The organism is Arenicella chitinivorans (assembly GCF_014651515.1).
Taxonomy (GTDB): Bacteria; Pseudomonadota; Gammaproteobacteria; order Arenicellales; family Arenicellaceae; genus Arenicella; species Arenicella chitinivorans.
In genome coordinates this window covers 1-220,803 of record NZ_BMXA01000006.1, presented here as the reverse complement: position 1 = coordinate 220,803, position 220,803 = coordinate 1, and the positions used below count along the sequence as shown (strand labels likewise).

Annotated in this window: 178 protein-coding genes and 2 pseudogenes; 121 read left to right on the top strand and 59 right to left on the bottom strand. The window is 49.7% G+C overall.

Annotated features, from left to right (window positions below):
* Positions 1-166: 166 nt before the first annotated feature.
* A complete protein-coding gene (locus tag IE055_RS15015) occupies positions 167-1,924 on the top strand; it encodes a hypothetical protein (protein ID WP_189402493.1) in 1,758 nt (585 codons plus the stop codon).
* A gap of 265 nt (positions 1,925-2,189) precedes the next feature.
* Here IE055_RS15015 and IE055_RS15010 read toward each other — a convergent pair whose 3' ends face one another.
* Complete coding sequence (locus IE055_RS15010; RefSeq protein WP_189402492.1) at positions 2,190-2,399, bottom strand: cold-shock protein; 210 nt, start codon at positions 2,397-2,399, stop codon at positions 2,190-2,192.
* 461 nt (positions 2,400-2,860) lie between these two features.
* Between IE055_RS15010 and IE055_RS15005 the strand changes: the two genes are divergently transcribed.
* The 7 genes from IE055_RS15005 (at position 2,861) to IE055_RS14975 (ending at position 12,332) form a co-directional block, all read left to right on the top strand.
* Positions 2,861-3,142 carry a hypothetical protein gene (locus IE055_RS15005; protein ID WP_189402491.1) on the top strand — a complete coding sequence of 94 codons (282 nt, stop codon included), beginning with the start codon at positions 2,861-2,863 and terminating at the stop codon, positions 3,140-3,142.
* A 52-nt stretch (positions 3,143-3,194) separates the two neighbouring features.
* Entirely contained in the window at positions 3,195-3,599 is a 405-nt protein-coding gene (locus IE055_RS15000; RefSeq protein WP_189402490.1) for a putative quinol monooxygenase, read from the top strand.
* Positions 3,600-4,026: 427 nt separating this feature from the next.
* The gene (locus IE055_RS14995; protein WP_505603980.1) at positions 4,027-6,090 is read left to right on the top strand and encodes a VIT and vWA domain-containing protein; all 2,064 of its coding nucleotides are present in this window, start codon (positions 4,027-4,029) and stop codon (positions 6,088-6,090) included.
* A 77-nt stretch (positions 6,091-6,167) separates the two neighbouring features.
* Positions 6,168-6,770: a rhombosortase gene (gene rrtA / locus IE055_RS14990; RefSeq protein WP_189402488.1), complete on the top strand. Its 603-nt coding sequence runs from the start codon at positions 6,168-6,170 to the stop codon at positions 6,768-6,770.
* Positions 6,771-7,081: 311 nt separating this feature from the next.
* Positions 7,082-7,627, top strand: coding sequence for a hypothetical protein (locus IE055_RS14985; RefSeq protein WP_189402487.1), 546 nt, complete (start codon positions 7,082-7,084; stop codon positions 7,625-7,627).
* The gene (locus tag IE055_RS14980; RefSeq protein ID WP_189402486.1) at positions 7,627-11,418 is read left to right on the top strand and encodes an Ig-like domain-containing protein; all 3,792 of its coding nucleotides are present in this window, start codon (positions 7,627-7,629) and stop codon (positions 11,416-11,418) included. Before IE055_RS14985 ends, IE055_RS14980 begins: the two co-directional genes overlap by 1 nt.
* A gap of 98 nt (positions 11,419-11,516) precedes the next feature.
* Positions 11,517-12,332 (top strand): helix-turn-helix domain-containing protein, encoded by an 816-nt coding sequence (locus IE055_RS14975; RefSeq protein ID WP_211316803.1) that lies wholly within the window; start codon positions 11,517-11,519, stop codon positions 12,330-12,332.
* Positions 12,333-12,537: 205 nt separating this feature from the next.
* Here the strand turns inward: IE055_RS14975 and IE055_RS14970 are convergent, their stop codons facing one another.
* Positions 12,538-15,171 carry a helix-turn-helix transcriptional regulator gene (locus tag IE055_RS14970; RefSeq protein WP_189402485.1) on the bottom strand — a complete coding sequence of 878 codons (2,634 nt, stop codon included), beginning with the start codon at positions 15,169-15,171 and terminating at the stop codon, positions 12,538-12,540.
* 131 nt (positions 15,172-15,302) lie between these two features.
* On the opposite strand from IE055_RS14970, the gene IE055_RS14965 reads away from it, so the two are divergent.
* The 7 genes from IE055_RS14965 to IE055_RS14935 all read left to right on the top strand — a co-directional run bounded on the left by IE055_RS14965 (position 15,303) and on the right by IE055_RS14935 (position 23,900).
* Entirely contained in the window at positions 15,303-16,157 is an 855-nt protein-coding gene (locus IE055_RS14965; protein ID WP_189402484.1) for a helix-turn-helix domain-containing protein, read from the top strand.
* Between the two features lie 117 nt (positions 16,158-16,274).
* Positions 16,275-17,465 (top strand): hypothetical protein, encoded by a 1,191-nt coding sequence (locus tag IE055_RS14960; protein ID WP_189402483.1) that lies wholly within the window; start codon positions 16,275-16,277, stop codon positions 17,463-17,465.
* A gap of 3 nt (positions 17,466-17,468) precedes the next feature.
* A complete protein-coding gene (locus tag IE055_RS14955; protein ID WP_189402482.1) occupies positions 17,469-19,370 on the top strand; it encodes a right-handed parallel beta-helix repeat-containing protein in 1,902 nt (633 codons plus the stop codon).
* Positions 19,371-19,436: 66 nt separating this feature from the next.
* A complete protein-coding gene (locus IE055_RS14950; protein WP_189402481.1) occupies positions 19,437-21,032 on the top strand; it encodes a hypothetical protein in 1,596 nt (531 codons plus the stop codon).
* Positions 21,033-21,136: 104 nt separating this feature from the next.
* Complete coding sequence (locus IE055_RS14945) at positions 21,137-21,541, top strand: hypothetical protein (protein ID WP_189402480.1); 405 nt, start codon at positions 21,137-21,139, stop codon at positions 21,539-21,541.
* A gap of 69 nt (positions 21,542-21,610) precedes the next feature.
* Positions 21,611-22,069 (top strand): hypothetical protein, encoded by a 459-nt coding sequence (locus IE055_RS14940; protein WP_189402479.1) that lies wholly within the window; start codon positions 21,611-21,613, stop codon positions 22,067-22,069.
* 46 nt (positions 22,070-22,115) lie between these two features.
* Positions 22,116-23,900 carry a DUF5011 domain-containing protein gene (locus tag IE055_RS14935; RefSeq protein WP_189402478.1) on the top strand — a complete coding sequence of 595 codons (1,785 nt, stop codon included), beginning with the start codon at positions 22,116-22,118 and terminating at the stop codon, positions 23,898-23,900.
* Between the two features lie 33 nt (positions 23,901-23,933).
* Here IE055_RS14935 and IE055_RS14930 read toward each other — a convergent pair whose 3' ends face one another.
* Positions 23,934-24,554 carry an SGNH/GDSL hydrolase family protein gene (locus IE055_RS14930; protein ID WP_189402477.1) on the bottom strand — a complete coding sequence of 207 codons (621 nt, stop codon included), beginning with the start codon at positions 24,552-24,554 and terminating at the stop codon, positions 23,934-23,936.
* Positions 24,555-25,179: 625 nt separating this feature from the next.
* On the opposite strand from IE055_RS14930, the gene IE055_RS14925 reads away from it, so the two are divergent.
* The 14 genes from IE055_RS14925 to IE055_RS14860 all read left to right on the top strand — a co-directional run bounded on the left by IE055_RS14925 (position 25,180) and on the right by IE055_RS14860 (position 48,433).
* Complete coding sequence (locus IE055_RS14925; RefSeq protein WP_189402476.1) at positions 25,180-26,139, top strand: D-hexose-6-phosphate mutarotase; 960 nt, start codon at positions 25,180-25,182, stop codon at positions 26,137-26,139.
* A 95-nt stretch (positions 26,140-26,234) separates the two neighbouring features.
* On the top strand, positions 26,235-26,741 hold the full coding sequence (locus IE055_RS14920) for a hypothetical protein (RefSeq protein WP_189402475.1): 507 nt from the start codon (positions 26,235-26,237) through the stop codon (positions 26,739-26,741).
* Between the two features lie 174 nt (positions 26,742-26,915).
* Positions 26,916-27,884 carry a hypothetical protein gene (locus tag IE055_RS14915; RefSeq protein WP_189402474.1) on the top strand — a complete coding sequence of 323 codons (969 nt, stop codon included), beginning with the start codon at positions 26,916-26,918 and terminating at the stop codon, positions 27,882-27,884.
* Between the two features lie 20 nt (positions 27,885-27,904).
* Positions 27,905-29,383, top strand: a complete 1,479-nt coding sequence (locus IE055_RS14910; protein ID WP_189402473.1) for a hypothetical protein — start codon at positions 27,905-27,907, stop codon at positions 29,381-29,383.
* A 49-nt stretch (positions 29,384-29,432) separates the two neighbouring features.
* A complete protein-coding gene (locus tag IE055_RS14905) occupies positions 29,433-30,509 on the top strand; it encodes a hypothetical protein (RefSeq protein ID WP_189402472.1) in 1,077 nt (358 codons plus the stop codon).
* On the top strand, positions 30,502-32,301 hold the full coding sequence (locus IE055_RS14900) for a hypothetical protein (protein WP_189402471.1): 1,800 nt from the start codon (positions 30,502-30,504) through the stop codon (positions 32,299-32,301). The genes IE055_RS14905 and IE055_RS14900 overlap by 8 nt, the downstream gene beginning before the upstream one ends.
* A 28-nt stretch (positions 32,302-32,329) precedes the next feature.
* Positions 32,330-34,108 (top strand): hypothetical protein, encoded by a 1,779-nt coding sequence (locus IE055_RS14895; protein WP_189402470.1) that lies wholly within the window; start codon positions 32,330-32,332, stop codon positions 34,106-34,108.
* A gap of 35 nt (positions 34,109-34,143) precedes the next feature.
* A complete protein-coding gene (locus IE055_RS14890) occupies positions 34,144-36,339 on the top strand; it encodes a hypothetical protein (RefSeq protein WP_189402469.1) in 2,196 nt (731 codons plus the stop codon).
* 14 nt (positions 36,340-36,353) lie between these two features.
* Entirely contained in the window at positions 36,354-38,315 is a 1,962-nt protein-coding gene (locus IE055_RS14885; protein WP_189402468.1) for a hypothetical protein, read from the top strand.
* Positions 38,315-39,307 carry a hypothetical protein gene (locus IE055_RS14880; RefSeq protein WP_189402467.1) on the top strand — a complete coding sequence of 331 codons (993 nt, stop codon included), beginning with the start codon at positions 38,315-38,317 and terminating at the stop codon, positions 39,305-39,307. Before IE055_RS14885 ends, IE055_RS14880 begins: the two co-directional genes overlap by 1 nt.
* Positions 39,308-39,585: 278 nt before the next feature.
* Positions 39,586-42,684: an efflux RND transporter permease subunit gene (locus IE055_RS14875; protein ID WP_189402466.1), complete on the top strand. Its 3,099-nt coding sequence runs from the start codon at positions 39,586-39,588 to the stop codon at positions 42,682-42,684.
* A complete protein-coding gene (locus IE055_RS14870; RefSeq protein ID WP_189402465.1) occupies positions 42,663-43,865 on the top strand; it encodes an efflux RND transporter periplasmic adaptor subunit in 1,203 nt (400 codons plus the stop codon). The genes IE055_RS14875 and IE055_RS14870 overlap by 22 nt, the downstream gene beginning before the upstream one ends.
* Positions 43,866-44,016: 151 nt before the next feature.
* On the top strand, positions 44,017-45,321 hold the full coding sequence (locus IE055_RS14865; RefSeq protein ID WP_189402464.1) for an efflux RND transporter periplasmic adaptor subunit: 1,305 nt from the start codon (positions 44,017-44,019) through the stop codon (positions 45,319-45,321).
* Positions 45,314-48,433, top strand: a complete 3,120-nt coding sequence (locus IE055_RS14860) for an efflux RND transporter permease subunit (RefSeq protein WP_189402463.1) — start codon at positions 45,314-45,316, stop codon at positions 48,431-48,433. Before IE055_RS14865 ends, IE055_RS14860 begins: the two co-directional genes overlap by 8 nt.
* 53 nt (positions 48,434-48,486) lie before the next feature.
* On the opposite strand, the gene IE055_RS14855 is transcribed toward IE055_RS14860, so the two are convergent.
* Positions 48,487-48,912, bottom strand: a complete 426-nt coding sequence (locus IE055_RS14855; RefSeq protein WP_189402462.1) for a hypothetical protein — start codon at positions 48,910-48,912, stop codon at positions 48,487-48,489.
* A 39-nt stretch (positions 48,913-48,951) separates the two neighbouring features.
* Here IE055_RS14855 and IE055_RS14850 point away from each other — a divergent pair, with 39 nt between their 5' ends.
* The gene (locus tag IE055_RS14850; RefSeq protein ID WP_189402461.1) at positions 48,952-49,860 is read left to right on the top strand and encodes a hypothetical protein; all 909 of its coding nucleotides are present in this window, start codon (positions 48,952-48,954) and stop codon (positions 49,858-49,860) included.
* 41 nt (positions 49,861-49,901) lie between these two features.
* The gene (locus tag IE055_RS14845) at positions 49,902-50,252 is read left to right on the top strand and encodes a hypothetical protein (protein WP_189402460.1); all 351 of its coding nucleotides are present in this window, start codon (positions 49,902-49,904) and stop codon (positions 50,250-50,252) included.
* Positions 50,253-50,298: 46 nt separating this feature from the next.
* On the opposite strand, the gene IE055_RS14840 is transcribed toward IE055_RS14845, so the two are convergent.
* Complete coding sequence (locus IE055_RS14840) at positions 50,299-50,652, bottom strand: hypothetical protein (protein WP_189402459.1); 354 nt, start codon at positions 50,650-50,652, stop codon at positions 50,299-50,301.
* Between the two features lie 5 nt (positions 50,653-50,657).
* Entirely contained in the window at positions 50,658-51,794 is a 1,137-nt protein-coding gene (locus IE055_RS14835; RefSeq protein ID WP_189402458.1) for a hypothetical protein, read from the bottom strand.
* Between the two features lie 382 nt (positions 51,795-52,176).
* Between IE055_RS14835 and IE055_RS14830 the strand changes: the two genes are divergently transcribed.
* Together IE055_RS14830 and IE055_RS14825 are read left to right on the top strand one after the other, a co-directional pair.
* Positions 52,177-64,248 carry an FG-GAP-like repeat-containing protein gene (locus tag IE055_RS14830; protein ID WP_189402457.1) on the top strand — a complete coding sequence of 4,024 codons (12,072 nt, stop codon included), beginning with the start codon at positions 52,177-52,179 and terminating at the stop codon, positions 64,246-64,248.
* A gap of 16 nt (positions 64,249-64,264) precedes the next feature.
* Complete coding sequence (locus IE055_RS14825) at positions 64,265-64,558, top strand: hypothetical protein (protein WP_189402456.1); 294 nt, start codon at positions 64,265-64,267, stop codon at positions 64,556-64,558.
* A 306-nt stretch (positions 64,559-64,864) separates the two neighbouring features.
* Here the strand turns inward: IE055_RS14825 and IE055_RS14820 are convergent, their stop codons facing one another.
* Positions 64,865-65,248, bottom strand: a complete 384-nt coding sequence (locus tag IE055_RS14820; RefSeq protein ID WP_189402455.1) for a hypothetical protein — start codon at positions 65,246-65,248, stop codon at positions 64,865-64,867.
* Between the two features lie 649 nt (positions 65,249-65,897).
* On the opposite strand from IE055_RS14820, the pseudogene IE055_RS14815 reads away from it, so the two are divergent.
* Positions 65,898-66,274 (top strand): annotated as a pseudogene (locus tag IE055_RS14815) (transposase); the annotation flags it as partial.
* Between the two features lie 118 nt (positions 66,275-66,392).
* Here the strand turns inward: IE055_RS14815 and IE055_RS18120 are convergent.
* The 4 genes and pseudogenes from IE055_RS18120 to IE055_RS14800 all read right to left on the bottom strand — a co-directional run.
* Positions 66,393-66,575, bottom strand: a pseudogene (locus IE055_RS18120) (IS3 family transposase); the annotation flags it as partial.
* A gap of 314 nt (positions 66,576-66,889) precedes the next feature.
* The gene (locus tag IE055_RS14810; RefSeq protein ID WP_229794320.1) at positions 66,890-67,747 is read right to left on the bottom strand and encodes a hypothetical protein; all 858 of its coding nucleotides are present in this window, start codon (positions 67,745-67,747) and stop codon (positions 66,890-66,892) included.
* A gap of 481 nt (positions 67,748-68,228) precedes the next feature.
* On the bottom strand, positions 68,229-68,390 hold the full coding sequence (locus IE055_RS14805) for an Lcl C-terminal domain-containing protein (RefSeq protein WP_189402453.1): 162 nt from the start codon (positions 68,388-68,390) through the stop codon (positions 68,229-68,231).
* Positions 68,391-68,951: an Lcl C-terminal domain-containing protein gene (locus tag IE055_RS14800; protein ID WP_189402452.1), complete on the bottom strand. Its 561-nt coding sequence runs from the start codon at positions 68,949-68,951 to the stop codon at positions 68,391-68,393.
* A gap of 281 nt (positions 68,952-69,232) precedes the next feature.
* Here IE055_RS14800 and IE055_RS14795 point away from each other — a divergent pair, with 281 nt between their 5' ends.
* The 3 genes from IE055_RS14795 (at position 69,233) to IE055_RS14785 (ending at position 74,994) form a co-directional block, all read left to right on the top strand.
* Entirely contained in the window at positions 69,233-69,532 is a 300-nt protein-coding gene (locus IE055_RS14795; protein WP_189402451.1) for a hypothetical protein, read from the top strand.
* A gap of 436 nt (positions 69,533-69,968) precedes the next feature.
* Positions 69,969-72,950 (top strand): TonB-dependent receptor plug domain-containing protein, encoded by a 2,982-nt coding sequence (locus IE055_RS14790; protein WP_229794319.1) that lies wholly within the window; start codon positions 69,969-69,971, stop codon positions 72,948-72,950.
* 106 nt (positions 72,951-73,056) lie between these two features.
* The gene (locus IE055_RS14785) at positions 73,057-74,994 is read left to right on the top strand and encodes an alpha/beta hydrolase family protein (protein WP_189402449.1); all 1,938 of its coding nucleotides are present in this window, start codon (positions 73,057-73,059) and stop codon (positions 74,992-74,994) included.
* A gap of 77 nt (positions 74,995-75,071) precedes the next feature.
* Here the strand turns inward: IE055_RS14785 and IE055_RS14780 are convergent, their stop codons facing one another.
* Positions 75,072-76,070, bottom strand: coding sequence for an NAD(P)/FAD-dependent oxidoreductase (locus IE055_RS14780; protein WP_189402448.1), 999 nt, complete (start codon positions 76,068-76,070; stop codon positions 75,072-75,074).
* 464 nt (positions 76,071-76,534) lie between these two features.
* Here IE055_RS14780 and IE055_RS14775 point away from each other — a divergent pair, with 464 nt between their 5' ends.
* The 10 genes from IE055_RS14775 to IE055_RS14730 all read left to right on the top strand — a co-directional run bounded on the left by IE055_RS14775 (position 76,535) and on the right by IE055_RS14730 (position 84,604).
* Entirely contained in the window at positions 76,535-77,011 is a 477-nt protein-coding gene (locus tag IE055_RS14775) for a Na+/H+ antiporter subunit E (protein ID WP_189402447.1), read from the top strand.
* The gene (locus tag IE055_RS14770) at positions 77,008-77,274 is read left to right on the top strand and encodes an MrpF/PhaF family protein (RefSeq protein WP_189402446.1); all 267 of its coding nucleotides are present in this window, start codon (positions 77,008-77,010) and stop codon (positions 77,272-77,274) included. The genes IE055_RS14775 and IE055_RS14770 overlap by 4 nt, the downstream gene beginning before the upstream one ends.
* A gap of 22 nt (positions 77,275-77,296) precedes the next feature.
* Positions 77,297-77,626, top strand: coding sequence for a monovalent cation/H(+) antiporter subunit G (mnhG, locus tag IE055_RS18115; RefSeq protein WP_189402445.1), 330 nt, complete (start codon positions 77,297-77,299; stop codon positions 77,624-77,626).
* Positions 77,626-78,606, top strand: coding sequence for a DUF4040 domain-containing protein (locus tag IE055_RS14760; RefSeq protein ID WP_189402444.1), 981 nt, complete (start codon positions 77,626-77,628; stop codon positions 78,604-78,606). Before mnhG ends, IE055_RS14760 begins: the two co-directional genes overlap by 1 nt.
* Positions 78,603-78,959 carry a cation:proton antiporter subunit C gene (locus IE055_RS14755; protein WP_189402443.1) on the top strand — a complete coding sequence of 119 codons (357 nt, stop codon included), beginning with the start codon at positions 78,603-78,605 and terminating at the stop codon, positions 78,957-78,959. The genes IE055_RS14760 and IE055_RS14755 overlap by 4 nt, the downstream gene beginning before the upstream one ends.
* The gene (locus tag IE055_RS14750; protein ID WP_189402442.1) at positions 78,959-80,464 is read left to right on the top strand and encodes a monovalent cation/H+ antiporter subunit D family protein; all 1,506 of its coding nucleotides are present in this window, start codon (positions 78,959-78,961) and stop codon (positions 80,462-80,464) included. The genes IE055_RS14755 and IE055_RS14750 overlap by 1 nt, the downstream gene beginning before the upstream one ends.
* Positions 80,461-81,993, top strand: a complete 1,533-nt coding sequence (locus IE055_RS14745; protein WP_189402441.1) for a monovalent cation/H+ antiporter subunit D family protein — start codon at positions 80,461-80,463, stop codon at positions 81,991-81,993. The genes IE055_RS14750 and IE055_RS14745 overlap by 4 nt, the downstream gene beginning before the upstream one ends.
* Positions 81,994-82,248, top strand: a complete 255-nt coding sequence (locus tag IE055_RS14740) for a hypothetical protein (RefSeq protein WP_189402440.1) — start codon at positions 81,994-81,996, stop codon at positions 82,246-82,248.
* Entirely contained in the window at positions 82,241-83,965 is a 1,725-nt protein-coding gene (locus IE055_RS14735) for a Na(+)/H(+) antiporter subunit D (protein ID WP_189402439.1), read from the top strand. Before IE055_RS14740 ends, IE055_RS14735 begins: the two co-directional genes overlap by 8 nt.
* 444 nt (positions 83,966-84,409) lie before the next feature.
* A complete protein-coding gene (locus IE055_RS14730) occupies positions 84,410-84,604 on the top strand; it encodes a DUF6151 family protein (protein ID WP_189402438.1) in 195 nt (64 codons plus the stop codon).
* Between the two features lie 181 nt (positions 84,605-84,785).
* Here the strand turns inward: IE055_RS14730 and IE055_RS14725 are convergent, their stop codons facing one another.
* Together IE055_RS14725 and IE055_RS14720 are read right to left on the bottom strand one after the other, a co-directional pair.
* Complete coding sequence (locus IE055_RS14725) at positions 84,786-86,138, bottom strand: phytase (RefSeq protein ID WP_189402437.1); 1,353 nt, start codon at positions 86,136-86,138, stop codon at positions 84,786-84,788.
* 56 nt (positions 86,139-86,194) lie between these two features.
* On the bottom strand, positions 86,195-88,390 hold the full coding sequence (locus tag IE055_RS14720; RefSeq protein ID WP_189402436.1) for a TonB-dependent receptor plug domain-containing protein: 2,196 nt from the start codon (positions 88,388-88,390) through the stop codon (positions 86,195-86,197).
* 340 nt (positions 88,391-88,730) lie between these two features.
* Between IE055_RS14720 and IE055_RS14715 the strand changes: the two genes are divergently transcribed.
* From IE055_RS14715 to IE055_RS14695, 5 genes are all read left to right on the top strand, one after another.
* Entirely contained in the window at positions 88,731-89,627 is an 897-nt protein-coding gene (locus tag IE055_RS14715) for a GGDEF domain-containing protein (protein ID WP_189402435.1), read from the top strand.
* A 12-nt stretch (positions 89,628-89,639) separates the two neighbouring features.
* Positions 89,640-90,686: a helix-turn-helix domain-containing protein gene (locus IE055_RS14710; RefSeq protein WP_189402434.1), complete on the top strand. Its 1,047-nt coding sequence runs from the start codon at positions 89,640-89,642 to the stop codon at positions 90,684-90,686.
* 137 nt (positions 90,687-90,823) lie between these two features.
* Positions 90,824-91,621, top strand: a complete 798-nt coding sequence (locus IE055_RS14705) for an outer membrane protein (RefSeq protein ID WP_189402433.1) — start codon at positions 90,824-90,826, stop codon at positions 91,619-91,621.
* Positions 91,622-91,785: 164 nt separating this feature from the next.
* Entirely contained in the window at positions 91,786-93,723 is a 1,938-nt protein-coding gene (locus IE055_RS14700; protein ID WP_189402432.1) for an aminotransferase class I/II-fold pyridoxal phosphate-dependent enzyme, read from the top strand.
* A gap of 56 nt (positions 93,724-93,779) precedes the next feature.
* On the top strand, positions 93,780-94,124 hold the full coding sequence (locus IE055_RS14695) for a hypothetical protein (protein WP_189402431.1): 345 nt from the start codon (positions 93,780-93,782) through the stop codon (positions 94,122-94,124).
* A 93-nt stretch (positions 94,125-94,217) separates the two neighbouring features.
* Here IE055_RS14695 and IE055_RS14690 read toward each other — a convergent pair whose 3' ends face one another.
* From IE055_RS14690 to IE055_RS14680, 3 genes are all read right to left on the bottom strand, one after another.
* Positions 94,218-95,105, bottom strand: coding sequence for a phytanoyl-CoA dioxygenase family protein (locus tag IE055_RS14690; RefSeq protein WP_189402430.1), 888 nt, complete (start codon positions 95,103-95,105; stop codon positions 94,218-94,220).
* 70 nt (positions 95,106-95,175) lie between these two features.
* Complete coding sequence (gene arsJ / locus IE055_RS14685) at positions 95,176-96,354, bottom strand: organoarsenical effux MFS transporter ArsJ (protein WP_189402429.1); 1,179 nt, start codon at positions 96,352-96,354, stop codon at positions 95,176-95,178.
* Between the two features lie 33 nt (positions 96,355-96,387).
* Positions 96,388-97,386, bottom strand: a complete 999-nt coding sequence (locus tag IE055_RS14680) for an ArsJ-associated glyceraldehyde-3-phosphate dehydrogenase (RefSeq protein WP_189402428.1) — start codon at positions 97,384-97,386, stop codon at positions 96,388-96,390.
* Positions 97,387-97,526: 140 nt separating this feature from the next.
* On the opposite strand from IE055_RS14680, the gene IE055_RS14675 reads away from it, so the two are divergent.
* The 3 genes from IE055_RS14675 to IE055_RS14665 all read left to right on the top strand — a co-directional run bounded on the left by IE055_RS14675 (position 97,527) and on the right by IE055_RS14665 (position 100,111).
* The gene (locus tag IE055_RS14675; protein WP_189402427.1) at positions 97,527-97,901 is read left to right on the top strand and encodes a DUF1304 domain-containing protein; all 375 of its coding nucleotides are present in this window, start codon (positions 97,527-97,529) and stop codon (positions 97,899-97,901) included.
* Positions 97,902-97,948: 47 nt separating this feature from the next.
* Positions 97,949-99,280: a mechanosensitive ion channel family protein gene (locus tag IE055_RS14670; protein ID WP_189402426.1), complete on the top strand. Its 1,332-nt coding sequence runs from the start codon at positions 97,949-97,951 to the stop codon at positions 99,278-99,280.
* 75 nt (positions 99,281-99,355) lie between these two features.
* Positions 99,356-100,111 carry a helix-turn-helix domain-containing protein gene (locus IE055_RS14665; RefSeq protein ID WP_189402425.1) on the top strand — a complete coding sequence of 252 codons (756 nt, stop codon included), beginning with the start codon at positions 99,356-99,358 and terminating at the stop codon, positions 100,109-100,111.
* Here the strand turns inward: IE055_RS14665 and hemN are convergent.
* Positions 100,104-101,519, bottom strand: a complete 1,416-nt coding sequence (gene hemN / locus IE055_RS14660; protein WP_189402424.1) for an oxygen-independent coproporphyrinogen III oxidase — start codon at positions 101,517-101,519, stop codon at positions 100,104-100,106. The two genes, IE055_RS14665 and hemN, sit on opposite strands and share 8 nt — an antisense overlap.
* 143 nt (positions 101,520-101,662) lie before the next feature.
* Here hemN and ccoN point away from each other — a divergent pair, with 143 nt between their 5' ends.
* The 11 genes from ccoN (at position 101,663) to IE055_RS14605 (ending at position 112,318) form a co-directional block, all read left to right on the top strand.
* Positions 101,663-103,096: a cytochrome-c oxidase, cbb3-type subunit I gene (ccoN, locus tag IE055_RS14655; protein ID WP_189402423.1), complete on the top strand. Its 1,434-nt coding sequence runs from the start codon at positions 101,663-101,665 to the stop codon at positions 103,094-103,096.
* Positions 103,093-103,710 (top strand): cytochrome-c oxidase, cbb3-type subunit II, encoded by a 618-nt coding sequence (gene ccoO / locus IE055_RS14650; protein WP_189402422.1) that lies wholly within the window; start codon positions 103,093-103,095, stop codon positions 103,708-103,710. Before ccoN ends, ccoO begins: the two co-directional genes overlap by 4 nt.
* Positions 103,707-103,871, top strand: a complete 165-nt coding sequence (locus tag IE055_RS14645) for a cbb3-type cytochrome oxidase subunit 3 (RefSeq protein WP_189402421.1) — start codon at positions 103,707-103,709, stop codon at positions 103,869-103,871. Before ccoO ends, IE055_RS14645 begins: the two co-directional genes overlap by 4 nt.
* Positions 103,864-104,754 carry a cytochrome-c oxidase, cbb3-type subunit III gene (ccoP, locus tag IE055_RS14640; protein WP_189402420.1) on the top strand — a complete coding sequence of 297 codons (891 nt, stop codon included), beginning with the start codon at positions 103,864-103,866 and terminating at the stop codon, positions 104,752-104,754. The genes IE055_RS14645 and ccoP overlap by 8 nt, the downstream gene beginning before the upstream one ends.
* A gap of 3 nt (positions 104,755-104,757) precedes the next feature.
* Positions 104,758-105,054 (top strand): hypothetical protein, encoded by a 297-nt coding sequence (locus IE055_RS14635; RefSeq protein WP_189402419.1) that lies wholly within the window; start codon positions 104,758-104,760, stop codon positions 105,052-105,054.
* Positions 105,047-106,468, top strand: a complete 1,422-nt coding sequence (ccoG, locus tag IE055_RS14630; protein WP_189402418.1) for a cytochrome c oxidase accessory protein CcoG — start codon at positions 105,047-105,049, stop codon at positions 106,466-106,468. Before IE055_RS14635 ends, ccoG begins: the two co-directional genes overlap by 8 nt.
* Before the next feature lie 33 nt (positions 106,469-106,501).
* Positions 106,502-106,675 (top strand): FixH family protein, encoded by a 174-nt coding sequence (locus tag IE055_RS14625; protein ID WP_189402417.1) that lies wholly within the window; start codon positions 106,502-106,504, stop codon positions 106,673-106,675.
* A gap of 4 nt (positions 106,676-106,679) precedes the next feature.
* The gene (locus IE055_RS14620; protein ID WP_189402416.1) at positions 106,680-109,280 is read left to right on the top strand and encodes a heavy metal translocating P-type ATPase; all 2,601 of its coding nucleotides are present in this window, start codon (positions 106,680-106,682) and stop codon (positions 109,278-109,280) included.
* Positions 109,281-109,285: 5 nt separating this feature from the next.
* The gene (gene ccoS, locus IE055_RS14615) at positions 109,286-109,438 is read left to right on the top strand and encodes a cbb3-type cytochrome oxidase assembly protein CcoS (protein WP_189402415.1); all 153 of its coding nucleotides are present in this window, start codon (positions 109,286-109,288) and stop codon (positions 109,436-109,438) included.
* A gap of 42 nt (positions 109,439-109,480) precedes the next feature.
* Complete coding sequence (locus IE055_RS14610; protein ID WP_189402414.1) at positions 109,481-110,215, top strand: sulfite exporter TauE/SafE family protein; 735 nt, start codon at positions 109,481-109,483, stop codon at positions 110,213-110,215.
* A gap of 168 nt (positions 110,216-110,383) precedes the next feature.
* Positions 110,384-112,318 carry an ankyrin repeat domain-containing protein gene (locus IE055_RS14605; RefSeq protein ID WP_189402413.1) on the top strand — a complete coding sequence of 645 codons (1,935 nt, stop codon included), beginning with the start codon at positions 110,384-110,386 and terminating at the stop codon, positions 112,316-112,318.
* Between the two features lie 18 nt (positions 112,319-112,336).
* Here the strand turns inward: IE055_RS14605 and IE055_RS14600 are convergent, their stop codons facing one another.
* The 4 genes from IE055_RS14600 to IE055_RS14585 form a co-directional block, all read right to left on the bottom strand.
* Positions 112,337-112,747, bottom strand: coding sequence for a DUF6691 family protein (locus IE055_RS14600; protein WP_189402412.1), 411 nt, complete (start codon positions 112,745-112,747; stop codon positions 112,337-112,339).
* A gap of 5 nt (positions 112,748-112,752) precedes the next feature.
* Positions 112,753-113,175 carry a YeeE/YedE family protein gene (locus tag IE055_RS14595; RefSeq protein ID WP_229794318.1) on the bottom strand — a complete coding sequence of 141 codons (423 nt, stop codon included), beginning with the start codon at positions 113,173-113,175 and terminating at the stop codon, positions 112,753-112,755.
* Between the two features lie 11 nt (positions 113,176-113,186).
* On the bottom strand, positions 113,187-113,492 hold the full coding sequence (locus IE055_RS14590; protein ID WP_229794317.1) for an ArsR/SmtB family transcription factor: 306 nt from the start codon (positions 113,490-113,492) through the stop codon (positions 113,187-113,189).
* 72 nt (positions 113,493-113,564) lie between these two features.
* Complete coding sequence (locus IE055_RS14585) at positions 113,565-114,854, bottom strand: sigma-54 interaction domain-containing protein (protein WP_189402411.1); 1,290 nt, start codon at positions 114,852-114,854, stop codon at positions 113,565-113,567.
* Positions 114,855-115,048: 194 nt separating this feature from the next.
* On the opposite strand from IE055_RS14585, the gene IE055_RS14580 reads away from it, so the two are divergent.
* From IE055_RS14580 to IE055_RS14570, 3 genes are read left to right on the top strand one after another with little or no spacing between them, the layout of a single operon-like run.
* The gene (locus tag IE055_RS14580) at positions 115,049-115,951 is read left to right on the top strand and encodes an MBL fold metallo-hydrolase (RefSeq protein ID WP_189402410.1); all 903 of its coding nucleotides are present in this window, start codon (positions 115,049-115,051) and stop codon (positions 115,949-115,951) included.
* 19 nt (positions 115,952-115,970) lie between these two features.
* Positions 115,971-117,212, top strand: a complete 1,242-nt coding sequence (locus IE055_RS14575) for an NAD(P)/FAD-dependent oxidoreductase (RefSeq protein WP_189402409.1) — start codon at positions 115,971-115,973, stop codon at positions 117,210-117,212.
* 23 nt (positions 117,213-117,235) lie between these two features.
* Positions 117,236-118,954, top strand: coding sequence for a SulP family inorganic anion transporter (locus tag IE055_RS14570; protein ID WP_189402408.1), 1,719 nt, complete (start codon positions 117,236-117,238; stop codon positions 118,952-118,954).
* Between the two features lie 138 nt (positions 118,955-119,092).
* On the opposite strand, the gene IE055_RS14565 is transcribed toward IE055_RS14570, so the two are convergent.
* Complete coding sequence (locus IE055_RS14565) at positions 119,093-120,532, bottom strand: PepSY-associated TM helix domain-containing protein (RefSeq protein ID WP_189402407.1); 1,440 nt, start codon at positions 120,530-120,532, stop codon at positions 119,093-119,095.
* A 16-nt stretch (positions 120,533-120,548) separates the two neighbouring features.
* Positions 120,549-121,109 (bottom strand): hypothetical protein, encoded by a 561-nt coding sequence (locus IE055_RS14560; protein WP_189402406.1) that lies wholly within the window; start codon positions 121,107-121,109, stop codon positions 120,549-120,551.
* Positions 121,110-121,541: 432 nt separating this feature from the next.
* Between IE055_RS14560 and IE055_RS14555 the strand changes: the two genes are divergently transcribed.
* The 8 genes from IE055_RS14555 to IE055_RS14520 all read left to right on the top strand — a co-directional run bounded on the left by IE055_RS14555 (position 121,542) and on the right by IE055_RS14520 (position 132,607).
* Complete coding sequence (locus tag IE055_RS14555; RefSeq protein ID WP_189402405.1) at positions 121,542-121,994, top strand: GbsR/MarR family transcriptional regulator; 453 nt, start codon at positions 121,542-121,544, stop codon at positions 121,992-121,994.
* A gap of 169 nt (positions 121,995-122,163) precedes the next feature.
* Positions 122,164-123,462: an efflux RND transporter periplasmic adaptor subunit gene (locus tag IE055_RS14550; protein WP_189402404.1), complete on the top strand. Its 1,299-nt coding sequence runs from the start codon at positions 122,164-122,166 to the stop codon at positions 123,460-123,462.
* Entirely contained in the window at positions 123,462-126,617 is a 3,156-nt protein-coding gene (locus IE055_RS14545; RefSeq protein ID WP_189402403.1) for a multidrug efflux RND transporter permease subunit, read from the top strand. The genes IE055_RS14550 and IE055_RS14545 overlap by 1 nt, the downstream gene beginning before the upstream one ends.
* The gene (locus tag IE055_RS14540; protein WP_189402402.1) at positions 126,610-128,001 is read left to right on the top strand and encodes an efflux transporter outer membrane subunit; all 1,392 of its coding nucleotides are present in this window, start codon (positions 126,610-126,612) and stop codon (positions 127,999-128,001) included. Before IE055_RS14545 ends, IE055_RS14540 begins: the two co-directional genes overlap by 8 nt.
* 470 nt (positions 128,002-128,471) lie before the next feature.
* Positions 128,472-128,765 carry a hypothetical protein gene (locus IE055_RS14535; RefSeq protein WP_189402401.1) on the top strand — a complete coding sequence of 98 codons (294 nt, stop codon included), beginning with the start codon at positions 128,472-128,474 and terminating at the stop codon, positions 128,763-128,765.
* Between the two features lie 141 nt (positions 128,766-128,906).
* Positions 128,907-130,196, top strand: coding sequence for an ATP-binding protein (locus IE055_RS14530; protein ID WP_189402400.1), 1,290 nt, complete (start codon positions 128,907-128,909; stop codon positions 130,194-130,196).
* Positions 130,197-130,333: 137 nt separating this feature from the next.
* On the top strand, positions 130,334-132,145 hold the full coding sequence (typA, locus tag IE055_RS14525) for a translational GTPase TypA (protein ID WP_189402399.1): 1,812 nt from the start codon (positions 130,334-130,336) through the stop codon (positions 132,143-132,145).
* 15 nt (positions 132,146-132,160) lie between these two features.
* Positions 132,161-132,607 (top strand): DUF1178 family protein, encoded by a 447-nt coding sequence (locus IE055_RS14520; protein ID WP_189402398.1) that lies wholly within the window; start codon positions 132,161-132,163, stop codon positions 132,605-132,607.
* Positions 132,608-132,820: 213 nt separating this feature from the next.
* Here the strand turns inward: IE055_RS14520 and lexA are convergent, their stop codons facing one another.
* The 5 genes from lexA to IE055_RS14495 all read right to left on the bottom strand — a co-directional run bounded on the left by lexA (position 132,821) and on the right by IE055_RS14495 (position 136,555).
* Positions 132,821-133,495, bottom strand: a complete 675-nt coding sequence (gene lexA / locus IE055_RS14515) for a transcriptional repressor LexA (protein ID WP_189402397.1) — start codon at positions 133,493-133,495, stop codon at positions 132,821-132,823.
* A 90-nt stretch (positions 133,496-133,585) separates the two neighbouring features.
* On the bottom strand, positions 133,586-133,807 hold the full coding sequence (infA, locus tag IE055_RS14510; protein ID WP_113955741.1) for a translation initiation factor IF-1: 222 nt from the start codon (positions 133,805-133,807) through the stop codon (positions 133,586-133,588).
* Between the two features lie 170 nt (positions 133,808-133,977).
* Entirely contained in the window at positions 133,978-134,691 is a 714-nt protein-coding gene (locus tag IE055_RS14505; RefSeq protein WP_189402396.1) for an arginyltransferase, read from the bottom strand.
* Positions 134,688-135,401 (bottom strand): leucyl/phenylalanyl-tRNA--protein transferase, encoded by a 714-nt coding sequence (gene aat, locus IE055_RS14500; RefSeq protein WP_189402395.1) that lies wholly within the window; start codon positions 135,399-135,401, stop codon positions 134,688-134,690. The genes IE055_RS14505 and aat overlap by 4 nt, the downstream gene beginning before the upstream one ends.
* A 5-nt stretch (positions 135,402-135,406) precedes the next feature.
* Entirely contained in the window at positions 135,407-136,555 is a 1,149-nt protein-coding gene (locus IE055_RS14495) for a GNAT family N-acetyltransferase (RefSeq protein ID WP_189402394.1), read from the bottom strand.
* Positions 136,556-136,651: 96 nt separating this feature from the next.
* On the opposite strand from IE055_RS14495, the gene IE055_RS14490 reads away from it, so the two are divergent.
* On the top strand, positions 136,652-138,289 hold the full coding sequence (locus tag IE055_RS14490) for an NAD+ synthase (protein WP_189402393.1): 1,638 nt from the start codon (positions 136,652-136,654) through the stop codon (positions 138,287-138,289).
* 115 nt (positions 138,290-138,404) lie between these two features.
* Here IE055_RS14490 and IE055_RS14485 read toward each other — a convergent pair whose 3' ends face one another.
* The gene (locus IE055_RS14485) at positions 138,405-139,298 is read right to left on the bottom strand and encodes an outer membrane protein assembly factor BamD (RefSeq protein WP_189402392.1); all 894 of its coding nucleotides are present in this window, start codon (positions 139,296-139,298) and stop codon (positions 138,405-138,407) included.
* Between the two features lie 157 nt (positions 139,299-139,455).
* Here IE055_RS14485 and rluD point away from each other — a divergent pair, with 157 nt between their 5' ends.
* From rluD to IE055_RS14470, 3 genes are read left to right on the top strand one after another with little or no spacing between them, the layout of a single operon-like run.
* A complete protein-coding gene (gene rluD / locus IE055_RS14480) occupies positions 139,456-140,424 on the top strand; it encodes a 23S rRNA pseudouridine(1911/1915/1917) synthase RluD (protein ID WP_189402391.1) in 969 nt (322 codons plus the stop codon).
* Between the two features lie 18 nt (positions 140,425-140,442).
* Positions 140,443-141,174 carry a peptidoglycan editing factor PgeF gene (gene pgeF / locus IE055_RS14475; protein WP_373299237.1) on the top strand — a complete coding sequence of 244 codons (732 nt, stop codon included), beginning with the start codon at positions 140,443-140,445 and terminating at the stop codon, positions 141,172-141,174.
* Positions 141,171-141,794: a CPBP family intramembrane glutamic endopeptidase gene (locus IE055_RS14470; protein WP_189402390.1), complete on the top strand. Its 624-nt coding sequence runs from the start codon at positions 141,171-141,173 to the stop codon at positions 141,792-141,794. Before pgeF ends, IE055_RS14470 begins: the two co-directional genes overlap by 4 nt.
* Before the next feature lie 15 nt (positions 141,795-141,809).
* On the opposite strand, the gene sstT is transcribed toward IE055_RS14470, so the two are convergent.
* The 4 genes from sstT to IE055_RS14450 are packed head-to-tail and all read right to left on the bottom strand — an operon-like array spanning position 141,810 to position 146,589.
* Positions 141,810-143,033: a serine/threonine transporter SstT gene (gene sstT, locus IE055_RS14465; protein WP_189402389.1), complete on the bottom strand. Its 1,224-nt coding sequence runs from the start codon at positions 143,031-143,033 to the stop codon at positions 141,810-141,812.
* Between the two features lie 56 nt (positions 143,034-143,089).
* Positions 143,090-143,638 (bottom strand): cob(I)yrinic acid a,c-diamide adenosyltransferase, encoded by a 549-nt coding sequence (locus IE055_RS14460; RefSeq protein WP_189402388.1) that lies wholly within the window; start codon positions 143,636-143,638, stop codon positions 143,090-143,092.
* A gap of 29 nt (positions 143,639-143,667) precedes the next feature.
* On the bottom strand, positions 143,668-145,875 hold the full coding sequence (locus IE055_RS14455; protein ID WP_189402387.1) for an ATP-binding protein: 2,208 nt from the start codon (positions 145,873-145,875) through the stop codon (positions 143,668-143,670).
* Positions 145,876-145,881: 6 nt separating this feature from the next.
* Positions 145,882-146,589, bottom strand: coding sequence for a response regulator (locus IE055_RS14450; RefSeq protein WP_189402386.1), 708 nt, complete (start codon positions 146,587-146,589; stop codon positions 145,882-145,884).
* 289 nt (positions 146,590-146,878) lie between these two features.
* Here IE055_RS14450 and IE055_RS14445 point away from each other — a divergent pair, with 289 nt between their 5' ends.
* Positions 146,879-147,085 (top strand): hypothetical protein, encoded by a 207-nt coding sequence (locus tag IE055_RS14445; RefSeq protein WP_189402385.1) that lies wholly within the window; start codon positions 146,879-146,881, stop codon positions 147,083-147,085.
* A 183-nt stretch (positions 147,086-147,268) separates the two neighbouring features.
* On the opposite strand, the gene IE055_RS14440 is transcribed toward IE055_RS14445, so the two are convergent.
* Positions 147,269-148,756, bottom strand: coding sequence for an aminotransferase class V-fold PLP-dependent enzyme (locus IE055_RS14440; protein WP_189402384.1), 1,488 nt, complete (start codon positions 148,754-148,756; stop codon positions 147,269-147,271).
* Between the two features lie 22 nt (positions 148,757-148,778).
* On the opposite strand from IE055_RS14440, the gene IE055_RS14435 reads away from it, so the two are divergent.
* The 3 genes from IE055_RS14435 to IE055_RS14425 all read left to right on the top strand — a co-directional run bounded on the left by IE055_RS14435 (position 148,779) and on the right by IE055_RS14425 (position 153,784).
* Entirely contained in the window at positions 148,779-150,980 is a 2,202-nt protein-coding gene (locus IE055_RS14435; protein ID WP_189402383.1) for a M3 family metallopeptidase, read from the top strand.
* 269 nt (positions 150,981-151,249) lie between these two features.
* Positions 151,250-152,743, top strand: coding sequence for a right-handed parallel beta-helix repeat-containing protein (locus IE055_RS14430; protein ID WP_189402382.1), 1,494 nt, complete (start codon positions 151,250-151,252; stop codon positions 152,741-152,743).
* A gap of 162 nt (positions 152,744-152,905) precedes the next feature.
* Positions 152,906-153,784: a DUF1295 domain-containing protein gene (locus IE055_RS14425; protein ID WP_189402381.1), complete on the top strand. Its 879-nt coding sequence runs from the start codon at positions 152,906-152,908 to the stop codon at positions 153,782-153,784.
* 130 nt (positions 153,785-153,914) lie between these two features.
* On the opposite strand, the gene IE055_RS14420 is transcribed toward IE055_RS14425, so the two are convergent.
* On the bottom strand, positions 153,915-155,510 hold the full coding sequence (locus IE055_RS14420; RefSeq protein WP_189402380.1) for an isocitrate lyase: 1,596 nt from the start codon (positions 155,508-155,510) through the stop codon (positions 153,915-153,917).
* Positions 155,511-155,818: 308 nt separating this feature from the next.
* Here IE055_RS14420 and IE055_RS14415 point away from each other — a divergent pair, with 308 nt between their 5' ends.
* The 3 genes from IE055_RS14415 (at position 155,819) to aroC (ending at position 160,317) form a co-directional block, all read left to right on the top strand.
* On the top strand, positions 155,819-157,993 hold the full coding sequence (locus IE055_RS14415) for a malate synthase G (protein ID WP_189402379.1): 2,175 nt from the start codon (positions 155,819-155,821) through the stop codon (positions 157,991-157,993).
* 111 nt (positions 157,994-158,104) lie between these two features.
* Positions 158,105-159,214 (top strand): iron-sulfur cluster carrier protein ApbC, encoded by a 1,110-nt coding sequence (gene apbC, locus IE055_RS14410; RefSeq protein WP_189402496.1) that lies wholly within the window; start codon positions 158,105-158,107, stop codon positions 159,212-159,214.
* Positions 159,214-160,317 (top strand): chorismate synthase, encoded by a 1,104-nt coding sequence (gene aroC / locus IE055_RS14405; protein WP_189402378.1) that lies wholly within the window; start codon positions 159,214-159,216, stop codon positions 160,315-160,317. Before apbC ends, aroC begins: the two co-directional genes overlap by 1 nt.
* A 51-nt stretch (positions 160,318-160,368) precedes the next feature.
* Here aroC and IE055_RS14400 read toward each other — a convergent pair whose 3' ends face one another.
* Together IE055_RS14400 and IE055_RS14395 are read right to left on the bottom strand one after the other, a co-directional pair.
* Entirely contained in the window at positions 160,369-162,492 is a 2,124-nt protein-coding gene (locus tag IE055_RS14400; RefSeq protein ID WP_189402377.1) for a molybdopterin-dependent oxidoreductase, read from the bottom strand.
* A gap of 124 nt (positions 162,493-162,616) precedes the next feature.
* A complete protein-coding gene (locus tag IE055_RS14395) occupies positions 162,617-163,552 on the bottom strand; it encodes a helix-turn-helix domain-containing protein (RefSeq protein ID WP_189402376.1) in 936 nt (311 codons plus the stop codon).
* A 114-nt stretch (positions 163,553-163,666) separates the two neighbouring features.
* Here IE055_RS14395 and IE055_RS14390 point away from each other — a divergent pair, with 114 nt between their 5' ends.
* Positions 163,667-164,062, top strand: coding sequence for a rhodanese-like domain-containing protein (locus tag IE055_RS14390; RefSeq protein ID WP_189402375.1), 396 nt, complete (start codon positions 163,667-163,669; stop codon positions 164,060-164,062).
* A gap of 45 nt (positions 164,063-164,107) precedes the next feature.
* Here the strand turns inward: IE055_RS14390 and IE055_RS14385 are convergent, their stop codons facing one another.
* The 4 genes from IE055_RS14385 to IE055_RS14370 all read right to left on the bottom strand — a co-directional run bounded on the left by IE055_RS14385 (position 164,108) and on the right by IE055_RS14370 (position 169,733).
* Complete coding sequence (locus IE055_RS14385; protein WP_189402374.1) at positions 164,108-165,430, bottom strand: NAD(P)/FAD-dependent oxidoreductase; 1,323 nt, start codon at positions 165,428-165,430, stop codon at positions 164,108-164,110.
* A 209-nt stretch (positions 165,431-165,639) separates the two neighbouring features.
* Positions 165,640-166,236, bottom strand: a complete 597-nt coding sequence (locus tag IE055_RS14380; protein WP_189402373.1) for a histidine phosphatase family protein — start codon at positions 166,234-166,236, stop codon at positions 165,640-165,642.
* Positions 166,237-166,253: 17 nt separating this feature from the next.
* Entirely contained in the window at positions 166,254-168,713 is a 2,460-nt protein-coding gene (locus tag IE055_RS14375; protein WP_189402372.1) for a glycosyltransferase, read from the bottom strand.
* Positions 168,714-168,719: 6 nt separating this feature from the next.
* Positions 168,720-169,733 carry a GNAT family N-acetyltransferase gene (locus IE055_RS14370; RefSeq protein ID WP_189402371.1) on the bottom strand — a complete coding sequence of 338 codons (1,014 nt, stop codon included), beginning with the start codon at positions 169,731-169,733 and terminating at the stop codon, positions 168,720-168,722.
* A gap of 165 nt (positions 169,734-169,898) precedes the next feature.
* Here IE055_RS14370 and IE055_RS14365 point away from each other — a divergent pair, with 165 nt between their 5' ends.
* From IE055_RS14365 to IE055_RS14305, 13 genes are all read left to right on the top strand, one after another.
* Positions 169,899-170,552, top strand: coding sequence for a winged helix-turn-helix transcriptional regulator (locus IE055_RS14365; RefSeq protein ID WP_189402370.1), 654 nt, complete (start codon positions 169,899-169,901; stop codon positions 170,550-170,552).
* A gap of 39 nt (positions 170,553-170,591) precedes the next feature.
* Positions 170,592-171,647 (top strand): dTDP-glucose 4,6-dehydratase, encoded by a 1,056-nt coding sequence (rfbB, locus tag IE055_RS14360; RefSeq protein WP_189402369.1) that lies wholly within the window; start codon positions 170,592-170,594, stop codon positions 171,645-171,647.
* 24 nt (positions 171,648-171,671) lie between these two features.
* Positions 171,672-172,562 carry a glucose-1-phosphate thymidylyltransferase RfbA gene (gene rfbA / locus IE055_RS14355; protein WP_189402368.1) on the top strand — a complete coding sequence of 297 codons (891 nt, stop codon included), beginning with the start codon at positions 171,672-171,674 and terminating at the stop codon, positions 172,560-172,562.
* Between the two features lie 50 nt (positions 172,563-172,612).
* Positions 172,613-173,404, top strand: coding sequence for an ABC transporter permease (locus IE055_RS14350; RefSeq protein ID WP_229794314.1), 792 nt, complete (start codon positions 172,613-172,615; stop codon positions 173,402-173,404).
* A complete protein-coding gene (locus IE055_RS14345) occupies positions 173,394-174,692 on the top strand; it encodes an ABC transporter ATP-binding protein (RefSeq protein ID WP_189402366.1) in 1,299 nt (432 codons plus the stop codon). The genes IE055_RS14350 and IE055_RS14345 overlap by 11 nt, the downstream gene beginning before the upstream one ends.
* Positions 174,692-175,918 carry a class I SAM-dependent methyltransferase gene (locus IE055_RS14340; RefSeq protein WP_189402365.1) on the top strand — a complete coding sequence of 409 codons (1,227 nt, stop codon included), beginning with the start codon at positions 174,692-174,694 and terminating at the stop codon, positions 175,916-175,918. Before IE055_RS14345 ends, IE055_RS14340 begins: the two co-directional genes overlap by 1 nt.
* 7 nt (positions 175,919-175,925) lie before the next feature.
* Positions 175,926-177,929, top strand: coding sequence for a glycosyltransferase family 2 protein (locus IE055_RS14335; RefSeq protein WP_189402364.1), 2,004 nt, complete (start codon positions 175,926-175,928; stop codon positions 177,927-177,929).
* Positions 177,930-178,019: 90 nt separating this feature from the next.
* On the top strand, positions 178,020-178,985 hold the full coding sequence (locus IE055_RS14330; RefSeq protein ID WP_189402363.1) for a glycosyltransferase family 2 protein: 966 nt from the start codon (positions 178,020-178,022) through the stop codon (positions 178,983-178,985).
* A gap of 4 nt (positions 178,986-178,989) precedes the next feature.
* Entirely contained in the window at positions 178,990-179,910 is a 921-nt protein-coding gene (locus tag IE055_RS14325; RefSeq protein ID WP_189402362.1) for a glycosyltransferase family 2 protein, read from the top strand.
* Positions 179,903-180,772, top strand: a complete 870-nt coding sequence (locus tag IE055_RS14320) for a glycosyltransferase family 2 protein (protein ID WP_189402361.1) — start codon at positions 179,903-179,905, stop codon at positions 180,770-180,772. Before IE055_RS14325 ends, IE055_RS14320 begins: the two co-directional genes overlap by 8 nt.
* Positions 180,773-180,846: 74 nt before the next feature.
* Positions 180,847-181,644 (top strand): NAD-dependent epimerase/dehydratase family protein, encoded by a 798-nt coding sequence (locus tag IE055_RS14315; protein WP_189402360.1) that lies wholly within the window; start codon positions 180,847-180,849, stop codon positions 181,642-181,644.
* The gene (locus IE055_RS14310) at positions 181,641-182,699 is read left to right on the top strand and encodes an MraY family glycosyltransferase (RefSeq protein ID WP_189402359.1); all 1,059 of its coding nucleotides are present in this window, start codon (positions 181,641-181,643) and stop codon (positions 182,697-182,699) included. The genes IE055_RS14315 and IE055_RS14310 overlap by 4 nt, the downstream gene beginning before the upstream one ends.
* Positions 182,692-184,557 (top strand): polysaccharide biosynthesis protein, encoded by a 1,866-nt coding sequence (locus IE055_RS14305; RefSeq protein WP_189402358.1) that lies wholly within the window; start codon positions 182,692-182,694, stop codon positions 184,555-184,557. The genes IE055_RS14310 and IE055_RS14305 overlap by 8 nt, the downstream gene beginning before the upstream one ends.
* Before the next feature lie 14 nt (positions 184,558-184,571).
* Here IE055_RS14305 and IE055_RS14300 read toward each other — a convergent pair whose 3' ends face one another.
* Positions 184,572-185,108: a CsiV family protein gene (locus tag IE055_RS14300; protein WP_189402357.1), complete on the bottom strand. Its 537-nt coding sequence runs from the start codon at positions 185,106-185,108 to the stop codon at positions 184,572-184,574.
* 106 nt (positions 185,109-185,214) lie between these two features.
* On the opposite strand from IE055_RS14300, the gene IE055_RS14295 reads away from it, so the two are divergent.
* A complete protein-coding gene (locus IE055_RS14295; protein ID WP_189402356.1) occupies positions 185,215-186,234 on the top strand; it encodes a YheT family hydrolase in 1,020 nt (339 codons plus the stop codon).
* A gap of 20 nt (positions 186,235-186,254) precedes the next feature.
* Here the strand turns inward: IE055_RS14295 and IE055_RS14290 are convergent, their stop codons facing one another.
* The 8 genes from IE055_RS14290 to IE055_RS14255 form a co-directional block, all read right to left on the bottom strand.
* Positions 186,255-186,968, bottom strand: a complete 714-nt coding sequence (locus IE055_RS14290; RefSeq protein WP_189402355.1) for a M48 family metallopeptidase — start codon at positions 186,966-186,968, stop codon at positions 186,255-186,257.
* Positions 186,955-190,425, bottom strand: coding sequence for a transcription-repair coupling factor (gene mfd, locus IE055_RS14285; RefSeq protein ID WP_189402354.1), 3,471 nt, complete (start codon positions 190,423-190,425; stop codon positions 186,955-186,957). The genes IE055_RS14290 and mfd overlap by 14 nt, the downstream gene beginning before the upstream one ends.
* Positions 190,426-190,576: 151 nt before the next feature.
* Positions 190,577-191,473 carry an alpha/beta hydrolase family protein gene (locus IE055_RS14280; protein WP_189402353.1) on the bottom strand — a complete coding sequence of 299 codons (897 nt, stop codon included), beginning with the start codon at positions 191,471-191,473 and terminating at the stop codon, positions 190,577-190,579.
* Between the two features lie 5 nt (positions 191,474-191,478).
* Positions 191,479-192,801 (bottom strand): TRAP transporter large permease, encoded by a 1,323-nt coding sequence (locus IE055_RS14275; RefSeq protein ID WP_189402352.1) that lies wholly within the window; start codon positions 192,799-192,801, stop codon positions 191,479-191,481.
* Between the two features lie 6 nt (positions 192,802-192,807).
* Entirely contained in the window at positions 192,808-193,377 is a 570-nt protein-coding gene (locus tag IE055_RS14270; RefSeq protein ID WP_189402351.1) for a TRAP transporter small permease subunit, read from the bottom strand.
* 22 nt (positions 193,378-193,399) lie between these two features.
* A complete protein-coding gene (locus IE055_RS14265; RefSeq protein ID WP_229794313.1) occupies positions 193,400-194,524 on the bottom strand; it encodes a TRAP transporter substrate-binding protein in 1,125 nt (374 codons plus the stop codon).
* A gap of 83 nt (positions 194,525-194,607) precedes the next feature.
* Positions 194,608-195,078, bottom strand: coding sequence for a tellurite resistance TerB family protein (locus IE055_RS14260; protein WP_189402350.1), 471 nt, complete (start codon positions 195,076-195,078; stop codon positions 194,608-194,610).
* Positions 195,079-195,229: 151 nt separating this feature from the next.
* Positions 195,230-195,682: a tellurite resistance TerB family protein gene (locus IE055_RS14255; protein WP_189402349.1), complete on the bottom strand. Its 453-nt coding sequence runs from the start codon at positions 195,680-195,682 to the stop codon at positions 195,230-195,232.
* A 122-nt stretch (positions 195,683-195,804) separates the two neighbouring features.
* Between IE055_RS14255 and htpX the strand changes: the two genes are divergently transcribed.
* The 3 genes from htpX (at position 195,805) to nhaA (ending at position 198,993) form a co-directional block, all read left to right on the top strand.
* Positions 195,805-196,635 (top strand): protease HtpX, encoded by an 831-nt coding sequence (gene htpX / locus IE055_RS14250; RefSeq protein ID WP_189402348.1) that lies wholly within the window; start codon positions 195,805-195,807, stop codon positions 196,633-196,635.
* Positions 196,636-196,845: 210 nt separating this feature from the next.
* Positions 196,846-197,754 carry a hydrogen peroxide-inducible genes activator gene (locus IE055_RS14245; RefSeq protein WP_189402347.1) on the top strand — a complete coding sequence of 303 codons (909 nt, stop codon included), beginning with the start codon at positions 196,846-196,848 and terminating at the stop codon, positions 197,752-197,754.
* Positions 197,755-197,796: 42 nt separating this feature from the next.
* The gene (gene nhaA / locus IE055_RS14240) at positions 197,797-198,993 is read left to right on the top strand and encodes a Na+/H+ antiporter NhaA (RefSeq protein ID WP_189402346.1); all 1,197 of its coding nucleotides are present in this window, start codon (positions 197,797-197,799) and stop codon (positions 198,991-198,993) included.
* 7 nt (positions 198,994-199,000) lie between these two features.
* Here the strand turns inward: nhaA and IE055_RS14235 are convergent, their stop codons facing one another.
* Genes IE055_RS14235 through IE055_RS14225 form a run of 3 tightly spaced genes read right to left on the bottom strand, consistent with a single transcriptional unit; the run spans position 199,001 to position 202,064 of the window.
* Positions 199,001-200,221, bottom strand: a complete 1,221-nt coding sequence (locus IE055_RS14235; protein ID WP_189402345.1) for a hypothetical protein — start codon at positions 200,219-200,221, stop codon at positions 199,001-199,003.
* Between the two features lie 6 nt (positions 200,222-200,227).
* Positions 200,228-201,022: an outer membrane lipoprotein-sorting protein gene (locus IE055_RS14230; protein ID WP_189402344.1), complete on the bottom strand. Its 795-nt coding sequence runs from the start codon at positions 201,020-201,022 to the stop codon at positions 200,228-200,230.
* A 40-nt stretch (positions 201,023-201,062) separates the two neighbouring features.
* Positions 201,063-202,064 carry a GlxA family transcriptional regulator gene (locus IE055_RS14225; protein WP_189402343.1) on the bottom strand — a complete coding sequence of 334 codons (1,002 nt, stop codon included), beginning with the start codon at positions 202,062-202,064 and terminating at the stop codon, positions 201,063-201,065.
* Between the two features lie 167 nt (positions 202,065-202,231).
* Here IE055_RS14225 and IE055_RS14220 point away from each other — a divergent pair, with 167 nt between their 5' ends.
* Entirely contained in the window at positions 202,232-204,127 is a 1,896-nt protein-coding gene (locus IE055_RS14220; RefSeq protein WP_189402342.1) for a beta-ketoacyl synthase, read from the top strand.
* The gene (locus IE055_RS14215; protein WP_189402341.1) at positions 204,120-204,752 is read left to right on the top strand and encodes a GNAT family N-acetyltransferase; all 633 of its coding nucleotides are present in this window, start codon (positions 204,120-204,122) and stop codon (positions 204,750-204,752) included. The genes IE055_RS14220 and IE055_RS14215 overlap by 8 nt, the downstream gene beginning before the upstream one ends.
* Before the next feature lie 99 nt (positions 204,753-204,851).
* On the opposite strand, the gene IE055_RS14210 is transcribed toward IE055_RS14215, so the two are convergent.
* The 4 genes from IE055_RS14210 to IE055_RS14195 form a co-directional block, all read right to left on the bottom strand.
* Entirely contained in the window at positions 204,852-205,457 is a 606-nt protein-coding gene (locus tag IE055_RS14210) for a hypothetical protein (protein ID WP_189402340.1), read from the bottom strand.
* A 66-nt stretch (positions 205,458-205,523) separates the two neighbouring features.
* A complete protein-coding gene (locus IE055_RS14205) occupies positions 205,524-206,123 on the bottom strand; it encodes a hypothetical protein (protein ID WP_189402339.1) in 600 nt (199 codons plus the stop codon).
* Positions 206,124-206,147: 24 nt separating this feature from the next.
* Positions 206,148-207,176, bottom strand: coding sequence for an oxygen-dependent tRNA uridine(34) hydroxylase TrhO (gene trhO, locus IE055_RS14200; protein WP_189402338.1), 1,029 nt, complete (start codon positions 207,174-207,176; stop codon positions 206,148-206,150).
* Between the two features lie 148 nt (positions 207,177-207,324).
* A complete protein-coding gene (locus IE055_RS14195; RefSeq protein ID WP_189402337.1) occupies positions 207,325-207,771 on the bottom strand; it encodes a hypothetical protein in 447 nt (148 codons plus the stop codon).
* A 41-nt stretch (positions 207,772-207,812) separates the two neighbouring features.
* On the opposite strand from IE055_RS14195, the gene IE055_RS14190 reads away from it, so the two are divergent.
* The 13 genes from IE055_RS14190 (at position 207,813) to IE055_RS14130 (ending at position 218,574) form a co-directional block, all read left to right on the top strand.
* A complete protein-coding gene (locus IE055_RS14190; protein ID WP_189402336.1) occupies positions 207,813-208,445 on the top strand; it encodes an acyl carrier protein phosphodiesterase in 633 nt (210 codons plus the stop codon).
* Between the two features lie 170 nt (positions 208,446-208,615).
* A complete protein-coding gene (gene rpmF, locus IE055_RS14185) occupies positions 208,616-208,798 on the top strand; it encodes a 50S ribosomal protein L32 (RefSeq protein ID WP_189402335.1) in 183 nt (60 codons plus the stop codon).
* 255 nt (positions 208,799-209,053) lie between these two features.
* The gene (gene plsX, locus IE055_RS14180; protein WP_189402334.1) at positions 209,054-210,100 is read left to right on the top strand and encodes a phosphate acyltransferase PlsX; all 1,047 of its coding nucleotides are present in this window, start codon (positions 209,054-209,056) and stop codon (positions 210,098-210,100) included.
* A 48-nt stretch (positions 210,101-210,148) separates the two neighbouring features.
* Positions 210,149-211,084 carry an ACP S-malonyltransferase gene (fabD, locus tag IE055_RS14175; protein WP_229794311.1) on the top strand — a complete coding sequence of 312 codons (936 nt, stop codon included), beginning with the start codon at positions 210,149-210,151 and terminating at the stop codon, positions 211,082-211,084.
* 33 nt (positions 211,085-211,117) lie between these two features.
* Positions 211,118-211,864, top strand: a complete 747-nt coding sequence (gene fabG / locus IE055_RS14170; protein WP_189402333.1) for a 3-oxoacyl-ACP reductase FabG — start codon at positions 211,118-211,120, stop codon at positions 211,862-211,864.
* 210 nt (positions 211,865-212,074) lie between these two features.
* Positions 212,075-212,308, top strand: a complete 234-nt coding sequence (acpP, locus tag IE055_RS14165; RefSeq protein ID WP_189402332.1) for an acyl carrier protein — start codon at positions 212,075-212,077, stop codon at positions 212,306-212,308.
* A gap of 214 nt (positions 212,309-212,522) precedes the next feature.
* The gene (gene fabF / locus IE055_RS14160; protein WP_189402331.1) at positions 212,523-213,764 is read left to right on the top strand and encodes a beta-ketoacyl-ACP synthase II; all 1,242 of its coding nucleotides are present in this window, start codon (positions 212,523-212,525) and stop codon (positions 213,762-213,764) included.
* Between the two features lie 13 nt (positions 213,765-213,777).
* Positions 213,778-214,611 carry an aminodeoxychorismate lyase gene (pabC, locus tag IE055_RS14155; protein ID WP_189402330.1) on the top strand — a complete coding sequence of 278 codons (834 nt, stop codon included), beginning with the start codon at positions 213,778-213,780 and terminating at the stop codon, positions 214,609-214,611.
* Positions 214,589-215,620, top strand: coding sequence for an endolytic transglycosylase MltG (gene mltG / locus IE055_RS14150; RefSeq protein WP_189402329.1), 1,032 nt, complete (start codon positions 214,589-214,591; stop codon positions 215,618-215,620). The genes pabC and mltG overlap by 23 nt, the downstream gene beginning before the upstream one ends.
* Before the next feature lie 2 nt (positions 215,621-215,622).
* A complete protein-coding gene (tmk, locus tag IE055_RS14145; protein WP_189402328.1) occupies positions 215,623-216,267 on the top strand; it encodes a dTMP kinase in 645 nt (214 codons plus the stop codon).
* Positions 216,267-217,292: a DNA polymerase III delta subunit-related protein gene (locus IE055_RS14140; RefSeq protein WP_189402327.1), complete on the top strand. Its 1,026-nt coding sequence runs from the start codon at positions 216,267-216,269 to the stop codon at positions 217,290-217,292. The genes tmk and IE055_RS14140 overlap by 1 nt, the downstream gene beginning before the upstream one ends.
* Before the next feature lie 45 nt (positions 217,293-217,337).
* The gene (locus IE055_RS14135) at positions 217,338-217,709 is read left to right on the top strand and encodes a PilZ domain-containing protein (RefSeq protein ID WP_189402326.1); all 372 of its coding nucleotides are present in this window, start codon (positions 217,338-217,340) and stop codon (positions 217,707-217,709) included.
* Between the two features lie 91 nt (positions 217,710-217,800).
* Positions 217,801-218,574, top strand: coding sequence for a TatD family hydrolase (locus IE055_RS14130; protein ID WP_189402325.1), 774 nt, complete (start codon positions 217,801-217,803; stop codon positions 218,572-218,574).
* Positions 218,575-219,252: 678 nt separating this feature from the next.
* On the opposite strand, the gene IE055_RS14125 is transcribed toward IE055_RS14130, so the two are convergent.
* Entirely contained in the window at positions 219,253-220,227 is a 975-nt protein-coding gene (locus IE055_RS14125; protein ID WP_189402324.1) for a tyrosine-type recombinase/integrase, read from the bottom strand.
* Positions 220,228-220,803: the final 576 nt, after the last annotated feature.

The following is a 220,803-nucleotide window of genomic DNA, read 5'->3' as shown; positions in this document are numbered from 1 at the left end:
GTGGGTCTCAATTTACCCGTAAGACGAACATGGAGAAAGGATATTTATGTGTCGGAATCAACCATACAAGGCTCCAAAGTTTGCTCCATTCGCTGCGCTCATTCCGCGGGACGCATTTTCAACGCGCCCCTTGGCACGGCGTTATGCCTAAGGAAGTTTCTCACTTATGAGTCAAGATTGGATTCTGCAGAAAAAAGAAACTCGTCGAACTTTTTCAAAATCAACTTGGGTGCCTTTGAGAGCGTCTATTGACAATGAGAAAGGAAATGTAAAAAAAATAGGCTTTACCAACGAGTTTTTTGGATGTGGATCGGTTGCATTTTCTCCTGATCATCGCGATGTCGCTGAAAAACTAAGTTGGAGTGATATTGGGATTGGTTCAAATATCGGCCCATATGCATACGATGATGGCTACTACTCAACCATAGATGAGTATCAATATAACGATAAAGAGCCTATCGGAGTTCATCTCGTCCTTGAACTATCGCAACCTGTTGTCGGAGGACGGCAATGGATATTGACCCCTGACCTTGTTTCTGCGCTTCGCCTAATTAAAGAGGGGCTGAATTGGGTAAGGCCAGAAGAAAATTTTGTAGTTGTAGCTCGAGAAGTTCTTGATGAAAAAGGTGAGCCAAAGCTGATTGAAATTAAGAGGGAGTTTCTTCTCGACTATTTAGCGGCTAGAAATTTATCTCTAAGGTTATCGTACTATCGGCAAAGAGTTGAAAACGTACCAACACTGGAAGATAGCGAATATGCAGGTCTAGAAGACCGCCAAGAAGAGAGGGATGGCGGTCGCTATGAACTGCTTGTTCGCAGTATAAATGATGTGTTTGGTGGGAGCTGGGCAATGTTTCGTACTTGGCGCACTGATGTAGATGAAGAAGAAGATGCTCCTGTAATGGGGCCTGAAACAAACGAAAATACTGATTATGAAAGCTCTGAGGGAAACAAGTCTGGTTTTGATGGTGTACGGGTAGAAGGAGAGTTTTGGCGGGATGAGTGGATTGACCACCAAGGTATAAGCAAGCGTGTTAGAGGGGATGCTGATACAAATTTACCTCAATTCATAGTCGAAACAGATAGTACGCGCATTGCGTCATCTGAGCTAAACAATGAAGACGTTGGAAGATGGTTATGGTTTCGGTCAAGTATTGTAAATGAACTGTTGGGGCTTCGAGGCTTCTCACTTAAATGGTATACAGCCGAAACAGGCGCTATTCACTCCACTTCCGGTTATAGAATTCACTTTGGAATAAACTCAGAGGATTTCATTACAGTATATGCTTATGACATAGCCCGTCTTCCTTCATGGGAACAGAACTTATGGGCTGCCCATAACGCAGTCCCAGAGGGCAAGGTTTCCAGTGAATTGTTAGATTCTCAAGTGAAAGCTCAACCAGCATCCACACATGCAACTGAAGAGTTGCTTTTTGAAGTAATGAGTATGCTTGAGAATGAATTTAAACAAGAGTTTAATGTTTCTCTATTCTCACATGATTTAGACCGTGTAGAAGCCTTAAAGAAAATATCTAGATTCGAAAGTAAAGATCAGGCGTCACTGCTTAGACTAGCAAAAGAGATTGTACGCGTTTTCTCTGACCGGCTAAATGTCAAAGAGTTACGCACGTTATCAACACATGCGAATAAGGATAAACTTGGCTCAAACAAACTATTACAAGACATACTATCCCAGAAAGTTGGCGATGATACTGCTCGTAAAGTCTTTGGGCCAATTGTAGGTGCTTATGATATGCGAGTAGGTGATGCACACCCGACCAGTTCAAAGATTGGAGAAGCCTTAGAGCTTGCCGGAATTGACAATGAAAATTCGTTTTTAAGGCAAGGGCAACAATTGATTTCCAATGTTGGGCAATCAATTTGGTGGATTGGTAAGATGATATTTGAAAAGCCCCAAAAATGATGAGTCTCGCAAGTTGGCATAACAAGGCGCTGCTGTCGGACAATTTTTCCGCTGCGCTCCAAAATTGCCGCAGAGCGCGGCGTTATTAGCATTACCAATTGCTTCAGAATACGTCGCTTTCTAAGTTTGTCTGTTTATTCTTGGGTATCACTCGATTTCTTCTGCTCACCACCTCTTCGAGCAGCCATATACATCACCAAAGAAAATAGTGTGGACACAAAAAAAGGGAGCGCTAGGCTCCCTTTCTCGGTTTTAGCTAATTCGCTTAAACGGCTTGGATATTGTGGGCTTGTGGGCCTTTGTCGCCGTGTGTCACGGTAAACTGAACTGATTGACCTTCTTCCAGCGATTTAAAGCCAGAGCCGGTGATTTCGCTGTAGTGAGCGAACACGTCAGGGCCAGAAGACTGCTCGATAAAACCAAAACCTTTAGATTCGTTGAACCACTTAACGGTTCCGATAACTGTGCTAGACATAATAAATAACCTGTATTTTTAAATTTAAGTGCGCCTGCAAGAGGCGGAAATGCTATGAAGAAGATACTGAAATTTAAAAACGGCAGGACGGAGAATTACGAATAAAACAGCGAAATGAAGAATGTAAATATAGTGTGCTTTCCTTGTAGCTGGCTGCACTATATAGCGCTTTTCGTCACAAGTATAGTGATTTATTCACTTTTACGAATTCAATTCGATTCGATCGGTGAGTTTAAAGTTTAAATAGCGTCAGAGTTGATCAATGCGATGCCGACTTGAGTATCACGTGACTGTTACCCAGAAAAGTAGAATTGTGTCTATTGAGTAATTAACAATTGGGTTCAACTGTGCCTGGATTATAGTTTTTTCGGAGCTTTGGGAGTGAGCGGTGTTTAGCGGAATCGGCTCTGACTTCTTCAAACCACATTTAAATTACAGGGTGTTGTGCTTAGAGGTATGCCGTGGAATACATAACAATTTGCATGGTTTCAATAGCCATTTTTTATCCATTGGTGATGCCATGGGGTAGAATCTTGCTACTTTATTGTCTAGCAATTTGGTGTGCGTTGTGGGGCGCTTTTTTCTTCCAAATTGAGCGCGAGACCAATCCAAGTTATGAGGCTGGTATTGTAAGTGATGGGGTTATTTTAGGGATCATCGTCATCATGTTTATGATTGTCATCATTGTGCGAGCGATTTTCCACTATATTTGGCGTAAAAATCACGCAACCGCCGCTCAGTAACAACAAGGTTAACGATTCAGATTGCCAGCCATGCGGGTTTGGTTCGCTGGCATTGCGGGCGTTAGGAGAAAACGTCATTAAATACATAGCGAGCACCATAGTAATTCTTTTACTCAGTTTTTCTGCTGCCGCAGAACAACTACAGGAACAAAATTTGAAATTTGGAATGCAGGCAGTTCTAACCGCCAGCCCCGGTAAAGGTTCTGAGCTGGCGGCGATAATGCTTCGAGCATCCAACGTGGTTTCAACTATGGAGGGTTGTGAACTCTATGTGGTTCAGCAGTCACTGACGGACGAAAACCAAATTCTCGTGACGGAGCTTTGGTCTAGTAAAAATGATCATCAAAACTCGTTAGCGAATGAGAAGATACAAGCGTTAATTGGTGAAGCAAAACCCATCATTTCGAGTATGTCGGGTACTCCAGCTAAATATATTGGTGGTCACGGTATTGAATAACACCGTCGCGTCTTTTACCTCACAGTCATTCAAGTCTCTTGGTTTCCCTAACCGCCACGGTTACATGGTTCAAGTACGAAACATACAGTTCTCTATGTCTGTCCGAATCTAGATGGTGAAATCATCCAGCTTGCTTGGACCTGAGCACAATTATCCTCTCCTTGGGCCTACAGCTAGAAAACCAAGTAGGATTCACAAAGTGCCAAATAATTGAACTAAAGGTCACACAAGACAGAACTAAACAGATTTAAGTTTACAGTTAAAACACCGAAATTCATTCTTAGCGCTCTACTGTTTTAGCCGATCACGGTGATGTGGCGGCGTTTAAAGCATTCGATGCGTGAAGGAGAAAAGAATGAAGACGATAGTAAATCCGTTTAAATTAGTCGTGCTTTTGTTGTTGTGTGTGTTGTTTGCGAGTGGGCAGATGGCGCAGGCCAGTGGCTTAATGACGGCGAAGGGCAGTACCACGGTATTGCAGATCCAGGACCACGAAGTGCGTGTGACGATTGAAGACGGTTACGCGATCACGGCGGTCGAAAACACGTTTTACAATCCATCGAACACCGATCTAGAAGCGGTGTACGAATTCCCGGTTCCGAAAAACGGCACGGTGGCTGAGTTTACGGTGTGGATCGATGGCAAGCCGGTTATTGGTGAGGTGGTCGAGAAGCAACGTGCGCGTGAACTTTACGAGTCTGAAAAAGCGGCGGGTCGTGATGCGGGGTTGACTGAGAAGGTCTCGTTTTACCGCTTTGAATCGAGCGTGTCGCCGGTGCGTGCCCAGCAAACCACGCGCACACGGATTGTGTACATGCAACCGGCAGATGTGGAAGGCGGTATCGGGCGCTACGTTTACCCTTTGGAAGAGGGCGGGACGGATCAGGCCAAATTGGACTTCTGGCAGACGGATAGCAAAGTCACCGGCAAGTTCAGTTTTGACATGAATCTGCGCTCGGGCTTTCCAGTTGACGCAGTGCGCTCCCCGGCGCATCCGCATGCGCAAATCAATAGCAGCGATGCCAACAACTGGCAGATCGCGATCAATCAGACCGGCACCACGTCATCGACACCGGTGATGAGTGAGTCTGCGTTGGATCAGGTGGACGCTGAAGCTGATCAACGCGCGGTAGCGTTTGCTGAGCAAGAAGCATCCGCCTCGGGTAGCGCCTTGAATCAAGACATTGTGGTGTATTGGCGTTTGCAACCCAATCTGCCTGGCGCGATTGAGTTGGTAGCACACAAGGAACCGGGCGCGCGACGAGGAACATTTATGTTGACCGTGACGCCAGGTGTGGACTTGCAACCAATCACTGAAGGTCGGGACTGGGTGTTTGTGTTAGATCGCTCTGGCTCCATGCAAGGTAAGTACCAAACCTTGATGGATGCCACGGCGCAAGCGCTGGCGAAACTCAGTCCGAATGATCGTTTTAGGGTGGTGCTGTTTGATGACCGTGTGGAGGAGCTGACTAATGGCTGGATGCACGCGGACGATGTGTCGTTGTCGCAGGTAAGTCGTGCTCTAAACAACACCTCGCCGCGTGGTGGCACGAATTTGTATCAAGGTATTGAAGCCGCAATTCAGGGTCTGGATGCGGATCGCACGGCAAGCATTGTCTTGATCACAGATGGTGTGGCGAATCTTGGGAAAACCGAGAAAAAGTACTTTCTCGATTTGCTCGGCCAACAGGATGTGCGTTTGTTCACCGCGATCATGGGTAACGGCGCCAATGTGCCGCTGCTCGAGAGTATGACCAAAGCGTCTCGAGGTTTCTCAGCGAGCGTGTCAAACAGCGACGACATTATGGGCGTGTTAATTGGTGCGCTGGAGAAAGTGAAATACCAGGCGTTGCACGATGTGCGTTTGCAAATCGAAGGCGTGAAAACGTCGGATCTGGTATCGAGCAAAGTCGCTACGCTATATCGTGGCCAGCAGATGGTGATTTTTGGTCACTATTTTGGTGACGGCTTGGCTAAGGTGACATTGGATGCCAAGGTCTCAGGCGAAGACAAGCAATACCTCACCGAGTTTAATTTTCCTGAGCAAGCCACTACTAATCCAGAAGTGGAACGCTTGTGGGCCTACGCCAAAATTCAAGAGATCAAAGACCAGACGGACTACTTAGGTACTGACTTAGAGGATTCCTCGGCGGCAATTGTCAGCACATCGATTGAGTACGGTCTGGTCACAGATTTTACCTCGATGATTGTGATGACCGACGCGCAGTTCGAAGCGAATGGCATCGAGCGCGCGAATAAAAAACGTCGTGAAACTGAGCAGGCAGCACAAACACAACGTGCGGCTGCGCCAGTGGTGCAGCGTCAAGCGGACGCAGGCAGTCCCGCGTTCAGTGATAATCGACCGAACTACCGCGGTGGATCTGGCGGCGGTGGTGGTGCGATTAATCCATTGACAATGCTGATGTTACTCCCCCTCGGCTTGGCTTGGATTCGACGTCGAATCCAGGTGCAAGGCTCGGCACGGGTGTAAGATTGAGCAGCGTGTTACAGGGAGGTGGCACGCTGTTCTTTTAGTTGAACTGTTTAAAAACTGACGTTTTGATGACCATGAAATTTCCGCTAATTACTTTGACTGTTGCGTTCGCCACGTGCGCACTCTATGTGTTTTTGGGTGCCATGCCGGAGCTACTAATCTGGCAACACGGTGAGGGTCAACAAGGCTGGCAATGGCTAAGCGCGCATTTTGTGCACATTAGCGCCGAGCACTTGGTTTGGAATACTGTGGCATTGTTGGTGCTGGGCAGTATCGTCGAGCAGAATTCACCAACCGCATTATTGTTCGCTTTGGTGGCGGGCGCCATCGGCGTGAATATCTACCTGGCTTTTTTCTACACGCTCAGCGCCTATGCGGGTTTGTCTGGCGTGTTGAATACCGTGCTCGTTGTCGCGCTCTATCAGCTTTACCAGAACCCTGCGTACAAATTTGCGAGCGTGCTAACGTTTATTCTGTCCGTGGTGAAGGTAGTAATCGAGTACTGCTTCAATCTGTCACTGTTTTCCACGCTGCCATGGCCCTCTGTGCCGCAAGCACACTTAGCTGGGTTGGTGACTGGGGTCGGACTATGGGCTTTGGGTGTATGCCAGCGAAAGTGTGTAACGGGCAACCTTACCTCCACAGGTGCCAAACTGTTCGGGCGCGTTGAGCGTTAGCCCAGACAAAACTCTGTTGGTTACCGCAGGACAAAACGGCGCCTTGCTTTTTGGCGGTGAATAATAGCCGAAATTGTTCGACGCGCTGGCGGTCGACGATGCGCACCGCAGGTGGCGCGGTCTAGGTCTTTCCCTTTAGGGGAATATTTTGCATGCTGAACTCATCAATAGTACCGTTCCGCGTTGAAAATAGGCCGCTCGTCAGCAAACGGTTTGCCTCGCTATTTTGATTAGGGTAAATGTGGAACTCACTCCAACCACGCAATCAATCCTACCTATATTGATCTGTACCTAATCATTGCTCACACCACATGTTAAAACTAAAACTCAACCTTTTCTTAGTGCTGGCCACTGGACTCACGACCGTTGGGCTTGCCAACGCGATGGTCGCCTCAAAAGAACATGCTTCTCTGTTGGTTCCAATCATTGGACTGTTACTGGATGACGACGGCGAGCAATCGATCGTCGACAGTGATAATGACGGCGTGCCAGATCATTTAGATGCCTTTCCTTTTGATCCGAACGAACAAAGCGATAGCGACGGCGATGGCCTTGGCGACAACCGCGACCCACGTCCTAATACGCCCGAGAGCATCATCGTTTTAACAGCTGAACAGCAGCAATCGAGTATCGCCTTGCACTGGTTCACCAACCTCCCCAGTGGCTGTCGAGTTTTATCGAGTCACAACCGTCAGCGGCCAGAGCGTGTGCACGTTAATGGGTTAGGGCGAGCGACGGAGTATCAACTTCTCTTAAACGCCAACCAAGTCGGGCAGTATCAAGTATTCATCGAGTGCTACGACAATTTGGGGAACAGTCTTTTTTCTGAGCCGATGAACATAGAGGTAGGTGCGTAATGTTACTACAAGTTGAAAATACGCTGAGGGCGTGTCGCACACTGGCGGTCTGCCTGACGCTGAGTTTGGTGTTAAATGCAACTGCGTTCGCTGCCGACTACCCAGAAAACCGAGACTATGGAACGCAGGGTGATTTCCTTGCTAAACGGGGTACCGCATTTGGCCGAACTGCCGATTTAGGTGTGGTTGGCCCTCTCTTGGTGAATTTGCCCGAAGGCCCAGGCAGCACCTCAGATGGCATTCCATACCGCTCTGAAGATACGGTTTGGGACATCACCGATTTAACTAATCCCGTAATGATCCGCTCGCTCACCTGTGACAATTGTTATCTAGGCCAGCCGATTGGCGCACATGCTACTGTGACGCGTTTTGATGAGACGCGCGGGTATTTATATACTCGTAACGGAAACCCGGCCGAAGACGGAGATTGGATGACATACGATCCCGCTGGCGTTGACTCGAATAACCAGGCGGTCTCACGGAATTTGTATACTCGAGGCCGCGAGCCCTTTGCCTACACCTTGATGTTTTCGCCGTATTTTGCACACAGTTTTTGGAACTACGGCAATGCACCTGGTCGCTTACAACAAATTCGCAATGCCGATGTTTTGGGTGATTCAACGCAAGACCCTGACGAATACTGGTTAGGTGAGGTCGTTGTTGAATGGGATCATTTGGCAGAGACAGGCGTGACTGGGTTTGGCTCGTGGCTTGGCAATTTATTTGTGATGGCATCGGACCAAATGTCAACCGGAATGGCGATCTACGATATGGCCGGTGTGCGTGATGGTCAACGACCCAGGTTGCTTAGTGTGTTTAACCCGACTCGAACCGAACCTGATGGTAATCGTATCGGCATAGGCGGGTACTGGGTTGAACCGTACGGTACTAACAAAATGGTTTGGGCCGCACGCGAGCGCGTAGGACTCTTGCCTGAGCGCCACTATCCTGCGATCTACGTTGTAGACTTCAGTGATCCTGAGTCACCGTTTTTGAGTTGCGAGATTTATTTTGATCAAGATCAGCAAAGTCCTCACGATGGCGATGCGTCGAGCGACCCCATGTACGTGAACTTTCAAGATCAGTATGCGTTTGTCGATCATTTTCGCGTCGACTTGGAGCGCTGTGAGACGGCCTATGCTGATGGGCAAATCGACAGTACGGAGTTTGACCAGATCGTGGTGCGGTACAACGACATACAAAACAGTTGTGATGGCAGCCAGTACTTTCGCCCGCTGGGGCAGGTGGGAATCTTTGGCGGATACGATTGGTGGGAAACACAGGCAAAAATTCGTGTCAGTGGTGGTGAGCTGGAATTGAATCGCTGGCATACCAATCAGTCTGGACAAGGCTTCAATCCGTTATGGCGAACTCCCTCGGGCGACTACGTGATCACCAGCCGCGACATGAGTGTTGGGGATGTGCTTACCAATTCGGCGACATCACAAACCTACACCATCACGGATCTGCAGCGCGACGAATCCATTAACGAGCAGGGCATGTGCTTTTACGTGATTCATGACGAGCCGGATACACGTCCGCCATTCGTGTCTGGACATCGGCCAACAGCAAATCAAACCAATTACCCGATCGATGGATACATTCACCTACACATTCCCGAAACACTGCGCTCAGAGAGCATGGTTAACGCATTGCAGGTGCAAGAGTTGGATGCTTCAGGCAATCCGGTCGCCAGCGTGTCATTCCGACATCAATTTACGCATACTGGCACGTGGTCAATATGGCCTAACGCGTACTTGAAGCAAGATACCAGTTACCGTGTTTCGGTGGACGGCGTGCAGGACTTTATGGGCAACACGCTGTCGCCGTATAGCTTTATATTCACCACCGGTAATGAACTGCCCACGAACCCAGACCCGGACCCCGGTGATGACACACCGGCACCCAGTTTTCCTGGTACCCCATACATGCCGCGTCAGTCGAGCCAATTGACCTGTGATGACGAATCTCAAACCAACAATGTTTGGGCAGTTAACCCTGACAATGACAGTGTCACCATCGTTGATACGTCTCTTGATTCGACGTCGTTTGAATTGAGTGTAGTGGATCAACAGGAGCTGTACTTAGACTACCAAAATCCGACTTCCGCGACGCGCATTGGAGCGTATGTTGCCATTACTTATCGTGCAGACGATAAAGTAGTTTTTCACGATGCTGATACGACGTATCCTGTGTTCGCAATCGATACCGGCCACGGCTCGCAGCCCGTCGCGGCGATCGAACACGGTGGCGACTTACTGGTGGCGACCTACGGAACCGGCGAGGTCATTCGCATTGACGTCGCTTCACAACAGATTATCCAACGCTTGGAGGTGGGCCCTACGCCTAAGGCCATGGCCATGTTCAACGATCGACTACTGGTCACGCGGGAAATTTCGGCTGACCAGTACGGCGAAGTTTATGATCTGCGAGTCGGCCAAGAACTGACTCTGCAGCGCCGGATTCGGATTAATAAGGTCACCGTGCCAGATGACATCGACCATGGCTCAGGCGTTCCGAATATTCTGTCGAGTATTGTCATTAACAGCGATGGCACGCGTGCGTATGTATCGGCAATTAAGGCCAATACTGACCGCGGACTGTTTAGGAATGGGTTGCCGCTGGATGACGATAATACGGTTCGTCCAATGCTGGTTGAGATTGATCTAGTTAATCACCGAGACGCGAATACCCAACCCAGCTCACGCGCCGGGACGGTTGATTTTGACAACGCCGCGGACCCAACCTTTGTTACCTATTTGGTTGACGGAACTACCCGTGTTGTTGCTATGCAAGGCAATAATTTGGTGTTTGCTGAAAACGCGCAGAATAATACTGCCGCGCAATTTCTAACCGGCGGGGCACCACAGGCAATGTGTGCAACGGTTCGACAACTTTACGTAAAAAACCTAACCACGCGCTCGGTAAGTGCCATTGATGTGGCGGGCTTTATTCATGATGGTCGCAATCAACCACGTATCGTAACGATTAACACCGTACAGGACGAACTTTTTACTGAAACTGAAAAACGCGGCAAGCAAGTTTTTTATCACGCCTCGATGCCGGCCATGGGGCCAGAGGGCTACATCAGCTGTTCGGGGTGTCACGTGGATAGCGGCGACGATGGACGTGTGTGGGATATGACGGCCTTGGGAGAAGGGCTGCGCAACACGCTCAGCCTTAATGGCGCCATGGGCACACGGTTTGGCGCGTTACACTGGTCGTCTAATTTCGATGAGGTGCAAGATTTTGAGCTGCAAATTGAACAGCTCAACAAAGGCGTTGGATTGATTGATGGCGTTACGTTTTTTGGTCAGTCGCCGTTGGACGAACAAACCCGTGGGCGAAGTGCAGATCTTGATGCATTAGCGGACTACCTTGCCAGCTTAGGAAAACGCAGCGTTGCTCGATCGCCTCATCGAACATATACAGGCCAACTGACGGATGCCGCCCAACGAGGACAAGCCGTGTTCGCTGCTCAAGGCTGCGCGAGCTGTCATAGTGGCAGTGCATATCGAGATGGACTCAGCCATGACGTTGGTACCATTAAGTCCGGATCTGGAAGCCGCCTGGGCGGCGTTCTCACATCCATTCGCACGCCAAGCCTAATTGAGTTATGGCAAAGTGCGCCGTATTTTCATGATGGTTCCGCTGCGACGCTTCAAGATGTGCTTTCGGCCGGCAGTCACGCGGTGAATTTAACGAGTGACGAGCGCGCCGACCTAATTCAATTTTTGTTGTCGATTGATCGTGACTTATATATTGATGATGATCAACCTTTTACGCCGTGATAGTGGGTTGAACGCTATGCTATTAATGATGCGGTTCGTGCTCAAACACGAATCAAACAATCAGGTTAATCTTCTTCATCCCCATAAGGTTTTAAGTCGTGAATCAAGGATCTCAAAGTTATTTTTCACAGTTGCTGCGGGCAATGAGAAAGCAATATGGTCTTACACAGGCAGATTTAGCGGATCGCGTTGGTACAACGGCACGGCATGTCTCCTTTCTCGAAACAGGGCGATCTCGCCCTCGACCCGGCATGGTTGGCAGAATTGCCAACGCGTTCAATATATCGAGTGTTGAAAAAAACAGTTTATTGGCCTCGGCAGGGTTGCCTGTCGAGGAAGTAAAGTTTGACCGCAAGGAATCCAACAGTCAGTTTATCGAGAAATCGATAAAATCGATTCTTCGAGATCACGAGCCATTTCCTGGGTGTGTGGTCGATGTGTATTCTCGTATCAAATATGTGAATACCCCATTCTCGGCCTTTTTTTCAAACCTCATCCGGGACTCTGCAGAGGAATCTATCGATGCGTTCTTTGCCGACCCCGAAGTCAAAAATTGTCTAGTGAATTGGCAGGAGATTGCCGATGCGTTCTATCAACGTCGATTATTCGAGTCCATACGAACTGGCGACCATGACCTGAAATCGTTAAGCGATCAAACCAGACGATACATTGACCGGCGCGAAAAACCCAGTGCGGAGTTACAATCTTCAGACGACATGGTGTTATTCCCGATTCTCAAGGCTTTTGGTTATGAGACAGAATTTTTTATGACTGTGTTGCGCTTCGAAAGCGTGAAACAGGGTGCGCTAAGTGAGCTACGCGTGGAGCTGTTGTATCCAAAAGATGCACATGCGGAAAAGCAGTACACAAAAATTATGCGAGAAAAGCTTAACCACATCCAACAATCAGGTTAACCAGAGGGAATGCATCGCGGTGCGTTAAGGCGTTAGAGGACGTTCGACTCGTTAAGTGCCGCTTCTGGGTGATGTTTTCGGTTGTGAGTTGCTTCACCGCCCGAGACAGCATCGCGTTGAAGCTGCTCGATGCGCGTTTGGTCAAGCCGATGGTGCTCTATGTGTCGCGAAGGCGAAAGTGCACGCGCTCAAGGTCATATCGAGCTTATGCGGGGTTCAACCATGGTTCATTCTGTGTGCGGATAATCACTTCCAACCGATTATGGGCATTGAATTTTGACAGAATCGATGACACGTGGGCTTCGATGGTGCGAATAGAACGCGAGAAGTTGGCGGATATCTCGGCGTTTGAACGACCTTCCAGTATCTGATGCAGGACTTGTTGTTCTTTACGTGTGAGGCCGAGTGGATGCTGTTCAGCGTCGGTGCTTTTACCTCGTTTCGATTTAGGGAGTAGGCCGTGCAGACTTCGTCTTTTGAGCTCTGCTTTGAGTTTATTGCCGAGGCCTGTGGCTGAGCAGGCTTCGACAATTTGGTAGGCCTGAACCAGTGATTGATTCATGCTGCTTGATGTGTCTTGCATCAGACAGATAGCTTGATTGAGAGGTGTGTTATGCGCTTTCCAGGCGTTTGCTGCCGCGCGGTAATCACCACTCAGTTCCAGTTGGTACGGCGCGGGTACGTGAGTTTGGTGCGTGATGGTGGTGCCGATCCCGAGCCGTGCTCGCCAGGCGTCGAGTTCGCCAAGACGCCAGTTTTCGAGTTTTGACGGACCGAGTTCCATTAGGTGTTCGAATTGTTCGGCAGCTAGGTTTGAATTGTCGCTGAGCCAGGCAAATTCGAGCAAATTAAAACGCGCTGCAATAATGTACTGTGGTTCACCAATTGAGAGTGCTTTCGCCAGAACCTGTTTTAGTTTCTGTTCTGCGGACTCGTGTGCGGTGAGCGCAAAGACCCTTGCTAATACGTTTTCGGCGGGCATCAGCACGACCATGGCTTTTTCATCTGACCGCAACAGGCCAGTCGCGACGCGCTTGGCGTCCAATAGCTTGCCTTGTTCCAGTCTAACTTGGGCCAGCAGGCCAGAAAGGTAGCCGAGTTTTGATTCGTTTTCGTACCGGTTGCCGTAGGCGATACCTTCGGAAATATAGCGTTCCGCAGTGGGGTAGTCTTTGATTAGAATTGATACGCACGCAAAGTTCACGTAGCCGCGCGCGATGTGCTCATGCAGGTCATGCGCAAGCGACAGATCAAGGCTTTGTTGCAACAGGGCCTGGCCGCTACGATCGCCACTCAGAATCAGAGAGGCGCCCACATTGTTAAGTGCGTGCGCGCGTACCTCGTGATTACGTGAGCGGGCTTCCAGCGCCAGGGCTGTATTGCCTAACTCGATGGCATCTTTGTATTCACTCTGCAGGAGACTAAGTTGTGATTTTAGCGACAGCGCCTTAGCGACCTGGTCCGCACGGTCCGTGCCTTGGAGTACCTCAATGGCCTGGTCGGCAATTAAGCGAGCGCGTGCTGGATTGCCGCTTAGCCAGTGCGCACGAGACAGAGCATACAGGTTCTCGCCGACCTTATCCTGACGGCCCAGTGCCTTCCACAGATTAATCGCGTGTTGTCGAAAGTCGAATACTTTCTCGTTGATTTGATTAGCAAAACTGGATTCCGCAGCCCAAGATTCATACAGTACGGCCGCTGTTTCGTTGTCGGTGGCGTAGGCATATTCCAATCCGACTGATAGATACGCCGCTGCTTCAGAATGCGCACTGAGTTGTGACGATTGATTGGCTAGCTCCTGCGCACAATGGATTACGTCTTTGGTGTGGTTTGCGCCGTGTGTATGCATAAGCTTCCAGACCAGATTTGGGGTCTCACCCGTTGCACTATGCGCTTGTAAAATATTCCGGTGCAATTCAACTCGACGAAGGTCTGGTACTTGTGCAAGTGCAATTTTTCGCACCAGTTCATGTTGAAAAATGATGCGGTCAGTCGGGTCATTAATCAGAAAACCTTGCGCTGTATCGACGAGTTTGGTGAACGCAGTTTGGTCTTTATCCAATGCACGCACAAGTGAGTGTGTCATCGGGTAGGGGATGATACTGAGTGTTTCGAGTAAGTGCCGCTCTTGTTCGTTGAGGCGGTCGATTCGAAGTCGAATAATGTCCTCAATATCGGCATTCGGGCTAAGCTCGGGGTCGTTCAACTGCGTAGCCTGCGCGATGTAAAGCGGGTTCCCACTGGATGCATTGAACAGTGTTTTCAAATCCATGCAGGCCGGAGCAAGGTGTGATAATTCACGCTCAGTAAATGGATGGAGTTCGACGTCGTGCGAAAAATTGCGTGGGATTGCGTCGAGTGTTTGTCGTAGTCGATCACTTGCTGCCAGGCTGGAACTGCGATAGCTGACAAGTAACATGCAGCGTGAAAATACCAAGCGGCGGCCAAAATAGTCGAGAAAACTCAACATGGTGCCATTTGCCCATTGCGCATCCTCAATAATGAGGATTGTGCTTCGCCGTCTGGTTATGAAGAATTGCAACAATGCAGGAAATAGTCGCGTGACATCCGTGTTATCGTCAATGAGTTTGGCGATTGTGCGAGATCGTTGCCTGGCAAATGAAAGGATTGGTGTAAGCTCGTCTGAAAAAATCGAGTCTAGGCAACGGCAGTAAATCAGGTTTGCATGGCCGTGCATTTGGCGACTGAACGCCTGAATCAAACTGGTTTTGCCGATTCCGGACTCGCCGTGCAAAACAACAGCCGCACCGCGGTGGTCACTCAGCGTTTGAGCAATTGACATCAATGCTGAAAGTTCGGTTTTTCTACCAATAAACATAGATTTCTCAATCACCGAGGTAACAATGCGACTTTGGGCATCTATTGAATACCAAAATTAGACTATGGTTGAATTGTAAAAATGAGACATTGGACCCCAAAATTTCTACTTAAAGAGCTGGGATTGTTGGTGTGATTCCGGCTTTGGAGTTGTTTCGATCCGCCGAGGTCAAGGCATCCATGCGGCCCTTCATTCGGCGTGCATTGTACGTACAGGTAGACGATGAGATCGATACCGTCATCAAACCGCGACCGACGGGCTACCCATACTTGATTTGGGTGGTCCGTGGACTGCTCACTCAAGAGTTGGGTGGGAATCACCGGTACGGGGCAGGGAATCTGTTTGTTCCTGGGCAGATTAAAGACCATGAAATCGGCATACGTTATACCGGAAAGTTGATCATGTTGATGCTCGAATTCACAGCATTTGGTTGCTACGAATTATTCGGAGTCACGGGGCGTGAAACGCTTAATCGGTCGCCAACGCTCGCGTCACTATGCCCAACAGGGGCAAAATTTGAGCGTAAGGTGCAGGCGCAGTCGGTCTCGATCGATGTGGCGGATATTACCGCGAGATTTGAGGTGTTATTCACGAACTTGGAGCAAGTCCCTTCCGTGCGCTTGAGCGTTCCCAGTTACTTGGTGAGTGCGTTGCACGAGATAGAAGCCCAAGATGGGGCTATTAGAGTGGCCGAACTATGTGACCAAATTCGCATTTCACGCCGTCAATTTACACGTCGATTTACCGAAATTGTTGGCGTGCCACCTAAATACTTTTGCCGCGTAATTCAGATGAATAAGGTGATGGAGGCACTGATGTCCGACAACGTGGGGTTGATCAGCGACATCGCCAATAACGCAGGTTACTTCGACGAAGCACATTTGATCCATACCGTGCAGAAATTCTTCGGGCTGCCGGCCACGGCGGTGGCAGAATCAGAGCATCCGGCAGTACTTAAAGTACACGCCAGTTCCAGACAGGTTTAATCTTTCGTTCTAAAGCTCGACCAAAGCGATAAAACCGAGGCGCTCTGCTAAAGGGGAGCTGCAAAAATAGGTATTAGCACGGATTCTTTTGCACCAAGCCGGCCATATGCTGACTGCATGAAAATCTACCTAAAAACTGGCAAGGTCAAAACGATAGCCGCCATGTGTATTTCAATGGTGTTTGATCGTTTCACACTCAAGTACCTCCTAATGTTTGTTGCAAGTTTGTGTTTGTACGTGTCAGTCGCCAACGCCAGAGAGCGTTCATGTGATGGTGTTATTTACGCCACTCCTGGCGAGATTATAGACGCCGATGGCAACCTGACTTTTGGCAGAGGCCATCATGATCCATATTCAGGTATTAACCATTTGACGCATGAAAGAATGGTGCTCCTTAGTGGCAAAGGCTCATGTCGATTAGGCCAAGAAAACAAAAAGTGCAGAAAGAACGCAGCGAATGCAGCGCTGAAATGTGCGCGAGCGGTATGGGATAAGCGCTGGGATACAAGGGTTCCTGATGAGCAATGTGGTGCAGGTAGCAATGTCAGCATTAAAGTCTGGGCGCCCGATGAACCAGCTTATATCCAAGAAACGTTATATGGCGATCTTAAGAAAACCATTGAGCATGAAGCATGTTGTAGTTTATTTCCTACCGCTAAGTCGGTTGAAATGATTGTCGGCTACCATGGAAGTAAAGCTTTTTCTCCCAGTTGGACTAAGGGGCAAGAGCGTAGAGAGGAGCGGGCGCAAAAAGCCTGTGCACGCAAGGAATTATTTACCTCAAGTTACCAAGCTAACTGTGATCAACTCAAAGCCGACGGTGTCATTCAATGTCCGACCATACCTGAGTCCAAGCCGATAAATACGCCGGACAAAAGTCGTCGCGCAGCGGGATCTGAAATAAAAACGGCTGAGCCCGCAGCTAAACGTGCAAACCCCTTTCAAATAGAGTCCGCGAAAATAAACTTTGTCAAATTCCCGAAGATTTCAGACACGCAACAATGTCCGCGCAAGGTATTAATTAAAACCACGTTCGTTACCAACAAAGCAGGGCGAGTTGAGTTTGAGCAGCATCGCTCCAACAAACCAGGCAAGCCTAATCGGTTTAGCGCGACAGCTAAGAAGATAAATGGCGAATGGAAAGCGATTCACGAGCGCGTGATTACGGTGAAAAAATCGATCAATCGTTCGTTTATGGCACAAAGCACGAACCAAGGTGTCAAGGTGCGAGCAACGCCGTGGGAAAAACTGGTTATTCGTTGCGATGGTGGGTATTCCGGTGCAGCTAAGGTGAAGTCAGAGGATTGATTGATGATACCAAGCTGCCTAAGTAGCTACCGCCTATTTCTTTGCTTAACTGCGATTCTCGTAGGTGGTTTGGAACTTAGCTCCGCCAATGCCGCAACGATTACCGTAACTTCGAATGCGGATACCAGCTCACCTACTGAGTGTACTTTGCGTGATGCCATCTCATCTATAAATTTGGCCTTACTGCAAGGTGGCTGCACGATTTTAGAAGGCGCGTTTGGTGACTCTGACATGGTGGAGTTTGACGTGCCAACTCCATTTACAATCACCTTAGAAAATGGACCCTTAATGGTCTCTGCAGATATGTCTATTCGTAGCCAGACCGACTCTGAGTTGGCGATCATTCGCAGCACCTTCGGAGCCTTGCATCGCATCATTCATGTCGATGGTGCGCGTGTCAATATTCTAAATTTCACAATTAGTGATGGTTTTGTTGAACACGTGAACTACCCCGACGATCAGGAGCTTGGCGGCGGTATCTATGCAAGCAATGGCGCAAATGTGCGGGTGAGTAGATGTATTATTCGGAATAACCGTGCGGATATTGGCGGCGGCCTCGGCGCGGACATGAGCAGTACTATTTCGATTTATGCCAGTCTGGTTAGCGAGAATAGCGCCGTAGCTGGCGGCGGCGTGGGAGCAATTGACTCCTCGCAGGTGTATATTTTTTCTGAGGCGGTTATTGACAATAATCATGCCACGGAGCTTGGTGGCGGTATCGGCATGCGAACCTACGGTCGCCTGCAAATTAGTCGGAACAGCAGAATCACCAACAATCGGGCCTACGCTAACCCCGAAGATTTTAGCGGGATGGGGACGGTCAGTCCCCCTATCACCGAGGGCGGTGGTATTTCAGTGTCTGACCACAGTCGGTTATTCATTCTTGACGGGAGTGTTGTTAGCGGTAACACGGCCTTGAATGGCGGTGGTATTTACATATCAAATTCGCTATCTGAGATAAGCGAAAGCATTATCGAAAATAACCTTTCTGAAGGTATTGATACGGTGTTCAACGAGCACGTCACCCTAAGGCGTGGTTTCGGCGGTGGCGTACACCTTGATTCTTCAACGCTGACCGTACTCGACACTGAGATACGGGGAAATTCAGCTGCCACTGGCGGTGGCCTTGCCATTTTTGCCGGCAGCGATGCCGCAAGCGGCACAATCTCTGAATCAACGGTGGCCGATAACATTGCGCAAAACTGGGGAGGAGGTATGGCGGTTTTCTCTGGTACCAGTGCCTTTGTGACTAACACGACTGTCTCTAATAATGTCGCCGGGGAAGGTGCAGGCGGTGGTATTTTCCCAGCGGGGGGAGGCCTCTACGCGGTAGATCCTGAAATTATACGAATCTTAAACAGTACCTTCACTGAAAACACTGCGCAAAGTGGTACTGGCGGAGGAATGCACGTGATCAGCGGTTCTGCCATATTGGCAAACACTATTGTTGCTGGTAATGATGGGCTTTTCGGCAGTGAACTTAGCGCCACTGGCGGGAGCCTTTCTCTCTCGAGCAACGCCAATATTTACGGTGACTCAAGCAAGACCTACGATCAAGCAATCAGTTTCGCAGCCCCCTTGTTCCCAGGAAGCAGTGATGTGATTACCAGTAGCACTTTGCAAAATGGTGACGCCAACTTAGCAAGTGCCGCGCTCGACGAAATCATCCTGCCATTGGGTGACAACGGCGGCCTTACACGTACCCATCTGTTGGCGCCAAACAGTCCGGCTCTTAATGCCGCGAATCCCTCTGTTTGTAGCACCTATGTCATCACAGATGATCAGCGTGGCATTCCACGTGACGATGGGCATTGCGATATAGGTTCAATTGAGATCGAACAGCCAGAGTCGGGTTGCTACGTTATTAGAGCCCAAAACGCTAATGTCGTCACGTTTTGCTTGTAGCTATATTTTGTTCGCGCAGAGCACACAAGCAGAGCATAAAAGCTTAAATTATTTTAAAGGTATCGCATGTTGATTAGAAATTTTGCCGCTGCATATTGTCTTACATCTGCGTTTGTCGCGAGCTTTCTTGTGATGCCTAATGCGGGTGCTGCCGCTGAGTCAACGCTTCGCGCTTATCCTTACCCAGTTAAGGCCGGTGTTAAAAACGGTGATTATTCTTTCTCCGTTCCAACACGGGTAAATGAATCACCGATCGTGGAGGTGCATCAATCTGACGGGAGATTTGCGGCGATCCTTAGGGATAAAGATGTTCACTTCAAAACATCGTTCAGTATCGATTGTGGAAATAAATGGCAACTAGAGAAAGATCCTCTGCTGTCGGTCTTCGGGAACTCGGAACACGTTACGGCAGAAAATCTTGGTGTGTTGTCTGCCAACTCTGAGTATTCACATATGACGTCAAGAATGACAAGCTTTGAACCGACTCTTTCGTCGTCACCGCAACACGCGTGCAACACCATTGTCGACGATCGCGCTAATGCGGGATTAGACACGGCCTCGCTTCTAAAAAAAGGGTTTTGGACTAAGATCGATCAGGCATATAAGGTCGGGTTGCGCTATTCCTGTGTAAGAACTAAGAAGAGAAAAAGAAATCTTTTTAATCCTACTCGGTCTAAAAAGCTTAGCGCTTGGCAACCACTCTTTGTTCATTGTGTCGGTGACTCCGATTACGGTAAACAGTTCGCAAAAACAAGTAGAAGTACCAGCGCCAGTAGCGCAAGTCATGATGACATCAAAAAGGCGCTAGCAAAGAAACGCAAGCCTACGTCGTCAAAACAAGCAAAACGCACCAACCCAAAGACGGCGGTTGATGGTGAGCTTCTTTATCAAGGGTTAATCAACTCTGGACATGAGAAGCGAGTTGTATCACCGCCAAAACTATTCGACGACTTTCTTGAATACGGCGCCACAATGACGTCCGCTAGGCAGATGCGTTTAGTCGACTTTGAAACACTGCGCATGAACCAGCGACAATATTATGTTGGGCTCTGGCAAAAAGGCAACGGAACCAGCCTGTTTGTAAAACCACTGACAGTTGCAAAATTTAATAAGCTTCATCAAAAAAATATTAATAAAGGGCTACGTCTCGCCGATTTTGAATTGTTGAAAATCAACCAAGATACCCGTGTGGTGAGCCTGTGGCAGTCCGGCAAATTAGACGAACAATTTTCACCGAACATGAGCGCTAAAGGGTTCAAGCAACGCAATGCGACGCTAAAGAAAACGGGTTTATACCCCGTTGATATAGAGATGCTCGTCAACGACGGGGACATTCGCTACGCCGCATTGTGGCGTCAATCTAGTTCGAATCCGCCGACAAATGATTCGACCTTATTGTCTAAACCAGCTCAATTTATGCCAGCGCTCGAGACAAAGCAATTTCGAACGACCAGAGATGAGCTTGTCAGTCAGGGTAAGCAATTGGTTGATGTTGAACGCGTGGTCAGAGACGGAAAAACATATTTTGCCGGACTATGGGTAGACGGCGATGGGCCTTCACGCCTGAGTAAGCCTCGAAATAGAGTGCAGTTTAAGGATTTTATTAACTCGTCAAAGGCTCCGTTTGTCCAAGACTTAGAAATCCATTTCCAGCTGGAATAAACATATTTTTATAAAAAATAGTCTACCAAATAATTGAAAAGTGTACAGAAAGCGGAACAACACCCTAAAACCTTTGCGGATCATGGTGATCGGAGAATGACGATATGAATACTTGTTTGCGTAATGTAGTGATGCTCTTAAGTCTGCTGTGGTTCAGCAGTGCGGCGTACTGTGGTGATTATCAGCCAGCCGAACTAAAAATCGATCTAGAAGCACGGCAGGCTTCAGGCGATATGTTTACCGTGCGTCACGCCGATGATGACAAAGCCTTGATCGGTTGTGGGGTACGGCATTACCTATCGGGTAATGAAGTTATCCAATATGGCTTTTGCCAAGCCAACAGTTCCGCGATGGAGGTCGGTGCCTTCTGCGAAACGGACAACCCCGCCATGGTGGCCGCCATCAGCGCAATTACTACCTATTCGTACATCGTGTTTCATTGGGACAAAGCAGGCGAATGTACGTTTATTGGTAATAGCTCGCAATCTTTCTATCTACCCAAGAGTTAACGTCGGGTTGACTCACCCAGCGTTGGTTATTAACCCATTAATATAATTGATTTTTAAAGGAGGCAAGCCATGAACAGGAGTATAAAACTTATCGCCATTGCGGCGGTGCTTTTCAGTGTCAGTGCAGGCCAAGGGTTGGCTGACGATCAATCGAAGCGAACCAATCCAGCAGCCAAAGTGTCGGAGCTGAAAAAGCAAGTCAACCGCGCCAACACTAAGCACAAACTTAGAAAAACCAAGCAGGTCAAGGGAAAACAAAAGCGCGAGCTGGTAAAGCGCTATAAGAGCTTGAATAAACGTTTGATGAGTGCCGGCGACACCGTGCCTGCCACTGGCTATATCGTGCGCTATGCGAGACTGAATGATGATCTGAATGCATTCGCGAATGGCCCGGGTGGCGCAGAGGGTGGTATTGCGAGCTGCATGGGCGCTTGTGATGACGAGTACCCCGGCGTTGGTGGTGGCGCTGGAGTTAATCGTGCTGCTTGCAAAATTGGTTGCCTTGTCCATGGCGGAGATGACTCTTAGGGTCGTGAACAACTCACCGGAAGATACATCGGGCTGAGAGGGTCTAATGATTAAAATAACTTTGTTTTCTTGCCTAAATCAGCTCGATTATCGACCGCCTCTCTACTATCGACCACCTATAGGACCGTATTTCAAACTGTTACTCGTCTTGGTGCTGCTGTCGGTATCTCCGCTGGCACTTGCTAACGCGCAAGGTGCATTACCATCCATTACGCTACTTTTACTGGATGACCAACCTGAGCTTGAGCCGAGCGGACCGGTGACGGCGACGTTGCAGTCACTGACACGTGTGCATGGTGTGTCCCCTGAAACCGTCTATTTTTCAGCCCATCAGTCGAACGACATTGCTGACGAATCGTTGCAGCATCGCTACGGTCGTTTGGCCTACCATTTTCATTTTGATGACCCTGATTCCGGCGCGTATGCCACCACTGGCGGCAGTAAGAATCATCAGGTCAGTGGATCACCACGCGCGATCCATACCTTTATCTGCACGCCGGAGTCGTCGCGTTATCAGAGTGGTGTGTGTACCTACCAAGTTGGGGTAAGGGTACAGAACCCAGCGGGCGAGTATGCCGATGATTTTCTGACCGTGACCATTTCTGGTTCTGATCATTACTATAGCGCGGCCGATACCCTCTGTATTTCGACAACGGGTGATTTTACCGGTTGTGAAGGTACGCAGCTTAATCAGACCCCTGATGTTGGCGAGTTTAGTGGTAAACGTGTGCGATTTCGACGCGGCGAATCGTTTGCCAGCGCCTGTATTGGGTATCAGGAGTCGACTGTGTTGCTCGACGCGTTTGGTGAGGGCGAGCAGCGGCCATTTTTACCGTCGGTGCGAGTTGGCGTCGACAGTAGTTGCAATGACGGTGTGCCATCGAATGCGGATTTAGTTAACTATCCTGACCTCAGTCGAGATGTGAATGGACACATCAGTCAGGGCTGGGCATACGACGTAACGGTGACGGGTTTGCGACTCGGTAGTGCGGGTGGTGGGATGGCGTCAACATTGGTTACCTGGCACGATTTGGATCTGGACTGGTCGAGCGACCCGAGTTACGACGGAGAATTCGAGTTGGGTAATTTCGGGCGTGCCTGTACGCAAAATGCAGATCTCGATTGCGCCAATATACCTTACCCATATGGGGTCTTCGTGACCGATACGGTGGCGAGGTCGCATCCCAGTAACCTTGCTGGTGTGAATATGAATTGTTATATAGAGTGCGGATTGATTAATAGTGGCGCAGCCGGCGTTGACTTGAAAACTGCGTCTGGGCACAATTTTCGTATCCAAGGTGCCTGGGGGCTGGTGGTGTCGAACGTCTGGTTTCGTGGCGAGCATATCGGCGAGAATGGTCCCAAATCACGAATTACACTCCGTCTGTTGGAAACCTCTGTACAGAGCAGCCTAATCGCCGACCCAGAAGATTTTGGCAGTGGGGCGCAGTTGCGTAATATGGTTGCGACAGCGCGATGGAGTAATCGCTACAATATGGTGCTGGACAGCCGCTTCAATGAAGCGAGTCAGGCACCAGAACATGATTCCGCGTCCTTCGTTGAATTTCGCAGTGGTCATCAGTACTCCGGTATCTATGGAAACCAGTTTTTCGACGACCCGGTCTCCGATGGTGCGCAAATACGCTTAGGCGGCACTAATATCTTCGCCCGCGACAATCTCTATAATGGCGTTGACTCTGATTGCCGCTACGATGACACGTTTGCCAATGGCACTGCCTACCAAAACGATGCGCTGATTTTCGCCGATTCGAATACCAACTGTAATAGCAATGTACCCGCTATTGCCACGCCGAATCAGCCGGGCAGTTAAGGCGTGGTAACGCTAGCTGGCATTCACGAACGCTTACGGGTATACACTCGCGAAGGCGTCGGCGATTAGCTCTTGGCCTTCTTGGTTCGGGTGCACGCCATCAACAATGGTACTGCCATTGCCGATCGCGCTTCGAACTGGGGCTATTACGGCATTACTGAGCTGACGAATGCCGCGATTGATTACGTCTGTATTGCGGTTTTCCTGCACTCCAATGGTCAATGGTGGGATGGTACCAACGATGGGGATGACGTCACGAGATCGCGCAATATTCACCATGGTCTGCAAATTGTTGACTGCGCCGGATAGCGACTCGTTTCTCAAGGCATCATTGGTCCCAAGCAAAATGAAGACATGGCTCGGATTGTGTTGGTCAATCAATTGGTCAATCACGGTAACGCCGAATCCCGTTCGCTCGTTGGTGACGGACATATTAATCACTTCACGGTCGATTTTACCACCGAGAATTGACGGCCAGGGTGTCGCAATATCAAAACCGTTTCCAATACTGTCGCCAATAGCGACCACGGTGGTTTTAGGTGCAGGTGGGGGCGGCGCTTGTCCGCCGCCGCTATCAGATCCGCCACCTCCGCAAGCGATCAGAAGTAGAAATACGGTGAGCTGAGACGAGAGTTGTAAGAATTTACGATGCATAATTAACGAGCTTAGTCTGTCGGACAGGATTCCCAGTCAGGCCTCAAAGTGCGTCAAGTGAGTTCGGCAGCTGTCACGAGTTTAGAGTCATGGTGAGTTGCATCGCTGGTTTAGCTTAAGCGACCTGCATTGAGTCCGTTGAGTTGGCGAGCACAAACTGAGTCGAGTCTAGGTGCCCTTTAATGTAGCCAACATTTTGGTCTGGAGCGGCAACAGCGGCCGATTATAGCGCATTTCAGTAGTCGCGCATTAACCAGTCTACAATTTCAACTTATGAAGACACAAAATTGTCTTTGATTCGGTCGCTGTGGAAGTGGCTCGGATACCTGACGCCTTACTATCACTGCATACGCTTGCGGCATAGTGAGTTCTAGTCACAGCCGTCGTGAAGGCGAGAAGGTAGCGTATTGTCAGTCTGGCGAAGGTTGTGAGGAGCGACTTAACCGCAAATCGAAACGACATGAAAACCACGCGCCTATACGTCCGTGTACTGCGGTGTGTGCTCCATCCGGTAGAACATGGATCTACCAGCGATTATTGGGATCGCAAGTGCGCTCGGAAATGGTTTACACTCCACAGATCACGTCATCAACAAATTACTGCCACTGGTTAGTTATTTCAGCTTGTGAATAAAAAAATCGATACTCAACTGGATCGACTACGAACCCGCTTTGCCGAGTGCGTCGATGCGACTTTTTTTCGCAAAGGTGATTTGCTCGGCTTGTGCGTCGACAACTCGCACGGTTCGGCCACACTGTTATTGCAGGGCGCACAATTACTTGAGTATACGCCGAGCGGTCATGACCCTGTAATCTGGTGCAGTGATGCCGTAGTTTACAAACAAGGTGTTCCATTGCGCGGCGGTGTGCCAATTTGCTGGCCGTGGTTTGGCCCTTTGGCGAACAATGTCAGCTCGGTCCAGAGTCTTTGCGGTATACCAATTGCAAGCGCGCCCCAGCATGGCTTCGTGCGCACCCTGGAGTGGGAATTGCTGCGTGTTGAAAGTTTGACCGATGCACGCACCGCTCTTGAGTTGCGCCTATGCGACTCTCCTGCGACTCAGACCATGTTGGCGTGCGCGTTCGAGCTGACTCTGCGAATCGAGATTGGCAGTTGTTTATCCATGCACTTGGTGGCTAAAAATACCGATAGTCGCGCCAATCTAACGTTTACCAGTGCGTTGCACAGTTACTTTGCGGTGTCGGATATCTATCAGACCGACGTGCAGGGATTAGATGCCGTATCTTACGTTGATATACTCGACGGTGGGGCAATAAAGCATCAACAAGGTGCAGTAAATTTTGATACAGAGGTAGATCGAATCTATTTTGCACAGCCAGGCGCAGGTTTAACGCCGCTGGTAATACAGACGCCTAAACGAGACATCGAACTCCTGTCGAGAGGGAGTGACTCCGCCATCGTTTGGAATCCGTGGATTGAGAAGTCGCAGCGTTTGTCTCAGTTCAACGAGGATGATTATCAGAGCATGGTGTGCGTCGAGACGGCTAACGCGTTTAACGATGTAATTTCGTTGGCTCCAGGTGAGTCTCATCAACTCACGCTAACCGCATCGATTGTGACTTAATGCTCGCGGTGATCACGCCGGGATCCAAAACTTGGGATTTCATGCCCGAACAGGTATAGTTTCTTTTCCTACCTCGACTGATTCACACTGTTACCATGAAAGGATCAAAATTCTCACGCAGGGACGTTCTTAAACCGGTTGTTGGCACTGGTCTGGTGCTGGGATTCATGCCCGAGACATGGCGTACCCCGTTGATTAACGCCGTGATTACCCCAGCCCATGCACAAACCAGTTGCTCCGGATTCTCCGAAAGCACGGTCAATGAGTCGATCACCATTACTGTGACCGCGAATGAAGTCCAAGGCCCGATTGTGGTGACGCGCAGTGGTAATCGTTTTGATGGCAGTGACGCGAGCCGCATTGATGAGTGTCAAGGAGGCAACGATCTCGATGTGGATATTCAATTTAGCGGCACGATCGACGTGGCAGCCAACCAAATCTCTGGTGATCTAATCATCGTGCAATCCTGTGGCGGACAACTTGTCTGCGAGCAGGTATCTCAGTTTATCGCAACGCAAACGCCCATAGACGCAGGTTCCGAGTTGGGCGATTACCAAGGTGCTGTAACCGGCACGCTCCGCTGTTGTGACGATTTTGCCTAATCAAGCACGCTAAACTAGCGCGCATACCATTCAATTTGATGCCCCGGTATCACCAATATTGACTGAGAGTCCTCTCCTTCGGTCCGCACTAATTAGTAAACAGTCTTAACTCGTTGCGCAAGACGCTCAGCGATGTCGAGTCTGTCACGCTAAATCTGACCAAGGAGGTTCGCCATGCTAACGAGGTTTCGTTGCTGCGCCATGCTGGCAATATTGACGCTGTGTTCCGCTCCAGCAACAGCACAGGACATTGAAGAGTTGTTGTTGAATGCATTAAAGGACTTTGCCGAACAAAAGGCCGAGGAGGCTGGGTTGCTCCCGCAAGAGCAGAATTCAGAGTTACCAGCACAGGAAACCAGTTTGATATTCCACGGTGTGGCACTTCCGGAGCCGGATGTGTTTTATTCATTACATACCGACACTAACAATCACTCGTCAGTCAGCGCAGAGCAGGAATGTTTCGATCGAGTGCAAGGCAAGCAAGCTTGGAATGCGGCAGGCAACACGAGTTGGAACCCAAGTTCAATTCGTAGTTTGTGCCAAGGCACGACGCTCGGTTCTGCCCCTCCGAGCTGCTTCAACACGGCGATGTTTCATGGTGCCGCCTGGGGTAAGCGCGTGCAAGACACAATGAGCTGGAGTCTTGCTTCACGTTTGTGTCAGGGCACCAACAGTGCCACCAAGCCAATCAATTGTCTGAAGTCAAAACTGAAGGGCAAACGCACATTGAATGACGCGATTGATGTGTGCTCGGGCCGCAACAGCAAGACCCCTCCAGTTCTAACCGGTGTCATTCTTCCGGGAACATTAAAACCGGCTAAACAACTTAAAGAAACCGAGTGCTACAACTATGTGCAGGGGCGGATTGCCTGGGATGCAGCGGGCAAGAGTAAAAAATGGAATCCTGAGAATATAAAGCAGCTTTGCGAAGGAACGACCTCGGCATATTCCCCCGGAAACTGTTTCAGCTATGTTTTGCATAAGGGGTCGCAGTGGGGCAAAAAGTCAAAACACAGAGTGACATGGCGAGAGGCCAGCAAACTGTGTGCTGGTACGAACAATGCTCAGCAAGTCACCGCGTGCTTTAAACAGGCGATCCAACAGAACAAGAGCGTTACCCAGGCGATTGTCAGCTGCCGGTAATGGAACTCAGGAGAATAGTGATGGTTAAGCGAATTTGGTGTCTGGTCAGCGTGGTGGTGCTGGCGCTCTGTGCAACGCAATCTCTGGCTGACACGACTCAGCCCATTGCCAAACTGGCAGTGAAAGACCTGCGTGTAATTAATACAGTGAATTTTAAACCGGCGCGGGCACAGTTGTTGCAATTAAAAGCAACACCGCCTGCCACCGATAAACAAGCTGATGGTGAGCCTTCCGGTCCGAACAATGAGATCAGCCCGATGTATTTGGCGGATCGATTCGAAGCGCTCTCGCCGCGTCATATTCGCGCTGATTTCGAGCACCATATTCCATTTTCAGATGAACTAATACGCGATCACACGTCGCTGAACACCTACTATTTTTATCCGGCGGGCTATTTGCTGAACTACGACCGTACCGATGGATTTGAGATAAACTTTTTACACAGAACCTTAAGTGACGACCTGGCTGAACAAACCGTGATGATGAGTTTCACGCTCGTGCCGAGACAGCTTGATGGCGCGATACCACTGTTGCAATCCTTGGCGGATTACGCAATCAAACCTGCGAACGACAAACCTGTAAACCTACAACGATTGCCGATCTCTGATGTCACCATCAACTTGGCAGGGCTGAGTTCGATCATTCCAGAAGAGAACATTCACATCATCAATCAACCACAGCGTGTTGGGGATACTATTCGGGTGCAGGCATCGATGACGCAAAGCCAGAAAGAGGACGTCGTGGCGTCGATTCGAAGCGGCGGGTTGGCGGGCGATATTGTGTTTAAAACTAATAACAACAGCTTTCAGTTGGTGGTTCCGTTCATCATTAGTTTCACCGACTTTGCTGGCGATTGGCTGAGCGATGTAACGACGGTGGCCGCCAACGATGTGATTGAAAACCTGAGTCCGTATCCGGTACTGATGTCGGGCATTGTGGTGTACGCCAAAGCCGCGTCAGAGAACCAGTTAAAGCGTCACTTTGTGCCGTTAGCGAAACCGGTGGTGATTGATGCAGGGGGGCGCGGTAAGACCGATAAAGGCTTTAATGATTTAGTGGCCTCACTGGGTGACGTCGTTTCCGCTTGGCCGAATTTTGAGCGCGTGACCTGTGACGCTTGCCTGAACGCAGTCGAGCGCACGATTCTCGTATCACCAGCGCAAGCCAGTCGTGTGGAGTTGCCAATCGAAGCGATTCCAAATGTGTTTGACCAATTTTCCCTGTTCAAAATATTGGTTGAAGTCAAGAGCAGCCATTTTTCAGCCAGTAACGATCTCGCAGAAGTACGTAATTTTACCCTGCGCGCCAATGAAACTTTGAGCAGCGCGACTTTGTATGCCGATCGCGACAGCACATCGGGGGCGGCGTTTGAGTATCGAGTTACGCCGTACCATAACGACGGTTTGCAGCTGGGTACGTCTGATTGGCAACCGAATCAGGGCGTGATGGACATTACCATTACCGCTGGGGATATATCACCGCTGATGCCGAGCGAATAGTCCAATGATAGCCCGCCAAATACAGTTGAGGACGACCGCGCGATGGCTGATGGCCGCCATTGCCGCACTCACCATCATTCAGCCTGGTCAGGCCGCCCCCAATCTGCAGTCTGCACGCGATCTAGGTGCCGTCACGGTGTTCAGTGACCATCAAAATCCTCGGTTATTCTATTACGTTGTGGCGAACAAAGCCCTGCGGGAACGGGATCAAATTCCGGAGTTTAGCTACCACGTCAATCGCTACATTGGTAAGCAGCAGACTGGCGATGCACAGACATTCTGGGTTCGCGGCGTAATGAAGTTTGCAACCATTTCGGATTTTGGTGCTTTGTCCTACGCCGCAGTGAAGACGCAACTCGAGTCAGAATTGGGCCACAGTATCGAGCTGCTGGCTGCGCCTATCAGATCATCACATACCGAGCTTGTCTACGCACTTGTGGATGCAGAAAGTGGCACTGGTAGAGTACGAATCAATGTTGGGCAAGGTGCCACGTTGGCTGACGATGATGAACTCGAAGCCCAGAATACCCGACTTGGATCCCGCGTGCAGCGGTTTGTTGTTGGACTCGCTGACCACGATGCCAATCTGCTCTGGGAAAACCTCATGCGCGAAAACCTGAGTTTGAGCCTCGCCTATGGTTGGTTAATACCCGGTGTGAAGCAAACCATGGATGACACGTGGTCGTCATCGACCTATCAGATCAGCAACAGCCTACCAATTGCTGTTTCGCCTGCTGAACATCCGACGTTATTTCGCAAGACTGAGTTGTGGCAACGACTTAGCTTCGTGCATAGCACCTTGAAACTGATGTGTTACGACTTTGTCAACCTAGAGGACAGCCGCTTGTATGCCGTCACGGTGGATATCCGCTTTACTACCGCCAGCGGCAGGCCGTACACAGAGACACTGCGCTTTCGTCGCTATGACGAGGCGTATGAGCGGGATGTGTCTTTTGCACTTGCCAACGACCTCAAGCAAGGCTTTGAGTATCGCGTCAGTCGCTTGAGTGATGATGGGGTACGGCAGATCAGTCACTGGCAGCACGCAAATGTTGCCTGGTTGGATGTTTCACTACCCATTGCAGAGTTAGAATTTTACCAAAACACGGAGCGTGATGATGAGTAGCAAGATTTTTAGGCGGATATGTTTGGCGTTACTGATGGTGTTGATGACACCTTCGGCGTCGGCGGTGGTTATGTATGACGAGGGCCGAGAAATCGTCGATGGTATCGTGCTGTTGCGCGACAAAGAGTTCTCCAACGATTACTATTATTTACCAGATGCGCCAAGTGTGGTGATCGACAAACTGAGCGGTAAACCCAAGATATCGTTGGTAAAATTTGTTGATCCGAAGGGGGATACTAGCGGCGGGTTGATTCATTTTTTATTCAGCCTAGATCTGCCGCCGGAGCGTGTTGAAGCGATTACCGCTGAACTACAACAGAAAGTGCCAGGTGCTAAGGTCAAAGGACCGGTGCCATTGCGAGCGGAGGGCGACGAAGAGACCGGTGGTGCTTCTTTTAGTGTGATTTCATCTACCGTGACGCAAAATACCGGTGGCGATTCGTTCACTAGCTCCCTGGTATCTAGCGGAATCGCGCCTGTGACCCCAGGCTCTCAAGCGGCGGTTGCTGCACGCCTAAATCAACACGGTGCAACTCTGCTCTGGGAATCGCTGCGGCAACCAATCTCAGACATTTCGGTGGCGATTAATGCGTCGTATGAAGCGGCATTGCCCGCTTACCGTGGCAAGGTCTTCGCCGAGATCGAGACGGTGTACGAACACATGTTCAAAATCTTCAATAGCCAGCAAGGTTATTCGAAATCCGAAGTCCGTAAGCAAGTCGATGAAATGGTCCGCGAAGGTGTGATTGAAGTGGATATCACGGATCGCGCCGGGTTGGATGTCGACGCCAGTCAGTTGTCCGGCATCATGAATTTGGTGACCGATAAACTGGTAAATATGTTGTTTGATACCAGCCAAGGGCTATCGGCTTTGCCAGAACAGCAGAAAGTTCCAGCCAATGTGGTGGAAGGGCGTCAGAAGCGTGGCTTCCTTGGTCGGTTATTCGCGGGATCGGGTAATCAAAAGTACATCACCGACAATCAATACACCATGCGTGAAAAGCGCGACGTTAAACGCGGCACGTTCTCCATGGTCTTTACCCAAAACACCACAATACGCGTGCCGTTCAATTCTGCCGGCAATATCAGTGGACTGTATGATGCCTACGCCAACGATGAGACTTTGTTCCGAGTGGTCGCGCTCAACGACGCTGCGTTTCAGAAACGTGCGGTGTTTTTCGAGATTGATCCAGCTTATTACCAGGCGTTTCAAGACAATATCAACTCGGTCTCGGTGACCTTTACCAAGGCCTACCCTGGCAAGCGCAATCAAGCCGATTTCACGGATGAGGTGTTGTTCAACCAGAATGATGTTAAACAAGGCACATTCTCTAAGTCGCTGGTGTACCCGCGACTGGGTCTAAAAGGCGCTGACTGGACCGAATACGAGTTTCGTACCCTGTGGAGTTTTCGTGGTGGTGCAACAATAGGTATTCCAGCTGAGTTAACCAAAACCCAATCCAGTTCAGCGCCAAGTATTTCTTTGTCGCCACCGGCCGGACTGACACGCATCGAGGTCGATGGGGATGCCGCAAGCATGGTGGATGCCCAAATCCGTCGTGCCATGGTCGAATTCGAATACCGTTTATTGGGCGAGAGTAAGTCCAAATCTGTTGCTCTATTACCGCAGAGCGAAGAAATTTTAAAAAATGTCTCGCTGCTACACGATGACACGGCACCCATTCGTTATCGCGTGCGCTGGTACGGACTCGGCGGCGTCAGCGAACAGGCATGGCAAGTGCTTGAGGCTCCATATCTGTTCTTGTTGCCGCCTACGGACGAAACCGGTTGACCGGACACAACAGAGGCAAGGAGCCAATATGGAACATCAAACTTTAATCAAAGGAAGCTTCGTGTGCTTCGTCTGCGCATGGATTCTCGGTCTGAGCACGCAGGTCATCGCGCAGAATATTGAGTTAGACCACCCTGTACGCTGCGGCAGCCTGCAATGCTTTCCCCTGGTGGATAAACCGCATGAATACCTCTACCTACCCAGCAGGCCGCGTATCGCGATGGGCGAAAACGGCAAGCATGAGTTTTCGTTCACGCGATACGTGTTGCCGACGGCAGTGGATTCTGCAGGTGGTGGATTGCTGGATGCCGAGGGCGGCGGGATTGTGCATTTCCTGGTTGATTACACTGTCACTCCAAAAGAGTTAGCCGCTGCATTAGCAGGGCTAAGAGAGTTTGACCGCGATGCGAACATTCGCGGACCGGTGGTGTTCGATGAAGGCAGCTTTGCACTAGTCAGTAGCTTTGCCGCTGATGACGATAAGCCGAACGAGTTGACTCGACATGTGGTTGGTGTTGGGCGTGCACCCTTGATCGAAGGGTTAAAAGCAGCCGTGTCGATCCACCTGACAAAAACTGGTGCACAAATCTTATGGCGGTCGTTTCAGATGCAAACCCCGGATGTGTCACTTGTCTTCGAAATGACGTTCTCTGGTCTACGTGATCCGGCGGACGCCATAATCACGGCGGACTGGAAGAAGCTTTCAGATCAAGCCGATGTCACGCTTGGCGCTAAAGTCGGATATATGGGGATTGGCGCTGGTTTTGATTACGGAAATTTTTGGCAAGCGGCAAACGATAGCGGCGCCATTAATATCGAGTACCGTGGTGATCCGGCACAGTTGCAGTCGATCATTGATCGCGCTTACGCGCGACTGCATGAAATGATGTTCGAGCCAATCAAAATCATTCAGCCCGAACCCGGCAAAGACGACGACCTACTCGACACCATGTCCGCCGTCACTCAAGCTGCCGCCGCTAGCGGTGGCAGTTACGCCGCGCCTTGGGAAGTAAAACTAAATGGCGGCTATCGGCGACGAAAGTTGTCACAGACTGGTACGTACACGTTTAACTTCAAGCAACGCGGCGAAGGCAAAATTACCACGGCGATGGCGGGCAACGTTGGCAATCTGTTTGCCTTGTATGGCAATGATCCGAGCATCTTTAACACCGTCCATGTCGGTGGCCCAGAGTTTCGGATTCGTGAGATTTCAGTTGCATTGGATGCGCGTGATGAACAGGAGTTCGCCAAGTACATCAACCACGTGACGCTCAAAGTTCGTAAGACGCACGGTTCTGGCGAACAATCAACCGATGAAGTGGTAATTAAGCGCAGTAACTTTGAAGCGGGTCGGCCGATGAAGGTCAATTACGGCTGGGATCACGAGGCGGATGTCGAGTCTTGGCTGAACTACCAATACAAAGCCGATTGGTCTTTCGTCGGTGGCGCAAAACACAGTCAGGATTGGGTGACCTCCGACAGCGCCGCATTGGCGTTATCGCCGCCGTATCAATATCGCGAAATTGAGTTTATTAGCAGCCCAGACTTGCTCCAAGCGGCTGATGTGCGTCTAGTGTCAGTTCGCGTCACCCATGACTTTTTTGGACGCACCGTGAGTGAAACCATTAACTTGATTCCGGCGCGTGATCAGTTCAGTGAACGCCGAGTCTTCGCAATACCGCCAGGGGAGGGCGTAATCGAATACGTCATCACCTGGACGCTCAACGACAAGCGTCGAATCAGTAGCGGTAGAGTGCGCACTGATGAAACCATCATATTCTGTGACGAGCTGCCGAGCTCGGCCTAGAAAACGTAAGGGATTAACCCAAGGAGATTGTCATTATGAAAACGCCAACTTATCCAACAAGTACGCGAGCGGGTCAAGCACGCCGGTTTAGTATTTTTTTCGCATTATTGTGCGGGGCATTGTTCGTCGCGTTTGCAAGCGCCATGCAAACGGCGTCTGCCGCGGTGCAGATGGGAGGCTATATGGATTTCGTCCTAAAAAGTGGCCGCACAATTCGCGTCTACCCAGAAGCGGTCGATAGCGGCCCGATACGTCCAGGCAATATATTGCCCAGAAAGCAGAAGGTCGCTACCAAGCCAGCCACGGGTGATCCTTGTTTGCGTTTGGAAGCAGAATACAACCAACGGATAGCACCCAAACAGCAAGCCAAAGCACGCTCAAACCAAACTATAAAACCAGCATGGGCAAAGAAGACTCCTAAGGTGAAACAAATTGCGTTTCGTCCTTACTGGGCGCGTATCGGCAAGCCTAAAGGATGGTATTACTTGCCTGCCGAACCTCGCGTGGCAATGAAGTCGGCCACATTGCCCGAAGCGACCTTTGTAAAGTTCATTACTGATGAAGCCGAAGGTAAGAATTCGGCTGAAGGTGGTATTTTTCATGTGATGGTGACGTATGGGCTAACCCCTGACGAAGAAAAGGAACTGGAAGCTGCACTCAAAGACGCTGTGTCTGGCGCCGTCCTGAAAGGTATGGTTGATCTTGAACCGTCTAAACAAACCGACAATTTCATTGTGACGTCAGGTACATTGTCCGATGAAGGTTTTGCGCCCAGTGGCGTACTTACCTCAGGGCGTGCGCCCAGCTTTCCCGGCGCGAAAGCTGCCGTGGCTGGCCGTTTATCAAGCCTCGGCGCGCAACTGATGGAAACCACGTTTGAGAATCCAACGTCTGATTTGTCGGTTACCTTTGCGTACGATTACATCGTCAAAACGCCAGCGTACAAAGGTGAAGTACGTATTGATCTGGATAAAATCAACGAAGCCGCAGAATGCAGTTTACGTACCAAAGACAGTCAGAAGCAAACCAACTGGAAGGTCAAAGGTTGGCTAACCCCAATTGGGATCTTTGGCAGCATTAAGAAGCAAACCAAAACCGTGCGCGTTAGTAAAAAACAACTCGAAGAGGCTTACGACACGCTGGTGACGCTCGGGGCGGTGCAAATTAAGATCGATCAGAACTTGCCGGATGCTGATGTCTCTGCAATTGAAAGCAGCTTGATGAACATGGCGATGGAAAGCTTCACCAATATGCAGAAGACGTTTATGACCAATGATGAGTTGCGAGCTGCACAAGAAGCGCAACAGGAGAAGAAAGAGGTCAAGGACCCCAGTGTAGATAAATACGAAGTGTTCACAATGAAGCGCAAACAGTCGCGACAGACGGGCGTAATCACGTTAAAGATCGAGAAGGGCGTGGCCTTGTATAAGACGCATTCGATGACTGGCAACATTGGTGGTTTGCTACGCCAGCATAAGGATCAAGTGTTTGACGAAGTGTTATTGAACGACCCGTTCTTTAAACGTGGAAAGATTACGGTAGATCTGGATACCGAGGCACTCGAATTATTTGAGTCGAATATGGTGAACAACGCGGCGGTTAAAATCGTCGTGCCATTCCAAGGGACACCCTTCACAGACGACGACGTGTTTACTCGCACGGACGTGTCCGAAGGTGGAATTCTTAAAGAATTCAGTTTTGCCACGCAAGGCCAGAATGTGATGGATCGGAGCTGCGTATTCAAATACATCGAATCATGGAGCTTGAAAGGTGGTGGTAAATGGCCGACAAATCCACGCGAGAAGTGCGCCAGTGAAATGGCCGTTACCTTAGTGCCGCCAATCACCTTGCGTCGCATCGACGTGGAAGCCGACCTGGACGAGATGGAGCGCGCTGGTGTGCGTGGGGCCGATGTGGTGCTGCGACATAAACGCTACGGCGAAGAACGCACCGAAACCGCGCGCTTTCGAGTCGCGAAAGGCGAACCCTATATCGAGCACACCTTGTATGTGGATAAAAACGATCCGTCTGTCGAATACAAAGTGGTGTTGACGCACCGTGACAAAGGCAAATTTTCGACCCGCTGGCAAACGCTAGAAGACGACTTCGTGTTCGCGAGTCTCTCGGGGTTACCGCGCGACACGTTGCAAGAATTACGCGAGAAAGTGCCTCAAATCAAAGAGTTGTTGGAGGAGGTTACTGCGCTGGTCGACCTAGATTCCGACGAGTAAGGCAGGAGAACACCATGAGACGAATACTCTATTTATGGATGATGGCGATGAGTTTAATGCTTGGTACCCAGTCGGCGCAGGCGCAGGAGATTTTGCTGGACCAAATGCAGTCGGCAGCAGGCCTCAAGCTGTTCCCGCTATACGGTGACACGAAGTCGTATGTGTACATGCCCGATAAAATTGCGATCCCGGAAGGCGCTGACGGTAAAAAACAGTTCAGTTTTCTGAAGTTTGTGAATGACGATGCTGGTAGTGGCGACGGCGGAATCCAAAATGTCGACGGCGGCGGGTTGGTGACCTTTCTGGTGAATTTTGAGGTGCCAGATCAAACCGTGCAGCGCGCGCAATCGGAGTTACAGCAGAAGGTGCCAGGTGCGAAGGTAATCGGTCCGTTGAGTTATCGGTCGGGTACCTTTGCGTTGGTTTCGGAATTCCAACAGGAGGACGGCGATTGGGCGAAGCGCGTTTTGGGACTTGGTAAAGCGCCAGTGATGGAAGGGCACAAAGCTGCGGTTTCCATCCGCTTGACCAAGACGGGTGCGACCATACTCTGGGAGTCCTTTAAGCAGTCGGCTAGCAATATCAATGTGAGTTTCGAAATGATTATTGCCGGTTATCGGAACCCGTATGAAGCCAGGATGACCGCTTGGTGGGAACGTATCGCGAAAAACAAAGCACTGAATGTTGGTTTGCGGACGGATTATCTGGGCGTTGATATTCAAAACATTATGAAAGAGCTGAAGGACACTGGCGCCATAGAACTGGAGGTCAAAGGCGAGGATGCCAAGCTGGATCGACTGTGGGAAATGGCGTATGGCAAGCTGGCAGCACAGATGTTTGAACAGGACAACGACCCAACTACGCTGGCGACGTTACAAGACGATCCCAATGCGTTCAGTAATTTTGACCGTGCGGATCAGTTTAATGCTGATGTTCGTGATCGTATAGCGGCGGAGAATAAGGCCGAGTTGCAGCGCGTAGCCGAGGACCGAAAGCGACTCGAGCGGCACGGTGAAACCTGGCCGTTTCTGGCTGAGATCGCAAAAGAAGACTACAACACAGACGGCAAGTCTGACGAGGATGCAAAGCCGCAAGAAGGCAATCCAGACCAATCTGGCCCCAGCGGTGCCGTCCCAGCGCCAAGTAAAGCGAACCTTAAAACGCCACCGAGTTTTGCGCTATTGGCTAGTTATCGAAAAAAGCAATTCAAGAAATCCGGTAAGTTCGAGTTGAACTTTAAAAAATGGACCACCGACACGCAGTCGATGCGATTCGATGAAAATATCGGTGGCTTTGGTAAGCGGATGTTTAATGACCCCAGTCATTTTCGTGTGATCAATCTGAATGATCCGGCGTATAAGATCCGCGAAATACTGGTGCAACTGGATGGCCAGGACTCGGCAGATTTTGACAAGTTTGTGAACTTTGTAACGGTGCAGATCCGCAAAACCCATCAAGACGGGTTTAAGCACGTGGAGGAGCTCAAGATTAATCAGCAGAACTTTAATCAAGCGGCAAATAATTTCACTATGAAGTACGGCTACCACGGCGATCAGGATCGTGCGCGTTGGCTCGATTATGAGTACCGAATCAATTGGAACTTATATGGCGGTGCAAGCTGGAGTTCAGATTGGCAGTCGACGAACGATTTCATCATTCCTGTGGTGCCACCGCATCAATACCGCGAAGTGGTGGTCGAGGCTGACCCCGCCGTATTTAGTGATGCTGGTGTGCGCTTAGCGACTGTGGAATTCAAGTCTGATCTGTTTGGGAAACAAGATACGCAATCTGTGTCGTTGAAAACCACGGGTGACGGAACGTTATCTAAGACGATTCGATACGCGCACGAGCCGAATGACTATGGTTATTTGTACGATATTTCCTGGCTGAAGCGCGGTAATGTGCAATTAAAACGGACTGATATTCAAGGAAATGCGGAGTTTATCTTTGCGGATGAACTTCCGGAGGAAGAGTAATGGATCGGCAAATTAATGGATTTTTAATTATTTTATGGCGTGTGCTCCTTCGGACCATCGTTGCTTGGGGAATCGTCATCAGTTTCGCTCACTCGGAAACGCATGATCAAAGAATCAAGAAGTGTGAAGCGATTCCCGTTGCGGTACCCGCATTCTCTTGCAAGGGCGATGGCTCGATTGTTCCCAAAACTATCGATGCACAAGGTCATTGCTCAAAGCCGGAGGATTTATACAGTCGTTGTGTGTATCAGAGCACGCTGGGCCAGTTAGCAAAAGGCAACACGGACGGAGTAGAAATACTTTATTCCTGTCGCAAGAAGCCGGATGGCAAAAATACCTATAAAAACGACAAGACCGACAGCTACTACGATATTGCGGTAATCCAACATGATCCCAAAACAGGCAATACGTGTTTTTATCAGCACCTCGGTGATACGTCGGGTAAATCGATACCGGCGCCCAACAAAGATACCGGCGGCAAATTTTGGAATGAGAAACCGGATTTTTGCACGTCGTGTCACTCTAACGGACCTTTCGTGCGCAGTCCGCATTATGCCGATGTCAAAGACGGTGCGAATAAGGTGATCTTGCCGGACGTATATCGCCGTAAACCAGGTAAACACAGCTACAAGGTGCTGCATGATCATTTTAAGGTCTACGATGTTGACCGCAAGGGTAACGACTGTACCTTGTGTCACTCTATCGGTGCCTATGAGTCGTTAGGGATAACCCCGAAAAAGCGTATAGGGATGGTAAATTATCTGGCCGCCGGCAGTCTCATGAGTTTGCGCGAATCCAGAACTTCCGGTTGTTACAGCCCGCTGAAGTCAGGCAAGTGCCCGAGCCCAACCAAATCGGGATATCATGATTTTATGGTGGGAATGATGGGCATCGATGCTGCAGGTGCGAAAGCGGCCGTGAAGGAATTGGAAGAGTGTGTAAACAAGAAACCAATGCCAAGGGACTGTACCTTAACGAAGTTATCTCCCTGACCCTGTAGCGACGCGATTCGAGAATGTTGCTCATTAAAGGCTCAACCCTGGTTGAGTCTTTTTTTTTGTCTGAGCCACAAAAAAATGCAACCTTTTGTATCCGCCGAGCATCTAATTCAGCAAGGACCGGTTGAAAAAGGTCTCGGGTCGCACGACAGCTTGTGCGAAACAAATAACATGGCCGCCAGTTGGATGAGTGCATGCTCGTAGCGTCGATGCTTTGATGTATGTGCACGGATTCAATCTAGAGTCGCCAGGTAACACTAAAGGTCAGCACCGTGAAAATCACGCGTTTTTTTATTGATAACCCGGCAATCATGGCAGCGATGATCTGCCTCTTGATGTTGTTGGGTTTCGTGTCCGTCCAAAAGTTGCCGATTCAGCTGCTGCCATCGATTGAGCGCCCAGTATTAGCGGTCCAAGTTTCCTGGCGCGCAGCCAGCCCGCGTGAAATCGAGAGTGAGGTGGTCGAACCGATTGAGCGAGAACTGCGGGGCATTACCGGCATGACCGAACTACGCTCGTTCTCGAATACAGCCAATGCTTGGGTGAATATGGAGTTTGAGCTCGGGACCGATATGGATCAGGTGTTCACAGAGGTTTCCAGTCGTCTTCAACGAGTGCGAGGGTTACCCGCCGACGCGGACCGACCGCAGATTTTTCGTAACGGTGGCGGTGGTTCTGGCGACACGCTGATTTATCTGTTCGTGCAGCATTCGCCTGAATCCATTGTCGATAGCGAGGATCTGCGTGAGTTTGTGCAAAAAAACATCGCGCCGGATTTCGAGAATATCGAAGGCGTCGGCAGTGTTGACGTTAACCAAAATACCGGTGAGCGTATTGTTAGCGTGGAGTTCGATCCGTTTTTAACTGCTCAGTTGGGTATTTCCATTGAGTCGATCGCGGCGGTATTAAACCGCTCCAGTGATGTCAGTGGCGGTAAAATCGAAGTCGGACGACGAGACTTCACGCTGCGATTTGAGGGGCGGTATGCAGCCGATAAACTGTCTGAGACTATTATCACATGGCGTAATGGTGCCCCCGTTCGTTTGGGCGACATCGCACAGGTCCGCGTGGGTCCGGATGAAGCTCAAGGTGTTATTTACCAGAATGGTCATCCAGCGCTGGGTATGCAATTGGTGCGCCAACCGGGTGGCAATACACTGGCGGCGATAGACGCGGTTCTGAAGCGGATGGACGCGCTGAATGAAACATTGCCTAGTCAATATGGCATTACCCTAGAGAAGAGTTTTGATCCGTCGGTGTTTATCAAGCGGGCAATTGCTCTACTCACTGAAAACATGGGAATCGGTATTCTCCTCGCCGTCGGTTCACTGTGGCTGTTTGTGCGCCGGCTGCGTGCCACCTTATTGATCGCGGCGGCGATACCAATCAGTTTGTTGTCCACCTTTGTGGTTCTGAATATTTTTGGTCGTAGCATTAATGTGATCTCGCTGGCAGGGCTGGCGTTTGCCACTGGCATGGTGTTGGACGCGGCGATTGTGATCTTGGAAAATTACGTGCGACAGGTGGATAAGGGCGTTGCGGCTGCCCAAGCGGCGATGAACTCTGTCCGTAGTGTTGGTGGCGCACTGTTAGCATCGACACTCACCACGATTGTGATCTTTGTACCTATCGTATTCTTCGAGGATGTTGAAGGTCAGTTGTTCGCTGACCTAGCTCTCACCATCGCGATTGCGGTGGCATTTAGCTTTCTCGTGGCGTTATTTATATTGCCAGCGGCAGCGGCGCACTTCTTACGCCCAGGCAACCCAACAGCTTCAGCTGAGGATCACAGCCGGTGGACGGGGTTTGTCAATGGGCTCATGCGTCTGACCAATAGTGCGCGAAAACGCTGGTGCTGGATTGGTAGTTTGACGGTATTGCCGATTCTGCTCGGCTGGCTCTTGTGGCCACAATTAAATTACCTGCCACCGGTAAAGCGAGATGCGGTTGATGCGTTTATCTCGTTTCCTTCCGGTGCCAGTGCGGACGTCGTAAAAAGAGAATTTGCCGAGATCGTGGTCGAGCGACTCGCGCCCTATATGAGCGGAGAGAAAGAGCCGCGCTTGAAAAACTACTACCTGTTTAGTGGGCCATGGGGCGGCAATATTGGGATTCGTGTTGAGGATCAGTCCCGCGTCGATGAAATGGTGAAAATTGCTAACCAGGAGATACTCTCCGGGTTTCCAGACACGCAAGCCTTCGCACAACAAGGGTCGTTGTTTGGGCGTTTCGGTGGTGGTGCCAACATCAGTATTAATCTGCAGTCGGTGGATTTTCCTGCCTTGAATGACTCGGCAGTGGAAGTCTCTGACTTGATCCAACAAAATTTGCCCGGCAGCCGAGTTCGCATGAACCCAGACCCGCTGATTGTGACGCCGGAGCTGAGATTGATCCCTGATGATCGACGATTAGCCGAAGTTGGTATGACTCGGGAAGCACTCGCGCGAACGTTGCGAGCCTTCGGTGATGGCTTGTGGCTTGGTGAGTTTTTTCATCAGGATTCTCGCTTGGATATTTTACTGCGGACCCAAGACTGGACTGTTCCAGAACAACTTGAAACGATGCCAATCGTGACGCCATCCGGTGCGGTTATTCCGTTTGGCGATTTAGCACGCATCGAACCAGGTGTCGGGCCGAATCAGATTTTCCGTCTCGATGCACGCCGTACTATCGCGTTGAATATCTCTGCACCACCAGATCTTGCTCTGGGTGAAACAATGGAGATTCTGTCAGCCTTAGAACCGCAGATCCGTGCGATCACACCGCAGGATGCGACCATTGAGTTTGGCGGTGATGCAGATGCATTAACCCGGGCAATCTCAAATCTTAAAGGTAATTTTGGCTTAGCAGTGGTGTTGTTGTTTTTGGTGATGGCCGCTTTGTTTAAGTCACCCAAAGATGCGTTGTTGGTGATGATTTCGCTGCCGATGGCTGCTGTTGGTGGTGTGATCGCAGTGCGTCTGATGAATTTGATTACCCCAACACCATTAGACCTGCTGGGTATGATCGGGTTTATTATCTTGCTCGGTCTGGTGGTTAATAACGCGATTTTACTGGTCGCCGAAACGCGTCGTGCGCAGCAGGATGGGCTCGACATTGAAGCGGCAGTCAGGCAAGCCTTGCTCACTCGGATGCGTCCGATTTTGATGTCAACCTTAACGTCTCTAATGGGCATGTTGCCACTGGTCGTTGCACCGGGTGCCGGGAGTGTTATTTACAAAGGGTTGGCGACCGTGATTGTCGGCGGCATGGCTGTGTCGACGCTGTTTACACTCATACTTTTACCCTGTCTGCTCCGCCTGGAGCCGATCCCTGAAATTAATATCGCACAGCGTTTGCGAGGTAGAAAATGGATCAAAGCTCAATCGTAGAAACCGTCATCGATGATGCTGAAATAAACAAGTCAGCATCGTCTAAGTGGCACCGCTGGACGATGCTACTCCCGGCTTGTTTTCTTGTGCTCGCCGTGATAACTGTGTCGACCTATCACTTTAAAAGTGTGTCTGCCGATGATGGCGAGCAAAGTGCGGGTCAACGATCCGGCCCACCGCCTGCGACGGTGGCCCTAGCAACGGCCACTAAAATACAAATGGCGCCACATACGGTGTTGCCCGGCACGGTGGTGAGTGTGCGCGATGCGGTGATCGCGGCAGAAACCTCTGGTAAGATTTTAAACATTGCGCAAGTCGGCGAGCTGGTCGAGGCTGGTGCAAGTATTGCTCAGATCGATGCGACCGACGCTGAACAATTGGTTGCTCAGCGTGAAGCCGAATTAGCGCGGCTTGAGAGTTTGCTTACGTATCACACGGATTACTATAAGCGTGTGGAAGCCGCCAATAACAAGCTTGGCGTATCTGAAATAGGTATTGCCGAACTCAAGTCGAACCGTGATACGGCTAAAGCCGATGTTGCGCGCGCGGAGGCTGCATTGCGCACGGCTGAAAAAGCCTTGGAGCGTACGTCAATAACGGCGCCATTCCCCGGCAGCGTGGTCACGCAATCAATTCAACAAGGCGAATACGCTCAGGTAGGCAGCTCCGTGGCTCGATTGGTAGATACCGTCAATCTTGAAGTCAGCGCGCAGGTGCCAGCGGCGCTGGTTCAGCCACTTGCGCCGGGCACCATGTTGGAAGTCACAGGCATGGGTAAGACATTCCTAGCACCTTTGCGCACGATTGTGCCGGTTGGTGATGAGGTTAGTCGAACCATGGAGCTGCGCGTGGTACTTACCGACAGTGGCTTGTTGGTTGGGTCACCGGTGAGAGTGTCCTTGCCGAGCGCGCAAGCCAAGGAAGTCGTTGCAATTCCGCGGGATGCCGTCATTTTACGCACTAGTGCCCAGTATGTTTACGTGGTCGAGGAGGGCGTCGCCAGCCGTCGCGACGTGGAGTTGGGTTATGCTCAAGGTGACATGGTTGAGGTGGTCGGCAATGTTAGTCTCGGTGATCAGGTCGTGATCCGCGGTGGTGAGCGATTGCGCGACGGTCAAGCCGTGGTGCCGGATGATTTGATGTCAGTCAGCGGTGATCTTGCGGCAACTGTCGAGCGCTAGCTGGGCGAAAAAAACGGATTTTCACCATTGAGCTTTGCAGAATATTCATAAAAAGGGTTTACACTTAGGGCTTAAATCGCACGTGCGAAAGGACGACCCCGCCTAACACTAATCACAAGTGGTAGCCAAGCAGGCTACCGGTAAACTCAGTATGAATATTCGTCGCAGACCGTGGCTGACCGTAATTTTAGTATGCCTTGCACTCTTTGTCGTTCTGGCCTTAATCAAGTTTTTTCAGATTCGCGCGGCGATTGCGTTTGGTGAATCCTTCCCTGAACCCAGTGAGACCGTACATGCACAGACCGTGTCGTTCAGTGAATGGCACGACGAAGTCAGGGTGGTTGGTGAAGTGCGTGCGCCGCAAGCGGTTGATATTCGCAATGAAGTTGCTGGCGTGGTGGCCCGAATCGGAGCTGAGTCGGGTGCTGAAATCAAGCAAGGTGAGGTGTTACTCGAATTAGACTACGCCGAAGAAGCTGCCGAATTGGCTTCCATTAACGCGGACCTCGAACTCGCCAGAAAGGACGTAAAACGGTTAAAAGGGCTGGTGTCGACACGTGCGGTCTCGCAGCAGCAAGCGGACGAAGCGCAAGCACGTCTTGCGTCGGCGAACGCTCGAGTTGAGGCGGTCAGACAAGATATTGCGAACAAAACAATTTTGGCGCCGTTTGACGGACGGATTGGCTTGCACAATCTGCAGCTGGGTGAGTACCTGCTCGCAAACACTATCATCACACGTGCGATTGGTAACTCATCGCTACTCTGGGTTGACTTCGCGGTGCCTCAATCGGTGGCCGATATCGAGGTGGGAACCACGGTCCGTGTTCAGCTCGATTCCGGGACGGTGTATTCGGCAAGCGTGATTGCCGTTGCGCCGGCGTTGGAGTCGGCTTCGCGCAGCGTTCGCGTGCGCGCCAGCATTACTGATGCAGGCGCGCGCTTGAAATCGGGTCACTTTGTGAATGTCTTGGTGCCGAGTGGCACAAGCGAACAGATAGTTCGGTTGCCAAGTACCGCTGTTCGCGTGGATGCGCTTGGTGCATATGCGTATGTGCTGAACAAAGATGACACGGGGAATTGGCGTGCAACACGACGTCCAATCACGCTACGCGCACAAAATGGGAACGATTCGATTATTCAGTCCGGTCTACAGATCCGTGACGTGGTGGCGACAAAGGGCTCCTTCAAGTTACGCGAGGGCTTACTGACCAATATATCGGAACTGCATGATGCGTTTACCGAACCCGACACGGTACCCGAACCGGGGCAGCCGCCACAAACGATCACCGAACCTCAGGAAGTAACACCTCAGGAAGTAACACCTCAGGAAGTAACACCTCAGGAAGTAACACCTCAGGAAGTAACACCTCAGGAAGTAACACCTCAGCAAGCCGACGACCCTCGGGAGTCAAGTGTGCCGGAGAATACTGCAGCCGGGGCGTCCAATAATGAGTAATCCGTCGGTTGATGAGTCGGTATTGGGGCATGACGAGAAGCCGTCCATTATGGATGTCTTTTCGACGCGACCGATTTTGGCCATTGTGTTGTCGCTGGCGATTGTGTTTATCGGTATTCGCGCTGCCGTCGAATTGCCGATCCTTCAATTTCCGAAGATATCCAGCGCTTCGCTGCAAATCACCACGCCGTACATTGGTGCCTCTGCCGAGGTGGTTCAGGGGTTCATTACCGAACCCATTGAGCGCGCCGCATCGTCGGTGCCGGGCGTCGATTTTGTCGACTCTCGGACCACACCGGGTGTCAGTGTGGTCACGGTGTGGTTAAAATTGAATGAGGACAGCACACGGGCCCTTGCTGAGTTGTCGACACGACTCGACCAAATACGGTTTGAATTGCCAGAAGGTGCCCAGGACCCTTCCGTGGAAGTGGTGCGTGCAGATCGACCGTTCGCTATTTTCTATTTGACCGTTAATTATGATGAGAAGGAAGCCGGCATTAGTCGACTTGAAGCGACCGATTATCTGTCACGGAATGTGGTACCAACCCTGACGTCGATACCTGGCGTGCAACGCATTGGGCTGGAAGGTGCACGCCAACCGGCAATGCGCATCTGGATTGATCCATTAAAACTATCCGCGTTTGATCTTTCAGCCGAAGACGTCTCCAGCGCGTTGCGAGCAAATAACCTGATCGCTACGGTCGGGCAAACTGAGAACAGCTATCAACGTACCGCATTGCTGACGGACACCTCGCTAAGTGAGGTCGCGGACTTTGAACAGATGGTGATTCGAGAGGTCAGCGGCACACAGGTTCGACTTGGCGATGTCGCACGCATCGAAATTGGTGAGAACGAAAGTGAAGTGACTGCGCGGCTATCAAAAGATACCGTGTTGTATATCTCGGTGTGGCCATTGCCCGGTTCGAATGAGATTGCGATCGGTGACAGCCTATACGTGATGCTGGATGAAATTAACGCCACCTTACCCAACGGTCTCAGTATTTCAGACGGCTATGACGGCACGCTGTATATGCGTAGTGCCTTGCGTGAAATCTTTATCACTCTGGCTGAGACTGTGCTCTTGGTTGGCCTCGTGGTATTGGCCATGATGGGGTCGATTCGTACCGCGTTGGTACCACTGGTTACGATACCGATTTCCTTACTCGGCGCGGTTGCGGCCATGACTTTAATGGGCTTCACCTTGAACTTACTCACCGTGCTGGCGATTGTGTTGTCGGTTGGACTGGTGGTGGACGATGCCATTGTGGTGGTTGAAAACGTTGCCCGTCACATGCGCAGTGGGATGAGCCGTTTGCAAGCCGCGCTCTATAGTTCACGACAACTGTTTGCACCGATTATCAGTATGACGATCACCTTGGCGGCAGTGTATGCGCCCATTGGCTTGTTATCCGGACTGACGGGTGCTTTGTTTAAAGAGTTCGCCTTTACACTCGCCATTGCGGTATTGATTTCGGGCGTTGTGGCACTGACCCTATCGCCGATAATGAGCGCATATGCGTGTCCCGAAGGGGGGCAAGAAGGCAAGTTAACAAAACGCGTGAATGATTTGTTTTCCGCGACGCAGCAGCGGTACAGTAAATTACTTATGACCACGATTGCGTATCGCAAGCAGGTGTTGGCTGGGGCGGTATTTTTCGCCTTTCTGGTGGTGCCTTTTTACTTATTCAGTCTTAAAGAGTTGGCGCCGACAGAAGACCAGTCGAGTATTAATGTGATCGTTGAATCAGCGCCTGATGCGTCTCTTGAATATACGACACGTCATATGGACGAGGTGGTCGAGACTATGCTTGCTCTGGATGGCGCAAAGTTTATGTGGCAAATCGTTAACCCATCAGGCGCCTTTGGTGGTGTGGATTTTGTGCCCTTGAGTGAGCGTGAAGAGGGCGTGCAGGACATGGTCTGGAAAGCATTCGGAGCACTTGGAAGTGTGACTGGCCTCAAGGCGTTTCCGGTGCTTGAGTCAGCCTTGCCAACAGCCGGGAATTTCTCGGTGGAGCTGGTGGTGTTAAGTACCGACTCGAATGCCGATATGAAGCCCTATGCGGATCAGATGGTACAGGCGGCCATCAGCAGTGGGAAGTTTTTGTTCGCTGATACCGACCTTAAAATTGACCTGCCTCAGGTGCGCATTAAACTGGACCGTCAACGAATCGCCGACTTCGGTATGGATCTGGCCGGTGTGAGTCGTCAATTGAATGTATTATTGTCGGGTAATTTTGTGAATCGTTTTGATCAGGCTGGGCGTGCCTATCGAGTCATACCTATGATTGCACCGGAAGCTCGCACTTATCCGGACCAGCTACTCGATATGAAAATACGTACCCCAGAGGGCCAACTGATACCGCTGCGATCTGTGGCCACACTGCAAACCGAAACCGCACCGCGAATCTTGAGCAAGTTTCAGCAAAAAAATGCGTTTCGTATTTACGGTGAAGTGATCCCAGGCACCACGAAAGAGCAGGGTTTGAGCGCGCTTGAACAAGCCGCCTCTGAAATTCTGCCGCAAACCTATTCGATTGATTATGCCGGTGAGTCAAGACAGATTCGCTTGGAAGGCAATACCCTGGAAGGTGTGCTACTGGTTGCGCTGGTGTTTGTGTTTTTGGTCCTGGCGATACAATTCAATAGCTTTCGTGATCCGCTGGTAGTGTTGCTCGGTTCCGTGCCGCTGGCACTCGCTGGTGCGCTGTTATTTGCGTTTCTCGACTTCACCACCATCAATATCTATTCTCAGGTCGGATTTATCACGCTGGTTGGCTTGGTGGCGAAGAATGGTATTTTGATCGTCGAGTTCGCCAACCAAATGCAGGAACAAGGTCGATCAAAACTCGACGCGATTCAAATAGCCGCAGAAACTCGCCTTCGGCCGGTGCTGATGACCACAGGAGCAACAGTGCTGGGGCACTTTCCATTGGTGTTAGTGACCGGTGCTGGTGCAGAGGCTCGTAACAGCATTGGCATTATTCTCGTTGCTGGCATGTTAGTGGGTACGTTTTTTACCTTGATCGTCTTACCCAGTGTTTACCTAGTGCTGGCCAGCGACCGAAGCAAGCCGTCCATACTACGAGCCGCGATACCACAAGTAACTTAGTTTTTTTTTCGGCAATCATGTGGAGATGTCCCACATATAAATCATTTCTTACCTTACTGAGAAATTCTAGGATTAACCTCTTTGTTTAAATCTGATTCGAATAAGGCTTTGATCTCTTCAACAGAAAGTCCGGTTTGCTTGGAATACTTTTCATAGAGTTTTGATTTTTGCAATGCTGATTTATCTTCAAAAGTTGGTGCTTCGGAAAATAGGAAATCAAACTCCTGTCTTCCAATTACTTCTTCAGTTTGGATTTTGCTGGCTTCTTCTAACTCTCGAAGGGACTTTGCTATTTTTAAAGAGTCCGTGGAGAAGCTGGGTGTTTCAGTATCAAGTTCGATAAGCGCATCGTTTATGTATTGGTTTTCTTGCGAGAAATCGCTTTTGCTTTCCGCTTCATTGGAAGTACTTTGATCCGACCAAAATACTGCCGCGAGAAACGAAAATAATACGACCGTCGCTTTTAGGTTATCATTCATTGGATTAAATTGATTCAAGAATCTTCTGACGAATATAGCATGAAAAAAAATCATCCTATACTATGCCATGTGTTGAGTTCTGCTCTTATTGTCGCGAGCACCCTTGGTTGTGTGTCGACCACAAAAAAATCTAACTTATCAAAGTTTCACGAAACAAAGTGTATAGAGAGCTTGAATTCAAGTGAACTTGATATTTCACTAAACTTAGCTGAGAGAAAGCCAGCTATAATGTCAAGTCTAGACCGTGAGCGCTCGAATAAAGCTTCTAAGCCTAGTTGGGTCGAGCATAGTGTAAGCAGCCCAATTTATCAATTTTTCGAAAGCGGGGGGTACCTTTCTTCAAGTTCGCCGATAAATGACAATCTAATCAAAATTGATATCCGTTTTGGGGTTGATTCTAGATTTAAGGTTGCAGGAATGCACACGAGTATCAACTTATTGAGCGCTGATGAGAAATTGCCTGTGTGCACTGATGAAATTGATGTCATAAAGCTTATCGAAAGACAAGACTATACTGATGAGGCTAAAATCAATACTGATATGCGTAACGTGATCTCTACCTTGTCATTCATGGAGCTGGCAAAAGAGACTTTGAGATTATTAGACGTTTACTTTAGCGGTGAGAGATTTACCTCTCATATCACCAATGTTGAATATCTTAGAATTGAGTACATCGTTACATTTGATGAAAGAACTTATAGAAAACTCGAAGGCACTATAAATGAGAGTTCGACTTTTGCTCACGCATTAGGTAAAAAACAAAGAAGTAAAGTGAATTCGGGTCAACATTTGTTTGTAATTGATGTAAATGATCTTGATGGTTTGATATCAAGTTTAAATCTTGAGGTCGAAGAAATTTATGGAGAGAGTAATTTGACCAAGTTCAGTCGCGAGCAACAATATCGTAATGATCTGATAAGGTATAATAGAATTCGAAAGCGGAATTGAAATATTGTTTCCTTTCCTTTAATCCAATTCAAAACAGATGTATGAAAAAATTGTCATTACTAACCGTGGCTTTATTCTTGGGGGCAGGGGAATCTGCTTTCGCAGGTTGTGGTGAGGTTCCCGATACGCCAGCGGGTCTGTTCTACAAGCGAATTAGTTTAGAGCAGGTTGAGGAAATTAGTTCATCCGTCCAAAACTATGTGCAGGAAATGACATTACTCACTGAATGCTTAGACGATGGTGTAAGTAAGTTGAATCTAGATGCAGCCGACTATGATGTACAGTTTGCCTCTTATGCTGAGGCGATAGGGATAGCAGAGCGTTTGCAAAGAGAAGCAGTAGAAAGATTGAGCTTTTTAGCAGGACACGCACAAATCGAGTCAGTAAAGTGAGTCAACGCCACATCGTTAACCGTAACTCACTGGGGTGGCTTTTCAATTAACTAGCCGGCCTCTCATTATTCTTCAAAAACTGTCGCAACATTTTTTGGTCAGCCTTGTTTCTTCTTGCAAACTCGTTTTGAGTGATCTCTTCCTCTTCGCTCACATCTGTTTGCGTCATTTTGTTTGAGCCTTTTGTTAGCTTGTCCTCGCCTGTGCCATTTTTAGAAAGATTTTGCCCTTTGGTGGGGGCGAGTTCCTTGACGGTGTGTTCCAGATTGAGATTAGAGTCGATTTGACTCTTTAGTTTATTAATTGAGTATGAATTGTATACCGTCGACGCGATCAAGCCTGCAAACAGTATGGTGGTTAGGACAACCAAAACCTTCCGATTACGTTTTTTTGTTGTCATTCTTCTTACTTTCTGTATTTTATTTCGACTCGAAAGTGGATAGATGGTTGAGCAATGTTGATCGGCTGGTTACCGCCAGTATTGCTAATCGGGTGTGAGTGGGAGCCGGAATTCGGCATTGTATGAGAGTGGTTTCCGTCATTCACTACAGCGCTTTGAATTGTGTTTTGGTAGTTCGGTCGAGCCTTGCCTTCAAAATAAGGGTAATCCGACCGAGGTGATCCCGAGCCTTCATGAACAGAGCTGCGGATCTTATGCCCATGAATGCCGCCATTTTGAATGGGGTGTTGATGATTTCCACTATTATTTATCGTGTGGTTGTGGCTAGGAAGTTGGCTTTCACTCAAAGTTATCTGATTTGTGTCGTTGCCAAATGTGCCTCCGGTATTACTTTGACTTGCGCCAGCAACTACTCGACCTCTCAGATCTGGCAAAGTAACAATATCACCGTTTATCCAACTTTTTTCAGTAGCGCCATCGTCGTCGACTCCATCTGCCTCGCTATCGCTCAACCAGTGTTTGGCGATTTCATACAGCTCATAATATTGTAAACCCTCTAAATCAGCGCCGCTGTCATCTGGTCCGATAGTTTGTCCTTCAAGAAATAGCCAGCCTGGAGCTGCAGTCTGTCGACCAGTATGACGGATATCTCCAACCAAAAACCCATCTATTGCGGGTCCCGGTTCATAAGTCATCTCCGGCATACTGACCACAACGTCTTGCGGTAGATTGCTGTAAAAAAAGTTCAATAGTGCCGCTCTAGCTGAGGTGCAATGAGTTCGAATTCGAGAAGTATTTGCAAGCGGGTCTGCGTCTGGAGCTGGGATTCCATCACTTCCTGATTCAATGGCTTCTTGCTGGGCCTGAGTGAGTAACTGTGAAGTAAAGGTTAGGTACTCATTTTTATCGGCCTCTGTTTCTGGATCAGAGGCCAAGCCCCATACTTCACTAGTCTGACTTGGTATGTCTGATCCCAGATCTTCCCAAGCCTTTGGACAAGCGCTCCTGACTTGCTCCTCTAATGCTTGTACTTGTTCAGTCATTAACACCTCTGTTTCTACTGTTTCTTCTGCGTAAACAACATGCAGCGCCTGCAAAATGAGAAATGAAGTCAGTACGATTGTTCGGTTACAAGCAAGCATTATTAATACCTAATAACAGTGTTTAACTAATTTGAGGGTGTTTAACTATGGGGAAACAGTCCGTGATGGGATAGATGTATCTACTCTTCCCTAGTCCAAGAATCTAGGCAGATTCAATTCTAGTAGTACGAAATAATTTCGATCTACAACTAACCAGCGCAAGTATATTTGACTTTAACGCCATTCTGCAAGTCGGATGGTTTGAATTGAGTATTTGTAATTGATATATTTCAGGCTCGATCAGGTATTCACCTCGCGATACAGAAGATCGACTGCGTTCATTACCGTCACATTTAGGCAGGGATGCGTTTCACACTAAGGTTAAATATCGTAGGTATGGGGTCTGAAACATGAGTCCATGCCACGACTTGGGAGAACTCCATTGAATATCCGTTCAATCGCTCTTTTTTGGGCACTTTTATTTCTAGTGTTTGGTGACTCTGAATTAGTATTTGCTAGTGATCAGTATTATCAAGTTCCGGGGAATACGAAGTCATCGGTAGAAGTTTTGCCGACTGGTACTGTAAGCTATCGAGTACCTATCGTTGCCCCAATCGGCACCAATGGAGTAAAGCCAAACATTGCCTTGGAGTACAACAACCAATCTCCTGACGGTGTGTTAGGCAAGGGGTGGTCGCTGACTGGGATGGGGTCAATTACGCGATGTGTAGCCTCCTCAAGGTTGGACGGGGTCAATTCTGGCATCGGTTTTCACTCAGGTGACCAGTACTGCTTGAATGGAAACCGCCTCATACTCGTTGCTGGTTCGCACGGTGCAGACCTTTCTGAATACCGAACTGAACTTGGGACAAATCAGAAGATCATCATCCACGGTGCCAATATTACTGGTCCGTCTTACTTCACAGTAAAAAATCCAGACGGTCGCACTTTCTATTACGGTAGTACTACAGACTCCAGAGTTGAGTTGCAGGGGAAAGATGTTGTGCATTTCTGGGCTCTTTCCAAGGTGGAAGATCACCTTGGAAACTATATCGCCTTTGAATATTTCGAAGATAATGAATCCGGTCAGTTTTACCCAAAATACATCCGATATACAGGTAATGAAAGCCAAGGGTTATCACCCTACAACAGTATTGAGCTGAAGTATGACGGTCGAAGCGACCCATATTACTCTTGTGTCGCTGGTTCGCTCGTTCAGACGGCTGTCAAGCTAAAGGAAATCGCCGTTTTCAAACACGTGCCGAGTTCAAGGTATGGAGGAGATGGCGCCGATCAATCATTTAGACGTTACTTGATGTCATATGGTGATGAAGAAGAGTCAGTTAGTTCTACTGTTCCAAATGATGCCTGCGACTCGTTAACTACCGAGCAAAACAATACCCCCACACCATATCAATTAACTCTTGATAGTCGATATGAAGCTAGTTCAAGCAGGGTTGCTAGACTAGATCGATATGACTATGTTGAAACCCTTATTGGAACCGCTGATACTCTCCCAGATCATGTTCTTCTCTCTGAGCTTCTTCAGAGTTATGTGAGTCAATCCGACGACAGATCATCAGGTTTTTATCAAACTCTGCTGAATGACCTAAACAGTCTTGCATCGGGGTTTGATGAGTTGGCTGAACAGACCATGCTTGAATACTCAAGCCTGTCGAATGAGGAACAACTAGCGTATGTAAGTAACTTAGAATCCACTGTTAGCCAATTGGAGTCAGAGGTTCAAGCAAATCGTGAGTCGAGGATAGGTGAATTAGAAGCTCAAAGGACCGTGCTTGAATCGGCAAAGCAAAGGGTTGTGCAAAGGCTCGATGACTACATCGCGAAACAATTAAAGAAAGCGGATCGTATTTTACTGGTTCCGCAAGATTCTCCATATAAAACACAAATGATGGAGAACTTTAAAAATGATTTGAAGTTGAAGTATCAGGCCGCCACAAAGGCAGCGGATGACTGTCTCGCATTTGTTCAGCTTGCGGAGCTTCAAGATGGTAGCTATCCAAGTCAATACACGCCTTGCTACAAAGAGACATCAAAAGTCGAAGAGGCATTTAATGCATTTGTCCATTATGGAGAAGCCGCAAGCACATACTTTGGACTATATACTGACCTCGAGTCACTCACATTAAGCCCAGGAGTCAATGACGACGGACAGGTCATTCCATCTCTAGTAGAACGATCGAAAAGTAACCATGCATATCACTTACTTGTTGCTGGGCAGGTCACGGGCATGTATCGCAAGTTTGCTGCTCAGCTGCGGAAAGACTCGATTCGGCAAATCGAAGACCTTGTCGCAAAAATAGACGAAAAATTACAGTATTTTGAAATCGATTCTGAGTTGCTGGCTGGTGAGTATGTAACTGATGAGGAGTTACAACTGCGAGAGTCTACTTTTGTGCTTGGTTTACTTAACTCCGGTCAGAGCTCTGAGAGCTATACCCAGGACTATATAGCGGAGATTGAAGCATCGATCACCGATCTGATGTCTGGGCAGGACATCGTCGACGTGGAAGGCGTAACCGATGGTCAAACCAATTTAATTGGTGTGCTCAATAACTTGAGGATCATCCAAGATCGAGGTCAAGAGGATACGCTCGTCAACTACCAAAGCATTCTAGATGGCTTACTTCATGGAGAAGGCGCAGTCATATCGCAGCGGAGTTCTGGTGCCGCAAATTCACTACTAGGAGACACTCGTCTAATATCGCTTATTGAGTGTGGTGCTTTTGATGCTTGTTACACACCAATAAAGTTCAAATGGACCGAGGAGGTAATCGGCTGGAACGAAAGTCCATCGTCGGACGTTGTGCCTGACTATCTATTAAGCTACGACAAGGTGCGAGCCGGGAACGAAGGTTTAACCATCGACACTGGCAGCCTTGGGGGTGGAACCGGTGATGGTCAGAGCGGGAGCGCGTTGAGTTTATCCAATGAAGAAACATTATTGGGCAAAGAGTTAGCCCAAGCGGGCCAGCTAGTTGACGTTAATGGTGATGGTTTTCAAGACTGGGTCATCGCATATCGTCGTGAAGACGGGAGTGAGTTCCGCGGTACATGGATAAATACGCAGGCTGGTTGGCAGTATTCAGAGGAATACACGTTGCCAGCGTTAATCTCGCTGGCTGGGGGTATCCCACTTGGAAGTTTTATTGATACTAATAATGATGGCTTCTTAGACTGGGTAGGGAGAGCGATTCTACCAAATGGCGAGGTGATAGAATCCGCATACAATAACACTCAAAGCGGGTGGGTTTCTTCTACAGAGAGTCGTGCACTATTTCACATGGTGTATGTGGATGAAACAGGCTATCGGGTTGGCGGGTATTTATTCCGAGCACCTGAAGGCGAATTGAACTGGATATCGAGTGCAAGCATTGCCGAAAACCAAGAATTTTGGACATACCAACCCAGTGGATGGACGCAACAAACTGGACAAACAATTCCATTCTCATTGGCAACCGATTCAGAAGCAGCAGGCATTGTCGTCGATGTTGATTCAGATGGGATTGATGAGTGGGTTGAATACCATGAAAGTGATGGGGTCAAATCGCTCAGAGTCTGGCGATATGCAGCTGGCGCTTGGGCCGTCGACACGGATTTAGAGATCACCAATATAGATGATTTTAAATTTGGTGAGTTTATTGATCTTAACGGAGATACCTTATTGGATTGGGTTGTCTCGGTAGTCGATGATGACAATCAGTCTTCTCATCGAACTTTGGTTCAAGGCCCCTCAGGTTGGGAGGTGGACACCTTTCCGAGTTTACCTGCTTTACAAGACAGTGACGGAAATCACACGGCTCATCTACATGACATTGATGGCGATGGAGTAGTGGAATGGCTCAGGGGCATCAGTGATACCCAGGGCGTGGTTCAAACTGAAACTCAAAAGTTGATAGACGGTGTCTGGACAACGCAACCGCAACTATCTTTGCTATTTGAGATTTCCAGATATTCAGCAGAAGGGATGTTGGAAACCTTAGGTGAGTTTGCCACATTGACGGGTCAGTCCTCGATAGACTGGCTAAATGAGTCTCAAATATGGTCACAAAGTGAACCATCAACTGAAACGAGCAGTATGGTTTCTGACGCTGGTGTCTGGCAGTCTACCGATGCCTATCGGTTGCCGGTATTAGAGGATCAGTGGATTCGAAATGTCAGTGAGTTGCTTGCTCGGGTGAAAGAAGGCGAAAGCGTTTTAGCGGAAGACCAAAATGTGGTCGCTGCAGCAGAAAACGGTGGAGAGAGCGGTTCCGAAGAAACAGATGCAGGCGAAGGGCAAGCTGTAGCGCTCGAAGTGCCCGTACCATCTGATGACTCAAACGGAGTCAAAACAGGTACTTTGATCGATGTTGACGGTGATGGGCGGCTTGACTGGGTGAAATCAGTTAAGTTTTCAACAGGTGTTGAGCAGAAGGTGGTTTGGCTGCGTAGCGATGTTGGCTGGAAGCGGAGTGAAACGTTTGTACCACCGATTCCGTTGGTTGATTTCACAAATCGATCTGTTGCAAAAGTCGTCGACATTAACAGTGATGGGCTACCGGACTTTTTATTGTCGCTGAGTATCGGGTCATCGCCAGTCAACGAGCTATGGCTGAATACAGGTGAAAATTGGGTAAAGTCTTCGGGCTTTGATATGCCTAGATCGTTGTTTACAAAGGTTGGAGGTAATACCTATCAAACAGCCGTACTCATTGATCTCAACCGCGATGGCTTGTTGGATATTCTTTCCGACGGAAGCGATGGGCGCCCTAAGGGGGCATGGTTAGCCAACCCGAACGGCTACGCTTCAACTACTGATTTTTCGTTTCCATTTACGTTCTCCTCAGATAATGAGGGCGACCGTATCTCCAACGGTCAATTCATAGATTTAAACGGCGATGGATTACTAGATTGGATCAATTACAGTACACAAGTCGGTCAGGGTGATCTGGTTTACCTAAATTCGGGTTCTATATGGCAGGAAAGTCAGACCTATCAATTGCCGATTTCACTGCGCCACACTAACGGCGATATCCAAGCTCTCTTGGTTGATCTAAATAATGATAATTATCAAGATCTTGCGCTTTCCTATTTGCCAAATGACGCGCCTGCACTGGGTAGCACCTGGCTGAATACCGGTGTCGGCTGGAGATTAGACGAACGAATTGATTACCATCTACCTGGCACCATGTTCTTGCAAGGGCACGGCTTGGTCGCGCACCTGCTTGATATTAATGCTGATGGATACACTGACTTTATACAATCAGTTGAGGGTGGATCAGCGCTTACTAATAATCAAGCAGTCTGGTTAGGGAGTAAAACCGGTTTTAAACTACGTTCCCCAGACTCTTCCATTCCAGCTCTAATGCAAAGATTAGAAAATGGCAAGCTGGTGACGGAGTATGTACTCGCTGATGCAGATGGAGACCTTGAGCAAGACTTGGTTAGATCGACACAAAGCCAAGTTACTGGTAGCGATGTTTATTTTGGTCTATTTTCGATAGGCGGTACCATTAATAAAATTTTCGATGGCACTAAACGCTCTGAAATAGCGTATGAGAAAGGTTTTAAGCCTTTCTCGGTTTACCCTACAGAAGAGCGTGCGACCTACCCACTGCAAAGCACTAATGGTCCAGCAGTGGTGGTCAGCGGTTATCGATCCTTTCTAGCCGAGGGGCTTGACTCTGTTAGTGGCGAGAGCCTTCTGAGCGACGTAGTTTACGCATATTCAGGGTATGCCTTTGATTTGCTTCGGGGCCAGGGTGTTGGCTTCAAAACAGCTGAATCGACAGATTGGATTGCGGAACGTGTGTCTCTTACTGAGTTCGCCCAAACCTTTCCACACACAGGTAGAGCAGAGGCCTCTCAGCTATCTCAGCTTTGGGGCGACACCATAAGCCGAACAGATTACCAATATGATATAAAAATAGACTCCGCCACGAGCGATCTTGTAAAGCACTCCTATTTGCAGAGAACGACGACAAAAAATTACAAGGAAGATGGCGACCAGCTAAACACGATTGAAACAGACTACTTGGACCCCCTTCCGAGTTATTTTTATCCTCGTAAAGAACATCAAACTCTATTCGAGAATGGCGTTGAACACCATACTCTTACCACGCATGAGATAACACCAAATGAGAATTTTTGGCTACTGACACAGCAAACAGAAAATAAAGTAGAAAGCTGGAATTCGATTAAACCAGACGAGGTAATGTCGGTTGTGACAGGACGCGAGTTTGATTCGCGTGGGTTGCTACATTTTGAGTCTGTTGCCAACTTAACAACACGTTACACATTTGGCCCATTTGGAAATCTTCTCGAGACTGCCATTGGCGTTAACTCGACGCTCGGTCCGAGAGTTGAGAGTAGTATTTATGATTTGAAAGGGCGCTTCCGAATTGGCACTCAAAATATTGCTGATGAAATAACCGAGCTCGAATACACAGGGGTCACTGATGAACCAAGCTTAATTCGCGCCAACGACAGCTCATTTGTCGAATATGAATACGACGGTTTTGGTCGTAAAGCACGTGAAACCGCTAGCAGCGGTGTTATCAGACCGTTCGATATCAAGTTTTGCAATGGACTTTCGGCGAATGGGAGTGTCCAAGGGTGTCCAGAAGGGGCGGCCTATCTGACTGCTCAGTTTAGTAATGAAGAAAAAGGATCAGCAGCGGAAGTCGTCTACTACGATAAACTCGGCAGAGAGGTGCGCAGAGCAACCGCAAGTGCAGAAAATATTCTCTATATCGATACGGAATACTACCTCAACGGCAAGGTCTCAAGTCGAACTGTACCGTATATTCCGGGATCTGACACGGAAGTTCAGAAGGTTACATTCGGTTATGACACGTTTGGTCGATTAGCCTACACGGAGGAGCCTGGTGGAGTTGTAAAAGCTTGGGTATATGATGGTCGTTCAGTCACAGAATATGATCCAAATGGCAATGCAACCACAACCATAAATACACACTTCGGCTTACCGAGTAAGATTATTGATGCCTACGAAAACGAGACTGAATACTTCTATAACGCGCTAGGTCAGCTGACGGGCACCGTAAATGCCCAACTTGAAGAAACCAGAACTATCATTACGTATGATGAATTTGGGCGTAAACAAACGGTCACCGACCCTAATCATGGGGTAACCACCTTTTCGCATAATGCATTTGGGGAAATCACATCAAAAACCGATGCCCTCGGAAATAAACAAGTTTTTATTTATGACGAATACGGAAGGCTTGAACAACGGATTGACTCGGGAGTAAACGCTCAAGGCCAAAGTGTACCTTCGGTGACCGCAACTTGGGAATACTACGATCTCTCTGAAGCCAAGATTGCTTATCAAACTTATCTTACGGAGCTTACCGAGCGAGAGGTTGCTCAAGAAGAAATCGCCAAAATTAACGAGCTCGTGTACTTAAATCCAGAGGCGGCATCATCATTAGTCAAACGCGTTTCTGATACAACCGGGTATGTGTCTACGTCTACCTATGACTACCGGTCTAGGGCGGTTGAAAACACCGTAACGCTGCCTAACTCTGGTGGTACGCGAACGCTGAAGACTGATTACTTGGGTGAGAGTCAGCTGCCTTACACCGTGTATTACCCCAATAACTTGTCGGTGCGGTACGAGTATGATGAATTTGGGTATCTGTCGGAAGTCAAAAATGCAGGATTAAACACTCGAGACCATTATTTCGGTTTGCTTGAGCGCGGGGAAACACTTCGTGACGAGGTCGCTGAGGCGATTTACCAACGCGCAATCAAAGTAAACAATGACGATTTAAAGCCGAATCTAAGTAGGTACAAAGGCTATATCCGAAAAGCGGAAGAAGCTGAAGATAAAGCGATTGTCGCTGCTCGACGCATAGAGCATTTTACCCCTCAGGTCTACGATGACAGGTATGCTGTCGAGCACCTAAAATCGAAGTTATTACAAATTACCTCGCAGACTGAAGAAGAAGCACGAAACAATGTCGTCACATCACTGTTTAGCGAATTCAGTGGTGGCTCTTTAGCTATCAATTCGTCTGCTAATTGCACAGCTTCAAGAAATTATACGTTCCATGTCCCAGCGTATGACGTAACGACGGACATCGTTGACCCAGATGCACCGGAAGTCGCGGTGCAAGTTCCTATTTACGAATATGACCATGAGCGACGTGCCGAAGTTATTATTGGGTATGAAATAGAAATGCGTGCTCCGGAACCTGAGAAGCGTATTGAGAGGTCCGAAGCAGCAAAGTCGATCGAACGTTATCTCCCCGGAGTATGTGTGCCGGATTTATTTTCCGGATATCCCGACATTCCGAATGATAAGTTCCATCGAAAACGCGAGCGTCAACTGGTTGATCATATATTGGGGCTCATGCGCGTACTCCGTGAACGGAGTAACGCCAATGAATCAACAATCAGTAACAATATTCGTGTCTTTGAAAAGCAAGCTCAGATAGCAAAGAATCTCTACTCAGACGCCAAAACATTTTATGACAATCATGTCGAGAAATATGTAAGACAGGTGTCTGACCTGAATCAAGCCGGTAACGAAGTATCCTTAAAAGCCTTTGAGGTTTTCGTCAAGGCGAGTCGAGTTTATCAGTTCCATGAGGTAGAACGAGATATCTCGTTCTGGAAAATTGAGAAGTCAGATGAAATTAACCGTGTGGTGCGCGAGCGATATGGTAATGGCGTGGTTAACCACCGAGAGTATGACCCAGTTAGGGGGTCTTTGCATTCGATTCGCACCAAAGCTGACCACCAGGAACACAACTATCAAAACGAGGCTTATTACTACGATCTGGCCGGAAACCTTGTTTCCAAAGGGCACTATGCGCTGAGCACAACCGAGGCCTATCAATATGACGACTTAAACCGTTTGAAAACTGCGCAATACACTTTTTTTGGTGAAAATGAGGATAATAAAGTAACGCAGGAGTTCACCTATGATGCGCTCGGTAACATCAAGAGTAAAACAGGTGTTGGTGACTATGCCTATCACCCAAATAAAGTGCATGCCGTTGTTGCAGCCGGAGAACGCGCCTACACATACGATGCGATTGGCAGAATGCGCACGGGTGATGGTGCCACGTTCGAATACACCACTTTTAGTAAACCATCCAGGATCACTGAGGAGAATGGCAACTATGCGACGTTTGCTTACGGTCCCACGCATGACCGCTATTACCAAAAACGATCGGCTGACGGTAAGGTAGACGAAACTTTTTACTTCTTCAAAGGCGTTTACGAGGAAACGAAATCGGCGGGCCAGTTAACCCAACACGCTTCTATTGGTGCGCGCGGCAAAAATATCGCGGTGATCAAAGGTTACGAGGAACCGTTTGTTCCCGCCGAACAGATACCTGAGCTCGGGGCGGCTGATGCCTTGGCCGATGATTTGCGTCGAGGTATTGGTAGTGTCGATACAATTCTTGGTAATTACTTTAGCGCCTTCGACTCGGTGCTGAATGCGCAACCAATCGTTGAGTCAACTAGCACAGACGAATATGTGCCTGAGTCTCAAATGACGGATTGTTATGAAGTCGACGATGACGCGTCGACTACCAATGGTTCTGAGGATCCAAAGCGGCTTCATTGTCTGACACCGATTCAATATGAGCAGGTACAAGAGGTGGCTGCTTCGTCACTTATCAATATTCAGTACTATCACTATGACGCACTAGACTCGGTTAAGCTTGTCACCGATGCCGATGGTGAAATCGCTGCAGTGAACTACTTTGATGCCTTTGGTAACCCTATTATTCGCCCCGAGAATGAGGAAGGCGAAACCGCTGAGGGTGATATGGGGTTAGGAGGCCATGAAGCGATTGTCGGCATGGACTTAGTTCATATGAATGGGCGCATCTATGATCCCGTGATCGGCCGCTTTTTATCTGCTGACCCATTTGTTCCTGCGATTCTTAATCCACAAAGCTTGAACCGGTACTCATACGTTTACAACAATCCGCTTAAGTACGTCGACCCATCAGGTTATAAACCCGTAACGGCGAGTCAGCATGAGCGTAATGAGTATATCTTTGTATCTCTCGCGTACTTCGAACTGGAAGTGGTGCTACCGTCATCACAGCACTTGTACGACTTACTCGCGTTGTCTCGACACAACCCGCGCTTGTTTGAAGAGCACATAACGGCATGGGGAAGCAGTCCTGAAAAATGGAATAATGCACGTGGCTACGCAATCTCAGCCTATGATACCAATCAAACGGTACAAGCAATTCGAGCGGCTGAACGAGATGCTAAGTATCTACAGGTGGTTCAAGTTGTTATCACTGCCATCGTTTACTACTACGGTGGAGATGGAACAGCGGCCGGGGAAGCCTTTATGTCTCAGTGGTATGCGGCCCCAGTTTTATCGACCGCAGCGCAAGTCGCCATCACAGGTGAAATTGATATAGAAAGTGCGGCGTTAAGCTTTGCTACGGCGTATGTGGGCTCAAAAGGTTTCGGTGACTATTTGGATGGCGTGTCCAAATCTACTCATATCAATCGAACCGTGCTGGAGGCCGCAACAAGTGGCGTAATCCGGGGCTATGCATCGCACCTGTCTGGTGGTGAGTTTGAGCATGGATTTGCAGCTGGAGTGGCATCAGTCGCCTTGGACAGATCTATACCCAACGGCGGCAGTGGCATAGTTCGAATAATTCGTTCTGGCGTTATTGAAGGCCTAGTCACCGAAATTTCAAATGGTCGCGGCTCTGACGGTGAAAAACTCGACTTTTGGAATGGATTTCAGTTGGGCGCATTGCGGGCTTTAGCAACTGAAGTAGGTATATTGGCCTACGGCAGGGATGGTCAGACAGTCTGCCGAAGTGGCACACGTATAAATTGCGACCTTTCAGTTGTTGGTGACGCGCTCAATTTAATCATAGAGGGTGAGGATGGACTAATAGTCTTAAACACACTCGTTCAAGCAGGTTTCTCTATTTATCGGTTCAATCAAAACTTTGTAGTTTTAAGGACTCGCATTGATTTGACTCATCATGTTGAAGATAACAATGGACGTTTTTATGCAGAAAATGAAGGGCAGGAATTAAGCGAAATAGAGTCTGCAAGAAATACCTTCGCCGATGAGGCAATCACTGAAGCTCGTGACACCTATGGTTCTATCATTGATATGAGTGACGAAGCATTTGGTGAGCTACTCGACGACTTGGTTCTCATACATGTGAGTTCGGGACTTGCGAGCATTCAAGATCTCACAGGTGAGGGTCTTGTTGGAGCTTTCTATCAGCTCGGTTTAATGGATGGCTCATTAGGTGCCGTACTTGGCTTGCCAGATGTTTTAGGCCATGAGTTTGCGGCACGTGCTTTCATGCATATCGGCACGAAATCGTGGCAGGTCAAAGGTGACTCAGACCCAACTAAAAACTACAGGTTAGAATACACGTCAATTGGAGAATTTGAAGTTAAAGACGAGAGCGGTAAGAAGGTAGCCGATTTCACAACGGATCATAACGGCAATATCGTTGGTGTCAGCTTAGAGACTTGGGGGGAAGGAGAGTTTGACGCGGGTGTCTTCCCTGAAGACATAACCAGGCTTGCATCTAACTTCCCAACCAGTCCATGGAAATTCGTAGATGGTGGACCTCAAGCTCCCTACGCATTCGAGTCCGTTCAATTAGCCACTGGTGAACGAGTCTGGATGTCTTCAAATCCAGCATTAATAGAGCAGGAATCGATTAATGCTGCGGTCGCTGGCGAAGCTTTGTATGATTTTATTACCTATGAAATTCCTGGTATGTCGCACCTCGATGGCAAAATAACCGAGATTAGGGATGGTTTGGTTTTAGAGGCGAGTAAGCTACAGGGGGAAGAGGGTATTATTGTTACGCTGAAAAAGTACGCGCTTGATCGTGGAACGGCACACTTAACAATCGCCGAGTTTCTGTTGCCAGATACGGTTGGTGAAGTTGGTTTGTCTATGTCGGGGTTAAAGGTTGGACAGCTTTTTGAGAGGGCCGCGGTGCGTGCTGGGGCGGTTAGTGCGACAAGGGTGGGCGGGTTTACGATTCGAACCCCTATTCCAAACGGAGATCCTGGGGCCATTTACCGAGGTTTTGCTGGTTTAAACAGTAGGCAAAAAGTTTTGCTTGATGAATTGAGCAATGTAGGGGACTCGATTATTGTTTCAAAACGATCAGTGAGTCAGAAAGATATCGCAGCGTTAACAGCACAGACAGGACAAGAGTTTGCTGTATTTACTGTTGGTGGCCGTAGAATGGTTGTGAGGGGTAATTCGTCTGGGTTTGATGGTATCATTGATGAAGCATGGGCTTCTACTAGAGCTTCAGAAGGGTGGAGATTCTCTGCTCATACGCACCCGATCCCTGACGGGGTTAACCCTTCAACCGTTTTGAGGTCTTCTGTAGGTGATCGTGGTATTTTGGAGCTTTTTCCTAACAATCAGAGCGCCATATTGAATTCAGAAGGGGGAAGAGTATTGTTTACGCCCACTGCTGATAGTCTTTCAGGGTGGCTACCTGATTAGATATTAATAAATTAAGATGAAAAGAACGAATACCCGTCTGGATGATTTGAAGGCGTTGGCTAGAGCTAGTATCAAACAAGAACTAACGGACCTGAAATCTAAAGGTTTTGAAATTAAAAAGCAGTTTTCTACGAACCTCGCTCTTGAAATAGGTTTTGATGGTGAAAGCCGTGACTTCTGTCTTGTTTCAGCACATGAGAATCCATCGGACTCTGTCATTGTTGCTTCAATTAGGGGAAATATTAATACTCTAAAGATCGATCCAGTTAAGATAAATTCAGACTGTTTTGTTCCGACGAAGATCGACTAAATATCAGCAACATGAACAGCCACTTTTGTGGGAGTAAACATGGACAGCTGGGAGTAAACATGGACAGCCACTTTTGAGAGAGAAAGTAAACATGGACAGCCACTTTTGAGAGAGAGGTATTGACTTACTTTTCCCTCTAGATTGTGCAGATTTTTTAATTGAGCAGGAAGGTAGCCTTGGAATTACGCAGATTTAGGTAGGTGGAGAGTGAAGTTGGAGTTTCCATGTGTTTCACTGAGAAAACTGGGCGAGTGAAATTCTCACTTTCGTGCTCTCGTGGTGAGGTCTTGGTTGTGACTGTTTGTTTCAGAGCGGATTACGCGAAACTGAAGTTTCCGTCGTTTGATTGCCACTGTCTATACGTCGATTGATGTGTTCAGTCCCAACACGACTCTGAAACCGCATTTCAAATTCGGTCGTCAGAACCAGCCAGGCTCTCGTGTCAAAATCCAGCCGTCGAAGGATAGGCGGAAGCTGGTCTGGAATGGATCCGCGTTTATCAGCTCGAATGCATCTTCCGGTCCAGTCGACTAAAGCAAGATAGTCTTTTAGTCTATACGGGATGCCGATGGCATGTTCGGTTGTCCCCACAAATTTTTCTAATCCGGGACAGTCTGAAATGCCTTCTGTCAGCATTTTGATGCGGTATTTGATCGCCGTATGGTCAGACTCTTCAGGTGAAATAGCCATTTTGGCGCGAACCGGATTTAGGTCCACATAGGCCATACACGATAATTAATAAACATGGACAGCCACTTTTGAGAGAGAGGTATAGGCTTAATTTTCCCTCTAGAATGTGCAGATTTTTTAATTGGGTAGGAATGGTTCTCACTGGAATCATCGGAGACAGTTTTATCTGAGTCACGAAGCTTTTCGTAGCTCAGAGTTTTGATAATACATTAATTCATACTCAGCCGGCGGCACATCGCCAATAGGTGTGAGTAGCCGTTTGTTATTGAACCAATCCACCCAAGTAAGCGTTTCTCGTTCAACATAGAGTAAACATGGACAGCCACTTTTGAGAGAGAGGTATTGGCTTACTTTTCCCTCTAGATTGTGCAGATTTTTTAATTGAGCAGGAAGGTAGCCTTGGAATTACGCAGATTTAGGTAGGTGGAGAGTGAAGTTGGAGTTTCCATGTGTTTCACTGAGAAAACTGGGCGAGTGAAATTCTCACTTTCGTGCTCTCGTGGTGAGGTCTTGGTTGTGACTGTTTGTTTCAGAGCGGATTACGCGAAACTGAAGTTTCCGTCGTTTGATTGCTAGAGGGTAATCCCCCCTAAAAATAACTGAGTTCAAAAGTAGAATATTCTTGTAATCTTAACGCAGGAGATTCTGCATGAAAAAGTCTAAGTATTCCGATAGCCAAATACTGGCGATCCTCAATCAAGCCGAAGCCGGCACACCGGTGCCGGAGCTCTGCCGCGAACACGGGATGAGTTCTGCCACGTTCTATAAGTGGCGTGCCAAGTATGGCGGCATGGACGCGTCGCTCATGGCTCGGTTGAAAGAGCTGGAGGATGAAAACCGCCGATTAAAGAAGATGTACGCAGATGAACGGCTTAAAGCCGAGATCGTTCAGGAAGCCTTGTCAAAAAAGTGGTAAGGCCGTCTCAGCGTAAGTTGATGGCTCAGGCGGCCGTTGCCAACCAGGGTGTCAGTATTCGTTTTGCTTGCGCCGCGTTTCGCATCAGCGAAACATGCTACGAAAGTAAACATGGACAGCCACTTTTGAGAGAGAGGAATAGGCTTAATTTTCCCTCTAGAATGTGCTGATTTTTTAATTGGGTAGGAATGGTTCTCACTGGAATCATCGGAGACAGTTTTATCTGAGTCACGAAGCTTTTCGTAGCTCAGAGTTTTGATAATACATTAATTCATACTCAGCCGGCGGCACATCGCCAATAGGTGTGAGTAGCCGTTTGTTATTGAACCAATCCACCCAAGTAAGCGTTTCTCGTTCAACATCATCAAGTCCGCGCCACGGCCCATCTTTGTGAATAACCTCCAAATAATAAACATGGACAGCCACTTTTGAGAGAGAGGTATAGGCTTAATTTTCCCTCTAGAATGTGCAGATTTTTTAATTGGGTAGGAAGGCCAAATAATAAACATGGACAGCCACTTTTGAGAGAGAGGTATAGGCTTAATTTTCCCTCTAGAATGTGCAGATTTTTTAATTGGGTAGGAAGGCAGCCTTGGAATTATGGTGATTTAGGTGGGTGGCGAGTGAAGTTGTAGTATCTATGTGTTGAACTGAGAAAATTGGGCGAACGAAATACTCACTTTCGTGCTTTCGTGGTGAGGTCTTGGTTGTGATTGTTTTTTGTTTCAGAGCGGATTACGTGAAGCTGAAGATTTCATCGCTTGATCGCCACTGTCTATACGCCGACTAATGTGTTCACTACCAACACGACTCTGAAACCGCATTTCAAATTCGGTCGTCAGAACCAGCCAGGCTCTCGTGTCAAAATCCAGCCGTCGAAGGATAGGCGGAAGCTGGTCTGGAATGGATCCGCGTTTATCAGCTCGAATGCATCTTCCGGTCCAGTCGACTAAAGCAAGATAGTCTTTTAGTCTATACGGGATGCCGATGGCATGTTCGGTTGTCCCCACAAATTTTTCTAATCCGGGACAGTCTGAAATGCCTTCTGTCAGCATTTTGATGCGGTAATTGATCGCCGTATGGTCAGACTCTTCAGGTGAAATAGCCATTTTTGCGCGAATCGGATTTAGGTCCACGTAGGCCATACACGATAATAATGCACGCTCATCTAGCAGTGCCTGGCTCTTAAACCGACCCTCCCAGAACCGTCCTGTACAACGGTCTTCTTTGTTGGCTTGCCGAGCGATCGATTCGTTCACAATACGCATGAACCAGGATATATCCATCAGTCGCTTTCGCCAGCACTTAATGTCTCGCCTTAGAATCGACCATTGTTGCTCACTCAGTGCTTCACCGGCCAAGAACCGCTGTGAAAACAGGGTGCCACAAAAAAGACTGCTCCATCGCTCGACCACTTCTCGTTCAGACCATGCTTCGGCAATGTCTGGTCGAACATGTAGCACCACATGATAGTGATTGCTCATCACCGCGTAGGAGCATAATTTGATCGCAAATACTTCTGCTGTGCGACGGAGTTTGATTTCCAGCCAATCACGACGATGTTCATAACTCTTCGCCGTCACACGATCATACCCGCAAAGGTACGCACGCCGAACGCAGCGAGAAACACAATGATAAAAAGGAGTGTCGCTGAGCGACACCAATTGTCTGCGAGGGAGTCCCATCCTTGTCTCGAATAACAGTCCGTTGAGCTATTAAGGTCTCATAGTGACGGGCAGAATTCAAGAGTGGAGTGGTCGTACTTTTTGTTGCTTCGCCGGTTCTCGTCGTTCTTGAATTCACCACAATCAATATTTAGTTCCAGATGGGACTTACTCCCATGATCATCTTACCCTGTGTCTCACTAGTGCTGGCCAGCGACCGTAGCAAGCCCTCAATCATGCGCGCCGCGATACCGCAAACCACATGATTTTTTCACTATGCAATGTTTTAACAAGCAATGAATCTAAAAACAGCCTTACTCACAATGCCGATGGTCACGTTTTCTAACACAGTAATCGCTGTGCCAAAAATAGTTGACTCCCTGGCATGAAGGGATTTGGGTCAATACACACAACGGACATCGGCATTACTGGTTTTGGGTCGAGCATAAACGCCACCGCCGCTATTGTTCATTGCCCAGGCTTCAGATGTGTTGCTTTTGGTCTGTTGTGCCGACCAGATAAAGCTGCCCAGTCCACTGAACCAAGCATCACTGTGAATCATCTATGGATCGCGATAGTCTGCGACCGAGATTAGCTCTTTGGGATTAGGTAGACGCCAAGTGTCTTTGCCACCAAGCGTCAAGGTTTCACAATATTCAATTGCTTCACTCCAGTCGCGAGAAGCCTGGTGCCCTTGTTGCCAGGTTAGACCGGTGGCCATGTCGTAGACCGTACCGTTACCTTCGCTGCGCAATACAGCGCCGCGCGACGCACTGCGACCGTGTGCACAACGCACGCGCATTGATGCCGTAGGTGAGTATCTGAACATACCTCCGGTTTGGAAATCGACGGCTAAAACTTGTGTGAGGGAAGGGTCAGGCACCATGAAATTGGAGCTGAACTGGCTGGTCCAATAGGGCGGAATGGAGTTCGTTCCTGGAAAGGCATTAACATTAATGGCTGGTGCTCGCTCATTAAAGTCGACAATCGAAATCACCTCGTTTGGCTCGGGCAGTCGCCATTGATCCAGATCGCCGATAGTGAGTTCCCAATAATAGCGCCATGCATTTTCCCAGTTGAGCGTAAAGGGCGCGATCTCACGCTGCCAGATCAGACCGGTCACTTGATCCAGTGCGTGATTGGAATGGATGAAGTCATTGCTGTGTAGCGGAGACGCGTGCTGAAAGAAAAAGTTTCTGGGTAGTTGTTGTCGCTGAACAGTGGGACAACAACGACGTTAATTTCAGCTGCGCCGAGCGCGTAGACTGACAGCATGGTAGGTAGAGTGATATTTATTTGACCATGGGCGAGGCGCTCGTTTTGGTTGGCATGGACTGAGGATAGACCGGTACCAAAATAGAATTCACGAATTTTTTGTAGCGCATCGAACCCAAGTACACCTTCATGGTAAAAAAGCTTGTGCAAATTCGCATTGGTAGTGATATCTATTTTTTACTTGTAGGTACCCAGTTTTATCTTTGGCAACTCTTTGTTGATTTGTTTGCAAAGATTACGCGCCTTGTTATCCGTGAGAGTGCTTACGGCTGGCTACGGATTCTTCATATTACTATTTTTGAAAAATACTCATTGGTCGGATCGGCGAACTTGTTGTTATGCAGAAAGGTCGCCTCAACGCGAGCGTTTCCACATCCGTCGTCGGCTGCACCAAAACAAAATACAGGTCAAAATCTTGATCGAAAGTAAGCATGACGGCATAACAGGTAAGCACTTCAATGTTTGATTGGATGGCCTTGAAGCCGTATGAGTTGGGTAACAACGCCGCCAGTTGTTTGGCAAGACGGATGAATTGGTTGTGCTGAGAAATGCGCGGACACTGGTGGAAGTCATGCGTTCGCCAAAGTCTGTTGTTGGTCGCTAATTATGTGGATACGTTCGTCGTCATTGATCCACCATACCAACCTAATGATTCGGGCAAGTGGCGTTGCTGGCAATAAGAAATGGTGGTTAGTCTGGATGTGATTGCATACAACACATTTATGTCTTTTTCGTTACAAAATGTAAATGTTTTGCTATATATAGCAAACCAACTCGAGATGAATCGCGCACAAAGTGCCGTTCAAACCACGAATATCTATCTCGATCCTACGGTGTTAGATAATTAAAAAATAGGGATAAATTTATGAAAAGTAAGAGAAAAATTAGGCTAAAAAGGCTCGTTTCCGCGATGCTTCCGCTGTACCTGGTTGGACAGCCCGCTATCTATGCGCAAACAGAGTCAGGTTCTTCATCTCAACCTGAGACAGTTGCTGAGAGCGTTGACGACACAGAGTCAGTCGAGGTTGAGGAAGACAAGGCAATTGAACAGATAACCGTCACTGGTTCGCGCATCAAACGCGATGAGTTTACCGCTAACTCACCAGTGACAGTGATTACCCGTGAACGGTCTGCGCTTGCCGGCTTGCTGGACACATCTGATATTCTGCAAGGCTCGACCATCGCGGCCGGCCAGCAGATTGACGACTCGTTTTCTGGTTTTGTAACTGATGGTGGTCCTGGCGCGAACTCGGTGTCATTACGCGGCTTAGGCGCGCAGCGAACATTGGTGTTAGTCAATGGCAAGCGTTGGGGCCCCTCAGGTGTTCGTGGCGCGGTAAATTCGGTAGATTTGAGTGCGCTTCCTTCGTCGATTGTTTCACGCGTTGAGATCCTCAAAGATGGTGCGTCGTCCGTGTATGGTGCTGATGCGGTCGCCGGCGTAATCAACGTGATCACACGGGAACGTGCGGACGGTCTGCAACTAAATGCCACATCCAGCTTGCCGCTCGAAGGTGGTGGTGAAACGTATAATATGGATGCCGTGTGGGGCGTCATTGGTGAGGATTGGTCATTCAATATTGGTGCGGATTTCGCGCGTCAAAATGAGTTGGTCGAAACCGATCGTGATTTTTCTAAATGCGAAACACTTCCACGCATTACCGACCAAGACGGTGACGGTACGATTGATAACCGCGACCCAGTTACCGGCGAAGAACTGTGTTTTGGTGCCATTTATGGTTTGGTGACCTCACCGTTTGGCTTCGCACGCTACGACCCATCTTTAACGCCAGGGTCGACGCCAGCGAATCCAAATTTTGACTTTGACATCAATGGTGCTTTCGGTATTCCGTACTTTACCACTGTAGACGAAGGTCCATTAGACAACCAGGGCGGATTTTATCGTGATACACGTAGCCCAGAAATAGCACAAATGATCTCGGAGTCTGAGCGGTTCTCACTGACGTCGTTTGCTGAGAAAGATATTGAACTGTTCGGCCGTACGTCCACTGTGTATTACGAGGCGTACTATAATAAACGTGAGACGACTGCAATTGGCGGATACCAGCAGTTATTTCCGCTGGTACCGGCGTCGAATCCGACCAACCCATTTGGCACCAACGGGCCACTTGCTGCATTTGGTGGCTTTGCGGTCCAGCCTGTGATGATGTCGTGGAATGTGCTCAGACCTGGCACAGAGATTGATGTAGAGCGGGGCAATCTGTTTGTTGGCATGAAGGGTGATCTGACCGAAAACTGGACTTACGACGGTTATATCGGGGTCAATAAGTCTGAAGGGACCTATCGAGCGCAGCGTATTCTGTCTGATCGTTTGTTTGCGTCACTCGATTCTGTTATCGATGGGAATGGCAATCTCGTGTGTCGAGACGCCGCTGGTAATCCCGGTTGTGTCGCTGCAAACTGGTTTAGCGAAGACGCTTTACTCAATGGAAACTTGCCGCAAGCGCATCTTGATTACATCCGTAAAGACACGGTCGGTGAGACAGAATACAGCGGATCACAGCTCGCTTTGAGCCTTGGTGGTCCACTGTTTAAGACGTGGGCTGGTCAGGCACAAGCGGTGTTCGGTATCGAGTATCGATCAGAAAAAATTGATGATCGCCCCGACATCGAAGCGCAACGTGACAACATCTTCAGCACGACGGCGGCTGGTATCACCGCTGGTAAGGATACAGTACGTGAAGCGTATGCCGAGTTCGAATTCCCGTTGGCTGAGAATGCGCCGTTTGCAGAAGATATTACGCTTAACTTGGCCGCGCGTTATACCGACTACGATTCATTCGGTGATGATGTAACCTCTCGCATGCAGTTGAACTGGCAAGTTAACCCGACACTGCGATTGCGTGCCACAAATGGTACATCGTTCCGTGCGCCGGATTTGTACGAGCAGTTCCTAGGAGATCAAACCGGTTTCCAAAGTGGTTTACTTGACCCGTGTGTGAATTATGGCGATAGCTTGCGACCTGGCGATCCAATTTATGATAATTGCGCCAGCCTAGGTTTGGCGCCAGATTTTGGTTCAGACGGTGTGCCGGGTATCCGTACGGTTACCGGTGGTAATCCAGATCTGAAGGCCGAAACCTCGGATTCCACCACGGTTGGTTTCGTGTTAACGCCAAGCGATACGAACTTCTCGTTTGCGGTTAATTATTTTGATATCGAACTGGAGAATTCAGTAGCTTCCCCAACGGTTGGATTCGTTGTCGGTGACTGCTATACCTCACCCGGGTTCACCAGTCCTTTCTGTGACCGAATTGCACCACGAAACTCAGAAGGTAATTTGACAGATATTGATGCTTCCTTGTTAAACGTTGGAGTTGAGCGCAGTCGAGGCTATGATTTCGATTTGGTTTACACCAAAGCGTTCTCAACCTTTGATTTGACAGTTGATATGACCGCAACGAATATTCGTGAACAGTATCAGGAACTATTGGGCGATGAGTTTCAACTCGAAGGTAACTGGGGTTTTCCTCGCTGGACAGGTCAACTTGATCTGATTGCCAACTATAAAGACTGGCGTTTCTTTTGGGGAATGGATTACCTGAGCTCGAGTAAAGAAGACCCGGTGTTTGATCCAGATACCGACAACCGTGACCGATTCAATAGTACATCAGCCACCATGTATCATAATATGTCGGTACGCTACACAAGTCCGAATGAATGGGAGGTTATTGCTTCGCTCAGAAATGTGTTCGATAAACAGCCGCCATTGGTGTCTGATGGTCAAAATTCTGACTCAGCTACGCGGGTATTCAATACATTGCCCGGCGTCGGGTATGATCTGATTGGACGCACTGTGGTACTGCAGTTTTCCAAAGCATTCTAAAAAAGTGGAATGCTTGGCGGGGTTGCTGTGATACACAGTAGCCCCGTTTTTATTGAGCGGATTGGTGGCCGACACTGATTGTCCGTAATCCAACAGAGAATTCAGAATGAAATTTGTCACTCGACTAACCCTACTTATTAGTTTTACGATGTTGTTGGGCGCCACATTGGATGTGAGCGCGGAACAAATCCCCTTGAAGGCGTGGATCCACGACCCAGTAATTGACAGTGTGAATGTCAGCCCCGACGCTAAGCACCTGATTGGGCTAACTTTGACCGATGTAAACAGTGCACCGCAAGTGACCATCTGGGATGCGTCAAATTTAGCTGCTGATCCGGTATTTTGGTCACCGAAAGATGTCAAACCTCTGTTAGTACAATGGGTGAATGATGAGACATTTCTCGTCTATGGACGTCAGAAGTATGATTATCGATATGCCGGCAGGAACACCAAATGGTTTCGGGATAAAATCTACTTTGTTACGTTCTCTGCAAAGAAACAAAAAATCACGAAGTCACGCGAAATTTTGGCGTCAAAGGAAAAAGTTGGTGTTCAAATCGAGAACCTACTGCCGCTTAAAAAAGACAAGGTGCTTATTCAAGTCACCAATCTTGAGTTCGCCTCTGACTTATATGAAGTTGACCTTCGTGAAAATACCGAAAAACGCGTGTACCGAGGTTCACCTAGAAACAGTGCCATCACCAATGCTTGGGGCGAAGTGGTGTTGAAGACAAACATCGAAACAGGTGAACCAGGCACACGAATCGATTTTTCTTATAAACACCCTGAAACCGGGGAGTGGGAAGTGCACCATTCTTTGATGGCCAAAGGCGGTAAGGGCTTACAACCGGTCGCTTTTGACCCGGACGGTGTTCAGGTCTATGTGGTTGATAACACAACATCCGATAAGTCGGTCATCCGCAAGTACGATTTGATCTCTCGCAAGCTGAGCGAGCCGGTTTTTGCTGATGAGGGGGTTGAGGCGACGGGCGTCTTGGTTGGCGGTCGCGTTGATAACTTCGGTAAAATTCTGGGCTACGTCATGACCGGTGCGAAAACCACGCGCGTCTTCACTGACGAAAGAGAGAAAGCGCTGCACGACCTAATCTATTCTGCGCTTCCTAAGGATCAAGTGCATCGTATTTCATCGATGTCTACTGATGGGTCGCTGATAGTTGTTCGTTCGTCTGGGCCAACCGAACCTGGCGCGTACTATCTCTTCAAAAATCGACAAGAAGTACTGCCACTGGGGCGCGAGTTTCCTTATCTTGAACCCAAGAAGCTAAGTCGCATGGAGTACGTCGAATACAAGGCCAGAGATGGGTTGGTAATTCCAGGCTATTTAACTAAACCTAGCGCAGGAAAACCGCCATACCCTGCCGTGGTCATGCCGCATGGCGGGCCATGGGCACGGGATTTTTACGGTTGGGATCTATGGGCGCAATTTCTCGCTAATCGTGGTTATGCCGTGTTGCAACCACAGTATCGCGGGTCCGAGGGTTGGGGTACCAAGCTTTGGCGTGCGGGCGACAACGAGTGGGGCCAGAAAATGCAGGACGACAAGGACGATGGCGCGCAATGGCTGGTAGAGCAGGGTATTGCGGCCAAAGATCGTATCGCTATTTATGGCTACTCGTATGGCGGCTATGCGGCTATGGCTGCCGTAGTGCGTCCTAATTCACCGTACCAATGTGCTATCGCTGGCGCGGGACTTTCTGAGCTACGGACCTTCGAGAAAATTACCTTTGATAGCCGGTTTGGCCGAGAGTTCCAAAGTGCAACAATAGATGGGTTATCGCCGCTAGATCATGTCGAGGATGCTAGCATTCCGATCTACATCTTTCATGGCGATCGCGATCAGCGTGTACCGGTCGACCAGTCTCGGAAGTTCTATAAGGCGCTAGAGAAAGCTGGTAAGACGGTTGAATACAATGAAATCCCTGATCTGTGGCACAGTTTGCCATGGTGGCCGACACACCATATAAACGTGCTGGGTAATTTGGAAGAGTACCTGGCTGAGCGCTGTGGTCCGGGCGGGCTTTAGTAATAAGAGTTGATGCCTGACAAGGCGAATGGCAGCAGGGTGTCGGCTTTCGCCAGAGAAAGTCTGATACCCTGATTCTACAACGCGTTAGTTACCGCGTCAGCCAACTGCTTGCCGTGCAAATACGCCGACTCCACACGCGCGTTGCCGCACCAATCTCCGGCAGCGCCCAGCTTTAGGGTCGTATCTATAAACACATCACCCTTGTGTTCACGTTGGATAACCGTGTTTGCATATCGCCAGCGGTGAATGTCGCTGTGAGTTGCGCGGCTCAGGTCGGTGTTTAAAATGCGCTCTGCTTCTCTGATTAAATGTTGTTTGATGCCGTTAATGTCTTTTTCCAAGTGGCGGTTTGCCCATTCATTACTGGACTGAATGATGATCGATTGTGTTGTGCCTCGTTCTGGCTTGCTGTTGTTTTGCGCTACCCAGCTAATATCGGCGTGTCGAATTAGCGCGGCATCGAAGTTCAAGGCGACGGGTTCGGAAAACGCCAGCATGACGCTAAAGCAGGGCAGTAATTCTATATTCGGCAGCGCTGATTTAAAGCCGCAGCTGCTCGGTAACAAGGTCGCTGTCTGCTCTGGCGGGCAACTCAGTACTACCCAGTCGAACTGGCCAAGGTGCTCACCTTGGTCTGAGTGCAGATTCCAATATCTGTCGTTTACGCGTTCTAGTTGTGCGACCCGCGTACTGCGTTGGATCGCCATGTCCCGAGCTAAGTATTTAGCCAGCGAATTCATACCCGGTGTCCCCACATAATGCGGAAATGCCTCGTCCCACGGACGTTCCGACAGCGTGTCGCCAGTTTGACCGTCAATCTCTTGAAAGCGCGCCCGCCACAGAGCAATGGCACCTGCATATAGCGGCTCACGTAAGAACGCATTAAATTCTGGACTTTTGGCGACAAAATACTGTGTGCCGTGATCAAAGCTCGCATTGTCGGTGCGGCGCGTTGCCATGCGACCACCGAGCCCACGAGATTTTTCAAATAGACGAACCTCGGTGTGTTGTTTCAAATGGTGCGCGGCTGTTAGCCCGGTCATGCCAGCGCCGATGATAGCAACTCTTGTCATGTGCGATATCGTTTTGGTCAGTTAAAGCTCGGACGTACTATATACGAATATGAACGATGTCAGCGTGATGGGTGAGCCGACTCTTTAGAGAGCGTAGGCGCTGCCAGTTTTAGGCCATTTTGGACACCAAAGCGGCGGAATTGGATTTATCAATAATACATAATGCAATAATCAATAATTTGTGAAACGAAACCCATCAAAACACCATGCCAGTGGTCGTTACTAGCATGAATTTTTGCTGTATACTCAGTCGCCGAGCCCATCAGAGTTGGTGGATGTTAGTCAAATTTGTCGCATTTTTCCTTGCGCCGCCGAACACCAAAAATGTTGAGGGCTGGCTAAGAAATATTGCTGAACCCCTTTGACACAGTGCCGTCATAAGAGATTGTTAAACACAAAACAGTCCGACCTCGGTGCGCCCGTTAGCCATAATAAACACAATCAAAACGTTAACCCTACAGTCTATGCATATTGCCAAATGGACAGTCTTGCTCGCAATTTTCTGGTTATTGCTTTCCGGCATTATCGAACCGTTGATGCTGTTTTTTGGCGTCGCATCCGTGATTATTGTGCTGATAGCTCTGGTTCGAATGGATGCAGTGGATAAAGAACCAAAAGCAATTGGTACCGGTATTCCATTCTTGCGCTACATCCCGTGGTTGATTGGACAGATTACACTGTCCAGTCTGGAAGTCACGAAAATGGTGTGGGGCGCGCCCGAAAAAGTTTCACCAACGCTCGCGACGCTGGATGCGAGTGACGTTCCTGAAGATTGCCGTGCGCTGTACGCCAATTCCATTACATTGACACCCGGAACGCTTAGCGTTGATCTTGAAGATGGCGATGTCACCGTGCATGCTCTGCGGCAAACATCGATAGACGAGCTTAAAGAGGGGCATATGAAGAATAAAATTATTCGTATTTGGGGTAGCAACTCATGACACCCGTGTATGCCACAGTTTGTATTGCGATCCTTGTCGTGATGGGGTTGGCGCTCGCACGTGCGTTCAGTGCGAAAACGGTCTATGACCGCATTTTGGGCGTGAATATGTTCGGTACCAAGACGGTGTTGTTTATCGCCGCGGTCGGCTATTTGATGGGGCGACCGGATTTTCTCGATATCGCTATCGTCTATGCGCTTATTAACTTTATTGGCATGGTGGCAGTGTTACGTTTCTTTGAATACACCGCACCGATTGAATAACCCTTAAATTTCCTTTTTCGACATGCTTTTTTTGGACATAGTCAGCGGCATTTTGTTAATTGCAGGTGTGTTTTTTGGGCTGAGCGGTGCTGTTGGGCTGTTCAGATTTCCCGATTTTTACACCCGAGTTCACGCCGCGAGCGTGACAGACTCAATTGCTGCCATTTTGCTAATCAGCGGGTTTTTGCTTCAGACATCGTTTGATCTAAATACTGCCAAATTGTTGTTTATTTTGGCCTTTTTGCTGATAACTAGCCCGACTGCCTCACACGCGCTAGCGAAGTCAGCGCGGCATGGCGGATTGCTTGCAATGGCTGAAACCAATCAGAAGAAACCAAGGCAGGATATGTGATGAGTTTGCTGATTGACCTGGTGTTGCTGGCGATGCTGGCGCTTACCGCTTTGCGGATTATCTTTCTCAAGGATTTATTCGCTGTGGTTATGCTGTTTGGTATCTACAGTTTCCTTTCGGCGCTAATTTTTGTGAACCTGGATGCGGTTGATGTGGCCTTTACAGAGGCTGCGGTTGGTGCCGGTATATCCACGGTTCTGATGCTGGTAACGCTTGCGCTGACCGGTCGGAACGAGAAAGAATGTGCGCGGTCATCGCTACTACCACTGGTTGTGGTGTGTGTTACCGGCGCGGTTTTGGTCTATGGCACATTGGACATGCCACCGTTTGGACATGCCGATAATCCGGTGCACGAGCATGTAGCTCCGCGCTATATTCACGACTCGCCACAGGAAGTAGGGTTGCCAAACATGGTGACCTCCGTGCTCGCGAGTTATCGCGGATTCGACACCTTGGGGGAAACAGTGGTGGTGTTTGCCGCCTTGATAGGTGTGTTGGCTCTGCTTGGTGTGCGTCGAGAGGAAAATTCACCGACACCTGAATCCGGATTAAAAAGTCATCAGGTGTTGCATGTGGTGGCCAAGCTCATTATCCCGTTGATCATTCTATTTGCACTGTACGTGCAATTCCACGGAGATTTTGGACCCGGTGGAGGATTTCAGGCAGGGGTCATTGCCGCGGCGGCCTTTATTCTTTATGCGCTGGTGTTCGGCTTGCCGAATGCGTTCGCCGTGGTGAGCCCAAAATTTCTGCAAGTGATGGCATCATTGGGTGTGTTGCTGTACGCCAGTGTTGGTCTCTACAGTATGGCGAAAGGTGGTCAGTTCTTAGACTATAATCGGCTTGCCGCCAACCCGATTGACGGGCAGCACTACGGAATCATCATCATTGAGCTTGGAGTCGGCATTACGGTTTTTGCTGTGATGCTAAGTATTTTCTATGCGTTTAGCAGTCAGGTTGCGAGGTTAAACATCCGGTGAGTTTTATTCTCGATTACTACAACTACTGGGTCGTCGTGTTTTTGATGATGACCGGGTTTTACATCGTTATTTCAGCGAATAATCTAGTCAAGCGTATTGTTGGGCTGAATATTTTCCAGACATCCGTGTTTATGCTCTATATCTCCATGGGCAAGGTGAATGGTGGGACCGCCCCCATTTTGGTCGAAGGTGTCGACGTGTATTCCAACCCATTGCCGCATGTGCTGATTCTCACCGCGATTGTAGTTGGTGTTGCAACCACGGCGGTGGGCTTGTCTCTAATTGTCCGAATAAAACGCGCCTACGGTACGGTTGAAGAGCATGAATTTGAAACTCAGGGTGACGTCATCTAATGTTTGAACAACACTTGGCTGCACTGCCGATTATCCTCCCATTAATCGCAGCCCCCATCGTACTAATTCTCGGACGGTCTTCGCTGGCCTGGGCTTTCGCAACGCTGGTGAGTGCTGCGGCGTGTTACTTCTCCTGGCAACTGCTCTGTGTGGCGCTCGATAACGACGTCATCAGCTACGCGGTCGGTGGCTGGCCGCCACCGTGGGGCATAGAACTGCGCGTCGACGTAGCCAATGCCTTTGTCCTACTGGCTGTGACCGCTTTGTCTACGCTGGTCTTGCTGTACGCAAAAGACAGCATTGAAAAAGAAGTCGCGCCGTCAAAGCATGCATTGTTCTATACCGCACACTTGCTCTGTCTTGCAGGTTTGTCGGGTATTTTGCTGACCGGTGATGCCTTTAATCTGTTTGTGTTCTTGGAAGTTTCGTCGTTAGCGACTTATACCCTGGTCAGTCTAGCGTCGGATCGGCGATGTCTGGTCGCGGCGTTTCGCTATTTGATGATGGGAACCATCGGTGCCACGTTTATCCTGATCGGCGTGGGCATGCTCTACATGAAAACGGGCACGCTTAATATGCTTGATTTGGCAGGCCGAATCGATCTTTACGACAGCAGTCGAACCATTAACACTGGACTGGCTTTCATTATGGTCGGCGTCAGCATCAAGCTTGCTTTATTCCCTTTACACATGTGGCTGCCGCCAGCCTACACACATGCGCCGTCTGCCGTTTCTGCATTTCTAGCGGGTACCGCCACCAAGGTGGCGGTGTATGTGATGATTCGCTTTATCTTCACAGTATTTGGCGTGAACCACGTGTTTGAAGAAATGGGCATGGACCTCATCCTCATGGCCTTGGCCATTGTTGCTATCTTCAAGTGTTCTTACATGGCGACAGTACAAAGCAATGTTAAAACTGTGCTGGCATACAGCAGCGTGGCACAGATCGGTTATATGATTTTGGGTTTGAGTCTGGTCAGTGTGGCTGGGTTGATGTCAGGCTTAATTCATATCTTCAATCATGCTCTGATGAAGGGGGCTTTGTTTATGGCGGTCGGTGCGGTTTTTTATCGTGTCGGTTCGGTCGATATCAGTGCATTTCGAGGGCTTGGCAAACAGATGCCGTTGACGATGGCCGCGTTTACTATTGCGGGTTTGAGCATTATTGGTGTGCCACTGACTGTCGGTTTCGTGAGTAAATGGTATCTAGTAACCGCCGCGCTTGAGCAGAATCACTGGGCAATCGCAGCGCTCGTACTGGCCGGTTCTTTACTGGCCGTCATCTACATTGGGCGTGTACTCGAGGCTGCGTACCTGCAATCGGCGTCGCCTGACTCAGAACCGGTTAAAGAAGCACCTTGGCTTATGATAGCGCCGATGTGGTTACTGGTATTCGCCAACATCTACTTTGGGATCGACACCAGCCTGACTACCGAAGCGGCAAGTAGTGCTGCTGAGTGGCTGTTCCTCAATACCGAGAGCGCTGCTCAGGGGATCGCACAATGAATCTCTGGCAAGCCATCGAGCCATCCAATCTGATTGCACTGTCGATTCTGGTGCCATTCGTCGGTGCCCTGCTTGTCGTTGCGACTGGTAAATGGCCAAACTTGCGTGAGGCGGTCACACTTACTACCGCCGTGGTGCTGTTCAGTGTTGTTTTAGCGATCACTGACTATACTTTCCGTGGTGTTGAACTCACTCAAAACGTTGTTGAGTTGTTCCCTGGTCTGGCGCTCAGTTTCTCGGTTGAGCCGCTCGGTGTGTTGTTTGCGTTGGTTGCCAGCTTCCTGTGGATTATTACCAGCGTTTACGCCATTGGCTATATGCGCGGTCATGATGAGCAGAACCAGACACGATTCTTCTGCTGTTTTGCATTGGCAATCAGTTCCGTGATGGCCATTTGTTTCTCCGGCAACTTGCTAACCTTGTTTGTGTTCTACGAGGTCCTGACCTTGTCAACGTATCCGTTGGTTACCCATGCTGGAAATGACGCGGCCAAGCAAGGTGGCCGAATTTATCTCGGTATTCTTTTAACTACCTCGATTGCCTTTCTGTTACTTGCGGTGCTGGGAACCTATAGTTTGACAGGTACCTTGGAATTTCAAGCCGGCGGTATCTTTAATGCCTCGCACAGCCCGATGATACTGAGTGTGTTATTGGTGCTATTTTGTTACGGGATCGGTAAAGCCGCGATCATGCCGTTTCATCGCTGGCTACCAGCGGCAATGGTCGCACCAACGCCTGTCAGTGCATTGTTGCATGCGGTCGCCGTAGTTAAAGCGGGTGTTTTCAGTATTTTGAAGGTTGTGATTTATATTTTTGGCCTTGATACGCTCCGTGAGATCGTAGCCACTGACCTTATGCTTTACATTGCGGCGGCGACGATTCTGATCTCGTCTTGTATCGCGATGACGAAAGACAATCTCAAAGCACGCTTGGCTTATTCGACAGTGAGCCAGTTAAGTTACATTGTGGTCGGCGCATTGCTGGCGACCTCGGTCGCGAGTGCCGGTGCTGCATTGCATATTGCCACGCACGCGGTTGGAAAAATAACCTTATTTTTCTGCGCTGGCGCGATCTTTGTGGCCGCACACAAGAAAAACATCAGCGAGATGCGCGGGCTTGGACGAAAAATGCCAATCACCATGGCTGCGTTCGCGATTGGTGCAGTCAGTATTATCGGTTTGCCGCCGATGGCGGGGACCTGGAGCAAATGGTATTTGACGATTGGCGCGTTGGAAGCGGATAAGTTAATCATTGTGGCTGTCTTGATGATCAGTTCGCTGCTAAATATCGCCTACCTTTTACCGATTCCGATTAAGGCCTTTTTTGATACGCCAGACGAGCAACGACAACCTTGGACATGGGCTGAAACAAAGGAAGCGCCAATGCCGATACTTATAGCGTTGTGTGTCACGTCACTCGGCTGTCTGGCGTTGTTTATATATCCGCAGCCGTTGACGGACTTAATTAATTTGATTCCCGGTGTTTCTACTCAGGTAGGAAGCACGAGTACACTGAACGGAGGTGGCTAAATGGCTGATCAGAATGAACCCCAAGGCTTCTTCGACAAGCCCGAAAATATCAGCAAAATGCTGAAGGTGTTTTACGTCATTTGCGGACTCTTAGTGATCGCCGATTTTGTTGTCCATCGGCACATTTACCACGATTGGGAAAAGATCCCAGCGTTCTACGCGATATACGGCTTTGTCGGTTGCGTTGTGTTGGTTTTGATTGCCAAGGAAATGCGTAAATTGCTTATGCGCGGGGAAGATTACTACGATGAATAGTGTTCTACCTTTTTTGCCGCTGATGGTTGGCGCAGTAGTGGCGCTTTTTCTGCGGGGTTGGCTGCGAAGTGTCATTATCTTGGCTGCGCCGGTTGTCGGGGCGGTGAATTTAATGGGGCTGGAGCATGGTGTGTTCTGGTCACTCGAGTTCATGGGCTATGCGTTGGAGCCAGTGCGCGTGGACAAGCTGAGCATGATGTTCGGGTATCTGTTCCACTTGGCTTCGTTTATCGCTGTATTGTATGCATTGCACGTCAAGGACACCGTGCAACATGTTGCAGGACTAGCCTATGCGGCGAGTGCGGTTGGCGCGGTGTTCGCAGGGGATTTGCTCACGCTGTTTGTGTTCTGGGAATTACTCGCGCTGACATCGGTATTTTTGATTTGGGCGCGTCGAACCGAGCGGGCGTACACATCTGGTATGCGCTATCTCATTATTCAAGTGCTCTCTGGTGTATTACTACTTGCTGGCTTATTGATATTCGCGCAGGTGAACAACAGTCTTTTGTTCAACCAGATTTCGTTGCAGCACAGCGGAATCGCGCAAGTCGGTGCGTGGTTGATCTTTTTCGCGTTTGGCATTAAGTGCGCGTTTCCATTTATGCACACTTGGCTGACGGATTCGTACCCGGAAGCGACCCCAAGCGGGACTGTTTTTTTAGCCTCATTCACCACCAAAGTCGCAGTCTATGCGTTCGCCAGAGGATTTCCTGGCGAAGAAATTTTGGTTTGGATCGGTGTCACGATGGCCTGTTTTCCGATTTTCTTTGCGGTGATCGAAAACGATTTACGACGTGTGTTGGCCTACAGTTTGATTAACCAGATCGGCTTCATGATTGTTGGTATCGGTATTGGTACCGCCATCGCTCTAAACGGCGCGGTTGCACATGCGTTTAATGACGTGATCTTCAAAGGTTTGTTGATGATGACCATGGGCGCAGTCCTGCATATGACTGGGAAGATTAATGGTTCGGAACTCGGCGGTTTGTATAAAAGCATGCCGAAAACCACAATCTTGTGTATTGTTGGTGCGGCGTCGATTTCGGCCTTCCCATTGTTCAGTGGTTTCGTATCGAAATCAATGATCATGGCCGCAGCGGTCGCTGAAGGCTACGATGTGGTTTGGTTGTTGTTGCTGTTTGCCGCTGCCGGTGTGTTCCATCATGCGGGTATTAAAATTCCGTATTTTGCATTTTTTGCGCACGACTCGGGAATTCGTACTACCGAGCCCCCGAAAAACATGTTGCTCGCTATGACACTGGCGGCCATAGCCTGCGTGGTGCTGGGATCGTTCCCGGCACAGACCGTGTACGCGTTGTTGCCATGGGAACATAGTTATCAACCCTATGATGTAACACATGTTTTAACCCAGTTGCAGTTATTGTTCTTCTCAGCGTTGGCTTTCGTGTGGCTCAATTTGCGTAATATGTATCCACCTGAGTTGCCGTCAACCAATCTCGATACCGATTGGTTTTACCGACGGCTGGCTCCGAACGTGCTGACCAAGGCCGGTGGCGCGATTTATGCTGCATACATAACGGTTGAACAATCCGTGTTTTCGTCGATCAAACGTTTGGTACACAATTCGTATGACGTCGAATCGGGTGAACCTAAAGGTTATTTCGGTAAACTCTGGCCCATCGAAACCATGGTTGTTTGGGTCGCCGTTCTGCTTACCGTGTACTTGCTTATCTATTATGTGCCTGGTTTACTGTAAGCATCGATCATGAATGTGGTTCATCCTTGGGCCAGTGTGTCGCAGCAAGTTACCGCAGTCTTGGGTGCGTCAATGTCACAATCCATACACTAGTCCATTTTTTAGCCGGTCATATTGACGGTCGAGCGTTCGGATTCGTATTAAGGGTTATACGCATTGAGGCGATGACGTTAGTGCATTTCCAATGTCGCTGCGGAGAAGTTTAAGGCAATATAAACGTAGTTTCCGATCAGTTTTTTGATATCGAGAGCTGTGCTGCGACTGTCAGGCTTATGCTCGGAAATGGGAGTTGATGACAGACTGCTGGATGAATGTGGTACAACAGAGTTGCTTTCGACATCCCCAAGACATGGTCAGATTATCACCAGGAAAGCGCATATCGCGTGTGTGTAGCTGACATAGAAGGGATTGTATCGATAGCCTGCGAAACGCTGGAATACCCCATTGGCAAATACATTAGGTCCACAAAAAGTGCCGTTTATTGGGGTTATCGGGGATCGCTTACAATTGAGCGATCCCGAAAAGCTTGAAACTTTAGGCCCAGTGGCTTTGAAGGCATTTGGCAAAAACGCGATTGATAACAAACCAGTCGATGCGCATGATAAATTTCCACCAGCGGCTATGTTAAAAAACCCTTAGTGTTTATGTTGACAGGCGGGATCAAGAGACGCACTCGGCCATCGCCTTATTTCAATCCGGATGGGCTGATTTGTAAGCCGTATGTCGCCTCTCAGAAAACTCGCTAATAACGGTTTTCGTTTGATTTGCAGTTGTATAGTCAGTCAGAACAAGTAGCCTGACTGACTATGGTGTTTCTTAGTTACAACTGATCAGCAATAGCTTTCCAATCGACATACTTGAAGTTGGTGCTAGGCTGGATTTCAGAGTCTTGATTTTCACCATCTTGCATAATAAGAGCACCTTGCGTGAATGCAGGCCCAAGGTTTGCCTCGGAAATCATCATGCCATCCGTTTCCATAACCCCGTCGATTGTGCCAGCTACAACATCGAACACAGCAACCGGTTTGAGCGTGGTGCGTTGGTACAACACGACGCTGTTATTCCCCTGGCTGGACACGGTGAGGTAGCCATCGCCGTCACCGGCGTCGTACAGCGTTAAACCTTCGACGTCTGCATGCAGATACTCGCTGCCAAATTGAGTTCTGATATCTGTTGCCGGGTCGCAATGATACTCTTCTTCAGCGTCTGACCAGGTACGCGTGTATGGGTTGCCATAGTCGTTGACTCGCGCGAACAGAGACCACTGAGCGACATCGCCAGGCTGGTCCAAAGCCACGCGCCACAGACCGATATCTTCTTGCGCGAGATACAAGGCGTTATGCTCGGTATCAGCGACAATTCCTTCAAAGTGCGGATACTCACCATCGCTGTCCGTGCATGCCTGCCAGACGGTATGATCGGGCAGGAGGAACTTGCTGGGGAACACCATATGACGCACGATTTGGTAGCCAACCTCACCGTTGTTTTCTGCTTGTAAGATGAGTTCCGCGACGACCGACTGATTATTCTGGGTAACAAAGACATGCGTCGAGTCGCGTTTAACTGCTGCTAGACCGTATGCGGTATCGCCATCATTAAGATCAGCTTGAGATTGCGTAAAAATCTGCGGTGTATTGCGGCTTGACGTGATGTTTTGAACTGGCGCAGCGCCACTTCGGTGAGCAGCGTAGTCAATCTTAAAGATATCGATCGTGTCGGTGCCGCGGTCTGAGACAACAAATAAATCGTGTTTTTCACCGTTGATATTGAAGTCGTACACGACGTCCACATTATTCCATCGGCCACCAACGTGAGGGCAGGGCTGTGCTCCGAATCCTGTTGCACAGGCGGGCGCCGGCTTTGCAGGGATGTGTTGTATGAGTTGCCCCTGCATGTCGTAGATATCCATCCCGCCTCGTTTCAAAGTGGCAGCGACCAAGCTTAAGCGCCCATCCTCTGAGTTAACCCAAATCGCTGGGTCATCGGCATCAAATCCGCGCGGCCCATTCTTAGGCAGTGCGCGTGTTTCGAGTGTTGGTGTGACACTGAAGCGCTTAATATCGAGGGTCGAATTGACGAGGCTAATGCCACCAACCGAAGCCGTGTTGTTGGCGGTCGTGCACGCGCCGAGAAGCGCGACCAGAGTTAATACAATAGCGTGTGTTTGTTTCATTGTTATTTAATTTTGAGTGATAAATTACGGTATCGAAGGTGAGCGGATTCAGACCCTTAGAAGGCCTTGCGCAGCGTCAAGCCCAGACTTGGGCCGACTGATTCAATTTCGCGTTCGTATTCGTCAACTAAACCTAGGCGCTGTGCTTCCAGTCCGTCGTATTTTGTGAAGTTCTCCACTTTCTCCGCATCTAATAGGTTGTTACCGGTCAGGCGCACAATGACGCCATTAACGAACCGCTTTTCAAAGAAGATCTCCAGGTTTGCATCGTATTGAAGCAGTACCTCTTCACCGTACTCGATACTTATGCTGTCACCACGGTGTTGGTAACTGAAGCCCATTGATGCATCCCATTGAGGAATTGTGTGATCCAAGCCAATATTGAAGATCGCGTCTGGCTGATCTTGAAAACGTCGATTCTTGAGAGTGAAGGGGTCAACAATCTTAGAATCCAGAAGCGTAGCATTCGCGAAAAAGCCAGTACGTTCCGACAATGGGAAGCTCATGTCCAACTCCACGCCCCAGACCCTGCCATCACCGGTGTTTCGCACACTGTATAGCGCGCCACCGATATCAGACTCACCAACAATACCGTTTTCGATAACGTTACTGACGTCGCGATAAAACGCATTGATGCCAATAATCCCGCGGCGCAGAATAGGGTGCTCGTAGCCGACGTCGACTCCGGTAGAGAGTTCTTCTTCAAGCAATGGGTTGCCGACACTGACATCACCGTCTTCCGGCTCATCTGCAAAGACAATAGGGCTGAGTTGATCGAAGCCCGGTCGTCGCATTGTGCGTGCCAGGCTTAGTCGGTATACGCCGCCATTAGGGTGTGCATAGGAAGCGTGGAAGCTCGGGAGCAGGTGCGTCTTGGCGTACTCGCTCGCAGAATCTGACGTATTTGAACCCTGAATTTCGCGATCAATATTGGTGATCCGCAGACCCGCCTCGATTTGCAATCCGTCATTAATCACGATCTCAGATTTTACGAAGCCTGCGATAAGCTGCTCATCGGTGTCAAAGGCCTGGATGGCGGCGTCGCCCTCATCATCGATGACGGTGAGTCGGTTGGATCGATGTTTGTCGTCCCAGTGTAGCCCGAATTTGAGACTGCTGCTGTCGCTCGTCTTGACGCTGAACTCGGTACCGAGCCGAGTAAGGTCGTCTGCGATAATGATCACCTCCGTTTCATCTAGCTCGAGTGCGGCCGCGTCATCGCCCTCAAACACGATGGCCGTTTCGCTCAGTTCGACTTTGCTAAAATCTGCGAACGAACGGAAAACTATATTTTCACTGGGCACGTGTTCCCAACTGATCCCGTACAACGCAGTTTGTTCTTCAATATCAACATCGTCTAGAGTGGCCTCGGCTAACTGAAACTCAGAATCTTCGACTTCAAATGTCGTCTCGTCCTGATCTTCTTGGCGCTTTGTTTTGATGTAGTTCGCCGACAAGCTTAGTGAGTTTTTTTCATTTAGTTCGAAGCGCACATCGCCCCCGAGCGTTAGGTCGTCGCTGTCTCGGTCATCATTTTCATTTTGAAATTCTTCCAAGTTGCGTTCATCGTCGAAGACTTCCTCGGTTTTCACTTTGGGTACAAAGCGCTCTTGAAATGACCCTGTAAGCGACCATTGTGCTGTGTTGCTTTGCCCTCCATAGGCGAAAGACGTGTTGAGCTTGTTCTCATCGCCATCGACGTTGGTAACGCCGGCACGTGCGCTGCCACCATTCAAGGCTTGGCCTTCTTTTAGAATGATGTTGATGACACCGCCAATGCCTGCGCCCGAGAGGTCGGCGCTTGGACTGCGGATGATCTGTATTCGATCCACAATCTCAGCGGGAATTCGATCTACAAAAAACGCGCGATCATCACTCGCACTCGGCACCACTTTACCGTTAATTAACACTTGTGTGTATCCATTGCCCAGGCCGCGCAGCTGAGGGGAATCGTACTCTCCGACATCAGAACTAAATGCCACACCCGGTGTGCGCTTTAACATGTCACCAACCGATACGGGCTCAAATCGTTGAAAAAAGTCGGTGGTGTACTCAAGTTGAGGCGCAATGGCCGCAGTGCGGTCTCGGTACAGTGCGCTGCCAATCACAACGAGCTCTTCCACGGAGTTGCTCTGTGTTGTGGTGTCAGATATCGATTGCGCCATGACGTTGCTGTGTAGCCCGCCTAAAGCAAGGGAAGTTGCTACGGCAGTGCGAGTTAAATTATGGATGTGTTTGACCGTTGCGCTCATGCTTGTGCCCGTCTCAGTTGATTTATCAAGGTTGTGTTGTTCACCCAAAAAAATGACTGGGTAGGCGCACGTTAAGTCGAGTGTATTACAGTCGGGTTACGGCGCAGCGCCAGCGCGCTGCATTTTGAGGTGCGGCGATGTCATTAGAGATAGGTGGTGAGCTTTTAGCACATGGTTGCCAACCGACAAACACGGCGTAAGTGATTGAAATGACGTGATCCAAGGGGCCTTTTGAAATATAGCTGCAAAATTTGTGAGCTAATATGACATCACCTTGCCGTTGACTGGAGAATTGCGTCCAATTAACGTGGCAGTTGCTCAATTCGACACGACGGTCACCATGAGAAATTACTTGTCCCTACACCTAATTAAACTGAGTGCTTTTATTGCGTCGAGCATTGCGCCAGTCATTTTATTTATTTACCAATATCCGTGGAAATCAGGCACAGAAATCAATCCGTTGGATATTTTGGGCGAGGGGGCATTGGTATTCGTGTTCGGCCTTTGGATTGCTGTGATTTTGTTGTCACGCCCCCGAGGTATCGTTACCAATACGTTGTTTTGGGGGCTCTTGTTCTTATATTTGGCCGCAGTATGGGACCTGTTAGACGAGTTCTTCTTAATCGATCACTACTACCTGACGATGAAGGTGTTGGAGTCGATGCCCTCATTGGTCGGTGTATTGGTGTTAAGTGGTGGACTGTATTTGTGGAAGCAGGAGCAAGATTATTTTAATGCCTCACGAATAAAACACGAAAAGGATTTTCGTGATCACGCATCGCATGATGTGTTCACTGGTATCAATAATGCGCAGTATATGGAGGACTTTCTGACCTATACGGTAACAAGTTCACACCACACTGCGTCGGGTTCCATCTTTATATTCGACGTTGTGATGATGGACCGGGAGCGCGACTCGATTATGCCGCCTCAAGTTATGATCGACTTAGTCAACGTTACGGGTATGAGTATACGTAGTAATGATCTGATCTGTCGGTACTCTGGGCAGCGTTTTGTTGTCTACTTTGATCAACTTAGTCACAAGGAAGCGCTTACACTGGCCAACGGCATCCAGCAATCGATAGAAGCGCTAACGTATTTCGCGAGTGATGATCGGGCGGTTAGGTTTCGAGTTGACGGAGCAGTATACGAAGTCGCTGATTTGGTGGAGAAAAATCAGACGTGTGAGCCGTTGCTCCGTCATATGATACGGGTCCACAACAGCGCATTAACCTAGTTTAGGTAGCTGATGTCTTACCGGTGGTACACAGAAAGGCATGATCCGGTTCACGATGTGCACGGTAGTTTAAGTGCCATCGCGGACTTGAGTTTGCATTTCGGCGTGCCTGAGACGCAGTTGCTTCGGTCAATGCGAATAAAACTACATGATCTAATACAACCTAATAGCAAGTGTTCGGCTGAGCAACTACTGCAATTGATCGACAATATTCAGTCCTTGAATGTAAAGCTACCTGAGTTACCGTTTCGCGCCGCTGCAATGGCGAGTGAGCAGTTTTCCTTTCCAATTCGGGCCTTGCTTAGAAGCTGTAGCAATGTGCGGAGTCGACTCCAACTGCTGATGGAGTATCAGCAGTTAATAAACCCATTGATACGGCTGGAGATGTATCAAGATGAGGAATTTCATTATCTATTGCTGGCAGATCGTTATGGACACGGTGCCAACGCCGATTTTGTTTTGAACTATTCGGCCGCGTTGGTCCTCGCCTTGCTACGTGATGGCGCTCAACATCGGCCACATGTAACGGTCTTTTTGAGCGCTTCCGAACCACGTAATGTGGCCGATCACTATCATTATTTAACTGATCAGATGGTCTTTGACGCCTGTTTCAATTTGATTGCGATCCCCGCGAACTCGCTAGATCAGAATGATCAGGTAATGGCGTCCTTGAGTCAGCAACGATATTCACTGGCGTGTCGCGAATACAAATCCCGCACTCGCTTAGCACCATCGTTGATCGATGAGTGCATTCGTTACGTCGACGGGAATCTGAGTACGCCAAGTTTGGGTTTGTCCGCCTGTGCTGACCATTTTCATAAAAGCACCTCTACCTTGAAACGAAAGCTGAAAATGCACGAATATAGTTTCCAAACAATTCTCGATGAGCGAGTGGTTTTGCACTCTCTGTTAAACCTGTTTAGAGGCGCCTCAGCAGGCGTTTTGGCTACCCAGCTAAATTACAGTAATACCGCTAATTTTCGACGCATGTTCCGACGTTGCACTGGCGTTTGGCCTCAATCTGATCAGTCACACATCTTTTATCCGCTTTGGCCGTAAACCCGGTTCCTCACGTTTGTGAATCACGTAATTGCGACATTTGTAAGTTGTTGTTTACACTCATAAAACGGAGTTTCATGTCGAGTTGTTTACAGTTGTCCCCCCACAACAGTAATAACTTAGAGTGAAATCTTCCCATGTCTAATAAACCTATTTTCCGTAGTAAATTTGGTATTTTGGCTGCCGGCGCAATCGCCATGACCGCTGCGTCTACAGCGAATGCCGAGCAGTACGTAGCGATTTCGTATGGCTACGCCGACCTCGACAACTCGTCCAATTCTGGATCATTTCCAAACGGTTTTACCACCGGCGCTGGCACCACGATCCCAGCTGGCACTGCATTGCCGGATGGTACATCGGTAGGTTGGAACACCGAGTTCGACTCTGGTGACAATTTCGGTCTGGCCTATGGTTTCTCCCTCAGTGATCACCTTCGTGTCGAGATCCAGTATGCGCGTCAGGACAATGATGTCGACCGACACACTGGTGTGGTGGTCGCAGATAGCCTTAATATCGATTCTGAGGACGCAGGCGTGCTGATCACTGGATCTGACAATCTTGGAGCCAGTGTGGCTGCGATCGTGGCTGATGGGCGCGGTAGCATCGAGACTGATTACCTTATGCTGAGCGCATATTACGACTTCGCAGGTGATGCCGACTTTACGCCCTTTATTGGTATTGGCTTAGGTTACGCGGATGCCGATGTTAGCTTTAATCCTTCTGGTGTAGGCATTGTCGATGACAGTGACTCTGGGTTGGCTTATCAAGCATCGGTTGGTGCCAGCTGGGCTATCAACGACGCGATCGATATTGTAGGAGAGCTAAAATACCGCGGCAGTGATGACATTGCAGTGTCGACGACCTTATTTCCTGCCGATCTGGAGATTGAAAATAAGAGTACCAATGTCGAAATCGGTTTGCGCTTTAAGTTCTAACTTAGTTGCCAGCGACCTGAAGTTGTTGGGGCGTGTGCGGCTGTTAACTCAGTAGCTCACGCCCTTCTTGGGGTAGGTTAAGATTTCTCATCACTGCTCGCTGAATTGTCTGGCTTAGCAGTACATTCTCACGTAAAGTGCACAAAAAATATCTCGCTTTACGCATGAAACCTCTACTTAGAATTCTAATAATCGATCAGGATGCGAGCCTGCATATTGATCTTAAATCGGCGCTGGAAGCCACTATTGATTCCTTTGAGCGCGACGATGTTGAAATGTGTGTGGAAGCATGCACAACCGATGATGAAGCCTTGGAGGCAATTCGCCTGGATGGCGATATTCAGGCGGTAATCTTACATTGGCATTCGCCCCATGGTGAGAGTCAAAAGCAGGCACAGATAATTTCGTCTATTAAAGATATCCGACTTGAGTTACCCGTGTACGTTGTTGGTGACGATGCGCGCGGTTTAAATATTGTTGATGAATCGAGCGACATTGAATCTTTTTTCTTCCGTGACGACGCGCTGTCTGATCCTGAGTCGGTATTAGGCTACATCATCAATGACTTTGACGATCGCAGTGAGACACCGTTTTGGTCTGCTTATCGACGCTATGTCGGGGAGGCCAACGACTCTTGGCATACGCCCGGGCACAGTGGTGGATCTAGCTTTAGAAATTCGCCCTATATTAATGATTTTTATCAGTTTTATGGTCGAAATGTTTTTGTCGGAGATTTATCGGTATCGGTCGATTCCTTGGGTTCACTCTCTGACAGCACTCACTGTATCGGACAGGCTCAAGCGGCTGCAGCGGCAACCTTTGAAGTCAAACACACGTATTTCGTCACCAACGGTTCATCGACCTCAAACAAAATCGTGTTGCAAACATTGCTGCGTCGTGATGACAAGGTGATTGTGGACCGAAATTGCCATAAATCGATCCACTATGGGGTACTGCAATCCGGGAGTCAGCCGGTCTATTTGTCGAGCGTGCTGAACACCGATTACGGCCTGTTTGCGCCGCCGTCACTGGACGACATAAAAGCTGCGATTGAAGCGCACAGCGATGCGACGTTGTTGGTACTGACCGGTTGTACCTATGACGGACTGTTAAGCGATTTGAAACAGATCGTGTCTTTTGCACACGCACACAATGTGAAGGTATTCATCGACGAAGCGTGGTTTGCGTATTCGCTGTTTCATCCGAGTTTGCGCTATTATTCGGCGATTAATGCTGGTGCGGATTACGTCACGCATTCTGCGCACAAGGTGGTTTCGGCATTCTCTCAGGCAGCCTACATTCACATCAATGATCCAGACTTCGATAAAGACTTTTTCCGCGAGGTGTATAACATCTATTCCAGCACGTCTCCCAAATATCAACTGATTGCGTCGCTCGATGTTTGCCACAAACAGTTGGAGATGGAAGGCTACAAGATCATCCAGTCTCTCTTGACACACGTGGCGGAATTCAAGGAACAGATGCGCTCATTGAGTAAGATTCGAATTCTTGGCGCAGATCAGTTTGCTGAAATGTTCCCCCATTTTACCGCTGATAATATGGGGCATGATCCACTGAAAATTCTGATAGATATCTCTGCGTTGGATTACTCGTATCGCGATATTCACAAGTACCTGCTGGATGAAATCGGTTTGGAAATCGAGAAGTACACACACTCAACATTGCTGGTATTGCTGACATTGGGTGGTACTCGGTCCAAAATTGTCCGGTTATATAACGCACTCAAGAAACTGGATTCTGGCAAAGTTAAGCTCTCTAAATCACAGCGAAAAAATCGGCTGCCGCCCAGCCTGCCGCCGATCGAATTGGCGTGTTCACCTAATGAAGCATTCTTTTCTGAGCGGGAAGCGGTGAGCTGGGTAGAGTCGTCTGGACGGATCTGTGCGGGCCTCGTAACACCGTACCCGCCGGGTATTCCTTTGCTTGTGCCGGGGCAGGTTATTGGCGATGAGCAGCTTGAATATCTTCGCGCCTTGAGTAGTCAAAATATCACGATTCAAGGCAGCTTTGACGGCGATATCTACGTGGTGGCAAAACACGCTGAAACGGTGTTAAAGCAAAGACTGGCAGCCAAGAGCTGATGGCCTTATATATTAAATCCATAATTATTTAAACTATAAAAAACAAGGGGATAAAAATGATTATTAATGCTGGTGAGAAAGTGCATATTATGTATCGAGCGCTGTATGAAGGCTCAACGCGTCGGCACGTCGTAGGCCAAGTTACCGCCACCGAAGGGTCGGTATGCCGTATTGAGGGATTCGTCTTTATTTACGATCAGCACGCCAGTACTTTTGCGCGTAAACTGAATATGCGCATAACCATTGTTGATGTTGCGGAGAGCGGTTACGTGGTCAACATTATTGACCCCGATACCGATCTCGACAAAGTTGAATATCGATACACCAGTGGAGCTGGTGTGATCGTAACTGACGGTGGCAAGTTTAGCCTGAATGTAAATGAGTTCGGCGCGCGCAGCTAGCTAGTTATTGAGACGCCCGTAGCCAGGGTTTTTTCATAAATGGCTGCATCTTAGTTGCGATGCAGCCATAGGCTACTCCGTGTGCACGTCGACCTAGGTTGGTCGTTTCTTCACCGCTGCAATTGATTTTAGGTCTTCATTGCGTAATAGGTCGCGCGGGTCCAGCCCATTCTCATTGTGTCGCTTGCCTGACCAAAATTCTCCTTTGCGGTCGCCGCTGACGATTCGGTACTGGCGGTCACCGAATGTGCCTTCAGTCACCCAGGCCCATTCAACGTCAACTGCCGAGTAGTGTGCTGAAATCGCACGACGGAAACCTTGGGTTTTATTACGTCCGGAGCCGTGGATCAAAATAGGGTGAAAAAACACCGTGTCACCGGGATTCATTGCAAGGTGAACCCGTTGTGACGCGTCCACGTTTTGTGCGCCGAAGTAACCGGCATTCAGGTTCTCCCAATCGGGGTTACCGTGTTTTAAAAGCTCACCGCGGTGTGTTTTAGGTAGTACCACTAGGCAACCGTTTTCACGTGTAACCGGCTCCAATGCGGTCCAACTGGCGACGATTTTATCAGCCGGGCGAAATGGAAAATAAAGTAAGTCCTGATGCAAGGGATGACGACCATCGACATTCGGCGGTTTGTTGATCAGCATGGTGTGAATGGTCTGCACATCTTTACCGACGATCGATTCGACACACTCCAAAATGGCTGGATGCGTGGTGTAGGAGTCGAGCACCGGATCATTCTCAAAATCTTGTATCTTGGCGATTGCCTCCATTTTAGAACTAGGGTTCACCTCGCCCTTGGCAACCATGACATCCTTCATCATGAGCATGCCGTTGGCAGGCGGTGTACGGCCCTCAACAATCTCGCTCAATCGCTCAACCCAAATTTGTAGCTGTGCGTCATCAATCAGATTGGGAACCACCAGGTAGCCGTTCTCCTCATAGGCGGCTAATTGTTGTGCATTTATTCGCGTCATTAGTGCGGATTCCTGATTCATGGCTATGGGAAACACACCTTACCACAGAGCGCGATGCGTGGTCAGCCGGCTAGCGTGTCGATACGCGGCTAACGATAATGCTGGAGCTAAGCAGAAACAGCGTCGAGACCAATAAGCACGCTAGCAGACTAAATTGGGTATATAACCAGCCTGACGCCACGGTACCTAATAGGCGACCGGCAGCGTTTGACATGTAATAGAAACCGACGTCCATCGACACCCGTTTATGGTCAGCCAAATGCACAATATTGAAACTATGCAGTGCTGAATTAATCGCAAATACCGCGCCGAATACCAGTAGTCCGATCACCAGTACCGGTGCGGTGGGACGGTAAACCCAGCTTATAGCCGTAATCAGTCCCATTACCACCGTCAGGATCACACACCAGCCGGTGGTGGCCGTTTGACTCGGGTTCTGGCCAGTGACTAGCGGCGCACTGGCTTGAATTACGCCGTAGCCAATTACCCAAGCAGCAAAGAACGCACCAACCGACGCATGTGTCCAATCAAGCTGGCTAGAGAAGTACACCGGCAGGGCAACCACAAACCAAACGTCGCGGGCTCCGAATAAAAATAGCCGTGCCGCCGAGAGCGTGTTGATGGCGCGGCTTTTGGACCACATCTCAGAGAACTTTGGTTTGTACTCAGCGCGTTGTAATGGGGCGCGTAACGTAATAAGACTAAAAATCCAGATTAGCGCAAGAAACCCCACCATGCAGAGGATTGCGGTGTGGAATCCCAGAAGGCTCAGCATCAGTCCACCGATAAAAAAGCCTATACCTTTGAGTGCATTTTTGCTGCCGGTGAGTACTGCGACTAAGCGGTACAATCGTGAATTGTGATCGGCCGGAACCAGCGATTTGATTGCGCTTTTGGCGCTCATTTTGTTGAGATCTTTGGCGATGCCGGACAAAGCCTGCGCCGCCATGACCCAAGCAATCGTCAGAAAAGAGTTCGGAACCAGCAGTGCGGCCAGCGCCAGAATCTGCAAGAACAGGCCGAGATTCATGGTTCGATTGAGTCCGATGCGTGCTCCAAGCCAGCCGCCAACCAGGTTTGTTACGACGCCGAAAAACTCGTAGAACAGAAATAGAAACGCGATATCGAGGGCTGAGTAACCCAGGGTGTGAAAGTACAGCACCACCAACATGCGCAACGCGCCGTCGGTCAGCGTGAAGCCCCAGTAGTTACCAGTAATAATCAGATATTGTCGAAGTTCGCGCGACATGGCGTGCCTTTGTCGATTACGGTGTTGCGGTGATTAGATTAGGCTGTGCATCGAGCGTACAATTTCCGCGACGCGGTTCGCATAACCCCACTCATTATCGTACCAGGCATAGAGCTTGATCTGCGTGTCGTTGATAACCATCGTCGAGAGGGCGTCAATAATGCTGGAACGCGGGTCAGTTCGATAATCAATCGAAACCAGCGGACGTGTTTCGAACCCCAGAATCCCTTTTAGATCGGTTTGTGCTGCGTGTTCCAGAAAGGCATTGACTTCATCTATGCTGGTGGCGCGCTCAACCTCGAACACACAATCGGTTAATGACGCGTTGGCAAGCGGAACGCGAACCGCGTGACCATTCAAACGACCCTCGAGTTCCGGAAAGATGCTGGCGATGGCTTTGGCTGACCCCGTGGTGGTCGGAATCAAGCTCATCCCGCAGGCGCGCGCACGACGTAAATCCTTATGCGGTGTATCTAAAATCCGTTGCGTGTTGGTGATGTCATGTATTGTGGTGATTGACCCATGTCGAATACCGAGCTCGCGTTGAATTACTTTGACCACGGGTGCTAAGCAATTGGTTGTGCACGAAGCCGCGGTCACAATTGAATGACGTTTGGCGTCGAACAAGTGGTCATTAACACCGCGCACGATATTTAATACGTCCGGATGCTTTACCGGCGCGCAAACTACCACGCGCTGGACACCCTGATGCAGGTAATTAGACAGGACATCCGGGTCTTTAAAGCGACCACTGGCTTCGATGACCAAATCACAGCCAGACCAGTCCGTATCTTGGATTTGCTCATTGCGTGAGTATCGGATCGAGTGTGAGCCAATCTGCAGTTCGGTATCGGTGGCATCTGCCGTCTGATGCCAGCGGCCATGCACAGAGTCAAAATTGAGCAGGTGCGCCATGCACTCTGGGTTGCCGGCTGGGTCATTTATGTGCGTGACACTGAGCTCGGGCCAGTCACTCAGTACTCGAAACGCAAGTCGACCAATTCGCCCAAATCCATTAATCCCAATCTTCATATTTGTAGCCTGTTAACACGAATAGTAAACGATCTGCAGAGCCTAGCTAGACTAAGTTACAGTCTCATGACGAGTGCGATTGCTTGTTTCCATGACCCCGAGTGATTACTATGGTGCCACATAATTCAACAGTGTAGTGTATGAAACAATTAGCGATTTTATTTTCCATACTGGTGGCGTGTTTGCACATTGCCTTTTTGGTCCTCGAGATGTTTTTATGGGAGGCCCCATTTGGGCTAAAAACTTTTGGCATGACCCCGCAAGAGGCGAGTTTGACGGCAACACTGGCCTTTAATCAGGGTGTGTATAACGGGTTTTTGGCAGCAGGCATCGTGTGGTCCCTTTTTAGTAGGCGCTATGCGACATTATTTTTCTTTCTAGCTTGCGTTGTTGTGGCAGGAATTGTTGGCGCACTGACTGCTAAACCTTCGATCTTTTTTGTTCAGGCAATGCCAGCGGTATTGGCGAGTCTTTTTCTGTGGCGGTCGTCGCTGTTGTCCGAGAAAACGGTATGATACTACCCGTGCGTTGCCGGCAGATTCTCCAACTGGCGCTTTGTCTCATGGTCGTCACTATTGCGCCATCCACTTACGCTCTTCAGGCTGAGCCAGAGCCAGTTATTGAGGTGTCCGACAATAAGCCGCAAGACAGTCGTATCGAGGCCCGGATCGAGAGCATTTTCGACAAGGTTAATGGCCTTGAGGCATTGGATGTCACGGTCGAGGCAGGTGTTGTCACGCTGACTGGCGACGTTGCGAACGAGGCTGCCGCGAGCGATGCCTTAGATATCGCTCAGCGTACGGCTGGTGTGGTCCGCGTGGACGATACCATTAACCGGACTTTGGACGTTGCTGACAATGTGCGGCCTATGTTGGCTGATCTGCAGCAGAAGGCGCGTAATCTGGTGCGGGCAACTCCTTTGGTGCTGGTGGCGCTTGGGGTATTTATCGTATTCGCTGTGTTGGCAAGTCTGATTGCACGTTGGTCTACATTATGGCAGCGACTAACGCCAAACCCATTTCTAGCAGAAATTGCGTCGCAAGCAGTTAGAATTCTGATCATTGGGCTCGGCTTAGTGGTCGCACTCAATCTGGTTGGCGCGTCCCGCTTTGTGACGACCATCCTAGGTGGGGCCGGTGTGCTTGGAATTGCCATTGGCTTTGCGGTTCGTGACACCTTAGAGAACTATATTTCCAGTATCATGTTGAGTATCCGCCAGCCATTCCGTGCCCGGGATCATGTGGTAATCAACGACCTCGAAGGCTACGTAATTCGCTTAACGTCCCGCGCGACTATTTTGATGACTCTGGATGGAAATCATTTGCGCATTCCCAATTCAGTGGTGTTTAAAGGCATTATCCTGAACTACACAACCAACTCTGAACGTCGCTTTGAATTCGAACTCGGCATTGATGGCGAAGACGACCCGCTGGAAGCAATGCAAGTTGGCTTGGATGCAATCAATCAGCAGAGTTTCGTGCTGTGCGAACCCAGCGCGGGCGCGATGCTAAAAGAGGTCGGAGATTCAAATTTGGTAATCAAGTTTACCGCTTGGGTGGATCAATCAACAACGAACTTTGCTAAGGCCCGAAGCGTTGCCATTGTGGCGGCGAAGTCAGCCCTTGAAGTGTCCGGGTTTACCTTGCCAGAGCCGATATACCGCCTACGTTTCGACCACGGTGATGCCGCGTTGCTACCGGAGTCCGCCGCTCATGCGGAGGTTTCGACCGTCGAGGACTCTGCGACGCTGGATGCAGGCAATTCCGATAATGCCGCGCCATCGATCCAAGGCGCAGACGTGTCGATTGATCAGAAAATGGTTCAAAAAGTTGAGGAAGAACGTGTTCGTGAGGACCAAAGTGATTTGCTTAATTCTGCCTCGCCGCAGGAATAACTGGCGGTTTTTTTTTGCGCCTCTGATCGAATCCTGGGTGTATAATGCTTAGAAATCGGCTTGACGGACTTACTCATGTTAGATCACTCCTGTTCCAACTGCGCGATGAGCGATATCTGCCTTCCTCTGGGGCTGGATAAAGCCGATATATGTAAGCTTGAGACCATTGTCACCTCCACCGCAGTCAAGCACTCAGGCGACATCGTTTTGCGTCAGGGTGATCCGTTTCGCAAAGTGTACGCGGTGAAATCCGGGATGGCTAAGTCGTACCGCTTAGACCAAGCCGGGACTGAATATATTCAGTCATTCCACTTGCCAGGAGAGCTGTTTGGGTTGGATGCTATTTACGCAAAACGTTATGGTTTTACGGTGGAAGTCCTCGACACATCTGTGCTCTGTGAAATGGATTTTGATGAACTTCAGACCCTGTGCGCGACGCTGCCGTCGCTACAGAAACAATTGTTTAATCTATTCAGTCGAGATTTGTATCGTTCGCACGTGAGTCCCACAGACCATTTTGATCAAACCGCCGAGCAGAAACTCTCAGGATTCATCCATAATTTGTTGACGCGCTATAAGGCGCGTGGGCATCGCGGTCTTGAATTGCACTTGCCAATGTCTCGTCGCGATATCGCCAATCACCTAGGTTTGGCACCCGAGACCATCAGTCGGTTATTGAAACGGTTTCAGCAGAAAGGCGTCCTGGCCATCAATAATCGCCTAGTGGAAATTGTCGATCCGAGTAAGCTCGAGGCCATGGTGCACTGCCACGCATTGGAATCGTCGGGCAAGATGGATCCGCAGGTGAGCAGTGCTAAATCCGCTAAATAGTGCGCGAGAATGGTAGCACCTGGCCGCTTTGTGATTGCGGAAGGTAACGGTCGAATACACTGGCGATAGAGCGCATAAAGAACCGGCCGGTTTCCGTGATCGTCAGACGCGCTTGATCTAATTCGATCAGGCCGTCCTCTGCCAATTGTGCCATCCGAGTCAACTCCGGCGCAAAATAGTCGGACATCGAGGTGTGCAAGTCAGTGTCGGCTAATCGCCCAACTGGGGCACTCAAATCAATTTGGTGGCGGCACATTAGTTGCTGAATAACGGCATGTCGAATGCGATCATCCTCGGAAAGTGAAAGGCCTTTCACGATTGGCAGTTTGTCAGAGTCAATCAACTCAATATACTTTGACAGGGTCGGCTCGTTCTGCGCGTACGCGGTGGCAAAGTTGCTGATGGCGCTGGCCCCAACGCCAATTAAGTCGGTTTCTCGGTGCGTGGTATAACCCTGAAAATTTCGCTGTAAGCTACCGGTGCGGTACGCCTCGGCCAAGCTGTCGCTCGCCAGAGCATAGTGATCCATGCCAATGTGCACGTAGTCCGCCGCTAAGAGCTTGTCGCGGGCCAAAGCCACCAGCGCTAGTCGGGAAGTCGTGCTGGGCAACTCAGTTGGGTTGATCATGCGTTGCGCTTTAATGCGCGCGGGTAGATAGGCGAAGTTATAGGCGGCTATGCGCGTTGCGCCGGTGTCGATAATTTTATCCAGCGTGTCGGCAAATGACTTCACAGTTTGCCGCGGCAAACCGGTGATTAAGTCCACGTTGACCGACTTGCTGTGCGCCAGCGCAGCTTCGATGACGTCCACGGTGTCTGCCTCATTCTGAACCCGATTCACGGCTTCCTGAACCGGGGCTGAGAAGTCTTGCACGCCGATACTAAATCGGTTGAACCCCTGTTGGTTTAGCTCGTGCACACCCTTAGGTGTGATTGACCGTGGATCCAGTTCAATGCCGATCTCGAGTTTATGTGGCAAGTCTAGATGAAACTGTTGCGCTATTTCGTCCAGAATTAAGTGTATCTGCTCGGCAGAAAGAAAATTCGGCGTGCCACCACCAAAGTGGATTTGCGTTACCAGCCGGTCTGCACCGAACAATTGGCCACGCCGACGAATCTCGCGCAACAAGCGATCTAGGTATTCATTGACTTTATTGTTGGTGGTTTGCGTAACAACCTTGTTGCAACCACAGAAGTAGCACAATGAGTGGCAAAACGGAATGTGGACATACAATGACAAATCGCGAGGCAAGAGGCTATTGTTTGCGAGTTCCGCATGAGTACGATAATCCGCCTCGCTAAAGCCGTTGTGAAACTGCGGTGCGGTGGGGTAGGAGGTATAACGCGGCGCCGCTGTGTCGTAGCGCTGAATAAGATCCTTTGAGATCGAAGTAGCGTGTTGCTGCATAGTGTTTTCGTCGGGGAGGTGGCGGCCAATTTAAGTTGCACTAAGAATAGTAGTTCAACTGCAAGCAAACTTGATCCAGATCAATTCCTGTGGATTTAGAACGGTAATAATTGCCACTGATCTAAATTCACCGTGAGAAACCTATGAACAAGCTTGTGTACCATGATGATGTCGTACGTCAGTTTACGTTGGCCACCATCTTCTGGGGCGTGATCGGGATGCTGGTTGGCGTTATTCTTGCCGCGCAACTGGCGTGGCCCGTGCTGAACTTTGATGTGCCTTGGCTCACATTCAGTCGCTTGCGTCCACTGCATACTAATGCGGTGATATTTGCATTTGGTGGCTGCGCGTTGTTTGCGACCAGCTACTACATAGTACAACGAACATGTCATGCGCCGTTGTTTGCGCCCAAGCTCGCGAGTTTTACGTTTTGGGGCTGGCAGGCGGTAATCGTTTTGGCAGCCATCACTTTGCCGCTTGGAATGACCCAATCCAAGGAGTACGCCGAGTTGATCTGGCCCATCGATGTATTAATCACCATTGTCTGGGTGGCGTACGGCGTGGTGTTTTTTGGCACTATCGTCAAACGCAAGATGGCACATATCTACGTCGCCAACTGGTTCTACGCATCGTTCATCATCACGGTGGCGGTATTGCATGTGGTTAACAGTCTAGCGATTCCGGTCAGTTGGACGGAGTCGTACCCGGTTTTTTCAGGTTCGGTAGACGCTATGACGCAATGGTGGTATGGCCACAACGCGGTTGGTTTCTTTTTGACCGCAGCCTTTCTGGGGATGATGTACTACTTTGTCCCTAAGCAGGCCAACCGCCCGGTTTACTCCTACCGTTTGTCGGTTGTGCACTTTTGGGCGTTGATCTCGATTTATATGTGGGCTGGCCCTCATCACCTTCACTACACCGCCTTGCCTGATTGGGCTCAGTCACTAGGCATGGTGTTTTCGCTCATTCTGTTGGCACCATCTTGGGGCGGCATGATTAACGGCATCATGACGTTATCCGGTGCTTGGCATAAGCTGCGCGACGACCCAATTCTGAAGTTTATGATTGTGTCGCTGTCCTTCTATGGTATGTCGACGTTTGAAGGCCCAATGATGTCAATTAAGACGGTCAATGCCTTGTCACACTACACAGACTGGACGATAGGTCATGTGCACTCCGGTGCGCTGGGTTGGGTTGCGTTCATTGTGATTGGGTCTGTGTATTCGGTGTTGCCAAAACTGTATGGCAAACGCGAGATGTACAGCACGGATTTGATCAACGTGCACTTTTGGGTCAGCACCATCGGTGTGGTGGTCTACATCGCCTCGATGTGGATTGCCGGTGTGATGCAGGGTCTGATGTGGCGAGCCGTCAATGATGATGGCACCCTGACGTACGCCTTCATCGAGAGTATCAAAGCAACCTACCCATATTACGTCATGCGTTTGGGTGGCGGTCTACTGTTCCTGATAGGGATGCTAATAATGGTTTACAACGTTTATAAGACGATTATGAGTTCAGAGGACGCAATCACTGACGCGCAAGACATGGGTAAAGCTACCGAGGTGCCAGCATGATTAAGCACGAAACGATCGAAAAGAATACTGGTCTCATGGGCGTGTTGATCGCGCTGGTCATTAGTGTGGCCGGGATTGCTGAGATAGTGCCATTGATGTTTCAGGCGCAGACGACTCAACCTGCTGCTGGCGTCGTGCCGTATCCAGCGCTCGAGCTGGCTGGACGCGACGTGTATGTGAAAGAGGGTTGTTATAACTGTCATTCGCAAATGATTCGGCCTTTCGTGTCTGAAAGTCTGCGTTATGGGCCGCCATCGATGGCTGGTGAGTCCGTCTATGATCGACCATTTCAGTGGGGTTCTAAACGAACTGGACCGGATCTGGCACGCGTTGGCGGTCGCTACACCGATGAATGGCATCTCGCGCACCTCATAAATCCGCGCGACTTGGTTCCTGAATCCAATATGCCGGGCTTTCCGTGGCTTCTCGATAATGAGATTGATGGTGGACTGGTTACCAAAAAAATGAAGACCTTACGATTTTTAGGGCACCCATACACGGAGGAACAAATAGCGGCCGCGAAAGAGGCGGTAGAAGGACGAACCGAAATGGAAGCATTGATTGCATACTTGCAATTTCTTGGTGTTGCGAACAACGGGAGGGCACAGCAATGATCTCGATCTTTAACGGTGTGATGACTGGTGTCTTGATTGTCATATTTCTGGGTATTTGGGTTTGGGCCTGGAGCAGTCGGAATAAATCCAAGTTCGACCACATGGCGCAATTACCGTTGGAAACGACACAGGAAACCAATGAGGTAACAGAGCATGACTAATTTTTGGAGTATTTTCATCATCATTTTGGTGGTTGGTAATATTTTGGCAATGGTCTGGCTACTCTTGGCCACCAGCCGTTCGAACGGTATGAACGAAGCTGAAACGACCGGTCACAAATGGGACGGCATTGAGGAGTTAAATAACCCGTTACCTCGCTGGTGGTTAGGCTTGTTCGTGCTGACCATTATTTTTGCAGGTGTGTATCTGGTTTTGTATCCGGGGCTTGGGTCTTACGAGGGCACGTTAAACTGGTCACAAATGGAGCAGTTCAACAGCGCAAAAGAAGTGAACCGGGAACAACAGGACGAATTTTTTGCCGAATTCGCCGACTACACAGTGCCGATGTTGGCGGGCAATGCCAAGGCCATGGAAACGGGTGAGCGTTTGTTTGCTAACAATTGCGCCACCTGTCACGGCTCTGATGCCCGTGGTGCAAAAGGATTTCCGAACCTGACCGATAGCGATTGGTTGTATGGTGGTGAACCAGAAACGATTTTAACCTCAATCACCGACGGTCGAGCTGGCGTTATGCCGAACTTGCGTCTCAAGGGCGCGGACGTAACTGTTTTAGCGCTGTATGTTCAGCACATGGCTGGACGTAAAGACGTGACAGACTATGCCATTCAGCGCGGTGAGTCATTGTTCGGCGTTTGTGCTGCCTGTCATGGCCCAGATGGTAAGGGTAATCAAGCAATTGGTGCACCAAATTTGACCGATGATATCTGGTTGCACGGCCCCCGTGAAGCCGATATCGAGCACGTCCTGCGTAATGGCATACAAGGGAATATGCCAAGTTTTAAGAATGCGTTGAGTGAGAATGAGATCAAATTGCTGACAGCGTATGTGACGTCTCTCGGCCAGCGCACAGAGGTCGGGGAGTAGACGATGGAACAATCGCGTGCACCATCCAGGCAGTTGATTCGTCTTGGCGTCGTCGTCTGGGTGTCATTCCTATCGGCCGCGATTGCGACCATGTTGTTCTTTGCCACATTCGATCCTGAGTCACTGTCACAACTGGCCACCTTTCCGATGACCTTGGATCGGACTTCGGGGTACAGCATCGGGTTTCTGTTGTTCTGGATTCTGCTGATGTTGAACGGTTGGATCGTGACCTGGCTGCTGCAATCCGGCAAACCGTCTAACGACATTGAGCCTCAGACCAAGGGCGAACACCATGAGTAAGTCTGTGCAAGAAATTCCGGTTGAAGTTAAGTTATATGAAAAGAGCGATAAGATTTATCCGCGTGAGACCACCGGTCGTTTCCAGCGTCTGCGGGTAGCCAGTGTTTACACCTTACTGGGGCTGTATTACGCGTTGCCTTGGATCAACTGGGATGGCCGTCAGGCAGTTTTGTTCGATCTGCCGGCGCGTAAGTTCCACATCTTCTTTTTGACCTTTTGGCCTCAGGACTTCATTTTTCTGACTTTATTGTTGATCTTAGCTGGCTTGTCCTTGTTCTTTTTCACCGCAATCGCTGGTCGAGTTTGGTGTGGCTACGCCTGCCCGCAAACGGTGTGGACCGAGGCATTCATCTGGATGGAGCGTTGGGTCGAAGGTACTCGAGCACAGCAAATGAAGCTGGCCAGCGCACCAATGAGTTGGATGAAAGCCCGCAAACGCATTACCAAGCAGGTATTGTGGATTAGTTTTGCCTTGTTCACCGGTCTCACCTTTGTCGGCTATTTTCAACCGATTCGGGAGCTGGTGGTTGAATTTGCGCAGTTTCAGGTTGGTGGTTGGGCCCTGTTTTGGGTCCTTTTCTACGGCTTTGCTACTTATGGTAATGCCGGTTTTATGCGAGAACAAGTGTGTAAATACATGTGCCCATACGCGCGTTTTCAGAGCGCTATGTTTGACAAGGACACGCTGATTGTCGCATACGACACTGAGCGCGGTGAACCGCGCTCCCGCGGAAAGCGACGTAAAGAAGGTGCCGATACAAAAGCTGGCGACTGCATCGACTGTGGTATCTGTGTGCAGGTGTGTCCGACCGGTATTGATATTCGCGACGGACTGCAATACGAATGTATCGCTTGTGCAGCGTGCATCGATGGTTGCGACGAGGTGATGACTAAGGTTGGTCTACCGACAGGGTTGATCAAGTACAGTACCGAAGCCCAAGATCAAGGTGCCCATAAGTCTTTAGGGCAAACCTTGTTGCGGCCTCGGGTCATCATCTACGCGTCTTTGCTGGCCTTGGTTTTTACTGGGTTTATTGTCGCTTTGGCAATGCGCAGTAGCTTTCAGGTGGATGTACTGCGAGATCGAAACGCGTTTTTTCGATGGGCTGATAATAATGCCATTGAGAACAGTTTTCAGGTACGGGTTATGAACAAAAGTCAGCACCATCAATCGTATATTGTCACGGTGAGTGGGTTAGAGGGGGCGACTGCCGTATGGGCAAAGCCGGAAGCGGATGGCAATTCAAGGCTCGTTCCCGCGGGCCAGATTGGTGAGTTCACGGTGCTTGTTCAACTGCCAGAGACTGCTGAGTTTAAACGCTCGCAAGTTATTGAATTGGGGTTTGAGGAAACCCGAGGTGACCAACCTGAAACCGTCATAGAGGAAACCCGGTTCTGGGGTCCAGAACGTTAAGTTAAGCCGACAATTTGTCGTTAGAGGAATGTTATGTTGAGTCGAATAGATGGCACTGAACCGCAAGCCGACGTTAAGCCATGGTACCAATATATGATGGTGTGGTTAGTGATCGCATTGCCGCTGATTGTGGTTGTGGCGTCCATGGTAACGGTGACCATCGCGCATCAAAATGCACCTCAGTTGGTGCCCGTGTCGAGCGAATAACCCCGTGATAAAGCCGTCGTTTTCTCTGCCTCATGGCGTTGCACAAGCCGGTCGGCGACAAAGTCAAGGTGTGACGGGGGAATGCAGTGTAGACGTGCGTTGCTTTCATTGCCATGAGCCGGTGCCCAGGTATACTGATATCCGTCTGGAAATCGAGGGAGTCAGCCAACCGATGTGTTGTCTTGGGTGTAAAGCCGCCGCGGAACTGATTACGGGCTCTGGTTTGCAACAGTTTTATCAGCACCGGCAGTCACGAGACCCAGATGCGTTTTACGCCCGTGTCGCCCGCGCCGATTCATTAGCGCCATTAGCAGTACTGGCGCAGCGTTGGCAGTATTTGGATTCCGTGACGGATGCAGACGAGTATCTGATTGTCGATACGCAGGGCAAACGGACACTAAGATTGAACGTGGCCGGTTTGTATTGTGCTAGCTGTTCTTGGTTGATTGAGCGTACGATAACGCACCAATGCCAATCGGCCCGCGTGCATGTGGATGTTGGCAGCGGGACGGTCACGTTGGACGTACCCGAGACCGAAACTTCGTTAGCGCTTCTGGTCGCGGCCATTGCGCAACTGGGGTACCAACCCCAACCGGCTAAGATTGGGGATTATGCGAGTCGGGTAGCGCATCAGCGAGGCGAACGGCTGTTGGCGTTAAAACGAATTCTTGTGGCTGGGTTAGGTAGCATGCAAGTGATGACATTTGCGGTTGCGACGTATGTGCACGGCGACAGCCTCCCTGCGCTCTATCAGCGCTATTTTCATCTTGTCAGTCTGTTGGTGGCGACCGCGGTGGTGTTCTATTCCGCAAAACCATTTTTTAGCAATGCATTACGCGATCTTCAGCATCGACGCATGGGTATGGATGTGCCTGTCGCATTAGCCATCGGCGCAGCATATGCTTCGAGCGTTTACACTGTGTTGGCTGGCAATAATACGCACGTGTATTTCGATTCGGCGGTCATGTTTACTTTTTTTCTCTCGCTGGGACGATTTGTGGAAATGCAAGTCCGACACCGGGTGTTAGGCGCACCGGACGAAGTGGTCGGACTGCTTCCAGCACGGATTCGCATCGACCGTTGTGGCGCGTCTGGTCGAGTACAGACCCTGGATATCCAACCGCAACAGGTGGCGGTTGGTGACCGGCTTAAGCTGAACACGAATGACATCGTGCCCTTCGATGCTCAGGTGTTGGATGGGGTCGCGCAGATCGATGAGTCAACCATTACCGGGGAGCCAGATCCAGTGGTACGTGAGGCAGGGGATGCACTTTCTGCCGCTAGCCGCGTGGTAAGCGGCAAGGTCTTGATCGAGTCGCGTTCGGGTTGGGCAGACTCGTCTATCGCACGCATTGAAAACTTATTGCAAAGCGCCGACCGACACGCCAAAGAGCAGGCGCACTGGGTGGAGACTTTGAGCCACCATTTTGTGTTCGCGATTCTCACTATCACCGTGATGGTTGGCGGCGTATGGTATTGGTTGGATTCTACTCGGATTTTTGAGGTTTGCCTGGCCATGTTGGTCGCATCGTGCCCCTGCGCGTTCTCATTAGCCGCGCCGGTGGCGCGCAGCGCGTCGATTCGCGTTCTACGTCGCCTCGGTGTTTTAGTCAGTAACCCAAATGCGCTGCACACTGTGCGGCGCGTCACCCTGTGGTGTTTTGACAAAACAGGCACTCTGACCCGTGGTCGACCGGAGTTGGTGGCCGTACAGCGCTTGAGTTCGCTGACGGAGCAGCAATGTTTGGCAATCGCTGCTAGCCTTGAACAGCAGTCTGACCATGTGCTTTCAGCGGCGTTTCAGGGTATTACGGTCAGTGCTGAGGCCACGAATTTCTATGAAGAAACGGGTTTTGGCGTGGCCGCGACGGTGGGCCACCAGCGCTTTTATCTGGGTCAGTTAAGTTGGGTTACAAGCAAACTCGCTCTAGCGGACACGTCCTCAGTTGCACTACTCGATGATTGTGTCCATACCAGTATAGTTACTTTGGGAGAAGCGGGGTACGGATTACACGCGATCTTTTATCTGCAGGATGCATTGCGCGCTACTAGCCGAGACGCCGTCAACTGGCTGACGACGCAGCAGGCTAAGACAGCCATACTCAGTGGTGACCGGGTTAGCAGTGTGGCCGACGTGGCTAAAAACTTGGGTGTGAGCGCCTACTATGCTCAAGCGACACCGGAGCAAAAAGTCGCTATCTTGAATCGACTGCACGATCAAGGCGAGAAAGTTGCCATGCTTGGCGATGGTGTGAATGATGCACCGGTCTTGGCCGCAGCAGATTTGAGTTTAGCCATGTCATCCGGCAGTGATTTGGCCATGAGTAATGCGGATATCGTTTTGCTGAATGGCAGCCTAAATCAGCTGCACAACCTGATTGCTGTGGCGAATAAGACAGAACTGATCACACAACAGAACAAGTGGTGGGCTATCGCGTATAATGGTATCGCGCTGCCGGTGGCGGCGGCTGGGCTTTTAACGCCTTGGCTAGCAGCGATCGGTATGTCACTGAGTTCTTTGTTGGTGGTCTTGAATACCTTGCGGATTTCCCGTGCAGTGAAAACACATAAACGCTCAAGTTTCAGCAACGAGGATGGCAATTGATACGTATGGAAATTATCTTTCTTTTGATTCCGTTGAGTCTGCTTTTGGTGGTTGTTGCGATTGGCGCATTTTTTTGGGCGACACGCAGTGGCCAATTTGATGATCTAGATTCACCGGCTTTATCTATTCTCGACGATGAACCCAGTACCAACGACTGAGTCGGTTGATGTTGATGGCATAAATAGCCAGCAGGGTTCATGATGACATTTTGGTCCGCACTCATTCTTGGACTGGTTGGCAGCGCACATTGTGCAGGTATGTGTGGTGGTATTCAGGTAGCGTTGCAGAGTCAACCCAGCTTTGTGTTATTGTCACGCGTCCAGCTTTTTCATCATTTATTGTTGCTCAATGCGGGGCGCGTGGTGATGTATCTCACTCTGGGCGTCGTATTGAGTTTGCTGGGCCTTTCCGTTTTGAGTCAGGTCAATACACCGACAATGATTCGAGCAGTGCGCTTATTTACTGGCAGTGTGGTTTTGTTGATTGGGGTCCACTTTATTTTGCGACAGTCTAGACCGTTCCGTTTTCTAGAGCAATTTGGAACGGGTATGTGGCGCATTGCCAGCCGCGGCATTAAACCGCACAATGAAATTGTCAGCACGCCATTGCGCACGTTGCTCAACGGAATGATTTGGGGCTTAATCCCATGCGGCTTGGTCTATGCAGTGTTGCTCACCACGGTGTTTACCAATAACTTAGTGGATGCCGGTATGATCACCTTAGGTTTTGGTCTCGGCACGATGCCCTCGTTAGTGTTATCTGGCATGTTGTTTAAGCGGCTCCAAGAAATTGTAAAGCATCGCGGAGTACAGATGGCTGCCGGTGTGTTTTTTGTCTGTGGAGGGTTGTTAATTATCTCCGCGCCGTATTGGGTGTCTTCTGAGTTTTTGCGCGCATATCCTCAGCTTATCAATTTGGTCTTCTGTGTCACGTGAGCGGATGTCTAAGGTGGTATTGTTCCGCCTCAAAGGCTAGAATTCCAACCTTGGGATGTGGAAAGTATGCTGATGCGGTGTGTCTCGCTGCTTGGGTGCGGGCGCTAAACAGTTATCGGATATTGGGTGTTGCAGTGTCCAAACCTAAGTTAAACGGAGTTTTTTACCTTGAAGTTTCTTAAACAATTCGTCGCTATTTTGGCTGGCGTCATTAAATTCATCTGGAATGCCATCTGGTTTGTCGTTGTTCTAGCGGTCCTCAGTGTTTATGCGTATAGCTGGTGGTTGCACCGTGATTACGAACAACAGGTTGCGGCCGAACAGGCAGAGGTCGATGCTGGCATCAAGGAATTCAGTGATAAGAAGATTGGTGATGTCACTGAATTGCAGAACGATTATCGGGCACGCTGTCTTAATCTAGAGCTCGCAATTCATGATCAAGAAGCGAATGACACACAGTCATTGTGTGAAAAGGCTGCCGAACGCCTCAGCGTGCAATCACAGTCGACGGGTATGACGTTGGCCAATTTCGAACGGTTACATATTAAGCTCTGCCGCAGCAATTCTGATTCAGATGACGATCCACAGTGGTGCGCAGAGGAGGGAGCGGCCGCGCTGCAAGAGGCGATGCGCTATGGCCTCACCGCGGCGCTCTGTGATTACGAGCAATTACGAGTTCGAAAACCGTACGGTGCACGTGAATCACTGGAGTACGATTGGCAACTTACCAAGCACGGCAAACGCGTGTATAACAACGCATCCTTGTTATTTGATTGTGAAACCGGTAAATACAGCGAGGTCGGTTATGCCGGGTTTTACGACTCGATCATGACGGATGAGGAACAATACCCGGAATATGACAGCCAGTTATGGCGCGATAGCTATCAGGAAGATTATGTTGCCGCGATGTCCGAGTTGAAGAATACGCCATTTGGTGAGAACCCGGATCATGATGTCGAACTGATGAACTATTATGCCAGTTCGCCTCAATCTATCCACTTGCCCAAGCTGATTAAATGGGCTGAGGGTCAAGTCAACTTTGATGTGCAATATTACCAGCAACCGCTCCACGTAGCGATCCAATATGCTGATGACGACGCGGTGTTCCACTTGCTTAATGCCGGTGCAGACGTCTCGCGACCAACCTCGAGTGGTGACATGCCGATCAGCTTAGCAGCGCAGGAGGGCAAGCTTAATATCGTTAAAGCATTATTGGAAAAAGGTGCAGACCCGAATGGGGTAGTTGGTGCGGAAAGTGCGTATTTCGCGAATCCGTTGCTGGCCGCGGCCTACGGTGGTCACGGCTCAGTGTTCAAGGCTTTAACGCAAGCTGGCGCTTTGCTCGAGCCGATTCAGCCAGAACAATATCCCAACTGGGACAGCAAGGTCTTGATGTCTGCGGCTTTGCAGGGTGGGGATGCGAATATTGTGCGCTTTTTAAAGAGTCAGTCGATCTTGATGCCAGACAAACCGGAGCGTGTGTGGCGATATGCGCTGGAAGGCCGTAACCCAGAGCTGATTCAATACTTGATTGATTTAAAGCAGCCCCTGCCAGTCGCTGACGAACATTATGATTTGTATTCGATTATTGCCAAGCAGCATGACAATGAAGCGGCTATCGTCGCTGACCGGCTATTTAAACAGCTTCTGAGTTATGGGCTAAACTTAGCAGGTGAGTCCGGAAAGCCGTCCAGTGCTGGCCACCACGCGATTGTCTATGTTGCTCCCAATAATATTCTTGAACAGAAGACGGCCGCGTATGCTGAGGTGTATCAGAGCAAATTGCGATTTGCCGCGCGCGCAGTCGACGCTGTACTCAACGCGGGCGTCGATATTGATCATGTGAACAAGAAAGGCAATACCATGTTGATGCTGGCCGCACGCCGTTCACACCCTGAATTGGTGAAGTTGCTATTGGCGCGAGGTGCAGACCCAAAGGTCAGGAATGCAGAGGGTCTGACGGCACTCGACATAGCGGTAAAAGAAGGTCGGCGACTGACTAAGTTTTGGAAACGTAAGGCGCACTTAAAGCAGCGATATGCCGAGACCATTTCGCAACTGGGCGGTGACCCGGCTGAGCTTGATGCACAGGCTGAATCCTGAGTACGGGTGTCTGATTCCTCAGCGATCCATATAGAGGCGACCCAGAAACATCCCGGCGACCATCATACCAAAGAATAAGCCGGTGCTGGACGCGTGAACTAAAATCACCGCCAGCGCTGGCCCTGGACATAAGCCAACCAGTCCCCAGCCAAGTCCGAATAAAACGGCGCCGAGAACGAGCTTGCTATCAATTTGGCGATTTTCCGGGATTTTAAATTGTTGTTTAAACCAAGATAATTCACGGCGGAGTACTATGCGAAACCCAATCAGTGTGACGGTTATGGCACCGATCATGACGAAGGCTAGGGAAGGGTCCCATTCGCCAAAGATATCCAAGAAGCCGATGACTTTGGCTGGGTTGGTCATTTCTGAAATGACTAGGCCCGCGCCAAATATCAATCCAGTAATAAAGACAATTAATAGACGCATATTGATTAACCTCCAGTAGCTAGATTCATCACAGCCACGGTGGCGACTGCCGTTCCAATAAACACTGACGTGGCAACGATCGAACGTGGCGACATGCGGGAAATACCGCACACGCCATGTCCCGATGTGCAACCGTTACCAATGACTGTGCCGAGTCCAACTAGCAGTCCAGCAATTGCCAACAGCCAGGGATTTGGTGTTATCTCCAACGGCATCGTAAGCTTAGTCACGCTCAGTAATATCACCGGTGACAACATAAGGCCTGCCAGAAATACCCAGCGCCATATTGCGTGCTCAGTAGGTGGAGTTAATGACCTGCTTAAAATGCCACTGATACCCAGAATGTTACCTTCTGCGGCCATCAATAATACGGTGGCAACCCCAATCAAGCCGCCGCCGATAAGCGCATAAATAAAATCGTGCATCATAAATGTTCTCTTTAATTATGTGCTGGGGCGCAGTAGCGTTGATATAACAACGCCATAATCGCAAGCACGTTTTCGTCTTTAATCGAGTAATAAACCACTTGCCCGTCGCGCCGCGTCTCGACAATGCCTTCACGCCGCAAAATACTCAGTTGCTGGGACATAGCTGGTGACGTCATCGATAGGGCTGCCGACAATTCACCGACACATCGCTCGCCTTCGGCTAACTGGCACAAAACCAATAAGCGTTTTGGGCTGGAGATCGATTTGAGCACGCTGCTTACTTGATCCGCAACGGGTTGCATGGTTGATATATTCATATGTCTATATATATGCAAATATAATGTAAAGTCAAGCCAGTTGATGCAAGAATGCTGGGCAAGGCCGCGACACTACGAGATCTTCGTAATCTGCTCCAGCTTGCGATACAGCGTGCGTAAACTGATTCCCGCGACTGCTGCCATCTTCTCTTTGTCATCGCCGAACTGTTGTCTAAGTGTTTCAAGGTATAGCAGTTCGTTTTCTTTGAGTGACGGAAGCGTGGTACGCGTTGTGTTTGTTATGCGGTTTGCACCCAAATCCAACGCCGCTAACAAGCACTTCTGGTCAATTATATTGGTTTCGCAAAGAATGGTGGCACGGTGAACGATGTTCCGTAATTCGCGAATGTTGCCCGGAAAGGCATACGTTTTAAGGTATTCGACAGCGCCTTTGGTGAAATGAAAATCTCCGCCTACCAGTGATAGCATGTGCTGAATTAAACCTGGGATGTCTGCAGATCGCTCCCGCAGCGGGGGGATAGTTATGGGAAACACATTGATTCGGTAAAGCAGGTCCAGTCGAAATTCCCCGCGTTCGACCATCGTCGATAAATCGCGGTTGGTGGCGCAGATCAACCGAAAGTTGGACGTGCGGATCGCGGTATCACCGACGCGGCGATAGGTCTTGGTCTCGATCAAACGCAACAGTTTAACTTGTGTTGAAAGCGAAACATCGCCGATTTCGTCGAGGAACAAGGTGCCACCATCGGATTGTGCAACCAGCCCTTCCTTTTCATTGTGTGCTCCCGTGAACGCGCCTTTTTTATGCCCAAAGAGCTCGCTTTCGATCAGTGTCTCGCTGAGACCAGCACATTCCAACGTTACCATGGCTTGTTGCGCTCGATCGCTGGCTAAATGAATGACATGTGCGATCATTTCCTTGCCAGTGCCAGACTCGCCTTGCAATAGCACGTTGACGTCACTTTTCGCAACGCGCGTCGCATTGGCAAGGACCGCTTTGAACGCGACGCTGTCACCGACGAGTTGTCTTGTATTCGCGTGCCCACTGGCCAGAGGCACGGGTCTAAGAAGTTCAATAAAGTATTTAAGCTGTTTCTCATCATCGAAGATTGGAATCATTTCCACATCGACATGCTCGCGGCCATTCGGAGTTTGATGAATGTGCAGCACTTTCTCTTTGTTGCCGGATGATTTAGCCGCCAAGAGAGGGCAGTCCTCACCAGCGAGATCACATGGTTTATCGTAACCATGTGAGACAGCAAAGCACTTCGGATTGGACTCCAAGTTAATGCTGCCGAACTTATCACTGTAGATGGTGTTGGTGGCAAGGATTTGATAATCCGCTGTCACTAGAATTGCAGGTACATCGAACCCTTCAAGGATTTGGCTGAGATCATTCATTGTGGATAGATATTTTGTCCAATATGGCAATATGTTGTCATAATTGGCATTGTTTGGCTTTCTCTTTTCGCAAAAATGGTATCAACTGGTGCACTGCTTGGGCGAATACGACTTGGCACGAGACTTGCTTTGATAACTGCGAGAACATTGTTGAGGCGCTCGGTCGCTTCCAAAGAACCTATTGTGAGGTAGCTATGAAAGATACTGTGTTAAAACCGGATGTGTTGCCGTTCTACGAGGCAATCACGAGTACATTCTCTTATATTGTTAAGGATCCTGAATCCAGTGCCTGCGCGGTCGTGGATTCGGTTTTGGATTTCGACTATGCATCCGGCACCGTGGACTACACCAGTGCCGATAATATTATTCGTTATATCCAAGAGCACGATCTTGATCTGCAAATGCTGATCGAGACGCATGTGCACGCCGATCACTTATCGGCCGCGCCATATATCCAAAGTAAGTTGGGCGGTAAAATTGCGATCAGTAAGCACATCACCACCGTACAGAACGAGTTCGGTCGCTTGTTTAACGAAGGCACTGAGTTTCAACGGGATGGTAGTCAATTCGATATTCTGTTTGACGACGATCAAGAATACCGTATTGGTAATCTGCGTGGTCGCGCGATGCACACGCCGGGTCATACGCCGGCCTGCATGACTCATGTGATTGGTGATGCAGTGTTTGTTGGAGATACCATTTTTATGCCGGATGGCGGTACGGCGCGGGCCGATTTCCCTGGCGGCGATGCACGCACTCTGTATCAATCGATTCAACGGGTATTGAGTTTGCCTGATGATACGCGTTTATTTATGTGTCACGACTACCAGCCAAACGATCGTCCGCTGGAGTTTCTAAGTTCGGTGGCTGAGCAAAAGGCCAAGAATATTCATGTGCACGCAGGCATTTCCGAAGACAAGTTCGTGTCAATGCGCGAAGCACGCGATGCAACCTTGGATATGCCTCGTTTGATCATGCCTTCATTGCAGGTAAATATGCGCGCAGGTCATTTTCCGCCGGCAGAAGACAATGCGTCGGTGTATCTCAAGGTGCCGGTCAATGGCTTAAAACAGCCATTACAAAGCCATAATAAGTAATCAATTTTGGAGGAGTAATATGTCGACTATAAACGATCGTACCGTTGACGGTGCACGATATGACGTAGTGGTGGTTGGCGCTGGCAGTGCTGGTATTGCTACTGCCGCCAGCCTGTTGAAGCGAAAGCGCGACCTCCGTATTGCGTTGGTCGACCCATCTAAAGACCACTATTACCAACCTGGTTGGACTATGGTTGGTGGTGGTGTGTTTGATGCCCAGACTACGGTGCGTAATACGGTGGATTTGATTCCGTCTGGCTGTGATTGGATTCAGCAACGCGTTACTGTTATCCAAGCAGATGACAACGCCGTCACGCTGGCCGACGGTGCGCGTGTGTATTACCAGCATCTGGTGATTGCGCCGGGCTTGGTGCTGAACTGGCAGGGGATCGAAGGCCTGGAAGGGACTTTGGGACGCAATGGCGTGACTTCAAACTACCGGTTTGATCTGGCGCCATACACTTGGGAGTTGGTGCGCACGTTGCGTGCAGGCAAAGCCATCTTTACCCAACCAGCAATGCCGATAAAATGTGCCGGTGCACCGCAAAAAGCGATGTATCTGTCTGCTTCCCACTGGCGAAAAAATGGGTGTTTGGCGAACATCGACATTGAATTTTATAACAGTGGTGGCGTTTTGTTCGGTGTGCAGGATTATGTGCCTGCCTTGATGTCCTATGTTGATAAATACGGCGTTGATCTTAAGTTTACACAAACCTTGACCAAGGTGGACGGCGACGCTAAGCGTGCCTGGTTTAAAGACGCAGACGGTCATGTGACCGAGACCGAATTTGACTTTCTGCACGTGTGCCCGCCGCAGATCGCACCGGCGTTTATTCAAGAGAGCGGTCTGTCCGATACGGCTGGCTGGTTGGAGGTTGATTCGGCCAGCTTGCGTTCGGTTAAGTTCGACAACGTGTGGGGCGCTGGCGATGTCATGAATACCACCAACGCCAAAACCATGGCCGCGGCGCGTAAGCAGGCACCGGTGGTGGCACAGAATATCGTGGATGTGATGAATGATCGTGCGCCGTCAGCGGTGTATGACGGTTACGGTTCGTGCCCATTGACGGTAGAACACGGTAAAATTGTGTTAGCCGAGTTCACTTATGGCGGTAAGCTCGCGCCAACGTTTCCAACTTGGTTGAATGATGGCACGAAACCAACCAAGTTAGCCTGGACCCTGAAGGCGAGCATCCTGCCGGCGGTGTATTGGCAGGGTATGCTGAAGGGGCGCGAGTGGTTCGCCGGGCCGGGTCAGTAATTGCTACGGTCAGGCGTCTGCGTATGAAACTCAATGCCACCAAACTGTTTCCGTTAATCTCGCAACTGTCAGCGTACGATCGCACGAAGTTTACTAGCGATCTGATCGCCGCTGTGGTGGTGACGATCATGCTGATCCCGCAGTCGTTGGCGTATGCAATTTTGGCGGGCTTACCACCGCAATACGGTTTGTACGCCAGTATTTTACCACTCGTAGCCTATGCGCTACTGGGTTCGAGCACAACATTGGCGGTCGGCCCGGTAGCTGTTGCATCGATTATGACGGCCTCCGCACTGGCTCAGGTGACGTCAGCGGGCCTAATTGACTATGTCGGTGGCGCTGTTCTCCTGGCTTTGTTGGTTGGTATCATGACGCTCGCGATGGGCTTAGCGCGTTTCGGCTTTGTGGCAAACTTTTTGTCTCATTCAGTGGTGGCTGGCTTCATTACTGCATCCGGATTGTTAATCGCACTGAGTCAAATACGCCACATTCTTGGCGTGGATGCCTCCGGAAGCACATTTGTTGATATGGCAGCTGCATTATGGCGTGCGTGGCCTGATGTACATTGGATCACCTTGGCCATCGGTGTTGGTTCGATTTTATTTCTCGTCTTGGCTCGCAGACACGCAAGTCACCTGATTACTGCGACGGGGTTAAGTCAGCCAGTCGCGCAGAAGCTAGCCAGAGTCGCACCTGTGATCGGGGTTGTGGTGACGATTTTGTTAGTCGCGCTCCTAAGCTTGGACGCAAAAGGTGTGAAGATCGTCGGCCAGATACCACCGGGTTTTGGTACATTTTCATGGCCGGACCTAAATCTGCAAGCCGTTAAAGCATTGCTGCTTCCGGCTTTTTTTATTGCAATCATTGGATACGTTGAGTCCGTCTCCGTTGGTCGAACGTTGGCTGCTAAGCGGCAGGAAAAAGTAGACCCTAATCAGGAACTGATAGCTCTGGGGAGCGCTAATATTGCGTCTGGTTTAGCTGGTGCATTTCCTGTGACCGGTGGTTTTGCTCGCTCGGTGGTAAACTTTGATGCCGGCGCGCAAACACAATTTGCAGGATTATTCACGGCTATTGGTATTGCCGTGGCCGCTTTTTTTCTGACCGAGTACCTGTTTTATCTGCCGATTGCCATGTTGGCTGCAACCATTGTCGTGGCAGTGATGTCGCTGGTTGACTTCGGTATTCTGCGGCAAGCTTGGCGGCTCTCAAAGGCCGATTTTATCGCAGTGTCGGCCACCATATTGGTGACCTTGCTCCATGGGGTCGAGGCTGGTGTCGCCAGCGGTATCATTGCGTCTGTCTTGCTGCATCTGTACCACACATCGACACCGCACATCGCCGAAATTGGGTTGATGCCGAACTCGGAGCACTTCCGTAATATTCGCCATTATCGAGTTCTTGAACATACGGCGTTGGTGTTTATTCGGATTGATGAGAGTTTGATTTTTTCAAATGCAGCGTACCTTGAGGACTGGATTCTCTCGCGAGCGAGTCAAAATAGTGAAACCCGCCATATTGTTCTGCATTTTGGTGCGGTAAACACTGTCGACCTTACCGCCATCGAGATGTTGTTTGAGGTGAATGATGCACTTTTCAAACGCAACATTTCCCTAAGTCTTGCCGAGGTGAAGGTGCCGGTGAAATGTATTTTGACCAAAGCAGGATTTTGGGACCAGTTAAGCGGCGAGCAATATTTGAGTGCCTTTGCAGCGTACCAGGCATTGGCAACAGAGGATTGAGAGTCTTTGGACTACTTGCACACGTTAAGGGAGTTGCGGCCAATGTGAGAATGCTTTGTTTGCAGTGTTGCGACATACAACTGCCTAGGTCCGCCTCCTTGGGTGGTAAAATGGCTCGCGATTAAGTTCTAAGCAACGCTAGGTCGGCCTTGCGTTGGTTTCAAGACGCCGCGTGTTCGAGATGGTCAGCGTGCAGAAGGCGAGTGGTATTGCTAGCATCAATCCATTCACCCAGAACGAAATCGGCGTTGCGGCAGCCGGTCCATATTGTGCTACGTACGTGATCAAAACGGCGACACTGCTGCATAACCAAGCTAGGATCAAGTGACGCTTTGCGGATGCTTCGTGGTTAACCCAGTGTGCGTAGCCCGCCGATACGAGTAAAGTCAGCCAAAACAGCCAGCTCGGAGCATCGTTCGTTAAGAAGCGATAGGCTGCGGTGACGGATAGGGCGACCAGCGTGCCCCAAACTAGGCCAACCCAGAGGTTGTTGATGGCATCACGCTTCCTGCGTTTGGTTAACCATAGATTTACTCCGCTGACAGAGACCACGGTGAGCGCTAGACCAAGGATCAAATACAGTGCTTTGGTCCACCAGCCGCCGAAGTGACCAAAATGCAATCGGTACATTGAATAAACGATTTGTTTGCCAGCTTCGCCGTCAGAGAAACCGTCACGACTCAGGAATCGCCCGCTGGCGTCAAAAACGAAATTGTCGGAGTAGATGAGGCGATTCGGATATTGGCTGTAAATTTCAATGAACTGTCCAGGTGTGCCAGTGTCATGCACAATGGCAAACAAAGGAGTTGTCTGCGGTGCAAGGTCTGGCATTTGCTGAAAGGCCTTGGCCAGCGCGATTGTCTCGATAGCCTGATTTAATTCGGGTTCGCTACCGTATACTTGTTTGCTCAAACCTTGAATATCACCCTGATTGTAGACCGATGCGTATAGGTAGAGCGCGAACATGGCGAGACCGAAAAATGCACCTGTGACTGCGATAACGACATAAAATGGAGCGCCCCAAACGCTGAGTCGATTGTGCAAGTCTGTTTGTTCGAGTTGTTTGTTACCGAACATGCGGAGTTTGAAGGCATCTTTAAACAAGGTTCGATGCGACATGAAACCAGAGATAATCAGCGCGAGCAAAAATACACCTAAGGTGCTGACCAAAATCATGCCCCAAGACTCGGGAAGGTGCAGGTACAGGTGTAGATCGGTGAGTAAAGTGGACCAAGGGTGCGCCGTGGTTGGGCCTAGGTTGCCACTTTGATCGACATACCAACCCTGTTCTTCGGTACTGATCGCAACACGCGGGTTGGCGGCGGTCGGCAGGGTGACGTACATGTGTGGCGTCACCGCATCCGGGTTTTCCTGCAGGAGTCGGTTGAACGCGGAGTCAATTGTCTCAATATCAAACTCTAGATACTCTTGTGCCGCGGGCTGTTCCCAGCGTTCGAGCTCTTCGTAGTACACGGCGAGCGAACCGCTTAAACAAATAAGGTACATCAGTGCGCCAACCATCAGGCCAAGGTAGGCGTGCACATTTAGTGATCGGGTGAAGAAGGCTTTATCAAGCATGATGACTGAGTATGGTCTATCGGGTTAAATAGATTGCTAGGCCACAGATCACCGATAAGCCGACGATCCAGCATGCGGCCCGAGACTTTCGTGAGTGATACAGGAAGAAAATGGCAGCGACGGCCCAAAACAGCGGAAATAGCAACACCATAAACGTCATTCGGCCGACGTCACTCCAGTGTAATGGGATCGTCATCGCGAGTGTGGCTACAAGTGAAAATACACAACATGCCACTGTTATGAAAAGGCCAGTCAGTACTTGCTGTGGCCAACGTTCAAACTGCCAGTTTATCGGCGTAAATTTAAACACCTCGGATTTAATCGGATGCCGTGCTTGCAAATTGATTGCTAGGAACGGAATCGGTAGAAAAAAGATTAAACAGGTTGTGTAAACAAGGCCAAATTCAATGCCGAACTCAATTACGAGTAGACACATTGACAGCAAAACACAACTCCATCCAGCCGCAAGAAATACCCCGTGTTGGACGGGCGGATGGGTGTCCTGTTGCGAGTTCCAAGTGTGGAATACAAGACCGAGACCGACTAGGCCACAAAGCAGGGTAAATCCGAAAGTCATTATAAGAATGCGAATAGGAATGATTTGCAATAAATATGAAAAGGGATTTTACTGCATTCATCGGTGAGCTCAAGTATTTTTATCGACGTTGCCCATCGTTGCTAAATCTCCGTACCCTTGAATCTTCGGTGGAATATGCAGGCTGTTGGCGTATTTGTGTAATAAAACGTTAAAACAGTTAAATTGTTCAATAATAATTGAACAAAATGATTGACGGTCATGCTAAATGATTTTAGTATCACCTACACGCTGGTTGGGTTAGGATTTGCGGCGGCGGCTGACTGTTTCAACTGGCCTCAAACTGGTAATAATATCTAAAACTGATTGATTACCTCGATGGTGAGGTCCCGAGTTTTCGTTTTTTTTAACTTTTGCGTTCGAATCATTCAGTTGATACTAAACAATATATCGCGAGAGTCTGTGGGGCTAAAGATGAAGAAGTTAACGCAAACTGAGATTGAATTTATCGAATATACCGGCTTGAAAATGCAGGCTGACGGCTTGCCAAAGATTGCCGGTCAGATATTCGCGGTGGTTGTGCTCGAAGAGGAGCCAATCAGCTTTTCAAATCTAGTCGATCGGTTGAAAGTTAGTCGCGGCAGTGTCAGTACAAATACACGGCTTTTGGAGTCGCTAGGAGTTTTGGATCGTGTCAGCTTAATGGGTGAACGACAAGACTATTTCAAGTTGCCCGATTCACCATACACACAATTGTTCGAGCGCAAGAAAGATCGCTTGGTGGATCACATGAAGCTGTTGAAAAAAACGGTCAGCAATATGCCAAAGAATTCCTTTAAGCAGAAACGAGTACAAGATCAGTGTCGTGTCACCGAAGTCATGATTGAGAATATTGAAGATTTGATCAATGCGCTCAAAAAAATTTAGTCGACGTGAAGCAATAACCGATTCCAATCCGATTTACCCCTCACCTGAGGAACGAACCCTGCAGATTTGCGGTGCGAATGCGGCCTCGTTATAAGCGCGCAGGATGTCGCCGGCAAAACCGTACATAGGTATCAATTTTAACTCTCTGTTGTATTGAGTGTATTTTAAGATGAAAAAAATTTATCGCAGTTTATTGAGCTTGTTTGTTGTCGTGGCGTTGGTCGCGTGCAGTAATGGCAATCAAGCTCCCCAGATGATGGCGCCCGAAGTTAGCGTTGTGACGATTAAGCCCGTCCGCACCGACAATATTGTGGAGTTTCCTGGCCGAGTACAGGCGATTCGAACGGCTGAAGTTCGTGCCCGCGTGGACGGTATTGTGGATCGGCGCTTGTATACTGAGGGCAGGGATGTGGAAGAGGGGCAACCTCTGTTTGAGATTGATCCGCGGGAACTCAAAGCTGAATTAAATGCAGTGAATGCCTCTTTGGCGCGTGCGCAAGCTACCGTTGCGAATGCGCAACAGGATGTCCGGCGATTTAAGGGGTTGGTCGCAGAACAAGCTATAAGCGAGCAGGAGTACGACGCGGCGGTGGCGAGACTCCGTACTGCGCAAGCTGACGTGGCACAAATGCTGGCACAACAGGAGAGTGCGGAATTAAATTTAAGTTTTGCCACCGTCACTGCGCCGATCAAGGGGCGTGCGGGTCGAGCGCAGGTGACTGAAGGTGCCTTAGTCAGTGCCGCAGGCGCAACCCTGCTGACCACGATCGAGCAGATCGACAATGTGTACATAAATTTTTCGCAATCGAGTTCGGATCTGCTGAAAACGCGGCGTGACATTGCTCAGGGTGATCTCGAGGTACCAGAATTGGAACGCATTATGGTGAGTCTCGAGCTCGAAGACGGCTCAGTGTATCCGCATCAAGGGCATCTGGATTTCTTCAGTTATTCCATTGACCAAGATACTGGCACATTGGCGGTACGTGCGGAGTTTCCAAATCCGGAACAAATTTTGGTGCCAGGGCAGTTTGTGCGGGCCAAGTTAATGGCAGGCGTACGCCCAGACACTATTCTAGTGCCACAACGAGCGGTTCAAATAAGCCCTCAGAGTGCATCCGTGATGGTAGTTAGTCAATCTAACCAAGTTGAACTCCGACCGGTGCAACTGGGTGAACTTACCAATGGCTATTGGCGTATAGCGTCAGGTTTACGTGGTGGCGAGCGCGTGATTGTTGATGGATTACAAAAAATAGTCCCCGGCGCGCCGGTTACCGTGGTGAATGCAGACATGCAAATCACTGAACCATCTTTAAACGTATCAGCGAAGGAACCTGTCGCGCCTTCCGAACAAAGTACCGAACAAAGTACCGAACAAAGTACCGAACAAAGTACCGAACAAAGTACCGAACAAAGTACCGAACAAAGTACCGAACAAAGTACCGAAACCGTTAATCCGGAGCGCACCTGATGAATCCGCGTTTTTACATTGATCGACCCATCTTTGCTTGGGTCATCGCACTGACAATCCTGTTGGCAGGTTTGAGCGCATTGCGGAGCCTCGCAATCGAGCAGTACCCGTCGATTGCACCGCCGTCACTGTCCGTGAGCGTAAACTATCCGGGTGCCGATGCGCGTGTCCTGGAAACCAACGTTACACAGGTTATTGAGCAGGCTCTCAATGGTGTGGAAGGCTTTTTGTACATGTCTTCAACAAGTCAATCGAATGGTACGGCCACGATCACTGTCACCTTCGATGCGGGTACCGACGTCGACGTGGCGCAAGTGGATGTGCAAAACCGACTGCAGACCATTGAGCAACGGCTACCAGAGGAGGTGCGGCGACAAGGGATTCAGGTGAACAAGGCCTCGTCTAGTTTCCTGATGATCGTGGCGATGACCTCTAAAACTGGCGCTACCGATACTCTGGAGTTGGGTAACTTTGTTAATACTCGAGTGGTGGACGAGTTACGTCGTGTCCCCGGAGTTGGGGACATCCAGTCATTTTCCTCTGAGTACGCGATGCGTATTTGGTTGGACCCTGACAAACTGGCGAGCTATAAGCTTTCGGCCTCCGAGGTGCTCGCTGCGGTGCGCGAGCAGAACAGCCAATCGCCTGGGGGAACTCTGGGGGATCGTCCGATCGCCCCCGGCGTCGAGGTTACCGCACCGATTCTTACCCAGAGTCGATTCGAGACTACCGAAGAGTTTGAATCCATTATTCTACGTTCGAATACCGACGGGTCTGCAGTACGCCTCGGCGATGTCGCGCGCGTGGAATTGGGTGCGCAGGACTATCTCTTTAACCTCGAAATGAATGGCAAGCCGGCCGCGGGGATGGCCGTGCAGCTAAGTACCGGTGCGAATGCCCTCGACGCAGCAGCTGGTGTGCGAAAACGATTAGAAGAAATGGAGGCATCTTTTCCAGAGGATATTGGCTGGAGCGTGCCTTACGACACCACGCCGTTTATCGAGATATCCATTAAGGAAGTCGTGAAGACCCTCGTAGAAGCCATGGTCTTGATTGTGTTGGTTATGTTTTTGTTTTTGCAAAGCTGGCGGGCCACACTCATACCAACCATCGTCGTACCTGTAGCGCTAGCTGGTGGTTGTATTGGGCTGTGGATATTCGGTTTTTCGATCAATGTGTTAACCCTTTTTGCGATGGTGCTTGCGATTGGAATCCTGGTCGATGACGCGATCGTGGTGGTCGAAAATGTTGAACGAGTCATGGAAGAAGACGACTTGCCTGCCTATGAGGCTACTGTGGTGGCCATGAAGCAGATTACATCGGCAATCGTAGGTATTACCCTGGTGCTGGTGTCTGTGTTTGTACCAATGGCATTTTTCCCTGGTTCGACCGGTGGTATTTATCGACAGTTTGCATTAACGCTTGCGGTGTCGATAACATTCTCGGCCATTTTAGCCTTCACCTTAACACCGGCACTGTGCGCGACCTTGTTGAAGCCAAAGTCTCCTGATGCAGCACAGTCTCCGGCAGGTACCTATTTTCGGGCGTTTAATGATTGGTTCGCACGCACCACATTAAGGTATCAATCAGTGGTTGGCTTTATGTTGTCTCGACCGGTTAGGTTTATCGCGACCTTTTTCTTGCTCGTGGCGGTGACGATTCTGTTATTTAGCCGTTTGCCGGGTAGTTTCATTCCGAGCGAGGACCAAGGTAGTGTCTTTACCGTGATTCAAGCACCGCCCGGCGCGACGACTGAGCGAACCAATGAAGCCATTGCCCATGTGACTGAGTTTTACCAGAATCAACCACAGGTAGACGCTGTGACCTTGGTGCGTGGATTCAGTTTCTTTGGGGCAGGACAAGCCAATGCAATGGCGTTTGTGTCGCTTAAACCTTGGGATGAGCGTCCCGGTGAGGAAAATAGCGCCAGTTCGCTCGCAGCACGCGCTATGGGCGCTCTCGGTAGAGTTAAGCAAGCGATCATCTTTACACTGAACCCGCCTCCGATTCGTGAACTCGGTGTGGCCAGTGGCTTTACATTTGTGCTTCAGGATCGAGCTGGTCACGGTCACGAGGCTTTGACGCAAGCGCGCAACCAGTTGCTCGGGGCGGCCAGTCAGAGCGCCGTCTTAACGCAGGTAAGGCCAGAAGGTCAGGCTGACGCGCCGCAGTTGCGAGTGAATATCGATCGAACCAAAGCGCGTGCTTTGGGTCTGGCAATCAGCGACGTCAACTCGACGTTATCGATCGCGATGGGAGGCGCTTATGCCAATGACTTTGCTCGAGCCGGTCGGATTCTTCGCGTGCTAGTGCAAGCCGATGCACAGTTCCGTATGACGCCGGAGGATGTGTTGGACCTCCGTGTAAGAAGCGCGCACGGCGACATGGTGCCCTTTGGCGCATTCACCACCGTGGAGTGGACCGCTGGATCACCGCAGCTTAATCGCTACAATGGGTATCCATCTCAGACAATCTCTGGTGTACCCGCGCCCGGGTTCTCCACCGGTGAGGCGATGGCCGAAATGGTAAAACTGAGCGCTCAGCTGCCCGAAGGCTTTGGCTACGAGTGGACTGGATTATCCTATGAGGAACAACAATCGGCCGGCCAAGTTGGAACCCTTATGGCAATGTCTTTGCTCGTCGTGTTTTTGTTATTGGCAGCCTTGTATGAGAGCTGGTCTATTCCATTATCGGTACTTTTGGTGGTGCCGCTTGGCGTGTTAGGTGCGGTATTGTTCTCGTTAATGCGGGGCTTGCCTGCCGATATCTATTTCAATGTTGGTTTAGTCACAATCATTGGTTTGGCGGCAAAGAACTCCATACTCATTGTCGAATTTGCCTTGGAGGAAGAGGCTGAGGGACAAAGTATTTTTCGAGCCACCATGAATGCAGTTCGATTGCGTCTGCGTCCTATTATCATGACGTCCATGGCGTTCATTCTTGGCATGGTGCCCTTGGCTCTATCATCCGGTGCTGGTGCCGCCAGTCGGATCGCTGTTGGTACCGGAGTTATGGGCGGTGTCATTGTGGCAACCCTGCTGGGTATCTTTTTTATTCCACTTAGTTATTTAGCGGTTCGACGCTGGATAGCTGGTGACAAGACGGCGTTTGACGGAGCATCGGTTGGCGCTTTGGAGGTCTCATCTCATGACTAGATTCGGTGTTATTTTTATTGTGTTGTCTCTGTCTGCCTGCCAGTTGGCACCTAAGCATGTGCGGCCAGACTTGCCCGTGCCACAAAACTATGCGGCCGAAGATGAACCGGCCAATAAAACGTATGAGGCGATGGATTTGGATTGGCGTGAGCTGATTCAAGATTCACGCTTGGAAGCGCTGATCGATGCAGCGTTGTCGAGTAACCGGGACTTGCGGGTCGCGGTTGAACGGGTCGAGGAAGCACGTGCCGCATACGGTATAGCTCGTGCTGACCGCTTGCCGACATTAGCGCTTAGCGCAAGTGGTCAGCGCGCTAGAACCTCATCGGCCCTAGTTGGTGAAGCGGCGGGAGTCAGCGAGCAGTATGGCCTCAGTACGGTCGTTTCTGCGTTTGAACTGGACTTCTGGGGGCGGGTAAGAAATACATCAGCTTCGGCGCGCAACAACTATCTTGCTACTGCCGAAGCCGCGCGCGCATTTCAGCTCTCATTGATGCGTTCGGTGACGAATGCGTACTTATCTGCACTGGAGGCAGAGGAGCGAGTAGCGCTTGCCGAAGCGACGGTCGATGCGCGACGTGAACAGCTTAGAATTGCGGATCGTCGACTTGCGGCGGGCGTCACATCGGAACTTGAGTTTAGGCAAGCGCAGACGCTTTTGACGCAGGCGGAGGCCGAGCTGGCAGCGCTTCGGTTGGCATACTCAAACAGTCAAAACTTGTTGACGGTTTTAATTGGTGGTTCGGTGGATGAGGCGTTGCCGCCTGGCTTGCCACTTGGACAGCAACTGAACGCGTTGGAATTGGATGCGGGGTTGCCGTCCGAGTTATTGGAGCGTCGCCCGGACTTGCACGCGGCGGAGCGTCGACTGATAGCTGCGCGAGCCAATATCGGTGCAGCGCGTGCGGCTTTTTTCCCGTCGATTCGCCTGACTGCTAGTTATGGGTACGCGTCTGCTGAACTCGATGATTTAGTTGGTTCGGATGCTCGGGCGTGGTCTTACGGGCCGTCAATCGACCTTCCCATCTTCGATCTCGGGCGACGACGTGCGAATCTGGACGCGACTAATTCAAGAGAGCGCATCGCGTTGGCGGAGTACGAAAAGGCAATTCAGGTTGCATTTCAAGAGGTGGCGGACGCGCTTGCCGCACGTCGCTTCCTCGCCGAGCAATTACAGGCACAGCAACGCGGTATTGTGGCGCAACGACGCTTAGCGGAACTCGCAAAGAAACGTTATGAAGAGGGCGTTGTGCGATATATTGAAGTCTTAGATGCCGAACGAAATTTGTTCGCTGCAGAGCAGGCCTTGTTACAGGTTCGGCGTATTCAAACTGCAAATCTGCTCGGTTTGTATGTGGCACTCGGCGGCGGTTTGAGCGAGTGAAGTGTGGTTCACGTTCACCTTCGATCTGGTGACATTGAATCAACTGCAGATTAAACCGAGTATGAATGCTTTACCCTTGGTAAACATTTGTCTTGTATGACACTGCTCGGCCTAGGTGTGGTTTAGCGGCCAATCCTAAGGTTGGTCATGGCGTAATAATGGTAAGCATTTGAAAATGAATAAATAGTTGCATAGTGATAGTGATTTGGTGCACACTGATAGTCTGGAAGCTTGCCCACTCAATTTGGCGGGCAAGCCTTTCTAAGCTAAACATTTAGACTGCCAAACCAGGTCGATTGGTTTGTTTACCGAAACGCAAATCCAAACTTGCCGAAGGTGATTGTATATGACTGGGGACTCGTACAATTGGCGTTTGGATATCTGCAAAGTAGGGTGTGTAGAGTGATATTCCTATTCCTCGCACACTGCAGTTTCAATTCGTCCGACGACGCTGACAACGGAGTACAAAGATGAAACGAAGAAATAGCTCCCCAAATTCAACTCAGACCAATGAAGCTTGTGAAGTACAAAAACCGGTTGCGGTAGCACCGCAACAACATCCGCAGCGCATACAGGAGTTTGTGCGTGACTGGCATACGGTAGCGTTCATAAAGATTTCTCAGCCTGCTGACGTTAACCTCCCACTTGTTCAGGCGACGCCGGAGCTTGCAATGGAGTCGACTGATTTCGACTCGGCCACTGCCGATCTTATGAGTGAAGACGATTTTCTAGATTTGATTCCAATCAATAGTTACTTCCATTAGAATCTTATACCCTCGGTGTAGTACCACCGTTTAGTATCAACTGCGCACGGGTTGCGCTAAAGTAAGTGAACGTTGATAGCGAATGAGGCGCATCAACCTTCACGTGAACACGGACGTATGTAGTATTGATCAAGGTCAGTCATGACCGACGTCACTCAAGGTAGAGTTAAACCGTCTCAACTCGCAAAGTCAAATTGTAAGGCATTTGTCTGGTATCGCCGTAAACTACGATGGCGGTTTGTATTTAACAGCGCATGCGCTAAGATTGGCAAGAGAGGAGGGGCTCGGTTTGGGCAGGGTATTTCATTGGAAAACGATTTAAGGTTTAAAAAAATAATGGTCGCGAGCGTGGCACTGGTGACCTATGTCATAGCTTACGTGCTTGTTTCGCACTGGAATCAGAAGAAGCTGGACAGGCTGGTATTTGTCGCTGGTACCGTTTCGACTTTACCAGGCCGGGTCCATGCGGATCTCACGGAGGCTGAAATTGCCCGATTGATCACTGAGTTAGAAGCGCTGGAAACTGGGCATGATGCGGTCGTCCCTGGTCAATCTTTCTCAATCCAACCCCTGAATTCTTTGCTCGGCAATGATGAGTTTGAGATTGGCTCTACAATCCGTCTACTGCGCGACGCCCAATTTGACGCGGCCAAACTTAAGCTGGGTCTGTTGGTGACCAAGTTTGAGCGTGTTGTCACTCGGCGCACACAGCTGATGAGAAGCGCGCAATATGCAGGATTGATCCTCGCAGGGTTAATGGCATGTTATGTGTGTTATGCAGGCTTGCGCGCGCGGCGAGACTGGAAACACGAAATTACGGTACTTTCCGCAAATGACGCGCCCCTGCCGGTGCCGCAGAATTTTCGTGAATTTCTTGAACACGTGGTTCGTGAAGAGTCGAGCTTTACTGGTCACCATGCTGAACTCACGGTGTCTGGGGTCGAAACTAATCAACTTCCTGAGCCGCTGTCTATGGTGGTTGAGCAGCTGGTTGAACAGTTTATTCGAAATAGTATCCAGCATGGCGGGCGTCCACCGGAATTTCGAGTAATGGCTGGAAAAGAAAGTTTTATGTCGATCTACGTATCGATTCATGAAACACCAACGGACTATCTTGTGATGGTTAGAGATGACGGCGAAGGCTTAGACTTTGAGGACATTATTACGCGGGCCGTTGAATTGGAGTTGCTAGATGTCGACAGTGCGAAATCCATGCCGTTGGAGCGCGCGATAAAACTAATCTTTCTACCGGATTACCACAGTCGAAGTAAGCAGTTATCGCTGTCTGAACACGAGCAAACATTGGGTGAGCTCAGGTTGCTGATCAAGAGCGTTGGCGGCTTTGTTTCAATTCAAAACCAAGTACGCGAATACTGTCAGTTTACGGTGCGATTTCCGAAGGCGGGGTTAAAGGTAAAACAAGCCACGTAATCGGTTCGCCGCTTAGTTCAAGTAGCATTGTGGTCGTGCTGTAAAAAGCCGGCAATAACGCATCATAAACGCTAGTAATTAGTTCTGGTTTGCCTATAATCGCGCTTTATTTTTAGGCAACTCCTTTCCCAATTCCCATGAAGTTACGCAACATTGCAATTATCGCGCACGTAGACCACGGCAAGACCACGCTGGTTGACAAATTGTTACAGCAGTCTGGCACTTTTGATGAACGTGCTGAAATCGTTGAGCGGGTCATGGACAGTAATGACATCGAGAAGGAGCGGGGCATCACCATTCTCGCTAAGCCGACAGCTCTCACTTGGAAGGACTATCGTATCAATATCGTCGACACGCCAGGTCACGCCGACTTTGGTGGTGAGGTTGAGCGTATCTTGTCTATGGTCGACTCCGTGATTCTGCTGGTGGATGCGGTGGATGGTCCGATGCCTCAAACCCGGTTTGTGACCCAGAAGGCCTTCGAACACAACTTACAACCAATTGTGGTCATTAATAAGATTGACCGTGACGGCGCACGCCCAGACTGGGTGTTGGACCAGACCTTTGATTTGTTTGATCTGTTAGGCGCCACAGACGAACAGCTGGATTTCCCAGTAATTTACGCGTCCGCGATCAATGGTTTTGCAACCGACGATCCGGAAAACTTGACGGATAACATGGACAAGCTATTCGAAACGATCATCGAGCATGTGCCACCACCGCCAGTAGAAGAGAATAAACCTTTCCAGATGCAAGTTTCACAGTTGGATTACTCCAGCTATCTGGGTGTGATCGGTATTGGCCGGATCAAACAAGGTGTGGTGAAAACTAATTCTCCAGTTACGGTGATTGATACCGAAGGCAAAACCAAAAACGGTCGTATTGGCAAAGTGTTTGGTTTCAAAGGCTTGGAACGAATCGAAGTTGACGAAGCCAAAGCAGGTGACATCGTCGCAATTACCGGTATGGATGAGCTGTTTATCTCGGATACGATTTGTGACCGCGAAGCCGTTGAAGCGCTGCCACCATTGACGGTAGACGAGCCTACTGTGACCATGACATTCCAGGTTAATACGTCTCCGTTCGCAGGACAGGAAGGTAAGTTTCTTACTTCACGCCAGATTCGAGATCGTTTACAAAAAGAGTTGCTGCATAATGTGGCACTGCGGGTCGAAGATACCGAAGACCCTGAAAAGTTTAAAGTATCTGGGCGCGGTGAACTGCATTTGTCGGTTCTGCTTGAAAACATGCGTCGTGAGGGCTTTGAGTTAGCGGTTTCTCGCCCTGAAGTAATCTATAAAGAGGTCGATGGTGAGACTCATGAGCCGTTTGAGAGCTTAACTGTAGATATTGATGAGGAAAATCAAGGTGCCGTCATGCAGGCGCTACAAGAACGAGGCGGTGATCTGCAAAGCATGGCGCCGGATGGCAAAGGTCGTGTTCGACTGGATTTTAGTATTCCATCGCGCGGACTGATCGGTTTCCAGACTGAGTTTATGACGTTAACGTCTGGTTCTGGCTTGATTTATCATATTTTCGATAAGTACGCGCCTAAGAAACAAAAAGCCTATGGTCAGCGTAAGAACGGTGTGCTGATTTCGAACGGCACAGGTAAAGCCCTTGGTTTCGCCATTTTTAATCTTCAAGATCGCGGTAAAATGATGATCGGCCCATCGCAGATGGTGTACGAAGGCCAGGTGGTCGGTGTGCATTCGCGCGATAACGATTTGACTGTGAACCCGCTCAAAGGCAAACAGCTAACCAATGTGCGTGCATCTGGTAAAGATGACGCAATTCAACTGGTGCCACCTGTTCGACACACTCTTGAATCAGCGTTGGAGTTTATCGACGATGATGAGTTGGTTGAAATCACACCTGAGAGCATTCGAATTCGCAAGCGATTCTTGTTGGAGCATGAGCGTAAGCGAGCGAGTCGCGAAGCCAGTTAAGGGTAGATTCCGGCCATGGTTATTTACGATCTAATTTGCGATGCAAATCACGCCTTTGAAGGATGGTTCAAAGGTGCCGATGATTTTACTCAGCAATTGGAACAAGGCATGGTCTCGTGTCCGGTCTGTGACTCGCAGGCCATAACCAAAAAGCTTGCCGCGCCCAAGATTTCACGCGGGGCGGCGTCGCCTCAGGCGCACATTGCTGCTGGTGGAGGTTCTGCCGAAGCCTTCAGCAAATTGCAGGATATGCTCGGTCGCGTACACGACTTTATCGAAAAGAATTTCGAGGATGTCGGCAACCGTTTCGCGGAAGAAGCACTGAGCATTCACCGTGGTGAACGCGAAGAAGGGAATATTCGTGGTATTGTCAGTCAGGATGAGTTGGAGGAGCTGGCGGAAGAGGGCGTCAGTGCAATGCGTCTTCCACCAAAGCCAATCAATAAGAAAAAGTTGAACTAACGAATTTCGACCCAAGCCATTGTTTGACTGAATGACGAACATATGGGACTGTCGGAAACTGCCTGGCACATTGCTTCTAGGTAAACAACACGTCGGCAAGACGATAATACGCGTTCCTTTATTTGCTTAGGCTGTCGAAACTATTTGCTTAGGCTGTCGAAACTAGGTCGAATGGAATACATTGTTGACTGTTGTCGTGCGTCATTTAACACGCTAGAGCGTGCTGCGAATTAGCCCAACAACAACGCCCTCAATCGCAAAGCTTTGTGATTGCAGGTCAACTTCGATTGGATCGTAGTCGTCGTTTTCAGCAACTAGAGACACGGTTGCACCGTGGCGAAAATAACGTTTGACCGTGACGTCATCCCCAATTCGTGCGACCACAATTTGATTGTTTTGTGCCGTGTTGGTTTTTTTAATTGCCAGTAGGTCGCGTTCAAAAATGCCGGCATTGACCATACTGTCGCCACGCACTTTCAATAGGAAATCAGCTGAATCGGCAAACAAGCTCTGATCGACATTGACATACTGTTGCACATGTTGAGTCGCAAAAATAGGCGCGCCAGCGGCAACGTCACCGATCACAGCCAAGCTGTGATTGAACTCGCCGACGGGAACCAATTCTGCCTGCTCATGCAGGTAACCATCATCATTACGCGCTTGCTGGCGAATGAAAATACCCCGCGACGTACCAGATTTGAGCTCGATATGGCCTTTTTTGTCTAGCGCTTTGAGGTGATCCTCAGCTGCATTGGGTGAACGAAAACCAAAGTGATTGGCGATCTCGACTCGAGTAGGCGGAGCGCCGTTAGCGTTCATGCGGTCCAAAATGAAATCAAAGATTTCTTGCTGGCGCTTGGTTAAGGGTTTGAGATCTGACGTTTTCATAACGACAGTCTAGCAATACACTGTTTTAATATCCAGTGTTTTTTGATGCAACTTACTTTGCTCGGTCCTTGAGCGTGCTTCGATTTCTACTCAGGTGCGGTTTCGGTAAGTGATTCGACCTTTTGTTAGGTCATATGGGGTCAGTTCAACGGTCACACGGTCTCCGCGCAAAATACGAATGTAGTTCTTACGCATTTTTCCGGAGATATGTGCGTGCACCACGTGCCCGTTTTCCAGTTCCACTTTAAATTCTGTGTTGGGTAGGGCGTCAATGACGGTCCCTTCCATTTCGATTTGATCTTCTTTAGCCACAGTTAAATCGATTCTCTCTTGTTAATTCGTGTTGGTTCTCATTGAATGGTGTATTTGCTACCGGTGCGAGTCATACAGTATGCCAACGCCGGACAAAATCGGGGGTATCATGCCCGAACTCGCCTTATAAATAAAGCGTTTGTAAGAGATTTCAATGGCTTGCGGTTTAGTTAGAGCTCGAGTTCCTGCCACTTGCGGTCGATATGACCCTGCAACGGCTTGAATTTTCGTTTGTAGTCCATTTTTTGCGAACCATCGATCCAATACCCGAGGTAGACAAATGGAATATCTCGTATCTTGCACAGCTTGACCATGTAGAGAATGGCGTAGGTGCCTAGGCTACGCTTGTACTGGTCTGGGTCGAAAAACGTGTAGACCGCTGAAATTCCTCCCTCGAACTGATCGAGTACACTGATACCGATCAGTTGGTCTTGAGCCCAGAAACACAAAAATTTTGATTTTGAAAAATAGGAGTCGATAAACCCGATGTATTTGTCTGGGTCTTCGTCGCACATACTGCTTTCAGGGTGGCGATGTCGCTGATATTTCAGATATAGCTCAAAGTGCGCCAGATCAAAGCGAACGTCTTCTAAAGTCACAGTGAGGTCTTGATTCTTGTTCCAAACACGTTTTTGACTGCGCGATGGCTGGAAACGCTGCGTAGGAATACGGACTGAAACGCAGGCATTGCAATCCGGACATTTGGGAGCGTACAACATATCGCCACTGCGTCGGAACCCGGATCGAGACAGCATAGTGAATAGGTTGCTATCAACGAGATGGTCGGGATCAACTAGGATGGATGCACTTTTTTTGCCCTCCAGATATGGACAGTCGTCAACGACCGTTTCGAACAAACGAATTGGGTTGTGTGCATTGCTCATAGCGTAGTTATAACATTCTGTGTCAGAAACTGCTCGAATCCATCGAAATAATTTTTATTTGCTTGATGGATGTCCACTTCGTCGAGCTGATGCAAAAAGTCTGTTCGGGCTATTTCGCGCGCACCAAGACTGGCAAGGTGTGGGCTACTCACTTGGCAGTCGATCAATTTAACGCCGCGGTGCTGAAGCCACCGTGTGAGGCTGAATAGGGCGATTTTTGATGTATCACGTTCGTTGCTGAACATGCTTTCACCAAAAAACACATGATTTAAAAGCAAACCGTATAAGCCACCGACCAGCGTGTCGTCACGCCAGATTTCTATGGAGTGCGCGTAGCCAAGGTGATGTAGCTCGGTATAAGCTTGCTGCATTTCCCGCGTGATCCAGGTTTCCTGTTCGGCCTGATTCGGTGGATTGCCACGCAGTGCACAAGCATTGATGACGTTTACGAATTGTTGGTTGGCCGTGACGCGGTACAGGTGCTTACGCACAGTTTTTCGCAGGCTGCGTGACAACTTAAACTCGCTAGGAAACAGCACCATGCGCGGGTCTGGTGACCACCAGAGGATTGGTTGTCCTTGGTTGAACCAGGGAAAGATACCTTGCGCGTACGCCGACACCAGCATGCTGGGCGATAGATCGCCGCCCATGGCCAGTAAGCCGTCTTTGCTGGCGGTATCAACGTCTGGAAAACGATACAAGTCGACCATGCGCGCTATTTTCGTGTGGCTTTAAACGGAGAATGCTGACTTAACATCGTTTGGTATTCTTGAATATGGTGCTGTTCTTCATTAAGAAATTCGTCTACCGCGTCATAGAAGCGCGGATCGCGTAGCCAGTGTGCAGAATAGGTGGTGACGGGTTCCAGGCCCCGTGCCAGCTTATGTTCACCCTGCGCGCCAGCTTCAAAACGGGCGTAACCGTGCTGAATGCACCAATCAATGGCCTGATAGTAACAAGTTTCAAAATGTACGCTGTGTAAATCGTGCGTTGTTCCCCAGTAGCGACCGAAGAGCGTGTCATCGCTTTTAAAATAGAGTCCGCCAGCGACCACTTGATCTTCATGTTGCGCTAACAAAATGAGAGTTTGGTGGCTGAAATTATCCACCAGGTAATGAAAGAAATCTCGGTTCAAGTAACTTTGGGCACCATAACAGTGTACGGTTCGAAGGTAAAAGTCGAACATCTGATCCGCGGCCCGAGGCGTCAGATCCGCCTGCGTGACCCAGCGATACTGAATCCCCGCTTCGGAGACCCGCCGTCGTTCGCGTCGGATATTCTTTCGCTTTTTGGAACTCAACTGGTCTAGAAAGTGGTCAAACGAGGTGTAATCACGGTTTTGCCAGTGAAACTGGGTGCTGTGGCGTGCCAGTAAGCGTTGATTTTTATAGCTATCCAACTGGGACGGGTCACAAAATAAACAGTGAAAACTCGACATCTGTGCCGCTTCGGCTAAAGACAGTGCATGCTTGATCATGGTGTCAGCAATTTCGACCGGATTTGAGCCAGATGCGGTTAAAAACCGTTCGCCTGTAGCTGGTGTAAACGGAACCGCGTTGCTCAGTTTGGGGTAGTAATGAAGTCCATTTCGGTGGAAAGCGTCAGCCCACGCCCAGTCAAAAATATACTCGCCGTAGGAGTGCGATTTAACGTATAGCGGCATCGCCCCGAGCAGTCTAGTTTGACTGGTGTCCTGGTAGACAGCCAGATGAGATGGTTGCCAACCAGCGTCCGGTGACACGCAGCCGGTCGCTTCTAACCCCAGCAGAAATTCGTGTCGCATAAACGGATTGTTGGATTCCAGCATAGCATTCCATTGGACTGCGTCTATCTCCGCGATGCTGGTGTGAACTTCTAACTGCATAATCGATTAATGCGATGGTTCGCTATATACTCTCGGCTAGCCGTGAAAGGCAGCTTGTCATTCCACGATTGTAAACGTAGACACGAACGATACCGCATGAGTAGTGAAATTAATATTGGCCTGGCACAAATCAACGTGACGGTCGGTGCCATCGAGAAGAATGTAGACCAGATTATTCAATTTGCTGACCGAGCGCGGGATGAGCTAGCTTGTAATTTGATGGTGTGTTCCGAATTGGTGTTAACCGGGTATCCGCCAGAGGATCTTCTCATGCGTCCTGGTTTTAACACGCGTGTGCAGTCTCAATTAGCGCGATTGTGCGAGGCTGTGTCGGGAATTGATCTTGTGGTTGGCTACCCAAAAAAAACGTCGGCAGGCCTGTTCAATATGTGTGCGCTGATTGCGGATGGCAAAATCGTGCAGGAATACGCCAAGATCAAACTCCCAAACTACAGCGTGTTTGACGAGGTGCGTTATTTTGCAGCGGGCGAGTCGGCCGTTGTGGTGGATTATCGTGGCATTAAACTAGGACTCACGGTGTGCGAAGATATTTGGCATGACGGGCCGATTGAAGCTGCCGTAGCAGAAGGGGCCGAATTGATAATCAATATCAATGGTTCGCCTTATCATGCCAATAAAATTCCCGAGCGGCGTAGTGTTGTTTGCGCCCGCTCGAAAGCCACCAAGACACCGGTTATTTATGTCAATCAGGTTGGTGGTCAAGACGAGTTGGTGTTTGACGGTGCTTCGTTTGTCACTGATCAGCAAGGTGAAGTTGTGCACCAAATGGCCAGCTTTGAAGCTGCGCTGAGTAAGGTCGCAGTAACCCGTCACGGCGCGGTCGTCACTGTGACGGGATCAGAAATGATTGCTCAGCAGCCGCGCCTTGAGAGTATTTACAACGCCTTGGTGCTTGGTGTGCGCGATTACGTGCAGAAAAATGGCTTTAGTGGAGTGGTCATCGGCCTGTCCGGAGGGATCGATTCAGCACTGACCACCACGATTGCGGTGGATGCATTAGGCAAAGAGAATGTTGATGTCATCATGATGCCGTTTCGCTACACGTCGGATATCTCTAAAGAAGACGCGCATCTAGAGGCAGCCGCGTTAGGCATTACCTATCATGTTGTCTCGATCGAACCGATGTATGACGCGATCGTGCAGCAAGTTGCGCCATTGTTTAACGGCGCCGAAGCCGATACAACGGAAGAGAATATTCAGGCGCGCTGTCGTGGGCTTACGTTAATGGCGTATTCAAACAAGACTGGTAAGATGGTCTTAACCACTGGCAATAAGAGTGAAATGTCGGTTGGATACGCCACTTTGTACGGTGATATGGTCGGTGGTTACAATGCGATTAAAGACGTGCCCAAGACGTTGGTCTATGAACTGGCAGGGTATCGTAACTCAGTGTCGCCCGTGATTCCTGAACGAGTGATTACGCGCGAGCCATCGGCCGAGCTTCGACCGGATCAAATCGACACCGATAGTTTGCCGCCCTATGATATTTTGGACCCGATTCTGGAGTTGTACGTTGAGCAGGATTGTCCTCCGGCTGACATTGTTGCGCGTGGCTTTGCACGCGAGTACGTAGAACAGGTGATTCGTATGGTTGATCGAAACGAGTATAAACGACGTCAGGCGGCGCCAGGTGTGCGCATAACTAAACGCGCATTTGGTCGAGATCGCCGATATCCGATTACATCGGGTTTTCGACCGCAGGTGGATTGGTAGTCCGTTGAGTTCAGCGAAGGCGACAATCTGAAACGGCGCGCCTGTCTAGAGGGATTCGAGTTGATAAATAAAGAGTCATGGAGCAATGTCATGACTCTCTCGGTCCTTGATTTTCTCAGTCAGCGAACGGGTTCATGCGACTGAAAAACCCTTTTTCTTTCTTAAACGGTTCTTTCTGATTATTAGGAAAGTTGGTCAGAAGCACTTGGTGCGTGCTCGCTGCAAGGTCGTCTAGTCCCATTTCCACATACGCTTTTTCCATTAACAACAATGCGCCTTCAACAGCGGGCGTTGTTTCGTAGGCATAAATAATATTTTTGCAGCGATTAACCGTTGCAACGTAGGTCTGGTTGTCAAAGTAAAACTGGGCGATGGCCAATTCACGTTCAGCCAAAGAATTTCGGATAAACAGAATACGCTGTTTCGCATCCTCGGCATATATGCTGTTCGGGTAGCGTTTGATCAACTCTTCGAACGCCTGCTGTGAATCACGATAGGGTTTGGGGTCGCGGATGGATTCTTCGCCACCTTTAACGAAGCGATCTATGGCGGACTGCTTTTTCTCAAAGCTTGCCACACCTTTCATGTAGTAGGCGTAATCCACGTTCTTATGCGTTGGGTAGAGTTTGATGAAATTGTCTGCGGCTTCGACCGCTTTCTCGACTTGCCCAGTTTTATCAAACGCAAAGATCATGTCCAGCTTGGCCTGTTCGGTATATTCACCGTAGGGAAAATTCGCTTCCAAAATCTGGTAGTTCTGAATTGCAAAGTTATAGTTGCCGCGGTCCAAAGCAAGCTTTGCCTTGGCATAGAGTTCTTCAACTTGTTGCAGCGCTAACTCTTGATCCGATGGCTCAGTTTTATTAGAGGCGCAGCCGATGACCATCACTGCCAGGCTGACGACCAGCCCGATCCGAGCCAAGGCCGAAAATGGCCTGCTAGCAGTTCGAACCAACGTTCGAAAACTGGTTGCAGAGAAGGCGAAATTTCGTACAGTTAAAACGCTCATGTGATTTCATATATGAGTTATGATGCAATCATTAAGGATAACGCGAATCCACCAATCAGAGAAGAAAAATTAGGTTGCTTCTCTGTTAGAAAAGTCAGGTTTGATTCCGACCATGTTAATTCCAGATCAGAGCATTACAGTCGTTAAATAAAATTATATGAACAACAGCGACGCTGTCGGCGACAGCACTAAATTCGAGTTCACGATTCCAGATCAACTGTATGGGCAGCGTGTGGACAAAGCCTTGGCGACGTTGTGCGAGGGCCATTCTCGCAGCACAGTTCAGACTTGGATAAAACAAGGTCTGGTTTCGATCGATGAGGAGACGCCACGTCAGAAAGACAAAGTTTATGGCGGGGAACACGTGGAGATCGACGTGCCCGAGATTCGACAAGGCGAATGGGAACCCCAGAATATTTCGCTTGATATCGTATTTGAAGACGACGACATGCTGGTGATTAACAAGCCAGCAGGTTTGGTTGTACACCCTGGTGCAGGTAACCCAGACGGCACTTTACTGAATGCTTTGTTATACCACTTTCCGAATAATCGAAGCCTTGCCAGGGCTGGGATTGTGCACCGATTAGATAAGGACACTTCAGGATTGATGGTGGTGGCGAAAAGTGAGGCTGCACGGCTTGGATTGATTGATCAACTGGTGGACCACTCTCTGCACCGCGAGTACCTGGCGATGGTCAATGGACGCGTGATTTCAGGAAATACTGTCGAAGAACCGATTGGTCGAGATAAGCATGATCGACGTAAAATGACGGTGAGTATGATGGGCAAGGAGGCCGTAACGCATTATCGAGTTGATGAGCGATTTCGGAATCATACCTTGCTGCGTGTGCAGCTCGAAACTGGGCGTACGCATCAAATTCGCGTGCATATGGCCTATGTCGGGTTTCCGTTGGTCGGGGATCCGGTCTACGGTCGTCGGCTCGGCATTCCAGCCGATAGCCACCCGGATCTAGAGGCGGCATTACGCAGTTTTAGACGTCAGGCACTGCATGCCACGCGTATCGAGTATCAACACCCGATTCATGGTGAGCTCCAGTCTTGGCAACGTGATCTGCCTGAGGATATGCAAACATTGGTTGCCGCCTGTACAGCGGATTATGAATAAGCGATTGGTGCAGTGAGTATTCAAATTGAAACGCCGTCGTGGAATGCGCCCGCACAGGTTAAGGCGCTTAGCACGTTGCGAGTAGGTGGGCAAAGCCGAGGTGTCTATGCGTCATTGAATCTAGCAGACTATGTTGGGGATGACGATAGCGCAGTGACTCGCAACCGGGCACTGCTGGCGAGCGTAGTCGGGTTGCCACAAAACCCGAACTGGCTACAGCAGGTTCATGGTACGCAGATCATCGATTTTGACCGTACGAAGACGGGCTCTGCAAGGCACGAAGCGGATGGCGCGACTACCACGACACACAGTGTGGTGTGCGCGGTGCAGACGGCAGATTGTCTGCCGTTATTAATGACCAACCGGCAAGGGACTCGGGTCGCTGCGGTGCATGTGGGCTGGCGTGGAATGGCGGCTGGTATTATTGAAAATGCGGTGGCGAAAATGCGCAGCGAAACGCGCGATATCTTGGTCTGGGCTGGGCCGTGTATCGGCGCTGCAGCGTTTGAAGTTGGTGTGGAAGTTCAGGCGCAATTGCGTGGTCCAGCGGCCGCTTACCGACCGGCGAGCAGCAACGATAAAGTGTACGCTGATTTACGAGCTCTAGCCGGTGACCGTTTACTGAAGCTTGGTGTAACCCAGTATTTCTGTAGTGAGTCCTGCACCTATCAACAGGATAATGCTTTTTTTTCGTACCGGCGTGACGGGCAATGTGGTCGCATGGCGAGTTTAATCTGGATTCAGCCGTGAAAAAAACACTGTTTCGACCACTTTTATTGCGTGAGGTATTGCCCTCGGCCATCTTAATTACCGTCCTTGGCATGTTGATTTGCTGGTGGCTGACTAATCCATGGAGCTTGTCTGGGCGCTTGGGTGTATTCGCTCTCCCTGCGGGTCTGTTCGCCGGTATCTTGCTCTATGGCGCGTGTTTATGGCTTACCCGTAGTCCATGGTTGGATGTGCCTTCGGTACGGCAACTAAACCAGCTACTGCATACTTTGTTTCAAGGATTTACCTGGCGCGATATTATGATTGTGTCATTGTTGGCCGGTGTTGGTGAAGAGCTATTAGTGCGTGGTGCTCTCCAAAGTTGGCTAATTTCCATCACAAACCCTGTAGTTGGCATCGTGATGGCGTCCATTATCTTTGGCTGTATGCACTGGTTGAGTTATACCTATGTCATTGCAACCTTCGTGCTCGGTGTTTTATTTGGTCTTGGCTTGTTCTTCACTGAGAGTATTGTGTTTGTGATCGCAGCCCATACCGCTTACGATATTCTGGCGTTTTATGTGATTGTAAAACGCCCAGAACTGCTCGGTCTGAAGACCGAGGAAAACCGGAATGTGCTCCCCATTAAAGAGCACATTTAACGCCATTGATGCCGGTTAGGATGCGGATTTTCTGGCTTCTGCCTCGCAAACCGCCGCGGTAAAGATGACGTCGGTTGAACTGTTTAGCGCAGTTTCAGCGGAATCCTGAACTACGCCGATAATAAACCCGACGCCGACCACCTGCATGGCGACATCATTGGGAATGTTGAACAGACTGCATGCCAGCGGAATCAGCAACAAGGAGCCGCCGGCTACGCCAGACGAACCGCAAGCACCAACGCTGGCGAGAATCGAAAGCAGCAACGCGGTGGTCAAGTCGACCTCGATGCCCAGTGTGTTGACGGCAGCTAGAGTCATGATCGTGATGGTAATAGCCGCGCCAGCCATGTTGATAGTGGCACCCAAGGGTATCGAAACCGAGTAAGTATCCTCATCCAGATCGAGCTTTTTGCATAAATTCAGATTGACTGGAATATTGGCCGCCGAACTTCGTGTGAAAAAGGCGGTGATACCGCTTTCTCGCAGCGCCCGGAATACCAGGGGATAGGGGTTTTCGCGTAGTTTGCTAAAGACAATGATTGGGTTCACGATCAGCGCCACGATTAGCATGGCACTAACCAGCAGCATCAACAGTTGAGTGTAACCCAATAGGCTCTCAATGCCGGTTTGTGACACCGTGCCAGCGACCAGGCCAAAAATACCGATGGGCGCGAGTTGAATGACAAACTGCACGATACCAGTAACGGCGTCGCTAATGTCATGCATAACCGTTTTCGTCTGTTCAGCGGCGCTGCGCAGCACTAAACCAATTCCGATTGCCCACGCAAGGATAGCGATGTAATTGCCGGTGAGGAGCGCGTTCACGGGGTTGTCGACCAGTCGGAATAACAATGATTGCAGAATCTCAGTGATTCCTTGCGGGGCATTGGTGGTGGTTTCTGTGGTTACCAGAGATAATTCGGTTGGAAACAGAAAACTAAGGATTACTGCGACCGTCGCTGCTGCAAACGTGCCGATGAAGTACAGCAGAATGATCGGGCGCATATGTGTGGACGCATCCGCTCGCTGATTTGCTATCGAGGAAATAACCAAGATAAAAATCAGGATCGGTGCAACCGCTTTCAAAGCATTTACAAACAGCTGGCCGAAGATATGGGCTGTTTTGCCGATTTCCGGAGAAATCAATGCAACACCCGTGCCGAGAACGATACCAATTAGAATCCGAAGCACCAGGCTGGTGCTGGTCCATCTGGCATACAATGAGGGGGAAGTGGTCATAATGTTGTAGGTGGAATGTGGTTATTATTGTTGTCTGGCAACGCAACTTGGCGTGCTTAGGCCAGTTCTTTTTTCCAAAGCACATCGGGCTGTCCAAGTGCTTGATTTATGATGCGGGCAGCGACGAAAAGTAGATCAGAAAGACGGTTTAGGTACTGCCTGGTGGTGTCGCAAACCGGCTCCAGCTGATGCAAGCTGATCAAGTCACGTTCTGCGCGTCGGGCGACCGCCCGAGCCATATGGCAGATCGCGGCAGCTTCACTGCCACCGGGCAAAATAAAGTCCTTCAATGGCTCGACTTGGGTATTGAACTCATCAATGCGCTGCTCTAATCGCGCTACTTTATCTGCGGTGATGAAGCTCTGGCCAGGCATGCTGATCTCACCGCCAATATTAAATAAATCATGTTGAATTGCGGTCAATAACTCTGTGAGCGCTGCGTCGTCGAGCTTACAAATTAACAGACCAAGTAAGCTGTTTAACTCATCCACAGATCCCATCGCGTGCATGCGCGCATGGTTTTTCGCCACGCGCTCACCGCCGCTCAGCCCCGAAGTCCCATCGTCACCAGTTCGTGTATAAAGTTTGCTAAGACGATTTCCCAAAATGGTCTCCTAAGTAGTGGATATATTTATTAGTTTTGGTATGCATAAGATTGGCTTTGCGGATCATGGATTGGCAAAGAGAGTGAGAATATCACGCCATCGGAGCTCAACAAATTGCGAGCAATGACATCGCCGCCGTGAAAGCTGGCAATCAGTTTAACAATGTACAACCCCATTCCTAAACTGATTTTCTGTGCGTCTTTGCGCCCCAAGGAAACCAGCGGTTCAAAAATCCGCTCGGCCATGCCTTCTGGTAGTCTGGAACCCTGATTAATGATGTCGATCTGTGCAAAGTTGTCCAAGCGTCGCAGTTTAAACACAATCGCGGTATCCGGTGCAGCAAAATCAATCGCATTGTCGACCAGTTTGTCCAGTGCCTGGGCGATGTAGTCTGGCGCGATTTCCACCATGATCGGGCGCGAATGAATAAGCACTTCAAACCGTTGCTCGGGGTTAGAGAAAGAGTAGCCATCGACATAGTTTTCGATCAGCTCGATCAAGTCAACCGTCTCACGCGTTTCCGACTGCATGGCTTGTTCAAGATTGGCGGCCTCGGTCAGGTTGCGCAGAATCATGCCAATCCGGTTCAGACCGTTTTTCGCGCGTTCCATGTATTTGCTGTTTGCTGACTCGGGTATTTCTTCTGACAAATTGTGTAGCGAGGAATTCACGACATTTAACGGGTTGCTGACTTCGTGCGCCAGTGTGTCTGGCAGGCCGCGCAAATAGCTGGTGTACTGCGATAAGCGCCCCAACATATTACTGACAGATCGTGATAAATCACCAATTTCATCACCCGATTTGGCTTCTGCGTTGAGACGTTGGTGTACGATCCGTCCGTCACGATCGATCGCCGTTTCAGTCGCGTTGCGAAGCCGGCGAATACGGACAGTCAAGCGAGAGGCAAAGATCAGCAGGGCAGTGGCCACGGTGATCAGAACTAACAGCGTGACGCTGATGACGTTTTCCAGTGTTTCACGCTGTTGTCGCAGCACTTGGTTGGTACTTTGTTCCACCACCACGGCACCGAGTATGCCGTCACCGAGAAAAATCGGATGGGCCGACATGAGAATGGTGCTTTGTTTATCGAGCGATGGGCGTCGGTCCGAAGAGATGCTGCCACTTAAGGCGTCCTGTAAGATTTTGTCGTTGCGCTCCTCGATGCTGCGGTCAGCCAGTTCGCTGCTGGGTTGTTCGATGATATAGGTGAAGATTGTTTGCAGCGCAGAGCTATAGTAGTAACGCACCATTTGCCACACGTAATCTAGTCCTGTCTCGTTGCTCGGTTTATCAATCTCGGGATCATTGACCTCGGTGACCAGATTGCCTACCACGGTGCGCACGCGCTTGTCTTTGTTAAACACCCAGATTCGAGTTTCAGCGCGATCAAGCCCTTTAAGAATCTTGGTGATACGTGGCGACTCGACCAACAGTTTCGACAGCTCGTCGTTCTCGCTTTGGGGCGTGGTTGGAACTGTTGCCGCGATGGTACGCGACTCTGGGTCATCAACATCCACAACCATCATGCTGATCCGAGTGTCGGAAGAGAGCATGAAACGTGGAATTCGTAGTTCGACGTTGTAGCCGTCGTCGGTCAGACTCAATTCCGCTGCTAGATCGTAATTCGGTTCCCCACTGATCGGGTACTGCCACGCTTGATCCATGAGGTAGATGCTCATTCGCCCTGGCTCTCGTGCAATCAAGGTGTAGCGCTTCGGGCTACTGCCGGGGTCCTGCAGGGTCAATCGAATATGGTCAGCGGCATCGACCCGCAGAAATTTTTTCGGTCGTAAAAGAACATGATCATCGAGCACTTCGAATAGGGCATAGATAAAGTTCCCGCGATACCCCAGTGTGTGTTTGACCTCGATGACATTGTCAGAGGCGATCGGTTGTTCACCTGGAGTCGGAAGAAACTGTTCTGCTTGTTTCGCTGCCTCGCCCCAGTCGCTCAAATCGCCGTTCAGGTTAATGTAGTTTGGTAACGGAGCGGCGTAAATCTCGTTGTCGTCTAGATTGCTGGGGTCTATCTGTGATTCTTCATTAAACAGCTCTGGTCGATCGTGCAACACTGTCGCCACCGCGCGTGAGGTTAGACTCAACGCTTGCTCTTGACCAGTGAGTAGATAGGTCTTCATTTCTCGGACGTACTGATACGACATCCACGGGATGAGCAACAGCAGCATGCCGACCAGCAGCAATTTGGTGCGAATGGAAAAACCAGTGCGAATTTTCACGTTCGTTTACCCGTCGGTATTCCATTTATAGCCAACTCCGAACACGGTTTGGATGTGTTTAAAGTTTGGGTCTATCTCTTTGAATTTATTTCGTATTCGACGAATGTAGCCATTGATCGTATTACGCTCAACATAGCTTTGCCGCGTAATGGTCATCATATTCTCATAGGTTTTAACGTGACCTGGGTGACGGGCCATCGACTCAATCAACCAGAACTCAGTTAATGTTAGACTCAGCTCTTTACCTTTCCAGCGAATCGACATGCTGTCTTCATTGATCTCCAGATCGTTAATCACCATGGCGTTGTTGCGCTGATTGGTCTCTGGGCCGAGTGCAAGGCTGTCTACAATACGAAACAAGGAGTTAATCCGGACGCTCAAGTATTGCATATTCAGGGGTTTTGTAAGGTAGTCCCATGCGTCTAGACGTAAGCCGGAAACTCGATCAATGTCGGTATCACGTGCAGTAAGAAAGATGATTGGTAACGTCGGTGAGAGAGCCCTGAGGTCGCGACACAAGTCGAAGCCGCCATCCATCTCATTTTCGAGCATGATGTCGAGTATCGCAAGGTCGGGCATATTGCTGCGCATGCCGGATAGTGCTTCCCGCCGGTTCGCGTACGTGTCGACCAGGTACCCAGATTTCTCAAGGGCGTCGCGGTAGTTTTCACGCTGATCAAAATCGTCTTCAACGATTGCTACTTTTCTGGCCATGGTTATGAATGTGTTGCGGTGGTTAGCTGAGAATTTTAAAGCGAGTAATTCGCATTCATAGAGGCGGTATTTTGCACTAAAACGCAGTCTTTATGGGGGTTGACAGTCAATACCATATTTTTACCACTAGTTTATCCCGAATTCGTCATTCCTAAGGAGTTTAATGCATATATCGGAAAACGAGAAAAGCATTCCAAAATAAAAACATTGCTTGCTAACACGTATTTTCGGTTCAGTATCCATTGTTGAAGAGATCGAGTGTCGCAGAGTTGCGCAAGAGAGAAGTCGTATGAGCCATCAAGTTTTTGTACCCGTAACAGATGATTTAATTTACAACCACCCTGAGCAAATTGAGGGGCCATTGGTACCGTATACCGTAGGTATGGAGTGCCACGAATGGTTGTCGATTGAGATTAACCCAGACGAAACGATTCCTGTGGTCTCGGCCGCGGCTTCGGCGCGTACGGCCAATTTGCGATTAGCGTACAGCGCTTAAATCGCCTCCGACATAGTTTTCAGCGCTGCTGCTTCGCGCGGCAGCGTGAAATCTTTGATGTCAAGGGATTGAGCGACACGTGGCACACTCTTAACTGTGCCAAACACGTTTACACGCAGACTAATCTACAGGCCAGGGAAGCACATGGCCTTAAGCCAGAATTGCTCGGCTAAAAGATAAATTTTAATCCGTTTCAGATGTGCCTCGCTGCACCTTGATAAAGGGCAGGTAGGCATGCCAGTCCAGCGCAAATGATCGGTGCTGGTAGGCGCCATTGGCGAGCGCTTGATAGTGGGGGCGTAATTCTTCTATTCGTTGGATCAAGCTGGTGATTGACGTCAGTAAATAGTTGATGTCGTCGACCGTGGAATACAACGCTAGGCTAACCCGAACCATCCCTCGTTTTAGGTTGATGTAATTTTCCTGTTCTGAGTCAGCGATTCCGGTTAAATCCAGTTCCCATAATTGCTCTTTGAGCAGGCTGCTTACATACGGGTGGGCACAAAAGCACTCATTACGCACCGCGATGCCATAGTAATCACTTAAAACGGCGGCAACTAAGCCGTGATCGATGCCGTTGATATTAAAAGCTACTGCACCGCGGCGTTCGAGTCGAGGGTCCGCGTAAATACACATGCCTGGCACTTGTGATAAGCCATCGATTAACTGCGTCATCAAGCGCTTCTCCTCGCCAGCGATATTGTGCATACCGAAGGTCTTGAGCTCTTGCAGTACGCTGGCCAGGGCGATAGCGCCAACGATGTTGGGCGTGCCGGATTGCTCGCGTTGCGGATAAGCAGATGATAATTCGTAATCGTAGTAGCCCACTGTGTTCACCGAACCGCCACCAAGGTCTTGTTCTGGTAAGGACTGCAACACAGATTTGCGTGCCACGAGTACGCCAGGTGAGCAAGGTGTGTAGGCTTTGTGCCCTGAGAAGGCAAAGAAGTCAGGCTGCCATTGGTCCAGCTCAGTCGGCATATGTGTCACGCACTGGGCGCCATCGACCAAAACCAGTATGTCGTGTTGATGTGCGAGTTCACAAATCTCACCGATCGGATTACACACTCCGGTGACATTGCTCACTGCAGACACGGCAATGTAGTTGACCCGACCCGCGTATTCAGAGCAGAGCGCTTGAAGCGCCGCAATATCTGTGGCACCGCTATGTGCCCCTGTGCCGCTCAGCGGTAAATGTACGATGTTGAAATCCGGATGACGATGTGGCAAATCATTCGCGTGGTGTTCCATGGAGGAAACAAACACCACGTCTTTGTCTGGTCGTGCCGCTCGCAAGCCTCGGGCTACGCGATTTGTCGCTGCGGTGGTGCCGGTACCGGTGAAAATGCTGGTAAAAACCGCGGGATCGGCGCCAACAAAATTTAGTACGGTATCGTGCGCCCAGGCCAGCGCATGCGTACTGATTTTTGCCGACTGGTGCACATAGCTGTGTGTGTTGGAATAGTGCGGCAGCATGGCCTGGATGGTGTCCATTGCCATTTTGGCAGGCAGTGGTGACGCGGCGCTGTCGAAGTGGATACGCCGCCGCGTCTGACCGTCGGCGCAAGGATAGCGTGTATCAAGGCCAATGAATTTCAGTTGCGTTTGCATGGCGCGATTATACGTCGCCTTGGCAAGCCGGTCGATGTTTGCGTATGATGTAGCCTTCAAAAATAACTCCACGATAATCTTCATGAAAAAAACTATTCTGGCAGCATGCATCCTAAGCTTGACGGCGACTGCATGTAATCAATCCGACGCACCAGTAAAGGATCAGGTAATGAGTGAGGTTGAAGCGACTGAAACAACGGCGAGTGACGCCACGGCAAATGAAACTGCACCTGTCACCTCGGAGAATCCGTTTTATCAGCCTAGTTCGCTGTATATGTCGTATCCCCCCTTTGACCAAATCCAAAACGAGCACTATTTGCCTGCGTTTGAAAAGGGTATGCGCGAACACTTGCAGGAGATTGAAGAAATTGCGACGAATTCTGAGCCTGCAACCTTCGAAAACACCTTCATCGCAATGGAAAAGAGCGGTGAGTTACTGAGCCGAGTGTCGCGCGTATTCTTTGCTCTGAGTTCCGCGCACACCAACGACGAGATAAAAAAAGTGCGCTCGGAAGTGGCCCCCAAAATGTCCGCGCATTCAGACTCGATTCTGCTAAATGCGGACTTGTTCGCGCGCGTGAAATCGATTCATGATGCGCTGGGTACCTTGGCGCTAGATTCTGAGTCTGAGCGACTGGTCACCGAGACGTATAAAGAGTTCATCGGTGCCGGTGCAGAATTGTCTGAGCAGGACAAAGAAGCGCTCAAGAAAATTAATACGGAACTCGCAACTTTGACCAACCAGTTCAGTCAAAACGTGTTGGAAGAGGTCAACGCCAAAGCCATTGTGGTGGATTCCGCTGACGAATTAAAAGGTTTGAGTGACACGCAAATTGCATCGTCATTAGAAGCCGGCAAGGCGCGCGATATGGACGGCAAATATGTGATTCCGCTGTTGAATACTAGCCAGCAGCCATCCTTGTCTGCGCTGGAAGACCGTGCATTGCGACAGCGAATTTTGCAGACTTCGCTAGGGCGTGGCAGCTCGGGCGGAGATTATGATAATCGTGAGTTGGTGACGAAGGTATTTAAGTTGCGTGCTGAACGTGCCCAACTTCTTGGATATGAAAACCATGCGGCCTATCAATTGATCGACCAAACAGCCCAAACCACGGAAGCTGTTAATACCCGCTTAGCAACCTTGGCACCACCGGCTGTTGCGAACGCTAAACGAGAGTTGGCAGACTTACAGGCGCTGGTTAAGGAAGAGGGCGGCGAGTTCGACCTCCAAGCTTGGGATTGGGATTACTACACAGAAAAACTGCGTGCCAAGCGCTACAACTTTGATGAGTCGCAGCTTAAACCTTATCTGGAAATGGAAAATGTGTTGGTAAACGGCGTATTTCACGCGGCCGAGAAGCTTTATGGGCTTACGTTCAAGAAGCGTGACGACCTGCCGACTTACCATCCAGACGCGCACGTGTGGGAAGTTTTTGATGCAGACGGGTCAACACTGGCGCTATTTATTGAGGATTTCTACGCGCGTGAGTCGAAGCGCGGTGGGGCTTGGATGAATGCGTATGTGTCGCAATCTGGTCTGCTTGGTAACAAACCCGTGGTGGCTAACCACTTGAATGTACCAAAGCCTCCTGAAGGTCAACCAACCCTGTTAACCTGGGATGAAGTGACCACTATGTTCCATGAGTTTGGGCATGCACTCCACGGCATGTTTTCAGACGTGACTTACCCAAGTTTCTCTGGTACATCCGTGCCGCGTGACTTTGTTGAGTATCCGTCGCAAGTAAATGAAATGTGGGCAGATTGGCCGGAAATTTTGGCGAACTATGCCAAGCACTACGAAACCGGTGAGGCGATGCCTCGCGAACTGCTTGACAAGGTCCTCGCTAGCTCGAAGTTTAATCAGGGCTATGCAACGACTGAATATCTGGCCGCGTCGTTGCTAGATCAAGCGTGGCATCAATTAACGCCTGACCAAGTTCCATCAGCCGACGGCGTATTGGCGTTTGAAGCCGAAGCGCTCAAGAAGGCTGGGGTCGCCATTGATCAAGTGCCACCACGTTATCGCACAACCTATTTCTCTCACATTATGGGGGGCTATTCCGCAGGATACTACTCGTATATATGGAGTGAGGTGCTGGATGCTGATACCGTGGAGTGGTTCAAAGAAAATGGTGGATTAAAACGTGAAAACGGCGATCATTTCAGAAAGACCTTGTTGTCTCGCGGTGGAGCAGAAGATGCAATGAGCATTTTTAAAACATTCCGCGGCGCTGAACCTAATATTCAACCTTTGTTGGAGCGAAAGGGATTGACTGCAAAGTAGCACCTGCACAAGGGTTACGTTATAAAGCCTGCTGATTTCGATCAGCAGGCTTTTTTATATTGTTTTATCGCTCTTTGGGCAGAATGTCATGAATGGATGCACCTGGGCCAAATGGCCACTTGCGAGCAGGCTTCAGCTTTCTTTACAATCTTCCATTATCTAGACAGGTGTGGCACTTACCAATCGGAAATTTTGTGTAAATGCCATGGGTCAGTGCCGACACATCTATGTTGGTTTAACTTTATGTCTAACCCTGGGAGCGCGCGTCAATGGCTGCGTATTTTAAACAGTTTTTATCTAGCTTATTCTTACTTAGTCTGAGTTTTCAGTCTTTGGCGGCAACTATCGTTGTCAATACCGATATAACGGGTGACGGATGCACGATTGTGGATGCCATTAATTCCGCGAACGCCGATACCGCCATGAGTGGCTGCCTAGGAACGTCCACCGGATCATTTGGCGACGATACCATCGTGATTCCCGAGATTTTGGCGATTCAAAACTTATTTATGGTGAATAATACCGCCGGCACGCTCGGCGCAAATGGCTTGCCTCAGATTACGAGCAACATAACCATTGAAGGAAATAACGCACTGATACGGCGCTCATCCTCACCATCCGTGCCCGATTTTCGACTCTTCTATGTCGGGGCAGGCGGAAACCTCGTGCTCAAGAATGTGCGACTGGTCAATGGCAAACAAAGTAATGGTTCGGCGGTGTTTGTGTACGGCGGTCATGCTCGAATTGAGGACAGTGAAGTACGCCAGAATAATGCCACGGACCCAAATGGTTGTACGATTGCCAATAATGGGGTCGGCACTTTTGATGCGAGTGTGGAGCTCGTTAACACTCGGGTGACAAACAATACTGGTTGCGGTGTGGTCAGTTCAAGCAGCGGTGCGATTACCGGTTCTGTCCAGTTGGTGGTGCAGGATAGCGTGGTGTCGGGTAATTCCCGTACCGGGATCTCGGTTGCGACTGGGACAGCGCGCATAGATCGCAGTGAAGTTTCACATAATGTAGGTTCTGGTGTGCGAAGTGGCAACGATGTCACCTTACTTATGCGTGACTCCACCATCAGCAATAATAAATCGGCGAGCTCGACGTCAACCGGCGGTGGCGTTGCGATTGTAATTGGTACCGGTTCTCCAGTCACAACCTTAATTAATAATACGATCTCGGAGAATGAGGCGGGAACAGGTGGTGGGATTCGGCATTCGCTGGGTACACTCAATTTAGTCAACAACATAGTTTCAGGCAATACGTCACTCGTATCGAGTGCAAACGGGAAAGAAATTCTACGCCAGGCTGGTTTTTCTGGTGGTACGCCAATCGCTGGCAATCAACGGAATAATTTGATTGGTACTTCTGCCATTACCACAGCACAAGCGGTGTCTGGGTTTGTGCCACATGCGAGCGACCTGCTGGCTACCAGCAATGGCACCGTGCCGACGCCACTGCGAAAAATTGTGCGTGGTCTGAAAAACAATGGTGGTTCGGGGCGCTCGCATGCGCCGGCCGGTGGTAGTCCGGCGATTGATGCGGCGGTGTCAACTTATATCTTGGGTGCGATATTTCTCTTCGGTGAAGGTTGCGCCTTTACAACATTTTTCCCTTCGTTTGCTACAGTCACCCGAAGTGACCAGCGCGGCGTTCAACGCCCTCAAGGAGCTGCCTGCGATATCGGCGCTGTTGAGTATGAAGAAACCACGTTGTTCGTGATCCCTCTGGCCTCGGGCGGTACCGTGATTGTTGATTTGTAGCACCGGTTAGTGCCAGTGTTTCTTGGCGCATCATGCTGCTGTTGCTTCGGGCGATTTTTCCGCTCGGTCACTTAAAGCTAAATTCTCATATTCCCTCGCACTCGTCAGCTCGGCTGCGCAGGATTAGCGCAACTCGGTATTGACTGGAGCAAACTTAGATTCATGCAGCGTTATACACTTTTTATATTATTTGCCACTGTCTTAACGGTGGTGGTTGGGGTTGGACTCGCTTGGGCCGGTGGTACTCAAGGTGCCCAGTTCAATGGGTTTTCGGTATTCGCGTTGTGTGCGATGGCGGCGTTTGTGATTAACTGGTTGGCGTATATTCCAGCGGTGGTGATGCAGACTGAGAAGTTTTACGATTTAGTCGGCAGTCTAACGTACTTATGCGTCGTGGCGATTGCGGTTCTGCTGTCCACCGACCTCGATTTGCGCGCGGCTTTGGTCGCACTGATGGTGTCGATCTGGGCCGTACGTCTTGGTTCATTCCTATTTATGCGGATTCATCAGGATGGTACTGATGATCGTTTCGACGAAATCAAGCGTAGCGTGCCTCGATTTCTGTTCGCCTGGACGATGCAGGGCCTTTGGGTCATTTTTACGGCAGCAGCAGCGCTGGCTATCGTTACCAGCGCACAGCGTGAACCGCTTGGTTGGTTAGGTAATCTCGGGATTTTGGTTTGGGTCACCGGATTTTCGATCGAGGTCCTAGCGGATGCTCAAAAGCGTGCGTTTAAACGGGATCGAGCGAATCAAGGCGACTTTATTCGCAGTGGCTTATGGGCTTGGTCACGGCACCCAAACTATTTCGGTGAGATAACGCTCTGGATTGGCGTTGCGCTGATGGCAGTTCCAGTGATTTCGGGCTGGCAATGGGTCGTCATGATCTCGCCAATCTTCGTGTATTTGTTGATCACTAAAATCAGCGGTATTCCAACCCTCGAGAAAAAAGCCAAAGCGCGGTGGGGCGAAAACGCGGCATATCAAGACTATATTCGCCGTACTTCACGCCTTGTGCCCATGCCGCCGAAAAAAGGCTAGGGTTATCTAAGTAAACGTATCGTGAACGAAAAAGAAGGCGATTGCAGTTGCCCACAATCGCCTTCTTAGCTCCACGAAACACGCTCCGTGTGTTCCCTTCTTCACCTAAGTCAAAGATTGCTCCCTTGCCTTAGCCAAACTGGTTCATGGTGTTATCTTCACCGGCTGCTTTTAGGGCTGCATCACCAGAGAAGTACTCTTTGTGATCATCGCCGATGTTTGAGCCTGCCATATCCTGGTGCTTCACGCACGCTAAACCTTGGCGAATTTCCTTACGCTGTACACCTTTTACGTAGGCCAACATGCCTTCTTCGCCGAAGTAACCTTGCGCCAAGTTGTCAGTCGACAATGCGGCTGTGTGGTAAGTCGGTAGCGTGATCAAGTGGTGGAAGATGCCCGCTTTCTTGGCGCCTTCACGCTGGAAGTTTTGGATCATGTCGTCTGCGCGATCGGCCAGTGACGTACCATCGTATTTGATGTCCATTAGCTCGTCGCGGTTGTATTCACTCACGTCTTCACCAGCATCGACCATGGCGTCATACGCTTGTTGACGGAAGCTGAGCGTCCAGTTAAACGAAGGTGAATTGTTGTAAACCAACTTCGCATTCGGCACCACTTCGCGAATACGATCCACCATGCCGCCGATTTGGCCAACGTGCGGCTTTTCCGTTTCGATCCAAATCAGATCAGCGCCATTTTGCAGGCTGGTGATGCAATCGAGAACGCAACGATCTTCGCCCGTGTCTGGTTTGAACTGGAACAAGCCGCTGGCCAGACGCTTTGGTCTAACTAAGCTGCCGTCACGATGAATTACGACGTCACCGTTTTTCATTTGACCTGGGGTTAACTCCTCGCAGTCCAGGAATGAGTTGTACAAATCACCGAGATCGCCTGGCTCGTTCGTGACCGCGATTTGCTTGGTGAGACCGGCGCCTAAGGAGTCGGTACGTGCAACAATGACACCGTCGTTTACACCCAGTTCAAGGAAGGCGTAGCGTACTGCACGGATTTTCGCCAAGAAATCGGCATGCGGCACAGTAACTTTGCCGTCTTGGTGACCGCATTGTTTCTCGTCAGAGACTTGGTTTTCGATCTGAATTGCACACGCACCGGCTTCAATCATTTTCTTGGCCAGTAGATACGTAGCTTCTTCGTTACCGAAGCCCGCATCAATGTCGGCGATGATCGGCACAACGTGTGTTTCAAAATTGTCGATGTGATGCTGCACTTCGGCGGCTTGTGCTGTGTTGCCGGCAGCTCGCGCTGCATCCAGCTGCGTGAATAAATGACGCAACTCGCGTGAGTCCGCTTGTCGCAGAAAGGTGTACAATTCTTCAATCAACGCAGGTACGCTGGTTTTTTCATGCATGGATTGGTCCGGCAGAGGGCCAAATTCAGAACGCAATGCCGCAATCATCCAGCCAGACAGGTAGAGGTAACGCTTGCTGGTTGAGCCATGATGTTTCTTGACCGCAATCATTTTTTGCTGCGCGATAAACCCGTGCCAGCATCCCAATGACTGTGTGTATTGAGAAGAGTCGGCATCGTACTCTTGCATGTCTTTGCGCATGATGGAAGCCGTATACTTGGCAATGTCTAAACCGGTTTTGAAGCGGTTTTGCAGTTTCATTCGTGCTGCGTATTCTGGGTTAATGCCTTTCATTTCAGTGCCACTGGCATCGATCAGGCTTTGAGTGGCTTCGATTTCTTGCTTGTAGGTAGACATCTTCATCTCCTGCTTATTGACTAATTGGTTCATTCGGTTTTCGTGGAATGCTGTGCGTTAGCACGTCGGTTTTTGATGCCACCACCTTAGCTTCGTGCTGGGCATTCAGGAATAATGCAATTGGTATGATTGTCATTCGTAGATTGAATAAAGGTGTAGATATTCACCATTTTTCTACCAAATTGCTTGTTTATTCATTTAACTAATAATAGTCATTCAGACGTGTTGGTGCCAGCAAGTGTAAAATTCAGTAAAAGATTGTTTTAAAAGACACAATCAAACCACCCATCTGATTGAGGCAAAGTGCTATGGCAAACTATTTGAAACGCGTTGAGTTACAGGTTGAATCCACCTTGGTGGACTTTATTGAACAAGAAGTGTTGCCGGGCCTGGATCTGAGCGCTGAACAATTCTGGCAATCGTTGTCAGATGTGGTGGGGGACCTGACACCCGAAAACAGAGCCTTGCTGGCCAAACGTGATGCCATTCAAGTGAAGCTAGATGAATGGAATAGGGCGCATCAAGGCAAATTCGATTTACAGGAATACAGAGCGTTCCTATTGGAGATTGGGTACCTACTTCCAGAAGGCGACGATTTTGAGATTACCACTACCGGCGTGGACGACGAAATCGCACGCCAAGCGGGTCCGCAACTGGTTGTGCCGACCTCCAATGCGCGTTTTGCGTTGAATGCAACAAACGCGCGTTGGGGCAGTATGTATGACGCATTGTATGGCACCGATGCCATTTCTGAGGCGGACGGTGCCAGTCGAGTAGGCAGCTACAACCCGGTCCGTGGCCAAAAAGTCATCGACTTTTGTCGATCGTTACTCGATGCACATTGGCCACTGGCGATGGGCAGCCATTCTCAGGCAATCCGTTATCAGGTTGGTGGCAATGGCTTAGAGGTTGGATTAGCGGACGGCTCTGTTACGCATCTTGCAGACCCTACGCAGTGCCTGGGCTATCAAGGTACGTCGACGGCTCCGACCGGTATACTCTTGGCGCACAATGGGCTGCGTGTGGTCATTCAGATTGATCCAGACTCGCATATTGGTAAAACTGATCCTGCTGGTGTGGCAGATTTGCTCAGCGAGGCGGCGCTGACCACGATTCAGGATTTCGAGGACTCAGTTGCAGCGGTGGATGCAGACGATAAAGTCGGTGTGTATCGCAATTGGCTAGGATTGATGAAAGGCGATCTGGCTGAGCGCTTTGTTAAAGGTGGACAACAATTAACGCGTACATTGAACGCCGATAAAGTGTTTACCACGCTGGATGGCCATGATTTGAGCCTGCCAGGACGTAGCTTGTTATTCTGCCGTAATGTTGGTCACCTGATGTCAAATCCGGCGATTCTGGACGCCCAGGGTGATCAAATTCAGGAAGGCATTATGGACGCCATGATCAGTGTGCTGATCGCTAAGCATGACTTGCTGCAAAACGGGACAGTGCGGAATTCACGTACCGGGAGTGTGTACATTGTGAAGCCAAAAATGCATGGTCCTGAAGAAGTCGCATTTGCGAATACACTGTTTAATCGCGTCGAAGACGAGCTTGGTTTAGCTCGACACACTATCAAGATTGGAGTGATGGACGAAGAACGTCGTACTACGGTGAACCTGAAGGAGTGTATCCGTCAGGTTAAAGACCGAGTTGTGTTCATCAATACTGGCTTCTTGGATCGTACCGGCGATGAAATCCACACAAGTATGTTGCTGGGTATCATGGCGACCAAGGCCGAGATCAAGCAACAGCCGTGGATTGCCGCTTACGAAGACTGGAATGTGGATGTCGGACTCGAGTGTGGTTTGCCTGGTAAAGCCCAAATTGGAAAGGGTATGTGGGCTATGCCGGATGAAATGGCCGCGATGTTGAAGAGCAAAATCAGCCATCCTAAATCCGGTGCAAATACTGCCTGGGTGCCATCGCCAAATGGGGCGACACTGCACTCCATTCACTACCATCAAGTCTCGGTGTTTGATGTGCAGGCACAACTAAAAACTCGTCCACGTGCTGCGCTGGACGACATCTTGACCGTACCCCTCAGTTCAGACCCGGGCAGCTGGACCGCCAATCAGATTCAACAAGAGCTAGACAACAATGCACAAGGTATCTTGGGTTATGTGGTTCGTTGGATCGATCAAGGTGTTGGTTGTTCTAAGGTTCCAGACATCGATAACGTCGGACTGATGGAAGACCGGGCAACGTTGCGTATCTCAAGTCAACATATGGCGAATTGGTTGGTACATGGTGTGACCGATGAAGCACAAGTACGAGCGACCTTTAAGCGCATGGCGGCGGTGGTTGACGAGCAAAACGAGGGCGATCCACAGTACCGACCTATGGCACCGGATTTTGACACCAGTATCGCTTTTCAGGCGGCCTTGGACTTGGTGTTGAAAGGCGCTGAGCAGCCCAACGGCTATACCGAACCACTGCTGCATGCCTACCGACTCAAACTCAAAGCCAGTCGTACCTGATTAATCACTGAGCATACTCAAATCCGAGACAATTATGGCCTGAACGTGCATGGCGAAATGGGTGGCACAGTGGTAGCATTACGCTCCAATGTGTCTCCCATGTCTGACAGTATGTCTGAACAGCTAATAACCGCCATTACGACACAGCTACAAGCTGTGGTCGACCCCTACACTAAATCTGCGCTGACCGCCGGTCGCGCACTCACCAATGTGAAGGTGACTGATCAGTCGATTGCGATCAATCTGACAAAAGGTTACCCAGTGTCTGAGCAAATTCACGCGTCATTAGCGCAATTGGCTGTGGATGCGCTGCAAGGGCTGGACCTGCAAGGCCGCGACGTGCAGCTTTTGGTTCAGCAAGATATTCTTTCGCATTCAGCACAACAAGGTGTGCGCGGCGTAGACGGCGTGAAAAACATCATTGCGGTTGCCTCAGGCAAGGGCGGCGTAGGCAAAAGCACCGTGGCAGCAAATCTGGCGCTTGCCCTGGCTGCGGCTGGTGCACAGGTCGCCGTGCTCGATGCTGATATATATGGACCAAGTCAGCCTCGTATGTTGGGTATACAGGGCAAACCCGAGGCATTAGACAACAAAATGTTGTTGCCGATGCAGAACCACCAACTAAAAATCATGTCGATTGGTTTTCTGGTCGAAGAAGACACGCCCATGATCTGGCGCGGTCCGATGGTCACTCAAGCGCTTGAACAAATGCTGCGCGGTACCGATTGGGCCAACGATGGCCAGGACGTCGACTATCTGATCATTGATCTGCCACCAGGTACTGGTGATATACAACTTACTTTGTCGCAAAAAGTGCCGGTGTCTGGCGCGGTCATCGTCACCACACCACAAGATATCGCGCTACTGGATGCGCGTAAGGCCTATAAAATGTTCGACAAAGTGTCGGTTCCAGTGTTTGGCGTGATCGAAAATATGAGTACCCATGTCTGCACCCAATGCGGTCACGAAGAGGCGATTTTTGGTGCACATGGCGCGCAGAAGATGGCGGATGAATACGATCTGGAGTTACTCGGTGAAATTCCATTAGAAATGGCCATTCGCGAACTTGCCGATTCCGGCACGCCAACGGTGGTTGCCGAACCAACGTCTAAAACGGCTGCTCGATATCGAGATATCGCATTAAGAATTGCCGGTAAGCTGTCGATTAAAAAGAAAGATTTTAGTTCCAAGTTTCCAAATATCGTGGTGGAGAATAGCTAGTGAGTGACAGTAGCATTGGAAAATTATTCAAAGTAACCACGTTTGGTGAGAGTCATGGACGCGGTATCGGTTGCATTGTGGATGGCTGCCCACCGAACCTCGAACTGTCTGAGGCGGACCTGCAACCGGATCTGGATCGTCGCAAACCCGGTCAGTCCAAGTTCACTACACAGCGCCGTGAACCAGACGAAGTACAGATTTTTTCGGGTGTGTTTGAAGGCAAAACCACCGGCACGTCGATCGGTATGATTATTCACAACACCGACCAGAAGTCGAAAGATTACTCCAATATCATGGATACCTTTCGGCCAGGGCATGCGGACTATACCTATTTTCGCAAATACGGCCATCGTGATTACCGTGGCGGCGGTCGTTCATCTGCGCGCACCACGGCAATGATTGTGGCGGCAGGTGGCATTGCCAAGAAATACCTACGAGAGAAGGCGGGCATCGAGATTCAAGCCTACCTCGCACAAATGGGTCATATCCATATTGATTCGGTGGACTTCGCCGAGATCAGCCAGAACCCCTTCAACTGCCCAGACGCCAGTAAGGTAGGCGCGATGGAGGAGTTGATCACGCAACTGCGCCGCGACGGTGACTCGGTCGGTGCCAAGATCACCGTGGTGGCTAAGCAGGTACCGGTGGGGCTAGGGGAGCCGGTGTTCAATGAATTGGATGCCGACATAGCTAAGGCGCTTATGAGCATCAACGCGGTGAAAGGCGTGGAGATTGGTGCAGGGTTTGATGCCGTAGCACAACGTGGCTCCGAGCACCGCGATGAAATATTTCCAGACGGTTTTGCCAGCAATAACGCTGGTGGCATTTTGGGTGGCATTTCCAGCGGTCAGGATATTATTGCCAGTCTGGCACTCAAACCGACGTCGAGTATTACAAAGCCAGGAATGAGCGTGAATAGGCAGGGCGAGCCGGTCGAAGTGGTGACCAAAGGCCGTCATGACCCCTGTGTTGGGATTCGTGCCGTACCGATCGCAGAGGCAATGCTCGCCATCGTGTTGATGGATCATTATTTGCGTCACCGTGCGCAAAATTCTGATGTACAATTGAGTACGCCTGCGATCCCCGCTCAGCGTCCGGCTTAATCGATTTTGGCGGTGCTGGAATGCTCCGCCAGTGAGTAATCGGTTTCGGTGCTAGCCAGCTAGACGCACCTGTACTGGAACACCGTTTAAGGCAGCATTCCCGCAAAGTTCGTCAATCAGCTTGTTGTCAGTCAGTTCGTTGCAGTTGACCCCGAATTGTTGCTGAGCAATTTGTAACTTGATCCCCTTGCGTTGGTGCCCCCAACCGTGTGGCAAACTCACTACCCCGGGCATGACTTCGTCGGTTGCAAGGACCGTGGTAGTTACTTGCCCCACACGCGACTCAATTATTACTTCGCTGGCATCGTCGATACCAAGTCGCGATAAGTCATCTGGATGCATCATTAATTGCCAGCGCGGTTTACCTTTAACGAGGCGATGATAGTTATGCATCCATGAGTTATTACTGCGAATATGTCGACGCCCAATTAAGAGCAGCGCCTTTGAGTCCACTTCACCTTTTGACGCAAGAAGACGTTTTAAGTCATTGATTATAAATTCAGGTGCGCAATGTATTTTCGAATCTTCCGTGTTGAGACGTTGTATCAGACCCGTTTTGAGCGGGCCAAGATCTACCCCGTGTGAGGCATTTTTGAGCTGGTCCATGCTTAAGTGCATCGTAGGCTGCTGATTTTTACCATACGGGCCATGCTCGATGCCGTGCGCGATCAGTTGATCCGGTGCGGGCAGTGGCTTGAAATCGACCCCTTTGAGCGCTGCGATTCTGGCGCTCAGCGCATTAAAGATCTCCCAATCATGCAGTGCATCTTCTGCTGGTTCGAACACGGCTGGGTTATAACGAGCACTGTCGTGCACGGCCAGGCGCAGAAAGGCGATGTCGTAGTGGTCGTGTTCCAAAGGACTGGTCGGTGGCAGGATTACATTGGCATGCCGCGTTGTGGCGTTAATATAGAAGTCGATTGCCACATAGAAATCCAACTGTGCAAATGCAGTATCAAGCTGAGAAGCGTTGGCTGCCGAGATCACTGGATTGCCGGCAATTGTGACCATCGCACGGATTTGGTCTTCCCCTGGCGTCAGCATTTCCTCAGCCAGAGCAACGGTCGGTAATTCACCTGCGAACTCAGGTAAATCACTGACACGAGACCGAAACAAGTCGAAGTGACCGGCCCCATTAGCGCCCTTGGTGATGAAGCCAAAGGCCGGTGAGGGTACCAGTGCACCACCTTCGCTATCGAGTGCGCCAATCAGAATGTTGATAATTTGAATTGCCCATTGACACAAAGCGCCGAAGCGCTGAACTGAGACGCCCATGCGGCCGTAAAGAACCGCTTTGTCGGTATGAGCTAGATCGTAAGCAAGCTGCTTAATGTCGGCGGCTTGGATGCCCGACTGTTGCTCCGCCAGTGCAAGATCGAACTCGGTTACCGCAGCCTCGACCTGATCAAGGTCGTTCAGGTAAGGTGTAAGATGGTCGTGATTGAGCCATTTTTCTTTGAACAACGTATGAATAATGGCCATCAACACGTACGCATCTTGACCTGGCCGCACGAACAAATGTTGATCTGCAATATTGGCGGTTTCGGTACGTCGCGGGTCGACAACGACTAAGCGTCCGCCGCGTGCCTGTAGAGCTTTGAAGCGGCCAGGCGCATTCGGCATGGTCATAATGCTGCCATTTGAAGCGAGCGGGTTGCCACCAAAAATCACCATCAATTGCGTTCGGTCGATATCGGGGACAGGAATAAACGATTGATGGCCATACAGTGCGTAAGAGGTCAGGTGATGTGGCAGCTGATCCAGAGACGTCGCGGAGTAATTATTACGAGTTTTGACCGCGCGCCGCAATAGCGGACCATGTGTCATGTTACCGTAGTTATGCACACCAGGATTACCGGCATAAAACCCCACCGAATTCGCACCATGTTGTTGTTGAGTCTCGACCAGTTTCTGCGCGGTCAGTTCAATGGCTTCATCCCAGGAAATTGGTGTCCACTGATCACCGACTCGTTTCATGGGTTGGCGGATTCGGTCTGGATCGGTGTGTATGTCAGCGATTGCAGTGGCTTTCGGACAAATAAACCCTTTACTGACCGGGTCCTCTTTGTCGCCCTTAATTGAAACGACTTCGTCCCCTTTGGTGGTGATTACCAGGCCGCAGATAGCTTCACATAAGTGGCAGGCGCGGTAATGCGTTTGCGTGGATTCAGACATACTCACTCCGGTTTTAGATTTTATTCGTGGTAGTGCACAGTCTTCATGCCCAGCCCTACGTGGAACTGTGAGCGAAAAACAGGCGCTAGTGTGCTGGACAGAATATCTTACTTATGCAGATTTGTCAGTGACCGAATTGATCGCGATATTGCCTCGGTGACACACCCAACTGTTGGCGAAAATGATGGCGCAGTGCGGTGGCACTCTCAAAGCCACTGTGTCCTGCGACGCGCTCGATGTCGAAACCGGTCTCCTGTAGCAATTGACGAGCATGATCGATGCGTTGACCGATCAACCACTGCTTAGGGCTGCAGCCCACGTGTTGACGAAAATGCCGATCGAAACTTCGGCGTGACATGCTGGCCTGTGCGGCCATGTCAGCCACCGTAAATGGGGATGAGATGTGTGACGTTGCCCAGTCTAAAATGGGCGATATGGGGTTATATTGCTTTGGCATTGGTGCGGCTACGAATTGCGACTGTCCACCTTTGCGATGTGGTGACATCACGAGCCGCTGTGCGACCGTGTTTGCCATCTCCAGACCGAAGTCCTGACGAATTTGTTCGAGCCCCAAATCAATCGCCGCTGCGCTGCCCGCTGAACAGCCTATGTCTTGATGCATCACGTACAAGACGTCATGCTGGTACTGCACCGAAGGAAACAATTCTTGAAAAAGGTCGGCATAGCGCCAATGGGTGGTCGCTTTTCGGCCGTTCAATAGTCCGAGATACCCCAACAGGAAGGCGCCTGAACAAAAGCTCAATATCTGTTTACCTTGTTTATGCAGGTTGCAAACTGCTTCGGACACGCGCTGTGGAATCTGGTTTTGTCGGACCGGCCAAGATGGGATCAGCAACAAATCAACATTTGCTAAGGAGTCAACTACCTCGGTCCGCAGCCCAATGCCCGCGGTCGAAGTCAGGTCAGTATGGTCAAAGGTCACTACACGAGATTGATACCAGTTGGCAAACTCAGGCCGGGGTAGGGCAAAGAGTTCCACCGCACAGGCTAGCTCAAAGAATGCAACGCCGTCGTAGGCAAGAATGGCAACCTGTTTCATAATCGTTCAACTAAATTGGCTCAAAATTTACGATACATGGCTTTTAAGCCAATTTCAATGCAACGTGTCTCGCTCTACAGTAGGCATTCATCGAAACTAAACCGTTAACCCATTATGTCTTCAGCCGTATCTCGACCCGCCGCCGCATCTTCTGCCGACGCACTCGCGTATTTTCGCTCATTATTAACTTTTGAGACGGATTGTTGGGATGTGAACCATGCCGTATCGAACCAGCGACAGGACTTTGTGTTGTTGGATGTGCGCGCAGAGGCGCTTTACACGGTAGGTCATTTGCCCGCAGCGGAAAATTTGCCTCATCATCGAATTAACCAGGCGTCATTGGCCGCCTATCCACCCGATACATTGTTTGTGGTTTACTGCGCTGGGCCACACTGCAACGGTGCGGATAAAGGCGCTATCCGCCTTGCTGAGTTGGGGCGCCCGGTAAAAAAGATGATCGGTGGTGTGACCGGTTGGCTAGACGAAGGCTTCGAGTTGGTTGCAAAGTAAACGCATCCGCACTAAGTCCAGCTCTCTGCGAATGCGTTGGCGGGCTCAATGTAGCTTTATTTTGGGCCTAATGATCTTCGACAAACTGCTTAGAAGGATGATGAACGGGCCTTTTAGGTAACCGTGGATCGCCATTTGATGCATTCGATATAGCGATAGATACATCAGGCGCGCGATCTTGCCTTCAATAAACATGCTCCCGCGCATTAAGTTGCCCATCAGGCTGCCGACGGTGGAAAAGCGACTCAGATTAACCAATGAACCATAATCCACGTAGCGGAAGTCTTGCAGCGGTTTGCCTTTCATTTCGCGCATTATATTGTTCGCAACTACCGAAGCCATCTGGTGCGCGGCCTGCGCCCGGGGCGGTATGCGTTGACCATTTCTGTCCGTGATCGCGCAGCAATCTCCGAGTGCGTAGATACGCTCATCGGATTTGGTTTTCAGGCTGGATTGGCATTCGATCTGGTTGGCACGATTGACCTCCAATCCGAGCGTGGATAACCAGTCAGCGCCGCGCACACCGGCGGCCCAGACCATGAGGTCGGCTGCAATCAGTTGGGATTTATCATCGTAGTAACCTTCGGCAGTGGCTTTCGTGATGCGTGTGTCAGTGCGAATTTGAACGCCCAAACGCGTCAGTTCATCGGCCGCGGAATCGGCGATTCGTTCAGGTAGCGCGGGTAGAATTCGAGGCCCGGCTTCAATGAGGTCAATATAAAGCTTGGGTGTGCCACTGCCTTCCATGTCGTAAATGCTCAGGACTTCGATCACGTGATAGAGTTCGGCAGAGAGTTCCACGCCGGTTGCGCCTGCGCCAACGATGGCGAGTCGAATGGAGGGCTCTGTCGCATCCACCTTTTGACTGGATTTTAATAGTTGATTTAGCAGTGTGCGTTGAAAGCGCTCAGCTTGCTTTTTTGAGTCAAGTAGAAAACAGTGCTCAGCCACGCCTGCCGTGCCAAAGTCATTGCTGATGCTGCCGACGGCTAACACCAGGGTGTCGTATTCGATCTCACGAGCGTCGATGACGTGTTTTCCATCGTCGTCGTGAATCGGATCAATGGTCAGTGTGCGGGACTCGCGATTGATGTGAGAAACACTGCCGAGTTGAAAGTGGTAACCATGCCGCGCGGCATGGGCACGGTACACTACGCCATCGATCTCCGTATCCAGCGAACCGGTTGCCACTTCGTGGAGTAGTGGTTTCCATACGTGTACACGATTTTGGTCGATCAGGGTGATATTGGCTTTGTTGCGCTTGCCCAGTTTATGGCCAAGTTTGGTTGCGAGCTCGAGACCGCCCGCACCACCGCCGACAATGACCACGTGGGGCACCGTCCCGGCTGAAAGGTTAGAGGTTTGCATGTTGAAAGTTCCTAAAAGTTGTTACAGGGGAACTTTCGAAAAAACGCAGGGCGGCTAATATTCAACTGTTCACCTGGCGCAACTTACCTGGCGGTTAATAACACCGCCAGACTGCAAACCACGAGCCAGAATCATAACGCCACGCGTTGGCGAAGGGAATGATTAAAACGAGTGAATTGTATTCCTGATCGTTATGGTAGCAAGCGAACTCACGCTGCGGTGGATTTGTTGGCCAATTCCAATTTTGCTAAGGAGCGTACTTCGGCATTGCCGATGGCGGACAAGCTGCGATGAAAGCGTGGATTCAGGCGATGGTAATGTGCCAGTAAAATCTGTAGTACGTCGCCATGACTGACGAGCAGAATGGATCGGTTGGTGTAATCTGCCTCCAGACTCTCTATCAGGCTTTGCGCTCGCGCTAAGGTGTCAAGGACCGGTTCCACGTTATTGTCAGTACTCGTCGGCGACGCCAAATCGTTCTGCCATACGTCCTCATAATGTCGGTGATCTTCTAATTCCCAGTCGCCGAAAAAACGCTCACGAATCCGCTCATCGCGTACGATGTCGTGTTTGCAGGCCACCACGCTGTGGACAATTTCAGCGGTTTCAATGGCGCGGCGATAGTCGGAGCTGACAATTAAGGTATCGCTGTGAATACGCGACTTTAATGCGGCGCTGATCACCTGATCAGCGCCTTTAGATGTGAGGCCATAATCGTTGAGCGCATTTTCTGGCGCGCTCACGATCAGTCCTTTTCGATTGGCAAGGCTTTCGCCGTGCCGCATCAGGGTATATTGATTCTGCATAGCAAGTAGGAGGTAGGTTAGGCTGCTTTATGGGTGTTATTTGTTTGCGGACTGGATGGTGCAGGGTCAGTCGTTACTGATTCGAGTTTGTTGGGTCGGTTGGCAGGGAGTAGACAGGCATCGCCAAGTACGGCTTCGAACACGGGTTGCCAATTATTCTGTGTGTGGACGTGCTCAGCGCAAGCGCGCTTTAGTTTTGACCATTGGTCATCATTGCCATTTTTGAGGCGACGATAGTGGTGAATCAGTGCAATCCAGTCATCGGTGTCATTGCTGTGAATTACATGGCCGGTACTATTTGGGTTGATGATTTCCTTTGGCCCACCAGTTGCCGTCACCAGGCAGGGTAATCCACAAGCTTGTGCTTCTAGCACCACCATGCCGAAGGTGTCGGTATGGGATGGAAAGACCAATAAGTCTGATGATTGATACCACTCCACTAATTCTTCGGCGCTTAGGCGGCCAGTAAATAGCACGTTGGACTGTGTCGCCATCGCGTTCTTGAGGCTCGCCAGATCCGGCCCGTCACCGGCAATCACCAAGTTATACATGCCGGGTTTTTCCTGGTTTAGCTCGGCGAAAATCTGACTCAGCAGCGACAAGTTTTTATCTTCAGAGATCCGACCAGCGAACAGCAGTGTGAAGCGACCATGCAGTTGGTGCTTCCGTGCGAGATCACGCACTTGCACAGCCGGCCGGTACAGGTCGAGGTCCAAGCCGCGTGGAAAAATGGTCAGTTTTCCCTGATTAAATCCGGCTCTGGCCAATTTATTCAAATAATATTGGCTTGGCACGAAAACCGTGTCAGATTGTCGATAAAACGCATTCACGCAGGCATCTGCCAGGTTGGCCAACATCGATTCGTTAGTCATCTTGAGGATCTGTTCGGCAAAATCCGTGTGATATACCGTTTTGACCGGTAAATCCATCAGTTTGGCGCACACCATCGCGGCCAGTCCTAAGGGGCCAGGCGTCGAGATTATGATTTGATCAGGTTGCTCAAACACCAGTTTGCGCATGACATTCAACAATGACGGAAAGCCGATTTTCTGCGTCTCATAACCCGGCAGAACTATTTGTTTGATTGGGTGAAAATTCAAGCAGTTTTTTGGCAAGGGTGTATTCAACTTCGATTCGTCCACACACGTGACCAATTTCATTTGGTAGCCTTGGCGCACGCTGTGTGTGGCGATCTGGTGTAAGGTGATGGACACACCATTAAGATCATCAATGGTGTCCGTGAACCATAACGCTTTTTCGGTGTATTGATGGCGCGTGCTTTCGATCAAGCCGCGTTTGATATCTGCTTTGAGTACCTGATGTCGCATCGCACCGACAAACGGCGCTGCAAGCAACGTCATGGGAAACAACGTTGCAATTTTATTAAATGCCTTAAAGATGTCACCTTTAGGGAGCTGTTTCGTCAATGCCGAGACCACTGAGCAAAACATTTCATCGTGCATTTCTGCAATGTGCACATAGGTTTGCGGAATCTTGGCTGCGATATCTTTACCCATGTCTTGTGAAATCTGCAAAAGCAGGCCATGCAGAGCTTTATGGGTCTTACTATTTTTCTTCTTAAGGTAGCGCAGTGATTGGCTTTTCTTAAACCGCTTTATCAAGTTTCCTTCATTGCCATCAAAGAATAACTCAAGGAAGTCATTCATTTTAGAATCGGTGTATTTCGGGTCACGGTCCAAGCGGTAATCGTGAATGTGTTTGATGACCCCGGTAGCATAAGATTCAAAGCTGCCATGCAGACCGTTTCCTAAACACTTTTTGTCGCGTAGCTGTGCAATATACTCATCCACCGTGTTGGCGTCGCATTGGGTAAATGCGCTACCGATTAAAATGCCGCAATGGTCATCCGAGCCCCCCGTATAGCCTTTGACCCATGGGTCCTCGCTCATTGGCGCAATCATATGTTTGGCCCGCAGCTCAGCAATGTTGTCTTGGTTTAATGATTGCAAATAGCCATGCAGCAGCAGATTGTTTTGCGCACCGGAGCCACCGTTGATAATTTCAAATACGTCGAACATTAACACCAGTTTTTCGATGTGTTCGAACGTCAGTCGCCCATCCTGATCGTAGGTCGCATGAGCAACAGAGTAGGCGATACGGTGCTCGATGATGTAATCACGAAGCACATAAATATCATCCGCGATACGGCGCATATCCGCGTACTCAGATGCGGATATGCCGTACACCAAGATATGGATTTTGCAGTTATCCTCGGGGAAAAACGTGGTAATTTCACACGAGATAAAACACTCATTCGGATGGCGGTGAACCAATTCCAAGCTGCCGCGAATATCATCGTGATCGGTTAAGGTTACAAAACTCATTCCACGTGATTTGGCCTGTTGGTAGACCGTTTCTGGATCAGTAAAGCTCTCAGGCGAGTTGTAGGCGCGATGTGCCCAAGTGCTGGGGTAGTCTGAATACTTGGAATGAACGTGTAGGTCTGCTTTAGCCATGTCGGGTTACTCGGAGCTCGGGTTCAGATATCGTTTACGTTTGCTTGCTTTGATGTGAGCCAGATCGACCACCATGAGTCCGTCGATGCAAAACGAAAATTCTGGATCGATGTTGAAGTCAATAAATCGCACACCTTCGGGATCGCACAATTCAGTGTAGTGTTTGTAGAGCGTGGGCAGAGTGACTCGCTGTGTCTTTAGCACCTGTTTCAGGTACTTGGATGCAGCGTCGAAGGGCTTGTCACGGTAGCTTTCTATAATGCTGCGGTTGGTCTGGTACGGTAGTCGGGCTGTGGCGTAATCGGTATAATTCTCCGGCTGAAAATAGTGCTGATAGCAGGCCACGATGTGTTGTTTTGCCAAGTCTGGTAAGTCATTGGAAATACTGACTGCGCCAAACAGGTAGCGCACGTTGGGATACGACTGCAAATACGCGCCAATTCCTTGCCAAAGATAGTCTAGTCCACGTTTGGTCCAGTATTTAGGTTGAATAAAACTACGACCCAGCTCCAGCGCCTGCGGCATGATATCAATCATGCGTGCGCCGAAATCAAATAATCCGTATGTGTATAGTTTTTGCAGCTGCTCGCGACCTTGCGAATCGACTAAATCGAATGCCTCGCCAATCCGGTAAGAGCCGACGATCTCTGACGCGTCCTCATTCCACAAAACTATTTGGCGGTAGTGGTAGTCGAAAGCGTCAATATCGCGGCTGCGTTGCGTTCCTTCACCGACGGCACGAAACGTGAGCTCACGCAGTCGCCCAAGCTCCCGCAGTACGCTGGAATTCGGTTTGCAGTGACACAGATAGATCTGTTTGCCATCTGGCGTGACTCCGAGGCGACGCGACTGAGCTAGTTCGCGTCGTAATTTGTGGCGTGGTTCTGGAAATGCGATGGGTTCGGGGAGAGCTCTATGCTTGCGGCGCATGGTAAACAGATACTTGGCGCGGCTATTTAGATAGGCCAAATAGCTAAGATCAGTTTGTTGTGCCACGAGTTCGTTTGATAGCTGTCTCATAAACCACTCTTCTATGTATTGTTTTGGCGAGAGTAGTCTGGCTTTGTGACCAAACGATAACGGTTTAATGACGTTTTTGTGACAGCATTGAGCGGCTAAAAAAAATGCCAATAGCACGGGAAATGCTTTGACTCTAAAAACCGAAATCACTATAGTGTTCACGCAATGAACACTCGCCAAACCAATGCCACCTCTGACAAGGAAAATCAGCTCACTCTTGAGCTGTTAAAAGCCATTGATCAGAAAGACGACATCAGTCAGCGCCACCTGGCGCAACAGATGGGCGTGGCGCTTGGTTTGGCTAACTCGTACTTAAAACGTTGTGTAAAAAAGGGCTGGATTAAAATTTCCAGCGCGCCGGCGAATCGGTATATGTACTATCTGACGCCAACCGGCTTTGCCGAAAAGGCGAGGCTGACTGCCGAGTTTTTTAGCACCTCGCTGGCGTTGTTTCGTCAGTCTGGTGATGAGTACTCGTCCATTTTTGATCACTGCGTTCAACAAGAATACTCACGTATCGTGCTGGCGGGCTTGTCTGATCTGACCGAAATTGCATTGATGCGTGGACTCCAGAGCCGCTCGAACCTGATCGCTGTGTACCAGCCTGGCGCGGTTCGTAGCGACTACTTTGACGTGCCGGTGGTGTCTGTGTTGCCGTCGCCCGACGAATACGATTGTGTGGTTTTGACCTCGATGGAGCAGACTAATGAGTTGCTGAGTGAATTAGAAATCACAGTAAGCCAAGACCGACTACTTGTGCCTGACATGCTGTTGACGATGAAGTATCGTCAGGCTGCGCAGATCGAGCATTCAGAGTAGATGGTCGATTAAGACAAATTCAACCTTGAGAATATATTGATGAGTAAAACGGTATTTTTAACCGGTGGCGCAGGATTTATTGGCTCTGCCCTGGTACGTTATTTGATAAATGAAACCGATGTGACGGTGGTTAATATTGATAAGTTAACGTATGCCGGAAGCTTGCATTCACTCGGTGGTGCTGATGCCAGCCCGCGTCATAAATTTCATCAGGAAGATATTGTGGACGCCGAGACCATGCAGCGTCTGGTAACCGAGTATCAACCGGATTACATCATGCATCTTGCGGCCGAGTCACATGTCGATCGTTCCATCGATGGCCCTGGCGAGTTCATTCAAACCAACATCGTTGGCACGTACACCTTATTACAGGTCGCACTCCAATACTATCAGTCTCTTGATGGCGCGAAGCGTGACGCATTCAAGTTCCATCATATCTCTACCGACGAAGTATACGGCAGCTTGGGCGAAACCGGTTTGTTCACCGAGACCACACGTTACAAACCCAATTCACCGTACTCAGCGAGCAAAGCTAGTTCCGATCACTTGGTTCGCGCTTGGAATAAAACCTACGATTTACCCGTGGTAATTTCGAACTGCTCAAACAACTATGGCCCATATCAGTTTCCAGAAAAATTGATTCCCTTGGTCATCAACAAAGCTGTCGCTAGTGAGCCGCTACCAATTTACGGTAAGGGCGATAACATCCGCGACTGGTTATTTGTGGACGATCACGTAAAAGCCTTGTGGAAAATCGTGACAGAGGGCGAAGACGGCGAAGTCTACAACGTCGGTGGTCACAATGAAAAAACCAATATTGATGTGGTTAAGACGATTTGCCAGATCCTCGATGACATTCGTCCACGCGAAGATGGCAAATCTTATGCAGCGCAAATCACCTTTGTAAAAGACCGTCCTGGTCATGACCGTCGTTATGCAATTGATGCCGAAAAAATTGCCCGCGAGTTAGGCTGGACACCGGAAGAAACCTTTGAATCCGGCATTCGGAAAACGGTGGCGTGGTATTTGGACAATGCTGACTGGATTGAAAAAGTCTCTGGTGAGTATCATGGCGGCCGCTTGGGCGCAAAATAAGCAAACACAGACGGAGAGAATCAAATGAGAGGCATTATTTTAGCAGGCGGTTCAGGTACCCGTTTGCACCCAGTCACCCAGGCGGTGTCAAAGCAGCTGCTGCCGGTTTACGATAAACCGATGATCTATTACCCGTTGTCGTCGTTGATGCTCGCTGGCATCCGCGACATCCTAATCATATCAACACCGCAGGATACGCCGCGCTTTCAGCAGTTGTTACGCGGTGGCGAGCAGTGGGGTTTAAATATTTCCTATGCCGTTCAGCCGTCGCCTGACGGCCTCGCTCAGGCCTTTATTATAGGCTCAGAATTTATTGGTAATGACGATTGTGCCTTAGTACTCGGTGATAATGTGTTTCACGGTGCGGATCTGAGTAAGAACCTCAAGGCGGCCGGCGAGAAAAGCAGCGGTGCGACCGTGTTTGCGTATCCGGTCCATGACCCAGAGCGTTATGGTGTGGTGGATTTCGATAAAGACTGGAACGCCATCAGCCTAGAAGAAAAGCCAACCAATCCGAAATCAAATTATGCGGTGACCGGGCTGTACTTCTACGACAATCGTGTGGTCGATATTGCCAAAAATATAGCGCCCTCACCGCGCGGTGAGCTTGAGATTACTGATGTGAATAAACAGTATCTGGAGTGGGGCGAATTATCGGTTCAAGTGTTTGGTCGTGGTTTGGCTTGGCTTGATATGGGCACCCATGAATCATTGCTGCAGGCATCGATGTTTATTGAAACCATCGAAAGCCGACAAGGCCTAAAAGTAGCTTGTTTGGAAGAGATCGCGTATCGGCAAGGGTTTATTGGCGATAACGAGCTGGAACAGGCAGCGAAGCAGTATGCAAAGAGTGGCTACGGTCAGTATTTGCAAACCATATTGGAACATAAACATCAGTTTCCAAGTATTGATTAATAAGGATACGAGTGCGCTCGTTTTATCGCCAATGAGCGATGCGGTTTGCTATGCTAAGTAGTTTTTCAAAGAATAAGTATCTGTTTTTCCAGATGTTAAAGCGTGATATCCAACAACGATATCGCGGCTCGCAGCTGGGGTTCCTGTGGGCATTCTTCTACCCGATTCTGATGTTGTTGGTGTACACCTTTGTCTTTAGTATTGTGATGAAGGCCAAGTGGGGCGTTGAAGGTACCAATAACATCGGTTTTGGTTTGATTCTGTTCACCGGGTTGCTCTGCCACGGTTTGCTGGCGGAAGTTATTGTCGGCTCGGTTGGGCTGATTACCGGAAATTCTCAGTACGTCAAAAAGGTCGTGTTCCCACTCGAGATTCTGACCTTGGTAAGTCTGTCTAACGCCTTGTTTCATATGTTTTTGGGCATGCTTATCTTGTTGGCAATTTTTCTTCTGACCGGAAACGCCTTGCATTGGACGATGTTATTGGCCCCGGTGGTGTTAGCGCCGCTGGTGATATTTTTACTTGGAGCCTCGTGGTTTATCTCTGTACTTGGCGTGTATGTCCGTGATCTAAGTCAGTTTATCGGCGTATTGATGACAGTTTTGCTGTTTCTCGGCCCAATTGTGTACCCGTTTAGTGCGATTCCTGAGCAGCTTCAGCCGTATGTGTTGTGGCTCAACCCCTTATCAGTGGTGGTCGAGTCCTTGCGTGCCGTGCTGCTGTTCGGGCAGATGCCGAACTGGACTCATCTAGGAATTTATACACTCGGCGCTTTAGCAATGTTTGGTTTTGGCGCATGGTTCTTTAAACGTACGCGGGATGGGTTTGCTGATGTCATCTAATTCACCGCCGGTGATCAAGGTCGAACGAGTCACCAAGTGTTACAAAACTTACCGCAAACCGATTCATCGATTGTGGCAAAGTTTTGCGCCACACAAAAAATATGCGCAGGAATTTTGGGCTCTGAAGGGGATTGACCTCACCGTGCACAAAGGCGAAACCGTTGGTATCGTTGGTAAAAACGGTTCAGGTAAATCAACGCTATTGCAGATCATTGCGGGTATTTTGCAACCGACTGCCGGGCAATTTGAAACTCATGGTCGAATTTCTGCGCTGTTGGAACTGGGGGCTGGATTTAACCCGGAGTTTACCGGTATGGAGAACGCGCGTCTAAATGCGTCCATCATGGGGCTGACACGCGAAGAGTTCCATCAAAAGTTACCCGACATTGTTGATTTCTGTGGTTTAGGTGACTTTTTGCACCGACCGGTCAAGACCTACTCCAGCGGTATGTTTGTGCGCCTAGCTTTTGCTGTGGCCATCAATATGAACCCGGACATTCTAATCGTGGATGAGGCCTTGGCAGTTGGCGATGTTCGATTCCAACGCAAGTGTTTCCGCCGCCTTGACCAGCTTAAAGAGCAAGGCGTTTCGATTCTGTTTGTGACGCACTCCACGGACAGCGTGATTAAATACTGTGATCGCGCCATCATGCTGGATGAGGGCGAGCTGAAAATGACAGGGAGCCCAAAAGACGTGGTGCAGGCTTACCTAGAAATGATGTTTGAATCCGACGCCGAAGTACAGGAACCGGTGGTCATAGATCCAGATAACTACAGTGTTGATTTCGACCCGCGTACAGATAACTGCCCCAACCATCCAACGTATAACAGCAATGAACACCGATGGGGCGATGGTCGGGCTAAGATCTGCCACTACGAGGTGTTGCAGAACGGCGTACCCAGTAATGGCATTGTTAAGCGCGGCGATCGTTTGTTGATTCGTATGTCTGTGTTATTTGAGCAGGATATTAATGATCTTATTTACGGCATAACCGTAAAGACTGATGATGGAAATGCCATCTACGGCACGAATTCTAGGCTGGTTGGCAATGTCCCGACGGTGCAGAAGGCGGGCGATTTAGTGCACATTCAGTTTGAATTGAGCCTGCACCTGCTTTCAGGCAACTATTTTATCTCATTGGGCGTGGCGCAAGATCACATGGCGAAGGACAATATTGCCGTCGATCGGCGGTACGACATGGTTCACGTGAACGTTCGCGAAACAGAAGATGCATTTGGCATCGCGGCGCTGGACGGCAAAATCGAATTGTTAGAGGACGGTGAATAATGAGCCAGATCGCTGATCTGAATGGTTTGGTGCAGAATGCTGCCGGGGTCTATCAGGCACCGGGGGCGGCGGCTGACTTTAATTATTCTGATGGAGAAAGTGTTGAAATTCGGTTGCGCGATATTCTGACAGCTGCCACGGACTTGTCGTCGGATTCAGACGAGTTGCAGGCGGCGATTGAAGACTGGCCGACGGAATACCATTTAAGTCAATCTCGAGCCAATTTAGTACGCGCACTGAATTTGTCAGGGGTGAAACGTGTGCTGGAGTTGGGCTGCGGCTGTGGTTCAATAACGCGATACTTAGGCGAGCAATCTGGTCTCGAAGTCGATGCAGTGGAAGGCAGTCCGATTCGGGCAGCGTTAGCCAAACTACGCTGTCGCGATCTGGATTCGGTCACCATTCATGCTGGCAACTTTAACCAACTTGAATTTCCAATCGATCAGTATGACTTGGTGTTGTTTGTTGGCGTGACCGAATACGCGGGTCGATTCTCTGATAAAGCGTCGGATCAAGAGGCATTGCAGGATTTGTTGGCCTTGGCGCGAGGTACAGCTAAATCCAGCGGCGTGACATTAGTAGCGATCGAAAACCGTCTCGGTATGAAGTACCTGTTGGGCGCAAATGAAGACCACTACGGAGTACGATTTGTCGGACTTGATCAGTATCAGGACTCCAGCGGTATTCGCACTTACAGTTACGCTGAGTGGTGTACACAGATCGAGCGCGCAGACTATTCGGCTCATCAGTTTTTATATCCGTTCCCGGACTATAAAGTTCCGACTGTTGTCTTGCCTGAACAGTTTGATATGGACGATGCAGTGACCGCCCTGGAAGGTCTAAAATCCAGGGATTATGTTGAGGCTTTTGATCTTGGAGAATCGGAGCATCGACTGTGGCAAGGTCTGCTGCAAACTGATTCACTCAAGCATCATACAAACTCTTTTTTATTATTGCTGGGTAATGATGCGAGAAGTGTCCAGGCGATGGCGCCGGACGCCGTGAATGAGTTTCCCAACCCCGATTTGGCGTACCGTCATGCTGCGCCGGAGCCAACTCCAGCTCAAGTGTTCCGAAAACGTGAAATCATGCTCAATGCCGAGATCGCACAACTACAATCTCACACCGCGAATTTGGAGGCGAAAGTATCGCTGATGAGCCGCTCTCTTGGGTGGCGCGCATTAAACTTGGTGCGCCGATTGTTCGGCAAAACCACAATCGAGTGATTTGTTAATGAGTTATCGTAAGTACATGATAAAGCTTAATAATAAGCTCGAGTCTACTTGGGACTTTATCGATACAAGCAGCCCGCAGCCGAGTTTGCGTGCTGGTTGGTATATCTGCGAATTCGTGTTGCCGGGGATGATCGATCACACACCACGGTTTGTGATCGAGTCAGTTCAAGGCAAGGTGAAAGATCGGTTTCTGATTGGTCATCATGCGGGGCGCAACCGCATGCTGATTTACCTGCCTGATGGCAAGTTGACGGCGTACAGTCAATCACTCGAAATTATACGTTTGGTCCGTGTTTCAAATCTTGAAGGGCGTGCGCGTATCCTGCTAATTAGTGCTCGATATCTGCGTGATTTCTTTCGATTCTCAGCCCTGATTAAAGTCATTTTTATGCAGTTTCAGGATCGCGTAGAGCTATCGAACTCGCTACTGAGCCTGTATGAGCCAGCCGGTGGTGTCGACAGCTACCTGCACGACATTGATCGTTGGCAGAAGTATCGTGGTTTTCGTCGCTGGCTAAACTGGCTGGGGCGAGGCGTGCGTATAGGTGTGATGATTGAGTCTGAGACGCAACGCGCCGCGCTGGACGAGCTGCTGGTGCCGCCTGAGGTTGTAATTTTTGCGGGTCAGGCCATTCCGACTGAAGTTGACTACCTAGTTCCACTGGCTGCCACTGAAACGTTGCGTGATCCAGCAATTTTGCTCTTGAAACGCGCTATAAAGCGGGCAGGGCGCAGATCATCCAAACGCCCGACACTGGTATACACCGACCATGATTATGTGGACGATCCGAAACAAGAGCCGCTGCACCCTGTTTTCAAGCCTCAACCGAGTGAGGCGTATCTGCATTGTTTCAACTATCCTGGCTTTGCGTTGGCGTTTCATGTCAGTCTGCTTGCTGGCATCGATTCTGAATGCCTGTTGCACGTTGAGACTCAGTACGCGCTCGCGCTAACTGCGTTTCGGGACACGCAGCGAGTCTTGCACGTGCCGGAGGCGCTGTTTACGTCACGTCGCCACACGCCGCTTGAAACGCCGGTACCACAGAACCCCGCTTCGGCGTGGCCGCACATCGACTGGCAGCGAGTCGGTACCTATAATGTCTTGCGTGCCAATACGGATTGGCGCGATCATCCGTCGGTTGACCTGGTGATACCAACGCGCGATGGCTTGGCGGTTCTTAAACCGTGTATCGAGAGCATTCTGCATAAAACCACCTATACCAATTACAATATCATCATTGTTGATAACGGCAGCGAGAAGCCTGAGACTCTGGCGTTTTTTGATGCGATACAGAAAGATCAGCGCGTGCGCGTGGTGGCATATCCGGGCGAATTTAATTATTCGGCCATCAATAATTTTGCCGTCGCTCAAGGTAGTTCTGAGTACATTGGTCTGATTAATAACGATATTGAAGTTATTGACGGTGACTGGCTAACACAGATGATGGTGTGGGCTATTCAAGATAAGGTCGGTATTGTTGGCGCCAAGTTACTGTTTGGGAATGGCAAGGTTCAGCACGCTGGTGTGACCATTGGTATGGGGAACGCCGCAGGTCACATACACCGGCTCGAAGCAGGTGATGCACCTGGCTATCAATTGCGTTGTTTGGCAACACAAAATATGATGGCCGTCACGGCGGCATGTTTGATCACACCGCGAAACGTATTCGACGCGTTGAACGGGCTGGATGAAGTCACATTTCGGGTAGCGTATAACGACATAGACTACTGTTTGCGGGTTGAATCGCAGGGCTACCAAGTTATCTGGACACCGGAAGCCAGTTTATACCACCACGAATCAGTCAGTCGTGGCGACGACTTCTCAGATGAGCATTTGGCACGCTACATGAAAGAAGTGGCCGCATTACAAAAGCGCTGGAAATGCAAAGGCTTTGTAGATAAGTATTACAGTAAGCATTTACGCATCAGCGACGAAGGTGTTTATCCTCAAATAGAGCGGTCAGCACCGGACGAACTGATTTATTTACAACGCCGCGATTAACGGTCGGTTTTTTGTGTCGATTTTCGTATAATCCCGCTTTTCGTAAACGCCAGCGGTCACATTGTGTGGCTGGCCCAACAGGTATCTCTAATGGACGTATCAATTGTCATTCCATTTCTTAACGAATCCCCCAATTTATTGCCGCTGTGCGAGGAAATCAAAGCAGCAATGGAACCAACCGGGAAACAGTATGAAGTGTTGTTTATTGATGATGGCAGCACCGATGATGGTTGTGAGCTGTTAGAAAAAGCCAGGGCTGACATGCCACAAATTAAAGTGGTGAGTTTTCGACGTAATTTCGGTCAGACAGCGGCCATGGTAGCCGGCCTCGACTACGCCGAAGGTGAGGTTGTGGTGACTCTGGATGCTGATCGTCAGAACGACCCTGCGGATATCCCCAGCATGCTCGACAAGATCGACGAAGGCTATGACATGGTGTGTGGCTGGCGTTTTGACCGCCAGGACACCTATCTGTCGCGTAAGCTGCCGTCGATGTTGGCCAATCGCTTGATTTCAAAAATTACTGACGTGCGATTGCATGACTATGGCTGTACCCTCAAGGCGATGCGTAAAGAACTCGCCAAGCGCGTTACGTTGTATGGTGAGATGCATCGATTTATACCAGCTGTTGCGAGCGGAGTTGGTGCCAAGATTGCAGAAGTAAAAGTGAATCACCGTGCGCGTACCGCTGGGGAATCCAAATACGGTATTTCGCGTACCTTCCGTGTAGTTCTGGATTTGATTACAGTGAAGTTCTTACTACGTTTTCATGCGCGACCATTGCATTTTTTCGGCATGCCTGGTCTGGCCTTGGGTGGTTTAGGTGGTGCGTTAATTACGTATCTCACCATTGCGCGCTTGTTCTTCGGAGTGCCGCTTGGTGACCGACCATTGTTGATTTTTGCCTTTATGCTGGTGATTATCGGGCTGCAATTTATCCTGTTTGGGTTGATCGGGGAGATGCAGACGCGAACCTACTATGAGAGTCAAAATAAACCGATTTATCATGTTCGAACAACCATTGGTATAGAACAAGACACGCCTTCTAAGGGGTAAGACGATGCGCAAGCCTGTTCTTGCCGTTGTTGTTACCTTTAACCCGGATCTGAATGCGCTGACTCGGACGCTGAGCATACTAAACGGCCAGCAGTCTGACGTGTTGGTGGTGGATAACGGGTCGTCAAATTTTGTTAAAATTAGGGCGAAATTGACCACCTCTACCGAGGTGGAACTTTTACCGTTGAACGCCAATCTTGGGCTCGGTGCGGCACATAATGCCGGTATCCGTTTTGCCCGAACCAAAGGCTATGAGTATGTGTTGCTGATGGATCAAGACAGTATTCCACTCGACCACATGGTGCAGCGGTTACTGGAAGCGCATCGAGCCAAATCAACACACCAGAAGCTGAGCGCGGTTGGTGTTACGTATCTCAATGCCGACAATGGCAGCGAATCGTTTTTTGTGCGTTTTGGTTGGCTTAAGTTTCAACGTCATTATTGCGCTGAACGTGACAGCGATGGTTGTGTGCTGGCGGATTTTTTGATTTCCTCTGGCTCGTTGATTTCGTTGGCTACGCTTGAAAAAGTCGGTGAAATGGATGAAGGCCTATTCATAGATCATGTGGACACTGAGTGGTTTCTACGCGCGCGCAATCTCGGTTATCACGCCTTCGGTGTTTGCGACGCCGTAATGCAGCATGGCCTCGGGGAACAAACGCATCGCGTAACGTTGGGGCGACGCCAACGTAACGTGCCGCAACATAAGCCATTTCGGTACTATTATATTTTTCGTAACAGCGTTTTATTGTATCGACGTGCCTACGCGAGCGGGGTTTGGAAATGGAATGACCTGCAGCGCTTGGCGATGATTGCGGTCATGTTTGGACTGCTAAAGTCACCTCGCCGTGCCAATCTAACGATGATGCTACGCGGGTTCTGGCATGGTATTCGTGGTGTCACTGGGCCGTATAGTGATGCATAGAAGCCACATCATCATTGTCAATTACAACGCAGGTGACTGGCTTGCGCGGGCGCTGGATTCGGTGGTGAACTTTGCCCCCGAATGCGCGGTGTCAGTGGTGGACAATGCGTCGTCAGACAACAGCATTGAACTGGCACAGCAACGGCATGGTAACGTCGACATTGAATGGATTCTAAACGCCGACAACCGAGGGTTTGCCGCCGCCAACAATCAGGTACTCGCCACCTTAGACTGTGAGTTTGCGATTCTGATGAACCCTGACTGTGAACTCTCCGAGGGGACTTTACCTGCGCTCTATGCTGCCTTTGAGGCGCATGCGAAAATGGGCATGGCCAGTGGTTTGATACTGAATGAGGATGGCTCAACACAAACCACGTGTCGACGGACGTTCCCGACCCCTTGGAGTGCGCTCGTGCGCATGTTGCAGTTACACCGCTTGTTTCCCAACTATGCGGCGTTCACAGATTTTGATCAGGCCGCGACACTGGACGCAGCGTCCGAATTTGCTTTCGTTGACGCCATTTCTGGTGCGTTTATGATGGTTCGCCGGTCCGCCTTGGAGGAGGTCGGTTTACTCGATGAAGACTATTTTATGCATTGTGAGGACCTCGATTGGTGTAAACGCTTTGAGCTTGCTGGCTGGCAAATTGGTTCGGTGCCAGCCGCGGTGGTGACGCACGCGAAAGGTGTGAGTTCGAAATCCCGTCCAGTGGCCGTGCTGTGGTCGTTGCACAAGGGCATGTTGCGCTTCTTCGATAAGTTTTATAGTGACGAATACGTGTGGCCAATACGCTACACCGTAAAGGTAGGCGTATTAGTCAGCTTTGTTGGCCGAGCCGCACTAAGCTGGTGGCGCCGATGATCGTACTCACCGGTGCTCGAGGTGTGGTAGGTAGGCCCTTGAGTGAGCGCCTACGGGCCGAAAATCGGTCGTGTATGGCTGTTTCGCGAACAGCGGAAAATGATCACAATCAACCCCTAGTCTGCTGGGACTTACACCATCCAATACCATCGGGCATATCAAAGCGACTGGCTAACGCAGCCACGGTCATTCATTGCGCGCCTATCTGGCTTTTGAGTGCACGTATCGGTGACTTTATTGAGTTGGGCGTGCAACGGATTATCGTATTCAGTTCAACCAGCGTTCAGAGCAAGCAGACGTCCGGCGATGCCAGTGAGCAAAAACTGGTCGCGCAATTAGCCCAGGCTGAGCAGACACTTGAACAGGCCTGTGGCCGAGCAGGAGTCAAGTTAACGATCTTTCGCCCCAGTATGATTTATGGCCACGGACGTGATCAGAATGTATTCAAGATTGCGTCCCTAATTCGTCGCTTCGGGATTATGTTGCTGGTCGGCGAGGCGTCCGGCTTACGACAGCCCGTGCATGCCGACGACCTAGTCGACGCGTGTATCGCTGTGCTGGAAGCACCACAGACGTACAACAAAACTTACACCCTGGCTGGTGCCGAACGATTAAGCTATCGGACGATGGTGGAGCGGATATTTTTAGGGCTTGGCAAAAAAATACGGATCTACAGTCTGCCGCTGCGCGTGTTTCGCGGTGTGCTCTGGAGTGCCAGTAAGCTGACCCAGTTTAATTACACGCCCGAAATGGCGAATCGTATGAATCAGGATTTGGTATACGATTATCAACCCGCGGTTGACGACTTCGCCTACCAACCGCAACGGTTTCTCACGCAACCAAAGCGGGATTTACCCGAGGAGGCTGTGTGATCACATCTGCTTGGGTCTTGACGCTGTTGATCTTCGTGAGTGTCGCGGGATTGAGTTGGCTGTGTGTGCGTTGGATGATTGCTTACCTGACTCGTCGAGAGATGCTCGACACGCCAAATAATCGGACATTGCATACGGGTGCAGTGCCGCGCGGTGGCGGATTGGTGATCGCGGTGTTTCTGGTGCTGAGTTCCTTGCTGATGGCCGTGGTGTTTCCCAACTGGATATTGTACGTAACGCTGGCGCTGCTGATGGCTGGTTGGGCGGGGCTGGGCTGGTATGACGACCAGCACGATTTGACGCCTCAACTGCGCTTCCCATTTCAACTTATATTGGCGGTTGCCACCGTAGCCACACTGGGTTGGGTAAATACCATCTTGTCGGTTCAGCTCGGCTGGTTTGGACTGGGTCTGACGGTTATCGGTATTCTTTGGATGGCGAATCTGTACAACTTTATGGATGGCATGGATGGTCTTGCTGCGTCGCAGGCCATCGTTGCCAGCATCACGCTTAGCTTTTGGTTTTCGCGCGTTGGGAATACCGGTGTGGCCATGGTTTGCGTGGTGGTCGCCGCAGCATGCTATGGCTTTCTATTATGGAATTGGCGGCCCGCGAAAGTGTTTATGGGGGATGTTGGGAGTATTACACTGGGCGCTTTTTTTGCCACCATGATCGTGCTGGCAAGCAACCGACACGATTTTCCGGTACTCAGTTTACTGATTCTATTTGCCGTATTTGTTGCAGATGCCAGCATTACCATATTGCGCCGTGCTTGGTATCGAGAGAAAATTTGGTTGCCGCATCGGACGCACTACTATCAGCGTCTGGCTAATATTGGCGTCTCACACCAGTATATTGTTTGCGCCGCGATTCTGTTAATGTTGATCTGCTCATTGTTGGCCACAATTACGGTGCTGTATCGTGATATGATCGGCGTGGCGTTGGTCAGCGTTGGCATTCTGCTAGGCAGCGTAATCGCCTTGGTTCGATGGTTGGAATCACAGCACGAAAAAAATCAGCATCTACGAAACTCGAAGTCCGAACTCAATGATTAAATCTATCACTACCCTCGTGTACCGGTGGCGGATTATCCTGCACGATATTGTGGTTATCCCTATTGCTTGGTTGGGCGCGTATTGGCTGCGCTACAACCTTGAGGCGATTCCCGATGAGTTCTTGCAAAGTGCGGTGTTCGCACTGCCTGTGGTGGTGACTGTCCAGGCCATGACCAGCATTTTTGTTGGCGTACATCGAGGTGAATGGCGCTTCGTGTCGTTGCCGGACTTGTCACTGATTTTTAGGTCTGTGTTGGTTGGCACTACCGCCATTGCATTCACCCTATTTATTGTCGCTGAGCGTCTAATGTTCGTGCCGCGCTCGGTGTTTATTTTGTATGCCTTGATTTTGTTGGCACTAATGTGTGGTTCGCGGTTGTTCTACCGCCTGATCAAGGAGCGTCATTTCTCAACGCGAAGTGGCCGTAAGGTAGTGATTCTCGGCGCTGGCACCGCCGGTGAACAATTATTGCGTGACCTGCGTCGTAACCACCCAGATCGCTACAATATTGTTGCGTTTTTAGATGACGATCCAAATAAGATCGGCCGACAGATTCATCGTATTCCGATTGTGGCATCTCCAGATGTATTGCAGGATTTGATCCAGCGTTGGGATATCGATTTGGTGTTGATAGCGGTGCCTTCGGCGAATGACGCGCAGATGCAGCGGCTGGTGGCGATTTGCGAACGCAGTGGTGTTGAATTTAGAACCCTGCCTGGCGCGCATGAGTTGGTGAGTGGTAGCGTGCAATTAGGTGACATGCGAGAGGTGCGAATTGACGATTTGCTTGGGCGTGATCCGGTAAAACTTGACTGGCAGCGCATCCGTCACAGTCTGTGTGACAAAACCGTGTTGGTCACCGGCGCTGGCGGCTCCATTGGTTCGGAACTGTGTCGTCAGTTGGCGTCAGTGTGTTCCATGCATCTGGTGATGTTTGATCAGAGTGAATATAACCTCTACCAGATTGAAGAGGAAATGCGCGAGCGATTCCCAAGCACAAAAATTACGTCAGTGTTAGGCGATGTCTGCGACTTGTCAGCCACGCGTCACGTGTTCGAACAGTACGAGCCCGCCGCTGTATTTCATGCGGCGGCGTATAAGCATGTGCCTTTATTAGAGGGCCAGGTACGTGAAGCGATCAAGAATAATGCGCTAGGGACACGCATTGTTGCGGATCTGGCACATGAATTTGAGGTCGAAAAATTTGTGCTTATCTCGACGGATAAAGCGGTCAATCCAAGTAGTTTGATGGGCGCGTGTAAACGTGTTGCGGAGATTTACTGTCAGCAATTGGCGACCAGCAGCAAGACCAAATTTATTACAGTGCGCTTCGGCAATGTGCTGGGTTCCGCCGGCAGTGTGGTGCCAAAATTCCAAAAGCAGATTAGAGCCGGTGGCCCGGTGACCGTGACACACCCTGAGATGACGCGTTATTTTATGACCATCACCGAAGCAACGCAGCTAATTTTGGAGGCGAGCGCAGTTGGCGAAGATGGGTGCATTTATGTGCTTGATATGGGCCAGCCGGTGTTGATCTCTCAGTTGGCTGAACAATTGATTCGTCTATCGGGTAAAGAACCAGAAGCCGATATAAAAATCGTGTTTACCGGCTTGCGCCCGGGTGAAAAACTCCACGAAGAGCTATTTCACGATGATGAAAACCTCACGCACACGGCGTTCGAAAAAATTCATTTGGCATCGACCCGCCAGGTCGATCGAGCGCTGGTGGACCAAGTTTTTACTCAAATTATTGAGAATATGGATCGGTTTGATGACAGCCTGTCTGCTTGTATTCAGGCCTTGGTGCCAGAATACCAAGGATTTAAACCAGAGCAAACGAATAGTCCAGCCAACTGAGTTGGCAGCGCGGTTTATTCTTGGGTGTCTGAATCACGTGCTTCAAGCCGTGATACGCGTAACAAAACGCCAAATTTAGGGTGGTCGAAAAAGTGCTTTTCGTTGAGTTTTAAACGTCGCTTTTCTTCCATTCGAAACCCCTTGTAGTCGAGGTCAAGGTTGACGAACAATAGATCATCCGCATAAACCTTGATATATCCTTTGGTGTCATTCTCCAACACCGTGTAGGTCGCTGAGCTGCGGTATGGGAGTGCTTCTTGTCCCCAAGCCAAGTGGTGTTTTAGCGAGTATTCTGAGGCTTTATCAATGGCGGTGGCGTCACTGACTAACATGTCGGGTTCAATTTGCCAGGTGGCTGAATTGGAACGCATGGCCTCCGGGGCCACGTAATCATGTCTTTCGGTCGCGCTCGCAGGATTATTGTTCTCAAAAATAAGCACTTCAACCTTATAATCTTTAGACCAAGTGGTTGCAGGCAAAAGTAGAAGCAGGCCAGTGATGGTTGCTGCAAGCCAGGTTTTTTGTGTATAAATGCGTTGAATGGCGTTCATCGAAATTTTGCTATTGTGCGCGTGGACCACAGTCGTTAATTTATATTGCCTTTGTGGATCAAAAGCCGCAAGACTGTCAATTGGAAAACCCTAGTGTAAACCGCATATGAGCGAAATCAACCGTACATTTCAGAAAAGCAAGCTAAGCCAGGAATTCAAGCCCGCTTTCGGTCTACGTAACCCCCATTCACAAACAATTTTGTCCAGCATTGGGATTCGCAAGCGTGTCATTGGCAAACGCTTTCAGCCGTATGCCCAGTCCCAAAAGCAGATACTGCTAAGTGGCGGTGAAGACGTCAGACTGGTCGGGTATTTAAATCAAGCCAGCCACGAACCCGCACAGCAGTTAGCGATTTTGATCCATGGTTGGGAGGGCAGTCACGAGTCGACCTATATCCAATCGATGGCGCTTGAAATGCTGCAGGCTGGCGTTGATGTGTTTCGCCTGAATTTGCGCGATCACGGTGATTCGCACCACTTAAATAAAGCGATTTTCAATTCCACCTTAATCGATGAGGTCATGTACGCCATCGAAGATTTACAATCGCGACTGTCCTATGACAACATGCATTTGATCGGTTTTTCACTGGGTGGTAATTTTAGTCTTCGGGTGGCGGCGATGGCACATGATTTACATATCACGCTGAAGTCGGTGATCGCATTTTGCCCAGTGGTGCACGCGGCGCACAGCAATCTCGTACTTAACCAGGTCAGTAACTTTGTTTACGGTAAATATTTCGTGCGGAAATGGAAACGATCATTACGTAAAAAGTTGGAGCATTGGCCTGAGTACGATTTTGCCAAAAAACTCGATTCACTCAAAACCCTAGACGACATGAATGAAGCGTTAGTGCCAGAATATACGGAGTTTGATGACACCAAAACTTATTTTGATGCTTACGCCATCAATGGTGAGCGGATGGCGAAAACCATTGCCCCATGTTATCTATTTTTCGCTCAGGACGATATGATCATTCCAGTTGAAGGAATCAAAGAACTGGCTGATAACTCGGACATCCACATAACGGTAACGGAGCAGGGCGGTCATTGTGGTTACATCAAAAATTGGAAATGGGAATGCTGGCAGGATGAACAAGCTTTGAAAATCATTCAGCAATTCGATTGATCACTCAGGTGGCGAGCGCTTCAAACCGTGTACATTTGATAGCCATGCGAGTCCAGCCAAGCTTGATGCGCGCGACGGTCTGGGACAATTTCTTCCACAATCTGCCAGAATCGGCGCGAGTGATTAAATTCGAAGCAGTGCGCTAATTCGTGTACAACAACGTAGTCTAACGTGGCGGGCGGCGCCATAATGATGCGCCAGTTAAAGGCCAAATTTCCGTTGGTATCACAGCTTCCCCAACGACGTTTGTAATCCCGCACCTTGATCGTGTGGCACGGTGTGCGCTGCACCGACATTTGGGCGGCATAATGCGCGACACGCTGCTCAATCGCCAGCGCCGCATGTTGTTTTAACCATTTGACGAGCTTGTTTCTAGCCGACTCAACAATCGGAAGATGGCTTTGCAACACCGGGATCAGCAGTGTGTTATCGCTGAGCTGAATTCCTCCTCGCTGACCGATCCGAAAACGAACCTTCACCAGCCCACCGTTGAGCAGGATCGTGGCACCATCCGCGAACGGTGCATCAGCTGGTCGCTCTGGGAGCGCGCGTAAAGCCTTGTGTAACCATTCGCGCTTCAGTGTCACGAAATCAACAATATCACGAACGGGCATGCGACTTGGCGCGCGGGCGCGAATCCCTTTTGGGTGAACCTCCAACGTCAGCCGGCGTCGTCGAGCTGACCGAATGATGGTAACGGTCAAGTCGTCGATGAGGATATCAGTGGTCTTCATACTGGTTTTGTATGTGCTCAAGGAATGTCTGGACCAGCTTGATTCGCTGCTCTGGTTCGGAACTTGGCGTCAGTAAACGCACAGACTCCGGCCCATTAAAGCGATACGCATCTGGGTTAGCGGCTATGGTGCGCATTAACTGTTCTACATTGATATCCGGGTCGCTGACAAACTTGACCACACCACCCGATGGGCCAACCTCAATCGATGCCACATCACAGCGCGCGGCTTGCAGCTTAAGCGCGGCGATAGCAAATAGGTTTTTGGCCGCATCTGGCAATAGGCCGAATCGATCAATGGTCTCGACTTGAAGTTCGTCCAACTGTTCGCGGTCCGCAGCACTGGCGATGCGTTTGTACATTGTTAAACGCATGTGCACGTCGGGTAAGTAGGCATCCGGGAAGCGCGCGGGAATATGCAGATTGATCTCGACTTTTTCTTGCACGTCGAGTGGTTCCACGGCCTCACCACGTTTCTGTTTGCGCTTGCGCTGAATCGTCGCAATCGCTTGCTCCAGAAAGCTACTGTACATACTGTAGCCGATCTGGTCGATGGTGCCGCTTTGCGACTCGCCGAGCAATTCACCGGCACCACGTATTTCAAGGTCTTGTGAGGCGAGAGCAAAACCGGCACCTAATGTATCTAGACTTTCGATTGCGGTGAGTCGTTTACGGGCATCGTCGGTCATAGAATTCAGTGGCGGCGCAACCATGTAGGCGTAGGCCTGGTGGTGAGAGCGGCCAACGCGGCCACGTAGCTGATGCAACTGCGCAAGTCCGAAACGATCTGCGCGATTGATGACAATGGTATTAGCCGTTGGGACATCGATCCCGCTTTCGACAATCGTCGTGCACAACAGAATATTAAAGCGTTGGTGGTAGAAGTCGCGCATTACGGTCTCTAACTCGCGCTCTGGCATTTGTCCGTGACCAATACGGATCCGCGCGTCGGGCACCAAGTCCAAGATACGTTGTTGCATCTTCTCGATAGTCTGGACCTCGTTATGTAAAAAATAGACCTGACCGCCTCGGCGCAGCTCACGGGTTAGTGCCTCCTTCAATAATGCGTCATCCCATTCTCGTACAAAGGTTTTGACTGACATACGTGCTCGGGGCGGCGTCGCGATTACCGAGATATCCCGTAGACCACTTAAGGCAAAATTCAAGGTGCGAGGTATTGGTGTCGCGGTGAGTGTCAGAATGTCTACTTGGCTGCGAAGCTTTTTGAGTTGTTCTTTTTGTCGAACACCAAATCGATGTTCTTCATCAATAATCATCAACCCTAAGTCCTTGAATTCGATCCCTTTTTGAATCAATTTATGGGTGCCAACGGCAATGTCGACCGTGCCGTTTTTGATGCCTTCAATACCGCGTGCGGTTTCTTTGGCGGTGCGAAAACGTGAAAAGAGTTCCACATTTACTGGCCAGTCTGCAAAACGATCGGCAAAACTATTGTAGTGCTGTTGTGCTAGTAACGTGGTTGGGACGAGCACCACCACCTGTTTTCCACCTGCGATCGCCATGTACGCTGCGCGCAATGCAATTTCGGTTTTACCAAAGCCGACGTCACCGCAAACGAGACGGTCCATCGGCTTTGCCGAAGTCATATCGCTGATGACATCAGCGATCACCTGTTCTTGATCTGGGGTTTCTTCAAAGCCAAACCCTGCCGCGAAAGCGTCATAGGAATGGTCAATTGGTGGAAAAGCATGGCCAACGCGAGCCAATCGCAACGCTTGTACTTCCAGTAATTCAGCCGCCACGTCATACGCTTTTTCCTTCGCTTTATTGCGCAGCTTGACCCAGGCATCACTACCCATTTTGTGTAGTGGGGCCGTTTCTGGTCCGCCGCCAACATAGCGCGAGACCAAATCGAGCGATAACACCGGAATGTAGATTTTATCGCCACCCTGGTACTCAATGGTGGCAAATTCATTGTCATCGCCATCCAAATTCAGAGTTTCCAATCCTCGATAGCGACCAACTCCATGATCTTCGTGTACCACAGGGTCGCCAATATTGAGTTCGGCTAGCGACTTGATAATGGCATCAGGATCACGATTTTTATCTGAGCGTCGGCGTCGTTGGAAGGTCCGCTCGCCGTACAGTTGGGACTCAGTAATTATTTCTGTATTCTGCGCGTCGAGCTTAAGTCCTCGATCAATGGCGGAAACGGTAAGACACACGGTGTCTTCAACTTCAAGAAACTGTGCCCATCCGTCGACGGTGATGCAATGCAGGCCGTTTTCTTTGAGTAAGCCCAACAGGCTTTCGCGGCGTCCCGCTGACTCGGCAATCAATAGTGTGCGATGTCCGGGGGCCTTGACGTGACGAATAAAGTCATCGTACGGGTGCTCGCCACGCGGGTTAATTTTAAACTGTGCTGGCGCCTGCGTGTCATAGTCGACAATATGCTTGACGTCTTTCAGGTTGAGGTTGAGCAACTGCGCGCGCGGATAAGCTTTGAGGCCAGCGTAGATCTCGTCCGGTGCCAAAAATAGGGTAGCCGGGTCCAGTGGCGGCCACTCGGGATTGAGCTTGGCATTGGCGTGCCGTTCAACTATCTCAGATTGCAGTGTCTCGGCGTTCTCCATCACACCTTCTTCTAGCACGAACGTGGTGTCTGGCGGCAGGTAGTCAAATAAAGTATCGGTATGTTCAAAAAACAGCGGCAGATAAAATTCGGAGCCAGTCGGAGCCAGACCCTTGCTAACCTCGCGGTAGATGATCGATTGTTTCGGATCACCGTCTACGGTAGCGCGAAACGCTTGGCGAAATAGCGCTATGCTGGCTTCATCGAGTGGGAACTCGCGGGCCGGCAATAGTTGTATCCGGTCGAGCGAGTCGGTGGACCGTTGTGATTCGGTATCAAACAGTTTAATCGACTCAATTGTCGTATCGAAGAGGTCAAGTCGAAACGGAGATTCTACCCCTGAAGGAAACACGTCAACGATACCGCCCCGTATGGCAAATTCGCCGGGCGCCATTACCTGGTCGACACTGTAGTAACCGGCGTCGATAAGGCGTTTGCGAAACACCTCGGTATCAAGTTCATCGCCAATCTCTAGCTGAAAAGTATGCCCGTCAATGTAGCTACGCGGAGAGAGTCGCTGCATGAGTGCGGTCAATGGCACCACCAGTACACCGGACCTGAGTTCAGGCAAGCGGTGCAGCGCGAGTAGACGCCGTGAAATAATGTCTGGATGCGGCGAGACACGATCGTAGGGCAGGCACTCCCAGTCTGGAAACGTGAACACGGTGTCTTTAGCACCCAGAAAGAACCCGAGCTCGGTTTCGATGGGCGTAATATGCTGTGCTTCTGAGCAGACATACACGACAAATTTACCTTGTTGCACCAGCGAAGAGACTGCAAGGCTGGATGCGCTACCGTGGAGTTTGCGCCAGTGAAGAACTTCACCGGATTTTGCTGGGATGCTGGGTTGATTAGGCGACTGCACTGGTGTTCTCGTCTACGTCAAAAAAACAGCGATGATTCTACCATCCGGCGGCCACGCTCATTGTGAGAATTACGTCAACTGGGGGAATTGGTATTACCAAGTACTGTCTGCCTTTGGAGTCTTTGTGTGGTAAACCACTGGCGCATCAGTTTTATTCAGCAGCGTGGTGTTTGTCATGCCTGTCGGGCAGCGCTTTGGCCCAGTTAGCAATTCGTGTTGCAACTAGCTCATGGTGGCGCAAGAAAGTGAAATGTCCTGCTTGCTGAGTGCCCAGGTCACCAGCGCTGAAGAGCTGGTATTCAGTATGAACTTCGGGTGAGAATTTGGCGACTAAGCGTGCCGTTGCGAACACAGGTGCAAACGAATCATCCGCAAAATTGATGGCCAGAACAGGTGAGACGACGCGAGCTAACCCTGTTTCGTAGTCGAATTCGTCATGTGCTAATTCGTAGCGACCATGGCGTGCATTGAACGCCCAGTCTCGCATGACACCGCGGGCTTCACGCGCCGCAAAGCCCACTCGACGGCCAGGAAAATGCCCGACCACTTTGCTAATAAGGTACGCAAATTGGGTGAAAAATAGGATGCCGACCTTGCGCGTGCCGCGCCAGCCTCGATAGTCGACGGTGCCGGAGGCTAGCAAGTTTAAAGCGCAAACGTCGTGATGCTCATGGCGTGCTAAATAGAGGGCTGCGATCTGCCCGCCAAGACTATGGCCACTCAAAATTATTTTGGGCGTTGGGAATACTGCACGTAGCGTGTCGAGCGCCGCTTTTAAGTCCAGATTGACCAGGTGAGTGTAGGAAAAATCGGTGCCTCGACTAGCGCGTATTCCGCTTGCCCCATGGCCACGCAAATCAATACTCGCAGCATGCACGCCATTTGCCGCCAAACGAGTAATCAAGGCATCGTACTTGATAGCCTGGGTTCCCATAGCCGGAAGCAGTAGGATGACCGTGTTTGAAGGCGACTGCGTTTCGGCTACCCGGAGTTGATTGGAGATACCATCATCGGCGACAAACGCGATGGTATTGATCGACGGAGGCATAATCGCTACCACAAGCTGGGTTGCTCAGCACTCATTCCATACCAGTGGGGAAACACGAGCATAGTGGCAAGAATGAGTAATTGAATGAGAATAAATGGGATCGCACCACGATAGATCTGTGCGGTTTGAACGTTATTTGGTGCCACACCTTTAAGATAGAACAATGCGAACCCGAACGGCGGTGTAAGAAACGATGTCTGTAAATTCATTGCCACTAGAATTGCAAACCATACTTGATTTATCCCGAGCTCCAGCACCACGGCATACACCAACGGCAATACGATGTACGATATTTCGATGTAGTCTAGAAAGAATCCCAGCAGTGTAATCAGTAACATCACGGCGATCAGGAAACCCCATTTTTCTCCCGGAATCGACAACAACAATTGTTCAACTTGGTGTTCACCGCCGGTGTAGGAAAAACCCATAGAGAAGATGGATGCGCCAAGTAACACGGCAAACACCATCGCAGTGATTTTTACTGTTTCGTGAGCACTTTCCCACAGCATGCGCAACGAGAACTTACCATACAGGATAGCCAGCAGGATCGCGCCGACACAACCCAAGGCTGATGACTCGGTCGGGGTTGCCACCGCGTTGAAGATGGATCCCAAGACAATCAGGATCAGGGCCAACGGCGGTATCACGGCAAGAAGGGCAGTGGCAATAATCTGACGGCGAGATTGAGACGACTGGGCGTTATCGATAACCGGCGCTGCATCTGGTTTGATGCGGCAATAAACCAGAATGTATAGAATGTAGCAGCCGATCAGTACCAGGCCCGGAATCAGCGCCGCTTTGAATAGGTCGCCAACCGGCACACTGAGCACATCCGCCAGAATGATAAGTACAATTGATGGCGGAATAATTTGCCCTAAGGTGCCAGAGGCTGCAATGGTCCCGGTGGCTAACTCGGTTTTATAGCCATAACGCATCATCACCGGCAATGAAATCAAGCCCATCGCCACCACGCTGGCGCCGACGACACCAGTAGATGCGGCGAGTAAGGCTCCAACCAACACAGTTGAAATCGCGAGCCCGCCGCGCACTGCGCCGAACAATTGCCCCATCGACTCCAACAGTTGCTCGGCTAACTTAGTTCGCTGCAGAATAATGCCCATGAAGATAAACAGGGGTACTGCCATCAGCACCAACCCCTCACCGTTGTCGCCCATATTGGCGTAAATTCGGTAGGGTATCTGGGCCAACTGATTGGCGTCGGCGAAAAGCACGACAAAGGCAATACCGATGCCTGCAAAGGTAAATGCGACCGGGTAGCCAAATAACAAAAACAACAGCGCAACTATAAATATGGTTATGCCATGCATGGCCGATTAAACCTCTTTGAGTGCGTGTTTTAGGCGCAAGATGGATTCCAACAACATAGCTATTGCGGCCAATAGTAGACAGAAAAATGCAAATGGAATTACGCCTTTGATGATCCAGCGATTCAACAAACCGCCAGGATCCTGTGACTTTTCGCCAATGCCCGTGCTTGTTATTTGAGTGAAAAACTCGGCTAAACTTCCTGGCTGGTGCCCGAGGCCGTAGGCTGCGGCGGTGAACTGCCAACCGGTCCAGATCACGATCAGGCAAGTCGGTATCAAGAAAACCAAGGTGCCGACCAGATCGATAATGGCTTTATTCCGTACTGACAGGCGGTCGTGAATCAAGTCGACTCGCACATGCGAACCTGTTTGCAGGGCATACGGTATACCCAGTAGGAACACCGCCGCATAAAAATGCCATGACAATTCTTCCAGACCGATTGATGACGCGTTAAAGGCATAGCGCATGATCACATTGAACGCTAACAAGAAAACCAGCGCGATGAGCAGCACGGCTGCCAATGCGCCAAGCCATTGCATTAGTTTGTGGATTCCATCCACTGTGCTCTGCAGCATTATTAGTTAGTCCGGTTAGACATTAATTTGCAATCGTCTTGAGGTAAGCGTACTCGCCAACGTCAGTCCATGCTCGCGCTTTACGTAAATACTCAGCGCGTGATTGGATCACGCGTCGAGCAAAATCGCTACGCTGCCGCTCCTGCTCCAGGAGTTGCTGGTTGGAGGCTTTGAGTGCGGCGATTACTTCCGGAGGAAAACTCTTGACTTGAACATTCGGAAATTGCGAGGAAATCGTATCCCAGTTATCAGAGTTTGCTGCAAAGCTTGCTGTCGACATGTTGTAGGCGGTTAACTTGGCCGCATTACGCAGAATCGATTTGGCCCACTCAGGCAGTTTTTTCATGGTGTCGAGGTTAAAGAAGTACATCAACTCGGTACCGGGTTCGTGCCAGCCGGTGTAATAGTAGGGAGCCACCTTGTGAAAGCCCATGCGCAGATCAAGCCCTGGGCCAACCCATTCCAATGCGTCAATCGTACCACGCTCCAACGCTTGGTAGAGCTCGCCAGCTGGGATATTAGTTGGGACTGCACCAACGCCGGCGATTACTTTGCCACCGAAGCCTGGAATACGCATTTTGAGACCCTTCAGGTCCTCCACTGTGCTGATTTCTTTGCGAAACCAACCACCCATTTGCATGTCCGTGCTGCCGCCGAGCATGACTTCCATATTATGTCTGGCATACACTTCATTGGCGAGTTCCAAGCCGCCACCTTCATAAAACCAGGCCTTCTGCTCTTTCTCAGTCATATCAAACGGCATCGAAGAGAAGAATAAGGTGTCTGGATCCTTGCCACCGTAGTAGTACGAAGCGGATTGCCCGATGTCATACTGACCGCTCTTGACGAAGTCGAAAATGCCGAAGGCAGATTTGTGTTTATTGGTAGAGTCGACCCGGATCTGGATCTGGCCGTTTGACATCGACTCAACCAATTCTTTGTATTTGTCGACCGATTCCCCAAACACGGGAAAACCTTTCGGCCAGCCATGCGCGAGTGTGAGTTCGATGGTTTGCGGCGCGATCGCTGTATCCGAATGTGTCGCTGCTGATGGCGTTGAGTCTGACTGAGAGCAGCCCGCGAGTGTCATCATAAGCACGACCGATAACAACCACGAGGCGCGAGTAATCGAAATGGCGCGATTCATAGGTCCTTCCTGGGTTGGTTTTTGGGAACGACCCGTATTGTATGACTAGGCGGTGTTTAATTCTAGGGAGTCGCAAACTAATTCTAGTTGGCGGCATTGTCTCGTAGGTTTGCCAACGTGAGTTCCGCATTGGATTGTGCTCGTGCTAGCTCCGCTGGGGCGATCTCAAAACCGGATGCGATGGTGTTAATCATCACCCGTTCGTCGTCATCAATTCGTCGATCCGCGGCGGCCAGTTGCCAGAAGTATTCAAAAATTCGAATTCGATCTTGTTCTGATATTTTGACGCTGAGCGAATAGGCTAAAGCACGCAGCGATTTAGCTCGCTGGCTCATGCGTCTGGCTCGCGCCAATAGCGTGTGAATTTCGTTGGCATCGAGTCCGAATTTTGTGCGTAGGATCGTGACCAGGCTCGCCAACTCCAATTCATCAATGTGACCATCGGCTTCGATTACCTTGAGCATCAGTGTTACCGCTGCGGTCTGGATGTCCAGATTACAGGATACCGCCAGTGAACGCTTTATTTGTGTGGTGACTGCTTCCAGTGTTGTCATGGTGAACCTCTTGTGTAGGAGAATAATTCACCACGAAGTGTAGCGTTGTGCGACACACCGAAAAATACGTTAAATAGATTACGACGAACGTTTACTAGGTGGAATAAACGAAGGTTTAGATGGCCCCGATCGGGTGGCTTGAGTTGCTACGCTAATCGATCCCGAGCTGCCGCTTCGCGCGTTCGCGACTCTGAATGATTTGTTTTTCGTTTAAATGCAGCAAGCCAGCTACCTTGCGCACCAAGTGGCGCTCGTGCGGGTCTATCTGGTCGTCCGCCAGGGCCAGTGTCCATAGGTACTCGAGTAATTTTGCGCGCTTGGCGTTGCCCCAGTTGTCACAGATCTCACGTGTGAAGTTATGCAGACTGGTTGCTTCGTGCGCGGTACTTTTGGCCTGTTTAAACAGTTCACTCAATTCTTCGTCGTCCAGGTTAAACTCTCGACGTAATATTTCTTCCATGTAGATGAGTTCGACGTCATCGACACGGCCATCGGAACGCACCACTTCGAACATAAGTGTTGCTGCTGCTAATTTAAGTTCTAACTCTCTGTCTTCTGAGCGATGTTGCGGTCGTTTGATCAACTTTTTAAGAGACTTCAGCACGCGCTTTTCCTGTGGTTTTTATTATCGTTGTCATGCATAACATAATTGTCATACTAAAGACTTGAATAGCTCTACTTTCGGACTCATATTATAGGCATTGTTTAGCACAGAGGAACGCAATTGTGAGACGTATCTTTTATTTTCTTGCTACCAACGCTGCAATCATGATTGTGGCCGGTATTATTATTCAATTTTTACCCGCTGAGTACCGTACTCAGGATGGCCAGTTTTTGGTGATCGCGCTGGTAGCCGGTTTTGGTGGCTCGATCGTATCGCTGCTCATGTCCAAATCCATCGCCAAACGCGCAGCGGGTGTGTACGTTATTGAGTCGCCTCGCAACGAAACTGAAAAGTGGTTGGTAACCACTGTTGCACGTCAGGCTGAGCAAGCGGGTATCGGTATGCCGGAAGTCGGCATTTTTGATACGCCAGATATGAACGCCTTTGCCACCGGCGCAAGCAAAAATAACGCGCTGGTCGCAGTGAGTACCGGTCTCTTGCAGAATATGACGCGCGAAGAAGCTGAAGCTGTTATGGGGCATGAAATTGCCCACGTTGCCAATGGTGACATGGTCACGATGGCGCTGATTCAAGGTGTGGTGAATACCTTTGTGTTGCTGTTGGCACGCGCGCTGGCTCTGGCGATCGATCGCGATGGTCGTGGTATTGGCTATTTCCTTGGCTTTATGGCGGGGCAGGTGGTGTTTGGATTCCTGGCCAGTATTGTGGTGGCTTTTTTCAGTCGACAACGTGAGTATCGCGCGGATGCCGGTGGGGCCAAATACGCTGGTGCGCACAAGATGATCGCCGCGTTGGAGAAACTCAAGCGTGGTCAAAGTGGGCAGCTGCCGGATCAGTTAGCCGCTTTCGGGATCAATAACAGCGTGAAAAGCCTGTTCTCGACCCATCCACCATTGGATGAGCGTATTGAGGCATTGCGCACAGCTAACTAATCGACTATGCCGAGTATGAGCGATTAATGCTCGGCTCGATAAGCGACTGGCTGCTCATAGGCGGCCAGTTCGCGATCTCCACAACGTCATCATGTGTCGCTGTGTAAACTCTCAATCCTAATCCTGACGAGAGTTGTGATTGCTTTGTTAAGAGGTTTGATTGATAGTTGCCGAGCATTGTTCTAATTATGTGCTGGGTGCCTAAGCTCAATGAAACTTCCTACCGTAAAACAACTAAAGTATTTGTGTGCCCTCGATGAGCATCGCCATTTCGGTCATGCTGCGCAGGCGTGCTTTGTGTCGCAATCGGCGTTGAGCACCGCGATCAACGAATTGGAGCAGAATCTTGGGGTTACGTTATTCGAGCGCGGCTCAGTGATTCTATTAACCCCTGTTGGGGCTACTCTGGTGGACGAGGCCAGGGAAATTCTAAATCAGCTAGACAACTTTGTTGAGCACGCTAAGCAAGCACAAGGTGCGTTTGCCAGCGATCTTCGTTTCGGTGTAATTCCAACCATCGCGCCATTTCTGCTACCCAAAATACTGCGCCCGATGCGGCAGTTATACGGCAGTAATAAGTTGTACATCCGCGAAGACCTGAGCCCAAATCTGTTGGATCGACTGGGCAAAGGTGAACTGGACGTTCTGTTATTCGCATTGCCGTATGAAACGGGGCAATTCCATACTGAACACCTCTTTTGTGATGAATTGGTTTTGTGTCTTCCCGCGAACCATTTATTGACCGAAAAGCCATCGATTAATTTGAAGGATCTTAAGCAACAGGACATATTGTTGCTCGAAGATGGACACTGTCTACGCGACCAATCACTCAAAGCCTGCAATCTTGAAGCGCAAAGCGTGCGAATTCCTTATCAGGCAACCAGTTTAAATACCTTAGTGCAGATGGTGGTGAACCGTGTCGGAATCACTTTACTGCCCGAAATGGCGGTCACCGCCAATATTACACACGATACCGATGCTCAGATTCGGCATATTTCGACCAATAAAGATGTCAGCCGCCGGATTGCTTTGGTGTGGCGCAAGAACTCCCCACGCGCAGACGAGTATCTTAAGTTAGCCGAGATGATTCGCGAGTTCGGACCGCCTCGACGTAGATAACCCTTAACCTTAACCAAATAACACGGTACTAATTAACTGACTATGCTTACTCGATTGGAAACTCCGATTGCACGTTTTTTGCGGATGGAAGCCGCTGGTGGAATTCTGCTTATGTTCACAGCCGTTCTGGCTATTGTGATCGCGAATACACCGCTTCACACCTATTATGATTTGCTGTTGGATACACCGGTATCCGTGCAGGTCGGCGGCTTGATAATTGCTAAGCCGTTGCTGTTGTGGATCAATGATGGCCTGATGGCGATTTTCTTTTTTTTAGTCGGATTGGAATTGAAACGAGAGATTGTCGCCGGCGAACTCTCCGAGCTACGCAATGTGATCCTACCGGGCATCGCCGCGGTCGGCGGTATGGTAGTGCCCGCAGCAGTTTACCTGTTTTTTAATATAAACGATCCGGTAGCGGTTAAGGGTTGGGCCATTCCAGCCGCAACAGATATCGCATTCGCGTTGGGTGTGCTGATGCTGCTGGGTTCTCGTGTGCCAGTGACGTTGAAGGTATTTTTGACCTCAGTGGCGATTTTCGATGACATCGGGGCAATTGCGATTATTGCGCTTTTTTACACGTCGAAAATCTCTTTTTTAGCGCTCGCAGTTGCCGCGCTAGGTGTGGCGGTATTGGCCATACTGAATCGCAGCGGTGTGACGGCGCGCAGTACGTACATGATGGTTGGTTTGGTTATCTGGGTGGCCTTGTTGAAATCCGGCGTGCACGCTACGTTGGCAGGTGTGATCGTGGCCTTATTTATCCCCTATACGGATCCGAAGAACCCAGAAAAGTCGCCATTACGTAGTCTTGAACACGATCTTCATTCGGTGGTCGCATTCTTTGTGTTGCCGGTGTTTGCCTTTGCCAATGCTGGTGTGCGTTTGTCTGGTGTTTCTCTTGATGTGTTTCTGCACGACGTGCCGATCGGTGTTGCGCTTGGCTTGATTGTCGGCAAGCAGATAGGTGTCTTTGGTTTTGCAGCCGTCGCGATTAAATTTGGTCTCAGCACCTTCCCTAAGGGTATGAACTGGTTGTCGCTTTACGGCGTTAGCGCCCTATGTGGTATCGGCTTTACTATGAGCCTGTTTATCGGCTCTCTCGCATTTGAAGAGAGTGGTGTGAATCTATTATTCGATGAGCGGCTAGGGATTTTGTTAGGTTCTGTTGTCTCTGGTTTAGTCGGCTATCTGGTTCTGCGTAAAGCCTTACACGCAGAACCAGAACAGGTTGCTTGATGCGCAATTAGTCGAAGAAGTACTCTAGGCCGACCTGAATAAAGCTGTGTTGATCGAAACGGCTGAGCGGGTCGGATGGAGACTCTGCATCGAATATCCGCGCTTCAATATTTAGCGTAGTGGCCGTACCGATTCGCGTTGACCCCTCGACAAACCAGGCACGTGAATCGGTTTCGTCTAGGTCATTGCTGACACCAAATAGGATCTGCGAGTCGGCCATATCGTTCAGGGCCAAACGAGCGCCCACAAACAGATCATTTTGAAACACAGTGTCGAGCGGGGCGTCGCGCTCATCCCAGGCGTATTCGGCTAACAGGCTTAAGTCATACACCGAGTTTAAAATGCCAACTAAGGTGTATTCGGTGCCGACGGTTGCGGCACTGTATGACGCATAACTGGCATCATCAAAGTCACGTTGTATGGCTTCAAGTTTGTACAGCCAGGCCCCAGTGGTAAGTTGTAAGTCGAGCCCGACTTGCGTGATCTGCGCGTAGTAAGCTTCGGTGGCGCCGGTAAGGGGATTCGCAAAACGCCGTAAGTCTGGGTCACGTGAGGTGCCATCGAACCAAGAGAGCCCCAGGTCCCAATCACCGAAGGTGTTTTTGTAGCGTACTGCGTAGTCAAAATGCGAGGTGCCGCTGCTGGCCTCGTAATGCTCAACGTCATCGCGCACCATCAGTCCGCCGTTTAAGCGGCTGTCTTTACCAGCTAGGGTGCGCGGCCGAAAATAGGGCAGGGCAAAGGCTTCCAAAGTGCCAAAATCGGCAAAATAGGTGTACCGAATCATCGGCTGCCCAAGCTTGTCTTCGCCGTCGATGTTCTCTACGCCGTCCGTCTGATTGATGATGTCCACCAGGTGCTGAGATTCTGTGACGCCCCAGAAAACGCGTCCCAAACCAACGGAAAGCTCGGCATTATCGTAAATTTTCGAATACAGGAACTGACGCAGATCCAAATGTGAGCGTGCCTCATCATCACTGTCTATACGCACAAAGGGTTCCAGCACGATTTGATCTGAGCCGTTGTTCCAATCACGAAAATATTCCATTTGGAGTCGCAAGGATGTTTGCCCGCGATTGGCATCACCGGCGTCATCTAACCGGTGCGTAAATACACGTTGTTCCAGTTCGAGACTGCCATCGAAACTCTGATTTCCCTGTGCGGTTGCGAACTGTGTGCTGACTAGGGCGATGGCACCGAATAGTGGTGCCAAGGTAAATTGTTTCATGAGAGTTTATCGTGCTCGATTGAGGCGATTCTCATTGAAATCAGCATCACTTAAGCCGACGTCGAACTCAATGTTCTTGAGCAGAATATCCGTGCTCTTGCCGGTCTTGTGGTTGACCATAACCTGCGTGCTGGCGCGCCAGTATTTATTTTTGTATTGCTTATAGTCTGAAATTGTCAGGGTTTTCAGCAGGGTGTCGCGACGGTCGTAGAATTCCAGTTTGTGTGGTCGGTAGTGCGCTGTGTCGACCCAGGCAATAATTTTGGTGTACCCCGAATATTTGTCCACCGGGTCCATAACAATCACCGCGCCAGGTAGGCCGTTGATGGTTTCTTCGCGCTGAAAATCGAACTGATATTTCTCGACTTCAAATGACGAGAGGTCTTCAAACGCAAACTCACTGCCCAAAAATGGACCGGATTTGTTGCGTGATGCAATACGCTTGACGCGCTTAACTGCGGGTAGGTAAATCCACTGGTCGTCATCGCCTTCGGTGTGTGAGAACGACAAAAAGGTCGTACCTTTCACATCCAGCGGTGTGTCAAAGATGGTCAGGGCTTTATCACCATCGCCAGTTACTTCCAGCGCTTTTGTTCGCATTTCTCGAACGACTTCGTCACCGCCTTTGGTGCGCAATGTCATCGTCATTTGGCTTTGAGAATTTCCCCAGCCGCGATCGCGTGCTTTCATTTCTTTGGCGATCGCCAACCCCTTGGCTTCGCTGTCCGGGTCAGCGCTGGCGGGTAGGGGTAACAGGCTTATGGTAATTGCTAGTAAACAGGTGGATAGTGGTTTGATCATGCTCTCTCCAGGGCGGTGTGGTTTCCTTTGTGGATTATAACTAATTTTGATTGTTTTCTGTGCTGCTAAACAACTTTGCGCGGACGGTGGTGCGGTATTCCTTCGGCGTAATTGAGGCGAATTGTTTGAAGAGTTTCGTGAAGTAACTCACATCCAAGTAGCCTACGCGAAATGCGATCTCCGAGATGCTTAGGTTGCTGCTCTTTAACAGTTCACGTGCCTGATTAAAACGCTCGCGTTGCAGGTATTGTAACGGTGTCATATTGGTGGCGCTACGAAATCGGCGGGTAAAATTGCGCTGACTCATACCGAAAAGCTCAGCGAGTCGGCGCATGGAAATCGCGGCTTTGCTCATGTGGTTTTGCATCCACAGTTGCGCTTGCAAGATGACTTCGTCTGGGTGGTTGACGTTTTCCTTGTGCGTAAAACTCAAACGATCATAAGGCTGACGCACCTCATGCGAAAAGTGTTGTGACAGATGATCTGATATCGCCTTGCTGTAGAAACGGTGTACATGGTGCAAGGTCAAATCCGTTTGCGCGTTGATGCTGGCAGCACAATAAATTCTGCCGGCAGAGGTAATAAAATGTTGACGTTTTAATTCCACCAGCGGGTAATCTTTGGCGAATTTTTCTAAGTGGTGCCAGTGCGTTGTGGCCGGACGCTCATTCAGTAAGCCCGTTTGCGCTATGAAACAAACGCCGGTGCCGGTCGCGTTTAGAATCGCTCCGTGCTCATATTGCCAGCGTAGCCAGTCTACGATTGCTTGATTCTGACGTACGATTGGGCGCGGATTGCGCCACAATGCGGGCACGTAAACCATGTCAAAAACAGACTGATCCAGCGCCTGATTGGGTTGCAAGCTTAGGCCCGAGGGAAGCTCAATCCGATCTTCGTTGGTCGCTACCTTGACCAATTCAACTTCTGTATTATGGCTGTCAGTTTGTGTGGCTGCGGTTTGATTCGCAGCAAAAAACAACTCATAGGCGTTGGTCAAACTGGTCGCCAGCATATGTGGCGTAATTAAAAATGCAATGCGCATGTTCTAGATGTCGATGATAATTCGTGTGATCTGTCCATTTGCAACCATAATATGGCCAATATGCCATGCAAAGAAGGGGTAAATGGACATATAATTCCATTTTAACGCATTTGAGTTGCGAATAGATTTTACCTACAGCCGAGTTCTCTCGTTTAGGAGCCCCCTGCATGAATCGTTTACCCGTTATCGTCGGCTTTGGTGGTTACAATGCCGCTGGCCGCAGTTCTTTCCATCACGCCTACCGACGTACTGTTTTAGCCAGCTTAAGCCCTGAAAAGCGCGTCACGACCTTACTCAGTCTGGCATGTCTCATGCGTTTAGTTCGCTATGAGAATGGGCATTACGTGGATATAGACGGCGACACATTGTCGGCCGAAGCTGTGGCTGATAAGTACCAGAGCACGATCGAGACCAACACCCTGATTCGACGCATCCATGCCGAACTTTTTGACCCCGACCAAGTGCTGGCATATACGGAGTTGGCGCTCGAAAGTGCGCAAACTTCGGAGTTTACCGTGCGTCGCCGTGATTTGCCTGAGCCATTACCAGCCAACTGGCAAGTGAGCAACGTGGATGATCGTACGGTGAAAGTTACCATTGCCGGCGACCTGTCCGTAAAAATGAACACCGTTCGCCCAATGGAAGTGCAATCTGCTGGTATGGTACCGACCGGTTTCATTCCTGCTGATCAATACGAATCACGCTTTCATCCACGTGGTTTGCAATTAACGGTACTCGGTGCTTCGGATGCCATCAACTCAGTTGGGATCGCCTGGGATGACATCATGGCCAAGTTGTCACCCGATCAGGTGGCAGTTTTTGCAGCCAGCGGATTAGGACAGACTGACGACTATGGTATTGGCGGTTATATGCAAGCTCGTATGCGGGCGGCGCGTGCCACGTCTAAGCAAATGGCACTTGGATTAAATTCGATGGTGGCCGATTTCGTCAATGCCTATATGTGTGGCAGTGTCGGTACCACAGGCGCAGTCACCGGCGCGTGTGCGACGTTTCTCTATAATTTACGACTCGCCGTGGACGACATTAAAGCAGGTCGTCACCGCTTAGTAATCTGTGGTTCAGCCGAAGCGCCGGTGACTCCAGAAGTAATGGAAGGTTTCGCGGCAATGAGTGCTTTAGGTACGGATGACCGACTGGCAAAACTCGATGGTGCAGATACCGCCGATCACCGTCGGGCATCTCGGCCGTTTGGTGAGAACGCGGGTTTTACTATGGGGGAATCATCACAGTTCTTTGTTTTAATGGATGACGAGCTTGCGATGGAGCTTGGTGCGGATATTTATGGCGCGGTACCCGATGTGTTTGTAAACGCAGATGGCTTTAAAAAGTCGATCTCATCACCTGGTGCTGGTAACTATATTACCGTGGCGAAAGCGGTTGCGGCGGCGCAAGCGATCGTCGGTGCCGATACCATTAAACACCGTTCGTTTATTCAGGCGCATGGCTCCAGTACACCGCAGAATCGCATCACTGAATCGATGATTTTCGACAAAGTTGCAAAGGGTTTTGGTATTGATGATTGGCCGGTGACGGCGGTTAAGGCGTTTGTTGGGCATCCGCTCGGCCCCGCCAGTGGTGACCAGTTAGCGAATACCCTCGGTGTGTTTGCTGATGGCATTATTCCCGGTATTAAAACCACTGACAAAGTCGCTGATGACGTGTTTGATGATCATCTGGACATCGTGCTGCAAGATAAATCTACTACGATGGACGTCGCGTTTTTGAACTCCAAAGGGTTCGGCGGTAATAACGCCACCGCTACCGTATTATCGCCCAGGCAAGTCGAGTCTATGCTAAAGCAGCGTTATGGTGTTGACGCGTTCGTCGAATACACACGCAAACGAAAAGCGGTGCGCACGACGGCAAAAGCCTATGACGATGCAGCGTTGACAGGCGATTTGCGTATTATTTATAACTTCGGGAGCGGGATCATTGAGGAGCACGAAATCAGTGTGTCTGAGACGGCGCTGAACTTGGATCGATTCGCTAACCCAGTGTCACTACATTTTAGCAACCCGTATGCGGACATGGTAAATGACTGATTTATCTAACGTATCTAAATTCCGTGCTGGACTGGCCAGCGACCTGGCCCTGATCGGACATCACGTGCAGCTTGAACCGCTCAGCTCAGACCATGTGGCTGACCTAACTGCTGCGGCGGCCGACGGCGAATTATGGAATCTACACTATACCGGAGTGCCCACACCGGACCAAATGCCAGCGATGGTGAAAAATGCCTTGTGCAACCGCGACGCGGGGATTGAACACCCGTTTGTGGTACGACGATTGTCAGACAACCGCGTGGTCGGTAGTACTCGATACTATTATCTCAGCGAGCAAGATCGTAATTTGTCGATTGGGTTTACCTGGTATTCGGCGTCGGTTCATCGCACTGGCGTGAACACCGAGTGTAAGCTGTTGCTGTTACAGCATGCGTTTGAAACAATGGGTTGTATCGCTGTGCACTGGCACACACACCACGACAATGTGCGTTCTCAGAAAGCGATCCAGCGCTTGGGTGCCAAATTTGACGGTATTATTCGCAACCATAAAATCATGCCGAATGGCACGATTCGCCACACGCATTGTTTCTCGATGATCGATTCTGAATGGCCACAGTCCAAAGCCTTTTTGACCGGGCGTCTGGCGGCGTTTTCGGATAGCTAGATTTGATCGCGACTCAGTGTTGGGTCGCCAGAGGAAGGACGTCTTGAGGGCAGGGCGTTGCAGCGACTTATGTGCGGCTACAACACCCTGAATTTTAGTTTATCCTTGTTCTTGGTCCAGCAGCTCCTGGATCTGTACTGCGCGCTCCTGTAACTCCAGTTCCTGGCGGCGTAGGTCCAATTTCTCTTGTTCGATTTTTAACAGCTCTTCTTCAATAGACAGCTGGCGTTGCACCTTCGCATCGGCTTCGGCTTGCGCGCGCTGCGCAGCCTGTTGCTTGGCTTGTTCTTCGCGTTGTTTTGCTGCAGCCGCTTCTGAGCGCTTGCGTTCTGACTCGGCTTCCGCCTGTTTGCGCGCAGCTTGTTCCGCGTCAATGGTATTTTTTTGTTCCGCGTAGGCTTCGCCGAAAGCGTCACCGCAGACTTTATCTGCGGCAATATCGCGGTTTGCATCACAAAACCCTTCGATCTCCTTGGCGCACCACAAATCGCCGTCGGTCTTGCGCTGTACCTTGTGTTCTGAATCATCTTCGCACGTGACAGTGAAGACCCAATAGGCGTCTTCTGGGCCGTATTGTGCGAACTCTTCCGCTGTTTTAGTTTTCACCTGTGCGCTTGCGGTGGCAGTGAATACAATGCTGCCGACCAGCGCGGCGTAGCCAATTACATTACCCATTTTATAACCCAATTTAGATTTGCTACTCATAATTTGTCTCAGTACTTAGTCGTCATGTTCGAGCGGAATACTATGCCGCTCTGATTAAAATAAATGTTATTGCTGGCCGTCCATCTGAGCTTTTTTGAGCTCAAGTTCACGGCGCTGAAGTTCCAGTCGTTTCTGTTGAATCAAGATGCGTTGCGACTCGATTTGGTTTTGCTCTTTTAATAAGTCTGTCTCGGACAGTTTTTTTGCTTCGATTGATGCAGGTGCTGTTGTCGCAGGTTGTGGACTCGGTGCAGCAACAGGTTTAGAGTTTGTTTCCGCTTTCGTGGTGTCTGGCGCAGCTGATGCGGCTGATTTCGGCACCGGGTCGGTGACAATAGGTGCGGATTCGTCATCCGACACTTTCTGCGCAAAATTGTCCGCGCAGACCATACGCGAGGCAGTGAATTTGTTCTCATTGCACACTGTTGGCGCGTCGCTGGCACACCAATTATCACCTGTGATCGGCTTTTGCATCGAGCGCGGTTGTTCCACATTTTCACATTTAACGCTGACGTGCCAATATGATTGTTCCGCTTCGATGAATTTTTCAAGTGACATACTTTCGACTGCCGCGGCATACGCTTTCATGCCGATGAACACGCTGCCTATCAGCGCCACGACGGTAATACCGATTTGTTTGCGATCTGGTGTTGGTTTAATTCTCATAACTACCCCTCGTTGATTAAATCACTATGCTGATACACTGCGCTGTGCCTGTTTTTCCTGCTGTTTGAGTTGGCGATTTCGTTCAGCTGCTTTTTGGCTGTCGGAGCCAATATGGCTTTCGCCGCGATCTTTCGATAATTGAACTTGTTTCTCGCGCTCAGAAAAACGTGCTTTTTGTTCTTCAGTTAGCGCATCATGGCAGCGCGGACAACTTACGCCCGGACGATAATGCTCAGACAGTTTGTCTTGTTCGGTGATCGGAAAACGGCAGGCATGGCATTGGTCATACTGACCTTTCTCTAAGTCATGGTTCACCGCAACGCGATCGTCGAACACAAAGCACTCTCCATGCCATTTGCTGCGTTCTTGTTCCACCGTTTCAAGGTATTTAAGAACACCGCCTTTGAGATGAAAGACCTCCTCGAACCCTTGTTCTTTCATAAACGCCGACGCTTTCTCGCAACGAATGCCACCGGTGCAGAACATCGCCACTTTCTTATGCTTTTGCGGGTCCAAGTTTTCGGCAACATAGGACGGAAACTCGCGAAATGTATCTGTGTGTGGATTGATGGCGTTCTCAAATGTGCCGATTTCGTATTCATACTCATTGCGCGTGTCGATCAGGACGACCTCTGGATCGTCCAGAAGTGCGTTCCACTCCTGCGCATCGACGTAAGTACCAACGACACGGTTGGGGTCAATACCGTCCACACCCATGGTAACGATTTCACGTTTCAATTTAACTTTCGTGCGGTGGAAGGGCGGTGTTTGATGATACGATAGTTTGTAATCCAGGTCCGCCATTCTGCTGTCTAACTGCATCCATTCAATGAACTCTGTAATGGCGGCGTCAGAACCGGCAATCGTGCCGTTAATACCTTCGGTTGCCAACAGTAAAGTGCCTCGAATACTGAGCTGATTCAGCTTCGCTAGATAATTTGGTTGCAGGTTTTGATAATCATCAAGCTGCACAAATTTGTACAGCGCACAGACAGTTATCGGGTGCGAGTTCGTCGCAGGACGAGATGTATTGCTTGTGTTTATATGTGACATGAGAAAGCGAGCTAACCAGAACGTAAAACTGGCGCATCATTAAGTTACTTACCAACTCGTAAGTATCTAATGTTTAATCATATTATTCAATAGAAGCGCGGATGACTTGATGGACAAATATGCGCTAATTCTGGTATTCCGCGCCGAATTACCAACCTTGTTTCCAAGCCACGCTGTGTACCTTCCAGTCACGGTCTTCACGCTTGAGCAAGACGGAGAACTTCACGGCATCGGCTTTTAGACGATTGGACTCCAAAGACAAGTCGGTGTCACGTGAAGCCATCGCGGCGGATAGCTCGACACTGGCGACGTTATTCTCGATGTCAATCGAACGAATCAACGTGAAAATGTTGATTTTTTGATTGCGCATGATCTGCAATTGAGCAAGTCGTGCAATCTGCTTGCTGTCGTAGCCCTGGTGGTCGGCGTAGTCGTCGCTGATGTGCGCCATAATTCCGCTTAATGAGCGTTGTTCGGCGGCTTCCTCAATCAGGGTTAATGTCTTGCGGACTTGTGTTTCTGGGGCGTCGGCAGGTTCAGATGAGCAGGCGACGAGGACGGCGAGGGCGAATAGTGACAAGCAAGTTTTGAACATTGCTACTGCTCCAGTGTTGGTTTCACTTTATACTAGCGGTGATGAATTATCTCAGCCATTTGTTTTTCTCTCAACGCACACCGCACTCAATGACCGGAAATTTGATGGGCGACTTTAAGCCTGCCGCGTCGTTGCTTGAAGTTTTACCCAAGGCGGTTCTGTTGGGGATTGAGAATCACCGTTTGGTTGATCGCTTGACCGATGAGTTCGATGCGGTTAAAGCGCTGCGCGAGGTGTTTTCGAGTGAGCGACGCCGGTATGCCGGTGTGATTACCGATATTGCGTTTGATTATTACTTGATTAAACACTGGGAGCAATTCGCCTCGGTTGATTTTGATGAGTTTCGCGCACAGTGCTATTCCGGATTGACTGCGTGCCAAGAGATTATGCCGCCGCGAATGAATCGCGTTGTTGGTCTCATGGCGGAGTATGACTGGTTGAACAATTACGCCACGCTTGAGGGGATTGGCGAATCAATTGATCGAGTGAGTGAGCGTATGCGTTACCGTAATAACATGGCTGGTGGCGTGACTGAAATTGAGCGTAATTACGACGCGTTTGAGCAGGCATTTTTACCCTTATTTGCGTACTTGCAACACGGCGTTGAAAGTGCGGCGCTAGAGCAGTCAGACGCAATCCGCCAAGGTGCAGCAAAAACGGAATTAAAAGGCTAAAAAAGCCTTAAAAAACACGGATATTGCTTTGACAGAAAGGGTTTCACTCTATATGATTCGGCCCAATTCAGAACAGGCGGTTCACATGCCTTTTCCAATGTCGTTGAGAACATGGTATTGCGAAGTAGTTGGTTTGTGAACGGTATAGTATTAATTCAGCGAGGCAAATCATGGCTGTACAGAAGAGTAAAAAATCGAATTCACGCAAAGGGATGCGTCGTTCACATGACGCAATGACCGCGCCAACATTATCTACCGATTCCATGACTGGTGAATTGCACCGTCGTCACCACGTAACTGAGACTGGTTACTATAAAGGCAAAAAAGTGGTGAATGTTAAAACTGCTAACTAAGCAGTTTTACATGTTTTTATCCGAGAGGGCCTCATTTATGAGGCCTTTTTCGTTTTCGCGTCTGCGCTCTGCCGGCACGTCGTCGTTGACTGCCAGGTCGCAGTCGAGATAAATTTTCTAAGTCTAATGCTGGTACGTGCTATCGCATGCTTATATGATATAGCCCATAACGCAGACTCGGGTGTTCGAATAGTGCCAATCTGGTCGGCGCGCCCAATTTGAACACTTTGCAACCAAACAGGAATACCAAATTCGATGTCTTCAACCCCGAATGCAACCACGGTTGCGGTAGACGCAATGGGCGGTGATTTTGGCCCTGAAGTGACCGTCCCCGCCGCGATAGAATTCCTTCTAAAACCTCACAACAAAGACCACCGTATTATTTTGGTTGGTCTCGAAGAGCCGATTCAGACTGTGCTGCGCACGCACGGTGCCAAAGAGCTACTCGATAGTAAGCGCTTAGCCATTCATGGCGCTTCCGAAGTGGTGGCCATGGATGAGTCGCCCGCGCTGGCTCTGAAACGTAAGAAAGATTCCTCCATGCGCGTGGCGATTAATTTGGTCAAAGAGGGCGTCGCCCAAGCTGCCGTCAGTGCTGGGAACACCGGTGCGTTGATGGCCACCGCACGATTTGTGTTAAAAACCATCAAGGGGATTGACAGGCCTGCGATCATCTCCACCATGCCGTGCCTGGATACGTCACAAACATTGCATATGTTGGACCTGGGGGCGAATGTGGACTCGACGCCAGAGATGTTGGTTCAGTTCGCCATTATGGGATCAGTGTTAACACGCTATGTGGACAAAAAGGAATCGCCACGTGTTGCCTTGTTGAACGTCGGTGCTGAAGAAATAAAAGGCAGCGAAAAAGTAAAAATGGCGTCGCAATTATTGAATGAAAGCCCGCTCAATTATGTCGGATATATCGAGGCCGATGAAATCTTCAACGGTAAGGTCGACGTCATTGTGTGCGATGGGTTTGAGGGGAATGTGGCGTTGAAAGCCAGTGAAGGCACCGCTAAGATGATCATGAAGGTGTTGAAAGAGGAGTTCAAGCGTAATGCGCTCACTAAGTTGGCGGGCGCATGCGCGGCTCCGGTATTCCGTAGTATCCAGTCACGTCTGGACCCAAGGAGTCATAATGGTGCGTCGCTAATCGGACTAAATGGCATCGTTGTGAAAAGTCACGGCGGTACCGACCAAGTTGGTTTCGAGTACGCAATTCAAGAGGCTCGCCAACAGGCGAGTCGCAATGTTATTGGGCATATTAGTCAAGAAATAGAAAAGGTTTATTCTATATAAAGACTATATAATTCAATTATATAAATAACAAAGTTAAAGTAAATTATTATGTCATTTTCGATCGTATTTCCCGGCCAAGGTTCACAAGCTATTGGCATGATGAGTGAGTTGGCGGCGAATTATTCAATCGTACGTCAGTGTTTCGAGCGCGCGTCAGATGTCTTGGGCACAGACCTGTGGAAGATGACGCAAGAAGGCCCGCTAGAAGCCCTGTCGCAGACCGAAAACACACAACCCGCGCTACTGACTGCCGGTGTCGCGGCGTGGAAGGTCTGGCTCCAAAATGGAGGCACGGCGCCGAGTATGATGGCTGGCCACAGTCTGGGCGAGTACACCGCACTGGTCTGCGCTGGAGCCATGAGCTTTGCCGATGGCGTCGCGCTGGTGCGTGACCGCGGTCGCTACATGCAAGAGGCTGTGCCAGCTGGTGAGGGCGGAATGGCTGCCATTATTGGGCTGGAAGATAAGCAAGTGATTGCAGTCTGTGACAAATTGACTGAAGCTGGTGATCTGGTGCAAGCGGTGAACTTCAATGCGCCAGGGCAGGTCGTCATTGCAGGCACGGCTTCCGGCATTGAGAAAGCCGCCCAGGCCATGAAAGATGCCGGTGCCAAACGTGCCTTGCCCTTACCGGTGTCGATCCCGGCGCATTCAAGCCTGATGAGCCCAGCCTCTGAGCGACTGGCAGAACGATTAGCCGATGTTGATGTTTCGGTGCCATCAATCCCAGTTTTGCATAATTGCAATGTCAGCGTTGCCAAGTCACCGGCCGAAGTCAAAGCCAACCTGGTGACCCAACTTGATTCACCTGTTCGCTGGGTAGAATCAGTGCAAACCATGCACCGTCAAGGGGTTTCACTGTTTATCGAGAGTGGTCCAGGTCGAGTGCTGGGTGGCATGGTTAAGCGCATCGTGCGTGAAGCAGATGCAGGCTGTATTGAGAAGCCAGAGGCTGTCGAAGCATTGTTGGCGGCCACCGCGTAACCCTACGAACACCTATATTTACAGAGGATAATCATGTTTGATTTAAGTAACAAAATTTGCCTGGTCACGGGTGCAACGCGCGGGATCGGAAAAGCCATTGCTGCGCAATTGGGCGCCCAAGGTGCGACCGTAATTGGTACGGCGACCTCACAAGCCGGCGCTGAGACCATTTCAAGCGCGCTTAAAGACGCCAGCATCCAAGGTGAAGGTGTCGTGTTAAATGTGGCGAATGGCGACTCGGTTGAGGCAGTGCTGAAGCACGTGACCGACACCTATGGTGCGATCAACGTGTTGGTCAACAATGCCGGGATTACGCGTGACAATCTGATGATGCGAATGAAAGAAGAAGAGTGGGATGACATCATGTCAACCAACTTGAAGTCCGTATATCGATTGTCCAAAGGCGTGTTGCGCGGCATGATGAAAGCGCGCACCGGTCGCATTATCAATATCACGTCGGTGGTTGGCGTATCGGGTAATGCGGGTCAGGCCAATTACGCGGCGGCCAAAGCCGGTGTGATTGGTTTCAGTAAATCACTCGCGCAGGAAATTGCTTCACGTGGGATTACCGTCAACGCAATCGCGCCGGGTTTTATCAATACTGACATGACCAAAGCGCTGAATGAAGAGCAGGTCAGCAAGATGACCGCGAACATTCCGGCCGCACGTTTGGGTGAGCCTGAAGACATCGCCGCATCGGTGGTATTCCTCGCTTCGGATGAGAGTTCATACATTACTGGTGCCACCTTGCATGTGAACGGTGGCATGTACATGACCTAGGTCTGAAATCGGTCTTCGGTTATAGTTACGACAATTGGTAATTATTTTGCAAAGCGGGCGCTTTTTTATATAATGCGCCGCATTGATCAACCGCTGGTGGCAATCATGCAGTCGATGGTTGTTGACAGTTTTATCTCTCCTGATGTTCGTGGTAATTTATAGCCAGTTTGAACTGAAGGATAAATAGCTCCCCCTTGAAGAGGTACACTCATGAGCAGTATTGAAGAACGCGTAAAAAAAATCGTCATCGAGCAACTTGGTGTTAATGAAGACCAAGTTGTTAACAGTGCATCGTTTGTCGACGACCTGGGCGCTGATTCACTGGACACAGTTGAGCTGGTTATGGCTCTCGAAGAAGAGTTCGAAACTGAAATCCCAGATGAAGAAGCTGAGAACATCACTACTGTTCAGCAAGCCATCGATTACGTTGTGAAAAACAGCTAATCGCTGAATTGCGAAAAATAGAAGGCCGCTCAGCGCAATCGAGCGGCCTTTTTTATGTCTGAAGAATTTGTCTCACTCGTCGCTACTAATTGGCATATTGCCCAATAGAACGCGCAGTTTCTAACGTTCAGTGACGTTAATTAGGTAGGGCTGATCCGGGTTTTCTTTTATAATCGCGCATTGGCAACAATTCACCACACACAAACAACTAGTTATGAGTAAACGTCGCGTCGTCATAACCGGCATGGGGATTATCTCTCCGGTCGGGCTCACCTTGGATGAAAACTGGAAAAATATCACTAACGGAGTCAGTGGTATTGGTCGAATCGATCGTTTCGATCCTGAAGGCTATCCTTGTCAGATCGCCGGTCAAGTCGATGGGTTTGATCCCGCGAATTATATGCCGCCTAAAGAAACCAAAAAGATGGATCGCTTTATTCAGATGGGCATGGCGGCTAGTCTGGACGCGTTCCGTGATTCTGGCTTAGAAGTCACCGAGGCGAATGCCGAGCGAATTGGTGTTTATGTCGGTTCCGGCATTGGTGGTATTGAGTCGATTGAAAATGCCACGTTAACCCTGAATAACCGTGGTGTACGACGTGTGTCTCCTTTTTTCGTGCCGAGCGCCATTATCAATATGATTTCCGGCAATCTCTCGATTCAGCTCGGCCTTAAAGGGCCGAACTTGTCGATGGTCACTGCCTGCACGACCGCGACCCATGCGATTGGCGATGCCGGTCGACTCATCGAGTACGGTGATGCCGATGTCATGATTGCTGGTGGCGCGGAAGCGGCCATCACACAAACAGCCATTGCAGGCTTCGGCAACGCGCGCGCACTGTCGTCACGTGATGTTGATCCAGCCCAGGCTTCCTGCCCATGGGATGAGGCGCGCGACGGTTTTGTCATGGGCGAGGGCGCTGGGGTTCTCGTATTAGAAGAATATGAACACGCAAAAGCACGTGGTGCACGAATCTACGCAGAGCTGGCTGGGTTTGGTATGAGCGGCGACGCGTATCATATGACCTCACCAAGCCCTGGTGGTGAAGGTGCGGCACGTTGCATGGTGAACGCAATGCGCAACGCTGGTGTGAACCCTGAAGACGTAGACCACCTGAACGCACACGGCACCTCAACGCCACTGGGCGATGCAGCCGAGACCAATGCCACTAAAACCGCTTTTGGCGATCACGCTAAACATATTGCGATCAGCTCTACCAAATCCATGGTGGGGCACTTGCTCGGTGCAGCCGGTGGCGTAGAAGCGGTGTACACCGCAATGGCGTTGCACACGCAAATTGCGCCTCCGACCATTAATCTGCACAATCCGTCACCAGATTGCGATTTGGATTACGTGCCGAATACCGCGCGTGACATGAACATGAGTTTAGCGCTGACCAATTCGTTCGGATTTGGTGGTACCAATGGCACGCTGGCCATGAAACGTTTCGTATAGGCAATCCTCACCAGTGCTTACTCTGGTTAACGGCAAACAAACCCCACAAACCTCGGCATTAGACCGAGGTTTGTTATATGGGCAATCAGTTTTTGAAACGGTCGCGGTCGAGAACCAGACACTGCTACTTTGGGAGGCGCACTTGAATCGGCTGGTGGCTGGCGCCTCCGCCATCGGAGTTCCACTATCCGCCGATTTTCTCGCCGCATTGAGCGGCGAGGCGCATGCAGCGGCAACACAGTGCGATGAGCGAACTGTGTTGCGCGTCACGGTTACGGCTGGGCAGGGCGGACGTGGATACCTCAACCCCGACCCAATGCAGCCGACCCGGATACTGAGTTGTCATCCGTACCCGCAATATCCTGTCGACCATCGAGATGTTGGTATCACGCTGGGAATCAGTGATATTCGTTTGGCCACGCAACCGCTTTTAGCGGGCATCAAGCATGGTAATCGCTTGGAGCAGGTTTTGGCGCGTTCACAATGGCATGCAGATTGGCAAGAGGCCCTGTTGTTGGACCACGATTTAAATGTCGTCGAGGCGACACAAAGCAATGTATTTCTGGCGCGAGATGGGGTTATATTCACACCCAAGCTAGACCGTTGTGGCGTTGCCGGCGTGATGCGTGACTACCTGATCGCGGTGGCGCAAAGCATTGGAGTCGACACTCGGATTGTGCGATTATCCTTATCTGACATCGAGGCGGCTGATGAGGTGTTTGTCAGCAACTCCATCATTGGCTTATGGCCCGTTCAACGGTGCTTATCTCGCCATTATAAGAGTCGAGAAATCTCGTCTAAACTTCTGAAATTATTACTAGAAAATGAAGTTATTCCGAATCATTAGGCTCACGTTTTATGCGTTGTTTGTGTTGGCAATGGCCTTCGCTTATTTTACCTACACCAGCGTAATATCACAGCCGTTAGAAAACCGCGACAAAATGCTCGTTATCCCGCAGGGGGTTGGCGTCAGCTGGCTGGCAAACCATTTGCAGCAGCAGGGCGTGATTGATAATCGCTACGTGTTTCGCGCTTACACCTGGTTAAATGCGCGTGATATTCAAATCAAGGCCGGTGAATACACACTCGTCGACGTGGACTCGATTCCTGAGCTGATTAACAAGGTCAATCAAGGCAAGGTGATTCAGTATTCGTTGACTTTGATTGAAGGCAAAACCTTTAAAGAGTACTTGGCGCACCTCAAATCCCAACGCTTGCTAGAAGACGAGCTCGACGCGATGGATGATGTCGCGATCATGCGTGCACTTGGCGCGCCAGGCCAGCACCCAGAAGGTATGTTTGCACCGCAGACCTACTATTTTCAAAAGGGCGACAGCGATTTTGACGTGTTGGAGCAAGCGTTCAAACGTCAGCAAGCACTGTTAGATGAGATCTGGGCGTCACGCGCCGACGATGTGGAAGTCAAATCACCGTACCAATTGTTGATCATGGCCTCGATCATCGAAAAAGAGACTGGTGCGGCACACGAGCGCCCAACAATCTCTGGCGTGTTTAACAATCGATTGCGTATCGGCATGAAGCTCCAAACCGATCCAACCGTGATTTATGGTATGGGAGACAGTTATGATGGCAATATTCGGCGTCGCGATTTGACTACCGATACCGAGTACAACACCTATACGCGGTACGGCTTGCCGCCAACGCCGATTGCGATGCCAGGCGAAGCCGCTATCCGCGCGGCAGCCAACCCGGAAACCACCGAGGCACTGTATTTTGTCGGCAAGGGCGATGGTTCGCACAAATTTTCTAAAACCCTGAAAGAGCACAATAATGCGGTCATCAAGTATCAACTTGGCGGCAAACCGAAGTCTTTTTCGTCTAATCCTGAGCAGTAGACATGGGCGCAGTGCAGGGTAAGTTTATAACCGTCGAAGGCCAAGACGGGGCAGGAAAATCGACCAATATCGAGGTCATTGAGTCAGTTCTGACGCAGCACAGCATCGATTACGTGCACACACGTGAACCCGGCGGCACTGAACTGGGTGAGCGGCTGCGTGAGTTATTGTTGAACGACAGCGACGCCATGATCGGTGATACGGCTGAACTGATGATAATTTTTGCAGCACGCGCCCAGCATCTTGATCAGGTCATCAAACCGGCGTTGGCTGCCGGTAAATGGGTGTTATGTGATCGCTTTACCGACGCCACCTATGCTTATCAGGGCGGTGGCCGTGAGCTTGATGTTCAGACCATTGCTGCCTTAGAGACACTGGTACAAGGTACATTACGCCCGGATTTGACGGTGCTACTGGATGTGCCAGTCGCCGTTGGCGAACAACGTGCCGACAACCGTGGAGAACCTGATCGCTTTGAACAACAGCAGCAGTCCTTCAAGCAACGTGTTCGAGCATGTTATCTCGCTCGCGCGAGCGACGAACCAGCGCGTTTTCGCGTGGTCGACGCCAGCCTGGCGCTGGATCAGGTACAAGCGCAAGTCGAACAGGTATTAGTCGACTATATTCAGCGCGTGCAAACAGGCTAATGAGCAAGTTCAGCCCAACAATCCATCCGTGGAATCAAGACGTTTGGCAAAACCTGACGATGGAGCCTGAGCGTACCAATCATGCCTTATTATTCAACGGAAACAGTGGTTTAGGTAAACGTGATCTCGCCCTTGCGCTGGCGCATTTTGTCTTAACTGATACCCATTCACAGTCGGAATCTTTGTTCGCCGCGGCATCACACCCAGATCTGCATGTGATTATGCCAGAGATAGAAGTACAAGCAGGCTTGCTGGGCAGCTACGCAAATCGATATCTGGAAGTACATTCGGGCAAACCTAAGCGTGCGATTACCATTGAACAGGTACGGCGGCTCTCGGCGGCGCTGACCACGCATCCTCACATCAGCTCGCACCGCGTCATTCTGATCCTCTTCGCCGAGACTATGAATCGTAATGCGTCCAACGCCTTACTGAAAAGCCTGGAAGAACCACCTGCCAATACGTTGTTTGTGGTGGTGACGGATGAGGTTTCTAAGTTGGTGAGTACCATTCGCAGTCGCTGCAGCTTAGTGAATTTTTACCCGCCGGAAGCGTCGGCAGCTAAAGCCTGGCTTGCGCACCAGCGTGTCATTCCCGACGCTGAGATCGATACTTATCTCGCCATGGCCAACAACCACCCATTGGCGGCACTCGACCTGTTTAGCGGTGATTATCTGACTGCGCTAAAAGCGGTATTCAGCGAGGTAAACAGCCTCTGGATGCGGCGCGCAGAAGTGACAGCCGTGGCGAAATCCTGGCAACAATTGGGCAGTTTGCCGGCGCTGGAGATCCTGCAAAAGTTAACCACAGATTTATTGCGTACCAAATTGACAGACCAGCCAGCGACGGTGTTTTTTCCTGTGCAAATGTCTTGGATATCGTCTTCCAGCGCAAAACTTGATAAGCAACGCTTACTGGATTTGGTGGATGAGCTGAATAATGCGAAACGCTTGCTGGCAACCACCGTTGATGAGCTGTTAGTGCTGGAAACCGTCGCACACAAATTTTATCGCTTGCCAGCCTAACGATTGGTGCTTGTAGAACGTTGAAATTAGCGGTATAAACTCATAATGACTGTAGAAAAGCAAAACATCCCGGCCGACAAAGCGCGCAATGCGGTGATTTCGATCGCCATTAAAGATAAGCAAGCGCTGTACATGTCGTATATGCCGTTTGTGAAGAATGGCGGTCTCTTCGTGCCAACCAAGAAAGACTACAATCTTGGTGATGAAATGTTTTTGCTGGTTAAGATCATGGATGAGATCGACCCCGTGCATATTTCTGGCAAAGTGATCTGGGTTAGCCCGCCGGGCGCCTTAGGGAACCGGCCACGCGGAGTAGGGGTTCAGTTTATGGGCGACGATGCCCGCGCCACAGTGAATTTGATCGAACAAAAACTGGGTGCCTCCATCTCGCTGACGCGATCCACGCACACCATGTAGTCCGAACCTAAGCAGTCCGAACTTATGTTGTTCACATCCAGGCGGCCAGAGCAGGGCGCTTGAACTAAATCTAGTTTTAATACGATATTCCATGCAAATCGTCGACTCTCATTGTCACATCAATTTTGACGAACTTCATCAGCGCCTACCCGACATTTTGGCCAATGCGCGCCTGAATGATGTCTCGCATATGCTGTGTGTGTCGGTTAACCTCGAAGACTTTCCGCAGGTCAAAAAGCTGGCCGACGAACATTCGAATGTGTTTGCATCGGTTGGTGTGCATCCGTGCTACGAAGACGTGAAAGAACCGAGTGTTGAGGAGCTGGTTAGCATCGCTCAGGACGACAATATTGTCGCCATTGGTGAAACCGGACTAGATTATTTTCGGGTTGAAGATCAGGACATGACCTGGCAACAACAACGCTTTGTGCGGCATATCACAGCCGCCAAAACCGTTAATAAACCGCTTATTATCCACACGCGCAGTGCCGCAGACGACACCATGCGCATGCTCAAAGAAGAGGGCGCGGATCAATGTCGTGGTGTAATGCACTGTTTTGCCGAAGACTGGGATGTCGCCAAAAGGGCGCTTGACCTGGGTTTTTACATCTCTTTTTCAGGTATCGTGACGTTCAAAAGCGCCACCAACGTGCAGGAAGTTGCACGTAAATGCCCTATCGATCGCGTTTTAGTTGAAACCGATTCACCGTATCTGGCGCCCGTGCCATTGCGCGGTAAAACCAACGAACCAGCTTATGTACGACACACTGCCCAGTTCGTGGCCGATCTTAAAGGCATGCCGCTCGAGGATCTAGCGGCGCAGACCACCGATAACTTTTTCAATTTATTCCCAGCCACACGCTAAATCTGCAGCTAACTGGATTTTTAGACCAAATACTCGGCGAAATCGGATTTTCTCGGGAAACTGCTCAGCGACTCACAAATTCGGTTTCTTGTGCGGAAATCGAATTTTTCAGTCATATCACGCTCAGTTCTGAGCAATCTTTTTTGCCTTGCGGCTACACAGAGTCGTCAAACTCACCAAAACTGAATCAGCTAATTTGCCATAAGACCATGGCTGACTTTGTGGCGAATTCCCAAAGTAAACTCACGGCCATTCAACGAACTCTGTAAACATCCGCCAAGGCAGGCTGAGATACGCAGGCCATCATCGCTAAACACGCATAGTTACTAATAATCAGAAATAGTTACACGATTAGTGCGCGATGACACACCATATAAGCGTTTTTTATTTAAGACTAGTTCTAGATAAGTAATATAACTATTTGTATATAAATAGAATAATACTTAAAGTAAGTTCGCAACCATCTCAAGTGAACGTGTTAAAACAGCAATATTCAGATATGCGCATAATATATATTATGTAAAATTAAGTTGGTATTTATTAACTGGATATTAAACACCCGTTGGACGTACAACCAAAGTGCTTACGTTTCTACAACTAACCCCCTTACGTTACAACTAACCCTCTTAAGTTTTTGTCCAAGAAGTTAGAGCTACATTCTTGTGACTTTAAAGGTAGTTAGATGAGCTTAGACATGCCGTGTACTGCATTATTTTTCAGTGTGTCGCGAGTATCGTAGTACTTGATCATTTCAACTGTCGAATGACCTGTGGCATTAATAATGGAGATAAAGTCTTCCTGGTTGTTTAATGCCAACTCAATGAAGGTTTTTCGAAATGAATGAGGAGTAGCTCGCTTTCCATTGGCCACCTTAAAAACAACCTTCTGGACCAGCTGATATATGTAACTAGTGTTTAAAGGCTTTTTCAGTGATTTCGTTGTGTTATTCCTCACAGGACTAAAAATATAATCGCTAGCTGGTTCATAGGTGCTCCGATATTCGAGCATTCGTTTGAGTAAGTTGCCTGGCATTGGCAGCAATTTATAACTGCCTCCCTTCTGAAAAACGTTCACGCTAGACTTATCCAGGTCCAGATCGCTCCATTTGATTCCTACCAATTCATTCCTTCGTAGAGCAAGTACTGCGAGAGTACATATTGCTAGATAATCACGATATGCCGTCTGCGAAATCTTATGTCTTTTATCCATATATCCGATAACGTCCAGAACTTCTGCTCTAGTCAGACTAGACGTACTACTTCTTTTATCGACTTTATGAGCTTGGTATTGATCTAATGGATTCTTTGGGTATTCATACGAATGCATCAAGTATTTAAAAAAGCTCGATAACGCATATGCTTTGCGGTTTGTTGTCTTCGGGTTTATCGGCCTATTCGTTTCTTCATCATATTCCGTTAGATCGTCTAGATAATCCTGAATTTGTTTCACCAAGTCGTGAAACATAATTTTGCCTAGTTGATCGAGGCTCCTCACTCCGAGTTTGGCAAACAGATCCAGTATGTCTCTCGCATACGCTCGTTTTGTGTTTTCTGATCTCTTTGTCGATAGGAAACCGTCTAAGACTTCATCGATACGCAATGAAGTGGTTATAGGCTTGGGAGAGATTACTGCTTCGGATACACGTTTTTCCATACTCAAAATATAGCACTAAACTACTACTGATAATTCATATTATCAGTAGTAAATTATGATCCTGTAAAATATTAGACCTATATATTAAGTGCGGCTACTCCCTATTACTTTTAAGTTGATTCCAGTAGTTTCTAATACATATAAATCTATTGAACCAAGTAAGCTGAGAACACTATCGCTTGGACTGTCGACGTTCAAACCAGGTTGAACGATGAAGTACCGAAACTCTTTCTCCATCCTATTTGCATGAGGGACTATAGATTCCAAATCCTTGAAAGTGCCATATTCAATCCTAGACGCTTTGTTTTGATCAATTCGTCTTTTTTCTCGGTACTTCAACCTCTGAATGATTCTTTCAAACTCCCCTACCCACTTGCAACCCTTAATTACTTGGCCACAAACATCGTAGAAATTGTCGATCGAAGATCCCACATTCCCGCCTTGCGCGTACTTAAGATGGTAAAACTCGACTATCATCTTCCCTCCTTCATCTTTTATGGCAACTATATCTGGTAAGGCCTGAGTTTACCCGACACTTTTCATAGTAAATAATGTAACTTAACTATGAGAGGTAAA

What these genes read in the sequence shown, in the direction of transcription:
- IE055_RS14245 (WP_189402347.1), top strand. Translation starts at nt 196,846, where the DNA reads ATGAAACTTCCTACCGTAAAACAACTAAAGTATTTGTGTGCCCTCGAT.
- IE055_RS14540 (WP_189402402.1), top strand. Translation starts at nt 126,610, where the DNA reads ATGACTAGATTCGGTGTTATTTTTATTGTGTTGTCTCTGTCTGCCTGC.
- tmk (WP_189402328.1), top strand. Translation starts at nt 215,623, where the DNA reads ATGGGCGCAGTGCAGGGTAAGTTTATAACCGTCGAAGGCCAAGACGGG.
- IE055_RS14280 (WP_189402353.1), bottom strand. Translation starts at nt 191,473, where the DNA reads ATGCCTCCGTCGATCAATACCATCGCGTTTGTCGCCGATGATGGTATC.
- IE055_RS14635 (WP_189402419.1), top strand. Translation starts at nt 104,758, where the DNA reads ATGGAACAATCGCGTGCACCATCCAGGCAGTTGATTCGTCTTGGCGTC.
- IE055_RS14230 (WP_189402344.1), bottom strand. Translation starts at nt 201,022, where the DNA reads ATGATCAAACCACTATCCACCTGTTTACTAGCAATTACCATAAGCCTG.
- IE055_RS14395 (WP_189402376.1), bottom strand. Translation starts at nt 163,552, where the DNA reads ATGAAACAGGTTGCCATTCTTGCCTACGACGGCGTTGCATTCTTTGAG.
- nhaA (WP_189402346.1), top strand. Translation starts at nt 197,797, where the DNA reads ATGCTTACTCGATTGGAAACTCCGATTGCACGTTTTTTGCGGATGGAA.
- IE055_RS14195 (WP_189402337.1), bottom strand. Translation starts at nt 207,771, where the DNA reads ATGTTCAAAACTTGCTTGTCACTATTCGCCCTCGCCGTCCTCGTCGCC.
- IE055_RS14210 (WP_189402340.1), bottom strand. Translation starts at nt 205,457, where the DNA reads ATGAGTAGCAAATCTAAATTGGGTTATAAAATGGGTAATGTAATTGGC.
- ccoP (WP_189402420.1), top strand. Translation starts at nt 103,864, where the DNA reads ATGACTAATTTTTGGAGTATTTTCATCATCATTTTGGTGGTTGGTAAT.
- IE055_RS14535 (WP_189402401.1), top strand. Translation starts at nt 128,472, where the DNA reads ATGAAACGAAGAAATAGCTCCCCAAATTCAACTCAGACCAATGAAGCT.
- IE055_RS14895 (WP_189402470.1), top strand. Translation starts at nt 32,330, where the DNA reads ATGGAACATCAAACTTTAATCAAAGGAAGCTTCGTGTGCTTCGTCTGC.
- IE055_RS14350 (WP_229794314.1), top strand. Translation starts at nt 172,613, where the DNA reads ATGCTAAGTAGTTTTTCAAAGAATAAGTATCTGTTTTTCCAGATGTTA.
- IE055_RS14745 (WP_189402441.1), top strand. Translation starts at nt 80,461, where the DNA reads ATGAATCTCTGGCAAGCCATCGAGCCATCCAATCTGATTGCACTGTCG.
- ccoN (WP_189402423.1), top strand. Translation starts at nt 101,663, where the DNA reads ATGAACAAGCTTGTGTACCATGATGATGTCGTACGTCAGTTTACGTTG.
- IE055_RS14945 (WP_189402480.1), top strand. Translation starts at nt 21,137, where the DNA reads ATGAATACTTGTTTGCGTAATGTAGTGATGCTCTTAAGTCTGCTGTGG.
- IE055_RS14645 (WP_189402421.1), top strand. Translation starts at nt 103,707, where the DNA reads ATGATCTCGATCTTTAACGGTGTGATGACTGGTGTCTTGATTGTCATA.
- IE055_RS14625 (WP_189402417.1), top strand. Translation starts at nt 106,502, where the DNA reads ATGTTGAGTCGAATAGATGGCACTGAACCGCAAGCCGACGTTAAGCCA.
- arsJ (WP_189402429.1), bottom strand. Translation starts at nt 96,354, where the DNA reads ATGTCGCGCGAACTTCGACAATATCTGATTATTACTGGTAACTACTGG.
- lexA (WP_189402397.1), bottom strand. Translation starts at nt 133,495, where the DNA reads ATGAAAACGTCAGATCTCAAACCCTTAACCAAGCGCCAGCAAGAAATC.
- IE055_RS14340 (WP_189402365.1), top strand. Translation starts at nt 174,692, where the DNA reads ATGAGCCAGATCGCTGATCTGAATGGTTTGGTGCAGAATGCTGCCGGG.
- IE055_RS14870 (WP_189402465.1), top strand. Translation starts at nt 42,663, where the DNA reads ATGGATCAAAGCTCAATCGTAGAAACCGTCATCGATGATGCTGAAATA.
- IE055_RS14770 (WP_189402446.1), top strand. Translation starts at nt 77,008, where the DNA reads ATGACACCCGTGTATGCCACAGTTTGTATTGCGATCCTTGTCGTGATG.
- IE055_RS14825 (WP_189402456.1), top strand. Translation starts at nt 64,265, where the DNA reads ATGAAAAGAACGAATACCCGTCTGGATGATTTGAAGGCGTTGGCTAGA.
- IE055_RS14270 (WP_189402351.1), bottom strand. Translation starts at nt 193,377, where the DNA reads ATGCTGCAGAGCACAGTGGATGGAATCCACAAACTAATGCAATGGCTT.
- IE055_RS14430 (WP_189402382.1), top strand. Translation starts at nt 151,250, where the DNA reads ATGGCTGCGTATTTTAAACAGTTTTTATCTAGCTTATTCTTACTTAGT.
- IE055_RS14995 (WP_505603980.1), top strand. Translation starts at nt 4,027, where the DNA reads ATGGCGCAGGCCAGTGGCTTAATGACGGCGAAGGGCAGTACCACGGTA.
- typA (WP_189402399.1), top strand. Translation starts at nt 130,334, where the DNA reads ATGAAGTTACGCAACATTGCAATTATCGCGCACGTAGACCACGGCAAG.
- IE055_RS14665 (WP_189402425.1), top strand. Translation starts at nt 99,356, where the DNA reads ATGTTAGATCACTCCTGTTCCAACTGCGCGATGAGCGATATCTGCCTT.
- IE055_RS14305 (WP_189402358.1), top strand. Translation starts at nt 182,692, where the DNA reads ATGATTAAATCTATCACTACCCTCGTGTACCGGTGGCGGATTATCCTG.
- IE055_RS14845 (WP_189402460.1), top strand. Translation starts at nt 49,902, where the DNA reads ATGAAAAAATTGTCATTACTAACCGTGGCTTTATTCTTGGGGGCAGGG.
- IE055_RS14560 (WP_189402406.1), bottom strand. Translation starts at nt 121,109, where the DNA reads ATGACTTTCGGATTTACCCTGCTTTGTGGCCTAGTCGGTCTCGGTCTT.
- IE055_RS14450 (WP_189402386.1), bottom strand. Translation starts at nt 146,589, where the DNA reads ATGGCCAGAAAAGTAGCAATCGTTGAAGACGATTTTGATCAGCGTGAA.
- IE055_RS14880 (WP_189402467.1), top strand. Translation starts at nt 38,315, where the DNA reads ATGGATCGGCAAATTAATGGATTTTTAATTATTTTATGGCGTGTGCTC.
- IE055_RS14725 (WP_189402437.1), bottom strand. Translation starts at nt 86,138, where the DNA reads ATGAAACAAACACACGCTATTGTATTAACTCTGGTCGCGCTTCTCGGC.
- IE055_RS14930 (WP_189402477.1), bottom strand. Translation starts at nt 24,554, where the DNA reads ATGCATCGTAAATTCTTACAACTCTCGTCTCAGCTCACCGTATTTCTA.
- IE055_RS14700 (WP_189402432.1), top strand. Translation starts at nt 91,786, where the DNA reads ATGAAACCTCTACTTAGAATTCTAATAATCGATCAGGATGCGAGCCTG.
- IE055_RS14400 (WP_189402377.1), bottom strand. Translation starts at nt 162,492, where the DNA reads ATGTCTGAATCCACGCAAACGCATTACCGCGCCTGCCACTTATGTGAA.
- IE055_RS14425 (WP_189402381.1), top strand. Translation starts at nt 152,906, where the DNA reads ATGCAGCGTTATACACTTTTTATATTATTTGCCACTGTCTTAACGGTG.
- IE055_RS14275 (WP_189402352.1), bottom strand. Translation starts at nt 192,801, where the DNA reads ATGCATGGCATAACCATATTTATAGTTGCGCTGTTGTTTTTGTTATTT.
- IE055_RS14140 (WP_189402327.1), top strand. Translation starts at nt 216,267, where the DNA reads ATGAGCAAGTTCAGCCCAACAATCCATCCGTGGAATCAAGACGTTTGG.
- plsX (WP_189402334.1), top strand. Translation starts at nt 209,054, where the DNA reads ATGTCTTCAACCCCGAATGCAACCACGGTTGCGGTAGACGCAATGGGC.
- IE055_RS14385 (WP_189402374.1), bottom strand. Translation starts at nt 165,430, where the DNA reads ATGCAAACCTCTAACCTTTCAGCCGGGACGGTGCCCCACGTGGTCATT.
- rpmF (WP_189402335.1), top strand. Translation starts at nt 208,616, where the DNA reads ATGGCTGTACAGAAGAGTAAAAAATCGAATTCACGCAAAGGGATGCGT.
- fabF (WP_189402331.1), top strand. Translation starts at nt 212,523, where the DNA reads ATGAGTAAACGTCGCGTCGTCATAACCGGCATGGGGATTATCTCTCCG.
- IE055_RS14985 (WP_189402487.1), top strand. Translation starts at nt 7,082, where the DNA reads ATGTTAAAACTAAAACTCAACCTTTTCTTAGTGCTGGCCACTGGACTC.
- IE055_RS14735 (WP_189402439.1), top strand. Translation starts at nt 82,241, where the DNA reads ATGAATAGTGTTCTACCTTTTTTGCCGCTGATGGTTGGCGCAGTAGTG.
- rfbA (WP_189402368.1), top strand. Translation starts at nt 171,672, where the DNA reads ATGAGAGGCATTATTTTAGCAGGCGGTTCAGGTACCCGTTTGCACCCA.
- IE055_RS14935 (WP_189402478.1), top strand. Translation starts at nt 22,116, where the DNA reads ATGATTAAAATAACTTTGTTTTCTTGCCTAAATCAGCTCGATTATCGA.
- IE055_RS14840 (WP_189402459.1), bottom strand. Translation starts at nt 50,652, where the DNA reads ATGACAACAAAAAAACGTAATCGGAAGGTTTTGGTTGTCCTAACCACC.
- apbC (WP_189402496.1), top strand. Translation starts at nt 158,105, where the DNA reads ATGTCTGAACAGCTAATAACCGCCATTACGACACAGCTACAAGCTGTG.
- IE055_RS14940 (WP_189402479.1), top strand. Translation starts at nt 21,611, where the DNA reads ATGAACAGGAGTATAAAACTTATCGCCATTGCGGCGGTGCTTTTCAGT.
- IE055_RS14235 (WP_189402345.1), bottom strand. Translation starts at nt 200,221, where the DNA reads ATGAAACAATTTACCTTGGCACCACTATTCGGTGCCATCGCCCTAGTC.
- IE055_RS14295 (WP_189402356.1), top strand. Translation starts at nt 185,215, where the DNA reads ATGAGCGAAATCAACCGTACATTTCAGAAAAGCAAGCTAAGCCAGGAA.
- IE055_RS14190 (WP_189402336.1), top strand. Translation starts at nt 207,813, where the DNA reads ATGAATTATCTCAGCCATTTGTTTTTCTCTCAACGCACACCGCACTCA.
- IE055_RS14520 (WP_189402398.1), top strand. Translation starts at nt 132,161, where the DNA reads ATGGTTATTTACGATCTAATTTGCGATGCAAATCACGCCTTTGAAGGA.
- IE055_RS14980 (WP_189402486.1), top strand. Translation starts at nt 7,627, where the DNA reads ATGTTACTACAAGTTGAAAATACGCTGAGGGCGTGTCGCACACTGGCG.
- trhO (WP_189402338.1), bottom strand. Translation starts at nt 207,176, where the DNA reads ATGTCACATATAAACACAAGCAATACATCTCGTCCTGCGACGAACTCG.
- IE055_RS14900 (WP_189402471.1), top strand. Translation starts at nt 30,502, where the DNA reads ATGAGTAGCAAGATTTTTAGGCGGATATGTTTGGCGTTACTGATGGTG.
- ccoG (WP_189402418.1), top strand. Translation starts at nt 105,047, where the DNA reads ATGAGTAAGTCTGTGCAAGAAATTCCGGTTGAAGTTAAGTTATATGAA.
- ccoO (WP_189402422.1), top strand. Translation starts at nt 103,093, where the DNA reads ATGATTAAGCACGAAACGATCGAAAAGAATACTGGTCTCATGGGCGTG.
- rrtA (WP_189402488.1), top strand. Translation starts at nt 6,168, where the DNA reads ATGAAATTTCCGCTAATTACTTTGACTGTTGCGTTCGCCACGTGCGCA.
- fabG (WP_189402333.1), top strand. Translation starts at nt 211,118, where the DNA reads ATGTTTGATTTAAGTAACAAAATTTGCCTGGTCACGGGTGCAACGCGC.
- IE055_RS14555 (WP_189402405.1), top strand. Translation starts at nt 121,542, where the DNA reads ATGAAGAAGTTAACGCAAACTGAGATTGAATTTATCGAATATACCGGC.
- rfbB (WP_189402369.1), top strand. Translation starts at nt 170,592, where the DNA reads ATGAGTAAAACGGTATTTTTAACCGGTGGCGCAGGATTTATTGGCTCT.
- IE055_RS14865 (WP_189402464.1), top strand. Translation starts at nt 44,017, where the DNA reads ATGAATATTCGTCGCAGACCGTGGCTGACCGTAATTTTAGTATGCCTT.
- IE055_RS14315 (WP_189402360.1), top strand. Translation starts at nt 180,847, where the DNA reads ATGGCTGTTTCGCGAACAGCGGAAAATGATCACAATCAACCCCTAGTC.
- IE055_RS14575 (WP_189402409.1), top strand. Translation starts at nt 115,971, where the DNA reads ATGTCGACTATAAACGATCGTACCGTTGACGGTGCACGATATGACGTA.
- ccoS (WP_189402415.1), top strand. Translation starts at nt 109,286, where the DNA reads ATGGAAATTATCTTTCTTTTGATTCCGTTGAGTCTGCTTTTGGTGGTT.
- IE055_RS14380 (WP_189402373.1), bottom strand. Translation starts at nt 166,236, where the DNA reads ATGCAGAATCAATATACCCTGATGCGGCACGGCGAAAGCCTTGCCAAT.
- IE055_RS14780 (WP_189402448.1), bottom strand. Translation starts at nt 76,070, where the DNA reads ATGACAAGAGTTGCTATCATCGGCGCTGGCATGACCGGGCTAACAGCC.
- IE055_RS14205 (WP_189402339.1), bottom strand. Translation starts at nt 206,123, where the DNA reads ATGAGAATTAAACCAACACCAGATCGCAAACAAATCGGTATTACCGTC.
- IE055_RS14485 (WP_189402392.1), bottom strand. Translation starts at nt 139,298, where the DNA reads ATGAGCGTTTTAACTGTACGAAATTTCGCCTTCTCTGCAACCAGTTTT.
- IE055_RS14505 (WP_189402396.1), bottom strand. Translation starts at nt 134,691, where the DNA reads ATGAGCAATGCACACAACCCAATTCGTTTGTTCGAAACGGTCGTTGAC.
- IE055_RS14850 (WP_189402461.1), top strand. Translation starts at nt 48,952, where the DNA reads ATGAAAAAAAATCATCCTATACTATGCCATGTGTTGAGTTCTGCTCTT.
- IE055_RS14855 (WP_189402462.1), bottom strand. Translation starts at nt 48,912, where the DNA reads ATGAATGATAACCTAAAAGCGACGGTCGTATTATTTTCGTTTCTCGCG.
- fabD (WP_229794311.1), top strand. Translation starts at nt 210,149, where the DNA reads ATGTCATTTTCGATCGTATTTCCCGGCCAAGGTTCACAAGCTATTGGC.
- IE055_RS14135 (WP_189402326.1), top strand. Translation starts at nt 217,338, where the DNA reads ATGACTGTAGAAAAGCAAAACATCCCGGCCGACAAAGCGCGCAATGCG.
- IE055_RS14715 (WP_189402435.1), top strand. Translation starts at nt 88,731, where the DNA reads ATGAGAAATTACTTGTCCCTACACCTAATTAAACTGAGTGCTTTTATT.
- IE055_RS14600 (WP_189402412.1), bottom strand. Translation starts at nt 112,747, where the DNA reads ATGCGTCTATTAATTGTCTTTATTACTGGATTGATATTTGGCGCGGGC.
- IE055_RS14835 (WP_189402458.1), bottom strand. Translation starts at nt 51,794, where the DNA reads ATGCTTGCTTGTAACCGAACAATCGTACTGACTTCATTTCTCATTTTG.
- IE055_RS14680 (WP_189402428.1), bottom strand. Translation starts at nt 97,386, where the DNA reads ATGAAGATTGGGATTAATGGATTTGGGCGAATTGGTCGACTTGCGTTT.
- IE055_RS14720 (WP_189402436.1), bottom strand. Translation starts at nt 88,390, where the DNA reads ATGAGCGCAACGGTCAAACACATCCATAATTTAACTCGCACTGCCGTA.
- IE055_RS14920 (WP_189402475.1), top strand. Translation starts at nt 26,235, where the DNA reads ATGAAAGGATCAAAATTCTCACGCAGGGACGTTCTTAAACCGGTTGTT.
- hemN (WP_189402424.1), bottom strand. Translation starts at nt 101,519, where the DNA reads ATGCAGCAACACGCTACTTCGATCTCAAAGGATCTTATTCAGCGCTAC.
- IE055_RS14335 (WP_189402364.1), top strand. Translation starts at nt 175,926, where the DNA reads ATGAGTTATCGTAAGTACATGATAAAGCTTAATAATAAGCTCGAGTCT.
- IE055_RS14345 (WP_189402366.1), top strand. Translation starts at nt 173,394, where the DNA reads ATGTCATCTAATTCACCGCCGGTGATCAAGGTCGAACGAGTCACCAAG.
- mnhG (WP_189402445.1), top strand. Translation starts at nt 77,297, where the DNA reads ATGCTTTTTTTGGACATAGTCAGCGGCATTTTGTTAATTGCAGGTGTG.
- sstT (WP_189402389.1), bottom strand. Translation starts at nt 143,033, where the DNA reads ATGACCACTTCCCCCTCATTGTATGCCAGATGGACCAGCACCAGCCTG.
- IE055_RS14565 (WP_189402407.1), bottom strand. Translation starts at nt 120,532, where the DNA reads ATGCTTGATAAAGCCTTCTTCACCCGATCACTAAATGTGCACGCCTAC.
- IE055_RS14960 (WP_189402483.1), top strand. Translation starts at nt 16,275, where the DNA reads ATGAAAATCTACCTAAAAACTGGCAAGGTCAAAACGATAGCCGCCATG.
- acpP (WP_189402332.1), top strand. Translation starts at nt 212,075, where the DNA reads ATGAGCAGTATTGAAGAACGCGTAAAAAAAATCGTCATCGAGCAACTT.
- IE055_RS14370 (WP_189402371.1), bottom strand. Translation starts at nt 169,733, where the DNA reads ATGAGACAGCTATCAAACGAACTCGTGGCACAACAAACTGATCTTAGC.
- IE055_RS14265 (WP_229794313.1), bottom strand. Translation starts at nt 194,524, where the DNA reads ATGAATCGCGCCATTTCGATTACTCGCGCCTCGTGGTTGTTATCGGTC.
- mltG (WP_189402329.1), top strand. Translation starts at nt 214,589, where the DNA reads ATGAAGTTATTCCGAATCATTAGGCTCACGTTTTATGCGTTGTTTGTG.
- IE055_RS14705 (WP_189402433.1), top strand. Translation starts at nt 90,824, where the DNA reads ATGTCTAATAAACCTATTTTCCGTAGTAAATTTGGTATTTTGGCTGCC.
- IE055_RS14445 (WP_189402385.1), top strand. Translation starts at nt 146,879, where the DNA reads ATGAGCCATCAAGTTTTTGTACCCGTAACAGATGATTTAATTTACAAC.
- IE055_RS14885 (WP_189402468.1), top strand. Translation starts at nt 36,354, where the DNA reads ATGAGACGAATACTCTATTTATGGATGATGGCGATGAGTTTAATGCTT.
- IE055_RS14570 (WP_189402408.1), top strand. Translation starts at nt 117,236, where the DNA reads ATGAAACTCAATGCCACCAAACTGTTTCCGTTAATCTCGCAACTGTCA.
- IE055_RS14690 (WP_189402430.1), bottom strand. Translation starts at nt 95,105, where the DNA reads ATGACGCGAATAAATGCACAACAATTAGCCGCCTATGAGGAGAACGGC.
- IE055_RS14365 (WP_189402370.1), top strand. Translation starts at nt 169,899, where the DNA reads ATGAACACTCGCCAAACCAATGCCACCTCTGACAAGGAAAATCAGCTC.
- IE055_RS14670 (WP_189402426.1), top strand. Translation starts at nt 97,949, where the DNA reads ATGGTCGTCACTATTGCGCCATCCACTTACGCTCTTCAGGCTGAGCCA.
- IE055_RS14495 (WP_189402394.1), bottom strand. Translation starts at nt 136,555, where the DNA reads ATGCAGTTAGAAGTTCACACCAGCATCGCGGAGATAGACGCAGTCCAA.
- IE055_RS14435 (WP_189402383.1), top strand. Translation starts at nt 148,779, where the DNA reads ATGAAAAAAACTATTCTGGCAGCATGCATCCTAAGCTTGACGGCGACT.
- IE055_RS14750 (WP_189402442.1), top strand. Translation starts at nt 78,959, where the DNA reads ATGTTTGAACAACACTTGGCTGCACTGCCGATTATCCTCCCATTAATC.
- IE055_RS14595 (WP_229794318.1), bottom strand. Translation starts at nt 113,175, where the DNA reads ATGATGCACGATTTTATTTATGCGCTTATCGGCGGCGGCTTGATTGGG.
- IE055_RS14420 (WP_189402380.1), bottom strand. Translation starts at nt 155,510, where the DNA reads ATGTCTACCTACAAGCAAGAAATCGAAGCCACTCAAAGCCTGATCGAT.
- IE055_RS14585 (WP_189402411.1), bottom strand. Translation starts at nt 114,854, where the DNA reads ATGAATGATCTCAGCCAAATCCTTGAAGGGTTCGATGTACCTGCAATT.
- IE055_RS14590 (WP_229794317.1), bottom strand. Translation starts at nt 113,492, where the DNA reads ATGAATATATCAACCATGCAACCCGTTGCGGATCAAGTAAGCAGCGTG.
- IE055_RS14130 (WP_189402325.1), top strand. Translation starts at nt 217,801, where the DNA reads ATGCAAATCGTCGACTCTCATTGTCACATCAATTTTGACGAACTTCAT.
- IE055_RS14220 (WP_189402342.1), top strand. Translation starts at nt 202,232, where the DNA reads ATGAATCGTTTACCCGTTATCGTCGGCTTTGGTGGTTACAATGCCGCT.
- IE055_RS14375 (WP_189402372.1), bottom strand. Translation starts at nt 168,713, where the DNA reads ATGGCTAAAGCAGACCTACACGTTCATTCCAAGTATTCAGACTACCCC.
- IE055_RS14300 (WP_189402357.1), bottom strand. Translation starts at nt 185,108, where the DNA reads ATGAACGCCATTCAACGCATTTATACACAAAAAACCTGGCTTGCAGCA.
- IE055_RS14290 (WP_189402355.1), bottom strand. Translation starts at nt 186,968, where the DNA reads ATGAAGACCACTGATATCCTCATCGACGACTTGACCGTTACCATCATT.
- IE055_RS14675 (WP_189402427.1), top strand. Translation starts at nt 97,527, where the DNA reads ATGAAACAATTAGCGATTTTATTTTCCATACTGGTGGCGTGTTTGCAC.
- IE055_RS14760 (WP_189402444.1), top strand. Translation starts at nt 77,626, where the DNA reads ATGAGTTTGCTGATTGACCTGGTGTTGCTGGCGATGCTGGCGCTTACC.
- IE055_RS14820 (WP_189402455.1), bottom strand. Translation starts at nt 65,248, where the DNA reads ATGGCTATTTCACCTGAAGAGTCTGACCATACGGCGATCAAATACCGC.
- IE055_RS14545 (WP_189402403.1), top strand. Translation starts at nt 123,462, where the DNA reads ATGAATCCGCGTTTTTACATTGATCGACCCATCTTTGCTTGGGTCATC.
- IE055_RS14580 (WP_189402410.1), top strand. Translation starts at nt 115,049, where the DNA reads ATGAAAGATACTGTGTTAAAACCGGATGTGTTGCCGTTCTACGAGGCA.
- IE055_RS14775 (WP_189402447.1), top strand. Translation starts at nt 76,535, where the DNA reads ATGCATATTGCCAAATGGACAGTCTTGCTCGCAATTTTCTGGTTATTG.
- IE055_RS14390 (WP_189402375.1), top strand. Translation starts at nt 163,667, where the DNA reads ATGTCTTCAGCCGTATCTCGACCCGCCGCCGCATCTTCTGCCGACGCA.
- IE055_RS15010 (WP_189402492.1), bottom strand. Translation starts at nt 2,399, where the DNA reads ATGTCTAGCACAGTTATCGGAACCGTTAAGTGGTTCAACGAATCTAAA.
- IE055_RS15015 (WP_189402493.1), top strand. Translation starts at nt 167, where the DNA reads ATGAGTCAAGATTGGATTCTGCAGAAAAAAGAAACTCGTCGAACTTTT.
- IE055_RS14955 (WP_189402482.1), top strand. Translation starts at nt 17,469, where the DNA reads ATGATACCAAGCTGCCTAAGTAGCTACCGCCTATTTCTTTGCTTAACT.
- IE055_RS14260 (WP_189402350.1), bottom strand. Translation starts at nt 195,078, where the DNA reads ATGACAACACTGGAAGCAGTCACCACACAAATAAAGCGTTCACTGGCG.
- IE055_RS14970 (WP_189402485.1), bottom strand. Translation starts at nt 15,171, where the DNA reads ATGTTTATTGGTAGAAAAACCGAACTTTCAGCATTGATGTCAATTGCT.
- IE055_RS14740 (WP_189402440.1), top strand. Translation starts at nt 81,994, where the DNA reads ATGGCTGATCAGAATGAACCCCAAGGCTTCTTCGACAAGCCCGAAAAT.
- IE055_RS14910 (WP_189402473.1), top strand. Translation starts at nt 27,905, where the DNA reads ATGGTTAAGCGAATTTGGTGTCTGGTCAGCGTGGTGGTGCTGGCGCTC.
- rluD (WP_189402391.1), top strand. Translation starts at nt 139,456, where the DNA reads ATGAACAACAGCGACGCTGTCGGCGACAGCACTAAATTCGAGTTCACG.
- IE055_RS14125 (WP_189402324.1), bottom strand. Translation starts at nt 220,227, where the DNA reads ATGGAAAAACGTGTATCCGAAGCAGTAATCTCTCCCAAGCCTATAACC.
- IE055_RS14490 (WP_189402393.1), top strand. Translation starts at nt 136,652, where the DNA reads ATGAGTAGTGAAATTAATATTGGCCTGGCACAAATCAACGTGACGGTC.
- IE055_RS14325 (WP_189402362.1), top strand. Translation starts at nt 178,990, where the DNA reads ATGCGCAAGCCTGTTCTTGCCGTTGTTGTTACCTTTAACCCGGATCTG.
- IE055_RS14695 (WP_189402431.1), top strand. Translation starts at nt 93,780, where the DNA reads ATGATTATTAATGCTGGTGAGAAAGTGCATATTATGTATCGAGCGCTG.
- aat (WP_189402395.1), bottom strand. Translation starts at nt 135,401, where the DNA reads ATGGTCGACTTGTATCGTTTTCCAGACGTTGATACCGCCAGCAAAGAC.
- IE055_RS14905 (WP_189402472.1), top strand. Translation starts at nt 29,433, where the DNA reads ATGGCCGCCATTGCCGCACTCACCATCATTCAGCCTGGTCAGGCCGCC.
- IE055_RS14530 (WP_189402400.1), top strand. Translation starts at nt 128,907, where the DNA reads ATGACCGACGTCACTCAAGGTAGAGTTAAACCGTCTCAACTCGCAAAG.
- IE055_RS14415 (WP_189402379.1), top strand. Translation starts at nt 155,819, where the DNA reads ATGGCAAACTATTTGAAACGCGTTGAGTTACAGGTTGAATCCACCTTG.
- IE055_RS14710 (WP_189402434.1), top strand. Translation starts at nt 89,640, where the DNA reads ATGTCTTACCGGTGGTACACAGAAAGGCATGATCCGGTTCACGATGTG.
- IE055_RS14950 (WP_189402481.1), top strand. Translation starts at nt 19,437, where the DNA reads ATGTTGATTAGAAATTTTGCCGCTGCATATTGTCTTACATCTGCGTTT.
- IE055_RS14860 (WP_189402463.1), top strand. Translation starts at nt 45,314, where the DNA reads ATGAGTAATCCGTCGGTTGATGAGTCGGTATTGGGGCATGACGAGAAG.
- IE055_RS14785 (WP_189402449.1), top strand. Translation starts at nt 73,057, where the DNA reads ATGAAATTTGTCACTCGACTAACCCTACTTATTAGTTTTACGATGTTG.
- IE055_RS14550 (WP_189402404.1), top strand. Translation starts at nt 122,164, where the DNA reads ATGAAAAAAATTTATCGCAGTTTATTGAGCTTGTTTGTTGTCGTGGCG.
- IE055_RS14795 (WP_189402451.1), top strand. Translation starts at nt 69,233, where the DNA reads ATGGTAAAAAAGCTTGTGCAAATTCGCATTGGTAGTGATATCTATTTT.
- IE055_RS14610 (WP_189402414.1), top strand. Translation starts at nt 109,481, where the DNA reads ATGACATTTTGGTCCGCACTCATTCTTGGACTGGTTGGCAGCGCACAT.
- IE055_RS14890 (WP_189402469.1), top strand. Translation starts at nt 34,144, where the DNA reads ATGAAAACGCCAACTTATCCAACAAGTACGCGAGCGGGTCAAGCACGC.
- IE055_RS14320 (WP_189402361.1), top strand. Translation starts at nt 179,903, where the DNA reads ATGCATAGAAGCCACATCATCATTGTCAATTACAACGCAGGTGACTGG.
- IE055_RS14215 (WP_189402341.1), top strand. Translation starts at nt 204,120, where the DNA reads ATGACTGATTTATCTAACGTATCTAAATTCCGTGCTGGACTGGCCAGC.
- IE055_RS14805 (WP_189402453.1), bottom strand. Translation starts at nt 68,390, where the DNA reads ATGATTCACAGTGATGCTTGGTTCAGTGGACTGGGCAGCTTTATCTGG.
- IE055_RS14915 (WP_189402474.1), top strand. Translation starts at nt 26,916, where the DNA reads ATGCTAACGAGGTTTCGTTGCTGCGCCATGCTGGCAATATTGACGCTG.
- IE055_RS14225 (WP_189402343.1), bottom strand. Translation starts at nt 202,064, where the DNA reads ATGCGCATTGCATTTTTAATTACGCCACATATGCTGGCGACCAGTTTG.
- IE055_RS14790 (WP_229794319.1), top strand. Translation starts at nt 69,969, where the DNA reads ATGAAAAGTAAGAGAAAAATTAGGCTAAAAAGGCTCGTTTCCGCGATG.
- IE055_RS14330 (WP_189402363.1), top strand. Translation starts at nt 178,020, where the DNA reads ATGGACGTATCAATTGTCATTCCATTTCTTAACGAATCCCCCAATTTA.